This is a genomic window from Thioclava sp. GXIMD4216 (assembly GCF_037949285.1).
Taxonomy (GTDB): Bacteria; Pseudomonadota; Alphaproteobacteria; order Rhodobacterales; family Rhodobacteraceae; genus Thioclava; species Thioclava litoralis.
Map to the genome: position 1 here is coordinate 334,887 of NZ_CP149926.1, position 197,614 is coordinate 532,500.

The 197,614-nt window shown below is 59.1% G+C and carries 180 protein-coding genes, 2 tRNA genes and 4 pseudogenes (2 of these 186 only partly in view); 97 read left to right on the forward strand and 89 right to left on the reverse strand.

Going from position 1 to position 197,614, the window contains the following annotated elements; genetic code table 11:
• From WDB88_RS01745 to leuD, 4 genes are all read left to right on the forward strand, one after another.
• Positions 1 to 763, forward strand: partial view of a TolC family outer membrane protein gene (locus tag WDB88_RS01745; protein ID WP_339108496.1) — the 3' portion only. The gene continues 623 nt to the left of window position 1, outside the view; the window shows 763 of its 1,386 coding nt (coding positions 624-1,386); its start codon lies beyond the left edge, outside the window; the stop codon is at positions 761 to 763.
• A gap of 108 nt (positions 764 to 871) precedes the next feature.
• The gene (locus tag WDB88_RS01750; protein ID WP_339108497.1) at positions 872 to 2,239 is read left to right on the forward strand and encodes a hypothetical protein; all 1,368 of its coding nucleotides are present in this window, start codon (positions 872 to 874) and stop codon (positions 2,237 to 2,239) included.
• A 257-nt stretch (positions 2,240 to 2,496) separates the two neighbouring features.
• Positions 2,497 to 3,921 (forward strand): 3-isopropylmalate dehydratase large subunit, encoded by a 1,425-nt coding sequence (gene leuC, locus WDB88_RS01755; protein WP_339108498.1) that lies wholly within the window; start codon positions 2,497 to 2,499, stop codon positions 3,919 to 3,921.
• A 12-nt stretch (positions 3,922 to 3,933) separates the two neighbouring features.
• Positions 3,934 to 4,539: a 3-isopropylmalate dehydratase small subunit gene (gene leuD, locus WDB88_RS01760; protein ID WP_339108499.1), complete on the forward strand. Its 606-nt coding sequence runs from the start codon at positions 3,934 to 3,936 to the stop codon at positions 4,537 to 4,539.
• A gap of 83 nt (positions 4,540 to 4,622) precedes the next feature.
• Here the strand turns inward: leuD and WDB88_RS01765 are convergent, their stop codons facing one another.
• The gene (locus WDB88_RS01765; protein ID WP_339108500.1) at positions 4,623 to 5,297 is read right to left on the reverse strand and encodes a DsbA family protein; all 675 of its coding nucleotides are present in this window, start codon (positions 5,295 to 5,297) and stop codon (positions 4,623 to 4,625) included.
• 3 nt (positions 5,298 to 5,300) lie between these two features.
• Complete coding sequence (locus tag WDB88_RS01770) at positions 5,301 to 5,819, reverse strand: DUF721 domain-containing protein (protein ID WP_339109451.1); 519 nt, start codon at positions 5,817 to 5,819, stop codon at positions 5,301 to 5,303.
• Positions 5,820 to 5,972: 153 nt separating this feature from the next.
• Here WDB88_RS01770 and mutY point away from each other — a divergent pair, with 153 nt between their 5' ends.
• Positions 5,973 to 7,007 carry an A/G-specific adenine glycosylase gene (gene mutY / locus WDB88_RS01775; protein WP_339108501.1) on the forward strand — a complete coding sequence of 345 codons (1,035 nt, stop codon included), beginning with the start codon at positions 5,973 to 5,975 and terminating at the stop codon, positions 7,005 to 7,007.
• Positions 7,008 to 7,069: 62 nt separating this feature from the next.
• Complete coding sequence (locus WDB88_RS01780; protein WP_339108502.1) at positions 7,070 to 8,206, forward strand: alkane 1-monooxygenase; 1,137 nt, start codon at positions 7,070 to 7,072, stop codon at positions 8,204 to 8,206.
• On the opposite strand, the gene WDB88_RS01785 is transcribed toward WDB88_RS01780, so the two are convergent.
• A complete protein-coding gene (locus WDB88_RS01785) occupies positions 8,176 to 8,919 on the reverse strand; it encodes an alpha-ketoglutarate-dependent dioxygenase AlkB (protein ID WP_339108503.1) in 744 nt (247 codons plus the stop codon). The genes WDB88_RS01780 and WDB88_RS01785 overlap by 31 nt on opposite strands.
• A 153-nt stretch (positions 8,920 to 9,072) precedes the next feature.
• Between WDB88_RS01785 and dnaK the strand changes: the two genes are divergently transcribed.
• Positions 9,073 to 10,998: a molecular chaperone DnaK gene (dnaK, locus tag WDB88_RS01790; RefSeq protein ID WP_339108504.1), complete on the forward strand. Its 1,926-nt coding sequence runs from the start codon at positions 9,073 to 9,075 to the stop codon at positions 10,996 to 10,998.
• A 74-nt stretch (positions 10,999 to 11,072) separates the two neighbouring features.
• Complete coding sequence (gene dnaJ / locus WDB88_RS01795) at positions 11,073 to 12,233, forward strand: molecular chaperone DnaJ (protein ID WP_339108505.1); 1,161 nt, start codon at positions 11,073 to 11,075, stop codon at positions 12,231 to 12,233.
• A gap of 30 nt (positions 12,234 to 12,263) precedes the next feature.
• On the opposite strand, the gene WDB88_RS01800 is transcribed toward dnaJ, so the two are convergent.
• Positions 12,264 to 13,070 (reverse strand): hypothetical protein, encoded by an 807-nt coding sequence (locus WDB88_RS01800; RefSeq protein WP_339108506.1) that lies wholly within the window; start codon positions 13,068 to 13,070, stop codon positions 12,264 to 12,266.
• A gap of 131 nt (positions 13,071 to 13,201) precedes the next feature.
• Here WDB88_RS01800 and radC point away from each other — a divergent pair, with 131 nt between their 5' ends.
• A complete protein-coding gene (gene radC, locus WDB88_RS01805) occupies positions 13,202 to 13,993 on the forward strand; it encodes a DNA repair protein RadC (RefSeq protein WP_339108507.1) in 792 nt (263 codons plus the stop codon).
• On the opposite strand, the gene WDB88_RS01810 is transcribed toward radC, so the two are convergent.
• The 3 genes from WDB88_RS01810 to secA form a co-directional block, all read right to left on the reverse strand.
• On the reverse strand, positions 13,994 to 14,944 hold the full coding sequence (locus WDB88_RS01810; RefSeq protein WP_339108508.1) for a hypothetical protein: 951 nt from the start codon (positions 14,942 to 14,944) through the stop codon (positions 13,994 to 13,996).
• Positions 14,945 to 15,090: 146 nt separating this feature from the next.
• Positions 15,091 to 15,594, reverse strand: coding sequence for a hypothetical protein (locus WDB88_RS01815; protein ID WP_339108509.1), 504 nt, complete (start codon positions 15,592 to 15,594; stop codon positions 15,091 to 15,093).
• Positions 15,595 to 15,729: 135 nt separating this feature from the next.
• A complete protein-coding gene (secA, locus tag WDB88_RS01820; RefSeq protein WP_339108510.1) occupies positions 15,730 to 18,444 on the reverse strand; it encodes a preprotein translocase subunit SecA in 2,715 nt (904 codons plus the stop codon).
• Positions 18,445 to 18,625: 181 nt separating this feature from the next.
• Here secA and WDB88_RS01825 point away from each other — a divergent pair, with 181 nt between their 5' ends.
• The 4 genes from WDB88_RS01825 to WDB88_RS01840 all read left to right on the forward strand — a co-directional run bounded on the left by WDB88_RS01825 (position 18,626) and on the right by WDB88_RS01840 (position 21,692).
• Positions 18,626 to 19,537, forward strand: coding sequence for a peptidylprolyl isomerase (locus tag WDB88_RS01825; protein WP_339108511.1), 912 nt, complete (start codon positions 18,626 to 18,628; stop codon positions 19,535 to 19,537).
• Between the two features lie 26 nt (positions 19,538 to 19,563).
• On the forward strand, positions 19,564 to 20,928 hold the full coding sequence (gene argJ, locus WDB88_RS01830) for a bifunctional glutamate N-acetyltransferase/amino-acid acetyltransferase ArgJ (RefSeq protein WP_339108512.1): 1,365 nt from the start codon (positions 19,564 to 19,566) through the stop codon (positions 20,926 to 20,928).
• On the forward strand, positions 20,925 to 21,329 hold the full coding sequence (gene mutT / locus WDB88_RS01835) for an 8-oxo-dGTP diphosphatase MutT (protein ID WP_339108513.1): 405 nt from the start codon (positions 20,925 to 20,927) through the stop codon (positions 21,327 to 21,329). Before argJ ends, mutT begins: the two co-directional genes overlap by 4 nt.
• Before the next feature lie 234 nt (positions 21,330 to 21,563).
• Positions 21,564 to 21,692 carry a hypothetical protein gene (locus WDB88_RS01840; protein WP_339108514.1) on the forward strand — a complete coding sequence of 43 codons (129 nt, stop codon included), beginning with the start codon at positions 21,564 to 21,566 and terminating at the stop codon, positions 21,690 to 21,692.
• A gap of 187 nt (positions 21,693 to 21,879) precedes the next feature.
• On the opposite strand, the gene WDB88_RS01845 is transcribed toward WDB88_RS01840, so the two are convergent.
• A complete protein-coding gene (locus WDB88_RS01845) occupies positions 21,880 to 23,661 on the reverse strand; it encodes an ABC transporter transmembrane domain-containing protein (RefSeq protein ID WP_339109452.1) in 1,782 nt (593 codons plus the stop codon).
• Between the two features lie 364 nt (positions 23,662 to 24,025).
• A tRNA-Leu gene (locus tag WDB88_RS01850) sits at positions 24,026 to 24,110 on the reverse strand.
• A gap of 191 nt (positions 24,111 to 24,301) precedes the next feature.
• Here WDB88_RS01850 and WDB88_RS01855 point away from each other — a divergent pair.
• The 6 genes from WDB88_RS01855 to mtgA all read left to right on the forward strand — a co-directional run bounded on the left by WDB88_RS01855 (position 24,302) and on the right by mtgA (position 33,972).
• Positions 24,302 to 25,285 (forward strand): complex I NDUFA9 subunit family protein, encoded by a 984-nt coding sequence (locus WDB88_RS01855; RefSeq protein ID WP_339108515.1) that lies wholly within the window; start codon positions 24,302 to 24,304, stop codon positions 25,283 to 25,285.
• 4 nt (positions 25,286 to 25,289) lie between these two features.
• Entirely contained in the window at positions 25,290 to 26,090 is an 801-nt protein-coding gene (locus WDB88_RS01860) for an undecaprenyl-diphosphate phosphatase (protein WP_339108516.1), read from the forward strand.
• 154 nt (positions 26,091 to 26,244) lie between these two features.
• A complete protein-coding gene (locus tag WDB88_RS01865; protein ID WP_339108517.1) occupies positions 26,245 to 27,678 on the forward strand; it encodes an NAD(P)-dependent oxidoreductase in 1,434 nt (477 codons plus the stop codon).
• Between the two features lie 64 nt (positions 27,679 to 27,742).
• Entirely contained in the window at positions 27,743 to 28,453 is a 711-nt protein-coding gene (locus tag WDB88_RS01870) for a hypothetical protein (protein WP_339108518.1), read from the forward strand.
• A gap of 93 nt (positions 28,454 to 28,546) precedes the next feature.
• Entirely contained in the window at positions 28,547 to 33,085 is a 4,539-nt protein-coding gene (gene gltB / locus WDB88_RS01875; RefSeq protein WP_339108519.1) for a glutamate synthase large subunit, read from the forward strand.
• 146 nt (positions 33,086 to 33,231) lie between these two features.
• Positions 33,232 to 33,972, forward strand: coding sequence for a monofunctional biosynthetic peptidoglycan transglycosylase (gene mtgA, locus WDB88_RS01880; protein ID WP_339108520.1), 741 nt, complete (start codon positions 33,232 to 33,234; stop codon positions 33,970 to 33,972).
• Here mtgA and WDB88_RS01885 read toward each other — a convergent pair whose 3' ends face one another.
• Genes WDB88_RS01885 through WDB88_RS01895 form a run of 3 tightly spaced genes read right to left on the reverse strand, consistent with a single transcriptional unit; the run spans position 33,973 to position 37,189 of the window.
• Positions 33,973 to 35,130: a cyclopropane-fatty-acyl-phospholipid synthase family protein gene (locus WDB88_RS01885; RefSeq protein ID WP_339109453.1), complete on the reverse strand. Its 1,158-nt coding sequence runs from the start codon at positions 35,128 to 35,130 to the stop codon at positions 33,973 to 33,975.
• Positions 35,130 to 35,873: a DUF1365 domain-containing protein gene (locus WDB88_RS01890; RefSeq protein ID WP_339108521.1), complete on the reverse strand. Its 744-nt coding sequence runs from the start codon at positions 35,871 to 35,873 to the stop codon at positions 35,130 to 35,132. The genes WDB88_RS01885 and WDB88_RS01890 overlap by 1 nt, the downstream gene beginning before the upstream one ends.
• A complete protein-coding gene (locus WDB88_RS01895; protein ID WP_339108522.1) occupies positions 35,870 to 37,189 on the reverse strand; it encodes an FAD-dependent oxidoreductase in 1,320 nt (439 codons plus the stop codon). Before WDB88_RS01895 ends, WDB88_RS01890 begins: the two co-directional genes overlap by 4 nt.
• Positions 37,190 to 37,419: 230 nt before the next feature.
• Here WDB88_RS01895 and WDB88_RS01900 point away from each other — a divergent pair, with 230 nt between their 5' ends.
• A complete protein-coding gene (locus WDB88_RS01900) occupies positions 37,420 to 37,980 on the forward strand; it encodes a hypothetical protein (RefSeq protein ID WP_339108523.1) in 561 nt (186 codons plus the stop codon).
• Between the two features lie 10 nt (positions 37,981 to 37,990).
• Here the strand turns inward: WDB88_RS01900 and kdsA are convergent, their stop codons facing one another.
• Positions 37,991 to 38,821: a 3-deoxy-8-phosphooctulonate synthase gene (gene kdsA / locus WDB88_RS01905; protein WP_339109454.1), complete on the reverse strand. Its 831-nt coding sequence runs from the start codon at positions 38,819 to 38,821 to the stop codon at positions 37,991 to 37,993.
• 24 nt (positions 38,822 to 38,845) lie between these two features.
• Positions 38,846 to 39,811 (reverse strand): KpsF/GutQ family sugar-phosphate isomerase, encoded by a 966-nt coding sequence (locus WDB88_RS01910; RefSeq protein ID WP_339108524.1) that lies wholly within the window; start codon positions 39,809 to 39,811, stop codon positions 38,846 to 38,848.
• A 156-nt stretch (positions 39,812 to 39,967) separates the two neighbouring features.
• On the opposite strand from WDB88_RS01910, the gene WDB88_RS01915 reads away from it, so the two are divergent.
• Complete coding sequence (locus WDB88_RS01915; protein WP_339108525.1) at positions 39,968 to 40,993, forward strand: DUF2793 domain-containing protein; 1,026 nt, start codon at positions 39,968 to 39,970, stop codon at positions 40,991 to 40,993.
• 209 nt (positions 40,994 to 41,202) lie between these two features.
• Positions 41,203 to 42,951 carry a sugar phosphorylase gene (locus WDB88_RS01920; RefSeq protein WP_339108526.1) on the forward strand — a complete coding sequence of 583 codons (1,749 nt, stop codon included), beginning with the start codon at positions 41,203 to 41,205 and terminating at the stop codon, positions 42,949 to 42,951.
• Between the two features lie 51 nt (positions 42,952 to 43,002).
• On the opposite strand, the gene WDB88_RS01925 is transcribed toward WDB88_RS01920, so the two are convergent.
• The 3 genes and pseudogenes from WDB88_RS01925 to WDB88_RS01935 form a co-directional block, all read right to left on the reverse strand.
• Positions 43,003 to 44,229 (reverse strand): glycosyl transferase, encoded by a 1,227-nt coding sequence (locus WDB88_RS01925; protein WP_339108527.1) that lies wholly within the window; start codon positions 44,227 to 44,229, stop codon positions 43,003 to 43,005.
• Complete coding sequence (locus WDB88_RS01930; RefSeq protein WP_339108528.1) at positions 44,230 to 45,006, reverse strand: HAD-IIB family hydrolase; 777 nt, start codon at positions 45,004 to 45,006, stop codon at positions 44,230 to 44,232.
• A gap of 451 nt (positions 45,007 to 45,457) precedes the next feature.
• Positions 45,458 to 45,607 (reverse strand): annotated as a pseudogene (locus WDB88_RS01935) (IS3 family transposase); the annotation flags it as partial.
• A gap of 118 nt (positions 45,608 to 45,725) precedes the next feature.
• Here WDB88_RS01935 and WDB88_RS01940 point away from each other — a divergent pair.
• The 5 genes from WDB88_RS01940 to WDB88_RS01960 all read left to right on the forward strand — a co-directional run bounded on the left by WDB88_RS01940 (position 45,726) and on the right by WDB88_RS01960 (position 51,873).
• A complete protein-coding gene (locus WDB88_RS01940; RefSeq protein WP_339107151.1) occupies positions 45,726 to 46,034 on the forward strand; it encodes a DUF1153 domain-containing protein in 309 nt (102 codons plus the stop codon).
• Between the two features lie 42 nt (positions 46,035 to 46,076).
• Positions 46,077 to 46,898: an IS3 family transposase gene (locus WDB88_RS01945; RefSeq protein WP_339108529.1), complete on the forward strand. Its 822-nt coding sequence runs from the start codon at positions 46,077 to 46,079 to the stop codon at positions 46,896 to 46,898.
• A gap of 298 nt (positions 46,899 to 47,196) precedes the next feature.
• Entirely contained in the window at positions 47,197 to 48,159 is a 963-nt protein-coding gene (locus tag WDB88_RS01950; protein WP_339108530.1) for a DUF4123 domain-containing protein, read from the forward strand.
• Positions 48,152 to 50,926 (forward strand): toxin VasX, encoded by a 2,775-nt coding sequence (locus tag WDB88_RS01955; protein ID WP_339108532.1) that lies wholly within the window; start codon positions 48,152 to 48,154, stop codon positions 50,924 to 50,926. The genes WDB88_RS01950 and WDB88_RS01955 overlap by 8 nt, the downstream gene beginning before the upstream one ends.
• Entirely contained in the window at positions 50,923 to 51,873 is a 951-nt protein-coding gene (locus WDB88_RS01960) for a hypothetical protein (protein ID WP_339108533.1), read from the forward strand. Before WDB88_RS01955 ends, WDB88_RS01960 begins: the two co-directional genes overlap by 4 nt.
• Before the next feature lie 951 nt (positions 51,874 to 52,824).
• Here the strand turns inward: WDB88_RS01960 and WDB88_RS01965 are convergent.
• From WDB88_RS01965 to WDB88_RS01975, 3 genes and pseudogenes are all read right to left on the reverse strand, one after another.
• Positions 52,825 to 53,487: pseudogene (locus WDB88_RS01965) on the reverse strand (transposase); the annotation flags it as partial.
• A 308-nt stretch (positions 53,488 to 53,795) separates the two neighbouring features.
• On the reverse strand, positions 53,796 to 54,581 hold the full coding sequence (locus WDB88_RS01970; protein ID WP_339108534.1) for a PoNe immunity protein domain-containing protein: 786 nt from the start codon (positions 54,579 to 54,581) through the stop codon (positions 53,796 to 53,798).
• Positions 54,578 to 54,817 carry a hypothetical protein gene (locus tag WDB88_RS01975; RefSeq protein WP_339109544.1) on the reverse strand — a complete coding sequence of 80 codons (240 nt, stop codon included), beginning with the start codon at positions 54,815 to 54,817 and terminating at the stop codon, positions 54,578 to 54,580. Before WDB88_RS01975 ends, WDB88_RS01970 begins: the two co-directional genes overlap by 4 nt.
• Here WDB88_RS01975 and WDB88_RS01980 point away from each other — a divergent pair.
• From WDB88_RS01980 to WDB88_RS01995, 4 genes and pseudogenes are all read left to right on the forward strand, one after another.
• Positions 54,798 to 55,451 (forward strand): annotated as a pseudogene (locus WDB88_RS01980) (IS110 family transposase); the annotation flags it as partial. The gene WDB88_RS01975 and the pseudogene WDB88_RS01980 sit on opposite strands and share 20 nt — an antisense overlap.
• Positions 55,452 to 55,604: 153 nt before the next feature.
• Positions 55,605 to 56,663: a DUF4123 domain-containing protein gene (locus tag WDB88_RS01985; RefSeq protein WP_339108535.1), complete on the forward strand. Its 1,059-nt coding sequence runs from the start codon at positions 55,605 to 55,607 to the stop codon at positions 56,661 to 56,663.
• Positions 56,656 to 57,777, forward strand: a complete 1,122-nt coding sequence (locus WDB88_RS01990) for a hypothetical protein (RefSeq protein ID WP_339108536.1) — start codon at positions 56,656 to 56,658, stop codon at positions 57,775 to 57,777. Before WDB88_RS01985 ends, WDB88_RS01990 begins: the two co-directional genes overlap by 8 nt.
• Entirely contained in the window at positions 57,774 to 58,250 is a 477-nt protein-coding gene (locus tag WDB88_RS01995; protein ID WP_339108537.1) for a hypothetical protein, read from the forward strand. Before WDB88_RS01990 ends, WDB88_RS01995 begins: the two co-directional genes overlap by 4 nt.
• Positions 58,251 to 58,556: 306 nt before the next feature.
• On the opposite strand, the gene WDB88_RS02000 is transcribed toward WDB88_RS01995, so the two are convergent.
• The gene (locus WDB88_RS02000; protein ID WP_339108538.1) at positions 58,557 to 59,447 is read right to left on the reverse strand and encodes a LysR family transcriptional regulator; all 891 of its coding nucleotides are present in this window, start codon (positions 59,445 to 59,447) and stop codon (positions 58,557 to 58,559) included.
• Positions 59,448 to 59,525: 78 nt separating this feature from the next.
• On the opposite strand from WDB88_RS02000, the gene WDB88_RS02005 reads away from it, so the two are divergent.
• The 5 genes from WDB88_RS02005 (at position 59,526) to WDB88_RS02025 (ending at position 63,119) form a co-directional block, all read left to right on the forward strand.
• Positions 59,526 to 60,560 carry a zinc-binding alcohol dehydrogenase family protein gene (locus WDB88_RS02005; RefSeq protein WP_339108539.1) on the forward strand — a complete coding sequence of 345 codons (1,035 nt, stop codon included), beginning with the start codon at positions 59,526 to 59,528 and terminating at the stop codon, positions 60,558 to 60,560.
• Between the two features lie 28 nt (positions 60,561 to 60,588).
• Positions 60,589 to 61,002, forward strand: a complete 414-nt coding sequence (locus WDB88_RS02010) for a nuclear transport factor 2 family protein (RefSeq protein ID WP_339108541.1) — start codon at positions 60,589 to 60,591, stop codon at positions 61,000 to 61,002.
• Positions 61,003 to 61,070: 68 nt separating this feature from the next.
• Complete coding sequence (locus WDB88_RS02015; RefSeq protein ID WP_339108542.1) at positions 61,071 to 61,619, forward strand: alpha/beta hydrolase; 549 nt, start codon at positions 61,071 to 61,073, stop codon at positions 61,617 to 61,619.
• Positions 61,620 to 61,671: 52 nt separating this feature from the next.
• The gene (locus tag WDB88_RS02020) at positions 61,672 to 62,397 is read left to right on the forward strand and encodes an N-acyl homoserine lactonase family protein (protein ID WP_339108543.1); all 726 of its coding nucleotides are present in this window, start codon (positions 61,672 to 61,674) and stop codon (positions 62,395 to 62,397) included.
• Positions 62,398 to 62,564: 167 nt separating this feature from the next.
• Entirely contained in the window at positions 62,565 to 63,119 is a 555-nt protein-coding gene (locus tag WDB88_RS02025) for a hypothetical protein (protein ID WP_339108544.1), read from the forward strand.
• An 83-nt stretch (positions 63,120 to 63,202) separates the two neighbouring features.
• Here the strand turns inward: WDB88_RS02025 and WDB88_RS02030 are convergent, their stop codons facing one another.
• On the reverse strand, positions 63,203 to 63,430 hold the full coding sequence (locus WDB88_RS02030) for a DDE-type integrase/transposase/recombinase (protein WP_339108545.1): 228 nt from the start codon (positions 63,428 to 63,430) through the stop codon (positions 63,203 to 63,205).
• Between the two features lie 476 nt (positions 63,431 to 63,906).
• Between WDB88_RS02030 and WDB88_RS02035 the strand changes: the two genes are divergently transcribed.
• Genes WDB88_RS02035 through WDB88_RS02045 form a run of 3 tightly spaced genes read left to right on the forward strand, consistent with a single transcriptional unit; the run spans position 63,907 to position 66,357 of the window.
• Positions 63,907 to 64,290 (forward strand): RidA family protein, encoded by a 384-nt coding sequence (locus WDB88_RS02035; RefSeq protein WP_339108546.1) that lies wholly within the window; start codon positions 63,907 to 63,909, stop codon positions 64,288 to 64,290.
• A 6-nt stretch (positions 64,291 to 64,296) separates the two neighbouring features.
• A complete protein-coding gene (locus tag WDB88_RS02040; protein WP_339108547.1) occupies positions 64,297 to 65,496 on the forward strand; it encodes an MFS transporter in 1,200 nt (399 codons plus the stop codon).
• Between the two features lie 54 nt (positions 65,497 to 65,550).
• A complete protein-coding gene (locus tag WDB88_RS02045) occupies positions 65,551 to 66,357 on the forward strand; it encodes a helix-turn-helix domain-containing protein (protein WP_339108548.1) in 807 nt (268 codons plus the stop codon).
• A gap of 30 nt (positions 66,358 to 66,387) precedes the next feature.
• On the opposite strand, the gene WDB88_RS02050 is transcribed toward WDB88_RS02045, so the two are convergent.
• Entirely contained in the window at positions 66,388 to 67,134 is a 747-nt protein-coding gene (locus tag WDB88_RS02050; RefSeq protein ID WP_339108549.1) for a HEAT repeat domain-containing protein, read from the reverse strand.
• Positions 67,135 to 68,247: 1,113 nt separating this feature from the next.
• Here WDB88_RS02050 and WDB88_RS02055 point away from each other — a divergent pair.
• Both WDB88_RS02055 and WDB88_RS02060 read left to right on the forward strand, forming a co-directional pair.
• Positions 68,248 to 68,739 carry an isochorismatase family protein gene (locus tag WDB88_RS02055; RefSeq protein ID WP_339108550.1) on the forward strand — a complete coding sequence of 164 codons (492 nt, stop codon included), beginning with the start codon at positions 68,248 to 68,250 and terminating at the stop codon, positions 68,737 to 68,739.
• Between the two features lie 428 nt (positions 68,740 to 69,167).
• A pseudogene (locus WDB88_RS02060) lies at positions 69,168 to 69,572 on the forward strand (IS110 family transposase); the annotation flags it as partial.
• Here WDB88_RS02060 and WDB88_RS02065 read toward each other — a convergent pair.
• Positions 69,560 to 70,396 carry an oxidoreductase gene (locus WDB88_RS02065; RefSeq protein ID WP_339108551.1) on the reverse strand — a complete coding sequence of 279 codons (837 nt, stop codon included), beginning with the start codon at positions 70,394 to 70,396 and terminating at the stop codon, positions 69,560 to 69,562. The pseudogene WDB88_RS02060 and the gene WDB88_RS02065 sit on opposite strands and share 13 nt — an antisense overlap.
• Positions 70,397 to 70,492: 96 nt before the next feature.
• Between WDB88_RS02065 and WDB88_RS02070 the strand changes: the two genes are divergently transcribed.
• The 5 genes from WDB88_RS02070 to WDB88_RS02090 all read left to right on the forward strand — a co-directional run bounded on the left by WDB88_RS02070 (position 70,493) and on the right by WDB88_RS02090 (position 73,319).
• Positions 70,493 to 71,383, forward strand: a complete 891-nt coding sequence (locus tag WDB88_RS02070; protein WP_339108552.1) for an AraC family transcriptional regulator — start codon at positions 70,493 to 70,495, stop codon at positions 71,381 to 71,383.
• Positions 71,384 to 71,749: 366 nt separating this feature from the next.
• The gene (locus tag WDB88_RS02075; RefSeq protein ID WP_339108553.1) at positions 71,750 to 72,109 is read left to right on the forward strand and encodes a MerR family transcriptional regulator; all 360 of its coding nucleotides are present in this window, start codon (positions 71,750 to 71,752) and stop codon (positions 72,107 to 72,109) included.
• A complete protein-coding gene (locus WDB88_RS02080; RefSeq protein ID WP_339108554.1) occupies positions 72,084 to 72,524 on the forward strand; it encodes a carboxymuconolactone decarboxylase family protein in 441 nt (146 codons plus the stop codon). Before WDB88_RS02075 ends, WDB88_RS02080 begins: the two co-directional genes overlap by 26 nt.
• Before the next feature lie 32 nt (positions 72,525 to 72,556).
• On the forward strand, positions 72,557 to 72,931 hold the full coding sequence (locus WDB88_RS02085; protein WP_339108555.1) for a hypothetical protein: 375 nt from the start codon (positions 72,557 to 72,559) through the stop codon (positions 72,929 to 72,931).
• Positions 72,888 to 73,319, forward strand: coding sequence for a hypothetical protein (locus WDB88_RS02090; protein ID WP_339108556.1), 432 nt, complete (start codon positions 72,888 to 72,890; stop codon positions 73,317 to 73,319). The genes WDB88_RS02085 and WDB88_RS02090 overlap by 44 nt, the downstream gene beginning before the upstream one ends.
• A 250-nt stretch (positions 73,320 to 73,569) precedes the next feature.
• Here WDB88_RS02090 and WDB88_RS02095 read toward each other — a convergent pair whose 3' ends face one another.
• On the reverse strand, positions 73,570 to 74,283 hold the full coding sequence (locus WDB88_RS02095; protein WP_339109455.1) for a helix-turn-helix transcriptional regulator: 714 nt from the start codon (positions 74,281 to 74,283) through the stop codon (positions 73,570 to 73,572).
• Between WDB88_RS02095 and WDB88_RS02100 the strand changes: the two genes are divergently transcribed.
• The 3 genes from WDB88_RS02100 to WDB88_RS02110 all read left to right on the forward strand — a co-directional run bounded on the left by WDB88_RS02100 (position 74,224) and on the right by WDB88_RS02110 (position 75,786).
• Complete coding sequence (locus WDB88_RS02100; protein ID WP_339108557.1) at positions 74,224 to 74,448, forward strand: copper resistance protein B; 225 nt, start codon at positions 74,224 to 74,226, stop codon at positions 74,446 to 74,448. The genes WDB88_RS02095 and WDB88_RS02100 overlap by 60 nt on opposite strands.
• A 94-nt stretch (positions 74,449 to 74,542) precedes the next feature.
• A complete protein-coding gene (locus WDB88_RS02105) occupies positions 74,543 to 74,905 on the forward strand; it encodes a copper resistance CopC family protein (RefSeq protein ID WP_339108558.1) in 363 nt (120 codons plus the stop codon).
• A 2-nt stretch (positions 74,906 to 74,907) separates the two neighbouring features.
• Entirely contained in the window at positions 74,908 to 75,786 is an 879-nt protein-coding gene (locus WDB88_RS02110; protein WP_339108559.1) for a CopD family protein, read from the forward strand.
• A gap of 47 nt (positions 75,787 to 75,833) precedes the next feature.
• On the opposite strand, the gene WDB88_RS02115 is transcribed toward WDB88_RS02110, so the two are convergent.
• The 6 genes from WDB88_RS02115 to WDB88_RS02140 all read right to left on the reverse strand — a co-directional run bounded on the left by WDB88_RS02115 (position 75,834) and on the right by WDB88_RS02140 (position 81,232).
• Positions 75,834 to 76,595 carry a MauE/DoxX family redox-associated membrane protein gene (locus WDB88_RS02115; protein ID WP_339108560.1) on the reverse strand — a complete coding sequence of 254 codons (762 nt, stop codon included), beginning with the start codon at positions 76,593 to 76,595 and terminating at the stop codon, positions 75,834 to 75,836.
• A gap of 21 nt (positions 76,596 to 76,616) precedes the next feature.
• Complete coding sequence (locus WDB88_RS02120) at positions 76,617 to 77,333, reverse strand: DUF4396 domain-containing protein (protein ID WP_339108561.1); 717 nt, start codon at positions 77,331 to 77,333, stop codon at positions 76,617 to 76,619.
• A 79-nt stretch (positions 77,334 to 77,412) separates the two neighbouring features.
• Positions 77,413 to 77,805, reverse strand: coding sequence for a cytochrome c (locus WDB88_RS02125; protein WP_339108562.1), 393 nt, complete (start codon positions 77,803 to 77,805; stop codon positions 77,413 to 77,415).
• Positions 77,802 to 79,139, reverse strand: a complete 1,338-nt coding sequence (locus tag WDB88_RS02130) for a multicopper oxidase family protein (RefSeq protein WP_339108563.1) — start codon at positions 79,137 to 79,139, stop codon at positions 77,802 to 77,804. The genes WDB88_RS02125 and WDB88_RS02130 overlap by 4 nt, the downstream gene beginning before the upstream one ends.
• Position 79,140: 1 nt before the next feature.
• Positions 79,141 to 79,581 carry a cytochrome c gene (locus WDB88_RS02135; RefSeq protein WP_339108564.1) on the reverse strand — a complete coding sequence of 147 codons (441 nt, stop codon included), beginning with the start codon at positions 79,579 to 79,581 and terminating at the stop codon, positions 79,141 to 79,143.
• Between the two features lie 880 nt (positions 79,582 to 80,461).
• Positions 80,462 to 81,232 (reverse strand): IclR family transcriptional regulator, encoded by a 771-nt coding sequence (locus WDB88_RS02140; RefSeq protein WP_339108565.1) that lies wholly within the window; start codon positions 81,230 to 81,232, stop codon positions 80,462 to 80,464.
• A gap of 88 nt (positions 81,233 to 81,320) precedes the next feature.
• Between WDB88_RS02140 and WDB88_RS02145 the strand changes: the two genes are divergently transcribed.
• Together WDB88_RS02145 and WDB88_RS02150 are read left to right on the forward strand one after the other, a co-directional pair.
• Positions 81,321 to 82,142: an antibiotic biosynthesis monooxygenase gene (locus tag WDB88_RS02145; protein ID WP_339108566.1), complete on the forward strand. Its 822-nt coding sequence runs from the start codon at positions 81,321 to 81,323 to the stop codon at positions 82,140 to 82,142.
• A gap of 12 nt (positions 82,143 to 82,154) precedes the next feature.
• The gene (locus WDB88_RS02150) at positions 82,155 to 82,505 is read left to right on the forward strand and encodes an EthD domain-containing protein (protein WP_339108567.1); all 351 of its coding nucleotides are present in this window, start codon (positions 82,155 to 82,157) and stop codon (positions 82,503 to 82,505) included.
• Positions 82,506 to 83,015: 510 nt separating this feature from the next.
• On the opposite strand, the gene WDB88_RS02155 is transcribed toward WDB88_RS02150, so the two are convergent.
• From WDB88_RS02155 to WDB88_RS02175, 5 genes are all read right to left on the reverse strand, one after another.
• Positions 83,016 to 84,656, reverse strand: coding sequence for a DUF262 domain-containing HNH endonuclease family protein (locus tag WDB88_RS02155; protein ID WP_339108568.1), 1,641 nt, complete (start codon positions 84,654 to 84,656; stop codon positions 83,016 to 83,018).
• Between the two features lie 902 nt (positions 84,657 to 85,558).
• Positions 85,559 to 86,539 (reverse strand): ATP-binding protein, encoded by a 981-nt coding sequence (locus WDB88_RS02160; protein ID WP_339108569.1) that lies wholly within the window; start codon positions 86,537 to 86,539, stop codon positions 85,559 to 85,561.
• Positions 86,536 to 88,716, reverse strand: a complete 2,181-nt coding sequence (locus tag WDB88_RS02165) for a hypothetical protein (protein WP_339108570.1) — start codon at positions 88,714 to 88,716, stop codon at positions 86,536 to 86,538. Before WDB88_RS02165 ends, WDB88_RS02160 begins: the two co-directional genes overlap by 4 nt.
• The gene (locus WDB88_RS02170) at positions 88,713 to 89,474 is read right to left on the reverse strand and encodes a hypothetical protein (protein WP_339108571.1); all 762 of its coding nucleotides are present in this window, start codon (positions 89,472 to 89,474) and stop codon (positions 88,713 to 88,715) included. Before WDB88_RS02170 ends, WDB88_RS02165 begins: the two co-directional genes overlap by 4 nt.
• Before the next feature lie 63 nt (positions 89,475 to 89,537).
• The gene (locus tag WDB88_RS02175; RefSeq protein ID WP_339108572.1) at positions 89,538 to 91,412 is read right to left on the reverse strand and encodes a TniQ family protein; all 1,875 of its coding nucleotides are present in this window, start codon (positions 91,410 to 91,412) and stop codon (positions 89,538 to 89,540) included.
• Positions 91,413 to 92,236: 824 nt separating this feature from the next.
• Between WDB88_RS02175 and WDB88_RS02180 the strand changes: the two genes are divergently transcribed.
• The 4 genes from WDB88_RS02180 to WDB88_RS02195 all read left to right on the forward strand — a co-directional run bounded on the left by WDB88_RS02180 (position 92,237) and on the right by WDB88_RS02195 (position 96,836).
• Positions 92,237 to 92,857, forward strand: coding sequence for a recombinase family protein (locus tag WDB88_RS02180; RefSeq protein WP_339108573.1), 621 nt, complete (start codon positions 92,237 to 92,239; stop codon positions 92,855 to 92,857).
• A gap of 193 nt (positions 92,858 to 93,050) precedes the next feature.
• Positions 93,051 to 93,491, forward strand: coding sequence for a hypothetical protein (locus tag WDB88_RS02185; RefSeq protein WP_339108574.1), 441 nt, complete (start codon positions 93,051 to 93,053; stop codon positions 93,489 to 93,491).
• Positions 93,473 to 94,471, forward strand: a complete 999-nt coding sequence (locus WDB88_RS02190; protein WP_339108575.1) for an ATP-binding protein — start codon at positions 93,473 to 93,475, stop codon at positions 94,469 to 94,471. The genes WDB88_RS02185 and WDB88_RS02190 overlap by 19 nt, the downstream gene beginning before the upstream one ends.
• Before the next feature lie 10 nt (positions 94,472 to 94,481).
• Positions 94,482 to 96,836: a S8 family peptidase gene (locus WDB88_RS02195; protein ID WP_339108576.1), complete on the forward strand. Its 2,355-nt coding sequence runs from the start codon at positions 94,482 to 94,484 to the stop codon at positions 96,834 to 96,836.
• A gap of 460 nt (positions 96,837 to 97,296) precedes the next feature.
• On the opposite strand, the gene WDB88_RS02200 is transcribed toward WDB88_RS02195, so the two are convergent.
• Positions 97,297 to 98,067 carry an IclR family transcriptional regulator gene (locus WDB88_RS02200; RefSeq protein WP_339108565.1) on the reverse strand — a complete coding sequence of 257 codons (771 nt, stop codon included), beginning with the start codon at positions 98,065 to 98,067 and terminating at the stop codon, positions 97,297 to 97,299.
• 88 nt (positions 98,068 to 98,155) lie between these two features.
• Between WDB88_RS02200 and WDB88_RS02205 the strand changes: the two genes are divergently transcribed.
• Both WDB88_RS02205 and WDB88_RS02210 read left to right on the forward strand, forming a co-directional pair.
• Positions 98,156 to 98,977, forward strand: a complete 822-nt coding sequence (locus tag WDB88_RS02205) for an antibiotic biosynthesis monooxygenase (protein WP_339108566.1) — start codon at positions 98,156 to 98,158, stop codon at positions 98,975 to 98,977.
• A 12-nt stretch (positions 98,978 to 98,989) separates the two neighbouring features.
• On the forward strand, positions 98,990 to 99,340 hold the full coding sequence (locus tag WDB88_RS02210) for an EthD domain-containing protein (RefSeq protein ID WP_339108567.1): 351 nt from the start codon (positions 98,990 to 98,992) through the stop codon (positions 99,338 to 99,340).
• Positions 99,341 to 99,832: 492 nt separating this feature from the next.
• Here the strand turns inward: WDB88_RS02210 and WDB88_RS02215 are convergent, their stop codons facing one another.
• Entirely contained in the window at positions 99,833 to 100,330 is a 498-nt protein-coding gene (locus tag WDB88_RS02215) for a VOC family protein (RefSeq protein ID WP_339108577.1), read from the reverse strand.
• A gap of 178 nt (positions 100,331 to 100,508) precedes the next feature.
• Between WDB88_RS02215 and WDB88_RS02220 the strand changes: the two genes are divergently transcribed.
• Together WDB88_RS02220 and WDB88_RS02225 are read left to right on the forward strand one after the other, a co-directional pair.
• Positions 100,509 to 101,480 carry a hypothetical protein gene (locus WDB88_RS02220; RefSeq protein ID WP_339108578.1) on the forward strand — a complete coding sequence of 324 codons (972 nt, stop codon included), beginning with the start codon at positions 100,509 to 100,511 and terminating at the stop codon, positions 101,478 to 101,480.
• Positions 101,481 to 101,853: 373 nt separating this feature from the next.
• Positions 101,854 to 102,585 (forward strand): class I SAM-dependent methyltransferase, encoded by a 732-nt coding sequence (locus tag WDB88_RS02225; protein WP_339108579.1) that lies wholly within the window; start codon positions 101,854 to 101,856, stop codon positions 102,583 to 102,585.
• A gap of 220 nt (positions 102,586 to 102,805) precedes the next feature.
• Here the strand turns inward: WDB88_RS02225 and WDB88_RS02230 are convergent, their stop codons facing one another.
• From WDB88_RS02230 to WDB88_RS02240, 3 genes are read right to left on the reverse strand one after another with little or no spacing between them, the layout of a single operon-like run.
• Positions 102,806 to 104,323, reverse strand: coding sequence for a multicopper oxidase domain-containing protein (locus tag WDB88_RS02230; protein WP_339108580.1), 1,518 nt, complete (start codon positions 104,321 to 104,323; stop codon positions 102,806 to 102,808).
• Positions 104,324 to 104,367: 44 nt separating this feature from the next.
• Positions 104,368 to 104,691: a hypothetical protein gene (locus WDB88_RS02235; RefSeq protein ID WP_339108581.1), complete on the reverse strand. Its 324-nt coding sequence runs from the start codon at positions 104,689 to 104,691 to the stop codon at positions 104,368 to 104,370.
• A 50-nt stretch (positions 104,692 to 104,741) separates the two neighbouring features.
• Positions 104,742 to 107,177 carry a heavy metal translocating P-type ATPase gene (locus WDB88_RS02240; protein ID WP_339108582.1) on the reverse strand — a complete coding sequence of 812 codons (2,436 nt, stop codon included), beginning with the start codon at positions 107,175 to 107,177 and terminating at the stop codon, positions 104,742 to 104,744.
• A 65-nt stretch (positions 107,178 to 107,242) separates the two neighbouring features.
• Between WDB88_RS02240 and WDB88_RS02245 the strand changes: the two genes are divergently transcribed.
• The gene (locus tag WDB88_RS02245; protein WP_339108583.1) at positions 107,243 to 107,770 is read left to right on the forward strand and encodes a MerR family transcriptional regulator; all 528 of its coding nucleotides are present in this window, start codon (positions 107,243 to 107,245) and stop codon (positions 107,768 to 107,770) included.
• A gap of 466 nt (positions 107,771 to 108,236) precedes the next feature.
• Here the strand turns inward: WDB88_RS02245 and WDB88_RS02250 are convergent.
• The 4 genes from WDB88_RS02250 to WDB88_RS02265 all read right to left on the reverse strand — a co-directional run bounded on the left by WDB88_RS02250 (position 108,237) and on the right by WDB88_RS02265 (position 112,071).
• Positions 108,237 to 108,312: transfer RNA gene (locus WDB88_RS02250), tRNA-Thr, on the reverse strand.
• A gap of 179 nt (positions 108,313 to 108,491) precedes the next feature.
• A complete protein-coding gene (locus WDB88_RS02255) occupies positions 108,492 to 110,048 on the reverse strand; it encodes a heme biosynthesis HemY N-terminal domain-containing protein (RefSeq protein ID WP_339108584.1) in 1,557 nt (518 codons plus the stop codon).
• 12 nt (positions 110,049 to 110,060) lie between these two features.
• The gene (locus tag WDB88_RS02260) at positions 110,061 to 111,290 is read right to left on the reverse strand and encodes a hypothetical protein (RefSeq protein ID WP_339108585.1); all 1,230 of its coding nucleotides are present in this window, start codon (positions 111,288 to 111,290) and stop codon (positions 110,061 to 110,063) included.
• Positions 111,291 to 111,357: 67 nt separating this feature from the next.
• Positions 111,358 to 112,071, reverse strand: a complete 714-nt coding sequence (locus WDB88_RS02265; protein ID WP_339108586.1) for a uroporphyrinogen-III synthase — start codon at positions 112,069 to 112,071, stop codon at positions 111,358 to 111,360.
• A gap of 96 nt (positions 112,072 to 112,167) precedes the next feature.
• Here WDB88_RS02265 and tsaD point away from each other — a divergent pair, with 96 nt between their 5' ends.
• The 11 genes from tsaD to phoB all read left to right on the forward strand — a co-directional run bounded on the left by tsaD (position 112,168) and on the right by phoB (position 122,206).
• Entirely contained in the window at positions 112,168 to 113,262 is a 1,095-nt protein-coding gene (gene tsaD, locus WDB88_RS02270) for a tRNA (adenosine(37)-N6)-threonylcarbamoyltransferase complex transferase subunit TsaD (protein WP_339108587.1), read from the forward strand.
• Entirely contained in the window at positions 113,259 to 114,212 is a 954-nt protein-coding gene (locus WDB88_RS02275) for an NAD(P)H-dependent glycerol-3-phosphate dehydrogenase (protein ID WP_339108588.1), read from the forward strand. Before tsaD ends, WDB88_RS02275 begins: the two co-directional genes overlap by 4 nt.
• On the forward strand, positions 114,213 to 114,479 hold the full coding sequence (locus WDB88_RS02280; RefSeq protein WP_339108589.1) for a YciI family protein: 267 nt from the start codon (positions 114,213 to 114,215) through the stop codon (positions 114,477 to 114,479).
• Positions 114,479 to 114,901: an EVE domain-containing protein gene (locus WDB88_RS02285; protein WP_339108590.1), complete on the forward strand. Its 423-nt coding sequence runs from the start codon at positions 114,479 to 114,481 to the stop codon at positions 114,899 to 114,901. Before WDB88_RS02280 ends, WDB88_RS02285 begins: the two co-directional genes overlap by 1 nt.
• A 283-nt stretch (positions 114,902 to 115,184) precedes the next feature.
• Entirely contained in the window at positions 115,185 to 115,880 is a 696-nt protein-coding gene (locus WDB88_RS02290) for a CbiX/SirB N-terminal domain-containing protein (RefSeq protein ID WP_339108591.1), read from the forward strand.
• A 137-nt stretch (positions 115,881 to 116,017) separates the two neighbouring features.
• Positions 116,018 to 117,058, forward strand: coding sequence for a substrate-binding domain-containing protein (locus tag WDB88_RS02295; protein WP_339108592.1), 1,041 nt, complete (start codon positions 116,018 to 116,020; stop codon positions 117,056 to 117,058).
• 101 nt (positions 117,059 to 117,159) lie between these two features.
• The gene (gene pstC, locus WDB88_RS02300) at positions 117,160 to 118,620 is read left to right on the forward strand and encodes a phosphate ABC transporter permease subunit PstC (RefSeq protein ID WP_339108593.1); all 1,461 of its coding nucleotides are present in this window, start codon (positions 117,160 to 117,162) and stop codon (positions 118,618 to 118,620) included.
• Positions 118,617 to 119,960 carry a phosphate ABC transporter permease PstA gene (gene pstA, locus WDB88_RS02305; protein WP_339108594.1) on the forward strand — a complete coding sequence of 448 codons (1,344 nt, stop codon included), beginning with the start codon at positions 118,617 to 118,619 and terminating at the stop codon, positions 119,958 to 119,960. Before pstC ends, pstA begins: the two co-directional genes overlap by 4 nt.
• A 13-nt stretch (positions 119,961 to 119,973) precedes the next feature.
• On the forward strand, positions 119,974 to 120,771 hold the full coding sequence (pstB, locus tag WDB88_RS02310) for a phosphate ABC transporter ATP-binding protein PstB (protein WP_339108595.1): 798 nt from the start codon (positions 119,974 to 119,976) through the stop codon (positions 120,769 to 120,771).
• A gap of 27 nt (positions 120,772 to 120,798) precedes the next feature.
• The gene (gene phoU / locus WDB88_RS02315; RefSeq protein WP_339108596.1) at positions 120,799 to 121,512 is read left to right on the forward strand and encodes a phosphate signaling complex protein PhoU; all 714 of its coding nucleotides are present in this window, start codon (positions 120,799 to 120,801) and stop codon (positions 121,510 to 121,512) included.
• Between the two features lies 1 nt (position 121,513).
• Entirely contained in the window at positions 121,514 to 122,206 is a 693-nt protein-coding gene (phoB, locus tag WDB88_RS02320) for a phosphate regulon transcriptional regulator PhoB (protein WP_339108597.1), read from the forward strand.
• On the opposite strand, the gene WDB88_RS02325 is transcribed toward phoB, so the two are convergent.
• Positions 122,191 to 123,078, reverse strand: coding sequence for a ribokinase (locus tag WDB88_RS02325; protein WP_339108598.1), 888 nt, complete (start codon positions 123,076 to 123,078; stop codon positions 122,191 to 122,193). The two genes, phoB and WDB88_RS02325, sit on opposite strands and share 16 nt — an antisense overlap.
• A 118-nt stretch (positions 123,079 to 123,196) precedes the next feature.
• Positions 123,197 to 125,455, reverse strand: coding sequence for an NADP-dependent malic enzyme (locus tag WDB88_RS02330; RefSeq protein ID WP_339108599.1), 2,259 nt, complete (start codon positions 125,453 to 125,455; stop codon positions 123,197 to 123,199).
• Positions 125,456 to 125,576: 121 nt separating this feature from the next.
• Here WDB88_RS02330 and mutS point away from each other — a divergent pair, with 121 nt between their 5' ends.
• Positions 125,577 to 128,213 carry a DNA mismatch repair protein MutS gene (mutS, locus tag WDB88_RS02335; protein ID WP_339108600.1) on the forward strand — a complete coding sequence of 879 codons (2,637 nt, stop codon included), beginning with the start codon at positions 125,577 to 125,579 and terminating at the stop codon, positions 128,211 to 128,213.
• Positions 128,214 to 128,258: 45 nt separating this feature from the next.
• On the opposite strand, the gene grpE is transcribed toward mutS, so the two are convergent.
• Entirely contained in the window at positions 128,259 to 128,804 is a 546-nt protein-coding gene (gene grpE / locus WDB88_RS02340) for a nucleotide exchange factor GrpE (protein ID WP_339108601.1), read from the reverse strand.
• 5 nt (positions 128,805 to 128,809) lie between these two features.
• Entirely contained in the window at positions 128,810 to 129,871 is a 1,062-nt protein-coding gene (gene hrcA / locus WDB88_RS02345; RefSeq protein ID WP_339108602.1) for a heat-inducible transcriptional repressor HrcA, read from the reverse strand.
• Positions 129,872 to 129,996: 125 nt separating this feature from the next.
• On the opposite strand from hrcA, the gene rph reads away from it, so the two are divergent.
• Genes rph through hemW form a run of 3 tightly spaced genes read left to right on the forward strand, consistent with a single transcriptional unit; the run spans position 129,997 to position 132,536 of the window.
• On the forward strand, positions 129,997 to 130,710 hold the full coding sequence (rph, locus tag WDB88_RS02350; protein ID WP_339108603.1) for a ribonuclease PH: 714 nt from the start codon (positions 129,997 to 129,999) through the stop codon (positions 130,708 to 130,710).
• Entirely contained in the window at positions 130,707 to 131,318 is a 612-nt protein-coding gene (rdgB, locus tag WDB88_RS02355; RefSeq protein ID WP_339108604.1) for an RdgB/HAM1 family non-canonical purine NTP pyrophosphatase, read from the forward strand. Before rph ends, rdgB begins: the two co-directional genes overlap by 4 nt.
• A gap of 48 nt (positions 131,319 to 131,366) precedes the next feature.
• Positions 131,367 to 132,536 (forward strand): radical SAM family heme chaperone HemW, encoded by a 1,170-nt coding sequence (gene hemW / locus WDB88_RS02360; RefSeq protein ID WP_339108605.1) that lies wholly within the window; start codon positions 131,367 to 131,369, stop codon positions 132,534 to 132,536.
• Here the strand turns inward: hemW and WDB88_RS02365 are convergent.
• From WDB88_RS02365 to WDB88_RS02395, 7 genes are all read right to left on the reverse strand, one after another.
• Entirely contained in the window at positions 132,533 to 133,414 is an 882-nt protein-coding gene (locus WDB88_RS02365; protein WP_339108606.1) for a ParB/RepB/Spo0J family partition protein, read from the reverse strand. The genes hemW and WDB88_RS02365 overlap by 4 nt on opposite strands.
• The gene (locus WDB88_RS02370; protein ID WP_339108607.1) at positions 133,398 to 134,231 is read right to left on the reverse strand and encodes an AAA family ATPase; all 834 of its coding nucleotides are present in this window, start codon (positions 134,229 to 134,231) and stop codon (positions 133,398 to 133,400) included. The genes WDB88_RS02365 and WDB88_RS02370 overlap by 17 nt, the downstream gene beginning before the upstream one ends.
• The gene (gene rsmG / locus WDB88_RS02375; RefSeq protein WP_339108608.1) at positions 134,224 to 134,832 is read right to left on the reverse strand and encodes a 16S rRNA (guanine(527)-N(7))-methyltransferase RsmG; all 609 of its coding nucleotides are present in this window, start codon (positions 134,830 to 134,832) and stop codon (positions 134,224 to 134,226) included. Before rsmG ends, WDB88_RS02370 begins: the two co-directional genes overlap by 8 nt.
• A gap of 9 nt (positions 134,833 to 134,841) precedes the next feature.
• Positions 134,842 to 136,704 carry a tRNA uridine-5-carboxymethylaminomethyl(34) synthesis enzyme MnmG gene (gene mnmG, locus WDB88_RS02380; protein WP_339108609.1) on the reverse strand — a complete coding sequence of 621 codons (1,863 nt, stop codon included), beginning with the start codon at positions 136,702 to 136,704 and terminating at the stop codon, positions 134,842 to 134,844.
• 11 nt (positions 136,705 to 136,715) lie between these two features.
• Positions 136,716 to 137,999 carry a tRNA uridine-5-carboxymethylaminomethyl(34) synthesis GTPase MnmE gene (gene mnmE / locus WDB88_RS02385; protein ID WP_339109456.1) on the reverse strand — a complete coding sequence of 428 codons (1,284 nt, stop codon included), beginning with the start codon at positions 137,997 to 137,999 and terminating at the stop codon, positions 136,716 to 136,718.
• 21 nt (positions 138,000 to 138,020) lie between these two features.
• Positions 138,021 to 139,313 carry a transcription termination factor Rho gene (gene rho / locus WDB88_RS02390; protein ID WP_339108610.1) on the reverse strand — a complete coding sequence of 431 codons (1,293 nt, stop codon included), beginning with the start codon at positions 139,311 to 139,313 and terminating at the stop codon, positions 138,021 to 138,023.
• Positions 139,314 to 139,435: 122 nt separating this feature from the next.
• Positions 139,436 to 139,912, reverse strand: coding sequence for a CopD family protein (locus tag WDB88_RS02395; RefSeq protein ID WP_339108611.1), 477 nt, complete (start codon positions 139,910 to 139,912; stop codon positions 139,436 to 139,438).
• Between the two features lie 407 nt (positions 139,913 to 140,319).
• Here WDB88_RS02395 and WDB88_RS02400 point away from each other — a divergent pair, with 407 nt between their 5' ends.
• The 6 genes from WDB88_RS02400 to WDB88_RS02425 all read left to right on the forward strand — a co-directional run bounded on the left by WDB88_RS02400 (position 140,320) and on the right by WDB88_RS02425 (position 145,742).
• On the forward strand, positions 140,320 to 140,919 hold the full coding sequence (locus WDB88_RS02400) for a Maf family nucleotide pyrophosphatase (protein ID WP_339108612.1): 600 nt from the start codon (positions 140,320 to 140,322) through the stop codon (positions 140,917 to 140,919).
• Positions 140,916 to 141,752, forward strand: a complete 837-nt coding sequence (locus tag WDB88_RS02405; protein WP_339108613.1) for a shikimate dehydrogenase — start codon at positions 140,916 to 140,918, stop codon at positions 141,750 to 141,752. The genes WDB88_RS02400 and WDB88_RS02405 overlap by 4 nt, the downstream gene beginning before the upstream one ends.
• On the forward strand, positions 141,749 to 142,348 hold the full coding sequence (coaE, locus tag WDB88_RS02410; RefSeq protein ID WP_339108614.1) for a dephospho-CoA kinase: 600 nt from the start codon (positions 141,749 to 141,751) through the stop codon (positions 142,346 to 142,348). Before WDB88_RS02405 ends, coaE begins: the two co-directional genes overlap by 4 nt.
• Complete coding sequence (dnaQ, locus tag WDB88_RS02415; protein ID WP_339108615.1) at positions 142,341 to 143,027, forward strand: DNA polymerase III subunit epsilon; 687 nt, start codon at positions 142,341 to 142,343, stop codon at positions 143,025 to 143,027. Before coaE ends, dnaQ begins: the two co-directional genes overlap by 8 nt.
• Positions 143,028 to 143,124: 97 nt before the next feature.
• A complete protein-coding gene (gene nadA / locus WDB88_RS02420; protein WP_339108616.1) occupies positions 143,125 to 144,177 on the forward strand; it encodes a quinolinate synthase NadA in 1,053 nt (350 codons plus the stop codon).
• Positions 144,174 to 145,742: an L-aspartate oxidase gene (locus WDB88_RS02425; RefSeq protein ID WP_339108617.1), complete on the forward strand. Its 1,569-nt coding sequence runs from the start codon at positions 144,174 to 144,176 to the stop codon at positions 145,740 to 145,742. Before nadA ends, WDB88_RS02425 begins: the two co-directional genes overlap by 4 nt.
• Position 145,743: 1 nt before the next feature.
• Here the strand turns inward: WDB88_RS02425 and WDB88_RS02430 are convergent, their stop codons facing one another.
• The 13 genes from WDB88_RS02430 to WDB88_RS02490 form a co-directional block, all read right to left on the reverse strand.
• Positions 145,744 to 146,223, reverse strand: a complete 480-nt coding sequence (locus WDB88_RS02430) for an RNA pyrophosphohydrolase (RefSeq protein WP_339108618.1) — start codon at positions 146,221 to 146,223, stop codon at positions 145,744 to 145,746.
• 46 nt (positions 146,224 to 146,269) lie between these two features.
• Entirely contained in the window at positions 146,270 to 147,679 is a 1,410-nt protein-coding gene (locus tag WDB88_RS02435) for a S41 family peptidase (RefSeq protein ID WP_339108619.1), read from the reverse strand.
• Positions 147,680 to 147,700: 21 nt separating this feature from the next.
• Positions 147,701 to 148,855, reverse strand: a complete 1,155-nt coding sequence (locus tag WDB88_RS02440; protein WP_339108620.1) for a peptidoglycan DD-metalloendopeptidase family protein — start codon at positions 148,853 to 148,855, stop codon at positions 147,701 to 147,703.
• On the reverse strand, positions 148,855 to 150,387 hold the full coding sequence (gene gpmI / locus WDB88_RS02445) for a 2,3-bisphosphoglycerate-independent phosphoglycerate mutase (RefSeq protein WP_339108621.1): 1,533 nt from the start codon (positions 150,385 to 150,387) through the stop codon (positions 148,855 to 148,857). Before gpmI ends, WDB88_RS02440 begins: the two co-directional genes overlap by 1 nt.
• An 88-nt stretch (positions 150,388 to 150,475) precedes the next feature.
• The gene (locus WDB88_RS02450) at positions 150,476 to 151,201 is read right to left on the reverse strand and encodes a hypothetical protein (RefSeq protein WP_339108622.1); all 726 of its coding nucleotides are present in this window, start codon (positions 151,199 to 151,201) and stop codon (positions 150,476 to 150,478) included.
• Between the two features lie 8 nt (positions 151,202 to 151,209).
• Entirely contained in the window at positions 151,210 to 151,677 is a 468-nt protein-coding gene (gene rlmH / locus WDB88_RS02455; RefSeq protein ID WP_339108623.1) for a 23S rRNA (pseudouridine(1915)-N(3))-methyltransferase RlmH, read from the reverse strand.
• 16 nt (positions 151,678 to 151,693) lie between these two features.
• A complete protein-coding gene (gene rsfS / locus WDB88_RS02460; RefSeq protein WP_339108624.1) occupies positions 151,694 to 152,059 on the reverse strand; it encodes a ribosome silencing factor in 366 nt (121 codons plus the stop codon).
• Between the two features lie 161 nt (positions 152,060 to 152,220).
• Positions 152,221 to 152,472, reverse strand: coding sequence for a DUF6525 family protein (locus WDB88_RS02465; protein ID WP_339108625.1), 252 nt, complete (start codon positions 152,470 to 152,472; stop codon positions 152,221 to 152,223).
• Positions 152,473 to 152,578: 106 nt separating this feature from the next.
• Positions 152,579 to 154,666, reverse strand: coding sequence for a methyl-accepting chemotaxis protein (locus tag WDB88_RS02470; protein WP_339108626.1), 2,088 nt, complete (start codon positions 154,664 to 154,666; stop codon positions 152,579 to 152,581).
• 187 nt (positions 154,667 to 154,853) lie between these two features.
• Positions 154,854 to 156,098 (reverse strand): saccharopine dehydrogenase family protein, encoded by a 1,245-nt coding sequence (locus tag WDB88_RS02475; protein WP_339108627.1) that lies wholly within the window; start codon positions 156,096 to 156,098, stop codon positions 154,854 to 154,856.
• Between the two features lie 49 nt (positions 156,099 to 156,147).
• Positions 156,148 to 157,245: a carboxynorspermidine decarboxylase gene (gene nspC / locus WDB88_RS02480; protein ID WP_339108628.1), complete on the reverse strand. Its 1,098-nt coding sequence runs from the start codon at positions 157,243 to 157,245 to the stop codon at positions 156,148 to 156,150.
• A gap of 87 nt (positions 157,246 to 157,332) precedes the next feature.
• Positions 157,333 to 158,037, reverse strand: coding sequence for a hypothetical protein (locus WDB88_RS02485; RefSeq protein ID WP_339108629.1), 705 nt, complete (start codon positions 158,035 to 158,037; stop codon positions 157,333 to 157,335).
• Complete coding sequence (locus WDB88_RS02490; RefSeq protein WP_339108630.1) at positions 158,009 to 158,293, reverse strand: hypothetical protein; 285 nt, start codon at positions 158,291 to 158,293, stop codon at positions 158,009 to 158,011. Before WDB88_RS02490 ends, WDB88_RS02485 begins: the two co-directional genes overlap by 29 nt.
• A gap of 208 nt (positions 158,294 to 158,501) precedes the next feature.
• Here WDB88_RS02490 and WDB88_RS02495 point away from each other — a divergent pair, with 208 nt between their 5' ends.
• The 3 genes from WDB88_RS02495 to WDB88_RS02505 all read left to right on the forward strand — a co-directional run bounded on the left by WDB88_RS02495 (position 158,502) and on the right by WDB88_RS02505 (position 160,979).
• The gene (locus WDB88_RS02495; RefSeq protein ID WP_339108631.1) at positions 158,502 to 158,972 is read left to right on the forward strand and encodes a hypothetical protein; all 471 of its coding nucleotides are present in this window, start codon (positions 158,502 to 158,504) and stop codon (positions 158,970 to 158,972) included.
• An 88-nt stretch (positions 158,973 to 159,060) separates the two neighbouring features.
• Positions 159,061 to 159,693: a ribonuclease HII gene (locus WDB88_RS02500; protein WP_339108632.1), complete on the forward strand. Its 633-nt coding sequence runs from the start codon at positions 159,061 to 159,063 to the stop codon at positions 159,691 to 159,693.
• Between the two features lie 170 nt (positions 159,694 to 159,863).
• Positions 159,864 to 160,979 carry a site-specific DNA-methyltransferase gene (locus WDB88_RS02505; protein WP_339108633.1) on the forward strand — a complete coding sequence of 372 codons (1,116 nt, stop codon included), beginning with the start codon at positions 159,864 to 159,866 and terminating at the stop codon, positions 160,977 to 160,979.
• 138 nt (positions 160,980 to 161,117) lie between these two features.
• On the opposite strand, the gene WDB88_RS02510 is transcribed toward WDB88_RS02505, so the two are convergent.
• The 3 genes from WDB88_RS02510 to WDB88_RS02520 are packed head-to-tail and all read right to left on the reverse strand — an operon-like array spanning position 161,118 to position 162,662.
• Positions 161,118 to 161,573, reverse strand: a complete 456-nt coding sequence (locus WDB88_RS02510; protein WP_339108634.1) for a MarR family winged helix-turn-helix transcriptional regulator — start codon at positions 161,571 to 161,573, stop codon at positions 161,118 to 161,120.
• A gap of 12 nt (positions 161,574 to 161,585) precedes the next feature.
• A complete protein-coding gene (gene grxC, locus WDB88_RS02515) occupies positions 161,586 to 161,843 on the reverse strand; it encodes a glutaredoxin 3 (protein ID WP_339108635.1) in 258 nt (85 codons plus the stop codon).
• A 36-nt stretch (positions 161,844 to 161,879) separates the two neighbouring features.
• Entirely contained in the window at positions 161,880 to 162,662 is a 783-nt protein-coding gene (locus tag WDB88_RS02520; RefSeq protein WP_339108636.1) for a ComF family protein, read from the reverse strand.
• Here WDB88_RS02520 and WDB88_RS02525 point away from each other — a divergent pair.
• Positions 162,661 to 163,494, forward strand: coding sequence for a methyltransferase domain-containing protein (locus WDB88_RS02525; RefSeq protein ID WP_339108637.1), 834 nt, complete (start codon positions 162,661 to 162,663; stop codon positions 163,492 to 163,494). The two genes, WDB88_RS02520 and WDB88_RS02525, sit on opposite strands and share 2 nt — an antisense overlap.
• Here the strand turns inward: WDB88_RS02525 and WDB88_RS02530 are convergent.
• Complete coding sequence (locus WDB88_RS02530; protein ID WP_339108638.1) at positions 163,491 to 164,906, reverse strand: trehalose-6-phosphate synthase; 1,416 nt, start codon at positions 164,904 to 164,906, stop codon at positions 163,491 to 163,493. The genes WDB88_RS02525 and WDB88_RS02530 overlap by 4 nt on opposite strands.
• Entirely contained in the window at positions 164,839 to 165,570 is a 732-nt protein-coding gene (gene otsB, locus WDB88_RS02535) for a trehalose-phosphatase (protein WP_339108639.1), read from the reverse strand. Before otsB ends, WDB88_RS02530 begins: the two co-directional genes overlap by 68 nt.
• A 146-nt stretch (positions 165,571 to 165,716) precedes the next feature.
• On the opposite strand from otsB, the gene hemH reads away from it, so the two are divergent.
• Both hemH and WDB88_RS02545 read left to right on the forward strand, forming a co-directional pair.
• Positions 165,717 to 166,775 carry a ferrochelatase gene (hemH, locus tag WDB88_RS02540; RefSeq protein WP_339108640.1) on the forward strand — a complete coding sequence of 353 codons (1,059 nt, stop codon included), beginning with the start codon at positions 165,717 to 165,719 and terminating at the stop codon, positions 166,773 to 166,775.
• Between the two features lie 132 nt (positions 166,776 to 166,907).
• Complete coding sequence (locus WDB88_RS02545) at positions 166,908 to 167,417, forward strand: CAP domain-containing protein (protein ID WP_339108641.1); 510 nt, start codon at positions 166,908 to 166,910, stop codon at positions 167,415 to 167,417.
• Between the two features lie 104 nt (positions 167,418 to 167,521).
• Here the strand turns inward: WDB88_RS02545 and WDB88_RS02550 are convergent, their stop codons facing one another.
• The 6 genes from WDB88_RS02550 to WDB88_RS02575 form a co-directional block, all read right to left on the reverse strand.
• Positions 167,522 to 168,022 (reverse strand): L,D-transpeptidase family protein, encoded by a 501-nt coding sequence (locus tag WDB88_RS02550; RefSeq protein ID WP_339108642.1) that lies wholly within the window; start codon positions 168,020 to 168,022, stop codon positions 167,522 to 167,524.
• 79 nt (positions 168,023 to 168,101) lie between these two features.
• A complete protein-coding gene (locus WDB88_RS02555) occupies positions 168,102 to 169,334 on the reverse strand; it encodes a class I SAM-dependent RNA methyltransferase (protein ID WP_339108643.1) in 1,233 nt (410 codons plus the stop codon).
• A 64-nt stretch (positions 169,335 to 169,398) separates the two neighbouring features.
• The gene (locus WDB88_RS02560) at positions 169,399 to 171,234 is read right to left on the reverse strand and encodes an ABC transporter ATP-binding protein (RefSeq protein ID WP_339108644.1); all 1,836 of its coding nucleotides are present in this window, start codon (positions 171,232 to 171,234) and stop codon (positions 169,399 to 169,401) included.
• 69 nt (positions 171,235 to 171,303) lie between these two features.
• Positions 171,304 to 172,449, reverse strand: coding sequence for a CCA tRNA nucleotidyltransferase (locus WDB88_RS02565; RefSeq protein WP_339108645.1), 1,146 nt, complete (start codon positions 172,447 to 172,449; stop codon positions 171,304 to 171,306).
• Positions 172,446 to 173,045, reverse strand: coding sequence for a CoA pyrophosphatase (locus WDB88_RS02570; protein ID WP_339108646.1), 600 nt, complete (start codon positions 173,043 to 173,045; stop codon positions 172,446 to 172,448). The genes WDB88_RS02565 and WDB88_RS02570 overlap by 4 nt, the downstream gene beginning before the upstream one ends.
• Positions 173,038 to 174,060 (reverse strand): Hsp33 family molecular chaperone HslO, encoded by a 1,023-nt coding sequence (locus WDB88_RS02575; protein WP_339108647.1) that lies wholly within the window; start codon positions 174,058 to 174,060, stop codon positions 173,038 to 173,040. Before WDB88_RS02575 ends, WDB88_RS02570 begins: the two co-directional genes overlap by 8 nt.
• 133 nt (positions 174,061 to 174,193) lie before the next feature.
• Between WDB88_RS02575 and WDB88_RS02580 the strand changes: the two genes are divergently transcribed.
• The 5 genes from WDB88_RS02580 to WDB88_RS02600 all read left to right on the forward strand — a co-directional run bounded on the left by WDB88_RS02580 (position 174,194) and on the right by WDB88_RS02600 (position 182,530).
• Positions 174,194 to 174,649 (forward strand): NUDIX hydrolase, encoded by a 456-nt coding sequence (locus WDB88_RS02580; RefSeq protein WP_339108648.1) that lies wholly within the window; start codon positions 174,194 to 174,196, stop codon positions 174,647 to 174,649.
• Between the two features lie 180 nt (positions 174,650 to 174,829).
• Entirely contained in the window at positions 174,830 to 177,736 is a 2,907-nt protein-coding gene (locus WDB88_RS02585; RefSeq protein ID WP_339108649.1) for an Ig-like domain-containing protein, read from the forward strand.
• 69 nt (positions 177,737 to 177,805) lie between these two features.
• The gene (locus WDB88_RS02590) at positions 177,806 to 179,074 is read left to right on the forward strand and encodes a TolC family protein (RefSeq protein WP_339108650.1); all 1,269 of its coding nucleotides are present in this window, start codon (positions 177,806 to 177,808) and stop codon (positions 179,072 to 179,074) included.
• Positions 179,075 to 179,088: 14 nt separating this feature from the next.
• Complete coding sequence (locus tag WDB88_RS02595) at positions 179,089 to 181,356, forward strand: ATP-binding cassette domain-containing protein (protein WP_339108651.1); 2,268 nt, start codon at positions 179,089 to 179,091, stop codon at positions 181,354 to 181,356.
• A gap of 1 nt (position 181,357) precedes the next feature.
• Positions 181,358 to 182,530, forward strand: coding sequence for an HlyD family type I secretion periplasmic adaptor subunit (locus WDB88_RS02600; protein WP_339108652.1), 1,173 nt, complete (start codon positions 181,358 to 181,360; stop codon positions 182,528 to 182,530).
• Positions 182,531 to 182,546: 16 nt separating this feature from the next.
• On the opposite strand, the gene WDB88_RS02605 is transcribed toward WDB88_RS02600, so the two are convergent.
• The gene (locus WDB88_RS02605; RefSeq protein WP_339108653.1) at positions 182,547 to 183,830 is read right to left on the reverse strand and encodes a SpoIIE family protein phosphatase; all 1,284 of its coding nucleotides are present in this window, start codon (positions 183,828 to 183,830) and stop codon (positions 182,547 to 182,549) included.
• Between the two features lie 155 nt (positions 183,831 to 183,985).
• On the opposite strand from WDB88_RS02605, the gene WDB88_RS02610 reads away from it, so the two are divergent.
• Positions 183,986 to 184,315 carry an Hpt domain-containing protein gene (locus WDB88_RS02610; protein WP_339108654.1) on the forward strand — a complete coding sequence of 110 codons (330 nt, stop codon included), beginning with the start codon at positions 183,986 to 183,988 and terminating at the stop codon, positions 184,313 to 184,315.
• Between the two features lie 47 nt (positions 184,316 to 184,362).
• Here WDB88_RS02610 and ilvA read toward each other — a convergent pair whose 3' ends face one another.
• Entirely contained in the window at positions 184,363 to 185,610 is a 1,248-nt protein-coding gene (gene ilvA, locus WDB88_RS02615; RefSeq protein ID WP_339108655.1) for a threonine ammonia-lyase IlvA, read from the reverse strand.
• Positions 185,611 to 185,646: 36 nt separating this feature from the next.
• Complete coding sequence (locus WDB88_RS02620; RefSeq protein WP_339108656.1) at positions 185,647 to 186,390, reverse strand: hypothetical protein; 744 nt, start codon at positions 186,388 to 186,390, stop codon at positions 185,647 to 185,649.
• Between the two features lie 167 nt (positions 186,391 to 186,557).
• Between WDB88_RS02620 and WDB88_RS02625 the strand changes: the two genes are divergently transcribed.
• Both WDB88_RS02625 and mog read left to right on the forward strand, forming a co-directional pair.
• Positions 186,558 to 187,787 (forward strand): argininosuccinate synthase, encoded by a 1,230-nt coding sequence (locus tag WDB88_RS02625; RefSeq protein ID WP_339108657.1) that lies wholly within the window; start codon positions 186,558 to 186,560, stop codon positions 187,785 to 187,787.
• Positions 187,784 to 188,320, forward strand: coding sequence for a molybdopterin adenylyltransferase (mog, locus tag WDB88_RS02630; protein WP_339108658.1), 537 nt, complete (start codon positions 187,784 to 187,786; stop codon positions 188,318 to 188,320). Before WDB88_RS02625 ends, mog begins: the two co-directional genes overlap by 4 nt.
• On the opposite strand, the gene queC is transcribed toward mog, so the two are convergent.
• The 4 genes from queC to WDB88_RS02650 all read right to left on the reverse strand — a co-directional run bounded on the left by queC (position 188,321) and on the right by WDB88_RS02650 (position 191,664).
• Entirely contained in the window at positions 188,321 to 189,016 is a 696-nt protein-coding gene (queC, locus tag WDB88_RS02635) for a 7-cyano-7-deazaguanine synthase QueC (protein WP_339108659.1), read from the reverse strand.
• A gap of 95 nt (positions 189,017 to 189,111) precedes the next feature.
• A complete protein-coding gene (locus WDB88_RS02640; protein ID WP_339108660.1) occupies positions 189,112 to 190,167 on the reverse strand; it encodes an AI-2E family transporter in 1,056 nt (351 codons plus the stop codon).
• A 148-nt stretch (positions 190,168 to 190,315) separates the two neighbouring features.
• Positions 190,316 to 191,254 carry a hypothetical protein gene (locus WDB88_RS02645; protein WP_339108661.1) on the reverse strand — a complete coding sequence of 313 codons (939 nt, stop codon included), beginning with the start codon at positions 191,252 to 191,254 and terminating at the stop codon, positions 190,316 to 190,318.
• Positions 191,251 to 191,664: a phage holin family protein gene (locus WDB88_RS02650; protein ID WP_339108662.1), complete on the reverse strand. Its 414-nt coding sequence runs from the start codon at positions 191,662 to 191,664 to the stop codon at positions 191,251 to 191,253. The genes WDB88_RS02645 and WDB88_RS02650 overlap by 4 nt, the downstream gene beginning before the upstream one ends.
• A 319-nt stretch (positions 191,665 to 191,983) precedes the next feature.
• Between WDB88_RS02650 and WDB88_RS02655 the strand changes: the two genes are divergently transcribed.
• Both WDB88_RS02655 and WDB88_RS02660 read left to right on the forward strand, forming a co-directional pair.
• Complete coding sequence (locus WDB88_RS02655; protein ID WP_339108663.1) at positions 191,984 to 192,157, forward strand: DUF1328 domain-containing protein; 174 nt, start codon at positions 191,984 to 191,986, stop codon at positions 192,155 to 192,157.
• A 220-nt stretch (positions 192,158 to 192,377) separates the two neighbouring features.
• Positions 192,378 to 193,991, forward strand: a complete 1,614-nt coding sequence (locus tag WDB88_RS02660) for a BCCT family transporter (protein WP_339108664.1) — start codon at positions 192,378 to 192,380, stop codon at positions 193,989 to 193,991.
• Between the two features lie 204 nt (positions 193,992 to 194,195).
• Here WDB88_RS02660 and WDB88_RS02665 read toward each other — a convergent pair whose 3' ends face one another.
• Together WDB88_RS02665 and WDB88_RS02670 are read right to left on the reverse strand one after the other, a co-directional pair.
• The gene (locus WDB88_RS02665; RefSeq protein ID WP_339108665.1) at positions 194,196 to 194,597 is read right to left on the reverse strand and encodes a response regulator; all 402 of its coding nucleotides are present in this window, start codon (positions 194,595 to 194,597) and stop codon (positions 194,196 to 194,198) included.
• Positions 194,581 to 197,614, reverse strand: partial view of a chemotaxis protein CheB gene (locus tag WDB88_RS02670; protein WP_339108666.1) — the 3' portion only. 392 nt of this gene lie beyond the right edge of the window; the window shows 3,034 of its 3,426 coding nt (coding positions 393-3,426); its start codon lies beyond the right edge, outside the window; it ends in the stop codon at positions 194,581 to 194,583. Before WDB88_RS02670 ends, WDB88_RS02665 begins: the two co-directional genes overlap by 17 nt.

A 197,614-nucleotide genomic window follows, 5' to 3' on the forward strand; every position in this document is an offset into this window, starting at 1 on the left:
GGCCCGCGAATCCTATAAGGCCTCGACCGGCCATTATCCGGGCAAGCTTGCGCCTTTGCCGCCTGCGCCCAACCTGCCGAAGTCGCGGGACGAGGCCTCCAGCACGGCACAGCGCAACCATCCCGCCATCAAATCCCTGCAGCATTCTGTCGCCATGGCGGAGATTGCGGTCAAATCGGCCAAAGCCGAGAAGCTGCCGGAAATCACCGGTTCGGTCTCGCTGTCCAATGACGAGGGCGGCTATGTCGGGCAAGCGGCGAGCATCGGCATGACCCAGACAATCTATTCCGGCGGCACGCTGGATTCGGCCTATCGTCAGGCCGTGGCCAGCCGCGACTCCTCCCGGGCCGAATTGCGTCAGGAGGCCGTTGATGTGGTGCAGGCCGTGCTGACATCCTATGCCTCGATCGACGTCTATCGCGCCCAGATCCGCGCCTATGACGAACAGATCCGTGCCGCACAGGTGGCCTATGATGGCGTCAAGGAAGAAGCCACGCTCGGGGCCCGCACCACGCTGGACGTTCTCGATGCGGAACAGGACCTTCTGGACGCGCGTGCCAACCGGATTACCGCCGAGGCCGATTTGCAGGTAGCGTATTATCAACTATTATCTAATATGGGTTTGCTAACGGTGGAAAACCTGAAGCTGGGGATCCCGACCTATGATCCGGCCGCATATTACAACGCTGTGCATAATGCGCCGCTGACCAGCATCCGGGGCGAAAAGCTTGACAAGGTCCTTCGGGCCATCGGCAAGCAGTAAAGGCGCCACCACCGTTCCGCGGGCCCGCCACCGGGCCCGCCTTAGTGTGAATGTACGGATCCGGGTGGCGCAGTTTCTATCCGGGTCGCCTGCCGGATTGGAGACATAATGGCCGAGCCCGAGAAAAAGATCGAAATCGAGGATGTTCTGTCCTCTATTCGCCGCCTTGTCGCGCAAGACCCCATTCCGCCGCGCAGTGCCCCCACGCCCGTCGCCCCCCTCACAGCGCCGGAAGAGGCGCTGCTTCTGACTCAGTCCGACCGCGTCGAAGATGAAACGCCTTCTCTTGGTGCCATTGATCCAGCCCCGCTGCCGGACGCGCCGATAGCCGAAGAGACATTTGACCATGTGTCTCCCTTCGCGTCGCCTGCACCGGATAGCGCCGAATTCGATGCGATGGAAAGCGCGGAAGAGGCTGGCTTCGCTCTGACTTCCCATGCGACCTCTCCCGATGAGGCCAGCCTCGATCAGGATTGGGAAGCCGTGCATCATGCCGCCCCCGGCACACGCGACGCGGTGGAGCCGCAGGACATGCCGTTTGACACCACAATCGATGAAGCCACGGATGCGGCTTTGGACGTGCTGCAACTGGAGCCGCATATGCGCGCCCCCGAACCGGCAATGCCGACGATGCCCGTGACACCGGCATCGGCATCGGATCAGGGCGATTTCGAGCCTGACGAGGGCGATGCCGCCCCGCTTTCCGGTGCCTTGACGGCCTTCGGTCACGCCGAGGAAGAGGCCGCAGCCCCCCTGCCCTCGATGCATTTCGACGCGTTCGACACCGGAGAGGACGCGCCAGAACCTGCTGAGGACGCCTCCGTTGAGGATGCCCCCGTTGCCGCGCAGACGCGCCACCCGTCCTTCGCCACCGAGACGGGTGCCGAGGCCGAGACATATTCTGCCTGCATCGAAGACCATGCGGACGTGCCAGCAGCCATGCCAGAACCTGTCATGGCCCCGAGCACAGACAGCGGCATCGATCCGGAACGTGTTCCCGATTGCGATCCGGCAGAGGAGAGTCTCCACGCATCTGCTGCTGTCGAAGCCCCCCTGCCGGAAGATCCGGATCTGGCAGAGACCGCCTGGACCGCCCCTCATGACGCGGATCGGGAAGATGCAGACTGGCCTCCGGCAGAAGAGCTTCCGCCAGAGCTTGAGGCCGCCGCAGAAGCCCTGAGTGACACCATCTCCGAAACGGCGGAAATGGCCGTTCTGCACGAGGCGACCCGCCGCCTGCATCTGCACACCCCCGAGGGAGAGATCACCCCGACCGAAGAGGCCCGTCCCGTCCTGACACAGCCTGCGGGAGGTGATGCCGCGGCGGTCTTTGACGAAGAGGCCCTGCGCCAGATGGTGGGCCGCATGATCCGCGCCGAACTGCAGGGCGCGTTGGGGGAACAGATCACCCGCAAAGTCCGCCGCCTCGTCCGGCAGGAAATCAACCGTGCGCTGATTGCGCGCGAGTTTGATTGAACCGCCCGATCGCACCGTCAGGATGAATTACGTCAACACTCCTGCCCCGAGATTTCCTTGCGACACTCGGGACAGGAGAGTATAGGCAAGGCATGACTCGGATTTTTGACATTACGGAACGTATTCGCCTGCGCGAACGCTTCTACGGCGAAAGCCGCTCGGTCCTCGCACGACTTTGAGGATTTGTCCTTTTGGGCACCGGTTCGGCATGCCCAAGCTCGAGTAATTCCACAGCTATCCCTATGAAAGTGAGAGCCATGTCTGCTCCGAAGACCCTCTATGACAAGATCTGGGACGCCCATGTTGTGTCCGAAGACGAAGACGGCACCTGCCTGCTGTATATCGACCGCCACCTTGTTCACGAAGTGACCAGCCCGCAGGCGTTTGAAGGCCTGCGTATGGCAGGCCGCCAAGTGCGCGCGCCGGAAAAGACCATTGCCGTGCCGGACCATAACGTGCCGACCACGACGGACCGCGCTTCGGGTGTGATCAGCAACGAAGAATCGCGCATCCAGCTGGAAGCGCTGGATAAAAACGCCAAGGACTTTGGCGTGAACTACTATCCGGTGTCGGATGTCCGTCAGGGCATCGTGCATATCGTCGGCCCCGAAAACGGCTGGACCCTGCCCGGCATGACCGTTGTCTGCGGCGATAGCCACACCGCGACCCACGGCGCGTTCGGCGCGCTGGCGCATGGGATCGGCACCTCGGAAGTGGAACATGTTCTGGCGACGCAGACGCTGATCCAGAAGAAATCCAAGAACATGAAGGTGGAAATCACCGGCAAGCTGAAGCCGGGCGTGACCGCCAAGGACATCACCCTTGCGGTCATCGGCGCCACCGGCACCGGCGGCGGCACCGGCCATGTCATCGAATATTGCGGCGAAGCAATCCGCAACCTGTCGATGGAAGGCCGTATGACCGTGTGCAACATGGCCATCGAAGGCGGTGCGCGCGCGGGTCTGATCGCCCCCGACGAGACCACCTTCGAGTATGTCAAAGGCCGCCCGCATGCGCCCAAAGGCGCGCAATTCGAGGCTGCTCTGAACTGGTGGAAAACGCTCTTCACCGATGAGGGCGCGCATTTCGACAAGGTCGTGACGCTGAAAGGCGAAGATATCGAGCCGGTCGTAACTTGGGGCACCTCGCCCGAAGACGTGCTGCCGATCTCGGGCGTTGTTCCTGCCCCCGAAGACTTCAAGGGCGGCAAGGTCGAAGCGGCGCGTCGCTCGCTGGACTATATGGGCCTCGAGCCCGGCACCAAGCTGGAAGATATTGCGATTGACGTCGTCTTTATCGGCTCCTGCACCAATGGCCGTATCGAAGACCTCCGCGCCGCGGCCGAAGTCCTGAAAGGCCGCAAGATCGCTGATGGCGTGCGCGCCATGGTCGTGCCCGGTTCCGGTCTGGTCCGTGCGCAGGCCGAGGAAGAAGGTCTGGACAAGATCTTCCTCGACGCCGGTATGGAATGGCGTATGGCGGGCTGCTCGATGTGCCTTGCCATGAACCCCGACCAGCTGGCCGAGGGCGAGCGCTGTGCCTCGACCTCGAACCGCAACTTCGAGGGCCGTCAGGGCTATAAGGGCCGCACCCACCTGCTGAGCCCCGCGATGGCTGCCTGTGCCGCCGTCACCGGCAAACTGACCGATGTGCGCAAGTTCATGGACCTGGCAGACGCATAAGGAGCGACGAGAATGGAAAAGTTCGAAAAATTCACCGGTATCGCCGCCCCCATGCCGCTGGTCAATATCGACACCGATATGATCATCCCCAAGGGCTTTTTGAAGACGATCAAGCGCACCGGCCTTGGCGTGCATGCCTTCGACGAGATGCGCTATAACCGCGACGGCAGCGAGAACCCCGATTTCGTTCTCAACAAGCCGGCCTACCGCGAGAGCCAGATCCTGATCGCGGGCGATAACTTCGGCTGCGGCTCCTCGCGCGAGCACGCGCCTTGGGCGCTGGCGGATTTCGGCATCAAGGTGGTCATCTCGACCTCCTTCGCCGATATCTTCTTCAACAACTCGTTCAAAAACGGGATGCTGCCGATTGTCCTCCCGCAAGAGCAAGTCGACCTGCTGATGAAAGACGCGGAAAAAGGCGCCAACGCGCGGATGACCGTTGATCTGGAAGCGCAGGAAATCTCGACCTCAGAAGGTACTATCGTCAAATTCGACGTGGATCCCTTCAAGAAGCACTGCCTGCTGGAAGGTCTGGACGATATCGGCCTGACGCTGAACAAGGCGGCGGCGATCGACAGCTTCGAGGCCAAGGCCGCACAGTCGCGCCCGTGGGTCTGATTGCGCGAGCCTGACGACAGGCCGACACCGATAAGAAAAGGGCCGCTCCACCGAGCGGCCCTTTTTGTATCTGCCGTAAAGGCTTAGCCCTTGAGAGCTTCGTCCACGGCCTCTTTGAACTTATCCCAAGCCATATTGGAATATTTCTTGCCGTTGATGATAAAGGTCGGCGTGCCGTCAATTGCGTCGGCATTCGCGTTTTTCTGGAACGTCGCCACCATCTGGCGGGCGCGGTTCTGGTCATTCAGGCAGGTTTCGATCTGTTCTTTCGAGAAGCCCGCTTTCAGACCCAGCTTGCGTAGATTGGCCGCGATCGTTGCCTGCTGGCCGTCACCGATCCAGTCCTGCTGGCCATCAAAGATCATATCCGCGACCGAATAATATTTCATGTCGCCGCCGCATTGGGCCAGAAGCCCCGCCCAAAGGCCGAATTTATCGAAATAGACCTCGCGCATGATAAAGCGCACCTTGCCAGTATCGATATACTCTTTCTTGAGGTTCGCCCAAGAGGTCTCGTGCCAATGCGCGCAGTGCGGACAGGTGAACGACGCATATTCGATGATCGTCACAGGCGCATCCGCCGACCCGATCGGAATGTCGGGCAGGGTTTCAACCGTCGCATCGGGCTTGGCGTCTTCTGCCGAAGCAGGCGTTGCAAAGCCGGTCATCAGGCTCTCGCCACGGCTGCTGATCCATCCCCCCAGTGCAGCCACAACGGCGGCACCGGAAATCCCGAGCAGGAAGGAACGTCTGTTCATTAGTTAACCTTTCTTCTGGTCAGACCGCTTTGCGGACTTCATCAATACATTCTGCGCCAGCATCTCCAGCGCGGATTTCAGATCCGGATCACGGCAATCGGCGGCGGTGGCCTGCGCCTGCGCGCGGATTTCGGGGGTGGGTTCGGGGCGCTTTTTCGGCGCGGCGGTAAATTGCGCCTGCCCGTCGGCAAACCCCGTAGGGGCCGTCTGGGTCAGGGTCACGCGGGAAATGGCATTATACCCATAGCAGGCATTCACCTTCTCGCGGATACGCGGGATCTGCATCTGCATCATGGGCCCTGCCGCCCCCAGCGTCAGAAGTGTCAGGGTCGCCCCCATCCCGTCGCGGGCATAGCCAATCTTCACGGGGCGGCATTGCGCGGCAATCTCTTCGCCCACGATCTCGGACCAATGGGTCAGCAGTCGCGTCACCGCAAAGCCGCGTGTCTCTCCGACCGAGCGGATACGGTCTTTCAGCAGGCCCGAAGCCGCTTCGAAACCACGCATCCTGCGAGAGGCCATGGGGCTGTAGCCGGTGCCTTTGCCCCGCTTGTCCTTCCCTGTCTCGCTGGTCGTCGTTTTCTTTGCGGCCATCTGTCATTACTCGTGTTCAATGGTTATTTTAGGCACTCCGAGGCCCGATACCAACCACTTGCCGATAAGAGAGCATAAATATTGCGTGACGTAGCCGACATCAGCCCCGCCCTGCTGGCATGGTATGACCGAAATGCCCGCGTTCTGCCATGGCGCACGGGGCCGGAAGATCATGCAAAGGGGCTGCGGACCGCGCCCTATCGGGTCTGGCTTTCCGAGGTCATGCTGCAACAGACCACTGTGGCCGCCGTGCGCAACTACTTCCGCGATTTCACCACGCGCTGGCCCACAGTCACCGATCTCGCGCAGGCCGAGGATGCCGATGTCATGGCCGCTTGGGCGGGGCTTGGCTATTATGCCCGCGCGCGCAACCTGTTGAAATGCGCAAGGGTCGTGGCCTTTGATCTGGGCGGGCAGTTTCCCCGAACCGCGCAGGAATTGCAGGCATTACCCGGAATTGGCCCCTATACGGCGGCAGCGATTGCCTCCATCGCCTTTGACGCACCAGCCACGGTGGTGGATGGCAATGTGGAACGTGTGGTCTCGCGCCTCTTTGCCCTGACCGACCCTCTGCCCGGCACCCGCCCCGAAATTGCGCGGCTGGCGGGGCAGATTACCCCGCAGGACCGTCCGGGGGATCACGCTCAGGCCATGATGGATCTGGGCGCGACCCTCTGCACGCCGCGCAATCCTGTCTGTGCGCTTTGTCCGCTGGAGGCGCACTGCGAGGCCCATGCACAGGGGATCGCGGCAAGCCTGCCCGTCAAGGCTCCGAAAAAGGTCAAACCCACGCGGCGCGGTCATGCCTATGTGCTGATCGGTCCGGCGGGCGAGGTGCTGGTGGAGCGCCGCCCCGACCGCGGGCTTCTGGGGGGAACGCTGGGCTTTCCGACAAGCGACTGGGCCGAAGAGCGCCCCGCTTTTGCCCCGCCTCTGGAGACCGACTGGCAGGAGGCCGCCACAGAGGTGCGCCACACCTTTACCCATTTCCATCTGATCCTCACCGTTCATACGGGGCTGGGGCATGTGGACGGGATGACCGGCAATAACGCCTTCTCGCCCGATGCCCTGCCCACGCTGATGCGCAAGGTCTGGGAGGCCGCGCAGCCCGCCTGAATGCGGGCGGATTGCGCCTTCGCCAAAGGCCGCTATGCTGGCGCCAAAACCGGAGGCCCGATATGTCCACACGCGAAGAGTTGCGCCAACCCCAGCGCGCCCTGCCCTTCTGGCTGTCCTTAGGCACGGTCCCTCTGGTCCTGATCGAGGCCGCGTTCGGCGGCTGGAGCCTGATCCTTCTGCCGCTTTATGCGTGGTGGCTGGTGACCTTCCTCGACAAGATTCTGGGCAAGAATCCGGACCAGCCCGATGTCGACACCCCCGAAGAAGACCTGATCTGGTATCGCGCCATCACGATGGCATGGCTGCCGATCCAGCTCTGCGTGATCTATGGCATGATCTGGTGGGTCACTCATGGCAGCGGGTTGAACCTGTTCGAGATCGTGGCGCTGTTTTTCGGGGTGGGCGTGATCTCGGGAACCATCGGTATGGTTTATGCCCATGAGCTGATGCACCAGAAAGATCGTGTAGAGCGCTGGCTGGCCGATCTGCTGCTGGCCTCGGTGCTGTATTCGCATTTCCGCAGCGAGCATCTGCTGGTCCATCACCTTTGGGTGGGCACGCCCCGCGATGCAGTGACCGCGCGCTATAACGAGGGGTTCCACCGCTACTTCCTGCGGGTGCTGCGCGACTGCCCCCGTTCGGCGCTGGAAGCGGAATGCCAGAAGCTTGACCGCGCAGGCCGCCCGCACTGGCACCAGAGCAATCCGTTCTGGCGCTATGCGGGGTTGCAACTGGTGGCGCTTTTGCTGGCCTTCCTGGTGGGCGGGCTGTTTGGTGTGGTGCTGTTTATCCTACAGGCGGTTTTCGCCATCTGGCAGCTAGAACTGACCAATTACATCGAGCATTACGGGCTGACGCGGCGCTATCTGGGCGAAGGTCGCTATGAGCATGTGAAGCCCCATCACAGCTGGAACGCGGCGCATTTCGCCTCGAACTGGCTGCTGATCAACCTGCAGCGCCATTCGGACCACCATTACAAACCCAGCCGCCGCTTTCCTCTGTTGCAGACCTATGCGAAATCCGAGGCCCCGCAACTGCCCTTGGGCTATCCGGCAATGACGACGCTGGCGATGATCCCGCCTTTGTGGCGGCGACGGATGAACCCCCGCGTGCGGGCGTGGCGGGCGCAATTCTATCCCGATATCGAGGATTGGTCGCCCTATAATCAGGCGCTGTTTCCCAAACCGCGGTCCTGAACCGCACGGTGCGGCGTCACGACCCGCATCGTCAGATTGATCCGCCCGGGCTGTTTCAGAAGCAGGCTGGTGCCCGCTGCGATCCGGTCCACGCCGTGATAGCGCAGGCGGGCCGCGCCCTCCATCACCACCACATCGCCCGAGCGGAGCCACAGGCTTTCGGTCCTGCCGCCGCGCTCGAGGTTGCCGATGCGGAACAGCGCCTCGTCGCCCAGTGACACCGAGACCACCGGCTGGCTCAGGTCGCCCTCGTCGCGGTCCTGATGCATGCCCATCTTTGCCTCCGGCCCGTAGTAATTAAGAAGGCAGGTCTCGGGCGGACGGGCCTGCGGCACCAGTTCTGCCCAAAGCGCGGTCAGAACGGGGGGGATCGGCGGCCAGTCGCTGCCCTGCGGGTGGCGCGGAGCATAGCGATAGCCCTGCAAATCGCTCATCCAGCCCCACTGCCCCGCCGAGGTCATCCGCACCGACATTGTCGCGCCCGAAGGCGTTCGCGGCGAGAAAAGTGGCGCCTCACGCAGGATATCGCGCAGATCCGCGACCAGACCGACCTGTTCCTGCGCGCTCAACCATCCTTCATAGACCCGAAAGCCACGCAAGATACGGGGGGCCGGACGGGTATAGCCCACAGCATCTGCCTCATTTGCGGGCGGGTTCGAAAAATCTGTTCGATTCTTGTCATCTTCCGGCATCTGGAAACCTTGCAGCAGCATTTTGCCCTCCTTATATACCTTCCGAAGCCGATTGCAGAGCCCCGGCGACCCGCTCGGGCAAGGCACTCGGACAGCAAAACTGCAAACCCTGGGATGGGAGGCGGGGGCCTTATGGACCTGTTTCCCGACATCGCCAAAAGAAGAGGTATTGATATGGGTAAAGTCATCGGGATTGACCTCGGGACCACCAACTCCTGCGTTGCCATCATGGATGGCTCGCAACCGAAAGTTATTGAAAACTCGGAAGGCGCACGCACCACGCCGTCGATCGTGGCCTATACCGACGACGAACGTCTGGTCGGCCAGCCGGCAAAGCGCCAAGCCGTGACCAACCCCACCAACACGATCTTTGCTGTCAAGCGTCTGATCGGCCGTCGCACCACCGACGCCGAAGTGCAAAAAGACAAGGATCTGGTGCCCTATTCCATCGTTGACGGTGGCAATGGCGACGCATGGGTCGAAGTGAAGGGCGAGAAATACTCCCCCGCACAGGTTTCGGCCGTGACCCTGCAGAAGATGAAAGAGACCGCTGAATCGTATCTGGGCGAGGAAGTGACGCAGGCCGTCATCACCGTTCCGGCCTATTTCAACGACGCGCAACGTCAGGCAACCAAAGACGCCGGCAAGATCGCCGGTCTGGAAGTGCTGCGCATCATCAACGAGCCGACTGCAGCCGCTCTGGCCTATGGTCTGGACAAGAAAGACAGCAAGACCATCGCGGTTTATGACCTTGGTGGTGGGACCTTCGATATCACCATTCTGGAAATCGATGACGGTCTGTTCGAAGTGAAATCGACCAACGGGGACACGTTCCTTGGGGGGGAAGACTTCGATATGCGCATCGTCAACTTCCTCGCCGACGAGTTCAAGAAAGAGCACGGCGTTGACCTGACCAAAGACAAGATGGCGCTGCAGCGTCTGAAAGAAGCGGCTGAAAAAGCGAAGATCGAACTGTCGTCCAGCCAGTCGACCGAGATCAACCAGCCGTTCATCTCGATGGATGCGAAAACCGGCACGCCGCTGCACATGGTCATGAAGCTGACCCGCTCGAAGCTGGAAAGCCTTGTGGGCGATCTGATCAAGAACTCGCTCAAGCCCTGTCAGGCGGCCCTGAAGGATGCGGGCGTCTCCAAGGACGAGATCGACGAGGTCGTTCTGGTCGGCGGTATGACCCGTATGCCGAAAGTCGTGGAAGAAGTGACCAAGTTCTTCGGGAAAGAGCCCCATAAAGGCGTGAACCCCGACGAGGTTGTGGCGCTTGGCGCGGCCATTCAGGCCGGTGTTCTGCAAGGCGACGTGAAAGACGTGGTCCTGCTGGACGTGACGCCGCTCAGCTTGGGTATCGAAACGCTGGGTGGTGTCTTCACCCGTCTGATCGACCGCAACACCACGATCCCGACCAAGAAGTCGCAGATCTTCTCGACCGCGGAAGACAACCAGAATGCCGTGACCATCCGCGTGTTCCAAGGGGAACGCGAGATGGCTGCCGACAACAAGATGCTCGGCCAGTTCAATCTGGAAGACATCCCGCCGGCACCGCGCGGCATGCCGCAGATCGAAGTGACCTTCGACATCGACGCCAACGGCATCGTCTCTGTTTCGGCCAAAGACAAAGGCACGAACAAAGAGCAGAAGATCACCATCCAAGCCTCGGGCGGCCTGTCCGATGAGGATATCGATCGCATGGTGCGCGACGCGGAAGAAAACGCCGAGTCGGATAAAAAGCGCAAGGAGCTGGTCGAAGCAACCAACCAAGGCGAAAGCCTGCTGCACTCGACCCGCAAATCGCTTGAAGACCACGGCGACAAGGTTGATGGCTCGACCGTCGAAGTCATCGAGCTGGCAGCCAATGCGCTGGAAGAGGCTCTCAAGTCGGATGATGGTGCCAAGATCAAGGGCGCAATCGCCAACCTGCAGGATGCAGCAATGAAACTCGGCGAGGCCATCTATAAGGCCGAGCAGGAGAAAGCCGCAGCCGAAGAAGACGCTGAAGAGGCCGATGATAGCCGCTCCCCGAACGATGACGATATCGTTGACGCGGACTTCGAAGATCTCGGCGAAGATCGTAAGCGCAACTGATCGGCTTGGAACAATGTGGACGGGCCCGCTGTTAGGGCGGGCCCGTTTTCACGTTCTCCGAAGGGAGCTAGAGAATGGCAAAAAAGGATTTCTACGAGGTTCTGGGCATCCAGAAAGGTGCCTCGGCCGATGAGATCAAGAAGGCCTATCGCGCTAAAGCGAAAGAGCTTCACCCCGACCGTAATAAAGATAATCCGAACGCCGAAGCCCTGTTCAAGGAAGTGAACGAGGCACATGACGTTCTGAAAGATCCCGAAAAGAAAGCGGCTTATGACCGGTATGGCCATGCCGCCTTCGAAGGCGGCATGGGTGGCGGCGGTCGCCCCGGTGCGGGCTATGGCCAGCAGGGCGATTTCGCTTCGGCCTTCTCGGATGTGTTCGAAGATCTGTTCGGCGATTTCATGGGCGGTGGCGGTGGCCGCGCCGGTGGTGGCGGGCGTTCGCGCGCAACCCGTGGCTCGGATCTGCGCTATAACCTGCGCGTGACGCTGGAGGAGGCCTTCAAGGGCGCCCAGAAGCAGATCAACGTTCCGGGGTCCGAGACCTGTGACAGCTGTCATGGCACGGGCGCTGAGGGCGGCGCGGAGCCGCAGACCTGTCCCACCTGTGGTGGCATGGGTAAGGTTCGGGCGCAGAACGGTTTCTTCACCGTAGAACGCACCTGCCCCACCTGTGGTGGCCAAGGTCAGGTGGTAAAAAACCCCTGCCGCAAATGCCACGGTGCAGGCCGGATCGAGAAAGACCGCACGCTTTCGGTCAATATTCCGGCCGGGGTGGAAACCGGCACGCGCATCCGTCTGGCTGGCGAAGGCGAGGCAGGTCTGCGCGGCGGTCCGTCAGGCGACCTCTATATCTTTATCGAGGTCAAGGAGCATGATCTGTTCCAGCGCGACGGGACATCGCTTTTCTGCCGCGTTCCGGTTTCTATGGCCAGTGCCGCGCTGGGAGGCGAGCTTGAAGTGCCGACCATTGACGGCGGTCGCTCGCGGGTCAAAATTCCCGCAGGCAGCCAGTCGGGCCGCCAGATGCGTCTGCGCGCCAAAGGCATGCCCGCTTTGCGCGGGGGGGCGGTTGGCGACATGCTGATCGAGCTGGCGGTGGAAACACCCGTCAACCTGACACCCCGCCAGAAAGAGCTGCTGCGCGAGTTCGAGAAGATCGAGGCCGAGAACAACCCGCAAGGGGCGTCGTTCTTCCGGAAGGTCAAGAGCTTCTGGGACGGGATGACCGGATAAGCCAAAAGCCGCCCTCAGGGGCGGCTTTTTTCATAGGCTGCGGGAATAGCTTCCCGAAAATCCGGCGGAAAGGGCGAAGGCCGAAGCCGACTGGTAATATGTCTTGGAATAGACCATCGAAATCTGATTGCGCTCGGTGACACGTTCGATGCCGACGGCCTCATGTGCCCATGCCGTTTCGGTCGAGACCGAGACATTCAATTCGCCGCTGGCGATCTGCTCTTTCATATCAGCGACAAGAGCCGCTTTCTGACCGGCCCGTGCAAGCGCCTTGCCCTTCTCAAGGAAGGCCATCGCCGCCTCGCTATCCTGCCCCGTCATGGCAAACAGCCGCAACAGGGCCCGCTGGCGCCCCCAGTCGGCCTTGCTTTGCTGCGCATCCAGCATCTGCTCCGCCCGATCCCCGAGCGCCTGATCAATCAGGCTCTGGGTCTCGGCCTCGGTCTCGGCACCAAACATGGCCTGCCGGAAATCCTGCTGCTTTCCTAGAAGTGTATCGGCCTGTTCCAGCGTACCGACATAGGCCGCCAATGCCTCGGCGCCCCCTTTGTTCCAGACATGCTGGGCGTCCAGCGTGAGGTCAGCCTGTGTATCCCCTTGCAGCAGGGCCTGCGCCGAAGAGATTTCTGACTGGAGGCGACTGCGCAGATTGGACAGAAGATCCAACTCCATCTCGGAGGCGGTCATCGGACGCGGAAGCTTTGACTCCACAACCGAGATCTGCGGCCCCTGTGGCGAAGATTTGGAAAGCGTCACCACCGCCACGTCCTGCACCCGCCCGGACTGGCTTTGATAGCCCCGAATCTGGGGTCCCGTCCCAGAATAGATCCCGATCATCTTACCCTTCCTTACACCCCGACTATTATCCTTCCTTATTCTCGTGAAGAATGTGTAACTGCCCTTAGGTCGATGATGAACATGGCTAACAGGTTAAGCCTTTCTTCACCAAGCCAAGGCAATCTTGCGGCATGACACAGCCACCGAACGCCTTTCACGAAGCCCCTCTGCCGCTTTTCGGTCATCCCGATGAAGCGGTGCCCGCGCGCCCCGTCGGTTGCGCGCCTGCGCGGCAGAATCCGGTGCGCTTGCCATCTTATATCAAGGACCATCGCAAGCGGCTGAGAACCCGCTTCATGGAGGGCGGGGCACAGGCCCTGCCCGATTATGAAATGCTGGAACTGGTGCTGTTTCGCGCCATCCCGCGACAGGATGTCAAGCCGCTCGCCCACCGCCTGATGCAGGCTTTTGGTGACTTCGGGCGGGTGCTGGCCGCGCCGCCGTCACGTCTGGCCGAAATCGAAGGGGTGGGCGAAGCGGTCATCATCGAGTTGAAGGTTGTGGAGGCCGCCGCCCATCGTCTGGCCCGTGCCCGTGTCATGCATCAGCCGGTGCTGTCCTCTTGGGATGCCCTGCTGGATTACTGCCACACCGCAATGTCCCATCGCGAGACCGAACAGTTTCGCGTGCTGTATCTGGACCGGAAAAACACCCTGATCGCGGATGAGGAACAGTCGCGCGGCACGGTGGACCATGTGCCGGTCTATCCGCGCGAGGTGGTGAAACGCGCATTGGAGCTGAATGCCTCGGCGCTGATTCTGGTGCATAACCATCCCTCCGGCGATCCAACCCCGTCAGAGGCAGACCTGACCATGACGGACCAGATCAACCGTGCGGCGGGTGTTCTGGGGCTTGTGCTGCATGACCACCTGATCATCGGCAAAAGCCGTGAACTCAGTTTCCGCGCGGAAGGGTATCTGTGATCAGGGCCCGACCTCGGCAAGGTTCGGCAGATCCATCACCACCGCCCCGCCAAGCTGGTCACATTCGGGCATCATCAAGGTCACCGGCATCATCGGGTGCAGCTTGCTTTGATCGGACCATGCGATATTGCCCTCCAGATCCTGATCACAGCTCTCTTTGGTCAGGGCCGCATCAATGGCCAGCCTGGCCTTGGCCAAATCCAGACGGGTCGAATAGACCTCGGCCTGCTGACCGTCTTCCACGCTGGAAAACCGCGTAAGGTAACCCTCCGGTGTGCCATCTGTCGCCGTGTCGCGGGCGCTCAGATGCAATGCGACAGGGCGCGTCCATGACAGAACGACACGGTTCCATTGGGCCGCGTCTGGCTGGTTGATCCCTTCCGAGACCACGCCCCCCGCGCTGGCCACCGTCAGGCGCGTATTGGCAATCATCGCCGGCACGAGCCCCCCCCATTTGCCCTGCGCATCAAGCTGCACGTCGAATTGCAGACCGGGCTGGGTCAGGGTCGCAATGGCACCGGCATGACAGGCATCGGTATAGGCCACCGAAATCATGCCGTTTTCAGCTTTCTCCAGATGCAGAACCGGCTCGCCGCAAGCGCTGGCCTCCGCCAGTTCCAGCGCGGGGCCCTGCGGCGGGGCCACCTGCCGAGCGGGGGCAGGTTCTGTCGTGAAGCTCGCGGTATAAAGGCGATCCTGCGGTAGGGTGGGCACCGGCAGATCAGCCCCCAATGCCCGCGCGGGAGCCGCCCCCAAAGACTGTGCGGCACCAAGCGCACTGACCAGACGGGTCTCGCTGACAGGGCGCGCGATATGCGGAATGGCCGCATCGGCAGGCGACACGCCAAATTGGGCGAAAATCGTATCGGCATGCTGCATGAACTGGCTGCAGGCCACGGCGGTGACACCCGTGGCCAAAATCAAAGAGATTTCCCGCATTTTCTGTTTCATGCTGCTCTGCACCCTACGGCGTCGCGTTTGTCGTTGCTTAACAACATATAACCGAAATGCGGGGCCTGAAAGGCACAGATGTGGCAAGACCATGCCCCAAAAGACCAGAAGGCGGCAAATATGCCACCCCATCAGGACAGCCACCATCAGGGAGATCCGCGAACCACCCGAAAGGCCATTGTCTGGCGTAACCCCGCCCAGCCCGCCGTTTGGGGAAGATCAGGCAGAGAGACCGCAAGCCGCACGTCCACCGCCTGCTGTCCTGTCGCCTTCAGAAACAGGGCGATCCCGTCTGCATCAAGCGGGTAGCTAAAGCGACATTGTTGCGAAGGCAGCAGCGTCAGGGCCGGATAGCTATCCGCTGGCGGCGGCCCATTGAGCATCCAGTCGTCCGCCGGATCCTCCGAGGGAGAATATACTATATCCAGGCCATATTGCGCGATCATCGGGCACGGAAAGCGCACGCCTCTGTCCCCCGTATTTTCAAAGACGACATCGATGGATTTCCGCGACACATCCGCCAGCCGGTTCGGGCGGGTCGGGGAAACGCCCTCGATCCGGACCTCCATCCGTATAGCCTGCGCAGCGGCAGCGGAGGCCATCGGAAGACAGACGGCAAGCAGCCATGATGCAAGGCAGAAGCGTCGCAAATCGTGCTCCAGACAAGGCCGTATGTGCCGAGATGGGCCGCAATTCGGCGCGACCCCGAATGCAAAAGGGGCACCTTCCGGTGCCCCATCCACCGACCGCAGACGATTGTGCGCCTGTGGCCTGCAAGCAGCGCCTTACAGCTTACCGTGGCAATGCTTGAATTTCAGCCCCGACCCACACGGGCAAGGGTCATTCCGGCCCGGTTCGCCCCAAGTGGCAGGATCGTTCTCGTCAAAACCCGGACGGGTCTCGCCCACGACCTCGATCCGGGGAGGCTCTTCCGGCATGCTGTGTTGCTCCGGCTCGGGCTGCTCCTCGTTGCGGGCACTATACATCTGCGCCTGCAGGGCCTCGCGCTCGGCCTCGGTGAGCGGGCGGATCTGCGCAAGGCGCTGGGTCACATCCACACGCAACCCGTCAAGAAGGGCCTCGAACAGCTGGAAGCTTTCGGTTTTATACTCCGAGAGCGGATCGCGCTGCGCATAGCCACGGAAGCCGATCACCGAACGCAGATGCTCCAGCTTCACCAGATGCTCGCGCCATTTGGTATCGACCGTTTGCAGCAGGATCTGCTTTTCGATCGTGCGCATGACCTCGGGGCCGAAGGCGGCTTCCTTCTCTGCCATATAGGCGTCGGAGGCCTCCTCGATGCGTTCCAGCATGACCTCCTGATCGACGCCCTCTTCCTGCGACCAGTCCGCCAGCGGCAGGCTGAGGTTCAGACCCTCTTGGATCGCGGCCGCAAGCCCTTCGATATCCCATTGATCAACATAGGATTTCGGCGGCAGATACTGATCCACCAGATCATCGATCACCTGATGGCGCATATCGGCGGCGATCTCGTCTACGTCACGGCTATCCATGATCTCGCGACGCTGGTTGAAGATCGCCTTACGCTGATCGTTCATCACATCGTCGAATTTCAGAAGCTGCTTGCGGATGTCGAAGTTACGACCCTCGACCTTGGCCTGCGCGCGCTCCAGAGACTTGTTCACCCACGGGTGGATGATCGCCTCGCCCTCTTTCATGCCAAGCTTGGACAGAACATTTTCAAGCTTGTCGGACCCGAAGATCCGCATCAGGTCATCTTCCAGCGACAGGAAGAACAGCGAGCGCCCCGGATCCCCCTGACGGCCCGAACGACCGCGCAGCTGGTTGTCGATACGACGCGATTCATGGCGCTCGGTCGCCAGAACGAACAGCCCGCCCGCCTCCAGAACCTTCTGCTTTTCTTCGGCGGTGGCCGCTTCGATACGGGCGCGCACCTCTTCGGGATCCGCCTCCGGATCGCGTGCCAGCTCTTCCTGCACGCGCATTTCCACATTGCCGCCCAGCTGGATGTCGGTCCCGCGACCGGCCATGTTGGTGGCAATGGTCACAGCCCCCAGACGACCGGCATCCCCCACGATCTGGGCTTCCTGCTCGTGCTGGCGGGCATTGAGGACGTTATGCGTGATACCGGCCTGCGTCAGCAGATGTGACAGCATCTCGGATTTCTCGATCGAGGTGGTGCCGACAAGAATGGGCTGCCCCTTCTCATGCGCCTCGCGGATGGCCTCGATCACGGCCTGATATTTTTCCATCGCGGTGCGATAGACGCGGTCGTGCTCGTCGATCCGCTGCACGGGGCGGTTGGTCGGCACTTCGACCACGCCCAGCTTGTAGATTTCGGCAAATTCCTCGGCCTCGGTCGAGGCGGTGCCGGTCATGCCGGCCAGCTTCTCGTAGAGGCGGAAATAGTTCTGGAAGGTCACCGAGGCCAGCGTGACGTTTTCGGGCTGCACCTGCACCCCCTCTTTCGCCTCGATCGCCTGATGCAGGCCGTCGGACAGACGGCGGCCCTTCATGGCGCGGCCGGTATGTTCGTCGATCAGCACGATCTCGCCATTGGCCACGACGTAATTATCGTCTTTGTTGAACAGCTTATGCGCACGCAGAGCCTGCGTGACATGGTGCACCAGCGTGGTCGATTCCGGATCGTAAAGCGACTGGCCCTCGGGCAGGATGCCCTCGGCCTGAAGGCGCTGCTCCAGATATTCGTTGCCCTCTTCGGTGAAGGTCGCATTCCGCGCCTTCTCGTCGATGGTGTAATGCTCTTCGGTCAGCTCGGGGATATACTTGTTGAGCGTATTATACAGCTCGGTACGATCCTCGGCAGGGCCGGAGATGATCAGCGGCGTGCGGGCCTCGTCGATCAGGATCGAATCGACCTCGTCGACAATCGCGAAGAAATGCCCGCGCTGCGCCATTTCCTCGACCGAGCCCTTCATATTGTCGCGCAGATAGTCGAACCCAAGCTCGTTATTGGTCGCATAGGTGATATCTGCCTGATAGGCCGCCTTTTTCTCGGCATCGGGCTGGAAGGGCACAACAACGCCGGTGCTCAGCCCGAGCGCGCCATAGACTTTCGACATCCACTCCGCATCACGGCGGGCGAGATAGTCGTTCACCGTCACCACATGCACGCCCTTACCGGCCAGCGCATTCAGATAGACGGGGAAAGTGGCCATAAGGGTTTTGCCCTCGCCGGTCTTCATTTCGGCAATCTGCCCCTGATGCAGGAAGATGCCCGCCATCAGCTGCACATCAAAGGCGCGCAGCCCCAGTGCACGGCGTGCCGCCTCGCGGCAATTCGCAAAGGCTTCGGGCAGAAGATCATCAAGGCTTTCGCCCTGCTCTTGCACACGCCGTTGGAATTCATGTGTTTTTTCGATCAGACCCTGATCTGTCAGGGCCGCAAACTCTTCCTCGAGCGCGTTGATCTTCGCCACCAGAGGACGAACAGATTTTACCTTGCGGTCATTCGGCGTGCCGAAAACCTTTTTCGCGAGTGTTCCGAGGCCGAGCATGACTTCTCCGCAATTGGACTGACCAAATCGTGTGTGGGGCCACCCTTGCCGCGCCATTCGGGCCTGCCTAAAAAGCATGCGAGAAAGGGCACAAAGGGCCTTTTTGACCCTTGGCGATGTAAGGGTCGACTGTCAGAGTGTCAACGCCGCGAAGGAATGCGGCAGTGAAGGAGTGGCCAAGATGCCGAAACTGACGAAACTTCTGGGGACCGCAGCCGTGGTTGCGATGATGGCTGCGGGCGCACAGGCGCAAGACAGCACCCCCGCAGCGCCGGCGGCCGACAAAGCGGCCCCTGCGGCTGCCAAAGACTACCGCAAGGATGTGAATGCCGACACGGTGGTGGCCACCGTAAACGGCAAGGATATCACCGTAGGCCAGATGCAGATCGTGCGCGACAGCCTGCCGCCGCAATATCTGCAACTTGATGATGCAACGCTGTTCAAGGGCATCCTTGACCAGCTTGTGCAGCAGACCGCTCTTTCGGAAATCGGCGAAGGCCGCAAGACCAAGCGCGATGACGTTGCCCTTGAAGTGCAGCGCCGTGCCTATCTGGCAGGGTCGATGCTGGAATATACGGCAAATCGTGCCGCGTCCGATGATGCGGTCCAGAAAGCCTATGCGGCAAAATATAACGCCGACAATCCGGTGACCGAATATCACGCCGCCCATATCATCGTGCCGACCGAAGAGAAGGCCAAAGAGATCAAGAAAAAGCTGGATGACGACGCGGATTTCGCCGAGCTGGCCAAAGCCAATAGTCAGGATGGCGCAGCCGAGAATGGCGGCGATCTTGGCTGGTTCTCGCTGGATGCGATGGTGCAGCCCTTTGCCGATGCCGTCGCCAAGATGAAGGATGGCGAGGTTTCCGACCCCGTGCAGACCGAATATGGCTGGCATATCATCAAACGCGAAGGCACCCGCATTGCCGATGCGCCGAAAATCGACGATGTCCGGGCCGAGCTGGAAGACGATCTGCGTCAGAAAGCGGTTGAGGATCGCGTGAAGGAAACAGTTGACGCCGCAGATGTGAAGCGGATGGACGGCGACATTGATCCTGCTATCCTGAAGAACGACACGTTGTTCGGCCAATAAGGCCGAAACATGGAAGGGGATGGCGCATGCCTGGGAAGAAGAAGACCATCAAGCGGTACGCACGCCGCGTCGACAAGCTTGAAAGCAAGGTCAAGAAACTCAAAGCGAGACTGAAGACCGGCGGGGTCGGAGCCGAGATCGCTCCGGCAAAGTCGGCGATGGTTTCGCCTTTTGCTCCGGCACGCTTCCCCGACCTGCCTGAAATTGACGGCGTCCGCTTTGCCTCTGCAGCGGCGGGCGTCAAATATGCGGGCCGCACCGATGTGATGCTGGCCGAGATCTGCCCCGGTGCGGCGCTTGCGGGCGTCTTCACCAAATCCTCGACCCGCGCGGCCTGTGTGCTGGACAATCAGGCCAAGCTGGCGGGCAATCCGGTTTCGGATCAGGGCGCGGCCATTCTGGTGAACTCGGGCAACGCCAATGCGTTTACCGGCGCCAATGGTCAGGCCTCGGTCGATGCGATCTCGGGCAAAGTGGCCGAAACGCTGGGGCTTCCGGCCTCGCGCGTGTTCACCTCTTCGACCGGCGTGATCGGCGAGCCGCTGCCGCATGAGCGTATCACCAATGTGCTGGGCGAACTGAAGACCAAGCTCAGCCCCGCCTCGATTTCCGATGCCGCCCGCGCCATCATGACCACCGACACCTTCCCCAAAGGCGCCTGCGCGACCGTGGCGGGCGAAGGCGGCGAGATCAAGATCGCCGGTATCGCCAAGGGCTCGGGGATGATCGCGCCGAATATGGCGACGATGCTGGTCTATATCTTCACCGATGCCACCATCGCACCCGACCTGCTGCAAAAGCTGCTGTCGTGGCAGGTAGATGATACGTTCAACGCAATCACCGTTGATAGCGACACCTCGACCTCGGATGCGCTGATCCTTGCGGCCACCGGCAAATCGCCTGCAGCTCCGCTGATCGAGGGCAGCGACGCCGCGATTGCCTTTGAAAAGGCCCTGCGTGCCGTGATGACCGATCTGGCCAAGCAGGTCGTGATGGATGGCGAAGGTGCCACGAAATTTGTCGAAGTGCAGGTAACGGGCGCACAGACAACGGCCGATGCCCATACCATCGCCATGTCCATCGCCAATTCGCCGCTGGTGAAAACCGCGATTGCGGGCGAGGATGCAAATTGGGGCCGCGTCGTGGCCGCTGTGGGCAAATCCGGCGCCTATGCCGAACGCGACCTGCTGACGATCCGGTTTGGCGATATCGTGGTGGCCGAAAAGGGTTGGCGCAATCCCGATTATTCGGAAGAGGCGACCTCGGCCTATATGAAACAGGCCGAGCTGGTGATCGGGGTGGATCTGGGTTTGGGCGAGGCGTCAAAAACCGTCTGGACCTGTGATCTGACCCATCGCTATATCGACATCAACGCGGATTACCGCTCGTGACCAAGAAGATCGTTCTTGTCTCGGCGGTTGCCCTGATCGACCCCGACGGGCGCGTGCTTCTGGCGCAGCGCCCCGAGGGCAAATCGATGGCGGGGCTATGGGAGTTTCCGGGCGGCAAGGTCGAAGCGGGCGAGACCCCCGAGGCCTGCCTGATCCGCGAGCTGAAGGAAGAGCTGGGGATCGACACCTGGGCGAGCTGTCTGGCGCCGCTGACTTTTGCCAGCCACAGCTATGACGATTTCCATCTGTTGATGCCGCTCTTTGCCTGCCGCAAATGGGAGGGCATCCCTGCCCCGCGCGAAGGCCAGACGCTGACATGGGCGCGGGCGAAGGAACTTACGGATTATCCGATGCCGCCCGCCGATATCCCGCTGATACCCATGTTGCGGGACTGGCTTTAGGTTGAAAAAACTTCTTGATTCGTGTTTAGGGCGCCCTATCTGGGCGCCTTTTACATTCAATGACGGCAATATAGGCAGTTTTTCTGCCGGACTGTCGACAAAATTTCAAAACTGCCTCCATTTAAGAAATAATTCACCCTACCTCGCCTTTTTTCTTTGCAATTTTATGACAATCCTGTTTTATAAAGATATCGGATTAATCAGGATCCGGATCATCTTCTAAGGGAGGTCCTTATGCTTCGTACTATCACCGTTGGCAGCTCGGTTTCGATCCAAGGCATCTACCAAGGCAAACTGGCAGACGGCAAAATCACCGTCCGCGTTGGCGAAGAGCTTTACACCGGTCGTCCGGTTACCCGCTGAACTCTCGGGCGTCCCACGGCGCGCAGGGGAGGGCGTGCCGGAAGGTTGATGCCTGATACCATCAGCAGGTAAAAGAAAGAGGCCCTTCGGGGCCTCTTTCTTTATGCCCCCGCTCGGGGCTCGCTCGGGGCCCGAGCGGGGGGGGATGTCCCGACTCTGGGCGCGGTGACCTGCGGCACGAAAGGGATTACTCCCCTTCGGTAAACTGCAACCGTGCCAGCTCCGCATAAAGCCCGCCCTCGGCCACAAGGCTTTCGTGAGTGCCCTGTGCCACGATCCGGCCCTGATCGAAAACCACGATACGGTCGGCTTTTTTCACGGTCGCCAGACGGTGCGCGATGATGATGGTGGTGCGATCCTGTGCCAGTTGCTCGACCGCCGCCTGCACCGCCCGCTCCGAAGCGGCATCCAGTGCCGATGTCGCCTCGTCCAGAAGCAGGATCGGTGCATCCCGCAGCATGGCGCGCGCAATCGCTACGCGCTGCTTCTGCCCGCCCGACAACATCACGCCACGCTCGCCGACATAGGTCTCAAGCCCGTCCGGTAGCGCCTGCAGGAAGTCCAGCGCATGGGCGGCACGGGCCGCAGCCTCGACCTCGGCATCGCTGGCCTCGGGACGGCCAAAACGGATATTCTCGCGCGCAGAGGCCGCAAAAATCACCGGATCTTGCGGGACAAGCGCGATGGACTGACGGAAATCGGCCCGTGCCATCTGCCGTAGATCCACCCCGTCAATCGACACAGCCCCCGTTTCAGGGTCCCAGAACCTCTGGATCAACTGGATGATCGTCGTCTTCCCCGCCCCTGAAGGCCCGACAAGCGCCACCGTCTCCCCCGCTGCGATCTCCAGCGTCACATGATCCAGCGCCGAAGTGTCAGGACGCGAGGGATAGTGGAAACTGACATCGGCAAAGCTGATCGCCCCCTTGGCCGGACGCGGCAAGGCCATCGGCGTCTCGGGGTCCTCCAGATTGTCCTTGGTCTGCAAAAGCTCGATCAGGCGCTCTGTCGCCCCTGCCGCACGCTGCAACTCGCCCCAGATTTCCGAAAGCGCCCCGACCGAGCCTGCGACCATCACCGCATAGATGACGAACTGCACCAGCTCACCGACCGACATGATATCGTTGCGCACATCGCGCGCGCCCACCCACAAAACGCCGACCACACCGGAAAAGATCAGGAAGATCACGATTACGGTCATCATGGCGCGTGTGCGGATCCGGCGGTTGGCGGCGCTATAACTTTTTTCGGTCACATCGCGAAACCTGTCGCGGGTGCGGGCTTCATGGGTAAAGGCCTGAATGGTCTGCGCCGAAAGCAGCGCCTCGGAGGCCGACCCCGAAGAGCTTGCGATCCAGTCCTGATTTTCACGCGACAACCCGCGCAACCGCCGCCCCAAGACAATAATCGGCACGATCACCGCCGGAACGATCAGCAGCACCAGTCCCGTCAGCTTGGCGGAGGTCACCAGAAGCATGACCATCCCCCCAACGAAAATCAGGAAATTCCGCAGCGCCACCGAAACCGAAGAACCGATCACAGAGAGAATCAGCGTCGTATCGGTGGTGATGCGCGAAATGATCTCGCCGGTCAGGATTTTCTCGAAAAAGGCGGGCGACATGGCGATGACACGGTCGAACACCGCCATACGGATATCGGCCACAACCCGCTCGCCAAAGCGGGTCACCAAATAGTAACGCGCGCCCGTCCCGATCGCCAGAAGCGCGGTAATCACCAGTGCCGCACCGAAATATTCGTCCAGCAGGGCCGCGCCGCTGTTGAACCCGTCAACCACACGGCGCACCGCAATCGGCAGCACCAGCGATACCGAGGCTGTCAGCACCAAAGCCAGAAGAGCCGAAACAGCCAGGCCGCGATAGGGCCGCAAGAAGGGCCAGAGGCCTCGCAATGCGCCAACCCGTTTCGTTGTCGGGCGATCTTCCGTCGTGGTCTTTGATCTACGCACTATAAGGCCTCCTGTTTTCTGCGGTTTAGGCAGCCAAATCCTCTCGGGCAAGGCTCGAATGGCCTTTAACGACTAAGGTTTCATGACTGTGAAGCGGAAAAACCGGTTTCTCCGGCCAAATCCGCAACATTACGGCGCCAGCGCACCGCGCCCCCAACGGGCGCAACCCCGAACTTCGGGCCTCTCGCGGGGACCGGCGCAAGGCCTGCCTGCACATAGTCAAATCCGTTTGGAGCCTTCTTCTGAAAGGGCCAAACGTGCCAACCTGTATCAGGCCAGCGCCGATCACGACCAAGCGGGAAAGAAATTGGGTGGGTAAAACAAAAAACCCGCTTAACCTGTTAAGGTTAAGCGGGTTTTTTTGGATTGGTGCCCAGAAGAGGACTCGAACCTCCACGCCTTGCGGCACACGGACCTGAACCGTGCGCGTCTACCAATTCCGCCATCTGGGCGTTCCTACTTTGCTGCGTCTTTCGCTGCAGCGCCGCTGGTGTGAGGAGGCTTCTACGGTGAGAGCAAAGCACCGTCAATAGGAAATTTTCATTTTTTTCGCCGAGAACGAAGGAATGCCGCTGGCCCCTTGTCCCGCAAGAGGTAAATCGGTAATCAGGAAGGGAAAAATTGCAAGGGGGAGGCCCAGCCAATGGCGAAACTTGTGACGATCTATGGCGGTTCTGGTTTTGTAGGGCGCTATATTGCCCGCCGCCTTGCAAAAGACGGATGGCGTATCCGGATTGCCGTGCGCCGCCCGAACGAGGCGCTTTTCACCAAGCCTTATGGCGCGGTTGGTCAGGTAGAGCCGGTTTTCTGCAACATCCGTGATGACGCGTCGGTGCGCGCCGCGATGATCGGCGCAGATGCGGTTGTGAACTGCGTTGGCATCCTGTGCACCACGGGCAAGAACAGCTTCAATGCCGTGCAAGCCGAGGGTGCAGGACGTGTGGCACGGATTGCCGCAGAGCTTGGCGTGCAGAATCTCGTACATCTCTCGGCCATCGGAGCAGATGCCAAAGCCGCAAGCGCCTATGCGCGCAGCAAGGCTGAAGGCGAAGCCGCCGTTCTGGAGCATTTCCCGGAAGCGATGATCTTGCGCCCCTCGGTTCTGTTCGGGACGGAAGACGGGTTCTTCAACAAATTCGCAGCCATGAGCCGCTTCTCCTTCATTCTGCCGATCACCGGCGGCAAGACCAAATTCCAGCCGGTCTGGGTGGATGATGTGGCCGCCGCAGCGGTGATGGGGGTCGAGGGCAAGGCCAAGGGCACCTACGAACTGGGCGGCCCCGATCAGGCCAGCCTGAGCGATCTTCTGAAAACCATGCTGGGCGTGATCAATCGCAAACGTACGATCTTCAACATGCCTTTCGGTCTGGCCTCTCTGGTGGCGGGACTGTTCGATCTGCTACAGACGCTGACCGGCGGTTTGTTCAGCAACACGCTTCTGACCCGTGATCAGGTGAAAAATCTGAAGAAGGACAATATCGTTTCGGAAGACGCGCGAAGCTTTGCTCAACTCCAGATCACACCTACGGCAATGAACGCAATCATGGCGGGTTACCTCTGGCGCTTCCGTCCGCATGGACAGTATGAAGAGATTCAAGCTTCTGCAAAAAATCTAAAACGGTCCTGATCTCATGAATGATACCCTCTCCGCCGCAATACTTGGATTTGTAGAGGGTCTCACTGAGTTCCTCCCCGTTTCGTCCACGGGGCATGTGCTGATTGTCGGGGAAATGCTTGATTTCCACTCGACAGGGCATGCTTTCGAAGTTGTGATCCAGCTTGGCGCGATCATCGCCATTCTTGGCGTCTATGCCAAGAAGCTGTTCGAGGTCTTCACCGCCGCGCCCCATGACCCTCAGGCGCGGCGCTTCATCCTCAGCGTCCTTATCGCTTTCCTGCCTGCCGTTTTCATTGGCATTCTCGCGCATGATTTCATCAAACGCGTGCTCTTCGATTCTCCGCTGATCATCGCCACCAGCCTTATTCTGGGCGGCATCGTGCTGATTGTGATCGACCGTATGGACCTTCACCCCAAACATGACGACGCCATGAAAATCCCGCTGGGCAAGGCGCTTGCCATCGGCTTCATCCAATGTCTGGCCATGATTCCAGGGACTTCGCGCTCGGGCTCGACCATTGTGGGAGCCATGTTGATGGGCGTATCCAAACGTGCCGCCGCCGAGTTCAGCTTTTTCCTGTCGATGCCGACGATGGCCGGTGCCTTTGCCTACGACCTTTACAAAAACTACGATCTGTTGAACGCTGACGATATGACGCTCATCGTCATCGGCTTTGTTATGGCGTTCATCTCTGCAGTCATCGTCGTCCGCCACCTGCTCGACTTCATTTCGCGCCACGGCTACGCGATTTTCGGCTATTGGCGGATCCTCGTCGGCCTTGCGATCTTTGGATATTTTGCCATCGCGCGCTAACTAAGTAACAAAAGCTGACCTAATTTGCCGCATTTTTTATTGTGAATCTTCTCAAAACACGAAAAAAGCGATATTTAGGTCAGCCCCTCTTACTTTTAATGCCTTCGGTTAGCGTGTAGCACAGTGCCAAAGAAACGCTAGGGAGGCGCTAGCCATGGCCAAGCAACGCATGCTGAAGTTCGTGTCGACGGCAAAGGAAATGCCGGCGAAGCGCGACGCGAAGCAACGCGCCCAAGACTTCAACGAGATCTACGCGGAATACGCCGAACAGAAAGCGGCCGAACAGGCAGGGCGCTGTTCGCAATGTGGTGTGCCCTATTGCCACCAGCACTGCCCGCTGCATAACAACATTCCCGACTGGCTGCGCCTGACGGCAGAGGGCCGTCTGGAAGAAGCCTATCACATCAGCCAAGCCACCAATACCTTCCCCGAGATCTGCGGTCGCATCTGCCCGCAGGACCGTCTGTGCGAAGGCAATTGCGTTATCGAGCAATCGGGGCATGGCACCGTGACCATCGGCTCGGTCGAGAAATATATCACCGACACCGCCTTCGAGAACGGCTGGGTGCCTTCCATCACGCCGAAGGTCGAGCGCGAGGAAAGCATCGGCATCATCGGCGCGGGTCCGGGTGGTCTGGCGGCGGCGGATGTGCTGCGCCGCGCGGGCTGCAAGGTCACCGTCTATGACCGTCACGATCGCGCGGGCGGGCTGCTGACCTATGGTATCCCCGGCTTCAAGCTGGAGAAGGATATCGTCATGCGTCGCGTGACCCAGCTGGAAGAAGCGGGCGTGGAATTCGTGCTGAACTGCAATGTCGGCACCGATATCACCTTTGACGCCATCCGCGGCAAGCATGACGCCGTGCTGATTGCGACTGGCGTCTACAAGACCCGCGATCTGCGTGATCCGGGTGCGGATGCGGCAGGTATCGTGCGCGCGATCGACTATCTGACCTGCTCGAACAAGCTGTCCTTCGGTGATGAGGTTGCCGAATTCGAAGACGGCACGCTAAATGCGGCGGGCAAGAATGTCGTGGTTATCGGTGGTGGGGACACCGCGATGGACTGCGTACGCACCGCCATCCGTCAGGGTGCGACCTCGGTCAAATGTCTCTACCGCCGCGACCGTGCCAACATGCCCGGCTCGCAGCGTGAGGTGCAGAACGCCGAGGAAGAAGGCGCGGAATTCGTCTGGCTGGCAGCGCCCAAGGGCTTTACCAGCAATCCGGTCACCTCGATCACCATCCAGAAGATGAAGCTGGGCCAGCCCGATGCCTCGGGCCGTCAGTCGCCCGAGCCCATCGAAGGCGGGATCTACAAGGAGAAAGCCGATCTGGTCATCAAGGCCCTCGGTTTCGAGCCGGAAGATCTGCAGGACCAATGGGACACCAAAGAGCTGGAAGTCACCCGTTGGGGCACCGTCAAGGCCGAGTTCGGCACCCATGCGACCAATATCCCCGGCGTTTATGCGGTGGGCGATATCGTGCGCGGGGCCTCGCTGGTGGTCTGGGCGATCCGCGACGGCCGCGAGGCTGGCGCCGAGATCATCCGCTATCTTGACGGTGTGACCGCCGTCGCGGCCCAGTAATCCCCTATCCACGCAGGCAGGGCCGCATCCGGCCCTGCGCGAAGAGACGGAAGGACCTATCCCCATGAAACGGGTGGCAGTTTTTGCAGCAATCACCTTGATCGGCGCACATGCACAGGCGCAATCGGCAGACGACCAGTTTGCCGTGCCCGATGCCTGCACGCTGGATCTGACGGTGCAGATGCATAGCTGTCAGGTCGCCAATCTCTATCACTGCGCGGGGGATGCCGAAGGCGATCGCTGGATTTCTTATGCCGATGGCGATGGCGAATACTTCCTGTCACTGATCGATTCCGAGACCCGCTGGCTTCAGTCGATCAGCCTTGATAACGGGGAAATCGCCCAGCTGGACGAGGCAGGTTCCAAGGATAATGCCTCGTTCAGCACGCTGCTCGACACAGGCGAGGATGATTACGACTTTGTCACCTACAACAATTTCGGAGAGACCCGCCGCCAGATCGGTCGCGACTGGCTCACCGGAGACAAGGTCACGATTGACGGCAAGGTTCTGGAACGCGCGGATTTCAAACTGGAAACACAGGACAGGGCTGGCAACATCCTCGCCCGCCGGTCTGGAACCCAGTATATCGACCGCGATCTGCGCGTGTTCTTTTCAGGACGCGAAACCTATGAAAGCCCGCAAGGCGACAGTGTGCAGACCTATGATGCGCCAGTCTCCTTTGCCCATGAGGGCGAAGACGGGTTTGGTGCCGCAAAGCCGATCTACGACTGCGACATGACGATGACGGCGCTGCGCCCCGAAGATTTGCGATAATCGGCGCAGCCCCACACGAACCAGGCGCAAGCCACCCTTTGAATTCGCCGCGCGTCACAGCCGGTGCACTACGTTCTCCCAAGGAGGCATGACATGACCAAATATGATGAAGCCTGGGTTGCCCGCGAGGAAGCCAAGCGTGAATGGATGTCGGCAAACTCGCTCTACAAGGCGGATGACGAGAAGTCGTCCTGCGGTGTGGGGCTTGTTGTCTCGATCGACGGGAAAGCCTCGCGTCGCGTCGTGGAAAACGGCATTGATGCGCTGAAAGCGATCTGGCACCGCGGTGCGGTGGATGCCGACGGCAAGACCGGCGACGGCGCGGGTATCCATGTGCAGATCCCTGCCCCCTTCTTCCACGACCAGATCCGCCGCACCGGCCACGAGCCGGATATGGACAAACGTATCGCCGTGGGTCAGGTCTTCCTGCCGCGCACCGATTTCGGCGCGCAGGAAAACTGCCGGACCATCGTGGAATCCGAAGTTCTGCGCATGGGCCACTATATCTATGGCTGGCGCCACGTGCCGGTCGCGACCTCTTGTCTGGGGGACAAAGCCAACGCCACCCGCCCCGAGATCGAACAGATCCTGATCCGTAACGAGAAGGATATCGACGAGGAGCAGTTCGAGCGCGAGCTTTACATCATCCGTCGCCGGATCGAGAAAGCGGCCATCGCGGCGCAGCTCAAGGGCCTGTATATCTGCTCGCTCTCGACCCGTTCGATCATCTATAAAGGCATGATGCTGGCCGAGCAGGTTGCGGAATTCTATCCCGACCTGAAGGACGAGCGTTTCGAGTCGTCCTTCGCGATCTACCACCAGCGCTATTCCACCAACACCTTCCCCGAATGGTGGCTGGCGCAGCCCTTCCGGATGCTGGCGCATAACGGCGAGATCAACACGATCAAGGGCAATATCAACTGGATGAAATCGCACGAGATCCGCATGGCCTCGGCGACCTTCGGCGATATGGCCGAAGACATCAAACCGGTGATCCCCGCTGCCGCCTCCGACTCGGGCGCGCTGGATTCGGTGTTCGAACTGATGGTCCGTTCGGGCCGGATCGCACCGATGGTGAAAACCATGCTGGTGCCCGAAGCCTGGTCCAAGGCCACCGACGAAATGCCGCAGGCATGGCAGGATATGTATGGCTATTGCAACGCCGTGATGGAGCCGTGGGACGGCCCTGCCGCCCTTGCGATGACCGATGGCCGCTGGGTCTGTGGCGGGCTTGACCGCAACGGCCTGCGCCCGCTGCGCTATGTGGTGACCGGTGACGGCATGCTGATCGCAGGCTCCGAGGTGGGCATGGTGCCGACCGACGAGGCCAATGTCATCGAGAAAGGCGCACTTGGTCCGGGGCAGATGATTGCCGTCGATATGGCCGAGGGCAAGCTGTATCACGACACCGATATCAAGGACAAACTGGCCGCCTCGCGCCCCTTCGGCGAGTGGGTGGACAAGGTCACCGACCTGTCCGAACTGATGCGCGACCTGCCCGAGGCCGCCAAATATACCGGTGCGGAACTGCGCAAGCGCCAGATGTCGGCGGGCTATACCGTTGAGGACATCGAACAGATCCTCAGCCCGATGGCCGAGGATGGCAAGGAAGCCATTGCCTCGATGGGCGATGACACGCCGCCTGCCGTTCTGTCCAAGAAATACCGCCCGCTGAGCCATTTCTTCCGCCAGAACTTCTCTCAGGTCACCAACCCGCCGATCGACAGCCTGCGTGAAAACCGCGTGATGTCGCTGAAGACGCGCTTCGGGAACCTCAAGAACGTGCTGGACGAAGACAGCGCCCAGACCGAGATCCTTATTCTTGATACGCCCTTCATCGCGAATGAAGAGTTCAACAAGATGGCCGAGATCTTCGGCGAGCATATCTCGATCATCGACTGTACCTTCCCCGCTGGCGCGGATCAGGAAGCGCTGCGCGACGGTCTGGCCCGTATCCGTAACGAGGCCGAAGACGCCGTGCGTTCGGGCGCAGGCCATATCGTCCTGACCGACGAGAACCAGTCCGAAGACAAGATCGCGATGCCGATGATCCTGGCGACCTCGGCTGTGCATAGCTGGCTGACCCGTAAGGGCCTGCGCACCTTCTGCTCGATCAATGTGCGTTCGGCTGAATGTATGGACCCGCATTACTTCGCGGTGCTGGTGGGTGCCGGTGCAACCACCGTCAACGCCTATCTGGCCGAAGACACCATTGCCGACCGGATCGACCGCGGGCTGATCGAAGGCACTCTGCTGGAGGCCGTGCGCAAATATCGCGATGCGGTGGATGCGGGCCTGCTGAAAATCATGGCGAAGATGGGGATTTCGGTGATTTCCTCCTATCGCGGTGGTCTGAACTTCGAGGCGGTGGGCCTGTCGCGCGCCATGGTGGCCGAATATTTCCCGGGCATGCATTCGCGTATTTCGGGCATCGGCCTGCACGGCATCCAGCACAAGCTCGAGGAGGTCCACAAGCTGGGCTGGCTGGGTGGTCAGGACGTTCTGCCGATTGGCGGTTTCTACAAGTCGCGCCGCTCGGGCGAGACCCACGCATGGGGCGCACAGGGCATGCATATGCTGCAGGCCGCCTGTGACCGCGCCAGCTATGACCTGTGGAAACAGTATAGCGCCATGATGCGGGCCAATCCGCCGATCCATATCCGCGACCTTCTGGACGTGAAGCCGCTGGGCAAGCCCGTCCCGATCGAGGAAGTGGAATCGATCACCTCGATCCGTAAGCGTTTCGTGACGCCGGGCATGTCGCTGGGGGCGCTGTCGCCCGAGGCGCATAAGCTGCTGAACGTCGCGATGAACCGTATCGGTGCGAAATCCGATAGCGGTGAGGGCGGGGAAGATCCGGCACATTTCGTGCCCGAGCCGAATGGCGACAATCCGTCCGCCAAGATCAAGCAGGTGGCCTCGGGTCGTTTCGGTGTGACCGCCGAATATCTCAACCACTGCGAAGAGCTTGAGATCAAGGTGGCCCAAGGGGCGAAACCGGGTGAGGGTGGCCAGCTTCCGGGCATGAAGGTCACCGACCTGATCGCGCGTCTGCGTCACTCGACCAAGGGCGTCACGCTGATCTCGCCGCCGCCGCACCACGATATCTACTCGATCGAGGATCTGGCGCAGCTGATCTACGATCTCAAGCAGATCAACCCGCGCTGCAAGGTGACGGTGAAGCTGGTGGCGTCTTCGGGCGTTGGCACGATTGCCGCCGGTGTGGCCAAGGCAAAAGCCGATATCATCCTTGTGTCCGGCCATAATGGCGGCACGGGGGCGTCTCCGGCGACCTCGATCAAATTCGCGGGTCTGCCGTGGGAGATGGGTCTGACCGAGGCGCATCAGGTTCTGGCGATGAACAACCTGCGGGGCCGCGTCACGCTGCGCACCGATGGTGGTCTGCGCACGGGTCGTGACATCGTCATGGCCGCGATGATGGGTGCCGAGGAATATGGTATCGGCACCGCTGCCCTGATCGCGATGGGCTGTATCATGGTGCGTCAGTGCCAGTCGAACACCTGCCCCGTCGGCGTCTGCACGCAGGATGCCGAACTGCGCAAGAAGTTCACCGGCTCGGCAGATAAGGTCGTCAACCTGATCACCTTCTATGCGCAGGAAGTCCGCGAGATCCTTGCCTCGATCGGTGCGCGTTCGCTGGACGAGATCATCGGTCGTGCGGATCTGCTGACGCAGGTCTCGCGTGGGTCGGCGCATCTGGATGACCTTGATCTCAACCCGCTGCTGCTGACCGTGGATGGCTGGGACAAGATCGTCTACGACCGCTCGAAGCCGCGCAACTATGTGCCCGATACGCTGGATGCCGAAATCATCCGCGATGGCGCGCGCTTCTTCGACGAAGGCGAGAAGATGCAGCTGTCCTATGCCGTGCGCAACACGCACCGCACCATCGGGACGCGCGCCTCGAGCCACATCGTGCAGAACTTCGGCATGCGCAACGCGCTGCAGCCCGACCATCTGACGGTGAAGCTGACGGGGTCTGCCGGTCAGTCGCTGGGGGCCTTTGCGGCGCCTGGTCTGAAGATCGAGGTCTCGGGCGATGCGAATGACTATGTCGGCAAGGGCCTGTCGGGCGGTATCATCGTGGTGCGTCCGCCGATGATCTCGCCGCTGAAGGCCTCCGAGAACACCATCATCGGCAATACCGTGCTCTATGGTGCAACCGATGGCTACCTGTTTGCGGCAGGCCGCGCGGGCGAGCGTTTCGCCGTGCGGAACTCGGGTGCGCGGGTGGTGATCGAGGGCTGTGGCACCAATGGTTGTGAATATATGACCGGCGGTGTGGCGGTGATCCTCGGTTCGATCGGCGCGAATTTCGGCGCGGGGATGACGGGCGGGATGGCCTATCTTTACGATCCGGACGGCGTGGCCGAGAACCTCGTCAATCCGGAATCTCTGGTGACCTGTGGTCTGGGCCATAGCCATTGGGAAGCGCAGGTGAAGGGGCTGATCGAACGCCATGTCGAAGAGACCCGTTCGGTCAAAGCCACCGAGATCCTGCAGAACTGGGAGACGGAGCGCCTGAACTTCCTGCAGGTCTGCCCGAAAGAGATGCTGCGTCACCTGCCCTATCCGCTGTCGGACGAGCCCGAAGCGGTTCCGGCAGAGTAACTCAGGATCAGATTGACAAGGCGGGGCCATCGGCCCCGCTTTTTTATGCGATTTTCATGTGGACAACTGCGGCCACGGGGCTGCATTTACGTTTGTTTCGTGGCAGAAGGCTTGACCTGTTCGCAGGCTCAGGGACTTATGGCGACATGGCGAAACCGAAAAGCTCCAGATCGAAACCTTCCAAGCCGGCCCCGAAGCGGCCCGCGCTTTATGACCCTGCTCTGGCATGGCTGCGCAAGCACGTCCTGAGGGCGGTTCTGGTGTTGTTGGCCGCTGTGCTGGCGATTGTGGTACTGTATAAGTTCATCAACCCGCCAACAACGATCACGATGATCAGCGAAGGCCGTCGCTTGGGCGGGGTCGATCACGAATGGACCTCGATGGACGATATCGCCCCCGTCGTGGCGCGGTCTGTCGTGGCTGCCGAAGATGCCAATTTCTGCCGCCATTGGGGCTTTGACATGGGCGCGATCCGCAAGGTGATCGACGAAGGCTCCTCGCGCGGGGCCTCGACCATCAGCCAGCAGACCGCCAAGAACGTCTTCCTCTGGCAGGGCCGATCATGGCCGCGCAAGGCGCTGGAAGCAGCCCTGACGCCCGCCATCGAATTCATCTGGAACAAGCGCCGGATTCTCGAGGTCTATCTGAATGTGGCGGAGTTCGACGAAGGCGTCTTCGGCATCAATGCCGCCGCCTTCCGCTATTTCCGCACCACGCCAGACAAGCTGACCGCCCGTCAGGCCGCCCTACTGGCCGCCGTGCTGCCCAACCCCAAAGAACGCAATGCCGCACGACCCTCGGCCTTTGTGTCGCGTCGCGCCAATGCCATCATGGACGGGGCCGCCACGATCAAACGCGACGGTCGCGCAAGCTGCTTTGAACGCTGATCAGATACGGGCCATCTGCACCTGAAGCACATTGCATTGCTGGGTGCGGAAAGCCGCCGCGCAGGCCTCAAGGTAATAGTGCCAGCCACGCAGGAACTCCTGCCCATAGCCCAGCTCTGCGGCCTTGGTCGTGCGCGCCTTCAGCCGTTCGGACCAGAGGCGGCAGGTCTGGGCGTAATCCTCGCCAAAGGCAAAGACCTCCTGCACCTTCATGCCTGCTTTGGCCGCCTGTTCGCGGATCTTGCCATCCGACAGTAGCATGCCCCCCGGAAAGGCATATTGGCGGATGTAATCCGAGCTGGCCTGATATTTCGGGAAATAGGCATCGGAGACGGTGATCGCCTGAATCATCGCACGCCCCCCGTCGTTCAGACGGTCACGGATGGTGCCGAAATAGATGGGCCAGTATTTCTCGCCCACGGCTTCGATCATCTCGATCGAGACGATATTGTCGAAGCGCCCCTCGGTCTTGCGGTAATCCTGCAGCTTGATGTCTGCGCGCCCGTCCAGACGCGCATCGGCATAGCCTTTCTGCGAGGGCGAGATGGTGATGCCCGTCACATGACGTCCGCTCTCGGCAGCGCGTTCGGCAAAATGCCCCCAGCCACAGCCGATCTCGAGCACGCTCTCGCCGCCGCCCAATCCTTGCAGGATGCGGTCCAGCTTACGGTTCTGGGCGCGGGCCAGATCGCTGTCGTCGGCGGTAAACAGCGCCGAGGAATAGCTCATGCCCTCATCCAGCCAGAGCTGGTAGAATTCATTGCCCACATCGTAATGGGCACGGATATTGCGCGAGGCCCCCTTCACCGAGTTGGCCCGCACGATCCGGTCGATCAGCCGGAACTTGAGGTTCTGCCATGGGCTGGCAAAGGCATAATGTTCCAGCGCGTTGAAATTCAGCAGAGCCACCGTCAGCAGGTTCTCGATAGAGCCGGTGTCCCAAAGCCCCGCGACATAGGTCTCGCCCAGACCGATATCTCCGCGCGAGGCAATCGCCGCCACCACGGACCAGTCATGCAGCACAAGGTCTGCCTCCGGCGCGCCCTGACCGAAGCGGTGGATGTCGCCTTCGGGGGTGCGCAGAGTCAGACTGCCTTGGGTGATCGCCTGACAGCTATCCAGAAAGTCACGGCGCAAACGGTTCGAGAGAAAGGGCATCATCGGCTCAGGTCTTCCTTTGGTGGGGCGGGTCTATCGCGATAGCGCGCGCCTTTCAGTTTCAGTCGCAGCGCCTGCCAATAGATCAGCGCCATGATGCGTACGGGCGCCCAAGGGCGACGCAGCACCGCCTGGAGGATGCGGCGGTTGGTCAGGGCCATGCGCGGGGCGCGATAGGTGGCAATCAGCCCCTCGCCGCCATTGCGGAAATCAATCCGGATCACCGCATGCTTGGCCGTGATCGCATATTGAAAATGATAGCCCCCACCGATGTCCTGAAAAGGGGAAACATGGAAGATCTTGCGCGCTTCCAGCACATGATCCGGCAGAATGGGCGAAAAATCATCATGTGCACAAAGATAGTTATGTCTGTCACCAAAGGTGTTGTTGACCTCGGCAATCACTGCCAGCAGCGTTTCTTCGCGAAAGGCCATCCAGAAGCAGACCGGATTGAAGGCCCGCCCGAGGACGCGCGGCTGCGCCATCAACCGCAGGCTATACCCTCCTGTCAGCCCCGCGCGGGTCAGCATCCGCCGCGCCCAAGCGGCCCCCTCGCCCGCCCCGCGGATACCGCCGTGATCACGGTCGAAAAACGCGAAAAGATTGAGCCGGTTATGAGAGAAGAAGGACGGTCCGGTCGGGTGTTCGGGGTCGAGACACAGGTAGTCGACCGGATAGCGGAAGCGATGATCAATGGCCCCGCGGCGCACATGCACCGTTTCGCCGGGAAGATAGTCGATCATGCCACCGCCCCGAAACCATCCATCTGCGACGCATCGGCCAGGGGCAGAAGCCTCCGCGCAATCCGCATGGCCGATGCGATGCCATCCTCGTGGAACCCGTGCCGCAACCAAGCGCCAGCAAACCACGTATTGCGCGCGCCCTGCCGTGCGGCAATGCCTGCCTGCGCCCGTAGGGCGGCGCGGTCAAACACCGGATGCGCGAATGTGGCGCTGTCATAGACCCTGCGCTCGTCGAGTTCGAATTGCGGATTGAGGCTAACAAAAAGCGGATCCTCCTCGGGGATCTGCTGCAAACGGTTCATCCAGTAGCTGACCCCCAATCTGGTCTCTGCCTGCCGGTGATCGGCCTGATAGACCCAAGACGACCAGCAGGCACGGCGCTTGGGCATGGCCACAGGATCCGCGTGCAGCACCATCTCGTTCGGACGATAGCGGATGGCCGACAGAAGCGCCTGCTCTTCCGGATCGGCATCCGCCAGAAGGCGCAGCGCCTGATCCGAATGGCAGGCCATCACCACATGATCGAAAGTTTCCGGCAGCGCCCCTGCACAGCTGACCGTCACCCCACCTGCGTGACGCTTGACCGAAGCAACACCGCTTTGAAGGCGCAGCGCGACACCGCGCTGCCGCAAGGCCTGTTCAAGGCGTGCGACATATTGTGCGGATCCTCCTTTCACCGTCCACCACTGGTGCTGACCGGCGGCCGAAAGCAATGCGTGGTTTTCGAAGAACCGGATCAGAGAGCGCGCCGGAAACATGCCGATTTCCTGTGACGGCGTCGACCAGATCGCCCCCGAGATCGGCAGAAGATAATAGTCGCGGAACCATTGTCCGAGCCCCATTTGCGCGATCAGTTCGTCCACCGTCAGGTCATCGCGCATCGCGACCTCTGCCGCCCGCGCGTTGAAGGCCAGAATATCGCGCACCATCCGCAGGAAACCGGGCCGCAGGAGATTGCGCCGTTGCGCTGTCAGGCCACGCAGATCACGCAGCGCATATTCGATCCTGCCGGCGTCGATCGTGGCACCGAAACTCATGTCGGACCGGATCACCGGCACCTCAAGATCGTGAAAAAGACGCGTCAGGTGCGGGTAGTTGGCATAGTTGAAAACGATAAACCCGGTATCAACCGGCTGTTGCCCCGAGCGCCCCGCAAACACGGTGCGCGCATGCCCGCCCAACCGCGCCTCGGCCTCATACAGGGTGACATCATAGCGCGGGTTGAGCATCCACGCCGCCGACAGGCCCGAGATCCCGCCCCCGATAATAGCGATACGCGGCCTTATCTGGGGATTCGCAGATACATCTAAAGACATGGGGGCTCCGGTCTGTTGCAGCTTCGCGAGAAGATACGTTTCATGAACCACGGAAGTTTCAGCCCCGTCGCATTTTTCTTTTGAAAATTTTTATGGCCGGAAGAAGCCCCTGCAGACAATACTTTATCAAATTTACTTATCTTTGATCAACCTGAGCGTGCTTTGTAAGTATTTCATCAACCTATAATGCAAATGATGACGTTACGGAATGAATGCTTGGGAGAGACACTATGGACAGCCAAGTTGAGACCTCAGTAGCGATAGACCCTTCCGGCACAGGCTCCCCCAATCTGGGCGGCCTCGTCGGGCTTTTCCAAGCCGAGCTCGGCCATACGGGCGAGGCACAGTTTACAATGGGCACCTATTTCACGGTGCCGACCGCCGTCAGCATCGACTATCCGGATGCCATCCAGATCGAACAGCCGATCGTGATCGACGATCTTGCCGAAGCACCGATCAGTGCAGCGGAAATGATGTTGATGATGGAAGCGGGCGACGAATTCTATACCGCCGATTACGCGGCCCTGCTGGAAGATGGCGGGGATAGTCTTGTGGACGGGCACAGCTATGCTGCGGGCGCGGAAGAGGCCCTACAGGATGCCGATGCGCTGGGGTTCGACTGGGCGGCAGGCGCCGTGGCCGACGATACGACCGCAGAGCCGAGCTATGTGGATATGGAAAGTGCGGCCTATACCATGCCGGATTATGCTGATGCACCGGCCCATTACGAAGAAGCTGCCCTGGATTTCGAAAGCATGGACAGCTTCATCTTTTTCGAACACGAAGGTTAAGGGGCTGGCGTTACAGCCCCTTACGCAGCCGGTCAAAGCCGGAAAGCTCTTCGATCAGACCGGCCATCTGGCTGATCGGAATCATATTCGGCCCGTCCGAAGGTGCATTATCGGGGTCCTGATGGGTTTCTATGAACAGGGCCGCAACGCCGACGGCACAGGCCGCGCGGGCCAGAACCGGCGCGAATTCCCGCTGCCCGCCCGAGGTCGTGCCTTGCCCGCCCGGCTGCTGCACCGAATGGGTGGCATCGAAGACCACCGGATAACCGGTGCGCGCCATGATCGGCAGACCGCGGAAGTCGGTCACCAGCGTGTTATAACCAAAAGACGTTCCACGGTCGCAAAGCAGAATGCGTTCGTTCCCCGTGGACGCGACTTTCTTGGCGACATTCTCCATCTCCCAAGGGGCAAGGAACTGCCCCTTTTTCACATTCACCGCGCGACCGGTTTCGCCCGCCGCCAGAAGCAGATCGGTCTGACGGCACAGGAAGGCAGGGATTTGCAGCACGTCCACGGCCTCGCCTACCGGCTGGCACTGGCGTGCATCATGCACATCGGTGATCACAGGACAGCCGAATTCGTCGCGGATCTTGGACAGGATGCTCAGCCCCTCGTCCATGCCGATACCGCGCTGGGTGCTGATCGACGACCGGTTCGCCTTGTCATAACTGCCCTTGAAGACGAATTTCGTGCCGGTTTTGGCACAGGCTTCCGCAATCTTTTCCGCCATCATCCGGCTATGATCGAGGCTTTCCAGCTGACAGGGCCCCGCGATCAGCGCAAAAGGAGTATTCCCGCCAATCTGGATATCACCGATGGTGACGATTTTTTCTACGCTCATCATTCGTCCCTTCCGACCAATGGCTTACATCACGCCGCCGCGCAGGAAGTCATGCACATGCAGAACCCCCACCGGCTTTTCATCCTCGACCACCAGAAGCACCGAGATCTTCTTCTGATTTAGGATCGCCAGCCCCTCGGCTGCAAGAGTGTCGGGCGCAATCGTGACCGGCGACCGGTTGGCCACCTTCGCCGCATCGGACTGCATCAGCCCGTCCATATTGCGCCGCAAATCCCCGTCCGAGATCACGCCGAACAATTTGCCATCTTTCATCACGATCGCAATACCGAAGCCCTTCGCGCTCATCTCGACAAGCACGTCCGACATCGGGGCCGTCCAGTCGACGAACGGCAAAGAGGCACCGCTATGCATCATTTCCGACACGCGGCGCATCTGCGCGCCCAGCTTGCCGCCCGGATGGAAAATGCCGAAATCGGTATCCTTGAAACCGCGCACTTCCATCAGTGCCACGGCCAGCGCATCCCCCAAGGCCAGCGTCAGCGTGGTCGAGGTGGTGGGGGCCATACCCATCGGGCAAGCCTCGGGCAGCTTCGGCAATGTCAGCTTGTAATCCGCCGCCCGCATCAACGTACTGTCGGGGTTCGACGAAATCGCGATCAGCGGGATCGAGAACCGTTGGGTATGATAGATCATATCGCGCAGTTCCGACGTCTCGCCGGAATTCGAGATCAGCAGGCAGATATCGGCCTCGGTGACCATGCCCAGATCCCCGTGGCTTGCCTCGGCGGCATGCACGAAAAACGAGGGCGTGCCGGTCGAGGCCAGAGTTGCGGCGATCTTGCGCCCGATATGCCCCGATTTCCCGATCCCGCAGACGATCACCCGCCCCTCAACCTGCATGATCCGTTCCAGCGCAGGCACGAAATCGGCGGGCATCGCGTCGCAGAGATGGCGCAGAGCATCGGCTTCGATTGTCAGAACCTGCCGTGCAGCCGCAAGGATTTCGGATGCGCTTTTGAGTTGGGCCATCGGGCACTCCGCAGTCAGTTTCGCGCCGTTCCTACCACGCAGCTTGACCGATAGCCACATACCAAAGCGCAACACCCCTGCGCACGGCGCCATAAAGAACGGCTCACCTTTTGGCGCGTAAGCTTCGGCAACGCATTCCGGCATGTGAGGACCCCGATGACCGATAGTTCCGCCAATCTCGACCTGCCTTTTATCCAGGCATCCCAAGCACAAAAACATGTCACCCATAACGAAGCCATCGATATTCTGGATACGCTGGTGCAACTGTCTGTCCAAAGCAGAACAACCGCGACCCCACCCGCGACCCCGTCCGCCGGTCACCGCTACATCCTGCCGCAAGGGGCCGCAGGCGCATGGGCGGGCCATGACGGGGCGGTGGTGCAATGGGGCGGCGAGGCATGGCGCATCTACCCGCCCAAGACCGGCTGGCAGGCCTATATCGCGGATGAAGCGCAATCGGTTATCTGGACCGGCACTCACTGGGCGGGGCTGCTTTCCGGCGCACTCGAAGTCGAGCGTCTGGGGGTGAATAGCGCGGCCGACGAGACCAATCGTCTGGCCGTTGCCTCGGACGCAACGCTGCTGACCCATGCGGGCACCAGCCACCAGTTGAAGATCAACAAGGCCCTGCCCGAGAACACCGCCAGCCTGGTGTTCCAGACCGGCTGGTCGGGCCGCGCCGAGATGGGATGCGCAGGCAATGACGCTTTCGCCGTCAAGGTCAGTGCCGATGGCGCAAGCTGGACCACGGCCCTGTCGCTCAGCGCGGCCACCGGCCTTGCCATGATGCCGCAAGGAGCCGAAATCAACGGCCCGCTCAGCGGCACGGCCATTCTGGGCAGCGTGTCACAGACGGCGGGGGCGCTGTTCGAACGCGGTGAAACAGGTGACGGGGCCTATTTCAAACTGGCCAACGGCGTCCTGCTCTGCCTGTCGCCGGATCTTGCCGTAGGCGCCATCTCGACTGCGGCTGGCAGCCTATTCCAGTCGGCAGCCCTTGTCTGGACCTTCCCTGCCGCCTTTGCCGCCCCTCCTACGGTCACAGGGGCCTTGGGCATTGCGGGCACATGGATGGGGAACGGCCCCACCGCCGCCACGAATTGCAGTGTCACCGCATTGTCATACCAATCGGTTACAGATGGGGGTGCAATCAGAATAACGGCCCTCGGCCGCTGGTTTTAAGCACCTATTCCTTTTTGACTACCGCTCCGGGCCTTCGGAGCGGTTTTTCTTTTGGGCCGATGCTTCCGGCCCGTTGCCCATTTTTTAATCACATCGTCCCTGCAAGAACCGGAGCAATGGGGGTGGATGCTGGACCTCTGCCGCTTGCCTGCCCTAGGATCATGAGGAACAACGGTTTTTCCTGCCATCTTCCGGAGCACCACCCGCGTATGTCCAAGCCCACCGGTTCCCTAAGCGCCCGCCTCGCCGAGCTTCTTGCGCAAGTCTATCCCGATTTCGATCCCGATATCATGGCAAGTCAGGTGATCGATGCGTTCTGGCCCGAGGGCACACATCGGCGCAAACGCCCCCGTGTGCCGGGAAACAATCTGTGGACACAGGCGGATGCGGTTCTGATCACCTATGGCGATTCCATCACCGACGGGTCGCACAAGCCGCTGGATCTGCTCAACGACTTCCTGCTGAGCTACATGAAGGGCGTGGTGAACGGCGTCCATATCCTGCCCTTTTTTCCCTATACCTCGGATGACGGTTTTGCGGTGACCGATTATCGCAAGGTGAATTCGGCCTTGGGCGACTGGCCCGATATCAGCCGGATCGGGGCCGAATTCCACCTGATGTCGGATCTGGTGCTCAACCATGTGTCCAGTCAGGGCGTGTGGTTCAATGCCTACCGGCAGGGGCAGCCGCCATTCGACAGGTTCTTCTTTGAAGCCCGCCCCTCGGATGACCTCAGCCAAGTGACCCGCCCGCGCACCACGCCGCTTCTGCAACCCGTGGATACGCCCGAGGGCAAGCGCTATGTCTGGTGCACCTTCAGCCATGATCAGGTCGATCTGGATTTCCGCAACCCCGAGGTCCTGCTGGAGATCCTGCGCATCATCCGCCTGCATGTGGATGCGGGCGTGCAGATCCTGCGGCTGGATGCGGTGGCCTTCCTGTGGAAGGAGGTCGGCACCAATTGTATCCACCTGCCGCAGACCCATGCGATTATCCAGCTGATGCGGCTTTTGTGCGACTATGCCGCCGAGAACGTCATCCTGCTGACCGAAACCAACGTCCCCAAGGCCGAGAACCTCAGCTATTTCGGCGACCGTGACGAGGCGCATGCCGTCTATAACTTCCCGCTGCCGCCGCTGATCCTGCATGCGATGATGTCGGGCACCGCGCGCTATCTGCTGGAATGGCAGCGCACCATGCCGCCCGCACCCTTGGGCTGCGCCTATCTCAATTTCACCGCCAGCCATGACGGTATCGGCATGCGCCCTGCCGAAGGGGTGCTACCCGAGACCGAGAAGGCAAAGGTCATCGACACGATCCGCGAGATTGGCGGCCTTGTCTCCATGCGCTCGCTTCCCGATGGCACCGAAAGCCCCTACGAGCTGAATTGCGGCTTCTTCGATGCGATGAGCCGCACCTTCAAGGGCGAGGACGACCTGCATATCCGCCGCTTCCTGTGTTCGCAGACCATCGTGATGTCGCTGGAGGGGATCCCTGCGTTCTACATTCATTCTCTTCTGGCAACGCCGAATGATATCGAGGCCGTCGAGCGGCGCGGCATGAACCGCGCCATCAACCGCCACAAGTGGTTCTACCCCGAATTGCGCGCCAAGCTGGCCGATCATGAAACCAATCAAAGCCGCGTGCTGGCCGCGCTGTCCGAACGCCTGCGCCTGCGGGCCCGTCAGCCTGCACTGCACCCGAATGCGACGCAGTTCACCCTGCATCTCGATCCCCGTTTGTTCGGCATCTGGCGGCAGTCGCTGGATCGGGCACAATCGATCTTTGCCATCCATAATGTCAGCGACGAAGAGGTCACGGTGAATGCCAGCGACCTCAATCTGATCGACGGGCAGCGCTGGTTCGACATCCTCTCGGGCGAGATCATCGACGGCGGCCCCGAAACCAAGGTCCTCATGGCCCCCTATCAGTGCCGCTGGATCACCAACCGCAGCTGACAGGCAGGCCGGGCCACGCGCCCGGCACTGTCGCGACGTTCCGGCAGGCCCTCAGGCGGGGGCAAACTCCGCCTCGTCCTCGGCCACGGCCCGATGGAAATCGGCGATAAAGTTGGGATCGGCGGCATGGACGCGGTTCCATGTGGGGATGAAGGGGCGCTCTTCGGGATTTTCCAGAAACACCTGCCCAGCGCGCACGATGTTTTCCGCGAAAAGTTCGATCTGCTGCTCTTCGGCATGCCGGTCGACCTTCAGCCCGTTCATCTTGGCATCGTTGTAATAGGCTTCCAACAGATCAAGCGCACGGCGGTAATAGGTGGCCTTGAGCGTGCGGAACGTGTTGTTGGTGAAGACCGTGCCATCGGCGGCCAGTTTGCGATAAAGCGCCTTGCAGATATCGGTGGACATGCGGTTGAGGCCCGCCGTCGCATCCTCGGGGCTGGTTTCCTGATGCTTGTGGTCATAGTCATCGGCAATCTCGACCTGACAGATCATGCCCCTCCCCAGATTGCGCCATGCCTCGGACAGCACGCCGATCTCCAGCCCCCAATCCGAAGGGATACGCAGATCGGGCAGCATCTGCGTGCGCATCGCGAATTCGCCCGACAGGATATACCGGAAGGCCCGCAGGTAATCGAGATAATCGCGGTCCCCCACCACCCGCTTCAGCGCGATCAGGATCGGGCTGACCAGCAGCCGCGTCACCCGCCCGTTCAGCTTGCCGCCCCCGATACGGGCATAATAGCCTTTGGACAGCTGATAGGGGAAGGACGGGTTTGCCACCGGATAGACCAGCCGGTCGAGCATCTCGCGCTGATAGGTCACGATGTCACAATCATGGATCGCCATCACCGCGCTATCGGCACAGCCGATCAGATAGCCGATACAGCCCCAGACATTCTTGCCCTTGCCCGGCTCTTGCGGGGCCAGCCCCAGATGATCCAGCCGCTCATACAGCGCCTTCATCCGCGGGCTGTCATTCCAGATCACGGTAGTCTTCTGCGGCAGCCCCGCAAAGAAACTGCGCGCATGGCGGTATTGTGCCTCATCGGCGCGGTCGAGCCCGATGATCACACGGTTCAGGTAAGACACCTTGGACAGCTCGGCCACGATATTGGCCAGTGCCGGGCCTTCCAGCTCGGAATACAGGCTGGGCAGGATCAGTGAAATCTTGCGGCTCTGTGCATAGGACTCGATCTCATAGACCAGCTCCTCGTTCGAGCGGCTCCGCAGATTATGAAAATGGGTGATGTTCCCGTTTTGTTGGAAATCGGCCATTTAGCCCTCCTCTTTCTCATATTCGGCAAGAATCGCCAGAATGGCGCTGTTCCACCCTTCCGGACCCTGCGCCGAGCTGCGCCTGATCCGTCCGGTCTCTTCTCCTGCAAGGCAGGGCAGCCCCGTGCCATGATCATTGCGGATAATGACCCCGATATCCGCCGCCTCCAGCATCTCGCGGTCATTTGGCGCATCGCCCAGCGCAATCGTCAGATCGGGCTGATAGCGGTCTATCACCGCCTGCATCTGGCCCGCCTTGGTGCCGCCAAAGGACAAGGTCAGATACCGACCGCCCCGCTTTGCCTGAACACCGCCTTGAGACAAAGCGGAAACAAAAGCCGCTTCCTGTTCCTTGCTGCCCGTCCAGACGCCCGGCTCTGAAAAGGCGCGCGCCTTTGCTTGGGCCGCCTGGGCATCGCTCAACCCTGTCGACTGGGCCACTTCGGCCACACTCATATCCCCGAACCCTTTGAAGAGCCTCCGCAGATCCTCGGGCACCGCCTCAAGGGCCGCGCGCAATCGCGCATAAACGGTGCCATCCTTGCGCATCTGGTCAGGCCTCACCAAAGCGGCGCCATTTTCCACGATCATCGGCATATCACCCAGCTCCAGCGCCCGATGCAGCACCGCCATTTCCTGTGCGGTCTTTGAGCTGGCCATAACAATAACCGCGCCCCGCATTTTCAGAGCCGCAATCGCGGGAAGAGCGGCAGCATAGCTATAGGTTTCATGATCCAGCAACGTGCCGTCGAGATCCGTGAAAACCAAAACCCTCATGTGCTACCCTTATGTTTTTTATAAGTGTATCCGCTGAGCGACACAGTTCAATGCATTGACAGGTCATAAAATCTCCGGCCTGACAGAAATTCCAGAATGCCGTTTTTTTACTCAGATGGCACCGTTGTTTTTTGACCGCCCCCACCGTTGGAGCAATTTCAAATGCCGCTTCTATCGCTTTTTCCTCCGGCCGAAGCCCCTCTTTTTCCGCTGGCGGCCAAAGCTGCAAAATTGATAAGGATACTCTCAAAGACCCGAGCATCCGTTCAGGAAGTGGTTCGTCAATGCTGCGAGCCACACCCAAATTGAAACGGTTTGCATACACTTCCCTTACTGGCAGAAGACTCGCTGATCTCCAACTTTACTGTGCAATTTTCTGGGCCTAGCGATTTCCAAAATGGCCACCAGCAACTCCCGTGTGATTTCATCGACAATGTTGAGCATGCGGTAACCGACGTCGCTTGCCTGCGATCTCCTGCATCTCTTTGCGGATCTCGGCACAGTCAGGCGGGCGTTCACGCCGGACTGTCTTTGGATCGACACCTACGACAAGCCTGCAGGCCCGGCGCTGCGAGATGTCATGATCCCGCATCACCCGAACGTCGACTAATTATGGATAGATCGTCCCTATCTATAAATTTACTCGGCTCGGGCATCGACGCCGCACAGTTGTATTGACCCACTGAAATCCTGCTCATGCTACAAAGGAGAACGTGGCAATGAGTATGACAATGGACGACAGCATCAAACGTTGGACGGCCAAGCGGAAGACGGCGCTGGTCATCGAGATCATTCAAGGCAAAACGACGGTGGCCGAAGCCAGCCGATCGTTCGACCTGACGCCTTCCGAGATCGAAGGCTGGGTCGAGGATGCAAAGCGGGGCATGGAGAACTCCCTGCGCGCGAACCCGCTCGACATTCGCGAGCAATACGAGAAGCAGCTGAAGGATCTGCAGGAAGCCTATGGTGAGGCGATGCTGGAACTGCGCGCTCGAAAAAAGCTGCAGGCCCTCATGGTGAGGCAGTAGGCCGCCACTGGTCCGAGGCCACTGCCGAACGGAGGACGGCAATTGATCCGGACGCTCCATGAGGGCCTGCTAGCCGATGGTGTAGCGGTCTCGATCGCCAGGCTCTGCGCCTGGTTCGGCGTGCCACGGCGGACGGTCTATTATACACCGACCAAAGCCGCGCCGAAGATCGATCCTCCCTTCGCCGATCCTATCAAGGCGCTGATCGAACAAGAGCCGTCTTTTGGCTATCGCACGGTCGCGTGGCTGCTTGGCTTCAACAAGAACACGGTGCAGCGGATCTTTCAGCTCAAGGGCTGGCAGGTCCGCAAGCGCGCTGTGGGCATGCGGCCGCGCATCGAGGCGGTGCCCTCCGTCGCCACCGCGCCAAACGAGAGGTGGTCGACGGATCTGGCGCGGGTCTGGACCGGGAAGGACGGTTGGGCGTCTCTGGCGTTGGTCATCGACTGCCACACGCGCGAACTGTTGGGCTGGCACCTGTCTCGCTCAGGAAAGGCTACCACGGCCAGTGCCGCGCTCGAGCACGCCCTGATCAGCCGGTTCGGCACGCTCGGTCGGGTCGATCGGGGATTTCTGCTAAGGTCAGACAACGGGCTCGTTTTTACCAGCCGCCACTTCACAGCTCTGGTTCGTAGCTATGGCCTGCGCCAGGAGGTCATCACGCCGCACTGCCCGCAGCAGAACGGAATGGTCGAGCGCGTGATCCGCACACTCAAGGAGCAGTGCATTCACCGGCACCGCTTCGAGAGCATCCAGCACGCGACCCGCGTCATCGGCGACTGGATCAGCTTTCATAACAACCGCCGCCCTCATCAGGCCCTTGCAATGCGCACGCCTGTCGAGGCATTCAGATCAGCGGCTTAACCTGAGCAGATTCAGCTGGGTCAATACACAGTTTCCTCATGCTATTTAATCGGTCATCATCAATGAAATACCCGAGGAACGAGGATAACGTCAGCTTGCCAATAACGCGCGGCCTGAGGCTCAGAATTAAAGACAGAAGCAAAATTATCATCTACGAGCCGCAAATGACTCCCACGGTTCCGCCCCGCATAAAATCAAGGAACTTCAGCGACCCGGGTTCCATTTCGCGGCCTTTTCCATTATCGCAACTCGCAGGATTCTTATGCTTGTTCCCGTCCGAATTTAAGTACATCTAATAATGCAGATAAAAGACTATGTAGAATTTCAGACGCGTCGGGGCGTTCACCCGCTTGACAGGCAGTTTGCTTGCAGCGAGCCCAAGTCAGCGCCTAGCATCCTTTTGCAAAACCTCTTCAAGGACGAAGCCTCAGTTTATATTGTCCTTGATGCCTCGAAATTCGTGCAGGGCCGTGAAGTACTGGAGCAGACCAACGGTGAATACCGCTGTCTGTTTGCCGGGGAGACCGCAGAGGAACTCGAAGATCTCTCTCCCTATCTTGTACGCGTAGCCTCTGATGATCCACTTCTGCGCCTTCTCACAACCTATGATCCTGCTTTATCGCCGGACTGGACAACAAAACATGCGCAACACCGGGAAGCAGCAATATTCATTCGAAGCTTCGCAGGATTTGAGGCCCTGTGGGCGCATCTGCGACATTTTTTGCGCGTGCGTGATGCGAAAGGCCAATGGTATTTTTTCAGGTTCTGGGAACCGCGTTTCAACAAGGCACTGGCGCGTTCAGGAGTAAGCTATGGAAGTCTCAGCTACAGGCTTTTTAGCAAAGACAAGCTTGATGCCCTCATCAGCTATATCGAAGACGAAGTCGTTGTTGCCACAGCGCAAGCCATAAGCGATTCAACCCCAATTCGCATAACTGAGTCTGACTTTCAGGTGCTTCGCATCATGCGAGCATCTTATTTTCTTGAACGTATCAAACAATCCTTTCGTGACGATGACGAGATCTGGTCTGAAGAATATCTCGATGACAACATAGAGAAAATATATTGTGTCGCACTGGAGCGCGGCTATCGGATCGAAGCTGCCAACTATCTGTTCATGCGAGCATCCTACCGACTGGCACAATTTGGTCTGACCATAGATCACTACGAAAACCTTGTTGATCCCGAGCGTATCCAATCGCCTCTTATCCGCGCAAAAGCGATTTGGGCGAACGTGGAAAAGGATTTTTTACATGCCTAAACCGCCGTTCTCTGAAACGACCGAAACGGAGCAATTATCGGCAAATTGTGATCCGACAATTATTCCAATTTTTCCTGTCCGTTTCGCACTGACCTTGGATGCCTTGTCCAAAATGCTGGACAAAGGTAGCGCAACGCCCCCAACGCCAAGCTCTATTGATGATCTGGCCGCACATGAACTGCTGCGCATCCGGCAAGGCTTTTTCTACACATGGGACGGCACCTATTTTCAGATATTCCGATTCCAGACGGTGCAGGGCGATGCCAATAGTGCAGATTATTCGCCCAAGGCCGATGTCGCGCCCAAAGGGAGCTATGTTTTTAGCAAGTATGAATTTCAGGACGAAAACGGTGATAAAAAAGATAGCCCCGAGGGTACCAATTGGAAGCTATTGAACGAAACCTATCCCTACGCTTTCGTACCCAAGGATACTCCTGTCGTCTGGGTGGCTTATAGCGAAAACCCTTGGCCTTCGAAGGTCTTTTTTGACATCCCTCACAATACCGATACGCGCGATACGTTGATGACGCGCCTTGATCTTGCCTCGCGCAGTGGCCCGTTTTGTGCACCAATTACAGAATTGGCAAAACGCGTTTCGGGTTTCCGGCGTAGCTCAGAGACAGGTGGAGACGCGGGTTTAGATGACGCGAATGTCGTTCGCATGACCACAACAAGATCCGAAACGCCATCCTTTGTGGTGAGTTGTATCAATACTGCTGAGAAAGGCGTTCTCGCTGCCATTCATGACCCGATAGGTGAGCTGCAAGACATCTGTGGGCTTATCTCGACACAGGTCATGACCCAGCAGAATTTCGTTGCGCAACACCAGTATCCCTTGGTCATCGGGAAAGCCGTAAAAAGTTATCAAGAGCAAGAAAAAGTCTCGAGTGAATCTGGATGGATAAAAAAGGCGCCACTTTCGCAGGAATTCGACAGTAGATATCAAGACCTGTTCGAAAAGTCAGAAGCTTTCGGCCCTATAATCTTCCGCCTTGCCTTTCATTGGCTTCGAAAGCTCATTCAAAATGATACCGGCAGTTTCATGTCGCAGTATTCGACGATGGTCAAACTCTGCGGTCGGTACAGTGCGACAGCGCATCCGAATGATCACCGTGAACTGGTGGCTGCCTGTAATATGTTCTTTGCCAGTGCAAAAGCGGGCGAAGCCAATTGCAGCGAACTGTCTCTTGTTGCCGCATCTGTGTTCAATGATCTCGCGAAGTTACCCAAGGGCGATACGGCTGATGGAGGGTTATTGAAGGCCGCACAAAGTAACGTCAGCAAGATACTTTCCTTCACTAAGTCACTGGTCTCCACTACGGGTAAAGTTAAGAACAACTTCTGGCCCGCGCTAAACGCCGTTATTGTGGTCTATGGCAATGAAATGGTTGAAGCTTGCTTCACTGGGTCCGAGACAAATGCGACGCGCGTGCTGGCCACCCAGATGTTCAGAAAAGAAGTAACCTTCCAGAAGGCGACCGAACTGAGATCGACGTTTCAGGAATTGCTGACGGCGGATGGTTACACGGCTCCAAAGCTCGTTGACCAGACCTACTCTTTTGGGCGTGCCACGGATATCTTTGATAGCGCCGAAAACCAAATTCTTGGCGATCTTTTTGTCCAACGTTGGCCCGCCGATGGAGAACTCGGAGCGGTCGAGTTCCGCGTAAATGTCACTGTAGAAGTTGACAGCAACTACAAGAGATTTGCCAGTCAGGTTGGCAAATTTGATACCGCTGCAAACGGGCTTGGGCTGCTTGCGTCTCTTCTTTCTCTCCATGGAACCATCAAGACATGGGGCGCAAACAGCTATGGCGACAAGAGCGACGTCGGCGCGCTAGTAAACAGTAGTACCGGCAAGTTCATCTCCGGTTTTTCGTCAGCTTACGGATCTGTGTATTCGCTTAACTCCGCACGAAAAGCTGTGCCAGGCATGGCAGCATCGAAGAAACTGGCTGGTCTTCTGTTCAAGGAAAACCCTTGGATGAAGACCTATGCGATGGTACGAGAGGGCCAATTTGGCAATATCGCAAAATCCGTTCGCATCGGACCGCTGGCGGCCAAGGCAACCGGCGTCGTTGGTATCGTGTTTTCGGGCTTCTTGTCATACGAAGGTATTAAACGTGAAGACTACGCTATGGCCATTGGGAATGGCATGGCCGTCGTGGGCGGGGTTGCCCTTTTGTTTGTGGCAACTGGCCCCATTGCCCTGATTGCAATCGGTGTGATCTTCGTTGGCGGTGTGATCTCCATGATGGCAGATAGCGATATCGAGACTTGGGTCCGGCAAGGTTTTTGGGGCACGCATAGTGAATATTGGGGAACTGCGCGACCTAGTTTGGATGATCAGACCATTCAAGCTAGAGTTCTCGCCAAACCAGAAGCCCAAGCTTATGAAAATATGAAATTTTACTACGATCAAGAACTCCAACGGTATCTCGATATGAATGCCAGCGTCAAAATCGTTGATACTTTGCCTAATGACGGGCAAATCGAAATCAAGGTATCCAAACTTGAAAGCAATGCACAAATAGGAAAACTGCAGGTAGAGGTCGTGAACCTCTTTACCGGCCCGCATTTTAGTGAATTAACGAGAAGCGTTGACCATAGGCTCGCATTCCAATCCGCAGGCACCGCCGTCGTCACGCTACCCCGTAGCGCATATATTGGTGCGAAAAGCAAACTTCGTATTACAGCCACCTATGACGATGTGAATGCGGGATCTCCGAGCGATACGCGAACATTTACGCATGAGAGTATCTGGTGATGGATCAACTGATATGTGAAGAATTGGAAGTCAATACGGATCGCAGACTTTGGAACCGTTTGGCTCGTAGTGCGAAATTGGTCTCACCGACGGTGCTTGAGGTTCCCGATCTCTTCCGTCAAAGGCTTCGCTTCATTCTGACAGCTTTTTCATTATTTATGTTCGGAGTCGTTGGCTACGATCAGTATTCAACTGGAACCAATCTACTAAGTGATTTCAAGGATGATATTGAATTCGTCTATTTTTTGGAAGACGCGTTAAAGATAAACTACGAACGTTCGAAATCCGTGAGAGAAACGCTTGGGGAACCTGTTCCCACCATCGAAGAATACGTCCAAGACTTTGAAAAGTGGAAACCTTTCTGGGTGCGCTTCCGAAGCAGCCTCATCCCTACTTTTTTGATGATGCTCTTTGTCTTCGGCGGCCTGCTAATCTCTATTTTCTCCCCTATTGCCCTTCCAGTACGCTTTGATCGCGAAATGCGGCTGGCATACACCAAGCGGGGACGCCACATCTATGTGGCGCGCATGGGCAAGGGTCGATACCTTCTAAAGGACGAGATCAAGCTTAGCACCGAAGATACGACGCCGATCCTCACCTATCACGGCGGTGGAGATCATGTGCTGGTCGTCGAGCTTTACCGATTGGACAAACCAGAGAAGAAAAAGAAGTTCCGTCTAGGGGCATATCCGTGCCCCTTGGGACCCGCGCAGGGGTATTACTTGGGTGGTCTCGTAAAAAACTTCTGCAAAGCGCCCCCAACAGAGCGCCCGGACCTCGAACGTTTGCACTTTGATGAGACATGGCTTGGTCAACTCTATCGGGATAAGGTCCTGCCTCTCGATTGGTTACGCTGGTGGCTTCGTCACGCATCGCTTATTCCAAGACGATTTAACAACAAAAAGCTGGACAAGACGCTTCTGGAATTCGCAACTCGGCCAGAGTGAGGGCGGGCAATTTATACTGGCCAGAGGAGGCCTCGAGGTTCGGAGATACTTGCTCAATCTTGCAGTCAGAAATCTGACCGCCGCGAAACCCATTACCTTAATGTCGGACCCATTAAGGCTTTTCGATTTTAACCCGAGACAGATCCGGCAGCCTTGAAGTAGCTCCAGCATTCTGCCGGATCGTAGAGATCGCAGATTGCTCCGATTGCTTTGAATACCTCGGTGAAGCTTCTTGCCCCGATCATAGCACACTCGCTGCATTTAGAGACGATCAAGTCGAACAAGACACGCCGCGCCGCCGCAGGTCCGGTTTGACCCAAACCACCGTACGCCGCTGGCGCAGCATTTCGTAGGTGCAGAAAGGCCGCGCCGAAAAGTTCGGCGCAATACTGTCGTTCGCCACCCGCCGTTAGAGCGGAGTTGCTTTTGCTATCGCGTGCATTCAGCGCGTGCTTCCGCATTGTCTTGGTTTCCAAATGTCGCAGGCTTGACAGGACGGAGCTAAGGCGGAAAGCTTCTGATAAGCTTTATTTTATCGGTATTTTGATGAACGGAATCATCGTTTCCTTGGCTTTGGCCGCTAATAGCTTCGCCTCGTCTGGCTGTGCTCTCACGGAGGGGATGCGACCTCCTACGCCCTCGCAACAGCTGGGAGCGGATCTCTACCACGAACTTCGACAAATTGCACGGAGGTTTACTTGATGGATGCTGGGCGGCGCGTTTTCAAAGTGTGGTTGGGCCGCGTGCTGTTTGTCCTGTTGCTTTTCTTTGCAAATGGGAGCCTGGCACAGGTCGCCGACACGGATATGCGCCCTGTGTGTCCGTTATTGCCTCGCATTCTTGACTTCACGCTTCTGCAGCGAACGGCAGTTTCTCGCCGATTCCGTGGAAAAACACCCGTTCGCTGGCGCAGAATTTTGCGCCCAGATTGGAGCGCGGGCGCCTTTCCTGTCAGGCTTTTCGCTGTTGCTGCGGTGCAGGAAGGATCTTGGCCAGTTTCCGAAGGTTCTGGGCGGTTGCGGCGAGGAGGAATTCGTCATTCGCACCGCAGGGTCCACGTAATCGGAGCCGATTCAGGCCAAGGATCCGTTTAAGATGGGCAAAGAGCATCTCGACCTTCTTCCGCAGCTTCATCGAGATGACGTATTGGTCCGTCTTCGCTATGTCCCGCGCGACCTGTCGAGCGTCTTCATGTTCCTCGCGGGTGATCGACCGGAAGTCCATGTTCGGGCAACAGCGCGCCTTCGAAGGGCAGGCCTGGCAGGTATGCTTCAGGCAGCGGTATTTGGCGACGCCCTTGCCGGTCGGCCCGCGGTTCGGATCGGAATAGTTCCGGCGGAATTGCTTCAGTTCGTGCTCTTCCGGGCAGATGTACTGGTTGTTCTCGGCGTCCCATTCAAAGTCGGCCCGGGTCCAGGTCCCGTCATTGCGCCCTGACTTGTCGAATACTGGAATGTGGGGCGCGATCTTGCGGTCGACCAGCCAGCCCAGCATTGGAGCGGTGCCGTAGGCGGTATCCGCGATCAGGCGTTCAGGGTGGAGGTCGAACCTGGCCTTCACGCGTTTCAGCATGGTCTTGGTTGAACCGACTTCGGCCTGCCGGATTGAGCGCGTGGGTTTGCTATGTGCGGCATAGCTATCACCTTGCCGCACAGCACCTTGGCCATTCACAAAGACATCGCCACTGGCCGCTGTAGCACGTGTTGGCGGAAAACCATCATGGCCGGAGCCGATGTCTCCGAGACGGGTCGATGCGGGCATATTGCCTCCAATATTGACGCAGAAATTTCGACCGTGAGACGGCGCTATTTCAATATGTTACGTTGAGTAGACCGTGTGAAAAGTATCGCTATAGCTTTGGCGCGGTAGCTTGGTTGAACGACCTTAAGGAGCACAGGGCACACTCTCTGCCTCACCCACTTTCATGCCAAGGGGCGGCAATTGCGGGCCCAGTCTGCCCAGTCAGCCGGATAGTGAGGGTGGTCTCGCAACTGCGTGTCATCAATCCCGAAGGCAACCGAGGCGGCGGCTGCTTCCAAGCACCAGTAGCCAACATAAGTGCTGTTCTCACCAAGATCTTCCGCCCGCGTGGTCTGCGCCGCGAGTTCGGTCGCCATCTCGTCGTACCAACCCTTCAGGAATTTTCCCAAGTGATGTGGGCGCGCGAAATCGGGCTCTTCGGGATCAATCGCGAGCCAGAGGTTGTGATAGGCTTCCGGCCAATGTACGGAGCTTTGCGGCGCCACATCCCCTTGGCCAAGCTGACGCCGGAAGGCTGACCAGATTTGGTCGTAGCCACCGTAATCGCGCTTAGTTAGGTCAAACTGATCCAGCGCATCAAAGAACGCTTTAAATTCATCTTGGTTAGCGCAGCACAATACCAGCATCGAGATGTAGCGCAGATAATCATCATAACCATCGCGTGCGATGCCATCCGGCATTTCGGTGCCGAAACGTGAGACCATTTCCGGGAACAGATGCCCGACCCCGTGCAGACCAGGGGCCACAACTTCGGGCATCGGGGCGCCAGCAGAATACGAGCAGAGAGATGTCTCGAAGAGCGCCTGTAGCAGGGGGTATCCTTTTCCGCCTTGTTTCAAAGGGCCAGGTGAAGGATTACCGTAGCTTTTCTCGAAAGCCTCGATGTCTTCAACTTGATAGGTTAGGGCCTGAACCCAGAACTCTGGGGATGCCAGCTTATCTCTCATTGTTTCCTCCATTTGGGTGACGAGACAGGCTTTCCCTTCTCGTCAAGCCATACCTCGGTCACTTTTCCATTCTTGTCGACTTTCAACAAAACCGGGTCGTATCCGTCTTTGATTCCGCGAAAGTCCGCGCGGCTCAATCCCGCTTTGCCCAATCGCTCTTGAATCCACTGTTGCGACATTTGCAGTACATCGTCCTTCGTCTTGCTCTGCGTCGATCCTAGATGCATCGTCGGCATGGAGGCTTGCCTGAGTGCCCATTTCGTCAGTCGGACCCTACGCCAGCTTGGTTTCGAGCCGCGCATCATCCCCGCGATTTATGTGAAGCCTTTCGTCAAGGGGCAGAAGAACGACTACAATGATGCCGAGGCCATCGCGGAAGCGGCGCTGCGCCCGAACTTACCAACCGTGCCGGAGAAGAGCCAGGACCAGCTCGACCTGCAGGCCCTTCACCGGGTGCGCTCGCGTCTGGTGTCGCGCCGGACCGCGACTATCAACCAGATCCGCGCCTTCCTGATCGAGCAAGGCATCACGGTGCGCAAATGGCTTCGGGCTTTGAAGAACTCCTTCGAGGCCATCCTCGAGGAACGCAAAGACGAGATATCGCCGCGCATGCGGGCCATCCTGATCGGTCTATACGGCGACTGGCTCTGGCTGGATGACCGGATCGACGCGGTCTCAAAAGAGATCGAGCAGATCAGCCGCACCGAGGAGAACTGCGTCAACGTCATGACCATTCCTGGTATCGGACCGATGATTTCGACGGCGATGGTTGCCGCGATTGGCACGGGAGAGGCATTCGGGCGTGGACGGGTTTTTGCGGCATGGGTCGGCTTGGTTCCCAGACAATACAGCACGGGTGGCCGAACGGTGAACGACGCATTGCGCCATGCGGCAGGGCTTGGCTGAAAGTTGCGCATGCTGGGAGCGGAGCAGCCAATTTCTAGACTGATGTCTTGTCCTAGCTTCGTTCCTTCGGCATGTTTCCGGCAGTTTTTGGAATAATTTTAGCTTTCGGGATGCTTCGTGGAGAGCGATTTTTGGCTTAACATTGGTGCGGCCCCTCAGGCCGGATCTGATCTGGCTGCTTTATTGATTGAGACTTTATCCGGTGTGGTTCCTTTAGGCCGCCAATTCGGAAAATGGCCAAAGCAGACCGTTCCGGATGGACTGGCCGGGCCGTTGTTTGGCGATGTCGCTCCCGATGCTGCTGAAATTGCCACATATGGAGCGGCAGAACAGGTGCCGTCGATGCGTACCTACGCCATCCTTGACGCAGCAAAGGCGCCCTACCTTCTGACAGGGCTGCTGGATCAGGCCGATTTAATGTTCCAATCGTTGTTTCAGGGCAGTGCCGCTGAAGAATTGGAGGAATGCGCCCCTTATCTTGTGGAGCTCCAAAAAGGTCATGATTTCACCCGCCATCTTATGACCCGTTTGGACGATGGCGTTGGGTTGTGGGATCAGGAATTGGGGATCTATGTCCGTTCTCGTGCGTCCTTTGATGATTTGCGGCGGCATTTCCGCAAATTCACGCGTCTACAAGATTATCATGGCCAGTGGTTCTATTTTCGCTTTTGGGAACCGGAACTATTGCGATCAATCGTGCGGACAGGTGAGGGACTCGATTTGCTCTCGCGACTATTGGATGTGAACCAGCTAATGGTTTGCGATCCTATTTTGGCGCAAGTTCTGATCGTTTCTGGAAACGTGAACGAGACGGAGCGCTTCAGATCGCGGCCAGCCGTTCTGACGGAGCGCACTCTGTTAGCTCTTCAAGAGCAAAGACGCCGCTCGTTTAGCCGCAAAGTAGCCTGTGAGATAGCAGCGAATGAAGGTGGTAATCCCGCCGATAGTCTGGAGGATGTCTACTGTGCTGTGCTGCGGGGAATGGCTGCCGGATTGCGCAGTGATATACATATAAAGCGTTTCGTTGAGATCAGCCGTCATGCCTCCAGATATGCTCCTGCGTGGCAAGACGTTCCTGAAATTCGGCGCACATTGAATGCCGGACATGCTCCGGCGGCTCTCTTGATTGAGCTTGAATATGATTTGGTTGAATTTGCAGGAGTGAATTTTGAGTGATGTAGCACAGATTACTCAGGGGTGTCCCTGCACCTGCTGTCCTCGCTATGAAGAGTTGAACGCTTGGGCGGATCATCTGGAAGAAATTGCAACGCGGCTTGATCGGGATGCATGGTTCTATCTGGAAGTGAAGGCAGATATCGTCGAGAATGGTTGGGAGTCCGAATATGCCCGCGTTGGAATATCTGGCTATCGCGATCCAACAGTTCCAAACCAAAATGCGGCGGCCCTGATCCAGCATTTCGAAGGTATGTCGGCGGAAGAGATTTTTGCCGAAGATCTGACGCCGGTAATGTTGGATAATTCGGTTGCCAGACCTGGCCTTGCACGTGTCATGCGCGAGAGGGCTTCTAATGCGCGTACACTTGCGAAGCGCGGTTTGGACTACTGTAAATCTAACGCGTTATATGCTGGTAAGGGCGCAGATTCCGTTCTGGATTACTTTTGCACACTTGATCCAGATAAGATTGATCAGGATGTCTGGGATACTCTTTTCAAAATCGGCTGGATCGATTTTGCCACTTGGGACGATGCGAGCTATCGTGTTGCATCTGAAAAATGGGCCCGCGCAGAACTCTACGCCTCTGTCGCAACGCTGATATTTGCTTGGCGCGGCGGATTGGTCAGTCTGGCTAAATCCACCGCTAAGGGCCTTGTTCGGCTGACGAAGAAACAAGCAAAACGTCTTGCTGAGTTGACAAAAAAACGCCCGCCGACGCGCGTGTCAAAGGCTACGTCTCTGGAGCGTAACCATTATTCTGTCGATGAAGAAGCGGGCTTGATGCATGGCTTTATGGGAGTTGGCCACGCGCAGCCATGGGGGCAAATGTCGGCCATTGCGCGGAAGAAATTCCAACACAGCTACAGTCGCCATGCGCATGAATTTGGTCTTCCTGCGTGGAGTGCTAAAAATGCTGAAGCGCTGCAGGCTCAGTTTAACGCAGCCGTCGGGCAGGTGCGGGCCAACGCCGATAAGGTTCTTCTCATGAGAAAGCCCTATGATTCAATGTCCGTCCGTGTGCGCTATTTCGAGGCCACGTTAAATGGCAAGAGGTATTATTATTACGAGCTATGGGACATTGGTAAGTTCGTAAGCGCGGGGCTTGCAAGATGAACGATGACTTCTACTCGAACGCCTATTTTATGTTTGTTTCGAAGCGCAGTGCTGATGCTTTTCAGCGATTTCGGCAAGATATGAGCTTGGCGCTTTCGCCCGCCCATGACGTGTTCGATGTCGTGAATTATGAAACCGGCGACATCGTGCATTCAGAAGAGACGTTTGCCGGGATCGTTCACTATCTGGATGCAAACCCGGAAAGCAATTTTGATTTCTATCTGGAAGATCCTGAGAAACGCAGCTTCATGTTTAGCTATCGGCCCGGAAGCTATCATGTGATGAGTATGCCTTACGATTTTCTCGATATGGCTCGCTTACCGTCGCTTCTTGTTTCTTTCAGCGCCATTTTTGGGTGGGGATGGCCCGACGATGCGCCGCCTGAGACTTTTGAAGAAATGAAGGCTGCTGCCGGTGACGCAAGATCGATGTTCCTACGGTATTGGAACGGTCAGTTACTAGCACCAAAATAGCTTTCGGATGACCTTCTTGCGTCCGCCAACGTAAATCAGAGACCTATGACCACGGCCACCATTTTCGGCGTTTTTGAGGGGCGTTCAACAACGCTGTAGCCTGCTGCTTCCACGCGTCTCTGTCTGTCCGCACCTCTTCCAGCGCCTCACGTTTGCGCGTGGCGCGCTTAATGTCTTTGACGATCTTCTCGCCAGGGCTTTTCGTTGTCTTCCCGACGTGCTACGGCCCCGAATTCATCCCAACCAAGCTGAGCAGCTGGATCAAGGCGGTAGCTATAAGCGCACCTCGATGCGGACAGCATCCATTTAGCGATTTTGATCAAGCTGCCGCCGTACATGCTCCGCAACTCGGTCCGCGACCAGGCGCACCCGCGGTGCACGTCTGACGTCTGGATGCATCACCAGATGAAGCGGACGCGCCTCGAACGGAGCATTGCAAGGCAGCTCCGTCAACTCTGGCTGCTCTGTCGCAGCGAAGCACGGCAGCATCGCGATGCCATTGCCGGCCCGCGCGCTTTCGAGAAGCGTCGCCATGTCGTTGCTTCGCACTCCAATTCGCGCTCCCGCTTTCCGAACGTACTCTTCGAGCCAGACAGCCTGCGGCAGGTCTGGCATACTGTCGTCGAAGCCAATATAAACACGCTCTGCGGCGGGCCGTTCAATCTGATCCTGACGCCCGTACAGCCCGTAAGGAACATTTCCTAGCTTCCGGACGATCAGATCCAGCCCGCTTACCGGCCCAAGCCGCAGGGCAATGTCCGCCTCGGCGCGATCGAGATCGCTGGCACGGCGCGCACCGATCATAATCGGTACAATGCCTGGATGCGTAACGCCAAGACGAACCAGACCCGGAGCAACCAGAAGCGCCAGAAGTACTGGCGGCGCAGAAATCCGAACCTCGCCCTTCAGCTCATCTATGCTGGAAGCAGAGCGCCCAAGCGCCAAAATCTCACGTTCCACCGCCTCCGCCCGAGCTATCAGCCGAGTTGCGTTGCTCGTTGGCTGCCAGCCGCGCGGCAACCTGTCGAAAAGACGTAAGCCGAGCGCCGCCTCCAGCCCGGAAATGCGGCGCGCCACCGTAGAATGTTCGACAGAAAGACGCGCTGCCGCTGCCATCAGGCTGCCTGCGCGTACAAGTTCGAGAAAGAAGCGTAAGTCGTCCCAAGAAAGCGGAGCCTTGTGTGCATTTTTGACCATACGATGCCAATTTTCTCCTTCTTACGTCGACATATTATCAGCCTATCTTTCCTTTCAGACAAGCGAAAGGGAACATCCATGAAAGCCGTCGGACTGTGGCAGGCTCTCCCTGCCAACGCGCCTGAGGCGCTGATTGACCACGAAATTCCCGTCCCGGAGCCGGGGCTGAGCGATCTGCTGGTCCGCGTCGAAGCCATTAGCGTGAATCCTGCCGACGCACGGGTGCGAATGCGCAAAGCCAATGACGGCAAGTTTCAGGTACTCGGCTGGGATGTTGCGGGCACGGTGATCAAGGCGGGCCGCGATGCGGCCGGTTTCGTACCCGGCGATGCGGTGTTCTATGCGGGCGATCTTACGCGGCCGGGCGGCAATGCGGAGTTGCATGTGATCGAAGCCGCGCTCGTTGCCAGACGCCCCGAAACAATTGCGGCCTCCTCAGCTGCCGCCATTCCGCTAACGGCACTAACGGTGTGGGAATCTCTCTTCGATAGGCTCGCTCTGCCGGAACCCGGCGAGGCAGATGCACCGCTCGGCAAGACGCTGCTCGTGGTGGGCGGTGCGGGCGGGGTTGGCTCGATGGCGATCCAGATCGCGAAGCTCCTGCCTGGCCTCAACGTCATCGCTACGGCGTCCCGCGAGGCTTCGCGTGACTGGTGCCTGTCTCTGGGTGCCGATGCCGTGATTGACCATTCCACCGACATGCCCGCGCAGATCGCGACTCGCGGCCTGCCCGCACCGGATCTCATACTGCTCGCCGCCGATCCCGATGGGCATTTCCCCGCACTAGCACAGCTTATTGCGCCTCAGGGCCGTATCTGCTGCATCGTACCCTTCGATGCGCCGCCCGACATGAACCTGCTCATGCAGAAAAGCGCGAGTCTTGCATGGGAGTTCATGTTCACTCGCGCGATGTTCGCCACTCCCGACCGCGCACGACAGGGCGAGATCCTCGCCAAGGTTGCGACCCTGATCGACGCCGGGCGGCTAACACCACCGGCACCGCAAGAACTCGGCCCGATTACCGCACAGACTCTTCTTGCCGCGCATCGCCACATTGAGGGCAAGCGCACCATAGGCAAGTTGGTGCTCGCCGGTTTTCCTTCCGATCTCTAACCAAATCACCGACTGAAAGGACTTTCCCATGAACGATGCCGCACAGACCGCCGTCGAAATCACCCAAGCTTTCCTTGGCGCGATCTTCTCCGGAGCGATGGAAACCGCGATGGCCCAGACAGCGCCTGATGCCGTTTTCATCTCGACCAACCCGCGCAGAAACTCCGACAATGCCATGCATGGCACATTTACAGGCCACGATGGCGCAGCCGCATTCTTCGGTGGCTTCGGGGAAACGCTTGAGCCGGGCGATTTTGAGATAACGGCCGCCTTTGGCGACGACAACCATGCCGCACTTTACGGGACGCTGGCCCATACCGTCCGCGCCACCGGCAAGCCCTTCGTGAGCGATTGGGCTCTGATCACCTCCGTTGAGGACGGCAAACTAACGCTCTATCACTTCTATGAAGATACAGAGGCCCTCGCCAAGGCAATGAAGTAGGATAGAAATTCGCCAATGTCGGAGCCCGGACTGGGCCCCGACTATACAGCCTAGAGAATGAATAGCACATGACTGATATCATCATCCTACCCGGTATCGGTGGATCCGGCCCCGATCACTGGCAGAGTCTCTGGCAGGCGGAAGATCCCCGCATGAGCCGCTTTGAGCCTTCCGACTGGAACAGACCCGATCTCGCCGACTGGCTCGCAGCACTGAGCCGCGCTATCGCCGAGGCCCCGCGCCCGCCGGTACTGCTGGCGCATTCTCTTGCTTGTCTTCTTGTGCCACACTGGGCGGCTGCAGGGGGAGCGGGGATCGCGGGCGCACTACTCGTTGCTCCCCCCGATCCCGCCAGTTCGCCGTTTCCCGATGAAGCCGCCGGATTCGCACCGGTTCCCCTAAGACCGCTTCCGTTCCCAGCACGGGTCGCGATCAGCGCCAATGATCCATTCGGATCTCTGGATTACGGCAGAAACTTCGCCTTCTCGCTTGGTGCGGAGCTGGTCGAGATCGGAGCACTTGGGCATGTCAACGCCGCCAGTGGAGTGGGACGCTGGCCGCAGGGGCGAACGCTCCTGAGCGATTTCCTCGCCGGACTGGGCAATACGCGTCCTTGAGTAATGCATCCCCCGAATGGCGTCCGTAACACCAAGAGACCAAGGAACCAATGTGAGACTCTTCCTCTTCCTTTATGGCCGGATGCACCCCGGCGGTCTGCCCATACCCGGCTATCTCATTCAAACCGACGCCGGCCAGAATATCCTCGTCGATACCGGCTTTCCCCGCAGCTACGTGGAGGCCCCCAGGCATCCGCCAGGGCTGACGCTGGACATCCGGCCAGAAGACACTGTTACGTCGCGGCTTGCGGAGATCGGCCTCTTACCCGCCGATATCGACATGGTCGTCTGTTCTCATTTCGATGACGATCATTCCGGCAATCACGATCTTTTCCCAAGCGCTACGTTCCTTATTCAGCGCGAGCATTTCGAGCTTGCCCGGACGGGCCACCCTCGGTTTGCCGAGACCCGGCCCGCCTGGGATCATCCCGCGCTGAACTATGTACTTGTGGATGGCGATGCCGAGATTGCGCCCAACGTCGAGCTTCTGTCAACGAGCGGCCATGTGCCGGGCCACCAATCCGTTCTGCTACATCTGCCGGTGACAGGGGCGGTGCTGCTGGCGGTCGATGCCGTTATGGATGCCTCGATGGCCGACCCTGACACGCGGCAGATCTGGATCACAGACTGGAGCGAGGGACATGGCAACGAGACGAAGATTCGCGAGAGCACCCGCAAGGTTGCGCGCATCGCGGTGCGCGAGGGAGCAATAGTCATTTATGGTCACGACGCGAGGCAATGGTCCAGCCTGCGCCTCTCGCCCGACTGTTACGAGTAAAAATACACTCGTGAGAGATCAGCAATAAGTCGTCGCCATGCGTATCACCGGCCTGCGTGATCTTTGTAACGGAAGAAAATCCTCCGCACGAGACTTGATGCGCCCATAAAGATGGCTTCCGCTGAAACAGTGAGATTATCATCGGACCTACAAGAGAGATATCTTAAATGAGCTATAAGCTTTACGTAGTTAAAGATATAAATCTTAAACCCGAAGGTTGCGCCCCATTACCCCAAATCCTTGGGAAGGATATCGACATTATCTACCTAGGTCTGAATGATCTTTGTGATCATGCGAATTTATCTGGGGAAGAACTGCATCATCAGTTATTTCTCAGAGGTGGAATAGATATTGCAGCACGGAAACTAGCAAGTTTCATAGATAGACCAAGTTTCGGCATAGGGTTCAGTGCTGGTGGTACAGCACTTTGGAAATCAACGGTTTTCGGTGCGAGTTTTACCAAGATTTTTTGCGTTTCATCGACGAGGTTACGGAGTGAAAGCAGCATTATAGTCGCAAACAGCGTATTTTTTGGTGGGCGCGACACGAACATACCAACAGAGGACTGGATGAAATCCGTTCCTGACCGTTGCACGATTTATGAGGATGCGCTGCATAACTTCTATCTCAACGATCAATCCGACGAGATGGCGCATACATTTCAGGAAATCACGCAAGACATTGAATTTCTGTCACTTCCTCTGAGACTTCAATCACCATGAGGCGGCCTCAAGGCAAATATTGTCTTGCTCGACCCTATTACCATGGAGACTAGCACGAACAGTAAAGCTGGCAAATGGGAGAATTATTGCGCAGAGTTCAAGACGAAGGTGACTGTGTCTGGCCGCGCCAAATGAGCGGAATTTGTCCGTGATATCGGCTTGGGAACAGACCTCGTGCGTTTCATCAATTTGCGCAAAAGCTGTTTGGCGGCTTGTTTGTCCCGTAAGGACCGGAAGGTTTCGTCAAGAACGACGCCGAGTTGATCAACGGCGCGCCAGAGCCATAACCTGCTATCGGAAAACTTTACCACGACTTTATCAAGATATTAGGTGCCGCAGGTGCCTCGCGAGTTGCAGCCAGAATTTGGTCGTCCAATGCCGAACCGTTTCTTAGGAGACGTCTCTGGCAAGTTCGAGGAGCACCCCTCGACCTCTCTCGGACTTAAATTGAACCGGACGTACAGCAAGACCGCCTAGGCAACAATCGAGGGTGGGACCGGTGCCGCTTGTCGCTGCTGAGAGGTGTCTGCATCGCTGAGATGCCACGTAGTAGACAGCGAGGAGGCATTCGCTACCCGGTTAACGTGACAACTCCGTCCTTCATCATACGAAACACTATTTCGAAAGATTGAATTTTTCAGTGTGGCAAGAGCTCGTCGAGAAGGTACGGAAACAGCTGGATCATTAATTTCAAGATTGTGTGATATCCCAACGTAGGCTCTGGACAGGGCGGTTTTCAAAGCCGATCTTCATATTACTACCTAGGTAGTATAAAAGGAGATGTAGTATGGAAAGAATTTCGTCTGGCTCCCCTTGGGAGCAAAAGGTCGGCTACTCACGCGCGGTCATCAAACGGGGGATAGTCTTTGTTTCTGCAACCGCCGCTTCGGGTCCGGATGGCCAGATTATCGGCAAAGGCGACGCCTATTTGCAGGCGCGCACTATTCTCTACTCTGTCGAGAAAGTATTAATCGAGGCGGGTTCCAAGCTTGAAGATGTCGTGCAAAGTCGGATCTATTTGACTGATATCGCGCTCTTTGAAGATGTCGCGCGCGCTCATGGTGAGGTGTTCTCGGAAATCCGCCCCGCGCTGAGCTTGCTGCATGTCAAGCCTTTCGTGAGCCAAGACATACTGGTGGAAATCGAAATCACTGCGATGAAGGACGCCTGATCTGTCATGTCCGATCCCGTTGTTTTAACGCGCCCCCAGATCTGGCTGCTAACCACCGTTGCCGGTGTGGCGATTGCGGGCAATTTCAGTTTGCAACCGCTTTTGCCCGCCGTCTGCACCAGCCTCGGGGTTCCGATCTCTGCGGCGGGTTGGATCGCAGCAGCCCCGTCGCTGGGATACGCAGCGGGGTTGCTTATCTTCGTCCCGATGGGGGACCGCTACGCCGCGAACAGGCTGATCGCATGGCAGCTTGCGGGGCTTGCGCTTTGCCTTGGCGCGGTGGCTTTAGCGCCCAACCTCGGAGTGCTCCTGCTGGCCTCTGCATTAGGCGGGTCGTTGGCTAGCGCAGCGGCGCAATGCGCGGCATTCGGCGGCAGACTCGCCGGGATGCAGCGGGGCCGGGTCGTCGGTACGATCGCGATGGGGATTGCGCTTGGCATCTTGCTGGGGCGGGTCGTCGGCGGAGCACTTGGCGAGGCGCTAGGGTGGCGGGCAATGACTGCTCTTCTGGGGGCAGTTACTCTCATGATGGGCAGCTCTGTCGCACTCTGGGCGCCGCGGGTCCACGAGTCGGTCGGCGAGACGCGCGTCTTTGGCCTGCTCCGCGCCGTACCCTTGGCTTTTTGCGACGCTCCAGCCTTACGGCTTCTGGCTGTGGCGGGTGGAGCATGGTTTGCGATGTTTTCTGGGACTTGGGCGGTGCTTGCGCTTTATCTCGCAACGCCTGCCTTCGGCTTTGGGCCGATCGTTGCTGGCAGCTTCGGGTTGATCGGTGTGGCTGGGGCGTTGTCGTCGCAATTCGCGGGCAGGGCAAGCGACCAGTTCGGTCCGCGCGTTGTCATGCAACTCGCCCTAGGCGTCGCGATCATCGGGGTTGTATCGCTTGTGGTGTTCGGACATAGCTTATGGGGATTAGCTCTCGGTATATTCCTTATAGATGTCGGTAGCTTTGCTGCGCAGGCCACCAATCAAGCACTGATTCTTGGTCTTACTCCGGGACGCGCGGGGCGCGATTACAGTGCCTATATGGTGGTTTATTATGGTCTTGGCACGCTGGGGGCCGCCTGCGGACCTGTTCTTTTCGCTCATATCGGTTGGAGGGGGCTCTGCCTCTGGAGTCTGGCGCTATGCTTCGTGGCACTGATCTGCGCCAATTTCGGGGCGCGACGGGCAAGAGCCGATCCGCAGGCGATGGCCCCATCGTGAGGCGCCTCCACCTTGCAAATTCCGCAAATTAATGAAGTATGGCGAGCTATGAAAATGAGTGCTGACAATCCTCTTATTACCTCGCTCGGAGCGCTCGGCTTTTCGCAATATGAGGCGCGCGCCTATTGTGCTTTACTGGCTGGGGGCGCGATGAATGGCAACGAAGTGGCCAAGGCATCGGGCGTGCCCTCCCCCAAGATCTATGAGACGCTGGGACGGCTGATTGATAAAGGCGCTGCGTTGAGCGCACAGGAAGATCCAGTGCGCTATGCGGCGCGACCATGGGATGAGGTCTCGGAGGCGCTCAAGGCTAAACTCGATGAGGCAGCACAGACAGTGACCGACGGACTGGCTGCGCTCGAAGCCCCGAGTACGCCGGGCATGATTTGGTCACTTCCCGACCGTAGGGCGGTCTTGTCGATGTCCGAGCGGCTGATCGGGGCCGCAAAAGAGGTGATTTTCGCGGCTGTCTGGGATGAAGAAGTTGCCCTGCTTGGTCCAGTCTTCGAGGCGGCGGCCCAGCGTGGCTGTCGCGTTCATCTGGCGATTTATGGCACGGCACAGCTTGCGGGGCCAATGATTTATGACCTGACCGTATGCGGGGTTTCGGCGATGGAACGAATGGCGGGTCGTCGCCTCATGACACTTGTGGCCGATGGACGCGACGCGCTAGTGGCTGAATTCCATCCCGGTGATAGCGTCGAGGCGGTCCGCACCGATAGTTCAGTGATCGGGCTTCTGGCGACGGAATATGTCAAGGCCGATGTGCTCGGGCGTTTGCTGATCGATGAGATGGGCGAAGCCCGGTTCGAAGAAATCCGCTATAAACCGGGCGATATCGACGCTCTTCTGCGCAGTTAAGCCCCATGCTCGAGGTGCCGTGGCGACGTTTCAGGCGCCTCCAATGTTGCGCAAGGCGCGCTTGACGATCCTCGCTGTTTCTGGCGCAGGGCTCATATTCTCCCAGTCGCGACAGAGCGCACGTACCCAATCGGGGCGATCCTTGGCGGCATCGTTAAGCCAGTTTCCGACAGAATCCTGCACATACTTCGCCGGATCCGCACGCAGGGGTGCCAACAGGCGCAGAGCGCGCGCCGGATCTTCGCGCAGCGGCTTGATATGGGAGCACCAGACGCCGCGGGGGCGGGTTGACTCACACGCAAAACGACGCAGCCGTGCCGAAGGATCTGTAACCCAAGGAGTCAGATAGCAGATCGCCGCGTCGATCTGCGCGGCAATTTCGGGGCGCAGCGCAAGCCAAGCCCATTCGCGCACGCCGAAATGCTCATCATCGGCCAGCGGGCGGATTACGTCCAGCTTGGTCGCCAGAACCATATCGTCGCGTGTGCCGAGTGCAAAACAGGCCCAGCCCCTCACCGTATCGGACGGATGATCGATTAGCCGCGTTGATGCATCCGCGCCCAGCTGATCGTGCAGGATCCGTGCCGCGAGCACCATGCGCCGCGTGATACCTTGTGTTTGTGCCGCGTCCATCTCATTGATCGATGATTGATCGATCTCGGGGAAGCTGGCTTGCATCAGCCTGGCGAAGTCCACTGCGAGGCATTCTGTTAGGGTCGCGGCCTCGATCTCGCCCGCATTCAGCGCAGCGAGTCGCTCTGGCGCGATATCGCTCACTCGTTTAACTCCGCTCACTTTCTCTCTCCCTCTGCGTTGAAATCATGTTTATGCTCGCGCACAAAACCTCACTGCGCAGATTAATTGCACCTTTGTCGAGCCAACCACTGGCGTGGCGAGACGCCGAGCTCGGTCTTAAAGGCTGCGCGCAATGCATGGTCATCGGGAAAACCGCTTCGGACCGCGATACCACTCAAACCGCGAATTCCCGCACACATCAATTCCTGCGCTCTCATCAACCGCAACCGTCGTATCCAATCCCCTAGACTGCCACCGGTTCGCGCCCGTATATGTCGGGTCAGGGTCCGTCTGCTCATACCCGCCCGAGCAGCAAGATCATCGAGTGACGGAGCCAAGGTTGGATCTGCTCGAATTTCATCAAGCAGATCTTCGATGCGCTTATCAGCCGACGTACCCGCTGCAGACCGCTCAATCAGTTGCGGTTGAGTCCCAAACCTCTGTGGTGCTACGACTAGGTGTCGTGCAATTCTATTCGCTTCGCCTGTGCCAGAAATGCGTGCAAGGAGATGAAGGCAGCAATCGATCCCTGAGGCGATTCCTGCGGACGTGACCACGCTTCCCTCGTCCACGAAAATTGCCTTCTTATCAACAGTGACATGCGGGAAACGCAAACTGAAAACCTCACATCGGGCCCAATGGGTGGTGGCGCGCCTTCCATCTAAGATCCCAGATTGCGCCAAACCAAACGCACCGAGACATAGCCCGACGACAATGGCTCCTCTGTCATGCGCAGCGCCAAGTTCGTCTAGGATCGAATTTGGAACCGCCTCTTCGTGATCTCGCCACCCAGGCAAAATTACGATGTCCGCTCCTCGCGCTTCCTTAAGCGAGCAGGGCGCCTCGATATTTAGACCTCCTGAGGCGGTGAACCGGGGTTCAGAAGAGCAAACATTTACGAGATGACCGCTCGTGAGAAAGGACTCTCCAAACACCGCCATCGGCGTGGAAAGCATGAAAGGGCTGATCCCATCATAGGCAATAATTGCGACCTTCATTGGCCCGATATATACGAAATATGCCCATCGGGCCACTGAAACTATATTCCATTTCAGTGTAATTTCTTTGAGCATATACCTCAAAGGAACCTTATTCATGGCTAGAGCACTAATCGTCATCGACGTTCAAAAGGACTATTTCGAAGGTGGCAGCCTACCACTGTGGAACGTCAACGAAATCGAGCAACGTATTGCAGATACCATCAAGCGCTCACGTGATCGAGGTGACAAAATCATCCTAGTAAGGCATATTTCCAAATCTCCCTCAGGACTATTTGCACAAGGCTCCGTCGGCTCAGAAATCAGCCCCTTGATCCTGAGCGTTGCCGAGGACGCGCCCGTGGTCGTCAAACATGTTGCAGATGCGTTTCAGGACACTGACTTGCTGTCTCACTTGGGGGAATGTGATGAACTTCTGCTTTGTGGGATGATGACACAGAATTGCGTAGCGTTCACCGCATTATCACGTTCGGCCGATCGCTTCCGTATACTGGTGGCAAGTGAGCTATGCACAGCCCCCTCGGAGATCGTCCACAAAATTGCGTTGAACGCTTTGGCGTCAAAGGTCGAGCTTGTCGAGCAACCATGACATCTGCCTCCGCCAGGCAACACGAATTATACCTCTCTGACCGAGACTGAACTGATTGGGACAGCACCGCCCAAGCGGTGCTTCCGAAATATGCACAAAAGTTAGTGACGCTTGACCAAGCGGCGTCTTGAAATTGGCGGAGGCCGTTCGCGGAACTCAACCGCGCTGATGACCTCTGGCAAGCGGTTCTGGCCGTCGAGCTTTCGCCATTTCTTCTGCGCGGACATCATAAGCCTGAAAGCCGTAGAGCAAAGGTCGGCTTCGTCCGCATTGCTGACGTTTACAGCGGATGTGTCGCGCAGGTTCGGCGCGACATAACACCCGTTGAGAGCCAAGGGCAGTTCCGAGCGGGCTTGATGATGTAACCGCCCCCCGACGGCATCTCTGTGCCAAGGTGGGATCGCAACAATCCATTCTGGGAGGCGGTTATGTCGGAGATTACCACTGTGGGACTCGATCTGGCGAAGAACGTGTTCAAAGTACACGGCGCTGATGCTCGTGGTCAGGTCATACTTAGAAAGAAGCTGTGACGTGCGCAGGTGTTGGATTTCTTTGCAACGCTTCAGCCTTGCGCTGTGGCGATGGAGGCTTGCGGAGGCGCGCATTTCTGGGGTCGGGAGTTGACCAAGTTCGGCCACGGCGTTCGGCTTATTCCGCCTGCCTACGTGAAGCCGTTCGTCAAGCGTTAGAAAAATGATGCGAACGATGCCGAGGCGATCTGCGAAGCAGCACAACGACCGAACATGCGCTTTGTCCCGATCAAAAGCGAGGAAACACAGGGCGCAGCCAGTGTCTTCCGCGTCCGCGAACTACTGATCCGTCAGCGGACCCAGCCGTCCGTCGAGCAGGTGACCGTTTCCCAATCGTCGATTTCCTGAAGCATCGCGTGCAGTCGGCTCTGCACGAGGCCGAGCGCGTCACTGCCAAGCAGGAGTTGCGGCGGGGGATTGTCCGACATCACAAGGTTGAGGACGGCTGCGGCCAGCTTGTCTGGGTCGCCCAGCTGCTTCCCGTCCTTCTGTTGCCGCGTCTGGCGGATCGGATCGAAAAGGGGGTCGTATTCGGCGATGGAGCGTTCGGTTCGAACCATGGAGCGCCCTGCCCAGTCGGTACGGAATGAACCGGGACAGAGAGCTGTCACATGGACGCCAAACGGCGCCATCTCGCTGCGCATGACCTCGGAGATGCCTTGCAGAGCGAATTTGCTGCCGCAGTAATAGGCGATCCCGGGCATGGTGATTAGGCCGCCCATCGAGGTGACATTGAGGATGAAGCCTGCGCGCCGCTGGCGAAAGCGGGGCAGAAAGGCCTTGGCGACTGCCACGGCTCCGAAGACATTGACGTCAAACTGACGCCGCATCTCGGACAGAGGGGATTCTTCCAGCACTCCCTCGTGCCCGTAGCCGGCATTGTTCACCAGAACATCCACCGGGCCGAAATCGGCCTCTGCCTGATCGACGATCCCGTCGATGCGATCAAAATCCGTGACGTCGCAGAGCACCGTGTGAACGCCGGGCAGACGTTCGAGCAGCGATGTCCGCGCTGCATCAGAGCGAACCGTGCCGATGACTTTGTGTCCCGCCCCCGATGCCGCCTTGGCAATGGAAAAGCCGAACCCCGAATTGGCGCCGGTAATGAAGAAGGTCTTGCCTGACATGATGAGGCCCTCGCTTGAGTGTTTTAGTGAATTGACAGATAGTCTTGATCGAATGCGCCAGTAACGGCATATCCTCTCTCAGAATTGTCCGATCCTATGAAATGCGATGATCTTCCCTGTCAGGCGGACCGGCTCGCGCCCCTTGCGGGGTATAACCGCACGACACTGCCCGGCCTACGCATCCTGCGCTCCGAAACCGTTCTGGAGGACGTCCCGGTCCTTTATCGTCCCGGCGCAGTCTTCGTGCTGCAAGGGGCAAAGCAGGGGTTTCTGGACGGGAAAGTCTATCGCTACGATGCCGATCACTATCTTGCAGTGTCGGTCCCCGTGCCGTTCCGCATGGCGTCCCAAGCTGATCCCGAACACCCTCTGCTGGCGCTCTATCTCGAGTTCGACCTGCAGCTCGCCGCCGAAATCGCCATTGCGTTGGACGCCGTGCGAGAGACGGCGCCTGCGCGAGCCCGGAGCCTGATCTCGAGCCCGATGGAGCCGATAATGCGGGCGCTTTTGGGCAGGGTGCTCGCCGCACTTGCGGATCCCCAGGAAGGCGCGATCTTGGGCCGGGGACTGCTGCGGGAGCTGCATTACCGCGTGCTCGTCGGGCCGCAGGGCGATGCCCTGCGCGCAGCGCTGCGTCAGCGTGGCCCCGCCGGAAGGATTGTCGAGAGCTTGGGGCGCATAAGGGAGAACTTCACTTCAGTCCTCTCCGTGCCGGATCTGGCGGCTGCGGCGGGGATGAGCGTTCCATCCTACCACGCACATTTCAAGCAGCTGACGGGCACGTCGCCAGTCCGCTACATCAAGGCGATGCGCCTTCACGAGGCACGTCTGATGATCGCGCGAAACCACGGCTCCGTTGCCAGTGTTGCGGCCGAGGTCGGCTATCAGAGCGCCTCCCAATTCAGCCGTGACTTCCGCAAGCACTTCGGGCGCAGCGCGATGGAAGAAGCCCGCTGGGTGATGTGGCACTTGGGCGAAGCGTCATGATCGCGTGTACAGCTTCGGGCCTCTCCTTGCGCACATTCAGTGCAAACACTCAGTGTGAATGCCCCGTAAGGCAAATGTTGAGACGACAGGTTTGTCCGCGCTGCCGACCTCGGGGCCCAAGACTATGCTGCGGCCTGCATGAATGGCTGGTCTGGTGAAGCTGCTCCGCAGCGAAGGCGTCTTTGATGAGCGGCAGGAAAGGGCCGGACACGTCGATATCGTTGCGCGGCCCTCGAAAATGACCTGCCGCATTACCGCAAGTCCGCTCCGAGCCCATTCTACCAATCGCAATGTCAGAAAAAATCTTGACTTAGAGTGTGCTCAAACCCCTAGCCTTGGATGCGTCTGGATGAGAATCAGAGTGCCATGAAGATCAGCGAACTCGCAAAACGCACGGGGCTATCGGCTCATACGATCCGCTATTATGAGCGGATCGGGCTTTTACCTTTCGCTGATCGTGATGCTGGCGGACAGCGCGATTATGACGAAGCCATCCTCGTTTGGATTGGTTTTCTCAAACGCCTGAAAACCACCGGTATGCCGATACGTGAAATGCTGCTCTATGCCGAACTTCGCGCGCAGGGGGATCAAACTGGACCTGAGCGGCGTGTGTTGTTGGAACAGCATCGCGAGCGGGTACGTGCGCATTTGGCTGAATTGGAAGACTCCCTTCTCGTCCTCGACATCAAAATCGACAGCTATGTCGAAGCCGAGAAAAGGACGTAAAACCATGACAATTCAAATCAAAGCCGAAGAAACCAGACTGGAGCGCGGGCAACGCGCTCTTGAAACCATCGACGGTCAAGCCGGACAGAACGTGATCGACGCGTTGGCCGATATCGCACCGGATTTCGCCACCTACCTGTTCGAATTCCCTTTCGGTGATATCTATTCCCGCCCAGGGCTTTCGCTGCGCGACCGGGAGGTTGCAACCATCTCCGCGCTGGCCGCTATGGGAACTGCCCAGCCACAGCTCAAAGTGCATATAGAAGCGGGCCTGAATGTGGGGATTTCGCAAGAAGAGATCACCGAAATCCTGATGCAGATGGCGGTTTATGCTGGCTTTCCGGCCGCGTTGAACGGGCTGTTCGCGGCGAAAGAGGTGTTTGCCGCACGTGCACAGGCGGAGGGCCGGACATAAAACCGAACCGCCGCACCGTTCTTGCACAAGTGATGGTGCTGCCCTGCGCCTTGTCCGGCAGGGTCAGCGCCGCGACCCCACAACCTCTGTTCGACGGGGTGAACTCCGCCGTCGGTATGGGCTTCGACGCGCGAGGAAACCTGTTCGTGGCCGAGTGGGGCGCGGGGCGCATCAGCCGTTTTGCGCCAGATGGTGCGCGCACAACCTTTGCAGAGGGGCTTTCCGGCCCGTCCGGCCTTGCCATCGCGCCAGACGGGGCGATCTTTGTCGCCTCCTATTCGAGCGATCTGATTTGGTGTTTCACGCCCGATGGTGAGCGCAGTGCCTATGTGACCGGGCTGGCAACGCCTGCTGGTCTGAGTTTTGACCGCGCGGGGCGGCTCATGTGCGAACCGACGAAGCAATGAGATTCTGGCGGTCGAAAACGGCGCGCTTACTTCTGTCATCAAGGGCCTGAACACGCCCGTAGGTGCTGTTCAAACACCTGATGGCGGCTTTGTCGTTTCAAATATCGGTGGCGGTGTCACGATCCTGCGTCCGGATGGAACGAGGGTCGAAGCAGGTGGGGAGTTCAATACTCCGGGACCGGGGATCACGATGACACAGACCGGTCGCGTTTTTGTTGTCGACTATGGCGGAACGACTGTGCGCGAAATCCTGATGGATGGTGGTTCAAGGGCTGTTGCGGATGGGTTTTCAAGCCCTGTCGGCCTTGTCATTACGTCGGATCAGAGCGCTCTGCTGACTGCAACGTGGGGCGAGAGAGCCGTATTTCGTATTCCTCTTCCCTCATGATGGACTTTCCGAGAAGCGTTCTTCAAATTTCGAATGGCTGCTCAGTCCCGCTTTGCGGACACTGGGCAACCGGGTCATGCTGCAGAATACCACGAATGGCCGGTTCAATGAACTGCATCGCCGCGTACACCCGCCAGATGAATGTCCGGATAGGGCCGTCTCTGCCGGACGGCCCCACTCTTCTGGGCTACCAGCACGCAGCACCGCCGCAGGCCCGGTTCGAACCCAAAGCAATCTTTTTGGTGGTCCGTCACACCATGCTTTCGTCGTGCTGGTACGATGCGAGAAACTCGCTCGGTGTCTGGGACATGACTTGCCGGAAGGCGTGGGAGAAGGCTGCAGTGCTTGCAAAACCGGTCTCTCGGGCGACTTGAGCAATGGCCTTGCCTTGCCCGAGTTCCGGAACGGCCCAAAGGATGCGGGCGCGCTGACGCCAGGCCTTCAATGTCATTCCGGTCTCTTCCGGAAACCGGCGGCTTGCCGTGCGCATGGATGTGGCGGCGCGGGACGCCAGTGTCTCGAGCGGCAGGTCATTGCGGTGGTCGGCCAGCGCGATTTCCGCCACCCGCAGCCCGATCTCGCTCGCAGGCATGGGCAGGTAGGTCGGGGCCTGTTCGATGATCCGAAGCTCGTGCAGGATGAGCCGGAGCATGATCTTGCCCCGCTCCGACGACATGTCGGACTCCACAAGTGCATCCAGCAGGCTGCGCAACAGCGGTGATACGAGAGACACGAAATCCCGCGCGGGAAAGTCCTTCGGCGCCGATGCACGCAACGCGGCGGGCGGCCACAGCACCACGAGAAGCTCGGCATCGGTCATGATGTCCAGTCGATGCGGCATCCCCGGCGGCACCCAAGCTGCCAGCTGCGGCGGCAGAAGCCAGACTCCGCCCTCGGTCCGCAGTTGGGCCAGCCCCGAGGCAACGAAGGTCAGCTGCGCCTGATCATGCGCATGCTCAGGCAGAGCTTAGGGCTTCGTCTGAGCTATGACCTCATCGGCCGCAGCGTATCGCCCTATGCCGGCGTGAACTATGAACGCGCCTTCGGTGGAACAGCCGACATCCTGCGCGATCATGGCCATGAAGTCGACGAGCTGACCGGCGTAGTCGGCGTCAACTTCATGTTCTGATGTTGCTGCGCCCTCTCGGCATCAGCCTTTCTACGCAACGAAAAGCCATGAGGGCGCAGCCTTTTCAACCTGCACCAACCAAGGGAGCACCCCAATGAAACTTCGTACGATCCTGACCTCAGCCGCGCTATCGGTCGCTCTAACCCTGAGCGCAGGCGCGGCCTCCGCCCATGGCAAGGGCATGATGACCATGCCGGGCAACGGCCAGACGGTCGGCGCGAACACCAAGGTCATGCACCTTATGTTCAAAGATCCCATGCAGATCACCACCGTTACGATGAAAGCACCTGACGGTAAGACCTACAAGATCAATGGCCCTGCCGCAAACCAAGCCGTAAAGACCTGGGAAGGTAAGCTGCCGAAGCTCGCACCTGGTAGCTACAAGATCGACTGGCGCGGAATGTCGCCGGACGGCCACCCGATGAACGGCAACTTCGCGTTCAAAGTCGCGAACTGATCATGGGCGGAGTTCTTGCCGCACTGGAACCGGTGCAGATCGCCTCGATCCTCGTCAAGGCGGGGATGTATGTCAGTGTCCTGCTTGCGGCGGGCTCCGTCATCAACCTCTGGCTCCTGACGGAGCTGGATGCCGCTGCAAGCCGTCGCCTCAGGCGGCTTGTAGCATGGTCCGCCGTCGTTGGCATTGTGTTCAGCGCACTGAACATTCCGCTGCGGGCGGCTTTCTTCTACGGCGGCTTCGGTGGCGCGCTTGATCCGATGATGCTTCAGGTCGCGCTCTTCAGTCCCCTCGGACGGTCGGTAGAGGCCGATATTCTCGGTCTTATCGCCATCTCTACCATCGTGTTCAATCGTGTTTGGACTCGCCCTGTGGTGGCCCTTGGTGTCATTCTTGTCGCCATCAGTTTCGCACTGCGTGGTCATGCAACCGGAGACCCGAGGCTGGTGCTTTCGACGCTTTTCGTCGTCCATATCCTCGCAGCAAGCTTCTGGATCGGGGGGTTTTACCCGCTCTATGACATGGTAGGCCGCGGCAATGACGCAGCGATCCGCACTGTCGAACGGTTCGGTCAGGCAGCGCTTGTCATGGTCGGGCTGCTTGTCGTGGCGGGCGTCGTCATCCTGGTGATCCTGGCGGGCGATCCTATCGCGGTCCTGACCCAACCCTGGGGGCAGTTCCTGACGCTGAAACTGGCAGTCGTGGCCCTGCTTCTCGGCCTCGCTGGGCTGAACAAGCTTCGGCTGACCCCGGCCCTGGCCGAGACCGGAAACGCCGGCCCGCTGAGGGCGTCGATCCGGTGGGAGGTCGCGGCCTTCCTCGTGATCCTGCTGGTCACTGCCACCTTCACATCCACGGTCGCGCCGGAGCACGTTGGCTAAGGCAGAAAGACACCTGGGGCGTTGCGACGACGCACCCGTTTCTCATCTCAGCCCCCGAGGGCGCGCAGGCCCATCCAGAAGCCCATCACGATCATCATTAGGTTCTCGGTCAGGGAAATGAAGCCGAGCGGCACGTTGGAGTTCCCGCCGACGCAGGCACATTTCAACTCGCGCTTGTCGATGTAGACGGCCTTGAACACGCTGATCGCCCCAATGGTCCCGATGAACAGGGCGACGGGCGCGGCAACCCATGTCAGGACGCCCGCGGTCATCAGGATGCCGGCCAGCGCCTCGCCGTAGGGATAGACCTTGCCGTAGGGCACCCAGCGTTTCGCCAGCAGGTCGTAGTTCAGGAACATGGTCGAGAACTGCTCGACGTCTTGAAGCTTCTGGATCGCAAGCACCGTCATCGACAACGAGATGAACCACTGGAAACTCTGCCAAGTCAGGATCGTCCCGTACTGGTGCCACGCCAGCCCGAGCGCCAGCAGGGCACAGACCGAAAAGATCGCGATGACGGGCCGGTAGCTCGTGTCGGTTTGTTCTTCCTTCGGCGGGTCGATCCCGAGGAAAATGCGCAGGTCATCATGCCCCCCGATGCGCTCCCCTTCGATGAAGGTTTGGGGCGTTGTCTTGACATCATGCTCGCGCTTGAAGGCCTCGGTCTCGTCCTTGCTCTTCAGGTGATGATCTTCGACGGCGTAGCCGTTGCGCTCCAGCAGATCCTTAGATTTCAACCCGAAGGGACAGGTATGTTCGGGCATGACCATCCGGTACAGAACGGCAGTCTTATTGCTATCTTTCGGCATGGTGGCCTCCATTCTTCAGAATTACATTTGTTCCTTGATCCCTGCGCGGATCAGCCACCAGTTGACGGGGTAAGAGGTGACAAAGCCGCAGAGCATGGCGATCTGCATCACGAACCAGAATTCGACGCTGTTTGTGCGCAGTTCCGCCCCGAAGACATGCGGGAAGATCCAGAAATGGGCGATGGCCATAAACCCGTACATGCCGATCTGCCATGACGTCAGCGAGGCAGCATCTGCCTTGACCGCCTGAACAAGTGCCTCTCTCGGAGAGAGGTCCCGCATGGGCTTGATCGCGAAATACTGGAAGGCCACGCCGAAGCCGAAGGCAAGGATGAAATCAAGCACCCAGACGGCGAAGATCTTATCTGCGAATATCCAGTGCCAGCCAAATGCCACAGCAACAGCCGGCAGAAGGAAGGCCAGCCATTCGGCAATGATGTCACCGACGGTACAGCCACTTCCGCAGTGCAATGCGCCTTTGGCGACAGAGACCGCAAAGGGCGGTTTGTTGTTATGGCCGTGCTGGTGATGATGCGCATGCCCGCCTATCGGCGCTCGGCCAACGGCCAGATAGGCCCCAAGAACCAACACATGTCCAAAAAGCGCACATAGCGGCCAGACGAGGTTCATAATCCACATATGCTGTGGGCGTCTGCGTTCATCAAAGGCAATCCAGCCCGCGCAGATGATCGCCGCGATGAGTGAGAGGATTGCAAGGATATGAAGGCTTTCGGGCATGGCTCTCTCCTGGCTGGTTTGATAATTAACACCTGACCAGCGGGGAAATGTTCCCTGAAAACTGATTTATTACTGCTTATTATTGCTGGCTGACCTCTTGCTGGTAGGTGCGCTCGCGCTCGGGCCAGGTCGATTTAATATGGTCGAGGATCGCTCGAATTTGCGCGTCGCTCAGCGTAGCACCAAAACCCGGCATATCACTTTCATAGCCTTCGCCGACCACTGCGGTGGTCCCGTCCCGCGTGATGCGGAACAGGAGATCGTCGCTATGATGCCAGGTATGTCCGGTAGCGTCATGGGGGGGTGCTGGCAGCCGCCCGTCCGGGCCTGTGCTCTGCCAATCGGGATGGCCCTGAAGCTGTGTCCCATGGCATGATGCGCAATGGTCCTGATAAAGTGCTGCGCCACCTCTGTCGCCTGCCCAAACTGGATAGGCCAGACCCGAAAGTGCGAAAATCAGGAGCGCCCTCATGAGACCTCGATCCAGTTTGTCATCCCCGACGCGGCATGGCCCAACATGTGACAATGCAACAGCCACTTCCCCGGATTATCGGCAAGAAAGGCGATTTCGGTCACCTCATTCGGCATGACCAGCACCGTGTCGCGCAAGGGACCAAGCGTCCCATCTTCCTTACGCACGCGGAAATGCATCCCGTGCAGGTGCATCGCATGCGGGAAAATCGTTTCGTTCTTCATACGGATGCGGAGGGTCTCGCCACGCGAGAGAGTGGCAAAGGGGGTATCTCCCAATCCGACCTGTCCAGCCAATGCCCAGAACTGGCCCTGCTGGACCAATTCCTGCCAATCCAACTGCTGCCCGTTGAACCTTGCACCATCCAACCCGCGCATGGCCCCGCCCTGCAGTGGCATATCAAGGACAGGGGCAACCTCGATGCCTGCAATCTCCATACGCGGATTGCGTGGCAAGGGCTCAGGCGCGCCGCGCAGAGTCGATCCGGCACGCCCCGTGACAGGGACTTCTGCCAGCAGGCGCCAGCTCTCATCGGCCGCAGCAAATAGAACCCCTGCGGTTTCCCCTTCCTCGGCTGTCACATCGACGATCAGATCAATGCGCTGCGCAGGTGCAAGGACCAACGTATCCGTTACAGGTTCCGGCGCGCCCAGCGGCATGCCATCAAGAGCCACGGTCCAGCCGGTCATCCCCTCAAGTTTCAGGCCGAAGATCCGCGCATTGGCCGCATTGATCAACCGCAACCTCAGCCGTTCGTTCTGCCGCGCGGGCAGCCTGTAGTCGTAGCGCCCGTTCACCCCCACGAGGTTGCCAATCTGCCCGCCATGGCTGCGCGTCATCGGTGCTGCGAAGTCATCGACAAACAGGCCAGTCTCGGGGTCCAACAGCCAGTCGTCAATCATCAGGACCTCATCACGGTCCACATCCGGCGGGGTCGGTTCCTCGATGATCAGAGCGCCAGAAAGCCCCCGCGCGACCTGTTCCATCGAATTTTTATGCGCATGATACCAATAGGTTCCGGCATCGGGGAGATCAAAGGCATAGTCGAAACTTTCGCCGGAGGGCACCGCCGCTTGGGTCAGCCCTGCAACCCCATCCATGGCGTTTTCGATACGGATTCCATGCCAATGGATCGAGGTCGGGACTTCCAGCATATTTGTCAGCCGTCGCTCCAAACGGCTTCCCTGAACCGCGCGGATCACCGGCCCCGGGATCGTGCCATCATAGCTCCAGACCGGCGTCGCTGGGTAACCTTCCGGAGCAAGCTGGACTTTGGCCGCTTTGGCCGTCAGCAGGGGCATCTCCCGCGCATAGGCGCGTCGTGTTATCTTCATCTCAGTTGATCCCGTTGGCGCGCTGCACTTCGCGAATATAGGCGATGATCGAGATCACATCCGCGCGTGTGACATCAGGCTGGGGCGGCATATCTCCGAATTTCCAATGATGTGCCCGCACGCCATTCGCAGCCGCCATCTGGAAAGCCATGTCTCCGTGATGCGACGGCTCGTAGATCTTATGGATCAACGGTGGGGCGATCCCCATTCTTCCGGCGGCATTTTCCCCGTGGCAATCCGCGCAGACCGCATTAAATGCCCGCTTGCCCATGGTCGCCTCGGGCGACAACGTATCGGGCAGGGTGACGGTCACCATGGCCGCGCCGTCCGCAGGGGTGGCGTTTGGCTCGGTAGGGGCGGTTGGCGCAGGAGTGCGCGTGAAAGCAAAGGCCGCAAGCGCCGCAGCAAAGACTGCGGCTCCGGCGAGAGTATATTGATTCATAGAAGTGTTCCGTCCTAAGCGGCAGTGCTGGCCGCATCCTGTAAACAGGCCGAGCGCAATCGACCCGAGATCAACTAACGAGTTCTCGGGCGCGAGGCGGAGGGAGGTCCAGAGATAGGCGTATCGCCGTTCCGCGACGCGGCTCAGGCCACGCATAACGGAAGCGTCGCAGTACATCGTCGCGGAAAGGCCGGCTTTCATCGAGAACGGCATGGGATGCGCAGGTCGCCATATCGGCGCAAGTTAGGTCAGCTTGCTGGTGCATCGGCGTCTTGTGGTCTGTTTGGATCATCACTTCCGGACAGGACGCGCAGTCATGCGTCTCGAGCCCCGCCACAGACTTCTGCGGCAAGGCAGCCAGCATCATCAGGCTGGTCAGGACGATGACGAAGAGTAGCCGCATTGAAACCTTCTGTAAGAGTCTCCAAAATGGGTTCTGACGAAGGTCCGGTCAATCCGAAAATGGTGCCACATTCCCTGCTACAAGGATCAATCGCGCATAAAGCAGGTCGCCGTGCTCTTACTTTACTATCGGCGATTGATCAGATGCATTGCGAGCACGGAAAGTTACGGATGGCGTGACACCGGTCGTTCGTTGCATTTGACACGAAGGTCGGCTTAGGGCCGATTGTGTTGAAAAACTCTCTCACCGAGCACTCACAGGGCTCCATCGAGAATTTTATTCTGGTGAAAGTCAGATCGCCCTCTCTGGCGAGGCACTTTAGCCCTAAGTTAGAACAGGCGTTCTGGAACCCTGCACTGTGCTGAAGCCACCCGAGTTTTTCAACACAATCGGCCGAAGACGTCGATACAGTGGTGCGGCCCTCGTATCGGGCTGCCGCACCGCCGCATGACCGGCTTGAGCCCTTTGTGACAGGTATCAGCCCCGACCCGGAGCGGACGCGTCTGATACAAGTTCGCTCATGATGTGCGCCATTTCGTCCAGCCGCGTCGCAGTCAGGCGGCTGCTTGGTCCGGCGAGGCCGAAGCCGGCGCGGACTTCCCCATCGTCGTGCCAAGGGACGGCAACGCAGTTGAGGCCTGGGCACCAGTTCTCTTGGTCAAGAGCATGGCCGCGTTCAGCTATCGCGTCGATTTCGGCCGCGATCCCCGGACCGATGCGGGGCGCGTGGACCTCGAACATCCGGTGGCGTAGAGCGGGAAGAAATGCCAGGAAGAGAAGACCGATAGCTGAGCCTGCCATCGGCTGACGCTCTCCACGTTGGCTCGAGGCGCGCAGAGTGCGAGGGCTTTCGATTGCGTCAAGAAAGTAGACCTCGTCTCCGGAGGGGACAGCGAGGAACACCGTTTCACTGGTTTGGGCTGCCATCTCCTCCAGAGCGGGGCGCAACCGGCGCCGGAGAACCTCGTCATCGCCCACTACACGGGCAAGGTTCAGGATGCGATCCCCGAGATGATAGCGCATGTCGCCGGGGCGACGTCGGATGTAGCCGGCATCCTGAAGGGTTCTGAGGATATTGTGCGCGGTCGTCGTCTTCAGGCCAGCCCCCTCTGCAATCTCTCCCAGAGAGGCGGCACCGCCTGCGTGGGCGATCGTATCGAGCATCTCGAGGGCGCGGGTGACGGACTGGATCATCGGTAAAATTTCCACATGAATGAAGTTTTGAAAAAATATAGCCGAAGCACTCACTCATTCCAGTTTGTAACGGAACGGGCGTCCTCAGGGACGTGTTGGCCCGGTGACTGCCGCAGCGCAGTATCCCAAGACGGAGACGACCATGACACGCACGATGATCGCAAGGGTAACGCCCAAGGTTGGTCAGACCGAAAGGCTGGCATCACTAGTGGAAACGCTGGCGCAGCAGGTGCGCCGCGAAGCGGGCAACATCCGCTTCGAGGCCTTCAGCGAAGACAGCGGTGCGGTGGTGATGCTCGAGGAATACCGCGACGACGCGGCCTTTGAAGCACATCTTGCCCAACCCCATACCCAAGAGTTCAACGCAGCGCTTGAGGAGGTTGCCACCGGAGGCGCATCGTCCGTGACCGACCTCGCCGGCTTTGCTGGCGCACGAGCCTCGGCTCCGGGAATTCGGGCTGTGGACCATGCGGGCCTCACCGTGCCTGACATTGAGGCCGCGACCCGCTTCCTGTCCGACGCTTTCGGAGCCGTCACGCTTTACGACGTGTTGCCAGAGGAAGGGCCCGACATGGAAGGCGAAGGGCCAGAGGCGGAACTGGGTCTTTTGCCAGGAACACGGATCGAACACATGCGCCTCGTGCGGATTGGCAACGGGCCAAGCCTCGAGCTTTTCCGAATGGAAGACGGGACACAGTCCGATCCTGCGCGCCTTCAGGATCTCGGGCTCACGCACCTTGGCCTCTACGTCGACGACATCGATGCGGCATGCGCTGCTTTCACGGCCGCCGGAGGCACGCTGCTGAAGGGGCCACATCCGCTGGCCAACAACGAAGACAATGACGGCAATGCAGGCATTTATGGGCGCGCGCCTTGGGGCACGCTGTTTGAGCTGCTGACCTATCCCGGCGGCATCGACCTGCCCACGGACTCCCCGGCGCCCCGCTGGACCCCCCATCCCTGAAGGACCAAGACCATGATCAAGATGACAATGCTTCTGAAGCGCAATCCGGATATCGACCACGCGGCCTTCGTGCGGCACCACCGTGAGACACACGGGCCCTTGTTCCGTTCGATCCCGGAGGCAAAGACCCATGTGCTTCGCTACATCCAGACCCACCCGACGGAAGGCGAGTTTCCCGTCCCGCAGGCCGACTTCGATGGCACCGCCGAAATCTGGTTCGATAGCCCTGAAGGGATGAAAGCCGTGCTCGGATCAGAAACCTACGAACAAGCGGTTTTTCCAGACGAGCAAACCTTCCTCGACCATGAGAACACGCTCATCCTCGTGGGTGAGCAAACCGAGATCATCGAGGAGAAGGCATAGTCGGAAAAGTGGTAGCGCCGTGGTGAGTGAGGTTATGAAAGCGCCCGCTTCTTCCCTATGGCTGCTCGGAGGTAGGATGACCTAAGCTGGAGCAGCGACCGGCGAACGGCGGCATTGTCCGCGTTGCTGACGTTGGCCTAAGCAATCACGCTGCATGGAGCCATGAATGACCGGTCTAGGGAAGCACCCCGCAGCGATGACCAGCCTGGTGAACGGCGGCTATGGGCCGGGAGCGACGGCCCTCCAGGCGCAAGACAAGCTGCGCCGCAGTATGACCCGTTCGAGCACGAAGCAGAGATGCAGTCGCGCGGCAGGACCCTTGCCTAGCGCGCCAGGCCTGAGGGAGCTTCCGGCCCTATCCAGACATTCATTGGGATTGGCAGCGCGGACCTGCAGCATCACCAAAACGGCCACTCATGACGTGGTGCAGCAACACCAATTAAACGGTCCCGTCCTGATCTGCGCATACGGGGGTTGACCCCAGATCTAGATACTAGACGGATACTGAAGTTATAAAAAGTTAAACCTCTTTTTAAATGCATCTAGCATCTCTTTCTCTCGCGCTTCGATTACTTCGAGGCTCCAATCTCGCTGCCCAAGAGCTTGTTGGGTCCAGATCCACGAGCTTCCACCTTTCTTTTGGATGTACTCCATCTTCTCCAAAAAGGGTTTCCGTGCCATTTTAGTGTTTGCTCTTCCCGACACTAGAAGAAGGTTACCTAGCCGATTTGAGTGTTCCGACCAATCCGTAGACGAGAACCGTTCCAGCCAAAATTGTTCTTCTCCCTTCTTTCTCGGGAGCACATGCTCGATAGTTACCTCTGAGCTTTCAACCGACCTGTCGTCATCACCGGAAATCCATTCAAGCCAAAGAAGGCCTGCTCGAAGCCCTCTGATGGAGTATGCATCAGTGGAAAGGGAGCTCTCAAAGCTCTGCCATTCAGACCGACTTATCTTCAAGCTCTCCAAATCACCGAGAGTTTGCTTACCAGATAGAAGAGCTTCAAAATCTGAAATCATTCGCCCAAAACGACCTGCGCGCTGCCCATCCGGCGCCTTCGTGATGGCCAATAAAACCACTATCGATGCTATTTCCCGAAGTACCTGTTTGTAGCTTGGAAGCTGAGACTTTCGACGCGTTATAAACAGGGCGGGAGCTTCCCAGTCCTTAAATCCAGAGCGGCGTCCAATTTCAGCCATATTGCGCACGTCAATGTCATCTGAGTTTTGAAGGAACTCAAAAGACTTCACAAAACTAGGCAGTTCATCTTTCAGGAAGTCTTCTGCCTGTTTGGCAGTTTTCACTCGCTCAAGCACATCGTCATGCAGTGGGTTTTGCGTTCGTCCCCGAATATAAGTCATCCTCATATGCCCGATCAGATCTTGAAATCTCTTTCTTTCAAGTGTCTCCTCGTATTCTTCCCAGCTCTCTGCGAACTTAGTTTTTTGAGTTTCGGAGAGGTTTGTCCGTTCGAGAATATTTGCTTTAAGTATATCAACAGGGTGTAGATCTATACCTCTGTCGTTAAGTATTGCGAATATTCTTAGCGCTCTCAATTGATCTTCTGCGCGCAAAACAGCAATAAATGACCTTTGGAGAACGAATTTCCCAAAGTCTGCGAGCTCCAGTTGATTCAAGCCTTCGCATTTTTCGGCGAACAGTTGGTAATTTTCGATAAACCGTTTGCCTGCCGAGCTACTGAACTCACCCAGCTCCTTTTTGTTAAGAATTCGCTCGTAGAAATCTTTGTATCGATTTCCAGGCAGGACGACCAATTCCGCCTTTGTCCCAGCGAATTCATCCTCTTCGGAAATAAAATATCGTGTTAGTTTTCTGGCAAGATCTGGATCCGAAAGTTTATGAGCTATCGCACTTAACAATAATTGAAGTGTGATAAATCTCTGCTGACCATCGACTATCTCATCTCGACCTAGAACTTTGTCATGTACTAAAACTACACTTCCAAGAAAATAGCCAGATCCGCCTGTTCCCTCTTGTATCCAAGTGGAATACAAATCCTCCCAAAGACTTTCGGCATTGTTCTTTAGCCAAGAATAAGGTCTTTGATAATAGGGGATTACATACCTCTTCTCATTGAAGATTTGGTGAATGGATTCTTCTCGGGCGCTAAACATTTTTTGGTCTGACATGGATAAACTAGCCTCTCAAGAAAACAGTAAATGATTGCACTGAGGATTTCTACGTTCGCTTTCAATTACTTGTAGCGCCCCCCCAAAAAAACTGTCGATGCGATCCCCGCCCTGATTTTATAGTGATTACTTAGTCTGCAGTATGAACTCAAGTAGGCTTGAGGCCCGGGTTCTCCTCCGCGGTGCCAGTTGTCTGCCGCCATGAGCAAAAGTGGTGCGCTAAACGTGCATCCGATAGGAAAAGTTAGATTTTTAGTGTGGTGCAGCCGTACATTTACTTGCTTGGGGCAGTTTGAAGACTGGTTTGGCAAAGTCCGGTAGTTACGTATAGCAGACTTTGGCGCTTGCCGCAGCGAAGGTCGGCAATCCGCCCTTATTGTCTGATTATGTCACGTTCGAGACATGATCAGACATTTGCAGAGAACTATCGGTATGGATGCTTTTTTGCGCGGAATGAATTCGACCCACAAAAGGCGCTCGCTTGATGTGACGCTGCATAGGCCCTGCGACCTCAGTCGCAGGTAGTTCGACGAGGCGTTTCTGAGAATTGCCAGACAACCTGTATTGCTATTTTGGGATAGTGTGTCGGCCAAGACACCCAAGTGTGTTGGATTTACCATATTGACTGCGGTTTGGTAGCTTTATGCTCCAAATCTGCACTCTTATGGTCCAACTACACAAAGTGTCATTGGACCATAAGAGTGCAATTTCCGACGGCCCTCAAAACGAATCATCTGCAACCAATTGAGATAGAATCATAATTTCCACCTCCATTCGCGTTTGGAGCAATTCCCTACCAATTTGGAGCAATTGCAAACGCCGCCTCTCGCGCCCTCGCCGCCGGTGAAAAGAAAAAAGGCCCGCGCAAAGCGCGAGCCCAATCAGTTAGTAATGGGTGGTGGTTAGGCGCTGATCGCAGCCCGCCGTTTCTCCCATATCTCGAAGATTTTCTGCGGCGAGAACAGCGCCTCGTAGCTATCGATCGCGAAGGGTGAATAGCCCTCCCGCAACCCCGTTCGACGCGTGAAGGCGAGGCAGAAATGCTGCGGATCTGGTTCGCTTGCCTTCTGATTCAGTGCGATGACGAAAGCGTCGATCAGCAGCTCGATGACAAGCCCCCACCGGTTGGCACAGGCGCAGGCAAGCCGCTCATAGAAATCCCGCGTATTCAGGGTGTCGAACGCCAGCCCCGCCTTATCCGCATAGGCATGACAAAGGCTGACCATCTCCGCCAGATCGGCGGGTCGATGCAGCGCCACCTCGGGAAACGAGATCGGCCGCATCAGATAGGCCAGTTGTTCCTCGCTGGTGATATGCTGCACGAGGCTGTCGACGCCGGACAGGATCAGCATGAGCGGCCATTCCGGTTGTTTCAGAAGGGATTTGAAGCTGTCGAGAATCATCGCCCGCGCCTCGCCGGTCACGCGGGGAAAGATGTGCTGACATTCATCGTAGTGGATGCCGATCACGCCCTGTTCCCGGGCTTGGATGACGACGCGCTCCCAGACTTCCCGCTGTGTCAGTCGCCCGGTTGCCGAGTAGTTCAGCCCTTGATCCAGAGTGTGGATCCCGAGATCCTTCCACGAAAGCAGACCTTTCAACACCACCGATACAAAGCGCGCGGGCCGACCATCCGGCATGATCGTGGAGCCATCGTTCAAGGCGTCGATCTGGCGCCGGATTTCAGTCGATTTTCCTGTGCGGGACGGGCCCGTGACCAGCAGGCCACGCGCCTCGAAAGGACGGCGCAGAGAGGCTTTGGCATAGTAGTCCGTGACCATCCAGACCATGTCCTCCCTCAGACGATCCGCCCTCGGGAAGCTGTAATGTGCGGCCTTCAGCGTCGAAATGCTGCCAGCCGCCGAGAGGTTGATGAAACTCATGACAGCTTCCCCTTTGTATCGGGCTTCGGAAGGGGCTCTGCGGTGTTTGGCGCCTCCTTCGGGGCAAGCGAACCGTCCAGCGGCGGCTTGAACCCTGCGCCCACCTTCCGAATGCCAGCGCTCGCATGTTCATCCGCGATACTGCCCGGATCGACGGTGCCAGGCAGGGCGCTATAGGGACGGGAATGCTGCCCTGCAGTCACGATTTCAGCCTTCTTCTGGGCCTCTGCGATCGTCATATAGCTGCGCGCAAGCTTATGCTCGACGGCGATGAAATGCAGCTGATCAAACCGCGCGCGTCGCGCCCGTGCAAGCCGCGCCTCGAATTCCTCTGTCTCTTCAGGATCTTCTGCCCGCGCAGCCTCTGCAATCGCCAGGAACTCGGGGATCGTCATATCTGACATGGCGGTCCATGTGAGATAGCCCAGAATGGGATCAGGGTGGCCCTCGATCAGGATGGTGACATGATTGGTGCAATCGGGATCCGAGAAGACGGATACCTTGCCGTGGACGTGATCGCGGACGGCCTGCAATTCGGGAGAGTTATAGGGCAGCCCGAATGCTTTGACGCCCTCGTCACTGATCGTCGCTTTGCTCTTCCAGCCGAGGTGAATGAGGCGATCATGCGGACAGATTTCTGCAAAGGAACCATAGAATTGGTTTGTCAGCTGCAGCTGCTTGATCGGGCGTTGCCCAAGCATCGTTGCACCGTAATGCCGCTGGTTGGGATATTCATCGACCAGATAGCGCGTGATCAGGCCATAGAGCACCTGGCAATCCAGCACACCGTTTTTGATCGGATCATAGCCGGGCAAAGCTCCCGCCTTTCGGCCGGTATAGCCGTGGATCATGTTGATCAGAACGCTCTCCAGCGACCCGAACATCCGTTCGAGGAAGGGCTTATCGACGCCGTGATAGCTACGGGCATCAATGCTCTGCCCGAGCACACCGACGGTAGCCGCCTTGACGGATGCATTGCGTAGGCCTGAGCCGTTATCCCCCACGATAGAGCCAATGCCGACAGCAGGCATGGGATCACTCTCGCAGCCATACACGACCTTTTCGCGGGTTTTATCGCGTGTCGCCATGCGAAGGGCCTCGAGCGTCGCATGTTGCGACGGGCTATCCGTCAGAACCCAAGCCAGTGGCATGCGAGTCGCCACATCCAGGACGAGAACCAGCCAGAGCCGTGTGTGGATGATCTCGTCGATCTCCTCCAACGCAGCCTGTTCTTCAGAACTCAGCCGCTCCCACCAGCCTTTCTCCTTCACGGTGGTGATCAATGACAGCTTACATTCGTCAATGGTGACCTCCTCCCCCACGCTCAAGGCCCGCGTATCGGTGGCCCCACGGGAGCGATTATTCGCAACAAAACGCTCCCCATCCCGCGCGATCGCCACAGCGGTAGAGCCGATCATCCGGATATGTTTGGCAAGCGTCTTATGAGTGACCAGCTTCAATGGGCCTAACCCGTTCAATTTCCGCTTTGCGTTTTCTTCCGTAGTAAGCGTTTCCAGATGGCGAAGGACCGACGACACGTTCGGTTTCTTGGGATCAAGATAGATCTGCTCAATTGCCTCGGTCATCAGCTCGCGCATTCTGGTCGTGATCCGCGGCATATGATTGCCGCGCAACCACGCCTGATCCACCAAAGCCATCTCGTCATAGCCAGAGTCGATATAGCGCTGCCTGTAGTCCAGAAGTGTCCGGCCGCGCGGTGGTATAGCGACCAGTTTCGTGGAGCCACCGCGCAGCGCATAGGAGATCGGACGAGTTTTATAGAGCTGCCCTGCCACCTCACGGATGATCCGTTGGTTTTGAAGCTTGTCGACCGATGTCGGCGTCACTTTGACCCCGGATTGCTCTAGATGATCAATGCCCACACACAGCGCCTTGCGAAAATCGATCTGATCCTGAAGCTCCTCGGAAAGCTGCTCGCGGTAGTGCCGGCCGCCGTTGCGCACTCTGGCCGATGCGGCGCTGCTCGTCAGCTGACCAATGCTGGAACAATCAGGCCGTTTCAGCCAAGACAGCGCCTCATTATAGGTAATGATTTCCACGCGGCCGCTATCGGCATGTTCGGCGCGGTAATACCCATCGCCGTTCGGATACAAAACCCTGGTTTTGCCAGAGAGTTTCAACTGCAGGCCTGCCGGAATAAGGGGATTTAGCTTCATGATTGTGACCTCCAGATGCAGGAGTGAAAGCAGATGACGGCGTTAAGATTGGCCTGAAGCTTTTTGGCGGCTATCAGGCGCAGGCAGGACCGGAAGATCCGATATGGCGGAATGTCGAGATGCGGGATAAGATCTGCCATCCGCCAGAGCGTCCTCAGATGCTCGATAGTGTCGTCGACCATGGCATCCGCAGCGGGATCAGGCTCGAAGGCAACGTAGCGATGCATCCGGCGGAGGTTTTCGCGGTAGGGTCGCGAGAAGGCCTCGGCCTCAACGACGGCAAATTCATGCGCTTCGCTCTCGGGCACAGCATCGGCAATAGCGTCGATTTCGTCCTGCACCCACGGCTTTAGAAGGCTGGCCCTGTTACGGACGAAAACAAACCGACGCAGACCAGAGTCAAAGGTAATCCGCTGATCGATGGTATGCCATGCTGTACGCCCTGTCGGATGGCGATAGGGGAAGCGCACCGGCTGGAACTCGACGTCATAGACACCCGGAGTGATAAGAGACCTCTCCGCCACGGCCAATTCGGCGCCGCTTTCCGCCAATCCAACGCGGGGCTGCCATCCGTTCGCCTTCGTTTTGTAAGTGAAGGTCGTCTTGTGGGATGTACTGCTTACGGTGATCGGATTGCGGACCCCCGAGAAGGGCAGAACTCCATGGATTTCCGGCAGGGTGATCTTGCCGGCCGAACGCAGCTTTGGCTTGCCGTAATTCCACGTGTCATGGTCGATATCGAAGAAAGAGACGCTCATTTCTCCCCCTCCGAAGTTTCGACCTGAAGATCAGGGTCGGACGCCTTGGCGATACGGGCGTTTTCAATCGACAAAAGCCATGACAGCTGCTCGCCCCCCCTCAAGACTGGCAATATGCTCGAGATGCTGGCGTTTGAAGATCGGCTTTACCTTCGGGTCGGAAAGCACCGGCTGCGCGCCGTGCTGTTCTATGAAGGCCAGCGTGTCCGTGTATTTTGCCCTTCGCGCCCCGTTCAAAGCGCGCATGACCACATGGGAATGCGCAAAGGCGTCCAGATCGGCTTTGGAAAACAGCCTCTGCGGCCGGTTGGCGAGCCTGTTTTCGGCAAGCTGCGACGGCAAAAGCCCCGATGATGCCAGCGCGTGGATTGTCGGAATATCTGCCGCGAGCCATTTTGCGGCCTCGGCTGCCGTTACCATGCCTTCGGACACCTCACTGAGAAGCGCACGGAGCTGGTTCATCGAAACCAGGAAATCCGCAATCTGGAACGGGCCTGACATTCGCGCCGCCAATTGCAACTTTCCCGAGAGAGCTTGCTCGATAAGCCAGACGGTCGAGCAATGTATCTTCAGCGCTGCCGAGGTCAGCGGACGCCAATAGCGCGAAGGCTTCCGCACCGCTGTGGCGGCGTCTTGCAGGCGCTTTAGAAACTGCATGATGTCGTCATGGTGGAACACGGGCGTTCCGCCATCATCGGGGTAATGCGGCACCAAAAGTCCCGATTCCCATAGGCGATCCATGATATGTCGATCGGCGCCAATCACTGCCCGTGTCACCGTGATCGATGACAGTTTGCGGACCTCTGCGACCACCTGCTCCATGCGATCACGCGACACGAGGAGTTTGGGATCGCTTTTTTCATTCGGCCTGCCCTCCGGCCGAAGCCCCTCCTTTTTCAGCTGGCGATTGAGCATGGATAGGGACACATCGAAATGCCGGCTCGCGGTCAGCGCCGTGAACATCTGGTTGCCCTCGGTCTGTTCACCCAGCACCGAGGTGTTTGGCGCGATGCGGAAGTTCTGCAGGATGTAGCCCCGCACGAAGCGACGGATTTCGTCAAACTCGGGGTCGCGGCGGCGCTCCAGAAGGCAGCTCAAAAGTGGGCCGTAGAGCTTGCCGTAGTTATTCATATGCTGACCGCCCGTTTCTCGGAGGTCAGTCAATGTCACCTGCAGCGCATCCAGCCCTTTGCGCAAAACCTCATAGCCCGCCGCCCCTGCGCGGATCAGCTTATCTGTGGGCTGATGATGCAACTTGGCCTGTGGGCCCTCCTTCAAAAGAAGGCCCAGAGCTTCTGACGCTTGCCACACGACGTGGAACGCCTGCCGGTCGATCCAATCCGCGCCAGCCCCCGTCCGGATGCGGCTGAGCAGATACTCCTCTAAAGCGGACCCATCGGTTCCGACCTCAATGATCGCGCTTGGGGCCCATGTCTTCAGCACCTGCGTGAAATCGTGGATATCGCCTAACCGACATGCAAACTGCGGGCGCTCAAACGCAACACCATGCTTTTGGCAGTGCCGGAACGCGGCGACCTGCCAGATATCCCTCTGATAGGGCCCGAACTTTGGATCGCGGCATTCATCCTCTGCGATACAGAGCGGGCAAAGCTGCCCTCCCCGTCGCAACATGGCAGAGAACTTGATAGTCTCATGGCCGACCCGATATCGACCGACTTCGATCAATGTTGGGGTATGAAGCTGCAGCTGGGCAGGCTCCACCCCGGCAAGACGTGCGACGCGGGCAACCGCCTCCTCCTCGCCGTTGCCGAGGGCCACGCTGTTTATCGAAAAATCACGGCACAGCACGCGCATCCGCGGCAAACCGTTCCTGCCCGAAATTCGTGAACACAGAGATGTCGCGGTTTCGTATGGCTCCATGTCAAGCGAGAGAGGTAAGCGCTGCACTCTGCGTGCGCCTCCGGTCGCCGCATCCAAGCGGCGTTCATTTTGGTTTCCTGTCATCGATTTTGAGGTCTAGCGGGAAGCCATCTATTGTGACTTCCGCAGCCAGACGCGTTCCTTTGCATGTAAGGCCAGCCCTGCCCCCGCCATTCAAACGGTGTGCAGACTTGACAAATTAGACGATGCGAGAGAACCTAAGTTTGCTGGGACCTACCAAGTTCAGCAAATCAGGCGACCTCGCGAGCTATGCTTCGGGGTCGCTTTGTATTTATGGGGTCATGGCTGATCTCCCTGTTCGGTCGTGGAAGGCCCGTAGCGCTCTGGGAACAGGCTATCGACACTCTGGTCGAGGTGACGGGCGATCGCTTCTTCGATCTCGGGACAGCGCCGGTATCCTTGGCTCGTTTGCGTCACGAGGCTGGACTGTCTGCTTGTCTCAACGGCAATATCCAGCAGCCGGACACCCTTCGCACGTAACCTGCGCCGGATATCATCGTGCCGTACCAGATTGATGCTCGTCGTGTCCCAAGACATTGTCGTCCAGATCCTCCAGATCGAGCCGCAAAAATATTGTTCGCAGCACTATGAGAGAATCATGCCCGTAAAAAGACGCGGTACAAGATTTGTTTTGAGGGAAGTTTTGGAGGAGGCTTCGAAAATACGTGTATGGAATGGAAAGCAGCAAGCATGGCCTGTCCTAACTTGACCTACGCAAAATTGCTCTGATAGACCAATCTATTAATTATTATTACAAAATTACAAATACTTAGCATTTATCCATTGTGTCAAACTGTGAACTATTATCAATATGTAGTGCGTCATTATGTCGCGCTATATATTGATTAAAGTACCGCTTCTTGCACTTTTTCACTCACTCAGAAAATCACTTGCGAGTAGAGGACAACAAGTTCAGAATAAAACAAATCATGAACATTGGGGGCGGCGTGAAATTCTACTTTTCAGAAGACTGCGACAAATCCCATGAAGCAGCCATCAGTTTGATACGTCGAATACGGCGTGTCGCTCGATCGCAGGAGTGCTCGATTTCCTTCGAAGGACTGCGGCCCCTCGGACGACAACCATCTGAAATCATGAATAGGCTATCTTCACTGCATCGGGCGGGTGCTTCTATCGATGTCAAACTAGGCGATGATTGTGATCTGAAACTTGGGCAAGCCGTACCGGTGTTGCTGCAGGTCTTGTCAGCGGTGGAACGGAAAAATACGTCCCAACGAACGCAAAGAGAGCTGCGCCACGCAAAGTCTTCTAATACCGTATCCGGGCGACCTTTGGTGATGACGCTTCAGCGCCAGGTGACAGCGGCTCGAATGCTGGCTCAAGGCAAAAGTGGCATGCAGATTTTGCCCGTCGTCCGTGCCTTGGCAGGTCCGCCGATCAGTCAATCTGCATATTATCTTTGGCAGAAGGCATGGCTTGCCGAGAGGCAAGTTTCGGGACAAGCCATTCATCGCGGATGAACCGTCGTGCTACAAACCAAGATTCATCTAAAAAAACGGGCTGCACTATTACTGACGGGCGGATCTTCGTCACTGAACAGAAACGTTATCCAGCAAAAAAGGGCGGGGAGCGGACCTTCGCCGCGGAGACAATCCGATTACCCTGCAAAGATAGAAGCCGACATTAAGAGTGGACCAAGAACGAGCTGGCTCTGTGGCGCCGCATGACGGCACCGAGCCCCATTTTCCGAATGCGGCAAGGTGCGCGAAAGGGATGATGTCCCGGGACACCATCGAGAAAGGCGACTTCGACCTCACGGCTGCGGGTGCGGCAGGTTGTTCCATATGGATCAAGATGCGGGCCAACGCAGCGCACGGAAATCTGGTAACGATACTGTTGCAACAGTCTATCCTTTCGCTCAGACGCGCACGGGAGCGCCTGCGTGACTACAGCGACCCGTTTCTGCCGGGCCGGTTCGACCTGCGTCTATTTACGAAAGCTGACTGGGATGGCTTCAAGAACCGCGCCAGCATGCATTTCCATCACTCAGTCTGGCTACGAGGACTCCAAGACCTCAATTATTGTTGTCAAGGTCCTTATCGAACAGGTATGGAGGGAAAGACGAAGGAGGCGAAATGGCACGCGGCGAACTGATGAAAAAGCTCATAACGAGCTACGGTCGGGATGACAAATTCCGCACCGTAGTCGAGCAGATCATCGGCGAGGAGGAGCGCAAGGGCAATCGAGTGCTCGCGGGCTCCCTGCGCAAGTCTCTCGATCGCCTCGGTGAAGGTTCGACCCAAACGGCTCCTGCAAGTAAGCTCCTGCCCTTCCCGGACGAGGCACGCGATTTCATCCAGCGGGTGGAGCCGCAGCGCACACCCGCCGAGCTTCACCTGTCGCATGAGAATAAGGAACTTTTCGCCGGCATCATCCGCGAGTTCCGGCAAGCGGACCGCCTGCACCGCCATGGTCTCGAGGTACGCTCCAAGCTTCTCTTCTGCGGCCCGCCCGGCACGGGCAAGACCATGTGCGCGGAGGTGTTTGCCGGTGAACTGGGGCTACCCTTTTTCCACGTACGCCTCGACAGCCTCGTGTCGTCATATCTCGGAGAGACGGCCACCAACATCCGCAAGACCTTCGAGTTCGCACGGCGCCAGCCTTGCGTCCTATTTTTCGACGAGTTTGACGCGCTTGCGCGCTCGCGGGAAGAGCCGACCGAGACCGGTGAATTGCGCCGTGTGGTCAACAGTCTACTAATGTTCATTGAGCAGATTGAGCCCGGCGGGTTTCTGATCGCCGCGACGAACCTCGCGGGCCAGCTTGATCAGGCAATTTGGCGGAGATTCGACGAGGTGGTCTGGTTCGATCTACCCAACGCGCGGATGATCGAAGCTTATATGCGGCACGCTTTCCGCAACGTGGCGACTTCCATTGATCCGGCTATCTATGTCGATCGCCTGACGGGTTGTTCCTATGCGGAACTGGCTCGGATCACCCAACAAGCGATCAAGCTGTCGATCTTGGATGGTAACACGGGTGTGACAGACGGTCACTTACGCTCAGCCCTGCGCAATTCCGAACGCCGGCGCGCGAGGGCTTGCGAAGGTGGTGCGGGCACCACTTCCGTATAGGAACCAGGGGATGGCACAGCTCGAGCACCTGCAACTGATCCGTGCCCGCGTGCCGATCGCGCGCCGCAAAACCGGCGGAGGCGGCGCCCCGCCCGGACGCGGCGGCGGTCATGGCGGTGCCCTTCAGGCGGAGACCCGGACTGCGATGGCAGAGCAGATAGCCGCAAAGCCAGCCGCCTTCGTCGACCCCTCTCTACTCCTTCGCGTACAAGTTGACGGTCATATCGCCGAGAGCGATTGGGAGAGGCTCGGCCTCTTGGTCGTCTCCAGCGATGCGGATCGCACTGTCCTGCTCTTCTCTTCGACAGGCGACCTGACTGAGTTCATGGACCGCCTCAGTAAGTTCGACGCACCGCCAGCCAACCCGGGTCAGAAAAATCCGAACTACGCCGGCCTCGTGGGGAGAATTGATGGGATCGGAGGGCTCGCCCCGCGTGACCGGCTCGGGCCGAAGATCAAAGCTGAGGGCATCACTGAAGCTGAGGATCTTCAGGACGATGTTCAGTACGTCCTCGACATCGAACTCTGGGAGTTCGGCACCCGGCCTCAGCGCGAAGCGAAGGTTGCGGAAATCGAACAGTTTCTTGTCGCCCAAGGCGGAGCCGTATACGACACCTATATAGGGCCCTCCATAACCGTAATGCGCGTGGAAGCGACGGGTCGCGGCCTTCGGCCCCTCCTCGGGGTGCCCGAAATCGCGATCATCGACCTACCGCCGGAGCCGGATCTCGTAGCCCAACCGATGGTGGCCTTGGACGCGGGCAGGATGCCCCCTGTCCTTGATCCGGCGGAGGGTGCGCCGATCATCGGCATCCTCGACAGCGGCGTAAATGATCATCCTCTACTAAACGGGCTCGTTGTCGGTCGTCACCTCGGCGAGGGCATAGTAGGCGCTGCCGATGTTTGGGGACACGGCACATCAGTCGCAGGAGCGGCACTCTTCGGTGACCTACGCGACGCGATTCCAGCAGGTTCCTTGGAGCCGGTCGGACGTCTGGCCGTGGCCAAGGTCGTGGGCGACAACGGCCGGTTCCCCGAAAGACGCACCGTGCCCCGTGTAATGGATACGGCAATTCGCACGCTACACGCGGACCAAGGCTGTAGGCTGTTCGTGCTGTCTCTTGGCGATACTAACGCTAACCTACCACAGGGTCGCGTTGGTCCCTGGGCCGCGACCCTTGACGCGCTCGCTCGCGAGCTCGACGTACTAATCGTCGTCTCCGCCGGCAATCGGGGGCGCCCGAGACCCTTCATGGCAGCTACGTCTGAGGAGTTGGTAACCGTATACCCAACCTATCTGCTCGAGCCTGAAAACCGGTTGGCTGAGCCCGCGGGCGCAGCGAACGTCATGACAGTCGGCGCTGTGGCGGGAGGGACGGGCCTCGACGCTCGGCATGCGCATGATGCAAATGTTCGACCGATTACGCATGAATGGGGCGAGCCCTCGCCATTCACACGGGTTGGACCTGGTGCGGGCGGTGTGCGAAAGCCCGACGTCGTCGATCTCGGCGGCACAGCCGTCTTCGACGTACCTTCGGTCAGCTTGGCAGGCGCGCCGCGTCTACCCGCAGCGGGGGTCATCACGCTGAATCATCGCTACACCGAGCAGTTCCTCACTGCCGCCGGGGGCACATCTTTCGCCGCGCCGCTATTGATCCACAAAGCCGCGCGCCTACTACGCCGTATGCCCAATGCGTCTGCCAACCTTTTACGAGCGCTCCTCGTGGGCGCGGCGCGCTCGCCTGATGCCTTCGAACGACGGTTGGGTGTAATGACAGCTGCCGAGCGCGTCAGGATTGGAGGCAACGGTGTCGTTGACCCCATCCGCGCCGCCTATTCGGATGATCATCGTGTCGTCCTCTACGCTGAGGACGCCTTAGAGATGGATCAATTCGCAGTATATAGACTGCCCATCCCACCTGAGTTCCGAACGGGTGGGGACCGTACGATCCGGGTCTCCCTGGCCTACGACCCGCCCGTCCGGCGCACCCGTAGTGACTATCTCGGCACCAAAATGGATTTCCGACTGCTGCGCGGCATCGACGAGGCAGAGCTCTTTGAGCACTTCCGCGAACGAGACAAGACGTTGGAGGGGGCAGCGCCAGCCGTGCCTCCGAGGTTTAAGTGCAAGCTCCAACCCGGATCGGACGAGCGCGCGGGTAACACAGTCCAGACGGCCTCTGTAACTTTCAAACGTGATACGGGGGAGTACGGAGAGGTCTACTACCTCGTCGTGCGGTGTCTCTCCCATTGGGCGGTGGACCAAGTTTTTGATCAGCGGTTCGCAGTCGTCGTGGAACTTGAGCATCAACCGGAGATCAGAATTTACAACCGTGTTCGTGAGCGCGTGCAGGTACGGGCCTGAATTTTGGCAGAGACGCTACCCGAGGGTGAGACGGTTTCACCAATTATGCTCGGGTCTACGTTCCTTCCTACATATTGCAGCGAAAGCCCGCTCCGTCCGAAAGGTTTGAATAGGCTCTTGCCTTGGTTTCGCAACCGCAGCGAATGGCCGGTTTCGGGAAACTGCATCGCAGCGATGGCCGACTTGGCGAATGCCCGCTGAGGGCCGATTGTGTTGAAAAACTCTCTCACCGAGCACTCACAGGGCTCCACCGAGAATTTTATTCTGGTGAAAGTCAGATCGCCCTCTCTGGCGAGGCACTTTAGCCCTAAGTTAGAACAGGCGTTCTGGAACCCTGCACTGTGCTGAAGCCACCCGAGTTTTTCAACACAATCGGCCGAAGACGTCGATACAGTGGTGCGGCCCTCGTATCGGGCTGCCGCACCGCCGCATGACCGGCTTGAGCCCTTTGTGACAGGTATCAGCCCCGACCCGGAGCGGACGCGTCTGATACAAGTTCGCTCATGATGTGCGCCATTTCGTCCAGCCGCGTCGCAGTCAGGCGGCTGCTTGGTCCGGCGAGGCCGAAGCCGGCGCGGACTTCCCCATCGTCGTGCCAAGGGACGGCAACGCAGTTGAGGCCTGGGCACCAGTTCTCTTGGTCAAGAGCATGGCCGCGTTCAGCTATCGCGTCGATTTCGGCCGCGATCCCCGGACCGATGCGGGGCGCGTGGACCTCGAACATCCGGTGGCGTAGAGCGGGAAGAAATGCCAGGAAGAGAAGACCGATAGCTGAGCCTGCCATCGGCTGACGCTCTCCACGTTGGCTCGAGGCGCGCAGAGTGCGAGGGCTTTCGATTGCGTCAAGAAAGTAGACCTCGTCTCCGGAGGGGACAGCGAGGAACACCGTTTCACTGGTTTGGGCTGCCATCTCCTCCAGAGCGGGGCGCAACCGGCGCCGGAGAACCTCGTCATCGCCCACTACACGGGCAAGGTTCAGGATGCGATCCCCGAGATGATAGCGCATGTCGCCGGGGCGACGTCGGATGTAGCCGGCATCCTGAAGGGTTCTGAGGATATTGTGCGCGGTCGTCGTCTTCAGGCCAGCCCCCTCTGCAATCTCTCCCAGAGAGGCGGCACCGCCTGCGTGGGCGATCGTATCGAGCATCTCGAGGGCGCGGGTGACGGACTGGATCATCGGTAAAATTTCCACATGAATGAAGTTTTGAAAAAATATAGCCGAAGCACTCACTCATTCCAGTTTGTAACGGAACGGGCGTCCTCAGGGACGTGTTGGCCCGGTGACTGCCGCAGCGCAGTATCCCAAGACGGAGACGACCATGACACGCACGATGATCGCAAGGGTAACGCCCAAGGTTGGTCAGACCGAAAGGCTGGCATCACTAGTGGAAACGCTGGCGCAGCAGGTGCGCCGCGAAGCGGGCAACATCCGCTTCGAGGCCTTCAGCGAAGACAGCGGTGCGGTGGTGATGCTCGAGGAATACCGCGACGACGCGGCCTTTGAAGCACATCTTGCCCAACCCCATACCCAAGAGTTCAACGCAGCGCTTGAGGAGGTTGCCACCGGAGGCGCATCGTCCGTGACCGACCTCGCCGGCTTTGCTGGCGCACGAGCCTCGGCTCCGGGAATTCGGGCTGTGGACCATGCGGGCCTCACCGTGCCTGACATTGAGGCCGCGACCCGCTTCCTGTCCGACGCTTTCGGAGCCGTCACGCTTTACGACGTGTTGCCAGAGGAAGGGCCCGACATGGAAGGCGAAGGGCCAGAGGCGGAACTGGGTCTTTTGCCAGGAACACGGATCGAACACATGCGCCTCGTGCGGATTGGCAACGGGCCAAGCCTCGAGCTTTTCCGAATGGAAGACGGGACACAGTCCGATCCTGCGCGCCTTCAGGATCTCGGGCTCACGCACCTTGGCCTCTACGTCGACGACATCGATGCGGCATGCGCTGCTTTCACGGCCGCCGGAGGCACGCTGCTGAAGGGGCCACATCCGCTGGCCAACAACGAAGACAATGACGGCAATGCAGGCATTTATGGGCGCGCGCCTTGGGGCACGCTGTTTGAGCTGCTGACCTATCCCGGCGGCATCGACCTGCCCACGGACTCCCCGGCGCCCCGCTGGACCCCCCATCCCTGAAGGACCAAGACCATGATCAAGATGACAATGCTTCTGAAGCGCAATCCGGATATCGACCACGCGGCCTTCGTGCGGCACCACCGTGAGACACACGGGCCCTTGTTCCGTTCGATCCCGGAGGCAAAGACCCATGTGCTTCGCTACATCCAGACCCACCCGACGGAAGGCGAGTTTCCCGTCCCGCAGGCCGACTTCGATGGCACCGCCGAAATCTGGTTCGATAGCCCTGAAGGGATGAAAGCCGTGCTCGGATCAGAAACCTACGAACAAGCGGTTTTTCCAGACGAGCAAACCTTCCTCGACCATGAGAACACGCTCATCCTCGTGGGTGAGCAAACCGAGATCATCGAGGAGAAGGCATAGTCGGAAAAGTGGTAGCGCCGTGGTGAGTGAGGTTATGAAAGCGCCCGCTTCTTCCCTATGGCTGCTCGGAGGTAGGATGACCTAAGCTGGAGCAGCGACCGGCGAACGGCGGCATTGTCCGCGTTGCTGACGTTGGCCTAAGCAATCACGCTGCATGGAGCCATGAATGACCGGTCTAGGGAAGCACCCCGCAGCGATGACCAGCCTGGTGAACGGCGGCTATGGGCCGATCGCGTCGATAGGGTGGCGCGACCCTCGTGATGGGGCCGCCGCATGACCGGTTTGAGCCCAGACTACCACATGCAGCTAACGCAACATTCTGCAGATGCAGAAAGGTCGCGCCGGTAATTCCGGCCCTGTCCGGACATTCGCCAAGCTGGCTCCGCTGGAGCGCAGCTTCCCCAAACCGGCCGTCCGTGGCATCATGCAGCGTGACCCGGCAGCCCGATGTCGGCAATGCGGACGAAACCGACATTCCGTCTTTGGCCAGCATCAAGCGCCGGGCCTACGCATTCCAAGGTCCTGAAAGAACCGTAGCAGATAGCCATCCGGGTCGGCGACCACGAATTGCCTGTTTCCTCCTTCGGCATCCCCAACGCGATACCATTTTTCCTCCACAGGAAGAAAAAGTGGGTGGTTGATGTCGGCTAGAGCTTCAACAAGCGGGTCCACAGATGGCACACGGATTTGAACATTCAGGCCCATACCAAAGGGATAGCTTACAGGAAGATACCCATCATCGAAGGTGCGGCCTTGTCCTATCTGATCGATCATCAGCTCCGCATCGCCAAGTTGGAGATAGCAGAAGCCTTCTTCGGGACGCTCATAGGCGCACTTGAAACCAAGCACATCGCAATAGAACGCCTTTGAACGACGCCAATCCGAGACTGAAAATTCGGGAACTAGTGCGTTAGCCAAATCATGCCCTCCAAAATTATCAGCCAGCTCTAGCTCGAGGTTACCCGTCCGGAAAGGGCTCAAACCGGTCATGCGGCGGTACGGCTGCCCGATACGAGGGTCACGCAACGGTACCGACGTGTCTGGCCCTGAGCCGACATCCGTTCGACTGGCCAAGCTGGTCGCAGCTTCTCCGAACCGGACATTGCCCTTCTTTTATAAGGCCACGATAAAGGAACACAGTCTTTTGGCCCACACGGGGAGTTCCGGAATGAAATTTGGTCTGTCTTTGATTCTGATCCTGATCGCAGGGCCTTCTCTTTCTCAAACTGTTCCAGGACTTGCTCATCTCTTGGACACATCCGAGGGCGCGCGCCCTCTGTCCGTGTCGATCTGGTATCCGTCCGAGGCAAAAACATCGGGCTCTGTCGGTGGAAATCCCGTTTTCGAGGGGGTTACAGCAGCACCAAATGCGGAGTTCACGCATAGCGCGCTCCCGCTGGTGATTGTGTCACATGGCGGCCTGCGATCTGCGCCTGATTCAGGTGCCTGGCTCAGTTCCGCCATCGCTCGGGCAGGCTTCGTTGTGGCCGAAGTCAATGCACCGCACCCGGACAACGCGGCCGCTGCCCTGAACGAAATCTGGCAAAGACCCTGGGACATCAGCCGCGCGATTGACCTGGTGCTGACCGATACGACTTGGGGGCCGCGAGTTGATGAAACCAAGGTATCAGTCGCTGGATTCGCACTTGGCGCGACCGCTGCCCTGTCCGTCGGCGGAGCAGAGTTTGATGTCGCCAGCTACCTTCACTCTTGCGCGCCGGACAGAGAACAGCGCGGACCGGATTGCGGGTGGTTAGCTGCCCAAGGCGTCGACATGTCGGCCACCAACCTGGACGGCCTGGCTGGGATGGCGCGAGACCCCCGCGTGACTTCGGTAATAGCCATAAACCCGGAATATCCGGAAGACCTGGGTTCGGTGCCGGCGGGTGTTCGGACGCTATCGATTTCCCTTGGCAAGCCCGAGAGCACATCGGCTGATGATCAGCAGACTCCGTCCTTTGTCTTGCCCCAAGCATCGATACTCGATGCCTTCTCCGTTTGCACGTTAGCCGGACCGAAGATCCTGATGGAGGAAGAAGGTGATGCATCGATCTGTGGTGTATCTTCGGACGCACGCCGGGCGATCCATCAAGACGTCTCTGACGCAGTCATATCCTTCCTGAATGGCGGTCCCAAATAAGCTGAAGGTGATGATCAGACGGCCCATACCCGTCGTTCGCCAGGACCACCAACGCCACAGTGCAGCTTCCTCAAACCGGTCATTCAAGGCGCCGAGCAGCATGGACTAGGGCGCCCAGGCCAGCAGAGCGGACATCCCGGGCCTTCGCGAGAGCGGTCAAATTGACTTTTCTCGCCACACGGTTAATACTGCTCGCATGGTTGAGAAAGACATCCACATTGTCGCCCGGTTGGCCGGTATCCCCTTGGCGGGATGCCGGGAAGACAATCACGTGACCTGACCACGCTGATTGCAGCCTCGGCCTCGCCCTTATGGACGAGGCGCTTTGGCGTGGGAAACGTGCCTTGTCCTCCCCCTTTCTCTGGAGACACTCATGGCACAGAATATCTACGACGACCCCGATTTCTTCGCTGGCTACAGCCAGCTTCCCCGACAGGTGCAAGGGCTGGATGGTGCGCCGGAATGGCCCGCCATCCGCGCGTTGCTGCCGGACGTCACAGGCAAGAAGGTGGCCGATCTGGGCTGCGGCTTCGGTTGGGCATCCCGCTGGTTTCGAGAAAACGGTGCAGCTTCGGTTCTAGGGCTTGATCTGTCTCGGAACATGATCGACCGAGCCCGGGCCGACACTGACGATGCCGCCATCGACTATCGCATCGGCGATCTCGACACGCTTGATCTTCCGCAAGCCGCATTCGATCTGATTTATAGTGCGCTAACCTTCCACTACGTACAGGACTTCGGGCGGCTGATGCGTGCGATCCACCGCGCGCTGTCGTCCGGCGGCGATCTGGTTTTCACTATAGAACACCCGATCTTCATGGCCGCGACCTATCCGCATTGGATCAAGGACAAGGACGGTCGGAAAACCTGGCCGGTCAACGGCTATTCAATGGAGGGCGAACGCCGCACCGATTGGTTCGCGGAGGGTGTGCTGAAGCACCACCGGACGCTGGCGACCACGATCAACACGCTGCTGGCCGCAGGCTTCGCGCTGCGCCGGATCGAGGAATTTGCCCCGGCGCCGGATCAGATCGCGGCGATGCCGCAACTGGCCGAAGAGATGGAACGGCCGATGATGCTGATGGTTTCGGCATACAAGATCTAATCTGGTTGCCGCCCGGCCTTTCTGACCGGGCGGCGTACCACCAAATGGCGTGTAAGGGTTAAAAGCGGCCATGCGGCGGCGCACGCACATGTCTCCCAGGTGCGCCGTCGATCCGGCCCAATCCGGACATTAGAAACCAAATGAGGGAGGTCCGCATAGAGCCAAGGTTCTCGATACAAGCTTTTCGAACGCAGCCGAGCATGCATGCTCGGCTGCTCTATTAGACGTTCGTAGTAACCTGCAACTCGGTCATCATTCCTGTCGCGAGGTGGCCCATATGGTGACAATGTAGCATCCAGCGCGCAGTCTCTCCGGCATCGAAGGCGATGGTGACCATGCTCATCGGTGGCACCACGACTGTATCGCGTCTGGCCCCCGCAAAACGGCGGCCGTTAATCGCCACGACCTGGAACACATGGCCATGTAGATGCATCGGATGCGCCATCATCGACATGTTGTGGAAGGTCATCTCGACCCGCTCGCCATGGATTACCGGAATGGGTGCATGATTGGCCCAGACCTGACCGTTGATCGTCCAGCGATAGGGATCCATGCTGCCGCCCAGCATAACATCGTGGTGACGGCTGACCTCGCGCGCGGGAAGGCTTTGCACTGCCCGCAGCCGGTATTCCAGATCTAGATCCTGCGTCGCGGCCGGTGTTTCGGTCTCCGCATCGCCTGATAGCTTTGCGATCGTAGCGCCTGCGCTGGCCAGAACAAGGCCGGTCTGCTTGGTGCTGCCCTCGCGCTTGGCAAGAACCGGATAGGCCCCGCTTTGCGCAGGAAGATCCACAAGGATATCCATCCGCTGAGCCGGAGAAATCGGGAAACGGCTGCCCGCCACGGGCTGGACTTGCTCGCCATCCACCGCGACCAGCGCCCCCTCGAGCGCGCCAAGATCGAGCCAATAGGCGGTCATCGAGGAGCCGTTTATGACGCGCAGACGGACGCGCCCGCCCTTTTCCACCGTCACGACCTCCGGATCGTCGAGCGTGCGGTCATTGGCGAGATAGGCGTCGAACTCGAAATCGTTCAGATCCATCGCCATACCGGACATATGATCCATTCCCGATTCGCTGGAATGGTCCATGGTCATGCTAGACATATCCATGCCCGACATATTCCCATGCGACATAGTTTGGTGAGACAGGGGCGCAGAGCCGCCTCCCATCTGATGGCCCGACATATCATGGCCCTCCATATGGCCACCGGCCAGCTGGTCGAGCACCTCCTCCGGCGCGAGGAAGCTGAAATCATGGAGGAACATCACGACCTCCCGCCGGTCCTCCGCCTGTTCCTCGGCGCTCCGGACAATGAGAGGCGCCGCCAGCAGGCCAAGCTCGTGCTGGGGCACATGCGAATGCATCCAGAACGTGCCCGCACGGGGTGCGAAATCATAGGCGCGGATCTCGCCCACCTCCAGCATCGGGTTGGTATTGGGCGCACCATCCTGCGCATTGGGCGGGATCTGCCCATGCCAGTGGATGATCGTCTCCATATCGAGATCATTTGTCAGATCGACGCGGAAACGCTCACCGGGGGCGAGGGTCAGCCCTTGGGTGCCCTGTGCATTCACAAGGCCCATAACGGTGGCGGCGCGCCCGTTTACCTCAAGGGTGCGAGTGGTCGCCTTGAGGCTATGCGCGGCGCCTTGCGCCTTCACGCGGGCAGGAAGAAGCAGGCCAGCTGATGTGGCAACACTTGCGGCCAGAAAGCCGCGACGGGTCAATGTGGTCATTGGAAATCTCCGTAAAACCGTTGGGGAAGAGGTTTTGGCGAAGATCAGAGACGTGGGGGACGGCGCAGCGGTGCGACGATCTCGGAGGCCAGATCGAGCTGGAAGCCCGAGCGGTCCATAGCGCGGGCAAGCGGGCGGACCGAAAGCTGCGCACTCTCTTCCCGCGTCGCCTGCGACAGAAGGCAATCCATCGTGCAGGACGCGCTATGGGCATGGCCTTCATGGTGATGGTCAGGCTCGGCCATTGCGGCACAGCAGCGCTCGGCAGGCTGGATCATGGATGCAAAGCTCGCCCCCGGCCCGAAAACGGACCAGAGCACGAGCGTCATCACCAGAACGGGGCGCAGGAGCCGGAGCATCGTGACCATGCTCAGAACCTACCCTGCGCCTGATCCGGCGTCAGATCACATTCCCGAGATCAGAGCTTCTGTCCCCGCAGCCGCAAAGCATTCCCGATCACCGAGACCGAGGACAGGCTCATGGCCAGCGCCGCGATCACCGGCGACAGGAGCACCCCAAAGATCGGATAAAGGATACCCGCCGCGATCGGCACGCCCGCAGTGTTATAGGCAAAGGCGAAGAAGAGGTTCTGGCGGATATTGCGCATTACCGCCTGCGCCAGTCTGCGCGCCTTGACGATGCCACGTAGGTCGCCCTTCACCAGCGTCAGACCCGCGCTTTCCACAGCCACATCGGCCCCCGTGCCCATCGCGATGCCGACATCGGCAGCCGCCAGCGCAGGTGCGTCATTGACCCCGTCACCCGCCATGGCAACGGACGCGTCCCCTTTGCGCAACTCCTCCACCAGCTTGGCCTTGCCTTCGGGCGAGACACCGGCGCGGATCTCGTCGATCCCCAGTTTGCGGGCCACGGCCGCGGCGGTGCGCTCGCTATCGCCGGTAGCCATCACGATGCGCAGCCCCGCTTCATGCAGCGCCTTGATCGCCTCGGGGGTTGTGTCCTTGATCCGGTCGGCCACCGCGACAACCCCGATGATCCGGTCGGCCTCGGCCAGCATCATCGCCGTTTTGCCCTCGTCCTGCAGCGCCTCGATCCGGTCTGTGACCTGATCGGGATCGGCCCCGCAATCGCGCATGAGGGCCGCGTTGCCGAAGGCCACCTGACGGCCCTCGATCCGCGCCATCACGCCTTTGCCGGTAATTGCCTCGAACCCTTCGGCCTCGATCTTCGGCGCGTCCTTCGCCCCTGCCAGAATGGCTTCGGCCAGCGGATGTTCCGAGCCCCGCTCGAGGGCTGCCACCAGCGACAGGATGCGCTCCTCCTCACCCTCGAGGGCCACCACATCGGTCAGCGTCGGGCGGCCTTCAGTCAGGGTGCCGGTCTTGTCGACCACCAGCACATCCACCTTGGCAAAGCGTTCCAACGCCTCGGCATCGCGCACCAGCACCCCCTCGGATGCGCCGCGCCCCGTGCCCACCATTACCGACATCGGCGTGGCCAGCCCCAGCGCACAGGGGCAAGCGATGATCAGCACCGAAACGGCGGCCACCACTGCATAGCCAAGCGCCGGAGACGGCCCGAAGACCATCCATGCAATGGAAGCCAGCACAGCGCAGGCCACCACCGCAGGCACGAAGAACAGCGCCACACGGTCGGCCAGCCCCTGGATGGGCGCGCGCGAGCGCTGTGCCTGACCCACCATCGACACGATGCGCGAGAGCGTGGTCTCCGCCCCCACCGATTGCGCTTCCATCACGAAACTGCCGGTTTTGTTGAGCGTGCCGCCGGTCACCGTATCGCCTTCAGCCTTTTCCACCGGAACCGGCTCGCCCGTCAGCATGCTCTCGTCAATGGTCGAGCCCCCTTCGGTGATGGCCCCGTCCACCGGCAACGTCTCGCCCGGGCGCACCCGCAGCCGGTCCCCTGCCTGCACCTGATCAAGCGGCACATCCTCCTCGCCCGCGTCACTTACCCGCCGCGCGGTCTTGGGCGCGAGATCCATCAGCACGCGGATCGCATCGCCCGTCTTCTCGCGCGCGGTCAGCTCCATGATCTGGCCCAGAAGCACCAGCACCAGAATGACGGCTGCCGCCTCGAAATAGATCGGCGGCTGGCCGTGCATATCGCGCAGCGCCTCGGGGAAAATACCGGGGGCCAGCAGCGAGACCAGCGAGAACCCGTAGGCCGCCGCCGTCCCCAGCGCGATCAGCGTCCACATATTGGGTGAGCGGTTGGTGACGGATTTCCAGCCCCGCACGAAGAACGGACGACACAGCCACAGAACCGGCGTCGCCAGCACGAATTGCAGCCACAGGAAGGGCCGCGCCCCGATCCAGTCCTCGAACGGCACCCCGATATGCGCCCCCATCTCGAGGATGAACACCGCCGCCGCCAGCGGCCCCGCGATCCACAGCCGCTTGCGGAAATCGACAAGTTCAGGGTTCGGCCCCTGATCGACAGAAGGCGTCATGGGTTCCAGCGCCATCCCGCATTTCGGGCAGTCACCCGGCTGGTCCTCGACGATCTCGGGATGCATCGGACAGGTATATTGCATGCCCTCGGGCATCGCCTTGGGCGCGGGCCGATCGCCCAGATAGGCCTCGGGATCGGCCTTGAATTTGCTCTCGCAATTTTCGGAGCAGAAATAGAACTTCTCGCCTTCCAGCTTGTGGAAATGCACCGCCGTCCCGCGATTGAGCGTCATGCCGCAGACCGGATCCTTGGCCTCGATATAGTCTTCGGACGCGGCCACGAACTTGTCGTGACAGCCCTGCGAGCAGAAATGATAGCTATGGCCATCATGCGTGGCACTGGGCTTTCCGGCATGGGGGTCAACAGTCATTCCACAAACAGGATCGCGGGTGACAGGGCTGGAATGGGCGTGGTCTTTCATGATCGCGGGTCCTTTTGGTTGGTCCGCCTCTCCAGATAGGGCCTCCAGTAGCTGGAGGGTCAAGCATGAAGGACGAAAAGATCGGCTTTTGGCCCAACGTGCTGGTCCCCACCCTGTTCCCGCTGCCTCGATGCGCTATTGTGATCTGTTGCACATGGAGGGACAAAATGAATATCGGCGAGATATCCAAAGCAACCGGCCTGCCAGTAAAGACCTTGCGCTATTACGAGGAGATCGGCCTTATCAGCCCGTCGCGTGCGCCCAACGGGTATCGCCTCTATGACGCAAAGGAGCTCGAACAGCTCCAGTTCCTTTCTCAAGCGCGCGCGATGGGGTTTCCTCTCGAGGAATGCCGAAGCCTCTTGGCTTTGTTGGCCGACAGATCGCGCGCCAGCCGTGATGTCCATGACCTGGCCCATACCCGTCTTCTTGAGGTCCAGAAACGTATTGCCGATCTCAAGGCTCTGGAAATGCGGCTCGAGGAGATGATGGCCAGATGCCGTGACGACGACAACCCTGACTGCGCCATACTGGATAGTCTCAGTAGGTTCGGAACGAAGATCACGCAGCCCGATGAAACGCGTCGAACATAGGTCCACAGAGTATTGATGGCACTGTTTGCAGGCCTTAGATTTTTAATGGCGGCCTTTTACGTGTCAGAGTTAAGCAAATAACTTTCGAAGCGGCTATATTTTTCCGAAGCTGCCATTGACGCAACACGCAGCGAAGGGCCGGTTTCCGCCCTTATTGTCTGATTATGTCACGTTCGAGACATGATCAGACATTTGCAGAGAACTATCGGTATGGATGCTTTTTTGCGCGGAATGAATTCGACCCACAAAAGGCGCTCGCTTGATGTGACGCTGCATAGGCCCTGCGACCTCAGTCGCAGGTAGTTCGACGAGGCGTTTCTGAGAATTGCCAGACAACCTGTATTGCTATTTTGGGATAGTGTGTCGGCCAAGACACCCAAGTGTGTTGGATTTACCATATTGACTGCGGTTTGGTAGCTTTATGCTCCAAATCTGCACTCTTATGGTCCAACTACACAAAGAAGGATGGTGCCGCTGAAGGGACTCGAACCCCCGACCCCATCATTACGAATGACGTGCTCTACCAGCTGAGCTACAGCGGCATCCTTCTTTTACACGGCCCTATTTGTGACTTAGGCCGCCTGCAAGTAACTGGCTTTGCACTTCCTTCATTCACGGGCGGACCCATTTGATACGAATGATGTGCTCTGCCAGCCAATCTACACCTGTACGGTGTGGCGCGGCAATTAGCATGCCGCGCCGGGGATGTGTAGCCCCTATTTTATCCCAAAGCGGATTTCTTTTGATCTTCTCCGGTTCCGGCAGACATCGAGGGGTCCGACCCCGTGCTGTTTTCATCCGCAGGAGGCTCTTCGGTCGCCCCGGTCACGATCTCGGCCTCTTCAACCTCGATCCCCGCCTCTTCGGCATTCCGCTCTGCCTCGCTTTCGGTCATCACGGCCGGAGCCCCCACGATCAACGGCAGCATCTCTGCCCCATGCGGCAGGGGCTGGTCCGATTTCGGCGGCTCGCGCCAGCTAAGCGTATCGAACCCACCGCAATTATCGCAGACCGGTGTCCACTCGCTTTGGATATTCTGGCAAGCGTCACAGCACCATTGCGGGCCACGCGGCGCGGTCAGCGCCTTGGCCAGCCAGCCACGAACGACCGCGTCATCCGAGCCTTCGCCACGCTCTACCGCAGCCATGATGGCCAGCACGCGCGAGGTGGGATGGGTGTCGGCCAGATTGCCCAGCGCCCGACGCGCCTCGGGGAAGTTTTCCGCCGCGATATTCAGCTCGGCCCGCAAAAGACGGGTCTCTTCGTGATCGGGGCGCAGCACCAAAAGCTTCTGGAAGCGCTTCAGGCGCGCCTGCGGGGTCTCGTCGGGCAGGATCGCCGCATAGGCAGATGCCAGATCCGGATGCGGCTGGGCCTCCCATGCCTTGCGGATCACCCGCTCTGCATTCTTCGGCTTGCCCTTCTCGATATAGGAACGGGCCGCCAGGGCCGCCGCCGGAATCAGATCGGGCGAGGACTTATTGGCTGCAATCGCGGCTTCGCGGGCCTCGATGCTGGCCCCCTCGTCGAGAATACCTTTGGCCTCTTGCAGCGCCAGCACCGCGTCACGGCGCTTGGCCACATCTTTCGGCAGCAGACCGCTATGCCGCTTATAGCTGATCACCTTGCGGGCATCGCTCCACTCGCCCTTCTCGGTCGAGAGCTTGAGCAGCGTATCCTGCGTTTCCTCATGCGACGGTTTGAGAGCATAGGCTTTCTGCGCAAGCGCCAGCGCGGTATCGGTATCGCCCTCGGCCAGCTTCTGGCGCATCAACCCCCGCACACCGATAAAACGGGTGCGCTGGTCCGATAGCAAAAGCTTGTAGGCTTCTGTCGCTTTCTTGGTGTCCCCTTTGGTTTCCGCCGCCTGCGCGACCAGAAGATTGGTCAGCTCGGGGCGGCCCAGCAGGCGTTGCGCCTTCTTGGCCTGGGAATAGGCCAGACGCCCCTCGCCCGATGCGACAGAAATCATGCCATCGGCCAGCGCCTTGTAACCGCGACGCTCGCGCGAACGGTCAAAATAGCGGGTCAACGCGGTCTCGTCACCCACGAGAAACCGCAAAAGCGCGACCACAAAGCCCACCAGTTTCAGGAAAATGAACACGGCAAGGATCAGCACGAGCGCGGCGATAATCGCCTGAACCGGACCGAGGTTATATTCCACCCCTGCCAGAACGACCTGCACCCCATCCGCCGAACTGGCCAGCGTCATCGCGCCATAAGTGACACCGGTGACCGCAATCAGAAAGACAGCGATTTTGATGAAAGACCAAAGCATGGCCGTCCCTCCTTATTGGACCTGCGAGGCAAGCGAAGCGACTGCCTCCTCAGCGGCGACACGTTTCTGTGCCTGAGCAACCCACCCCGACAGAATGTCCTGCGACACCTGCGGAAGGGCAGAAATTTCGGTAATGGCAGTTTTGAAGTCCCCCGCATCGACAGCGGCCTGCGCACGCGACAGCACGGCATCCGGCCCGCTGCCCTCTTGCGGGGCCACGGAACGCGCCCCTGTCTGCGTCAGAAGGAACGTCTCTATGCGGGCGCCCAGATTATCTCCGGCATCCGCGCGACGGGCCGCATCCAGTGCGCTCCGTGCAGGCGCGGGGAAGGCCTCCTGTAGTGCCTTGGTGCTTTGGGGTTCGATCCCTAGCGCCTCCGGCACATCAAGCTTTGCATCGCGCGCCTGTGCCACGGGTTCGGCAATCGGGGTGCCATTGAGGAGCGCAGCGCGGATTTGCGCAATGGCCGCGCGGGCACGGGCACGGCGCTCTGCCTCTTCGGCGGCCGCCGCATTGGGTCCGGTCACCCCTTCAAGTTTGGACTGCAGCGCAGTGATCTGCTCTTGCAGGCCAGAGATATCGCCCCCCCCAGATTGCCCCTGAGACTGGCCCATTGCCGCCATATTGTCCTGTAGCGCCGAAACGCTTTGCTGCAACGCGCTAACCTGCGACGACAGATCGGCCACGGATCCTTCCAGCGCAGAGCTGTCAACGGCCTGTTGCGGCGTGAAAATCCTTGCCTGAAGATCTTGCGGAAGCTGCGGCAATGCCCAGATCGCGGCAGCAGCCCCGATGACCGCCGCCACAACGCCGCCTGCCAGTAGCGCCCCGAAACCACCCCGCTTTTCGACAACCGTATGCGAAGCAACCGGCGCGACCGCAGGTTCGACCACAGGCTCTGGCGTCTCGGGCTCTGCAAGAGGCGCCGCCTCCACGGGGGCGGTATCTCCGGCCTCCGGCGCATCCTCTTTCTGTTCGGCCTCTTTCTGTTCGGCCTCGACCTGCTCTGCGGCAACGATATCATCGCTGCCAAAGGCCGTTTCTTCCGCCAGCCCCTCGTTGCGGCCTTCCAGCGGATCATCCGTCTCCACCTCTTCCGCCTCCGGTGCGGTATCGGCAGGCTTTTGCGCGGTCAGGGTGTCTGAGAGAGGCTCCGGAACGGCCGGGACGGATTCAGGCGTAACGCTTTCATCCTTCGCTGCATCAGGTTTTTCCGATTTCTTATCCTCGGGTGCAGCCACGGCAATTCCTCCTAAGCAATCCGCTGTATTGAACCGTGGCCACTCTAGCCCCCGGATCAACCTCTCTTCAAGTCGCAACGCTCCGACATGCCAAACGCTTGAGAAGCTCGACCATCGCAGCCGAACTTGTTTCCCGTGAAACCTCGATATGGGCGTTTGCCACAGCTGCAAGCTGCCGAGCTACAGTAGTGCTGATTGCGCCAAGGTATAGGGGGGCATGGTTTTCCGGCAAATATTTCGTAAAGATCTGTGCCGTACGCGGTGAAAAAACCGGCACCAAAACAGGGGTTTCTTCCGAAAGAAGTGCAAGCGCCTGCCTTGTCGGACGCTGCGGCACCTGTCGATAGACCTGAAGCGCAAAGGCCTGCCGCCCCGCCGCCAGAAGCCCGCCCACCAGATCATGGGCCAGATGATCGCCACAGACATGGACAAACGGCCCCGCACCGCCTTCGGCCAGAATCTGTTGTTCAAGCGCCTTGGCCTGCCCCGCACCGACGCGCACCGCATATCCGGCCTGCCGCGCCACCTCGGCCGTGCGTGCCCCCACGCACCATGCCCGCCGTCCCTGCATCCGGGGAAAAGCCGCCGCAAAAGGCGCAACCGCCTGCTGCGAGGTAAAGACCAGATCGCCCTCCGGACAGTTTGCGGGGGGAAGCGGCTCGATTTCGATCAGGGGCGAACACAGCGCGGGCAGGGTCACGCCCGCAGCCCGCAACGCGGCCAGAAACCGCGCATTCGCTTCGGCGGGACGGGTCAGCAAAAGGGTCGGAAACGGGTCCATCGGCATCCTGTTCGGGGCAAAGGGCCGTGAGCGCGGGATTGTCTCATGCCCCAAGCAGTGTTACCTGCAGCCTGACCCATACGCAATCGAGGCACCATGGCCCGGACCCTGACTTTTCTTGGTATCGAATCCAGCTGCGATGACACGGCCGCTGCCATCGTGCGTCACGGCGATGACGGCACACAGATTCTGGCCAGCATCGTTTCGGGCCAGACCGAGTTGCATGCAGCCTTTGGCGGCGTTGTCCCCGAAATTGCAGCCCGCGCCCATGCCGAAAAGCTCGATCTTTGTGTCGACCAGGCGCTGGAGCAGGCGCAGCTCGGGCTGACGGATCTGGATGGGATCGCGGTCACGGCAGGCCCCGGCCTGATTGGCGGCGTGATGTCGGGCGTGATGTGCGCCAAAGGAATTGCCGCCGGAACGGGACTGCCCCTGGTGGGGGTCAACCATCTGGCGGGCCATGCGCTGACCCCGCGCCTGACCGATGGCATGGCCTTTCCCTATCTGATGCTGCTGGTCTCGGGCGGGCATTGCCAGTTCCTGATCGCCCACGGCCCCGAGGAATTCACCCGTCTGGGCGGCACGATTGACGATGCACCGGGCGAGGCCTTTGACAAAACCGCCAAACTTCTGGCCCTGCCCCAACCCGGTGGCCCCAATGTCGAGACCGAGGCCGAGGGCGGCAATCCCAAAGCCTATGCCTTTCCGCGCCCGCTTCTGGACCGTCCGGGATGCGATATGTCTTTTTCGGGGCTCAAGACCGCGCTTTTGCGCACCCGTGACGAGGTCGTGGCCCAGCATGGCGGCCTGCCGCGCGCCATTCGCCGCGATATCTGCGCCAGCTTCCAAGCCGCCGTGACCGATGTTCTGGTCAAGAAATCGCGGCGTGCCCTGACCGAATATATGGACCTCGCGCCCAGCGCCCCCGGTTTTGCCGTGGCCGGCGGGGTGGCCGCAAACCGTGCCATCCGCGCGGGGCTCGAAAGCGTGGCAACCGAATTTGGCGCAACATTTGTGGCTCCCCCCCTGCGGCTTTGCACCGATAACGCCGCGATGATTGCATGGGCAGGCCTGGAACGTTTCCGGCTGGGGCATCGCGATGGCATGGATCTGGTCGCGCGCCCGCGCTGGCCGCTGGACCGCAAAGCGGCCCCCTTGCTGGGGTCGGGCAAGAAAGGGGCAAAGGCGTGATTTCGGTTCTGGGATCAGGGGCTTTCGGCACCGCACTGGCGATCAGCCTGTCGCAAAACGGTCCCGTCACGCTATGGTCGCGTGATGGCGAGCAGGTCCGCGCGATGCGTGAGACCCGCGAGAATGCCAAACGCCTGCCGGGGGCCAGCCTGCCCGATGCCATCACCATCACCGCAGATCTGGATGCCGCCTGTCGGGCGCAGACCATCCTTCTGGCGCTTCCCATGCAACGGACCGCTGCCTTTCTGGCCGAACATGCCCAGCTTCTGAAAGGCAAGACGCTTGTCAGTTGCTCCAAGGGAATCGATCTTGAAACCGGCAAGGGACCGACGGCGCTGATGGCCGCCCTTGTACCGCAGGCGCGCGCCGCCATCCTGACCGGCCCGAGCTTTGCCGCCGATATCGGGCGTGGCTTGCCGACCGCGCTGACGCTGGCCTGCGCGGATGGGGCCGAGGCGCTTCAGGCCGAACTCTCCACTCCCAGCCTGCGCCTGTATCGCAGCGCCGATACCATCGGGGCCGAACTGGGCGGCGCCCTGAAGAACGTGATCGCCATCGGCGCGGGCGTCGTGATGGGCGCAGGCATGGGGGATTCCGCCCGCGCTGCCCTGATGACCCGCGGTTTCGCGGAAATGAACCGGCTGGCCGTGGCCCGTGGTGCACGCCCCGAAACACTGTCGGGGCTAGCGGGCTTTGGTGATCTGGTGCTCACCTGCACCTCCAGCCAGTCACGCAATTTCCGCCACGGCTTTGCGCTTGGCGCAGGCGAGACCATAGACCAGACTGTGACCGTAGAGGGTGTGGCCACTGCCCATGCGGTTGCGCGTATGGCCGAACATGGCGGAATCGAGATGCCGATCGCAGTGATGATCGCCGCACTTTGCGACAACCGAATGACCGTGGCGCAAGCCACTCTGGCGCTGCTTTCGCGCCCTTTGAAGGAGGAATGAATGTTCTACGCCGTAATCTGCCGCGACAAGCCCGACCACCTGCAAACCCGTCTGGACACGCGCGAGGCGCATCTGGCCTATCTCAAGGAAACGGGTATCGTGGCACAGGCAGGCCCCTTCCTCGAGAATGGCGCGATGTGCGGGTCTTTGGTCGTGCTTGAAACCGACAGCCTTGCCGCCGCACAGGATTGGGCCGCAAATGATCCCTATGCCAAGGCGGGTCTCTTCGAAAGCGTCTCTGTCATGGAATGGAAGAAGGTCATCTGATGCGTTACTGGCTGTTCAAATCCGAGCCCAACAAGTTTTCCTGGGACCAGCTCGTTGCCAAAGGAGAGGCGGGCGAGGAATGGGACGGCGTGCGTAACTATCTGGCGCGCAACAATATGCGCGAGATGAAGATCGGCGATCGCGGGCTGTTCTACCATTCCAATATCGGCAAGGAAGTGGTGGGGATCTGCGAGGTCTGCGCCGAAAGCGCCCCAGACAGCACCACCGATGATCCGCGCTGGGATTGCGTGCATATCCGCGCGGTGCGTCCGGTCAAGCTGCCCGTGACGCTGGCCGATGTGAAAGCGGAGCCACGGCTGGCAGAGATGGCCCTCGTGACATCGATGCGGCTTTCGGTACAGCCGGTAACGGAAGAGGAATGGCGCATCGTCTGCGCGATGGCCGAAACCGACCCGAACTGAGCCATCGACCAGAGCCGGACATAAAAATGAGGGTTCCGGCACCCCTACCAGAACCCTCACCACCCCACGTGCACCCCTACGCACCACACGTGAAACTCTATTTGGTTCTGGCCTTCCTGGCCGGTATCTATGGGTATAAGCCAAGTTTTGCCGCAAAGCAAAAGATAATCGCTTAAAAATAGAGTATTTACAGTGTGTTAATGGAACACATACGGTTGCGCTTGCCAATCCGGCCATTCTCGAGAAAGATTGCCGGACCCCGAAGGCCTGCTATCATCACATCATGAACACCGTCATCATCGTCGCCCACGGCTCCCCCTCGGATCCGGAGCCAAAGCAAGCCGCACTGAAAGCTCTTGCGGCCAAGGTGCAGTCGTTTTGCCCCGATATCCCTGTCAAAGCCGCCACTCTGGCCAAACAGGGGGCGCTGGAAAGCGCGCTGGAGGATTGCGAAAATCCGGTGATCTATCCGTTTTTCATGGCGGAAGGCTGGTTTACCAAACGCGAAATTCCACGCCGGCTGGAAAAGATGGGCCGAAGCGCTGCGCATATGGACCCGTTCGGTATTGATCCGGCGTTGGAGGCGCTGATTCTGCAAGACAGCCTGCAGGCCGCCAAGGATGCCGGTCTGGAGCCTGCCGAAACGGATCTGATCCTTTGTGCGCACGGCTCCAAGATTGCCCGTCGTTCGAAAGACAGCGCCTATGCGATGGCGCAGAAACTACAGGCCGCGGGATCGTTCTGGCGGGTGCGCGTGGGGCTGATCGAAGAAGCCCCCTTTATCGAGACCGTCGCCAGAACAAGCCGTCAGGGCCTGTGCCTGCCTTTCTTCGCATTGCGCGCCGGTCATGTCGAAGGTGACATTCCCCATGCGCTGCGTCTGGCAGGCTTTACCGGCCCGCTTCTGGCACCGATTGGCGAGCATGCGGCGATACCCGCGCTGATTGCACGCGCCATCACGCGCTATATCGCAAATTAACTTTTTCCTGGAGTTTTTCCCGAGAACGGCCGTTTGTCATATAAGCGTTACACAACGTTCGCATAAGCGTCACAGCCGCCCTCTAGCACAAGCAGCGAGCCCATAGGGGCCCGTTTAAGATCTTCTGGGAGAGAACCATGAACACTGTTAAGCTGACGGCATCCGCCCTTGCCATCACCGTTGCCTCCACGGCAGGTGCCTTTGCGCGTGACAATATCCAAGTCGCAGGCTCGTCCACCGTTCTGCCTTACGCCTCGATCGTGGCGGAAGCTTTCGGCGAAAACTTCGATTTCCCCACTCCGGTCGTTGAATCGGGTGGCTCTTCCTCGGGTCTGAAGCGCTTCTGCGAAGGGGTCGGTGAAAACACCATCGACATCGCGAACGCCTCGCGCGCCATCAAGGACAAAGAGATCGAGACCTGCCACGCCAATGGCGTCAATGACATCATTCAGGTCCGCATCGGCTATGACGGGATCGTCTTCGCCAGCCAGAAAACCGGCCCCGAATTTACCGCCTTCCAACCGGCAGACCTCTATAACGCGCTTGGCGCCAAAGTCCTGAAAGACGGCAAGCTGGTCGATAACAGCTATGCCAAATGGTCGGATTTCAACGCCGATCTGCCGGATGTCGAGATCGCAGCCTATATCCCGGGCACCAAACACGGCACCCGTGAAGTGTTCGAAGAGAAAGTCCTCGTTCAGGGCTGCAAGGATTCCGGCGCGCTGGACGCAATGGTCTCGGGTGGCATGGACGAGAAAGACGCCGAAAAGGCCTGTATGTCGGTGCGCACCGATGGCAAATCGGTCGATATCGACGGCGATTACACCGAAACCCTCGCCCGCATCGCCTCGAACCCCGATGGCGTCGGCGTCTTCGGTCTGGCCTTCTACGAGAACAACACCGACAAGCTGAAAGTGGCCACGATGGGCGGCGTCGAACCCTCGACCGAAACCATCGCCTCGGGTGACTATCCGGTGTCGCGTCCGCTCTACTTCTACATCAAGAAGGCACATATCGGCGTGATCCCCGGACTGAAAGAATACGCGGAATTCTTCGTCTCCGACGAGATCGCAGGCCCCGATGGCCCGCTGGCACAATACGGTCTGGTCTCCGATCCGGAACTGGCAACAACCCAACAGGACGTTGCTGACGAGAAAACCATGGGATCGGGCATGTAATCTGCCCTACCCGGCTTATTCGGGGGGCGGCAGATCCTGTGCCGCCCTCTTCTTTGTTTCTCCGCCTTTCACCTTGGCATACTCAATCGATCGGAGCTGACATGCCTGCTATCTGGCTTTTGGTTATCGTGCTGGTGCTCGCGGCCCTTGGCTTCGTGCTGGGCCTTTCCCGTGCCCTGTCCTCTGCGGGGGGCGACAGCCGCATTCTCCATTCGCTCCCGAGTTATTATGGCAGCAACGTCGCGATGATGACGCTTGTGCCTGCCCTTCTGGTGCTGGCCGTCTGGCTGATCGCGCAGCCCTTCGTGGTCAATATGCAGGTCACCGCGGCCATCCCCGCGGCCACGGTTGAGGAACATGGCAATATCAGCCTGATGATGTCGGATGTGACACGTCTGGCCGAGGGGCTGGATATCGCGGTTGCCAAAGGGGCCATGACCGCCTCGGAAGCCGCCCATCTGCAAGCAGGCGGCACTCTGCGCGCGAAGATGGCAGGTCTGGGTGTGGCGCTTGGCTCGCAGGTCGATGCCCCCACACTGAAGGCCGCACAGCACTATCGCAGCCTCACCGCCACCGGCAATATGATCCGCATGGTCGTGGTGCTGGGCGTGGCCATCGGGTTCTTCCTGCTGACGCTGAAAGCCACCCATAAAGACCTGCGCGCCCGCAATATCGTGGAGCGCGGCATCAAGACGCTGCTGATTTTGGCGGCGTCCATCGCCATTCTGACTACCATCGGGATCGTACTGTCGCTGATCTTCAACACGGTGCATTTCTTCCGCCTCTATCCGGCGACGGATTTCTTCTTCGGCACCAACTGGACGCCCTCCTTCGGGGGTGGCTCGCAACTGGGCATCCTGCCGCTTCTCTGGGGCACGCTTTACATCAGCTTCATCGCGCTGGCCGTGGCCGTGCCGATTGGCCTTTTCGCCGCGATCTACCTGTCGGAATATGCGTCCAAGCCGGTGCGCGCGATTGCCAAGCCGTTGCTGGAAGTGCTCGCCGGTATCCCGACCATCGTTTACGGCCTCTTCGCGCTGCTGACCGTGGGCCCCGCCCTACAGACGGTCTTTGGCCGCGACGGGCTGGACTGGATGGGGGCGGCAAGCTCGGTGATGACCGCGGGTCTGGTGATGGGCATCATGCTGATCCCCTTCGTCTCCTCGCTGTCCGATGACATCATCAACGCCGTGCCGCAATCGCTGCGCGACGGCTCTTACGGGCTTGGTGCCACCAAATCCGAAACCATCAAACAGGTGGTCTTCCCCGCCGCCCTCCCGGGCATCATCGGGGCGATCCTTCTGGCCGCCTCGCGCGCTATCGGCGAGACGATGATCGTGGTGCTGGGGGCCGGTGCCGCCGCCCGCCTCAGCCTCAATCCCTTCGAGGCGATGACCACCGTGACCGCCAAGATCGTCAGCCAGCTGACGGGTGACGCCGATTTCGCCTCGCCCGAGGCTCTGGTGGCCTTCTCTCTGGGCATGACGCTTTTCGTCATGACCCTCGCGCTGAACATTGTCGCGCTCTACATCGTGCGCAAGTATCGGGAGCAATACGAATGACCGACGCCGCTGCAAACACCCCCGAGCGCCGCTCGATCCACCACCCCGACGCCCGCACCCGCAAACGCAACGCGCAGGAAAAACGCTTCCGTGCGATGGGGATCGGGGCCATAGGTCTGGGTCTGGTCTTTCTGGTGGTCCTTCTGTTCACCATCCTGACCAATGGCGTCTCGGCCTTCCAGCAGACATTCATCAATGTGCCGGTCTATCTGGACCCCGCGAAACTGGACAAGAAGGGCAATCGCGACCCTGCCGATATCGCCAAGGTCTCGACCTTCGGCTATGGCCCGCTGATCGAGAACGCGCTTCTGGATACGGTCCAGAAAGCAGGCATCGATACCGCGCTGACCAAAGCCAAGGATATGAAGAACCTGATCTCGGCTTCTGCCGCCAATGTGGTGCGTCAGGACGTGATCAATGACCCCTCGCTGATCGGCCAGACGCTGACCTTCAAGGTGCTCGCCTCGTCGCGCGTGGATGGCTACCTGAAAGGCCGTGTGCACCGCAACGAGATCGCTTTGGATAAAAACATCACCGTGGCGCAGCTCGACCTGACCGATGCGCTGGTCGAGGCCGGTATTGTGAAGAAACAGTTCAACTGGGACTTCATCACCGGATCGGACGCCTCGGAAAGCCGCGCCGAGCAGGCCGGTATCGGCACCTCGATAATCGGCTCGCTGTTCATGATGCTGGTGGTGCTGTTCCTGTCGCTGCCCATCGGGGTAGCAGCCTCGATCTATCTGGAAGAATTCGCGCCGCAGAACAAATGGACCGACCTGATCGAGGTGAATATCTCGAACCTCGCTGCGGTTCCTTCGATCGTCTTCGGTATCCTTGGCCTCGCGGTGTTCATCCAGTTCATGCATCTGCCGCAATCGGCGCCGCTGGTCGGTGGTCTGGTGCTGACGCTGATGACCCTGCCGACGATCATCATCTCGACCCGTGCCTCGCTGAAGGCCGTGCCGCCCTCGATCCGTGACGCCGCGCTGGGGATTGGTGCCTCGAAGATGCAATCGGTCTTCCACCATGTGCTGCCGCTGGCCATGCCCGGCATTCTGACCGGCACGATCATCGGCCTTGCGCAGGCTCTGGGCGAGACCGCGCCGCTGCTGCTGATCGGGATGATCGGCTATATCGCCTCCAACCCGCCGGATGGCATCATCGCGGGGTTCCTGTCGCCCAACTCCGCGATGCCCGCACAGATCTATGAATGGGCAAAACGCGCCGACCCCGCCTATTATGAACGGGCATGGGGGGGCATCATTATCCTCCTGGTGTTCCTGCTGACGATGAACATCATTGCAATCATCCTGCGCCGCAAATTCGAGCGCCGCTGGTAAGGGACCCACCATCATGAACGACATGAGACTGACGGAGAGAAAAGTGGACGCCAAGGATATGAAAATCCAAGCCCGTAAGGTGCAGGTCTATTACGGTGACACTCACGCCATCAAGGATGTCGATGTCGATATCCTCGACAAGACCGTCACCGCCTTTATCGGGCCGTCGGGCTGCGGGAAATCGACCTTCCTACGCACGTTGAACCGGATGAATGACACGATCGACATCTGTAAGGTCAAGGGCGAGATCCTGCTGGACGGCGAGGATATCTACGACAAGCGTGTGGACCCCGTGCAGCTGCGTGCCAAGGTGGGGATGGTGTTCCAGAAGCCCAACCCCTTCCCCAAGTCGATCTATGACAATGTGGCCTATGGCCCGCGTATCCACGGTCTGGCCAAGAACAAGGCCGATCTGGACGAGATCGTGGAACGCGCCCTGCGCGGTGCCGCCATCTGGAACGAGGTGAAGGACCGCCTTCAGGCCCCCGGCACGGGCCTTTCGGGTGGCCAGCAGCAGCGTCTGTGCATCGCGCGCGCCGTGGCGACCTCGCCCGAGGTTCTGCTGATGGACGAGCCCTGCTCGGCGCTGGACCCGATTGCCACCGGTCAGGTCGAAGAACTGATCGACGAGCTGCGCACGCAGTTCTCGGTGGTGATCGTGACGCACTCAATGCAGCAGGCGGCCCGCGTGTCGCAGCGCACTGCCTTCTTCCACCTCGGGAACCTCGTGGAATATGGCGAAACGGGCGATATTTTCACCAACCCCAAAGACCCGCGCACCGAGGCCTATATCACTGGCCGGATCGGCTAAGGGACGACAGGAAGAGAAGGATAATAAATGAGCCAAGAACATATTTCTTCCGCTTTCGACCGTGACCTGGAGGCCGTTCAGGCGCTTGTCGTGAAGATGGGCGGCATGGTTGAACAGCAGATCCTTGATGCTGCCGAAGCCCTTGAAAGCCGCGATGAAGAGCTGGCCCAACGCGTGCGCGCGCAGGATAAGGCCATCGACGCGCTTGAAGAGCAGATCAACGAGGAAGCGGCCCGCATCATTGCGCTGCGGGCGCCTGTGTCGCGCGATCTGCGTCTGACGCTGTCGGTGATCAAGATCGCGGCCAGCCTTGAACGTGCGGGTGACTACGCCAAGAATATCGCCAAGCGAACCCAGATCCTGATGGATGTGCCGGCCGTTGACGGGTCGTCGAAGGCGATCCGCCGTATGGCGCAGGCGGTCGAGGGCATGCTCAAGGATGTGCTGGATGCCTATATCCAGCGCGACCCGCAACTGGCCCGCGATGTGCGCGACCGTGATGTGGAAGTGGACCAGATGTATAACGCGCTGTTCCGCGAGTTCCTGACCTATATGATGGAAGATCCGCGCAATATCACCGGCTGCATGCATCTGCATTTCATCGCGAAGAATATCGAACGGATGGGCGACCATGCGACCTCGATCGCCGAGCAGGTGATCTATCTCGTCACCGGCGAGACCCCCGATGAAGAACGCCCGAAGCAATCGAGCGTGATACCGATGGATACGACGGAGAAGTAACATGTCCCCGGCACAACAGCCCTGTGTTCTGGTGGTCGAGGACGAATCGGCCCAGCGTGAAGTTCTTCAGTATAACCTTGAAGCCGAAGGGTTTCGCGTTGTGATGGCGGTCAATGGCGAAGAGGCGCTGTTGATGGTCAAGGAAGAGAAGCCCGACCTGATGGTGCTGGACTGGATGCTGCCCAATGTCTCGGGCATCGAGATCTGCCGCCGCGTGAAAGCCTCGGGCGACACACGGCACATCCCGATCATCATGCTCTCCGCGCGCTCGGAAGAAACCGACCGCGTGCGCGGGCTGGAGACGGGGGCCGATGACTATGTCGTCAAACCCTATTCGGTGGTTGAACTGATGGCGCGGCTGCGCACCCAGTTGCGTCGCACCCGCCCCGCCACGATGGGCGAGCGGCTGAATTTCGAGGATATCATCCTTGATAGCGCCGAGCACCGTGTCTTCCGCGATGGCCAGCCACTGAAACTGGGTCCGACCGAATTCCGCCTGCTGTCAACCTTAATGGAAAAGCCGGGCCGTGTGTGGACCCGCGACCAGCTTCTTGACCGCGTCTGGGGCCGCGACATCTATGTCGACACCCGCACCATCGACGTGCATGTGGGCCGGTTGCGCAAGGCGTTGATGGCCCACGGCGGCAATGATCCCGTGCGCACGGTGCGCGGCACCGGTTACAGCTTGGGCTGATTGTCCAGAAAATCCTCGACATCGGCACGGGTCGGAATGGCATCGGCTGTTCCCGCCCGTGTGACCTTGAGCGCAGAGGCGGCCGAAGCCAGACGCATCGCCCGTTCCCGCGTGCATCCTTCGGCCAGCGCCGCTGCCAGATAGCCCGCGAATGTATCGCCTGCCCCCGTCGTATCGACCGGTGTCACGGGAAAGGCCGGCATCACGATCAGCCCGCCGGTTTCCAGATTGTGCCAAGTAGCCCCCTGCGCGCCCTTGGTCACCACGATCTGCTTCACGGGCAACTCCTGTAAGCTAAGCCCGAAACTGGCGCAAAGAGCACGCGCCTCGCCCTCGTTCACGATCAGCAGCGAGACATAGGGCAGCACGGCACGCACAGCCGCCTCGTCAAAGGGGGCGGCGGAATAGATCACGAACAGCCCCCGCTCGGCAGCCAGTTGCGCCGCCTCGACCTGCAGGCCCGTCTCGTTCTGCAAGATCATCAGATCGCCGTCCTCGGCCTGATCCAATGCCTCGTCCAGCGCGGTTTCGGGAATGGTGCGGTTGGCTCCGGGATGAAGCACGATCGAATTCTCGCCCGCCTGATCGACATAGATGATCGCATGGCCCGAAGCCTCACGCACGATGACCACCTGCGAGCAATCGACACCGGCCTCCTCCATCCGTTCGACCATCCAGCGCCCTTCCGCCCCGATGGCCCCGATATGGCGGATCTGTGCCCCCGCACGGGCACAGGCAACCGATTGGTTGGCCCCTTTCCCCCCCAGACCGCGGTCATATCCAACGGATGCCAATGTCTCGCCCGGTTGTGGCAAATGCGGCAAGCGGTAGAAAAAATCCGCATTGATCGAGCCAAGATTGAAGATTTTCATAAAGCCCCCGAAAGATGCCAGCCCCTTGGAAGGCTACTCTTTTGCAGTCGGAAAGAACAAGGTCCGGCAAAGGGTTTCCCCCTTGCCGGACCTGTTTTGTTTTACAGTTTTGTGGCGCTTATTTCGCGCTACAGGCCGCCAGCGCCGCCATATTGACGATGTCGGACACAGTCGCGGTGGTCGAACACACCTGAATCGGATGTTCCACGCCGGTCAGGATCGGGCCGATCACGGTGGCCCCGCCCATCTCTTGCAACAGCTTGATCGAGATCGAGGCCGAGTGACGCGCGGGCATGACCAGAATATTGGCCGGACCCGACAGGCGGCAGAAGTCGTATTTCTTCATCACCGACGCATTGAGCGCCACATCCACAGCCATCTCGCCGTCATATTCGAAATCGGCGCCACGCGCGTCGAGCACCTGCGGCGCGACATGCATCTTCTGCGAGCGTTCCGACACCGGATAGCCGAAGGTCGAGAAGGAACAGAAGGCCACGCGCGGATCAAGCCCCAGCGAACGGGCAACCCCCGCTCCGGCGGTTGCGATATCGGCCAGATCGTTCTCGTCGGGCCATTCATGCACCAGCGTATCGCCCAGTAGCACGATCTTGCCCTTGTTCAGCACGGCAGTAATGCCGACGGCCCCGCTTTCCGAGGTGGCATCAACCACCTTGTTGATGCGTTCCAGCACATGGGCCGATTTGCGGGTCACACCGGTCACCAGCGCATCGCCATGACCATGCACCAGCATCAGCGCCGCAAAAACGTGACGGTCGCGGGCGGCCATCTTATAGGCATCCTCGCGGTCCACCCCCTGACGCTGCAGGCGCTTGTAGAGGAAGTCGCGATAGGCATCGAGGTGCTTGGTATTGGCGGCATTCACCACGGTCAGCTCGCGGAAGGCATCGCCAAGACCTGCGCTTTCCAGATTTTCGCGCACCTCGTTCTCGCGGCCCACCACAATAGAGGTGCCGGTACCGGACCGCTGGTATTGCACGGCCGCGCGCAGCACGCGCAGATCATCGCCCTCGGCAAAGATCATACGGGCCTGCGCCTTGCGCGCACGGGCATGGATCGACTGCAGGATCGTCGCGGTCGGGTCCATACGGGCCCTCAGGCTATGGACATAGGCCTCCATATCGATGATCGGACGACGCGCCACACCCGTCTCCATACCGGCTTTGGCCACCGCAGGCGGGATCACATGGATCAGACGCGGGTCGAAGGGCGTGGGGATGATATAGTCGCGCCCGAAAGACAGCTTGCGGCCATAGGCCATTGCCACCTCATCCGGCACGTCCTCGCGGGCGAGTTTCGCCAGCGCCTCGGCACAGGCGATCTTCATCTCGTCATTGATCGCGCGGGCATGGATATCGAGCGCCCCGCGGAACAGATAGGGGAAGCCCAGCACGTTATTGACCTGGTTCGGATAATCCGAACGGCCCGTCGCCACGATCGCATCCTCGCGGACCTCATGGGCCTCTTCGGGGGTGATCTCGGGGTCGGGGTTGGCCATCGCGAAGATGACCGGATTATCGGCCATCGATTTCACCATATCCTGCGTCACAGCGCCCTTGGCCGAGACACCAAGGAACACATCCGCCCCTTCCATCGCATCTTCCAGCGTCCGCGCCGTGGTCTCGATCGCATGAGCCGATTTCCACTGGTTCATGCCCTCGGTGCGACCTTTATAGATCACGCCCTTGGTGTCGCACATGATGCAGTTCTCGTTACGCGCGCCCATCGTCTTGATGAGTTCAAGGCAGGCGATACCTGCCGCACCGGCGCCATTGAGCACGATCTTGCAGTCCTCGATCTTCTTGCCCGAAATCTCGAGCGCGTTCAGAAGGCCCGCCGCACAGATCACCGCCGTGCCGTGCTGGTCATCATGGAACACCGGAATATCCATCTGTTCCTTCAGCGCCTGTTCGATGATGAAACATTCGGGCGCTTTGATGTCTTCAAGGTTGATGCCGCCGAAAGTCGGCTCCATCAGCTTGACGGCCTTGATGATCTCGTCGGCCTCCATCGTATCCAGTTCGATATCGACGGCATTCACATCGGCGAATTTCTTGAACAGAACCGCCTTGCCTTCCATCACGGGCTTGGACGCCAGCGCGCCAAGATTACCCAGCCCCAGAATGGCCGACCCATTCGAGATAACGGCAACCATATTGCCTTTGACCGTGTAGTCATAAGCGGTCTCGGGGTTCTCGGCGATGGCTTCCACCGGAACCGCCACCCCCGGGCTATAGGCCAGCGACAGGTCGCGCTGGGTGGTCATGGGGGTGGTCGGGGTAATTTCGAATTTCCCCGGCGTGGGCTCCAAGTGATAGCTCAGAGCTTCTTCACGGGTGATTTTGTTCTTTCCGGACATGTGGGCCGATATCCTTCTTGCAAGTCACAATCTTCTTAGCCGCTTGGGGCCTGCGTCTCAATAGATTGCGGGCCGGCTTCGCCTTTTGTAGGGTCCGCCACGAGCAAACAGGGGGCAACCGATGGCAAAGCCGACCGTCACACCGATGATGGAACAATATCTGGGGATCAAAGACGCCAATCCGGGGGCTTTGCTGTTCTACCGCATGGGCGATTTCTACGAGATGTTCTTTCAGGATGCGGTCGAGGCGGCTGCGGCGCTCGATATCGCGCTGACCAAGCGCGGCAGCCATGAGGGCGAAGAGATCCCGATGTGCGGCGTGCCCGTCCATGCCGCCGAGGGCTACCTGCTGACGCTGATCCGTAAGGGATTTCGCGTGGCGATTGCCGAACAGCTCGAAGATCCCGCCGAGGCCAAGAAGCGCGGCTATAAATCGGTCGTCAAACGCGATGTCGTGCGGCTGGTCACCCCCGGCACCCTGACCGAGGAAAGCCTTCTGGAAGCGCGGCGCCACAATTTCCTTGCGGCCTATTCCGCCCTGCGGGATGAGGGCGCGCTGGCATGGGTCGATATCTCGACCGGTGAATTCCGTGTGATGGCCTGTGCGCCTACGCGTCTGGGACCGGAACTGGCCCGCCTGACACCACGCGAGGTGCTGGTGTCGGATAGCGGCGAAGAGGCCTTCCGCGAGGTGATCGAGGATGTGAGGGCCGCCGTGACCCCCTTGGCGCGGGCGGTGTTTGACAGTGCCTCGGGTGAACAGAAGCTGCGCGATCTCTATCAGGTGGGCTCGCTTGAGGCCTTTGGCAGTTTCACCCGTGCCGAGCTTTCGGCCATGGGCGCGATTGTCGACTACCTCGACCTGACCCAACGCGGCAAACTGCCACTTCTGCGCCGCCCCCAGCGCGAAGAGGCAGGCACCATCGTGCAGATCGACGCCTCGACGCGGCGCAATCTGGAACTGACACAGGCTCTGTCAGGCGGGCGTGAAGGGTCTTTGCTGAACGTTATCGACCGCACTGTGACGGCGGGTGGGGCGCGTCTGCTGGAACGTCGCGTGGCGGCCCCCTCGCGCGATCTGGCGCAGATCCATGCCCGCCATGACACGGTGGCGTTTCTCGTGGAACAGACCCGTTTTACCGAAGACCTGCGGTCTGATCTGAAGCGCTGCCCCGATATGGACCGCGCCCTGTCGCGGCTGGCGCTGGACCGCGGCGGCCCGCGCGATATGGCCGCGATCCGCAATGGCTTAGGTCAGGCGGGCGGGCTTTATGATGTGATCACAGGCTCTGAGGCTCCGCGTTTGTTACAGGATGCGGCGCAGGCACTACAGGGCCATGATGCGCTGGTGGCGCTGCTGGATGCCGCCCTGATTGCCGAGCCGCCGCTGCTGGCGCGTGATGGCGGGTTTATCGCGCAGGGCTATGATGAGGAACTCGACGAAACGCGCCGCCTGCGCGACGAGGGGCGCGGCGTGATTGCGGGTATGCAGGCCGGATTTGTCGAGGAAACCGGCATTTCGAGCCTGAAGATCAAGCATAACAACGTGCTGGGCTATTTCATCGAATGCACCTCGACCCATGCCGAGAAGATGCTGTCGCCGCCCCTGTCCGAGAAATTCATCCATCGTCAGACCACCGCCAATCAGGTGCGTTTCACCACCGTAGAGCTGTCAGAGCTGGAAACGCGCATCCATAATGCCGGTGCGCGGGCGCTGGAGATCGAAAAGCGGCTCTATGACAGGCTGAAAGCCGCGATCATGGATCAGGCAGGGCCGATCGGCGAAGCGTCGCGTGCGCTGGCCAAGATTGATCTGGGCTGTGCTTTTGCCGACCTGGCGCGCTCGGGTGACTGGGTCCGCCCCGAGATCGACAGCTCCCGCGCGTTTGAAATCACCGCAGGGCGGCATCCGGTGGTGGAACATGCGCTCAAGCGCTCGGGCACGCCGTTTATCGCCAATGATTGCGGGCTGACCAAAGACAGCACGCCTGCGATCTGGCTGCTGACCGGCCCGAATATGGCGGGTAAATCGACCTTCCTGCGGCAGAATGCGATCATCGCGCTACTGGCGCAGGCGGGCAGCTTTGTGCCTGCGGAACGGGCGCATATCGGGCTGGTGAGCCAGCTGTTTTCCCGTGTGGGGGCCGCCGATGATCTGGCGCGGGGGCGCTCGACCTTCATGGTCGAGATGGTCGAAACCGCAGCGATCCTCAATCAGGCCGATGACCGTGCGCTGGTGATTTTGGACGAGATCGGGCGCGGCACCGCCACCTATGACGGGCTGTCGATTGCTTGGGCGGTGATGGAGCATCTACATGCCACCAACCGCTGCCGTGCCCTTTTTGCGACCCATTACCACGAGATGACCGCGCTTTCCGCCAAATTGGACGGGGTGGAAAATGCGACCGTCAGCGTGAAGGAACATGCGGGCGATGTGATCTTCCTGCATGAGGTGAAGAAGGGTGCGGCAGACCGGTCCTACGGGGTGCAGGTCGCGCGCTTAGCGGGTCTGCCCGATAGCGTGGTATCACGCGCGAAATCGGTGCTGGATATGCTGGAAAAAGGCGACCGTGACAGCGGTGCCAAGAAACAGATGCTGATTGATGATCTGCCGCTTTTCGCCTCTGCGCCGCCGCCTGCGCCAGTGCCGCAAGGCCCCAGCCCGCTGGAAGAACGCCTGAGCGGGATCAATCCCGATGACCTGTCCCCGCGCGAGGCGCTACAGGCGCTTTATGAGCTGCGCGAGATGCTGAAATGACAAAGGGGGCCAAGCGGCCCCCTTTTCAATGCGTCACGTGAAACATCACTTCGGCGTCGAGCTGACACCGACCTTGGCCGGACGCAGCAGACGGTCGTGGATCATAAAGCCCACATCCATCACCTGAATGATGTCGCCCGCCACGGTGTTCGGCACGGGGGCTTCGAACATCGCTTCGTGATGGGTCGGGTCGAATTTGTCACCCACCTGCGGCGCGATCTGGTTGATACCGTGCTTTTCGAAGACGTTCAGCAACTCGCGCTGGGTCAGTTCGACGCCCTCGATCAGCGCCTCGGCTTTTTCGCGCAGCTCGTCCGAGATAGCGTTCAGCGCACGCTGCATATTGTCGAAAACCGGCAGCATGTCGCGGGCCAGACGCGACCCACCGTAATTTTCGGCATCGCGGCGTTCTTTATCGGCACGCTTGCGCGAATTCTCGGCATCGGCCAATGCGCGCATCCAGCGGTCGCGCAGCTCGTCGCGTTCGGCACGCAGGGCTTCAAGCTCGCCCTCGCCTTCGTTCATGATGTCTTCGAACGTCTCGTCGAGATGAACCTGATCTTCGCTCATTTCGTCTTTTTTGTCGCTCATGCGTTTCATCCTTTGCCCCGGCCCGACAGCATCCGCCCGACCAGTTGCGCTGTATAGTCCACGATCGGCACGATCCGCCCGTAATTCAGCCGTGTCGGGCCGATGACGCCAATCGCACCGATTATCTTTCGATCAGCGTTCATATAGGGACTTACCACCAGAGAGGAACCCGAAAGTGAAAAAAGCTTGTTCTCGGAGCCAATAAAAATGCGCACACCGTCCCCGTCCTGCGCCAGATCGAGAAATTCCGCGATGTCACGCTTGCGTTCCAGATCATCAAACAAGGTGCGGATACGGTCGAGATCGGAGATCTGCTCCAGAAGATTCGACTGTCCGCGCACGATCAGGCGTTCGTAAGAGGTGCCCTTGTCCTCCCATTCGGCCAGCCCCTGCTCGACCAGATCAGCCGCCAGCGTGTCCAGCTCGGCACGGCGGTTTCTGATTTCATCGGCCATCACGTGGCGCAGCTCGGTCAGGGTGCGCCCCTCGGCCAGCGAGTTGATGAAATTCGCCGCCTCCCGTAGCGAGGATGGCGTCTGGCCGGGCGGCGGTGTGAAGACACGGTTTTCGACCTGACCATTGGCAAAAACCAGCACCACCAGCGCACGGTCGGGCGCAAGGCCCACAAATTCGATGTGTTTGATCGGCGCTTCCTGCTTGGGCGACAGAACAAGGCTCGCCCCATGCGTCATTCCCGACAGTGCCGAGCCGACGCGGTCCATCAGATTGCCTAGATCGGGATCATTGCCGCCAACGCTGGCATCCAGCGCCGCGCGGTCCTCGGCCCCCAATGTGCCGACCTCCATGAAACCGTCGACAAACATCCGCAGCCCCATCTGCGTCGGCACCCGCCCCGCCGAAATATGCGGGCTGTCCAGCAGACCGAGGAATTCGAGATCGTTCATCACATTGCGGATGGTTGCCGCCGAAAGCTTTTCGCTCATCATGCGGGTCAGGCTACGCGAGCCGACCGGATCGCCGGTTTCCAGATAGCCCTCGACCACGCGGCGGAATACCTCGCGCGAGCGGTCATTCAGCTCTGTCAGGGTCTGTTTTTGCTCTGTCATGGTCTCAAAACTCCTGAGCCGCAGTAAACGGGTTGCGAGAGCGATCGTCAATCTGTCCTGAGCCCTTGCATCATACGAGGAAGGCGCGCAAATGGGGCAGGACGATTTACACCAAAGGAGCGGATATGCGGCCCTCAGGACGGAACCTCAACGAAATGCGCAAGGTCACTATCGAGACCGGTGTTACCAAACATGCCGAAGGGTCCTGCCTGATCAAGGTGGGCGACACCCACGTGCTATGCACCGCAACCATCGAAGACCGCGCGCCGTCGTTCCTGAAAAATACCGGTCTTGGCTGGGTAACGGCGGAATATGGCATGCTACCCCGCGCCACCCATTCGCGCACCCGTCGCGAGGCCGCCGCTGGCAAACAGGGTGGCCGCACCGTCGAGATCCAGCGCCTGATCGGTCGGGCCTTGCGTGCAGGGCTTGACCGGAGCGCCCTTGGCGAGCGGCAGATCGTGATTGACTGCGATGTCATTCAGGCCGATGGCGGCACGCGCTGCGCCTCGATCACCGGTGGCTGGGTGGCGCTGCGTCTTGCCACCAACAAACTGCTGGCCAAGGGGATCATCACCTCCGATCCGCTGATCGACCATGTGGCGGCTGTCTCCTGCGGGATCTATGCGGGCCAGAATGTCTGCGACCTCGATTATGCCGAGGATAGCGAGGCCGGTGTGGACGGCAATTTCATCATGACCGGCAAGGGTAAGCTGATCGAGGTACAAATGTCGGCAGAAGGCTCTACCTATACCCGCGATCAGATGAACCAGCTGATGGATCTTGCCGAAAGCGGGATTGCAGAACTGGTTGCCGCACAGAAGGACGCTATTGGATGAGAAAATTCACAGAGAAAAAACTGCTTGTCGCGACCCATAACGCCGGCAAGCTGGAAGAAATATCGGAACTTCTGAAACCCTATGGCATCGAATGCGTAGGTGCCGCCGAACTGGATCTTCCCGTGCCGGACGAGACGGAAACCACCTTTGTCGGCAATGCACGGATCAAGGCCCATGCCGCCGCCAAAGCCACCGGCCTGCCCGCGCTGTCGGACGATAGCGGCATCGAGGTGGATTGTCTGGGCGGGGCGCCCGGTGTCTATACCGCCGATTGGGCAGAGACCCCCAATGGCCGCGATTTCAAGATGGCGATGGAAAAGACATGGGCCGAGTGCGAAAAATCCGGCGCTGACCGGCCACGCACGGCCCGGTTCTGCTCGACCCTCGTTCTGGCATGGCCGGACGGGCATGACGAGGTCTTCGAAGGCATCTGCGAGGGTCATCTTGTCTGGCCTATGCGCGGCGAACAGGGGCATGGCTATGACCCGATGTTCCAGCCGCAAGGCTCGAGCCATACCTTCGCCGAGATGAGCCACGAGCGCAAAAACCAGTTGTCGCATCGCGCGGCCGCCTTCAAGAAACTGACCGAGGCTTTCGAGCCTGCCTGACCTGTTGTGCCACGTGAAACACGTGGCACCCACCACCGGAGTGCGCCCATGACGACTGCTATTGAAGATTGGCGCGCCGGAGGGTTCGGACTTTACATCCATTGGCCATTCTGCGCCGCAAAATGTCCCTATTGCGATTTCAATTCCCATGTCACGGCCTCTATCGACCAGAAAGTCTGGGCCGAGGCCTATCTATCGGAAATCGACCGTCTCGCAGGTGAAACCGGGGGCCGTGTGCTGAACACGGTGTTTTTCGGTGGCGGCACGCCGTCGCTGATGGATCCGGATGTGGTTGACGCCATTCTGACCCGCGTGCGCAAAAGCTGGCGCATGTCGAATGATCTCGAGATCACGCTGGAGGCGAACCCCACGAGCATCGAAGCGGGTCGCTTCAGAGCCTATTCCGAAGCGGGCGTTAACCGTGTGTCGATGGGCATGCAGGCCATGAACGATGCCGATCTGCGTAAACTGGGGCGGATGCATTCGGTTGCGGAAGGCCGCAAAGCCTTTGATATCGCGCGTTCCGTCTTTGATCGCGTGAGCTTCGATCTGATCTATGCACGACAAGACCAGACCCTGTCCGACTGGCGCAAAGAGCTCTCGGAGGCGCTGTCGATGGCGATTGACCACCTTTCGCTTTATCAACTGACAGTTGAGGAAGGCACTGTTTTCGGTGCACGGGCAGAGCGTGGACTTCTGAAGGGATTGCCCGATGATGACAGTGCTGCGGATATGTATCTGCTGACACAAGATATAGCGGAATCGGCCGGTTTTCCGGCCTATGAAGTGTCTAACCATGCGAAAGAAGGCTCTGAAAGCCGGCATAACCTGATTTACTGGCGCTATGGTGACTATGCCGGTATCGGTCCAGGCGCACATGGTCGTTTGACCCATGATGGGATCCGCCATGCGACGGACACCCTCAAACAACCCGGTGCATGGATAGATCAGGTCCGCAAAACGGGGTCTGGCGAGCTTTCCCGCGAGGCTCTGCCGCGCAGTGAGGAAGTGATTGAATTCCTGCTGTTCGGCATGCGGCTTCAGGAGGGTCTGGATGTGACACGCTACGAAGCACTAAGCGGCGCGCAACTGCCACAGGATCGCATCGCCTATCTTGTCGATATCGGCATGTTAGAGACGGATCAAACGAAAATCCGCGCCACCCGTGAAGGTCGCGCGGTTCTCAATGCGGTTATCCGTGAACTGATGCCGGATTAAAGTTTTGTCAGCATCTGACAGATTGCATCAAGCTGCTCGAGATCTTTATAGCTGAGAACAACCGTCCCGCCCTCTTCGCCTCTATGATTGATCTCGACCTTCATGCCGATTGTCGCGGAAAGATCGGCTTCCAGCGCACGAGTATCCGCATCCTTTTCAATCACAGGGCGGTTTTTCGGCTTTTTCTCGGCTGTCGGAGACTTGGCCTTACGCTCGACTTCGCGAACCGAAAGACCTTTTGACACCGCTTCTTTCGCCAAACCGATCGGATCGTCGGCGGTAATCATTGCGCGCGCATGACCGGCGGTCAGACGCCCGTCGCGCAAATATTCCTGAACTTCGTCGGGCAGATTGAGAAGGCGCAAAAGATTCGCAATATGGCTGCGGCTTTTCGAAAGAGCCTCGGCCACCTTTTCCTGCGTATGACCGAAACGATCCATCAACTGGCGATAGCTCAGCGCCTCTTCCAGAGGATTGAGGTCTGCACGCTGAATGTTCTCGATAATGGCGACTTCAAGAACTTCGGTGTCGTTGAAATCCCGAATAATGACCGGAAGCTCGTGCAACTGCGCCAGTTGCGACGCCCGCCAGCGGCGTTCCCCCGCAACGATCTCGTACATATCGCTTTTAGAAGGATGCACCCTGACGATGAGCGGCTGAATGACACCCTTCTCACGAATAGAATCCGCCAGCTCCTGAAGCGCCTGCTCGTCGAAATGACGGCGCGGCTGTTCGGGATTGGGTTCGATCTTCTCGATCGGGATGAAACTTTCGGGACGACGCGGCACCGTATTATCCTGGTTCGGTTCAATATTTACATCAGCCATCAGGGCACTCAATCCGCGCCCCAACCCCCGGCGTTCAGGCTTCTTGCTCATGTGCCCCCCTGCGATTTGCGCCTTCGTGGCGCTCCAATAATTCTTTTGCAAGAGCACGATAGGCTTTCGCCCCGCGTGACCCGCTATCATAATGCAAAACGGATTGCGCATAAGACGGCGCTTCAGAGATCCGGACATTGCGCGGAATCATCGTTTTGAAGACGATTTCGCCCAAAGTCGCCCGTGCATCGGCTTCGACCAGCTGCGAGAGGTTGTTACGGACATCATACATGGTGAGAACGACCCCCTCGATGCGCAAATTCGGGTTCGCGCCCTGCCGCACCTCTCGAACACTCAGCATCAGCTGCGATAGACCCTCAAGTGCGAAAAATTCGGCCTGAAGCGGCACAAGCACGGAATCTGCTGCCACCATCGCATTAACCGTCAGAAGACTTAAGGACGGCGGGCAATCAATCAGGATATAATCCAGTTCAAGATCATTGATGTCTTCGGAACGTAGCGCCTTCTGAAGCAGGAAGCTGCGCTGATCGGCATCATGGAGTTCCATATCGGCAGAGGCCAGATCAGTTGTTGCAGGACTGAGCCACAGGCCGTCCCATTGCGTTTTGACAACAATATCACCAACGTCTGCCTCCCCCGTCAGCAGATCATAGGTGCTGTAATCACGATCTTCGAGTTCCAACCCAAGCCCGGTCGATGCGTTTCCCTGCGGATCAAGATCAACCACAAGAACACGGCAGCCCTGCTCGATCAGTGCGCTGGCAAGGTTGATCGCCGTAGTGGTTTTTCCTACGCCACCCTTCTGGTTGGTCACCGCAATAATACGCGGCGCCTTTATCAAGGAACGGTCAGACACGCTCTGCTCCTGAGATTTTTAGTATTGTTGCATCTGGATCTGTGTTGCTTCTAAAAGCTTCATATTTGAAGGTCCATGACTTTTGCGCCTCGAGCACTTCACTTTTCCAATTCACCCCTTTCGGGAAAAGGAAAATAGCATTTTCACGCTGGTGGTAGGTTGAGAAGTCAAGAAGCATGTCAAGGGCAGCCAAGGCCCGCGCTGAAATAACATCGGCTTGTAACGAAGGGATATCCAGAATTCTCTGGCTGTGAACCTGCGCCGAAATAGACAACTCGCGAATGCAAGTCATCAGAAATGCGCATTTGCGCTGATCGCTCTCAACAAGATGCACCTGAGCTGCCGGATTATGTTGGGCCGCCAAAATTGCCACAACTATCCCCGGTAGACCGCCGCCAGATCCCAAATCGACCCAGCGCTTCCATGATAGCGTCGGGTCATAAATTTGAATAGAATCTGCCAGATGCCGTTTCTGAAACTGCGATATCGTCGATTTCGCCACAAGATTGATCGCAGGATTCCACTTTTTGACCAGCGCTTCATAAATTTCGAAACGCTCGATTGTTTCACGTGAAACATCAATGAGGAAATTAGGCTCCATAGCTGCGCCTCACGCTGACTTCTGTTTCCGCGACTGGCGCAGTTTCGCCAGAATCAACGCCAACGCAGCTGGTGTCACACCATCGACACGCCCCGCCTGTCCAAGAGTGCTAGGTTGTGCCTTGCCGAGTTTGAGCCGGAGTTCGTTCGAAAGACCAGACAGACCCGAATAGTCAAAATCCTCAGGAATTTTCCAAGCTTCATCGCGCTGCATTGCTGCAATATCTCGCTCCTGACGGATAAGATAATTTGCGTAAAGCGCGTCTTTCGCTAACTGATCGGAAATTTCGGGACCGATATCCTGAAGTTCAGGGAATACCCGCGCCATATCGTCAAAAGTTATGTCAGGGAAAGACAGGAAGGAAAATGCAGACCGACGCTGTCCATCTTGATTAACCTTGAACCCATGAGAGATCGCCTCTTTCGGCGTCAGAACACAGGCTTCCATAAGCGCGCGCCCTGCGTCCATCGCTTCTTGTTTTGCCAGATATGCGGCGGTCCGAACATCGGATACGCAGCCGATTTCCAATGCGAGTGGGGTCAAACGTTGATCGGCGTTATCTGCCCGAAGGGAAAGCCGGAACTCCGCTCGCGATGTAAACATGCGGTAAGGTTCCGTTACTCCGCGGGTGATAAGATCATCAACCATCACACCGATATAGCTCTGCGTGCGCGAAAACTGGACCTGCTCCCGCCCTAGCGCAGCAGCCGCGGCATTCAGACCGGCAACCAGGCCTTGCGCAGCAGCTTCTTCGTATCCAGTGGTGCCATTAATTTGCCCCGCCAGATACAATCCGGGTTGCGCGCGCATTTCCAAAGAGGAATTTAAGCTGCGCGGATCGACGTAATCATATTCGATCGCATATCCGGGTTGGAGAATTTCAACATTCTCAAGCCCTCGCATCGAACGCACATATTCATGTTGAACGTCTTCGGGAAGAGACGTCGAAATACCGTTAGGATATACGGTATCATCATCAAGTCCCTCTGGCTCCAGAAAGACCTGATGCGATGTCTTATCCGCAAATCGAACAATCTTATCTTCGATTGAAGGGCAATACCGCGGCCCTATCCCTTCAATATGTCCCCCATACATTGCTGAACGGGACAGATTTTCGCGAATAATCTGATGCGTCACTTCGTTGGTATGCGTGATCCCGCAAGAGATCTGCCGCACCAGCGGCTTCTTATTCAGAAAACTGAACATGGCCGGATCATCATCACCGGGCTGACTTTCAAGAATTGACCAATCAATGGTCTTACCGTTCAACCTTGGTGGCGTGCCTGTTTTAAGGCGCCCCAGAGGGAGATCCAAGGCTTTCAGCCTATCGGCAAGCGGAACGGACGGGCGATCTCCCATGCGTCCACCAGGATAGCTTTTATCACCGATGTGGATAACACCGTGCAAAAACGTGCCAGTCGTCAAGACGACCGACTGACATTCTATTTCTGCGCCATCTGCAAGCATCACACCGGCAATGCGACCATTTTTAATCACAAGATCAACGGCTTCGCCTTCAACGACCTCAAGATTGGCCTGTTGAGCTGTAAGATCAGCCATCGCCTGACGATAAAGCTTTCGGTCCGCTTGGGCTCTTGGTCCCTGAACCGCGGGCCCTTTGCGCCGGTTAAGAAGACGGAACTGGATCCCTGCCCTATCGGCTGCAACACCCATAACACCGTCCATCGCGTCAATCTCGCGAACAAGGTGCCCCTTACCAAGCCCCCCTATCGCCGGATTGCACGACATAACGCCTATCGCCTCACGGCGAAGTGTGACCAACGCAGTCTTTGCGCCCATGCGAGCGGCTGCATGGGCTGCTTCGGTTCCGGCATGTCCGCCGCCGACAACAATAACGTCAAAATGTTTCACGTGAAACACTCCTATTTCCCGATGCAAAAACTCAAGAATATCTCATCCAAGAGATTCTCGACATCCACCCTGCCCAACAGAGATTCCAAAGACCGAGCGGCCTCCCGCAGATAAACCGCAGAAAGTTCAGGACGGTCGAAACTGCTCATTACCTCATTTCGCGCCGAATCCAAAGCCCGGTTTGCATTAATGAGTGCATCACGATGTCGTTCCCGCGTCATGATCCCTGCCCCCTCGGCTTGAGCAAGAAGACGCTGCGTAATCTCGGCAACAAGCTGGTCTATTCCCGCGCCGGTTTTTCCTGACACGCGAAGCCCTTCCCCGCTTACAATATCGGCTTTTCCATAAGCGATCAGATCTCCCGCATGTGGCTCTAGGAGAGGTAACTCTTCCCCATCCAGCAAGAAAACCCGCAGATCGGCGTCTTTGGCTCGACTGATCGCGCGATCTACTCCAATCGCTTCGACAATATCTGTGGTCTCCCGCAATCCGGCGGTATCCAGTAATGTAACCGCCAATCCCGCCAGATCCATGCGAACTTCGATCACATCCCTTGTCGTGCCGGCAATCTCGGAAGTAATTGCGGCCTCTCTTCCCGCTAACGCATTGAGAAGTGTTGATTTTCCAGCATTAGGACGGCCAACAATCGCCACCTCGAAACCATCGCGAATACGCTCGGCTGCGCCAAAACGCCGGATTTCCTCGCTCAAACTGCTTTGAACGGCATCAATTTCCGCAAGAACTTCAGGCGTCACATCGACCGGTACATCTTCATCGGCAAAGTCGATGGTCACTTCCAACAGCGCTGCAGCTCTGACCAACCGCTCTCGCCAGCCGTCCACGACCTTCCCGACAGAGCCAGACAGAACTTTAAGAGCCTGTTTTCTTTGGGATTCTGTTTCCGCCTCGATGAGATCAGCCAGACCTTCGACCTGAGAAAGATCCAAGCGCTCATTCTCCATCGCGCGGCGGGTGAATTCGCCCGCTTCCGCCATTCGGAGGTCGGGATTCGTGCCCAAGGCCCGCAAAACCGCACTCACTGTCGCCACGGCTCCGTGGATATGGAATTCTACGACCTCTTCGCCGGTAAAACTATGCCCCTTGGCAAAGGGCAGCACCACTGCCTCGTCCAGCGCCTCACCCTCTAGCCGCAACACACGCAGCGCGGTCTGTCGCGCAGGCGGCAATGTCCCGCAAAGACGCGAGGCAGCTTCCCAGGCTTTCGGCCCGGAAATACGAATAACGGCCACCCCCGCTTTTCCGCGGGCAGTGGCCAGTGCAAAGATCGTATCCATCATATCCCTCTCGGGAACGGATTAACCGTTCATGGAGTCGAAGAATTCCGAATTCGTTTTGGTCTGTTTGAGCTTCGAGATCAGGAACTCGATCGCATCGGTCGTGCCCATCGGGTTGAGGATGCGGCGCAACAGATAGGTCTTCTGCAGATCCTTCTGTTCAACCAGCAGATCCTCTTTCCGCGTACCGGATTTAAGGATATCCATCGCCGGGAAGACGCGCTTGTCGGCCACCTTGCGGTCCAGCACGATCTCCGAGTTCCCCGTCCCTTTGAATTCCTCAAAGATGACCTCATCCATGCGCGAACCGGTATCGATCAGCGCGGTCGCGATGATTGTCAGCGACCCGCCCTCTTCGATGTTCCGTGCCGCCCCGAAGAAGCGTTTAGGGCGTTGAAGCGCGTTGGCATCCACACCACCGGTCAGAACCTTGCCCGAGCTCGGCACCACGGTGTTGAACGCGCGCCCCAGACGGGTGATCGAGTCGAGCAGGATCACCACATCGCGCTTGTGTTCAACCAGACGCTTGGCTTTTTCCATCACCATCTCGGACACGGCCACGTGGCGCGTTGCCGGTTCGTCGAAGGTCGAGGAAACAACCTCCCCCTTCACCGAACGCTGCATATCGGTCACCTCTTCCGGACGTTCGTCGATCAGAAGCACGATCAGATAGCACTCGGGGTGATTTTTCTCGATCGAGGTGGCGATATTCTGCAGCAGAACCGTTTTACCGGTCCGCGGCGGTGCCACGATCAGCGACCGCTGCCCCTTCCCGATCGGAGCAACCAGATCGATGATCCGTGCCGAGCGATCCTTGATCGTCGGGTCCTCGATCTCCATTTTCAGGCGCTCGTCGGGATAAAGCGGCGTCAGGTTATCAAAAGCAACCTTGTGACGCGCCTTTTCGGGCTCTTCAAAGTTAATTTTCTCGACTTTGGTCAGCACGAAATAGCGTTCGTTTTCGCCCGGAGAGCGGATGATGCCCTCGACGGTGTCGCCAGTGCGCAACGCATGCTGGCGGATCATGTCGGGCGAGACATAGATATCGTCCGGACCCGGCAGATAGTTGGCCTCGGTCGAGCGCAGGAAGCCGAAACCGTCCTGCAACACTTCCAGAACCCCGTCCCCGCCAATGGTGATGTCTTCTTCGGCATGCGCTTTCAGCAGTGCGAACATCATTTCGCCCTTGCGCATGGTCGAGGCGTTCTCGATTTCCCACTCTTCGGCCATAGCCAGCAATGCCTTGGGGCTTTTCGCCTTCAGGTCAGCCAGATTCAGACGCTCGTCTTCGGGATGCGGACGCTCTTCGGTCATGAATTCCCCTCGCTTTCGGGCCAGCCGAAACGAAATCTCGATGTAATTGGAACGACTCCCGGCCAGGACGGTCGGGGTTTTGTCCTGCGCTAGATCAAAATCGCCCGCGAGTCAACGATTGCCTAGAATTTCACGATCACGGCGATGACAATCAGAACCATGAAAAGCGTGGGGAGCTCGTTCATCATCCGGTAGGTTTTGCCGCTACGGGTATTGCGGCCATTCACAAAATCTTTCCGGCGCAATCCAAGCCAGTGATGAAACCACGTCATCCCGATCACCGAAGCCGCTTTGACCCACGACCACGCCATCGTCCAGTCAACAACGCCAGGGATCAGAACCAGACACAGACCGAAGCTCCATGCCGAGATCATCGCAGGGTTCATGATCGCTTTCAAAAGCAGACGCTCCTGATGCTGGAACAGAAGATCCATTTCCGAACCCGCTGTGACACCCTGCTTCTTGAGCCCTTCCACGTGATACACGAAGAGCCGTGGCAAATAGAACAGCCCTGCCATCCACGCCAGCACCGACATCACGTGGAAGGCTTTGATCCACGGATAATAGATCGCGAGAAAATCTTGCACGGCTGTCAGCATGGCTTGGTCTCCGGTGTTAGGCGCCAATCTCTCTCTAAAAATAAAAATATAATTAAGAAAGAATAGAAGATGATTATAGGCCCTGTGGATACTGTGGATTCACCGTTATTCCCTGATTTATCCACAGTGGATAAACTATTTGCCCACAGAGTCGATAACCTGCACGATTTAACAAGAAAAAATCATGTTTTCAAATGTTTGCAAAGTTTGCAAAGTCCGATTCGGCTTGTGGATAAACTGGTGGGAAAAGTTAACCTATATGAGTCGCTCACAGACTGAGGAAGACTCTTCTCACAGGTGGAAAAATATCTTCGAAGCTGCGTGAAACCTGCCGATAACTGTGGAGGAAATCGCCTGTCGGGGTTATCCCCTGTTTTATACATACGGTTACCGAGAGGCTTATCCACATGACTATCCCCATCCTGCTGGCGTCCCAGTCCGAAATTCGGGCCCAATTGCTGCGCAATGCGGGGCTGGAAATCGTGGCAAAACCCGCCCGTATCGATGAAGAGATGATCCGTGCCTCGATGCAGGCAGAAGGTGCATCGCCGCGTGATGTCGCTGATTTTCTGGCCGAGATGAAAGCCAAGAAGCTCTCGCGCAGCGTCGCTGGCGTCATGGTTCTGGGGGCGGATCAGGTGCTTGATCTGGAGGGGCGGATCTTTTCCAAGCCGGACACCCAGGAAGCGGCGATTGAACAGTTACGCGCTCTTTCGGGCAAGACGCATAAGCTTTTGTCGGCGGCTGTGATCATACGTGATAATGAACCGCTCTGGCGGCATGTCGGCGTTGTGCGCCTGACGATGCATGATCTCTCGGAAGGGTTTATCGAGGATTATGTCACGCGTAACTGGGAGTCTATCCGGCAGGCTGTCGGATGCTACAAGCTTGAAGAAGAGGGTGTGCGCTTGTTTTCCAAGGTGGAAGGCGATTATTTCCACGTATTGGGACTGCCGTTAATGGAGTTTCTGAACTGGTTGCGTGCGCGTGGGGAGCTGACAACATGAGCCATAAGAAAATTCCGCTGGCCGGTGTGATCGGTCATCCCGTGTCGCATTCACGTTCTCCGGCATTGCACGGGTTCTGGCTGCGCAGCTATGGCTTGTCAGGTTATTATGTGCCGATGGATGTCGCGCCTGCGGATCTGGAAGCGGTTTTGCGCGGCTTGCATAAGGCCGGATTTGTGGGGGTGAATATTACCATTCCCCACAAGGAGGCAGCTCTGGCGCTGGCAGATGAGGTCAGCGACCGTGCTAAGCTGATCGGGTCTGCCAATACGCTGGTTCTGGCGGAAGATGGCAGTATTTTTGCCGATAATACGGATGGTTATGGTTTTATCGCGAATTTACGGCAAAGCGCTCCCGATTGGGAACCATCGGCGGGTCCTGCCGCTGTTCTAGGGGCTGGTGGGGCTGCGCGGGCCATTATTGTTTCCCTGTTGGAAGCTGGTGTGCCTGAAATCCGGCTGTGCAACCGCACCAAGGCCCGTGCCGAGGCGCTGGCCGAAAGCTTCGGTCCGAAGGTCAGGGTGTATGACTGGGAGGAGGCCGCAGCCATTTTTGACGGGGTGGCAACAGCGGTTAATACCACGTCTTTGGGAATGGAGGGCCAACCGCCATTCGACATCTCGCTGGATCTGTTACCGGAAACCGCATTGGCAACAGATATCGTCTATATTCCGCTGCTTACGGCTTTCCTGCAAAAGGCACAGGCGCAGGGATGCCGGATTGTGGACGGGCTGGGCATGCTGTTGCATCAGGGACGTCCGGGGTTTGAGCGCTGGTTCGGTCAAAGTCCCGAGGTAACCGAGGCCCTGCGCATCGAGGTTCTGGGTCAATGACCCGTCCTTTCATATTGGGCCTGACCGGCTCTATCGGAATGGGGAAATCGACCACGGCAGCTCTTTTTGCGGCTGCGTCCATTCCGGTTTGGGATGCGGATGCGGTCGTGCGTCAGCTTTATGATCTGGGCGGCGCTGCCGTTGCCCCGATCGCGGCGCAGTTTCCGAATGCCGTCAAGGATGGGAAGGTTGACCGCAAGGCATTGAAGGCGCTGTTGAAAGACACACCCGAGGCGATGGTCCAGCTGGAGGCGATCGTGCATCCGTTGACCGCGCAATCTCGGACGGAGTTCGTGGCATCCCATTTGCAGGAGCCGCTGATTGTTCTGGATATTCCGCTTTTGTTTGAAACCGGCGCCGATAAAGTCTGTGATGCCGTTCTGGTGGTCAGTGCCCCTGCCGAGATCCAGAAACAGCGCGTGCTTTCACGTGGAACAATGAGCGAAGCGGAGTTCGAGCTTATTCTGTCCAAGCAGATGCCGGATGCGGAAAAACGTGCGCGCGCGGACTATGTCATCGAAACGCTTGATGTTGAAACTGCGGCTCGGGATGTGCGACGTCTGATTGACCAGATCATGGAGAAGCCTCATGCGTGAGATTGTTCTTGATACCGAGACCACCGGATTTGAACCGAACGAGGGCCACCGTATCGTTGAAATCGGTGCGGTCGAGCTGTTCAACCATATGCCGACCGGCAATCACTACCACCAGTATATCAACCCCGAGCGGGACATGCCGACAGAGGCGTTCCAGGTGCATGGTTTGGGGAATGAGTTTCTGGCTGATAAACCGAAATTCATTGAAATCGCACAGGATTTTCTGGATTTTATCGGACCGGATTCCAAGCTGGTGATCCATAACGCCAAATTCGATATGCGGTTTCTCAATGCCGAACTTGGCTGGGTGAAAAAGCCGTTGATCGCTGATGACCGCGCGGTCGATACGCTGACAATGGCGCGGCGGATGTTTCCCGGGTCTCCGGCCACGCTTGATGCGCTATGTCGGCGGTTTTCTATCGATAACTCCTCGCGGACGCTGCACGGGGCCCTTCTGGACAGTGAAATTCTGGCCGAAGTCTATCTGGAACTTATTGGCGGGCGTCAGCCGGGCTTTGGTCTTAATCTTGATCAGCATGCCCAAAATGCTGGCCCTTCCGAGATCTGGCGCCCTGCACCACGTCCTCAGGCCCTGCCCTCCCGCGTGACCGAAATCGAGGCGGCGGCCCATGCCGCTTATGTCGAGAAGCTGGGAGAAAACGCAATCTGGAAACGCTGACTAATTGGTAAAACATAGTCTGAAATCCATTTTTCCATTCTATTGTTGGGGGAAATCGCGTAAAGGGCGGCTCAAGTGAAGGGGCTGGGAGGAAACCATGCTTGATTTTACCGCCATGCGCGCGACGCTCGCCGAAGTCTATGACCTGACACCTTCGGTCGAACTGGCCAGTTCTATGGCCGATATCCATGCGAAGATGGATCGGGTTATTCCGTTTCCGGACTTTGTCCGTTACGCCCCTTATATTGCGGCTATCAATAAGCTGAAGGCCGAAAAAAACGCGGTTATTCTGGCACATAACTATATGACGCCGGAAATCTATCATGGCGTGGCAGATGTTGTTGGGGATAGCCTGCAACTTGCCATCGAAGCGACCAAGGTCGAGGCGGATATTATCGTGCAATGCGGTGTGCATTTCATGGCCGAGACGTCGAAAATCCTCAATCCGGCGAAAACGGTGCTGATCCCTGATGTCGAGGCAGGCTGTTCGCTGGCCGAAAGCATCACTGCCGAAGGGATTGCCCAGATGCGCGCCAGATATCCGGGCGCGCCGGTTGTGTCTTATGTGAATACCACCGCCGAGGTGAAAGCGGCATCCGATATATGCTGCACGTCCTCGAACGCGGCCCAGATTGTGGCGGCCTTGCCCGAAGAGACGATCATCATGACGCCGGACCAGTATCTGGCGCAGAACGTTGCCAATATGGTGCCGCAGAAAAAGATCGTCTGGTGGGAGGGCTCCTGTATCGTGCACGAGCAATATACGCCAGAAGATATCAATGATTTCCGTGCGATGAACCCGGGCACCATGATCATTGCGCATCCCGAATGCCCACCCGATGTGGTGGATGCCTGCGATTATTCCGGTTCGACCAGCGGGATCATCGACTATGTCACCACCAATAAACCTGCCAAGGCGATGCTGGTGACGGAATGCTCTATGGCATCCAATATATCAGACGCTTTGCCCGAGATCGAATTTACCGGTCCGTGCAATATGTGCCCCTATATGAAGAAGATCACGCTCGAAAAGATCCTTTGGGCGCTGCATACCGGCTCCGAAGCGGTCGAAGTCGATCCCGAGGTGGCCGGTAAGGCGCGGGTCGCTGTTGAGCGGATGATCGAGCTTTCGAAGGCGGTCGCCAAGTGACCGAGCTTGCCACCAGTCGCGTTGTGATCATTGGCGCGGGGCTTGGGGCACTTTACGCGGCAATGCGGCTGGCGCCCCGTCCGGTTCTTGTCATTTCGCCTGAAAAGCTGGGCGAGGGGGCATCTTCGGTTTGGGCGCAGGGTGGGGTTGCGGCAGCTATGGCGGCAACCGACAGTTTCGAAGCCCATGCGCGTGACACCGAAATTGCGGGGGCGGGCACTGTGGTGCCTGAAATCGCGCAGATGGTCACCTCCGAGGCGGCCCGACATATTCTGCGCCTGACCGAAATCGGAACGCCTTTCGACCGTGATGCCAGTGGCGGCTATGTCATGTCCCGCGAGGCGGCGCATTCCGCCGCGCGGGTGGTGCGGGTCAAGGGCGATCAGGCCGGGCGCGAGATCATGCAAAGCCTGATTGCCACCGTGCGCGCCACGCCTTCGATACAGGTCCTTGAGGGCGTTATGGCCGTTGATCTGCACCAGAGCGGCGATCGTGTGACCGGTGTCTTTCTGACGCGCGCGGACCAGCCCTCGGAAAGCGTTCTGCTTCATGCGCCTGCGATCCTGATGGCCGGCGGTGGTTCGGGCGGGTTGTTTGCCGTTACGACCAATCCGGCGCGGATACGGGGGCAGGTGATCGGCATGGCGGCGCGGGCAGGGGCTGTGATTGCCGATGCCGAATTCGTGCAGTTCCATCCCACGGCGATTGCTGTCGGATTGGATCCTGCGCCTCTGGCGACCGAAGCCTTGCGGGGCGAGGGCGCAGTTTTGCTGAATAACATGGGGCAGCGCTTCATGCTGGACGAGCATCCTGATGCCGAGCTTGCCCCGCGCGACATCGTGGCCCGTGCCGTTTACCGCGAATATCAGGCTGGCCGGCAGCCGGTTCTGGATACCCGCGCTGTGCTCGGTGCCGAGATACACGAGCGTTTCCCGTCTGTCGCACGGGCTTGTCTGGCTGCGGGGATCGATCCGGCCTTGACCCCCATTCCGGTGGCTCCGGCGGCGCATTACCATATGGGCGGTATCTGGGTTGACAGGCTGGGCCGGACTAGCCTGAAGGGCCTCTGGGCCTGTGGTGAAGCGTCTTCGACCGGGTTACATGGGGCCAACCGGCTGGCATCGAACGGGCTTCTGGAGGCGCTTGTCTATGGCCGGATCTGTGCGGATGACATCGGCAAGGAAATCGCGCTTTGTGATGCGCCCGAAGTCACATTGGATTTTGCCGCCGGTGGTCGTCAGCCTTGCGCGGATACTATCGCCAAGCTGCGTCAGGCGATGACGGATGGGGTCGGTGTCATTCGGGATAAGGCGGGGCTGGAAAAAACGATTTCTGTTATTTCTGAAATGTCGAGAAATGAGGAAAATATCGTTTTCCAGAATATGCTGGCCACCGCGACACTGATTGCCTGTGCCGCCCATCAGCGCCGCGAAAGCCGTGGCGGGCATTTCCGTTCGGATTATCCGCAGCCCGATCCTGCACAGGCCCAACGCAGCCTGATGCTGCTGGCCGAGGCCGAGGCGCTGCGCGACAGGGTGTCGGCCTCTCTCGCGCAGCCTGCTTGAGCTATTTCACGAGATCTTTGAATTCGGCCAGAACGGTTTCATAGACCTTGCGCTTGAACGGCACGATCGAGGTGATCAGCTCGTCGGCGGATTTCCATGCCCATTCCGAGAATTCGGGATGTTCGGTGGCAATATTGACCGCGCTATCCTCGGCCAGAAAGCGGAAGGCGAACCATTTCTGTTTCTGGCCACGATATTTTCCGCCCCAGACCTTGCCCAAAAGCTCGTCGGGAAGATCATAGGTCACCCAGTCTTCGGTCTTGCCAAGCTTTTCGACCATATCCGCAGTCAGGCCGGTTTCCTCCCATAGCTCGCGCAGACCGGCTTCTTTGGGCTTTTCACCCTCGTCGATACCGCCTTGCGGCATCTGCCATGCGTCGACCTTGGCATCGATGCGCTTTCCGGCCCAGATCAGGCCGTCGTGATTGATCAGCACGATACCGACGCAGGGCCGGTAGGGGAGCTTGCTGAAATCCTGCATATCCGTTGTCCTTCAAAGAAAAGGGGCCCCGAAGGGCCCCGTCCTGTTACTTTTTCGTCTCTGCTTTTTGCGGCGCGGGGGCGGGCGCTTCTGTCGCATCTTGGGCCGCCTTCTCGGCAACCTCCGGTGCGATAGCACTCAGACCTTTGAGGATATCGATCGCATAGGCCAGCTGGTAGTCCTGCTTGCGCAGTTCTGCCGCATCGGCTGCACGCTTCATCTCTTCTTCGGCCTGCTTTTTCTCTTCCTCGGTCATCGAGTCATTGCTGAGAACGCCACGCAGATCGGCCTCGGAGCGCATATGGCTTGCGCTGCTGGCCGTATCATCCTCTTCCGCATTGGCTTGCGGGGCGGGTTGGGCCACAACGATATCGGGCGCAATCCCCAAAGACTGGATCGACCGGCCCGAGGGGGTGTAATAGCGCGCGGTGGTCAGACGCATCGCGCCTTCATTCTTGATCGGCATAACGGTCTGAACCGAGCCTTTGCCAAAGCTCTTCTCGCCCACCACAATCGCACGGCGATGGTCTTGCAGGGCACCGGTCACAATTTCGGATGCCGAGGCAGAGCCGCCATTGATCAGGACCACAATCGGTTTGCCCTGTGCCAGATCGCCCGGCGTGGCGTTGAAACGCTCGCTGTCTTCGGGGTTGCGGCCGCGGGTCGACACGATCTCGCCCTTGTCGATAAAGGCATCCGACACTGCAATGGCCTGCGTCAGAAGACCACCGGGGTTGTTGCGCAGATCCAGCACGAAGCCCGAGACCTTGTCCATCCCGCCAGCTTCCTTCACCTTCTCTTCAAGCTGCTGCTTGAGATTGGGGAAGGTCTGGTCGTTAAAGGTCGAAATCCGCAGCACCACGGTCGATCCTTCCAGACGGCCTTTCACAGCGGTCATCTTGATCGTATCGCGGGTCATGGTCACGTCGAAGGGGTCTTGTTCGCCCTTGCGCGCGATGGTGACGGTGATTTCGGATCCCACGGGACCGCGCATCAGATCGACCGCCTGATCAAGGGTCAGCCCCAGAAGGCTTTCCCCATTCACATGGGTGATGAAATCGCCGGTTTTCAGGCCCGCTTCGGCGGCAGGGGTCCCATCCATCGGGGACACGACTTTGACAAAGCCGTCTTCCTGCGTCACCTCGATACCAAGACCGCCAAAGCTGCCGCGGGTCTGGACCTGCATATCCTGATAATCGTCGGGCGGCATATAGCTCGAATGCGGATCGAGCGAGCTGAGCATCCCGTTCACAGCGGCTTCAATCAGCTTCTTGGGGTCGGTTTCCTCGACATAATCCTTGCGGATACGCTCGAAGATGTCGCCGAACAGGTCGAGCTGCTCGTAGACCGCGGCATTGTCATCCGCTTCCTGCGCCATCAGGGGCGCGGCGATCTGCGTCGACATCACGATCCCTGCGACCGTTCCGCCCAGAGCCGCCATGACCAGTTTTCTCATCCTAACCTCAATCCCGTCCTATTATTTCGAGCCGTGAGCAAACCAATCAGCAGGATTGATCGGCTCGTCGCCCTTGCGTAATTCCATATAAAGCGTTTCCGTTCGGTCGGCGCTACTACCTTTGACGGCGCTGTCGACAAATTCGACACCGAATTCACGGGCGCTTGGTTCTTTGCCACCCATCATGCCCAATGCACCGCCTTGCGGCACAACGTCACCCGTTTCTCCATACACGGTTCCCAGCCCTGCCAGAACCAAAAGATATCCGTCCGATGGTTCGATCACCATCACATTTCCGTAGTCCAGAAGCGGGCCGAGATAACGAATAGTTGCAGGCCAGGGGGCGGTTACCAAGGCCGAAGGGGCAGTGGCGATCACCCAGCCGGGGCGGCGAATACCGGCGGCATCGGCCTCATTATACTTGCGTAACACACTGCCGATCACCGGCAGGGGCAGTTTTCCCTTGGCAGACTGGAAGTCATTGACCGGCGCGCCGATATCGCTGTCCAGATCCAGAATGCCGCTGGCAAAGGCTTCCAGCGTATCGGCGCTTTGCACGAGCTGCTGAAGATCCTGTGGCGTTTCCAGATAACGTCCGGGCAGCGCCTCGCGCTTGGCAATGGCTTCGGCAAGCTGGGTGCGCGCGCGCTGGACAGATTCCATGCCCTTGGCCAGAACGTCGATTGCGCCTTGCTGGATGTCGCGCATCTGTTTGATCTCGTCGAGCTTGACCGAAAGCTCCTTGGCTTGCGCTTGCAGGGCAGGGGTCACCGATCCGAGGATCATGCCGGAGCGGGCCGTGCCGACCGGACCCGCAGGATGCATCAGCAGCATCGGGCCGTCGGATTGCTGCATGGACGACATCACCCCCAGCAGCCTGCCGATTTCATCACGTTTGCCATCGAAGCTCTGTTTGATTTCCGCTTCGCGAATGGCAAGGCGCCGCAATCCGTCGCGCAGCGCACTCAGCCCGTGCTCGTAGGCGTTGATCGTGGCAGTCAGGCTTTCGATCCGTTCGGATTTGGTCTTCGCATCATCCATGGCGGCAATGGCACCGCGCAGATTTTGCGCGGCTTGCAAAGCATTATCCATTGCCGGATTACCTGCGGCAAAGATCGCACCGGACATCAGGCCATAAAACAGGGCCGAACCAAGAAACCGAAAGCCGAACCGCATCAGAGATCGATCAGGCTCTGGCCCGTCATTTCTTCCGGCACGGGCAGGCCCATCAGCCCCAGAAGCGTCGGGGCCAGATCGGCAAGACGGCCCGTATGCAACTTGGCATCAGCCGGCCCGCCCACCAGTGCGACAGGCACCAGATTGGTGGTATGCGCGGTATGCGGACCACCGGTTTCGGGGTCGATCATGGTTTCACAGTTGCCGTGATCGGCGGTGATGACCATCGCGCCGCCAACCTTTTCCAAAGCCTCGCGCACGCGGCCGATATCGCGGTCGATCTCTTCACAGGCGGCCATCGCGGCTTCCAGCGATCCGGTATGGCCTACCATATCGCCGTTGGCATAATTCACCACGATCAGGTCGTAGCCTGCCTCGATCGCTTCGACGAATTTATCGGTCACTTCGGGGGCGGACATTTCGGGCTGCAGATCATAGGTCGCCACTTTCGGCGATTTCGGCATGAAACGGTCCTCGCCCTCCCACGGCTCTTCCTTGCCACCATTCAGGAAGAAGGTCACATGCGGGTATTTCTCGGTTTCGGCAAGGTGGAACTGGCTCTTGCCCTGTTTCGAGACCCATTCGCCCAGCGTATTGACGATTTTCTTTTTGGGGTAGGCGGTTGTCATATAGGCGTTATGGCTGTCGGAATATTCGACCATGCCCAGCAGAGCCGCCCATTCGGGGCGGGCAGATGTATCGATACCGTCTTCGGCAAAATCGGGGTCAGCCAGGGCCTTGAGGATTTCGCGCGCACGGTCAGCGCGGAAGTTGAGGCAGAAGAAACCGTCGCCCGATTGCGTGCCCTTGTAATCGCCGATGACGGTGGGCGCGATAAATTCATCCATCTTGCCCGCGTCATAGCTTTGCTTGACGGCTGCCTGAGGCGTTTCGGCATGCGACACATCCCCTGCGGCTTTGGTGATCGCGTCATAGGCGCGCCCGACACGTTCCCAACGGTTGTCGCGGTCCATTGCCCAATAACGCCCGATCACGGTACCCACACGCGCCCCTTCCGGCAGACGGTCCATCAGTTCGTCGATAAAGCGCGCCGCACTGTCGGGGGCCACATCGCGCCCGTCAGTGATTGCATGCAGCACAACCGGAACACCGGCCTCGGCCAGCGCGCGGCATCCCGCCAGAACATGTTCGATATGACCATGCACGCCGCCATCCGACACCACCCCGAACAGATGGGCGGTTCCGCCGGATTGCTTCATCTTCTCGGTAAAGGCCAGCAGCGCCTCGTTCTTGAAAAACGACCCGTCCTCGATGGCCAGATCGATCTGGCCCAGATCCATCGCTACCACGCGGCCCGCACCGATATTGGTGTGGCCCACTTCCGAATTGCCCATCTGTCCCGTCGGCAGCCCGACATCGGGGCCGAAGGTGATCAGCGTTGATTTCGGACATTCGGCCCAGATCCGGTCGATATTGGGGGTTTTGGCAAGGGCAGGGGCGTTGCCGACCGTCTCGGCGCGTTCGCCCCAACCGTCAAGAATACAAAGAACAACGGGCTTAGGATGGGTCATGGCGGCCTCTTTCAAATCAGCAGGTTCTGCATAAGCGTTCCTCAGCCATGCGGCAAGTTTCTCGGACAGGTTCTCCGAAATTCGGCGATCAAGCGGCGGTGAACAGAATTCGGGCCGCCTTTGGCTCGGAACAAGGGATTTCAGTTAAAAATGCGGCATTGAACAGGGTTTCCAACGCCTCATCCGGTTCATCGGCGTAAGAGCGGCGCAGATCAAGAACCACGGCCCCGCCCATACGCAACGTTTTTTGGAAGATCGGCAGATAGGTCGGGATCGGGTAGTGAAACCCGCAGGATAATGTGGAGATGACCAGATCGGCATGCAGCCCGTCAATCTGCTCCGGCGTCTTGCGCGGGTTGATCCGGCGCACCCGCTTGGCGCCGTTTTGACGCAAAAGCTCTGCCGCTTCGGCCAGCGAGGCATATCCCGCCCCTGTCTCCGCCCAGAAATGGTATTGTTCCGGCGTCTCCTCGATATCGATCAGTAGGAAGGCCGGATCGTGATCGACCAGCAGGAAAAGATCCCCCAAAGCCTGACCGCATCCGATATCGATCACCGATTTCGGCTCTATCTGGGCTTTGGCAAGGGCTGCGGCCAGATGCTGGTGATCGGCATGCAATTCACCAAGGACGGAGTCGAATATGGCGCGACGATGCGTTTCTGCGTCCTGCATCAGCGGGGTAGGGTCTCCGTTACTCCATGCTTTCTGGGCCGATCTCGAAATATGGCGCGTGCGTTGATAGCCCAGCAGAGCGATCCCGCGCGGTGACAGGGCCTCATCCGAAAACATCTGGAACTCAGAGGCTTGCATCATCTGCCCTGTTAGACGCGGTGATAGGGGGTACCGGCCAGAATTTGTCCGGCGCGATAGATCTGTTCGGCCAGCATGACGCGCACCAACATATGCGGCCAGACCATTTTCCCGAAGCTGATCGAGAAATCTGCGCGCTGGCGCAGGGAAGGGTCGATACCGTCCGCGCCACCGATGATAAAGCACACATCCCGCGCCTGATCGCGCCAGCCACCCAGTTTTTCCGCGAAATCGGGCGAGGAAATAACCTGCCCGCGTTCGTCAAGCGTAACGATCGCGGCCCCTTCGGGGATCGCGCGTTCAAGCAGCTTGGCTTCTTCCGCCATTCCCAGATTGCGTTTGTCTTCGACTTCAACGACCGAAGCGGACCCCAGCCCAAGGCTACGGCCCGCTTTGTTGAAACGGTCGAGATAGTCGGTGATCAGCGTCAACTCTGGGCTTTTGCGCAGCCTGCCTACCGCCAGAACGGTTACTTTCATCTTGCGGCTATCCGGATCAGATGGGGTCGCCCGTCGGCACCCACATTTTTTCCAGTTGGTAGAATTCGCGCACTTCCGGACGGAACACATGAACGATGACATCATTCGCGTCGACCAAAACCCAATCGCCGGCTTCTTTGCCCTCGATTTTGCAGATGATACCGAATTCGTCTTTCAGCCGCTCTGCAAGTTTCTCGGCAATGGCGGCCACCTGACGGCTGGAGCGGCCAGAGCAAATCACCATATGATCCGAGATCGACGACCGGCCGGCCAGATTGATCGTAACGATTTCTTCGGCCTTGTCGTCATCAAGCGAGCTGAGGACGCGTTCTAGAATTTGGTCGCTTTTCAAATTGGTACTTGCCACGATATTAGCAGTCATAGGCACCACCATTGCACCGGAATTGACCGCTGCGAGTTCAGGATGAGACAGGACATAGTCCTCCGAGAGTTGCACGCCGTCCAAGCCCCGACGCTGGGCATGAGGTCAAAATAACATCCGGCGCAGGAAATCTCAACTTTGGCTGGAGGAAATTCGACGCGTCATGTGAAGCGGGCCGCACGATCGCGTTCAAGTGCCCGTTTTTCTGCGCGGTCCAGACGGGTAATAATCTGGGAAAGGCCTTCTCCGCGCGCTTGTGCGCGTGACCAGATCTTGTGGCACGAGCGGGCAGACCAAGGCAGGGCGGCTTGCGCGACCCACCGCCTGAGCGGCGCAGGCAGCGCATCGTAATTTTGCATCGTATTGGTTTTCAAAGGGCGCTTCAGGCGCGTCGAGCCCAGATTTCCCACCATGTCTGCTCCGGCTATATGTAATAATATATCATTACATATAGCCGGAGCGATTTTCAAGCCGCCTGAAAAGCCGCCCTTGCAGAGCGGCTTTCAATGGGGCGAAACCTCAGAAGTCTTCCCAGTCATCGTTGATATCAGGACCATTGGCCTGTTTCTTGATAACAGGCTGTGGTGCCGGTTTGACGGCGGTCTTCATAGGGGCTGCCGGTTTTGCGTTAGACGGGACAGGCTTTGGCGTTGAAGCGGCGCTCCACGATCCCGACCGGTTTTCCGACGTTTTGGAGACGGGCTGACAGAGTTTGAATTGCGCGGTGGAGCTTCGCAGATCACTTGCGGCAAGTGTCAGTTGCTTGCTGGCCATCAGCGTGTCCTGGAAAAGTGCCGTATTTTGCTGGCTATTGGCATCCAGATGCGCGACCGAATTGTTGATCTCGGACACACCGGCAGATTGTTCGGTGGCCGAACGGGCAATATCCGAAACATGGTGCGAAATGCGCGATACCGATGCGGCGATCCGTTGCAAGGCGCTGCCTGCTTCGTTGACCATTGTTGCGCCCTTGGACACGTGGTCCCCGCTTTCCGAAATCAAAGTGTTGATTTCCCGAGCGGCTTCCGATGACCGTTGCGCCAATGCGCGCACTTCCGAAGCCACCACAGCAAAACCGCGACCGGCCTCCCCTGCGCGGGCAGCTTCTACCCCGGCATTGAGTGCCAGAAGATTGGTCTGGAAGGCGATATCGTCAATCACATCGATGATCCGCGAGATCCGGCCAGAGCTGTCCTGAATTTGCTGCATCGCATCCACGGCTTGCGAAACAACATCTCCGCTACGTTCGGCCTCGCCACGGGCTTCCTGCACGACCTTGTCGGCCTCTGTCGCGCCTTGAGCGGCTTGCTGGACGGAAGAGGTCAGTTCTTGCAGGGCTGCGGCTGTTTCTTCCAGAGTCGCCGCGGTGGTTTCTGTCTTGCGGGCGACATCTTCGGACGAGGCCGTGATATCAAGCCCCTGCTGTTCGATCACCTCGGCAGTCTGGCTGATTGTCCCGATGAGACTTTCCAGCTTGGTGACCGTACGATTGAAGTCATTGCGCAGTGTTTCATACTCTGCCGGAAATGCTGTTTCCAGCCGGCGGGTCAGATCGCCCTCTGCCAGAGCGTTCAGAGCAATGGCCAGTTCGGAAACCACCTTACGCTGTTTGTCGGCATTGGCTTCCCGTTCGGCATCGCTTTGGGCGCGCATAAGGTCACGCTCGGCCTGATCGGCGGCGCTGCGCTCCATCTCGCGGCGTTCGGCGGCAAGGGCCTCTGTTTCGCGATGGCGACGCTCTTCCTCGGCCTGGGCCTTCAGGGCCTCCTGCTCCGCCTTATGGCGGCTGGCTTCCTGTTCCATTTCTGCGCCACGACGGATCGACATCTGGAAGGTCTCGACCGCCCGCGCCATTTCCCCGATTTCGTCTTTTTGCCCCGTGAAAGGAACGGCACTGTCCACATCACCATCCGACAGACGCCCCATACGCAGCTTCAGATCGTGGATCGGAGCGGTTACAGAACGGGCGATCAGCCAGCAGACCAGTCCGACAAGGATGAAACCGGCAATGAAGATGGCTGCGGCAATATTGCGGATCTGGGCGATCTGGGCCTGAATATCTTCGATATAGGAGCCGGTAGCGATGACCCAGCCCCAGGGTTCGAAGGCGCGGGCATAGCTGATTTTCGGAATCTGTTCGTCTGCGCCATCATCTCCGGTGCGTTTCGAACTGTAATGCAACAGCCCGCCGCCTGCTGTGGCAAGATCGCGCAGATCGCGATAGACATAAATACCGTTTGGATCGGTGAACTGGCTCTGGTCCTGACCGGCGCGCTGGGGATCACGGCCATGCGCGACAAGTTTCATATCATTCGTAAAAGCAAAAAGATAATTGCCGTCATCATAGCGGGCGGCGTTCAGAATCCGCGCGCCTTCCGCTTTGGCCCCATCAAGCGTGCGTCGGCCCTTGGCAACGTCTTCTTGCAGGGCGACAAGCTGGCTGACATTGCTATCGACAACATCGCGAAGATGGGCCTCGCGCATCTCATATGTATTTCTGACCATAAAGCTGAACATGGTGACCGCAATGGCCAGGCTGGTCAGAACGGAAAATACGATAATCGAATAAATCCGCGTGGAAATCCGCAGATTCGAGACAAACTTCATGACAACACTCCTGATATCACCAGAAGAGGTTGTAAACGAAACTCGTGAATCCTTTCTTGCCAGCCGCCTTTTCACGCGCGCGCCGGACAGGAAAACATATATTTCCAGAGTGTTTTTTCGATCTTCGCGCAAAGAAAAACCCGCCAAGGTTGCGGCGGGTTTTCTGTATCATCTCATGACTGTAGACTCAGGCATTCCATGCCTTGTCTTCGCCACCAATGCCGCCAATCTGCACGCGGGTCGGCAGACCGATCTTGTCGAGGATGGTGAAGAAGGGCTTGGGATCCAGCTCTTCGACGTTCTTCATCGTCTTGGCATCCCATTCGCCCGAGGCCACCAGCATGGCAGCCGCCACCGGCGGCACACCTGCCGTATAGGAGATGCCCTGCGAGCCGACTTCCTCATAGGCCTCTTTGTGGTCGGCCACGTTATAGACGAACAGCTCGACATCCTTGCCGTCTTTCGTGCCCTTCACCAGATCACCGATACAGGTCTTGCCGGTATAATCAGGTGCCAGCGAAGACGGATCGGGCAGCACGGCCTTCACGACCTTCAGCGGCACCACTTCCTGACCTTCGGCGGTTTTCACCGGCTGCTCGGACAAGAGGCCCAGCGATTTCAGCACCGTGAAAACGTTGATATAATGGTCACCGAAGCCCATCCAGAAACGCACATCGGCCTGCGGATAGTTGGTTGCCAGCGAATGCACCTCGTCATGGCCCGACTGATAGGCCTTGGAGGGGCCCACCACCGGAAGATCCCATGTCTTGCCCGAGGCAAACATCGAGGTTTCCTTCCATTTCTGGTCTTCCCAGTAATAGACGGTGCCGGTGAATTCGCGGAAGTTGATCTCGGGGTCGAAGTTCGTCGCGAAATAGCGGCCATGCGAGCCCGCGTTGATATCGACGATATCGATCGACTTCACTTCGTCCATCTGGTCGATGGCGAAACGCGCATAGGCATTCACCACGCCCGGATCGAAGCCCGCGCCCAGAATGGCGGTGATGCCCTTCTCGGTGCAGGTATCGCGGCGCTTCCACTCGTAATTGGCATACCACGGCGGCGTCTCGCAGATCTTCTCGGGCTCTTCATGGATCGCGGTGTCGATATAGGCGGCGCCGGTCTCGATGCAGGCGTCCAGCACATACATATTCACGAAGGCAGAGCCTACATTGATGACGATCTGCGCATCCACCTTGCGGATCAGATCAGTCACGGCCGCCGTGTCGCGCGCATTGACTTCATGCGTGTCGAACGTGCCGTCGACTTTCATCGCCTTCTTCTCGTGAACACTGGCAACGATGGCATCGCATTTCGACTTCGTGCGCGACGCGATATGCAGCGCCCCGAACACATCGTTGTTTTGCGCGCATTTATGCGCCACGACCTGCGCCACGCCACCGGCACCGATGATGAGCACGTTCTTTTTCACTTCGGCTGTCTCCTTTTTCTCTTGGACAGGGGAAGGGGGCTTTTAACCCTCAGGACAACGAAGACCGGTAGTCTTCGTAGGTGAATTCGCGGACCGGCGTGATGGTGCCGTCCTTCTCGCGGATGGCAATGGCGGGCATGGCCACACCGTTGAACCAGTTCTTCTTGACCATCGTATAGCCTGCCGCATCGGCAATGCTGATACGGTCGCCAATTTCCAGCGGCGCGTCAAAACGGGCATCGCCAAAGATATCACCCGCAAGGCAGGTTTTGCCCGCAATCTGATATTCATGCGCGCCATTCTGCGGCAGTTTCGCCGTTTCGCGATAGATCAGCAGGTCCAGCATATGCGCCTCGATCGAGCTATCGACAATCGCGACCTTCTTGCCGTTATCGACGATATCCAGCACGGTGACCTCAAGGCTGGCGGTCTTGGTGATCGAGGCCTCGCCCGGTTCCAGATAGACCTGCACGCCGAGGCTTTGGGAAAACGCCTTCAGACGGGCGGCCAGTTTTTCAAGCGGGTAGCCCTCGCCGGTGAAATGGATACCGCCGCCAAGGCTGACCCAATCGAGCTTTTTCAGGAAAGACCCGAATTCGGTCTCGATCCGCGTCAACTGGCTGTCGAACAGGTCGAAATCGCCATTCTCGCAGTTGTAATGGATCATCACGCCGGAAATCCGGTCAAGCGCGCTTTCCAGACGCTCCAGATCCCATTCGCCCAAGCGCGAGAATTGCCGCGCGGGGTCTGCCAGATCAAACCCCGAGGTCGAGAACCGCGGGTTCAGCCGCAGACCGGACTGGATGCCTTTGGCCTGCGCCTTGGCGGCGAAACGGTCGAGCTGGCTGAGCGAGTTGAAGATGATCTTATCGGCATAGGAAATCGCCTCGTCGATCTCGTGATCGGCCCAAGCCACGGAATAGGCATGGGTTTCCTTGCCGAATTTCTCATGCCCCAGATGCAACTCGTAAAGCGAGGAAGACGTCGTGCCATCCATATAGTCGCGCATCGTGTCAAACACCGACCAAGTGGCAAAGCATTTCAGCGCCAAAAGCGCCTTGGCGCCCGATAGCTCCCGCAGGCGCGCGACCTTTTCCATATTCTGGACCAGCTTTGCGCGATCAAGCAGATAGAATGGCGTTTGCATAGGGCATCTCCGGATATCGGGGCATTCGTTTGGCCATATAGGGCCGATATACCCCGCCCGCAAGCGAAGCCTTTATGACGGAAGGCTTCAGTCCACCTTCAGGCGCGACGGTTCAACCGCCAGCGTATAGCCCTTGCGGGCAATGTTGCGCACCAGCAGCTCGGCCACAAGCTGGTTGCCCAGACTGTCGCGCAGCCGCTTGATACGAGTGGCGCCTGCGGCTTCCTCACAATCGGCCTCGGGTTTGCCGCTGATCATCGCCTCGATCTGGATGCCGGTCAGAATGTCATCATCCAGCCGCGCCTCGGCCAGAACGGCCAGAGTCTCAATCGCGGCAGGGGTCAGGGTAAAGCCCATGTCATTCAGCATCACCATATTCTCGGCCCGCAGGATGCGCAGGGATTGCACCTCGATGCCCTGACGGCTGATCTCGGCCATACGTTTGTTCTGCGCGATGATCATGATCAGGAAGACCAGCGCCACCACCAGAAGCGCCGTGGCAAAGACCAGTAGGATGAAGATGATCATCCGGTAGCTTTGCAGCACCTCGGAAAAGGCCGTGCCCGATTGCGCCAGCACCTCCAGAAGGCGCAGCTGGGTGGGCTGGGTCAGCGCGTCATTGGCGACAAAGATCTGCTCGACCCGCGTGTTGAAGGCATCCGCATCCGGCAGCGCCAGAAACAGCAGCGCCGCCGCCAGCCCCAGAATGGTGGTGATGGCCACCACGCCCCAGATCAGCGCCCGCTGCCCTGTCCGTAGCCCCTCAGTAACGGAGGAAATAGCTTCCCGCACTTTGCTTCCTTTTTTCCAGCCCGTCGTCCCCGAATACGGAAACGATATTGAGTAGCGTCCAGCCGCCGCGTTTCAGGCGCGGTGCCAGCGCAGCCCGCGCCGCATCACGGCTGCAGGCAGTGTCGGGGAGTTTCGCAACCCCGTAATGCAGCCGCAAGGGATCGTCCTGCTTGGCCTTGTAATCGGCATAACAGTCCGCATGCGCAGGGGCTGCAAGGGCACATATAAGTGCGAGGATGATGGCAACAGGTTTCATAGGCCGGATTTTGCGCAAGAGCGCTTTGCCATTCAATAGCAAAGGCTTTTTAGGCGGATGTTATCCGATGACACGCTGTTGATCCGCATGGTTCTGCCGATGATATCCAATGACAACGCGGCGATATTGCCTGTCTGGCGGGAGACAGCGCATCAGGGGCTATCCGCTTCGCAACTGTGCCGGAGCCTGTTCTATCAGGAGTTAGACCATGTCCCTCTCGACCCGCGTTATTGCCGCAACGACGGCCCTTGCGCTGAGCCTTGCCGCCGTTTCCCCCGCCGCCGCGATGGATTCCGACCAGAAGAAAGCGCTCGGTGTCCTGATCGGGATCGGCGCAGCCGCTGTGCTGATCGACAATATGAATGACAAGAGCAGCAAACGAGACAGCCAGCCCAGACCGCCCGCCTATAGCTGGGATGACCGCGGCGATTCCCGTTGGAATGAAAGCCGTCATGACAGGCGGTATGATCGCGCGCCAAGCTATGCGCAATCTTGTGCCATGAAGGTGCGCACCAATCGCGGTCTGGCCGAGGTTGTCGATAGACGCTGCGCGGAACGCACGGCAGACCGCCGACTGCCCCAGAGCTGCCTGATCGACATCCATAGGGGCGGGCGCACGCAGACCGTTTACGGCCAGAACTGCCTTGCGGATCGCGGAGTCCGCATGCGCCGCCACTAGGCACAGCCTCCGCTGCGGCTTGTCGGGCGTGACAGATCGTCGGGCATTGCAGATTGTCGGGGACCGGTGGGATGTGCAAAAACAGCATATGAACACAAAAACTTCCCCCGATTATTCCTTCGAGGCCGCGGCGCATGCCCGCGGCTTTGTCTCTGTGGCTGGTGTCGACGAGGTCGGACGCGGGCCGCTTTGTGGCCCCGTAACGGCGGCGGCGGTCATTCTGGACCCCGCCCATATCCCCGAGGGGCTCAATGATTCCAAAAAACTCAGCGCCAAACGCCGCGCCGAGTTGGTCGAGGCGATCAAGGCACATGCTATATGGTGTGTGGCCCATGCCAGCGTCGAGGAAATCGACGCGCTCAATATCTACCACGCCTCGCATCTTGCGATGGTGCGCGCCGTGGAGGGGCTGTCGCAACAGGCCGACCACGCGCTTGTTGACGGGAATCGCGTGCCGAAAGATCTCCGGATCAGCGCGGAACCGATCGTCAAAGGTGACGGGCGCTCGGTGTCGATTGCGGCGGCCTCGATCCTTGCCAAAGAGGAACGCGATGCGCTGATGGTGTCGCTGGCGCAACAGTATCCACAGTATGGCTGGGAGCAGAACGCAGGTTACCCTACGGCGCAACATCTTGCCGCCCTTCAGGAATTTGGTGTGACCCCAGTACATCGGAAAAGCTTCAAGCCCGTCCACAATATCTTGTGCCAAGTCAAAATATAGCCCTCTGGTGCAATTAAAGAAATTGACGCTTCGGGCCGGTTCCGCCATGTTTATCCACACAAGATCGGCAAAAATGTCGGCACGTATAGAGCAGTAAAATCAGTCAAATCAGACCGATGCAATTCGGCGGTAACCTGTCTTCCACGGGACAGGAAAGGCATGAGGCAAGTATGACAAAAGCGAAATCGCGGGCGGCGCAGGCCGATCTCCCGCTCAATCAGATCTTGGCAGGCGACTGCATCGCACAGATGAACGCCCTTCCGGAAAACAGCGTAGATCTGATTTTTGCAGACCCGCCTTACAATCTTCAGCTCAAGGGCGAGCTTCACCGCCCCGACAATTCCAAGGTCGATGCCGTCGATGACGCATGGGACCAGTTCGACAGTTTCGCCGCCTATGACGCGTTCACCCGCGACTGGCTGGCCGCCGCGCGCCGTATCCTCAAGCCCAACGGGGCGATCTGGGTGATCGGGTCGTATCACAACGTGTTCCGCATGGGCGCAGAGCTGCAGAACCAGGGCTTCTGGATCATGAATGATGTGGTCTGGCGCAAATCGAACCCGATGCCCAATTTCCGCGGCAAGCGCTTCACCAATGCGCATGAGACCCTGATCTGGGCCTCGAAATCCGAAAATGCCAAGCCGACCTTCAATTACGAGGCGCTCAAGGCGCTGAATGAAGGCGTGCAGATGCGCTCGGATTGGGTGATCCCGATCTGCACCGGCGGCGAACGTCTGAAGGACGATATGGGCAATAAAGCCCATCCGACCCAGAAGCCCGAAGCCCTTCTGCACCGTGTGATCATCGCCACGACCAATCCGGGGGATGTGATCCTTGACCCGTTCTTCGGCACCGGCACCACGGGCGCTGTCGCCAAGATGCTGGGCCGCAACTATATCGGGATCGAGCGCGAGGAAGCCTACCGCGAGGCCGCGACCAAACGTCTGGCCCGTACCCGCAAGCTGGATGCCGAGGTGCTGGAAGTCACCACCTCGAAACGCGCCGAACCCCGTGTGCCTTTCGGTCAGCTGGTCGAGCGCGGCATGTTGCGTCCGGGCGAGGAACTGGTGAGCCAGGGCAACCGCTACACTGCCAAGGTCCGTGCCGATGGCACGCTGATCGGCAAGGATATCAAAGGCTCGATCCATCAGGTGGGCGCACAGCTTGAAGGCGCGCCTTCGTGCAATGGCTGGACCTATTGGCATTACAAGCGCGATGGCAAACTGGTGCCGATCGACGCGCTGCGCCAGCAGATCCGTGATGAGATGGGTGGCCGGATCAACTGATCCACGGCAAGCTACGGAATAAGACCCCTTGGCCTTCCGGCCTCGGGGCCATGACCGCCAGCGCCCATGTTTACTGCCACAGGGCGCTACCTTGCCCCGCCGACTGCCGGCGGGGTCTTTTTGACTCGATTGATGGTGTTATTTGCCGTTCTGCCCGACAGCTTCCAACTTGGCGCGCAATTCGCGCATGACGGGCAGCGCCTGACGCACTTTTTCCGGCCCGATGTCGCGCACGATATCGGTGATCACCGGCATCAGCGCCGCAAAGGCGGCGTCGCGGGCGGATTTCCCTGCCGGGCTGATCGACACGAATTTGCGCCGCGCATCATCCCAGTCGGGACGGATATGCACATGCCCCGCCCAGACGAGTTTGGACAGGGTATTGGTCATCGCGCCACGCGTCACATGGAAGGTCGCCGCAAGCTGGGCCGGTGTGCGCTCTTCCGACAGATAGGCCAGATGGTTGAGCACCGAGAAATGCGACAGCTCCATGCCCTTGGGCAGCACACGGCTGACGACGTTGCGCGCCAGCTGGTCGGCCATGAAAACCTCGGAAAACAGGGCTGCCGCAAGAGGGTCGAATTGCTCGCTCACTGGCCTGTGCCCTTAACCGGCCAGCATCGGGTCAAGCTGACCCTTGGCATCCAGCGCATGCAGGTCGTCGCAGCCACCCACATGGATATCGCCGATGAAGATCTGCGGCACGGACCGTTTGCCACCCGCGCGATTGGTCATCGCCAGACGCAGGTCGGGATCGGCACCGACATCGGTTTCTTCATAAGCCACGCCTTTCTTGTCCAGAAGCCGCTTGGCGGCGATGCAATAGGGGCAGGTCCGGGTGGTGTAAATCTCGACGCGTTTCATATCGGTTCCTTTCGGGTCAGGGCGATTTACCGCGATCTAGGGATCTTTTGCAACGCGGGCAAGGCACAGGACATATATCTTGGGTGCATCTAAAGGTCGTACCGCATCATAGGCGGCGCGTAATGTGGCACCCGAGGTCATCACGTCATCAATCAGAACGATCTTGCGGCCTTTCGCCCGATCTGCCCGTTTCGGATGCAGGGCAAAGACGCCTGCCACATTCTCGGCGCGCTGTTTGCGGTCCAGTCCCTCTTGCGGCGGGGTCATCCTGATGCGCCGGAGCAGATCGACACAGAGTTCGCCGCCTGTCTCGCGGGCGAGAGCCTGCGCCAGAAGCGCGGCCTGATTGTATTTGCGCCTGATCAGCCGGAAGCGATGCAGCGGAACGGGCACCAGAAGACAGGTCTCGTCCAGAATATCCCGCCCCGCCTCGGCCATCCAGCGCCCGAAAGGACGGGCAAGTTCGGTGCGGTCGCCATGTTTGAAGCCCAGGATCATGGCGCGGGCGGTCCCGTCATAGCGCAGGGCGGCGCGCGCTTTGTCCCAAGGGGGCGGAGTGCGCAGGCAGGCGTCGCATTGTTCGATGCGGTCCGACTGGCCGGGGAGAGGGGCACCGCAGGTCTCGCAGGACAGCCCGCGAATGAACCCCGTTCGGGGCCAGCAGTCAGGGCACAGCACGCCTTCCTCTGAGACCGGTGCCTGACAGGCGATGCATAGCGGCGGGTAGATCAGACGCAGAGCCGCCCGTGCCTGACGGCGCAGCCCTGCAATCGCCTCTGGTCTTCGGGGCGCTTCGGAATTACTCTTCGGCCTTATCATGACGACACCTCCGCTTCTGACCGACCGCCCCGCCCTTGACCGCCAACGCCTGCGTGCGCGGGCGCGCGGGCTTGATGCGTTTTTGCAAGAAGAGGCGGTGGCCGATCTTCAGGAAAGGCTGATCGAGGTTAATAGAACCTTTACATCGCCCGCCCTGATTGCGGCTTTCCCCGAAATCTGGACCCCTGTGCTACCTGATGCCAAGATCGTGCCCGATGCCGAGGTGCTTGACCTTGAAGAGGGGGCGCATGATCTGGTGGTGCACGCCTTTGCGCTGCATTGGGCCAATGATCCGGTGGGGCAGATCGTGCAGGCGATGCGGGCGCTCAAACCTGACGGGCTGTTCATCGGCATCCTGTTCGGTGGCCAGACCCTGCATGAATTGCGCGCGGCACTGGCCGAAGCCGAAGCCGCGGTGACAGGTGGCCTCAGTCCGCGTGTCGTTCCGATGGGAGAGGTGCGCGATCTGGGGGCGCTCCTGCAGCGTGTCGGGCTGGCCCTGCCGGTGGCCGATAGTGTCACCCGCGACGTGGCCTATACCAATCCGATGCGGCTGTTTGCAGACCTGCGCGCGATGGGTGAAACCAATGCATTGGCCGGTCGCAGGCGGCACTTCACCCGCCGCGCGGTCCTGATGCGGGCGCTGGACATCTATCTTGCGCATTATGCCGATGCGGAAGGGCGTATCCATGCGACCTTCGAGACGATCTGGTTGACGGGATGGACGCCGCATGAAAGCCAGCAGCAGCCGCTACGTCCGGGATCGGCCCGCAGGCGGCTGGCCGATGCGCTCGGGACGTTCGAACTGCCGACCGGCGAGAAACCCGTCTAACCCAGCGCGGTCAGAAACCCTTTCGACCACCAGCTGACATCTTTGGTCAGAAGCACATCCATCAGGGCTTCGTGGTGGCGCCGGCGATCCTGCAGCGGCATGGCCAGTGCGGTCATGATGGCGGTGGCCATCTGCTCGATATCATGCGGATTGACGATCAGCGCATCATCCATCTGCTCGGCCGCACCGGCAAATTGCGACAGGATCAGAACGCCCGGATCCTCGGGGTTCTGGGCTGCCACGAATTCCTTGGCCACAAGGTTCATCCCGTCCATCAGCGGCGTGACCAGCGCGATCTGGGCCGCCCGATACAGCCCCGCCAGTGTTTCCCGTGGAACAGGACGGTTGATGAACCGGATCGGCGCCCACTGGATATCCGCGAACTGGCCGTTGACCTGCCCCGAGAGATGCTCGGTCTCTTCACGGATATTGTCATAGGCCTCCACCCCTTCGCGGGTGGGCGGGCTGATCTGGATCAGCGAGACATGGCGGTGCCATTCCTCATGGCGCGACAGGAACTCGCCAAAAGCCTTGAACCGTTGCGGCACGCCCTTGGTGTAATCAAGCCGGTCGACCCCGATGATCAGCCGCCGGTCCGGCTTGATTACCCCTGCGGGCAAGCGGTCGATCTGCTCTTCGGCCAGATGGCGGAATTCCTGCGCATCGATGGCAATCGGGAAGGCGGCAACACGGCATTGCCGCTCGCCAAGCTGTACGAAGCCGCCCGCAAGCTCCTGCGCGCCCGCGATCTCGGTCAGGCAGGCAATGGCGGCGCGGGCATCGCGTTCGGATTGCATGCCGACCACCTCGTAATTGGCCAGCCATTCGCAGACATCTTCGGCATTTGGCAGGGCATGCAGCGTGATCGGATTGGGAAAGGGCGTATGCAGGAAAAAGCCCATCCGGTTCTTCGCCCCCAACTGGCGCAGATACAGCGCCAGCGGGATCAGGTGATAATCATGCACCCAGATCCGGTCCTCGGGTTCGATCACCTCGATCAGCATCTTGGCAAAGCGGCGGTTCACTTCCTTATAGCTGTCGAGATATTCGGCATGGATCTCCAGCAGGTCTGTCCGTCCGTGAAACAGCGGCCAGAGCACCTGATTGGAAAAGCCGAAATAATAATTCTCCTGTTCGGCCTCGGTCAGGTCGAAGGCCATGCGGCGGAAGGGACCGTCGGTGATTTCATGCAAGGTGTTCTCGGGGGTGTCCACGATCTCCCCCGATGTGCCGATCCAGATCCCCCCTGTTTCCTTGATCGTGTCATGCAGTGCAACAACCAGACCGCCCGAGGGATTGGGACCGGAAGGGATGCGGTTCGAGATACAGATCAGCCGTCCCATCCTAGCGCGCCCCTCCCGCCCGTAGCCATTCCAGAACGGCGGCAGGGTCGGGCAGGCGCTGGCTTGCACAGCTTGCACCCTCACCGACCTTGATGCCGAAGCCGCCGTGGGTCTCGGCCCAGTCCAGCGCGGGTTCGTCGGTGGTGTCATCGCCGATATAAACCGGTCGACGGCCAAGAAAGGCGGGAAGGTCCGACAGAAGCTGAAGCGCGCCATCTTTGGAAAACCCTGCCGGACGCAGCTCATAGGCCATTTTCGCGGGCTGGACCTCGAAACGCGGATTGGTGATCGCCAGCCGGTCGATGAAGGCCCGCACTTCCGGCCCTGCATCGGGACGGTTGCGGAAATGGATCGCGGCCCCCATCGATTTGTGCTCGTAAAGCAGCCCGCGCGACGCGGCATAATCACGCATTTCGGTCTGGGCGGCCTCCAGCCCTTCGGGCAGGGTCTCCAGCGGGGGCGTCATGCCGCGCGCTTCCGACCCGTGCGAGCCGACCATGACGCCGTCGAAGCCTCGCAGGAAGCCTTCTAGCTCGTTGAGAGAACGGCCCGATACGATTGCAAGCGCCCCTCCCGTCGCCTCTTCCAGACGGCACAGCAAAAGCCCCAGATCCGCCGGAAGCACCACGGCATCCGGTGTGGGGGCTATATCGACCAATGTTCCATCGAAATCGAGAAAAAGAGCTGTGTCAGAGCAATCGAGCGGTGGCACTTTGGTGCGATATTCCATCATGTCCATACCTGAGACTAATTCCAAAATGCGGCCCATGTCAAAGCTGGCGGACCGCGTAGCCGCGGGTCATGAGAACTTTGGGCTTTGACACAGTTCCCGAACGCGTTATCTCCGGAAATGTTCCGAAACCGCGATAGGATCTTTCCATGCCGAAGCCAGCCAATCCGCGCTTGAGCCATGCGCCTGCCGACCACCCTGCGGTGCCTACGGCCAAGATCGGTGTCCTTGTGGCCAATCTGGGCACTCCGGATGGAACGGATTACTGGTCGATGCGCCGGTATCTGGGCGAATTTCTCTCGGACAAGCGCGTTATCGATATTCCGAACTGGAAATGGCAACCGCTTTTGCAGCTGATTATCCTGTCCAAGCGCCCCTTCACCTCGGGGGCGAATTACAAGACGATCTGGAATAACGAGGCCAATGAAAGCCCGTTAATGACGATCACCAAACAGCAGGTGGCCAAGCTGAAGCAATCGATGGCGGCGCTTTATGGCGACCGCGTCGAGGTGGATTTCTGTATGCGCTACGGCAATCCTTCGACCCGATCCGTGGTGGACCGGATGGTGAAGAACGGCTGCGAGAAGATCCTGTTCTTCCCGCTGTATCCGCATTACGCGGGGGCGACCTCGGCCACGGCCAATGATGCGTTTTTCAAGGCGCTGATGACCCAGAAACGGCAGCCTGCCGCGCGCGTCGTTCCGGAATATTTCGACCGCCCGAACTATATAGAGGCTCTGGCCCAATCGGTGCTGAACGCCTATCCAGACGGGGCACAGCCCGATGTGCTGGTCTGCTCCTATCATGGCATGCCCAAGCGGTATCTGATGGAAGGCGACCCCTATCACTGTCAGTGCCAGAAGACGACGCGCCTTCTGCGCGAGCGGCTGGGCTGGGACAAAGACCGCATCCACACCACCTTCCAGTCGGTTTTTGGCACCGAGGAATGGTTGCGCCCCTATACTGTCGAACATGTGGCCGAACTGGCCCGCGCGGGCAAAAAGCGTATCGCTGTCATTTCGCCCGCGTTTTCGGCCGATTGCATCGAGACCCTCGAAGAGATCAAGGGCGAGATCTGCGAGGCTTTCGAACATGCGGGTGGCGAAAGCTTTACCTATATCCCCTGTCTCAATGACGGTGATGCCCATATCGCGCTGCTGAGCGAGGTCATCGAGGAGAATTTGCAGGGCTGGATCCACCGCCTCTGAGCGGTCCGGCGGCAAAAACATGGCGTCAGTGTCGCAACCCGCAGGCATTTGATGTCCTCACGGAACTGTGGGTTTGAAGCAAAGCGCGGCTGCGTGTATCGCTGGCGGCCAGAGAATTCGACGGTGAACGGTATGAAAGCACTTCCTATCCTTGCGTTGCTGATGGCTCTCGGGGCCTGCGCGACCACTTCAAACGATGTGCAGCTGGCTCCCGATGGGAAGCCGATGCCGAAAGTCTATCGGATCACCAAAAAGGATGCCGAGGTGATCCCGAGCCGCGCGCTCGAGGCGGTCAACAGCCTGCGCGCCGCCCGTGGTACCGGCCCGATGCAGCTGAACACACAGCTGGCGATCGCTGCCACGGTGCATAGCAAGGACATGGCCAAGCAGAACCGGCCGTGGCATTGGGGCTCGGACGGGTCCTCGCCCCTGGATCGTGCAAAACGCGCGGGCTTCTATGGCGAAGTCGTGGGCGAGAATATCTCGGAGACCTATGAAACCGAGACCGAAACCCTTTCGGCTTGGATGAGCGATCCGGAGACCCGCGATGTGATCCTCAATCCGGCGGCCACCGAGATGGGCTTTGCCTGGTATCAGGAGCCGTCGGGCAAGATCTGGTGGACCATGTTGACCGGGCGCTGATGCGCCCGCCCTACACCCGCTATGCCTCGTAACATGGCTTGTCCGACATAGAAAAAGGCCCCGCAAGAGGGCCTTTTTTGATGCCTGCCGCGACGCGGGGCCGTTTAGGGGTAGATAAAGATCGGGGTGCCGGTCAGCACCATCGAATAGATTTCCTCGATCTGTTTATCATTCACGGCAATACAGCCTGCGGTCCAGTCCTTGCCGCGGCCCTTATTGGCCCCTGCCTGCCCGTGAATGAAGATATCTCCGCCCGGTTTGCGGCCCTGACTTTCAGCGAAGGAGATCTGCTGCGGGTTCGGATAGGACACGCGCAGAGACAGGTGATAGGCGGAATTGGGATTGCGCCAGTCGATGTAATAGACCCCTTCGGGGGTTTTGCCGTCACCTTCGAACTGCTTGGGACCAACCGGTTGGCCGCCCAGAGCAATGTCATAGGTCTTGACGATCTGGTCGCCCGAGAACAGATACATCTTGCGGTCTTTCTTGAAGACCTGAATCTGTGTCACCGGCGCGCCTTCGTAATTCTTGAACTTCGAACTGTCGCCACATGCCGACAGAAGGGCCATTGCGCCAAGGCCCGAAAGAAGCGTTCTGCGTTGCATTTTTTGCCTGTTTGATAGGTCTGCTCGATAGGCCTTCTAGCCGTTTTCTGCCTTTAGATCGAGTCTGCTTTAGACGTGGTTAACAACGGGTAAACAGCGCAGCGATTTCAATATGGGCAGACCAACGGAACTGGTCGACAGCGATAAGTTTCTCCAGGACAAATCCTGCTTCCAGCAAGGTCTTGGCATCGCGAGAGAAAGTGATCGGGTTGCAGGACACATGCAAGACACGTGTGGCATCCGAGCGGCAGATTTCGGCAATCTGGGACTCCGCGCCGGCGCGCGGCGGGTCGATCACGATTACGTCAAAACGGTCGAGCTCGTCGGGAAGCAGCGGGCGGCGGAAGAGATCGCGGGCTTCATGGGTCACACGATGCAGGCCCTGCGCCTTGCGCCAGCCTTGGTCGAGAGCCTCCAGCATGGGGGCTTCGGCCTCGACCGCATGGACATCGGTATATTGGGCCAGAGGCAGGGTGAAAGTGCCCGACCCCGAGAACAGATCGACCACTTTTGCGGCCTTGCCGAGGTTTTGCAGAACGAAATCGGTCAGCGCCGTTTCGCCCTCTTTCGTGGCCTGCAGGAAAGCGCCTGCGGGCGGGGCAACCTGTGCCCGTCCCATCGCCTGCCATGCGGGACGGATCGCGGCGATCATCTCGCCATTCCATGAGATCCGCGCCAGCCCGTTCTTATGGGCGATCTCGGAGAGCGTGGTGAAGAGATCTGCCGAAATCTCCTTGCCGCCGGTGCAGGCGATCTCGACGCCAGCCTCCGAGAGGGTCAGCGTCATCGACAGCTCGCCCTTGCGGCTGGCTCCGGCGATGGTCAGGGCTTCGGCCGTGGGCAGATGGGCCAGCAGCTCGGGGCGCAGCAGGGTGCAGCCGGTGATTTCGGTGATCGTGCCGGAGGCGCGGCCATGAAAGCCCACCTGCGCGCCCTTTTTGGTGCGGCGCCCCGAAAGCGTGGCGCGGCGGCGTGAATTGGCGGGAGAGGTGAAGACCTGTTCGACCTTGGCGTCGATATCACGCGCGGCCAGTGCCGTTTCGATCACGCTGGCTTTCCAGTCGGCCACGAATGCATCCGAGGCATGTTGCAGGCTGCAGCCCCCGCAGGCGCGATAATGCGGGCAAGGAGGCCGGACTCGGCTGGCGGAAGGGTTGACGATCTTCGGTTGCGCGATCCGGCCAGCAACGACCTCGCCGGTGATGTCTTCCTGTGGGAGGGTGAGCGGCGCGTGGATCGTGCCCTCTTCGCTGCGGATGACGCCATCGGCCTGAATGGAGAGGCGGTCGACGCTATAGATGTGATCGGTCATGATGGCTATCCGGCTGGCTTTGCTTGAGGGCAGGCTTTAGCAGCCCTTGGCCGCAAGGCAAAGCCTATTGCGCCGCCTCCACATCTTCCGCGTTGTCCTCGGCACCGATAAAGCCGCCCGACTGCCGGTTCCAGTAGCGGGCATAGAGGCCGTTCTGCGCCAGCAGTTCATCATGCGTGCCGTCTTCCGCAATATGGCCTTTCTCCATGACCACGATCCTGTCCATTTCGGCGATGGTGGACAGGCGGTGGGCGATGGCCAGTACGGTCTTGTCGGCCATCACATTGGTCAGCGCGTCCTGCACCTGCGCCTCGACCTCGGAATCCAGTGCCGAGGTGGCCTCGTCCAGCACCAGAATAGGCGCGTTTTTCAGGAAGGCGCGGGCGAGGGCGATACGCTGGCGTTGGCCGCCCGAGAGTTTCACCCCGCGTTCGCCCAGCATCGCATCATATCCTTTATTGCCCTTATGGTCTTCGAGATCGAGAATGAAATCATGCGCTTCGGCCGCGCGGGCGGCGTCGATGATCTCCTGTTCGGTGGCATCGGGGCGACCATAGAGGATGTTCTCGCGGGCGGAGCGGTTGAACATGGCTGTTTCCTGCGTGACCATAGCGATCTGACGGCGCAGGCTTTCCTGCGTGATCGTGCGGATATCGGTATTATCCAACCGAACGGCCCCTTTTTCGGTATCATACAACCGAAGAAGCAGGGCAACGAGGGTGGATTTCCCTGCGCCTGACGCCCCCACGATACCGACGCGCTGGCCTGCGGGAATAGCGAGAGAAATATCCTGCAATCCACCCTCGCTGCGCCCGTAACTGAAACTGACATGGTCAAAACATACTGCGCCCTGCGCGCGCCCTATGTCCTGTGCATCGGGGTGGTCGGTCAGGCCGTGGGTCGCGGCCAGCGTGTTCATCCCGTCTTCCGCCTCACCGATCGAGCCATAGATCTGCATCAGCGACATCGACACCCACCCCGACATCTGCGCGATCCGCATGGCGATGGCCCCTGCGGCGGCCACATCCCCCGCACTGGCCGCGCCCTGACGCCAGAGCAGAACCGTACCGCCAACCAAAACCACCGGCAGCAGGCCGGAGAGCGCCATCTGGGCGGTCCGGTAGCCGGTGGAGACCCGTCCGAAGGCGATCGCGCGTTCGCGGAAGCTTTCCATCGCGCCCAAGGCCTCGCGGTCCTCGTGTTCGGTATTGGCAAAAAGCTTCACCGTCTTGATATTGGTGATCGTATCCACCACCTGCCCCGACACCATAGCCCGTGCGGAGGCGCGCGCCTTCGACCGCCCGCGCACATGCGGCAGGAAGGTGCGGATCACCAGAACCATCGCGATCATCCATAGCAGCAGCGCCAGCGCCGCCCAACCGTCGATTGCGGCCAGCATGGCTGCCGAGCCGAGGATCGACGAGAGGGCGAACATGCCGGTCTCTATGCTGCCTTGTGCGACATCGGTCACCGCGCGGGCGGTCTGCATCTGCTTTTGGGCGATGCGACCGGCGAAATCGTTATCGAAGAAGGTCACCGACTGGCCCATCGTGTGGCGGTGCAGGCGTGACAAGACCTGAGGGAAGATATTCGGCTGTAACAATAGGTGGTTGGCGGCTGTTGACAGACCAAAGACCACAGGGCGGATCACCAGATAGAAGAGCACGAAACCGCCAAGGATCAGCGCGTGGTCGGACCAGATATCGCCCTGCGTCGTCGAGATCAGACTGTCGATCACGCGCCCCAGAAGCCATGCCGAGACCACTTCCATCGCGCCTGCTGCGGCGGATAGCAGGGCCGATACCGTGATCAGCCCCCATGCGCCCCTCAGGCACCAGAAGAGAAAGCGCCCGAGTGTGGTTGGTGGGGCGGATCTGGCCTTGCGGAAGGGGTTTATCATCAGCATGCTCCTTTTGCAGGTCAAGCTAGACCGTGCCGTGCGTCCGGCCAAGGGGGGCGGTGCGCAGGCTCAGCCTAGCAGATGCGCACGATCCAGCGTGAAGCCGCTGCCGATCCAGCGGATTTCCAGCTCGGCCAGCTTATCGCCCAACTCCTTGCCCTGTAAGGCGGGCAAAAGATCGCGGGCGGTGACCGGAAATGTCTGTGCGGCACCAAAGGCAATCTGCGCGGGCCAGTCGGGTGTCATCGGCATTTCCAGAAGTGCTGCGCGGACAAGCCATGCATCACACCCGTCCTCGCCCCCCAGACGATACCCCATTTCGGTGGGACTGCCGATGTCTTGCGCGGCCTCGCGCAGACGGGCCAGACGTTTTGCCTCGGCCCGTGAGAGGCGCAATGCGGCGGTGGCGGGCTGCGATGTCAGGCAGGCCAGACGTCGCAGCGGATCGGGGCCGCGCCCGTTTTCCAGATGGATCAGCACGGGCAGGGCTTTGGCATCCGCACCGGGCAGGAGGCGGGACAGGATGCCGGTTTGCGCCATCGAGGCAATGACGGGCGCAGGATCGGGCGCGGCCAGAAGCTTGCGCATTTCCGCGCCGATACGCTCGCGGGCGAGGCCGTCAATGCCCTCGGCCAAGGCGGCACAGGCGGCCAGACCTTCGGCATCCGGACCGTTTTCAGGCGCACCATACCATGCGGTGAAACGGAAGAAGCGCAGGATACGTAGATAGTCCTCGCGAATCCGGTCTTCCGCATGTCCGACAAACCGGAGATGACGCGCCTGCAGATCCGCCAGACCGCTGCCCAGCGGGTCGAGGACCTCGCCATCCGAGCGTGCGTAAAGGGCGTTCATCGTGAAATCGCGCCGCGCCGCATCTTCGGCAATATCCGTGGAAAAGGCAACCAGAGCGTGGCGGCCATCGGTCTCCTCGTCGCGGCGGAAGGTGGTGATTTCATGCGGGATATGGTCCGAGACCACTGTCACCGTGCCGTGTTCTATGCCCGTGGGAATGGGTTTCAGACCAGCGGCATTGGCGAGTGTAATCACGCTTTGTGGCGGGGCATCGGTGGCAATATCCAGATCGCTGACCGGTGCACCCAAGGCGGCATTGCGCACACAGCCACCGACAAAGAACGCCTGATGGCCGGCTGTTTCAAGCATCTGCATTACGGCCTGTGTGGCAGGGGCTGTCAGCCAGTCATCCGTTAGTTTCATGACGGGGTCAGCCTGTCTGCCAAAGAGCGCAGGATCCGCGCCGTAGCGCCCCAGATATAGTAGGGGCCATAGGGGGCGGCGTAATAGTGCCGCCACGTGCCACGCCAGCGCCGCCCCTCAAGGCGGAAATTCGCAGGATTAGCGATATGGTGCAGAGGCACGGTGAACACCTCCTCGACCTCGCCCGGTTCGGGGGCGGGGCGGAACGGCGTCGTGATCCGAGCCAGAACCGGAACCATCGAGAAGCTGGTGACGGTTTCATGCGGGTCAAGGTGGCCAAGGATCTGCACATTTTCCGAAGGCAGGCCGATTTCCTCGCGGGCTTCGCGTAGGGCGGCGGCCACAGGATCGCGGTCGCCCGCATCCACCTTACCGCCCGGAAAGGCAATCTGGCCCGGGTGGTGCTTCAGATGGGAGGCGCGTTTTGTCAGATAGAGCTGCGGCCCGAAGGGCGTGTCTTCGAACGCCACCAGCACAGCCGCAGGGCGCAGTACGCGCCCCGCAGGCAGGGAGATCCCCTCGTTCAGATCGTAATCCGAAGAGGGTCGCCCCGGTCGGGCCAGAGCGGCCTGTAACCGGGACGAAAGATCACTCATCCTTGGCCTCGACCGGGGTGCCATCGGGGTTTTTCGTGGCTTCAAACCCCAGCGTCTGCGGATCGAATTCGTAATGCGCGCCGCAGAACTGGCAATCGGCGGTGACGATGCCGTCTTCGGTGGTCATATGCGTGATGTCCTTGGCCGAATAGATCGACAGGCTGTTGCGCACCTTATCCGCCGAACAGGTGCAGCCGAATTCCACACGCTGCGGATCGAAGACGCGCGGTTGTTCCTCGTGAAACAATCGCACCAGAAGGTCGGTCGCATGGATGCGCGGGCCGATCAGCTCGATCTCTTCGACCGTGTCCAAGAGGATGTTGGCGCGGTTCCAGTTCTCGCCTTCTTCGCCGTCAAGGATGTCCTCGGCGGTCAGCAGCCCTTCGCTATCGGCACCACCCTCTTCGGGGGCGCGCAGCGGCGAGGCGGGCGGCATATGTTGCAGCATCACACCACCGGCGCGCCATGCCTCGGACTGGCCGGGCAGGGTGGCGCGGCCATAGGCAAGCTGGAAGCGGGTCGGCAACTGCTCGGACTGTGCGAAATAGGCCTGCGCACAGGCGGTCAGCGACCCGCCCGCCAGAGGCGTGATGCCCTGATAGGGGGTCGTGCCCTCGCCCTGATCCATCAGAACGGCAAAATAGCCTTTGCCGATCTGGGGGAAACCGTCGCCCGCCTCGTCAAGGCGGTCCCTGTCAAAGCTGGCCCAAGCGCGGATGCGGGCAGGTTCGCCCTCGGCGGCAGGTGCATAATAGTCGGTGGCGATGATGCGGATCGGGCCGTCGCCGCGTACCTGCAGCGACAGCTTCCAGCGCAGTTTGATGGTCTGGCCGATCATCGCGGTCAGCAAGGCGACCTCGGCCACCAGTGCCTCGACCACGGTGGGGTAGTCATGCTGTTTCAGGACTTCTTCCAGAACACCGTCCAGCCGTGCGACGCGGCCACGGATGTCCGAACGGTCGAGCTGGAAGGGCAGAACTGTATCGTCCCAGGCGATTTGGGATAGCGTACTCATATAGGTCCTCGAAGGGGGTTTGCCTTTGGCTTGGCAGCGGGATTACCTTGCCTATATGGGCGCGACAAGCCGCGAACCCAAGACCTCGCGGAATTTCCCGCGATTTTGTCGTGTCATATAAAAGGGCTTTGCCATGATTCCACGTTTCGGAGAGCCGCTGCGCCGAGGGCAGCACTACAGGCGCCGTCCCGGTGCCTATGCACTTTTGCTGCGGGGGGATCAGGTGCTGCTTACCCATCAGGAGAAGCCCGTGCCGGAATTTCAGCTTCCGGGCGGTGGAATCGATCCCGGCGAGGGGGCGCTTGCGGCACTGCATCGGGAGGTGCGCGAAGAGACCGGCTGGGGTATTTCCGGCATCCGCAGGATCGGTGCCTATCGGCGTTTCGTCTATATGCCAGATTATAATATGTGGGCTGAGAAAATCTGCCTGATCCATGTTGCGCGACCGACGGTCTGCTATGGTGCCCCTACAGAAAAAGGGCATAGGGCAGTATGGCAAGATATTGATAAGGCTATAGAAACTCTATCATCTAAAAGTGACCGGCAATTTCTTTCGCAGGTTTTCGGGCTGCGGATGCCAAGAAAATGAGCAGGTAAAATGTGGCGTATTTTTGTCACATGCGTGGCCCTCGCGTCATAAGTATGGCCATTAATTGACGTTAAGAGACATTTAACTAGGCTTGTCAGCGAAAATCCGCTACCGCTTGGGAGAGCAAAAACAAATGCAGTCAAAAGAGCTGCACATCTTTTTTGAGGCGGAGCAAGACTCATGGCAAAGTCAGTGGACTTTGCCGTCCGTGATGTTACGGGCGGCGTTTCTCGTGGAACGGTTGCAGGCGATGGTGCTGGCGATTTTATCCAGGTCGGGAGCGGCGACGCGGTTTCGTTGAATCTGCGCAAAACGAATATTTTGAAATACGAACGCGCTGGCGGCGATTTGCACGTCGTTCTGACCGACGGTCGCGTTGTGGATCTGGCAGGCTTTTTCGAGGCCCCTGCCAACACGCTGTATATCTCTGCCGATGGCGAGATCACGCAGGTCAATCTGGAAGATAGCGGCGACGGCGTGCTGTTTGCCAATTACTCCGAGCCGGAAATCATCGGCAAGTGGAGCCCCAATGACGAGCTGGCCTTCCTGGATGGCGACGACATTCTTGCTCCGGTCGAGGAAGATACCGCCGGTATGGCCGGCTTTGCTCCGCTGCTCGGACTTGGTCCGTTGTTGGCAGGCGGTGCGGCGGCTGCGGGCGCGGTTGCGCTGGCCAGCGGCGGTGGCGACGATGAAGATGACGATAAAGACAAAAACACCGGTGGCAGCGACGATGGTGATGATGATGCCATCATCCCGACGGTCAATGACCCCGATGCCGATTACACGCTGACCACCAATACCGATGATCCCAAGGCCGAGGTCAGCGGGACCGGCGAGCCCGGATCGACCGTTGTTGTGACGCTGGGGGACCAGACGATCGAGACCACGGTGGACGAGAATGGCGACTGGGCCGTGACCTTCGAGGATGATACCTTCCCGTCGGATGGGGATATGACCTCGACCGTTGTGGTAACGTCGCCTGGCGGAACGGAATACACCCTTGATGGTCCGGATTTCCTGATCGACATGACGCCGCCTGCGGTCGAAGTGACCTATGGTGCGGAATCGACCTCCGATATCGAGAATCTGGCCGAATATGCGGACGGGATCTCGATTGGCGGGACGGGCGAGGCCGGGGCCTCGATTACGGTCACGATCAACGGTCAGGAACAAAGCACCACGGTTGACACCGATGGCAACTGGAGTGTGACGTTCACGCAAGACCAGCTTCCGGCGGGCGAATACTCGACGGATATGGTGGTGACCGCGACCGATGTGAACGGGAACGTCACCGTTCTTAACGATGTTCTGGTCGTCGATACCGAACTTAATGTATCCTTCTCTTCGGCCAATGTGACCGCTGACAATGTGGTCAGCGCGGCAGAAGCCTCTTCGGGCTTCACCCTTTCGGGGACGACCGATCTGGACGCGACGTCGGTCAGCGTGTCGATCAACGGCAAGATCTATGATGCAACGGTCGATGCCAGCGGAAACTGGAGCGCGGTTGTCACGGATTCGTCGCTGTCGAGCGGCAGCTATGTGGCGACCGTGACCGCAATCGATGATGCGGGCAACGTCTCCACCGCTACGAAATCCGTAACGGTGGATAGCTCGGTGTCGGTGGGCATCGACAGCACGCAGATGGGCGATAACGTGATCAGCGGCTCGGAAACCTCCGGCATGATCCTGACGGGGACCGCAGAGGCACTGGCCACGGTCACTGTCAGCTTCGGCTCGGGCACGCGAACGGTCGTTGCCGGTGCCGATGGCTCCTGGAGCGCGAATTTCAGCGCCTCCGAAGTGCCTGCCGATAGCTCTGCCGCGACGATCAGCGTGAGCGCAACCGATGCCTATGGCAATACGGCCAGCGCAAGCCAGACGATCAAGGTGGACACCGTTCTGGATACGCTGACCGTTTCGACCAGCACGCCCAATGATGATCTGGCCGATAATGTGGTCAACGCCACCGAGCGGGCTGGCGGTCTTGTGCTGAGCGGCACGGTCGAAGTCGGGGCGCAATCGGTGACGGTGACGCTGGCGGATGGCAGCCAGATTTCGGCAACCGTGAACTCGGCGACCGGAACCTGGAGCGCGACGGTTCCGGCGGATAGCCTGCCCGAGGGTGCCGCGGCAACCGAAACCCTGACCGTGACCGCCGTGGATGCATATGGCAATAGCGGTTCGACCACGCTGGATGTCGTCTTCGATACGGTTGTCGAGAACTTCTCGGTCAACTCGGTGACGGCCGATAACACCGTGAACAGCGCCGAAGCGGCCAGCGGGTTCGCGATTTCGGGCACTGTCGAGGCAGGGTCGACCATCACCGTGACGATCACCGAAACCGGTGCGACCCAGACGGTGACGGTCGGGGCCGACGGGACGTGGACGACCACATTCGGCACCGATGATCTGCCCGCAGGCACCGGCACGGCGACCTATTCGATCACCGCGGTCGATGCACATGGCAACACGCTTGAAGGCGATACCGCGACCTCCGGCACCTTCAGCTATGACCTCGAAGCGCCCGAAGCGCCCGATGTCACCTGGTCCACCAACGGGTCGAGCACCGTGCGTGCCCTTTATACCGACTCCGATGGCGAGGCTGATAGCTACACCGTGTCGGCAATCTCCGGCGATGGGACGGTGACCGAGCTGACGCATACCGCAACCGCCGCGAATGACGGTTCGGGCGAGGACATCTATTCCTTCTCGTCGCAGGCCATGAGCACCTATTTCGCGGTGACGGATGTTGATGCGGCAGGCAATGAAAGTTCGACCCTGACCGTTTCCAGCGAAACCGAGGTCAATCTTGATCTGTCGCGCGCCGGTCTGGACCAGTTCGATTTCTCCAAGATCGACCTTGATCTGGCGGATGTGAACCTGACCATCAGCGGCGACCAGATCCAGTCCCTGACCGGTGCGGAAAATACGCTGATCATCGAGGGGGACTCCGATGATACCGTCAGTGTCTCGGGGATGACCAAATCCGACACAAGCGATATGGATGGTTACACGCTTTACACGCTCGATGACGGCGATGCGAAGCTTTATGTCGATGACAGCATCACGACCTCTGTAATCTAAGGCGGGTAGATGGCTGATATGTGCAATTCCCGGACGGTTCTCGTCCGGGCGGCACTTCTGAGTGTCGTGATGACCTCTCTTTCTGGTTGTCTGGGCGGAGGGACGCCGTTTCCCTCTGGCCGGTCGGCCTATGCGCCCTCCGAGAACGGCTTTGCCGAACAGCCTCCCGGTGTGACGGCGCAAAGCTCTGCGATTATCGGCGATCTGGCGTCCCGACGTTCTGTCCTGCCTGCGGGTGGGGCCTATGATCAGGTCGCCAAAGCGGTTCTGGGCTACCAGAAAAGTGCCGCCCAGTCCGAACTTGTCGTCAAGAAGCTGACCGCTCAGGCCAAATCGAAAAACTGGCTGCCCACTCTGAAGCCGGGCGTCAGCCTGACCTCGCTGGGGGATCTGGCGACGTCGATCGTTCTGGATCAGGTGCTGTTTGACAATGGGGCCAAACGGGCCGAGCGCGAATATGCCGCGGCCGATGTCGAACTGGCAGCGGTGAACCTGTCTTCGGATTACAACGACAAGGTCTATTCGGCACTTGCCCATTATATCAAGGCCCGTCAGGCCGAAGCCGAGGGCGCTGCGGCCACGCAGGCCAGCAACAAGCTGTCAGAATATGACAATATCATGCGCCAGCGCGTGGAAGGCGGCCTGTCGGATATGTCCGAGCAGCGGGTGCTGACCCAGAAGCTGATCGATATGCAGGCCACCGAGGCCGCATTGCGCGACACCGCCCGCTCAGAGATTGCGCAGCTTGAGTCCATGACGGGCGGCGCTGCGGTGCCTGCGCGGGGAATCGATGCACTGAATATTCCCGATCCGTTGCCCGATGCGCTGAGCGTCAAAGAAGCCGAAGGCAATCGTGGCCTGACCGTCGCCGAAGCAAAGATCAGCCGTGCGGGGCTGTTGCCGGGGTTGTCGGCCAGCGCCTCTGTCGGGAGCGGTAAACCGGATGCGGGGGTCAATCTTGGCACCAGCAGCGGGTTCGGTTTCGGCACGGGCGATCAGCTCAAGGCGCTGGATGCGGCGCGCCAATCGGCGCAGCAGCAGGTCGAACAGGCACGGCAGGAAGCCTATCAGGATGTGGTGACGCTGAAATCCAAGCTGACGGCTGCAGAGGCGAAGCAGGGGCGGGATGCCAATGTGGTTGCCGAAATGGAAAAGAGCCTTGCGCTTTACACCGAGCAGTACCGTCTGGGCGGGCGCAGCCTGATGGAGCTTGTTAACCAATTTGAAAATTATGCCGAGATGCGGCAGGACTTGGCTGGACAAAAGTACGATATCGCCCTGATAAGGCTAGAAATCGCACGCCGGTACGGGCTCCTTGTCGACGGGAGCGTCATTTAGCAGGGTAGAGAGTTTTGGCAGAGCGCATCATAGCATTCGACATCAATGCGTCCCATATCAGTGGGGCGAATGGTGAGCTGCGCCCTGCCGCTGGCGACCCTAAACTTCCGGTTGCGAAGCCGCCCGCCGGTCAGAGCACCTCGGATCGTGCCCGCGCCCGTGCCGAGCTGGCCGCGCTTTATGCCGGACTTCTCGGGGCCGATATTCCGGCCATCGACATTCTCGAACAGATGCTACGCGCGGTGGGCGAGGCGACGGCGGCGCTGACCGGCGATGCCAAGGAGGCCGCCGAGATCAAGCCCGAGCATATTGCGGCTGTTCTGCGGGTGGCGGGGCTTGTGTCTTCGGTCGAGAAGATCCCCTCGATCACGCCCGATCAATGGCCCGCACTGGCGCAGATGAGCAATGGCCAGATGGTTCTGGTCATCGGGCAGGATGGCCAGACGCTGTTCGTCTATGACAAAACCTGTAAGGACCAGCGCGCCGAAGTGCCGGTGGGCGAATTTGTCAGCTTCTTTACCGGCACCGTGATCCGTGCGCGGACCTCGCTCAAACAGCTTGAGGACCGCCACAAGATTTCGTCCGAGCGCGAGCACTGGTTCTGGGGGGCGTTCCATAAACAGCGCCGTGCGTTTGTCGAGGTGGCGGTCGGGTCGCTTTTCGCGAACCTTCTGGCGGTGGCCGTGGCGCTGTTCAGCCTGCAGGTCTATGACCGTGTGATCCCGCACCAGTCGACGGCCACGCTTTGGGTTCTGGCTCTGGGCGCGTTTCTGGCGCTTGGTCTCGAGATGGCGTTGAAGGTCGCGCGCTCGGGCTTGATGGATATGGCAGGTCGCAAGATCGAGCTATCGGTCCAGCAATTGCTGATGGAACGGCTGCTGGGCATGAAGGTCGCGCCGGGTAAACGCTCGCCCAGCCAGCTTTTCTCGGCCATGCGCGAGTTTTCCTCGGTCCGCGAGTTTTTCACTGCCTCGACCATCGGCACGCTGGCGGACGTGCCTTTCGTGTTCGTTTTCCTGTTTCTGGTGGCCTCTATCGGCGGCTCGCTGATTTGGGTTCTTCTGGCGGGGGCGGTCCTGATGGTGCTGCCGGGGCTGTTGTTCCAGCGCAAGATGATCCGCCTGACCGAAGCAACCCAAGGCGCCTCGGTGCGCGCGTCCCGTCTGCTGCACGAAGCGATCTACGAGCATGAAACCGTGGCCACTTCACGCGGGGCGGACCGGTTCAAACGGATCTGGGAAGAGCTGATTACCCTGTCGGCGATCAAATCCTCCGAACAGCGCAAGCTGGCCGCGGCCCTGACCTATTGGGCGCAGATGGTCCAGCAGGGCACCTATATCACCGCCGTGGTGATCGGGACCTATAAGGTGTTTTCGGGCGATTTTACGGTCGGGTCGATCATTGCCATCGGGATCCTGACCTCGCGCACACTGTCGCCCCTGACCCAGCTTGCAGGCACGCTGTCACGCTGGTCGAATGTCAAACATGCGCTGGACGGGCTGGATGCGATCATCGAATCCGATCAGGCTCAGGCCGATGACCGTTCCTATCTGCGCACCGAGCAGGTGCGGGGCGAATACGAGATGCGCCATGTGAATTTCCAATATGATCAGGACAGCTCCCTGACGCTGGATATTCCCAACCTGAAGATCCCTCCAGGGCAGAAGGTTGCCGTGCTGGGCACTAACGGGTCCGGCAAGTCGACGCTCCTGAAGCTGATGGCGGGGCTTTATGATCCGCAAGCGGGGCGGATTTTGCTGGACGGGATCGATATCGGCCAGCTCCATCCGCGCGATCTGCGCCGCTCTTTGGGCTATCTCAGTCAGGATGTCCGGTTGTTTGCGGGGTCCTTGCGGGAAAACCTGAACCTGACCCAGCTGGAACGCGATGATGCCCGCCTCTATGAGGCGCTGGATTTTGCAGGGCTTGGGCCGTTTGTGCGTAGCCATCCGAAGGGGCTGGACCTGACCCTGCGCGATGGTGGCGAGGGGCTGTCTGTCGGGCAGCGCCAATCCATTGGCTGGGCGCGGCTCTGGTTGCAGGATCCGTCGGTGGTCATTCTTGACGAGCCGACCTCGGCCTTGGACACGACGCTGGAGGCCACATTGGTCAGCCGCTTGCAATCGTGGCTGGAAGGTCGCACTGCGATCATCGCGACGCACCGCGTGCCGATCCTGTCTTTGACCTCGCGCACCCTGATCCTGCAGAATGGAAAACTGGCAGTGGACGGCCCGCGTGATGCGGTTCTGGCCCACCTCACCAAAGCGAAAACCGGAACCTGACATGGCCACGATCGACCCCAGTGTGATCCTTACCCGCACCAAACGGATGAGCATGACTGTCTGGCTGGTCGGGATCGCACTTGCGATCTTTCTGCTTTGGGCTTCAATGGCTTGGGTTGACCAGATTGTGCGCGGTCCGGGGGAGATCGTGTCGTCGTCGCGCCCGCAGATCATCCAGAACCTCGAGGGTGGAATTCTGGCAGAGCTGGATGTGGCCGAGGGGGATCATGTCGAGGCGGGGCAGGTGCTGGCGAAGCTGTATGCCACGCAATACCAGACCCAGACCGATGATTTGCGGGACCAGATCGCGGGGCTTGAAATCCGCCAGATGCGGCTTGAAGCCGAGATGAAAGATACGCTGATTTTCAACCCGACCAGAGAGCAGATCCGCCTTGTGCCCGATATCATCGCCTCGGAATCGGGGCTGCTTGAGGCGCGGCTGGAAGATTATCACGCCCGTGTATCGGGGGCGAAAGCCGTGGTTGCACAGGCAAAGGCAGAGCGTGACCTTGTTGAACGCATGTATGAAAAGCAGGTTGCGCCACTGATCGAGGTAACCAAATCGCGCAAGGCCTTCGAGGATGCACAGAACCAGCTCAATGAAATCATTACCAAAACCGAGCTGGATCGGGCCTCTGATTATTCGGATACGCTGAACAAGCTGGGCACCCTGCGTCAGCAACTCAAACTTTCGGAAGATCAACTGGGCCGCACCACTTTGGTGGCCCCGATGCGCGGGATCATCAATCAGTTATCGGTTACCACGATCGGCGGTGTCGTCCAGCCGGGCCAGCAGATCATGCAGATCATTCCCGAAGGCGAAGAGTTGTATATCGACGCCCAGATCGCACCGAAAGATATTGCGAATGTTCGTGCGGGGCAGGATGCCACGATCAAGCTTTCGGCCTATGATTACACGATCTATGGCAGCCTGACCGGTAAGGTGGTTGTGGTCTCTGCCGATACGTTCAAAGACGAGAAAGACCCAAATGCGCAGCCACATTACGAGGTTACGTTGAGTGTGGACCTGTCTGATCTGACAGAGCGCCAGCGCAATCTGGAAATCCGTCCCGGCATGCAGGCGACGGTGGAGTTGCATACCGGCGAGAAGACCATTCTGCAGTATCTGCTCAAGCCGCTCTACAAATCCCGCGAGGCCCTGCGCGAACCGTAAGCCTCCGCGCGAAGGGTCAGTCCGCGTTCCGCTTCGCGCCGTTGAATTCGAAGAAAACGGCAGAGACATCATCTGTCAGATTGCCATCGGCGTAATTCTCGACCTCCCAGTAAAGCGCATCAAGGAAGCCGTTGCCGTTGAGATTGGAGAGCGTCTTCAGCATGCTGTCGAGCCCGTTCTCCATAAGCAACTGGCCGTCATGCGCGGTTGCTTCCGTGATGCCATCCGACATCAGAATCAACCTTTCGCCGGGTTCGAGCACGGTCGAGAACGTCTCATATTGGGCTTCCTCGATCAGCCCCACAGGCAGGCCGCCCTGTCCCAGAAGCTCTATCGTGCCATCAATGCGTTGCTTGACGGGATGTGGATGCCCGCCCTGCACCATCAGAACCTCGCCCGAGACCAGATCCACATCGGCATAGACCATCGTGAAATAGCTCTCGGTCTGCATTTCATCCAGAACGAGTTTGTTGAGATAGGTCGCCAGCTCGCCCGGGTCCATGCCTTCGTAGATCCCGAAATCCGAGAGGACCAAGGCGATGTTCTGATCGGGCGAAGAGCCCGAAAGATACCCCGCAAGCCGCGCGGTCATCAGGGCCGATGTAATACCGTGGCCGGAGACATCGATGCCATAAAGCCCGACACGCCGCGCATTGATCGGGAAAAAGCCCACAAGATCACCGCCCACCTGACCGCAGGGCCGGAGCATGAGCGTTACCTCCGAGCTGCCGAAGCTCCGGTATCTTTCTTTGACAAGGCTTTGCTGGAGCTGCCGTGCCTCGGACAGATCGCGCCGAATACCTTCATGTACGGTTTTCAGCTCATCCAGCGTCGAACTCAGAAGCTGGTTCTTTCGCGTCAGTTCGCGCTCCATACGCAAGATCCGGTCACCGGCCTGCAGGCGCGCGCGCAACTCGTTCCCGTTGACCGGCTTGGCCAGAAAATCATCGGCCCCGCTTTGCAGGCCCAGTGCCACTTCGGCTTTTTCCGATTTGGATGTCAGCAGAATGAAATAGCCATAACCTGCCCGTGGCATTTCACGGAATTTACGGCAGAATTCCACACCGGACATGCCGGTCATCATCCAGTCGGAGATGACGATATCCGGCTCGAACTGCTGGCAAATCTCAAGCGCCTCTTCGGCAGAGGCGGCTTCGGTGACATCATAGCCGGACCGTGAAAGCTGCGCCGATAGAATACGACGCTGCATTTTGCTGTCATCGACAACAAGCACGCTGCGGCGCGCATTCTCGTCCGGCGTTTGGGTGGCCGGCGAAAGCTTATACAGAGGATCCTGCAAGCCGATTCCGCTCCTCGTGACACTACTGATGGCCATCTTTGGCGCAGCCACTCTTAATTTGGCGTAAATCCCAGTAAGTTTCCGCGCTTAAGTTTTTGGCAAGTTTTCTTGCCTAGCCTTGTCGCTGGTGGTGTTGCCCTTTGGTGGAGGTTCAGATGATCGATTGGGATCGGGTTGCCGAGTTGCAATCCGAAATTGGGGCAGATGGCTTCGGTGAAGTCGTCGAGCTCTTTATGGACGAAGTCGAGGGTGTGGTCATGCGTTTGGGGACCCGTCCCGAAAAGCTGGAAGAAGATTTGCACTTCCTCAAAGGCTCTGCGTGGAATCTCGGCTTCCGTGCTTTTGGCGTGATGTGCCAAGAGGGCGAACGGCTTTCTGCGGCAGGCCGGTCGTCCGAAGTGGATGTCTCCGCGATTCTCGATATCTATGCGGCGTCCAAAAAGGATTTCATGGCCCGCGTGGGCGAGTTCCTCAGCGCGGCCTGATATCGTCAGCCCCCCACCAATCAGCGGATCGGTGGGGGGCGTTCGCGTCAGATCAGAAACTCGGCCAAAATGGCATCTTCTGTAATGTCGCGATATGTAAAGCCGGCCTGATCAAGCTGCTGGGTCAATTTGCCGAAGCTCGTCGGATCGCGCGTTTCGATGCCAATCAGCACCGAACCGAAATTGCGGGCCGATTTCTTCAGATATTCGAAGCGGGCGATATCGTCCTGCGGACCAAGCATCTGCAGAAAATCTTTGAGCGCGCCCGGACGTTGCGGCATACGCAGAATGAAATATTTCTTCAGTCCCGAATAGCGCTGCGCCCGTTCCTTGACATCGGGCAGACGTTCAAAGTCGAAATTCCCTCCGGAAACGATACAGACCACAGTCTTGCCGGCAATTTCGTCGCGCATGTCCTGTAGCATGTCGATCGACATCGCCCCCGCAGGTTCCAACACGATGCCTTCGACATTGAGAAGCTCCAGCATGGTTCGGCAGATCCGGTTTTCAGGCGCGCCGAACACATGATCTGCGGGGACGTCGCGCAGGGCTTCGAAAGGGGTCTGGCCAATCCGCGCCACAGCCGCGCCGTCTACGAAACTGTCGACATGGGGTAGGGTGACCAGTTCACCGGCTTCCAAGGCGGCATGGAGGCTCCGCCCGCCCATAGGTTCGACATAGCGGAATTGCGTTTTGGGGCTGGCGGCCCCGAGATAGCGCGTGACACCGGCTGACAGCCCGCCGCCGCCCACCGGAATGGTGACGAAATCCGGCGCGCGCCCAAGCTGGTCCAGCAGTTCCACGGCCACGGTCGCCTGACCTTCGATCACATCGCTATTGTCGAAAGGCGCCAAGAAATGCGCGCCTGCCTCTGCACAGAAAGCTTGGCTGGCCGCCAGAGTGTCGTCGAAATAATCCCCCGTCAGCACGATCTCGACGTTATCGCCGCCAAAGCTGCGGGTTTTGTCGATTTTTTGCTGCGGCGTTGTCACCGGCATGAAAATCGTGCCCCTGACCCCGAAATGACGGCAGGCATAGGCCAGACCCTGCGCATGGTTGCCAGCGCTGGCGCAAACGAAATGATCCGCGCTCGGGTCGGCCAAGCGCAGTTTGCGCATCGCGGTGAAGGCTCCGCGCAGCTTGTAGCTGCGCACGGGTGTCAGATCTTCGCGCTTGAGCCAGATATCCGCCCCGTAACGCTCGGACAGGAAGTCGTTCCGCAGCAGGGGCGTCGGCTCGAAAAGGTCGCGCAGCGCGCGGGCGGAGGCTTGGGCGTTCAGGGCAAAATCTGTCATGGCTCATGGAATACGCATGGTTGAAAAAGGCGCAAGTCAAATAACGCGATTGCGCAGGCAGAGCTGTTGATAGGCGGCCGTCGTCACTGCAAGGAAGAGAATGGTCGAGCAACCGATGGTAAGGTTGTAAAGCAAAATATGGAGAACCAATGCAATCTCATCCGGAAGCGCCACTGTCAGGAGCGCCAATAGACTCATCGGGATAGCCAGAAAATTATTGGCAAGTGCAAGGGTTAGAGCAAGGCCGATCATCAGAAAGGGTGTGCGCTTCATGATCTGTATGCCCGCCAAGAGGGAGTGATCGGTTTTGCCGATTGCTCTGCCAGCTAGTGGAATGAAAAGGGCGAAGATCACGCCACTTACAGCCAGAATGAGGCAAAAGGTCAGTGGAAAGCCAATTGGCGTTCGAATCGTGCCCATGCCGAGGAGTACAGTGACAGCTACGAAAGCAGCAGAGGTCAGGGTAAGGGTGATGACCCTCCCACATTGTGCCAGCACATCCTTTCGGCGTGGTTGTGACATGACCACCCCTTCCAGAGCCAGTTTTGGCAGTGCAAGCGAAACATGGGTATAGGCCAGAAGCAAAAGGACAATCGTATAAAAGCCCGCCATATACTGGGCGGTCAGGCTGGCTGGTGCAGAGCCGTGCGGGAGGTAGAAGATCGTCTCACTGATCACGGCTATCAGACAAAGAATAGCCGGCCATTTGAGGATGGATCTGTAGTTGCGATAGAGGTTTGCAAGGAAGTGCAGCGACAATTTCAGGATCGATATATACATGAACGAGCTTCTTGGCAGATAAAATTTCAGGGGCGCTTTAGTCGATTGGATATTGGGCAGGCCGGATCCGGATCACAGAATGAAACGCGCTAAAAGCCATCGGCCCCTTGTAGCACAGAAAAAAACGCTCTATCCCCACGTCAAAATCTGTTCCTCGGGAGATGTCAATGTCCGCGCCCAAGAAAGTCGTGCTCGCCTATTCCGGCGGCCTCGATACCTCGATCATCCTCAAATGGCTGCAAACCGAATATGGCTGTGAGGTCGTTACCTTCACCGCCGATCTGGGGCAGGGCGAAGAGCTGGACCCCGCACGCAAGAAGGCCGAGATGCTGGGCATCAAGCCGGAAAACATCTTCATCGAAGACGTGCGCGAAGAATTCGTGCGTGATTTCGTCTTCCCGATGTTCCGCGCCAATGCCGTTTACGAAGGTCTCTACCTGCTGGGCACCTCGATCGCGCGTCCGCTGATCTCCAAGCGTCTGGTGGAAATCGCCAAGGCGACCGGTGCCGATGCCGTGGCGCATGGCGCGACCGGCAAGGGCAACGATCAGGTCCGTTTCGAGCTGGCCGCCTATGCGCTTGATCCCTCGATCAAGGTGATCGCGCCTTGGCGTGAATGGGACCTGCATTCGCGGACCGCACTTCTGGACTTCGCCGAGAAGAACCAGATCCCGATTGCCAAAGACAAGCGTGGCGAGGCCCCCTTCTCGGTGGATGCGAACCTGCTGCACACCTCTTCCGAGGGCAAGGTTCTGGAAAATCCGGGCGATATGGCGCCCGATTACGTCTATCAGCGCACCGATGATCCGGTTCTCGACGCGCCGAACGAGCCGGAATATATCGAGATCGGGTTCGAGAAGGGCGATGCTGTCTCGATCAATGGCGAGGCGATGAGCCCGGCCACGATCCTGACCAAGCTCAACGAGCTGGGCAAAAAGCATGGCATCGGCCGTCTGGACTTCGTGGAAAACCGCTTTGTCGGTATGAAATCGCGCGGCGTCTACGAGACCCCCGGCGGCACCATTCTTCTGGAAGCACACCGCGGCATCGAGCAGATCACGCTGGATTCCGGTGCGGGTCACCTGAAGGATTCGATCATGCCGCGCTATGCCGAGCTGATCTATAACGGCTTCTGGTTCTCGCCCGAGCGTGAGGCGCTGCAGGCGCTGATCGACAAGACGCAGGAATATGTCACCGGCACCGTGAAACTGATGCTGTTCAAGGGCGCGGCCCGCACCGTGGCGCGCTGGTCGGACTATTCGCTCTATTCCGAGAAGCACGTGACCTTCGAGGAAGATGCAGGTGCCTATGACCAGAAGGACGCGGCGGGCTTCATCAACCTGAACGCCCTGCGTCTGAAGCTGATCGCGACCCGCAACGCACGCGTGGCAAAATGAGCAAATCGCAGCCCCATGCCGCCATTGTCACCGTATCCGACCGCGCCTTTGCGGGGGAATATGAAGACAAGGGCGGTCCGGGCTGCGAAGACTGGCTTGGCGGCGTGGTGACCTCGCCGCTAAGCATCTCGCGCCATATCATCCCCGACGGGCGCGAGAGCGTGGCCGAAAAGCTGCGCAAACTGGTGGGCCTTGAGGCCGATCTGATCCTTGTCACCGGCGGCACCGGCCCTGCGCCCCGCGACCAGACGCCCGAGGGCGTGGCGGATGTGATGGAAAAGGAACTGCTGGGTTTTGGCGAGGAAATGCGCCGCGCCTCGCTGGAAGAGGTGCCCACGGCCATTCTGTCGCGCCAGACTGCGGGCATTGCAGGGAAATCGCTGATCATCACGCTGCCGGGCAAGCCCTCGGCCATTGCGACCTGCCTCAACCGCGTTTTCGCCGCTGTGCCCTATTGCCTTGATCTGATCGGGGCGGGCTATATCGAGACAGACCCCGCCAAGATCAAAGCCTTCCGCCCGAAGGCGAAGTAATCAGCGCGCTTTTTCTACGGCGGCTTTCCAGAAATCCGGATCGTCATAGACGGTAGGATCCGTAACGCCCGCCAGATCGAAGGCCTCGCGCCGCTCGACGCAGGTGCCGCAGCGCCCGCAGTGGTTTTCCCCGCCCTTATAGCAGGACCAGGTCTGGGCGAAATCCGTGCCCAGCCGTGCGCCTTCCTCGACAATCGCCGATTTCGGCACGCGAACAAAGGGCGTATACAGCGACACATCGGCATAACCATCGAGCGCCTGTTTCTGCATCGCCTCGAAGGCCTCGGTAAAGGCGGGGCGGCAGTCGGGATAGATGAAATGGTCGCCGCCATGCACCGCCGTGGCCACCGCATCGGCGCCACGGGCCGCCGCAATCCCGAAAGCGATGGTCAGCATGATCGCGTTACGGTTCGGGACGACGGTGATGCGCATCGTCTCTTCGGCATAATGGCCATCGGGCACATCCACATCATCGGTCAGCGCCGATCCGGTCAGCGCAGCGCCAATGCCGCGCATATCGATGATGTCATGTTTGACGCCAAGACGCTGGGCCGCGCGGGCGGCGAAATCCAGTTCCTTGCGGTGACGCTGGCCGTAGTCAAAGGACACCAACCCGACAAGGCTGTGTTCGGCGGCGATCTTATCGGCCAGAGTGACGGAATCGAGGCCGCCGGAACAGATGACGATGGTTTTCATGAAAGCTTCCCTGTTTTGATGCATCCGGGTGGGCTGCGACCGGAGATCAGGGTTTAGCGCGGAAGCCGCCCCAAACCAAGGGGCCTTGCACGGTGTTATTCGGTGATCTTGGTGGCCATAAGCCGTTCCGCCTGACTTTCAGGCAGGCCATCGGCCAGCACCAGCCCCCATAGCAGAAGCGGAATCGCCACAATCCCGCCTACCGGTCCCCAGAGCCAGATCCCGAAGATCAGCGAGAGAAAGACCAGCAGCGGATTCAGGCGCATATGTTTGCCAACGAGTGCAGGCGTCACAAACTGGCCCTCCATCGCGTTCAGGCTGGCGTAAAGGATTGCGGGCAGAAGTGAATAGAAGCCGTCGAAGGCCGCGACGCCTGCAAAGACCAAAGCCACGATCAGACAGGCCGGACCGATATAGAGCACGAAGTTGATAAGAAACGCGACAAGCCCCCAGAGCATCGCACCGGGCATGCCAAGCGCAGTCAGAACAAGCCCTGTTGCCAGCCCCAGCCCCGCATTGATCAGGGTAATGGTCAGGAAGTAACGCGACACCTTGCGTTCTGCCGCGCGCAGACGTTTGGCCGTTGTTGCGCGGTCCGCCGGTTCCGACAGATGGCGCGCGACCCAAGCGTAGACTTCGCTGCGGGTCAGCAGAAAAAAGAAGAGCGTGCCGATAAACACCAGAAACTGCGCGAACATCGAAGGGGCCAGCATCAGCGCATCCGAGAGCGTCGGCATTTGCACCCCGCCACCATCTTCTCCGGTCTTGGCCGCAGAATCGCTGACCGCTTCCTGAATGCGGTCGCTCATGGAGTTGAGATTGGAGATGGCGCTTTTATAGCTGTCGATGGTCGAGCGCATATCCTGCCAGACCTTCGGGGCCTGATCCACGATCTGATAGACCAGAGGCTGGAAAATCAGGACAATCATCGCCACGATCAGCAATGAGAAGATTAGCGAAGTCAGCGCCCCCCAGACGGGCGAGAACCCCATTTTCTCCCATGTGTCGGAAACGGGTGAAAGAACGATGCCCGCGACCAGTGCAAGGATCATCGGGGCAAAGATGCTTTCCACCTGTACGAGCGCGAAGACAACGCCGACCGCCCCTAAAAAGATGACGGCAATACGTGACAGGGTCTCTAGGCGACTCATGAAAGATATCCTCTGTTTCGCGCCCAACGTCTGAATTTTCGCCTTTGTTCCTGCGGAAGGCATAAATTTCACAACAGGTTATTCGGATTTCAGAAAATCAAAAAAGCCGGAGTTTCCTCCGGCTTTCCTGCATGCATTTCTCTGTCGCTTAATGCGCCACACCATTGGCCTGAAGATGGCTGCGCAGGTTTTTCACCGAAGCGCTGGCCTCTTTGGAGAATTCTTCCGCAAGACGGTCTCCAAGGTCCGACCCTTCCTTCTCGGCGCTGCGCGCAACGTCGCGCGCGGCATCAAGCGCTTCTTTCTTCACGCGGGCCGCAAGCTCTTCGGCGCGTTTTTTCTCTTCGCGATAGAACGACATCGCCTCTTCCTTGGCGCGGTCGATATAGGGGCCTGCTGCCGTATTGCGCAGCTTGTCCTTGGGCATTGCGGCAAGAACGGCAGCGCCCACGGCAAGGCCCAGCACCGCGATGACCACCGGATGGTCGGCCACGAACTGGCGCGTCTCGGTTGCTGCGCGGGTGCCGTATTCCTGCGCCTTGAGCTTGGCGGCATAAGCGCGCTCGCGGGCTTCAATCACATGTTTGCGGGCCTCCGCAGACAGGTCTTCGAGATCCTTGGACAGTTTCGTGCGCACATCGCCCGAGAATTTCGAGATCATATCGGCGCGTTCCTTTACGAAATCGCGGCCCGATTGGGCATTGTCCTCGGCTTCGCTTTCCAGTTCGCGCAGACGCAGCGTGGCGCTGGCCCGCAGGCGGTCGATCTCTTCCGACCAGTCATTGGCCGCGCTTTCGGCTGCCGCTGCAACAGAGCCGGTTTCCGCAGTTTCCGCACCGTTTTTGCGGCCTAGAAGGAACCATGCCAGACCTGCGCCTGCCAAGGCAAAGGCCACCGGATTCTCGCGGATGGTCGCTTCGGCGCGTTTGGCATAGGGGGTCGCGTTTTCACGAATGAAGTCAGACACATGCTCGGCCAGAAGACCCGGTGCAACGCGGCCCGTCAGATCGGCCAGCGTACCGGCCAGATCGGCCTTGTCTTTGTTCAGGCGGTTTTCGATTTCCTTGATGGTGGCTTTCTCGCTCATTTCAGGCTCTCCTTGAGATTCTGCAGATCGGCAGAGATTTTGGTGATGATTGTTTGCGGGGTCGCCGCAGCACGGCGCAGCAGCACAAAGGCCCGCAGCGCCAGAAGTCCCCCAAGAAGCATCAATAGAACGGTGGTGATCAGGGCCGCCCAGACGGGGGCAAGCCCCGCAGCCTGAAGCGCATAGACCAGCGTTTGCGAAAGGGCCGCAAGCAGGGCGATAGCCGTTGCAAGGGCGATACCCAGACATACTGCCGCAACACGCAGATTGGCCCCCGCCTGCGCGATCTCGGCACGGGCAAAGGCCATCTCATCCCGCCCGAGTTGACGGCCCTTTTCAAAGGCACGCAGCGCCGTATCGGTCAGGCCGGTGTCGGGGCTGGTCGTATGTTCGGGGTGATGTTCGTTCATAACTTACTCTTTGGTCGTCTTGGGGGCGAGGCGAAGTCGGCTGACCCGCATCTGGCAGCTAAACGCCCGATCTCGGGGAAGGTTCCCAAGGCGCGACGGGGGCTGCGTCTTTTTGTCGGGCCTCGCGCGGTTGGGAAAAGTCGGGAAAAGCGGGAAACGGGCCGAAATCCGGGAACTGGAACGGGCGCGCGCAAACGCCGCTCGGGGCGTTCGGGTTCCCGTTGGATTTTGCAATCTTTTCGCGGAACCTCCGAGCAAAATGCAACGTTGACCTGCCAGAACGCAAGATGATTGCCAGAAACAACCGATGGAGGTTCCTATGCTTGGCTGGGCTCTTACATTTCTTATTATCGCACTGATCGCCGCCGCTCTTGGTTTCGGGGGCATTGCCGGTGCATCCGCAGGGATCGCGCAGATCCTGTTCGTGATCTTCCTGATCCTGTTCGTGGTGGCTATGGTGGCCCGCGCGATCCGCGGCAAACCGCCGGTCTGATCGGAACGAAATACGCATAATGCAAAAAGGCCGCATCTCTACAGGTGCGGCCTTTTTCACGTGAATCGGGCCTGAAACCGGTCCTTGGTTGGGTTTTTGCGAAAATTGCTCTAGGTAATGACCCGCCCTGATCGGGATTTCTTCCGATCACGAACGACGACGTTCAAGAAACGCAATGCTTGGGTGGCACGTCCCCCGAGCCCGAAACAGGGAGAACGACGTGCATTCACTTGTGCGCAAACTCGGTTTGCGAACCGATCCTTATATCTTCTTCATCTCGGCACTCTTCATGGTTGCCTTTGTCATCCTGCTGGTGATCGCGCCGGGTCCGATTGGCGATGCCTTCGCTGCCGGACGCGAATGGATCACCGTCAATCTGGGCTGGTTTTTCATCCTCGGCGTCAATGTCTGGCTGGGATTTCTGATCTGGGCGGCGATGTCGCGTCATGGTCATATCCGGCTGGGGCCGCGCGATTCCCGTCCCGAATATTCCAATCTGAGCTGGTTCACGATGCTGTTTGCCGGTGGAATCGGCACCGTGCTGATGTTCTGGGGCGTGGCCGAACCGATCAGCCATTTCTCGAAGCCACCGTTGCCGGGGGTCGAACCCTATAGCACGCAGGCAGCGCAGGACGCGATGTCGATTGCGATCTACCATCTGGGCCTGCACACTTGGACGATTTTCACACTTCCCGGTCTGGCCTTCGCCTATTTCATCAATCGCTACGACCTGCCGATCCGTGTCAGTTCGGTGTTCTATCCCCTTCTGAAAGAGCGGATTTACGGCCCTTGGGGGAAGGCGATCGATATTGCCGCGATCCTCGGGACACTCTTTGGCGTGGCGGTCTCGCTAGGGCTGGGGTCAAGCCAGATCGCGGCGGGGCTGTCGGCCCTGTTCGGGCTGCGCGATGACACGGTGCTCAAGGTCATCATTCTGACCGTCCTGACAGGGGTCGCCGTTGGCTCGATCACCGCAGGGCTCGATAAGGGGGTGAAGTTCCTCTCGAACCTCAATATCGGTATGGCCGTGGCGCTGATGGTGTTTGTGCTGGTGACCGGCTCGACGCTGTTCCTGCTGCGGGGCGTGGTGGAAACCTTCGGGCTGTATTTCGAAAATCTGCCGCGTCTGGCCTTCTGGAACGACATGCTGGCCGATGAAAATCCCGCAACTCCGAGCTGGGGCTGGCAGGGAAGCTGGACTGTCTTCTATTGGGCATGGACAGTGACCTGGTCGCCCTTCATCGGACTGTTCGTCGCGCGGATCTCGCGTGGGCGCACGATCCGCGAATTCGTTTTCGGTGTGCTGGCCGCTCCTTCGCTTTTCACCCTGATCTGGTTTGCGATCTTTGGCTGGCAGGCGATGGATTTCGACGGTATCGGCCCTGCCGCCCGTGCGGCAATGGGGGATCAGGCCGGTCAGATCAGTGCGGCTGTCGCCCAAAGCGTGCCCTTGGCGATGTTCGCCTTTTTCGAGCACTTCCCGTGGGCCGGTTTTTTACAGGGCTTCGGCGTGGTGATCGTGGCGATCTTTTTTGCCACCTCGGCGGATTCGGCCTCTTTGGTGGTGGACATGCTGTGCACCGGCACCCCCGAGCCGGGGCCTGTGCCGCAGCGTGTGTTCTGGGGGGTCGCGCAGGGGCTGGTGGCCGTTATGCTGATCGTTCTGGCCGGTGATGCCGGTCTGACCGCGCTGCAGCAGGTTATCACCGTGGTCGGTCTGCCGATCTTCATTCTGGTCTCCATGATGATCCCGTCGCTGATCCGCGGCTTTGCGGCGGAGGATATCGACCATGTGACAATCGGCAAGCGCCCCCGACTGTCCGAATTCGACTGACACGACACCTGACACAGGAAGGGGCGCCGGACTGCGCCCCTTGCCCGTTTGCAGTGTTCCAGAAGCTATCCCGTATGGCACAGCGGCCCGACAGTGCGCCCGCACGGGGCATTGCAAATGAAAAAGACCCGCTCGAAATGAAAAAGACCCGCAAGGGGTCTTTGTTTCATGAAGAGCATCCGGTCGGGCGGCTATGCGGCCGGCTTACTCGGCGAGGTCGGGCTCTTGTTCGCCGTCCAGAAAATGGCGTAGCGCCTCTTCCAGCTGATGCCCCCAGACAGGTTTTTCACAGAAAATGGCACCGGGGAAGCGCGTCTCGATTTCTTCGGCGCGGCTGTGACCGGATTGAAAGACCAGACTGGTGCCGCATTCCTGTAGGCGCTTGGCCAGAGGGAACACCTCGCCATCGCGCAACTGTACGTCAAGGATCGCTACATCTGGGCGCTCCTTGATGATCATTGTCCGTGCCTCCGAGCGGGAGGCGCAGGGGCCTATCACCCGATAGCCCATATCCCCGACCATCATCTCGAGATCCATTGCGACAATGGGCTCGTCTTCGCAGATCAGGACAGTTTTTTGTACATGCTCGTTAGTCTGACAGCCCATAGCTTAGCCTAGTGGTTCGTTTCTCTTCGCTCGTTTCGACCTCGATATCGCCGTGGAGTTGCGCGGCGGAAAGTTTGATCAGGGTCGATCCGAACCCGCTTCCAATCGTCGATTCACCAGGGATAACGCGGTTGGAATAGAGTTCGTTCCATTCAAGGATCAATTTGTTTTTGGGCGCAACCGTCCAGCTTACCTGAAGTGTGCCTTCCGTTGGTCCCAGAACCCCATATTTCGCGGCATTGGTTGCTAATTCGTGGAAAAGCAGGGACAGGGCGTTGATTTCTTTCGTCTGGACATAGACTTCCGGACCGTCAATCCGGATTTCGGCCTGTTTCTCGTAAGGCTCCAGCGCCACTTTCACCACTTCGCGCAGCATCAGGCCGCGACCGGTATCTCCCGACTGGGTCAGCGAATGCGACCGTGCAAGGGCGGCGATGCGCTGTTCAAGCTCGGTGGTTAATTCCTTGACCGAGCCTGCCTTGCGCCCCGCGATGCGCGTCATTCCCGAAATGATGGAGAACATGTTTTTTACGCGGTGGTTCATTTCCCGCAGCATGGTCTCGCGGATCTGCATCGCCTCTTGCGCATCGGTCACATCGAAGATCACCCCGACACGGCGGCCCAGAGCGTCATGCGACAGGCGGCGCCCGACGATTTTCAGCGTGGGTGGCGAGAGGTCCTTGGTGTCCAGACGGATCGCGATATCCATATTGCCTTCGGGGCCAGCCATCTGCCGCAGGCCGTCGCGCAGGATCTCGCGGTCGTCGCGCAGAACATGGCGCAGCAGGGTGCGGGGCTTCGACAGATCGTCGTTTTCGTCAAGCCGGAACAGTGACCGGCAACGCGCGTCCATATCCAGCGTATTGGCGCGGCGGTCATATTCCCAGACACCCAGCCCCGCGACCTCAAGGGCCAGCTTCAGCCGCTCGCCCTCGCGGGCCAGTTCCTGTTCCAGCGTCAGGGCCTGCGAGATATCGGTGAAAACCAGCGTTGCGCCGTCAATCTCGCCGCTGCGGATACGGTAGGGGTTGATCACCAAAGACCATGTCTTGTCGCTTTCGCGCTGGGTGATGGTCAGTTGCTGGACCTGCTGACGGGCAATCACCTGCCGTGTCGCCTCGAAAATCTCGGTGTTTTCGTTGAGATAGCTTGTCACATCGGTCAGCGGACGTCCGCGATCGCCGTGGCGGAACGGATAGAGCGTCAGGATCGATTCCGTGTAATTGCGGATATGCAGGCGCTGGTCCACCACGATCAGGGGCAGGGCGGTGGAGGCGAAGAAGTTCTGCAAATCGGCATTGGCCACGGACAGCTCTTCGATCTTGTTCTTCAACTCGTCATTGACGGTCGAGAGCTCCTCGTTTGTCGATTGCAGCTCCTCGTTCATCGACATCATTTCTTCATTCGAGCTTTTCAGCTCTTCATTGGCGGTCTCGAGCTCCTCGACGGTGGTGTGCAGGCGGGCGCGGGTTGCGCGAAGCTCTTCCTCAAGACTTTGCACATGGCTGTCCGAAGGTTCGACCTCGTCGAAATCGTGATCCTCGATCGGTGTGAACCGCGCCGCATCGCGGAACACCAGCAGGATCGACCGGTCCGGCAGGGGTTCGGCCAGCAGCTCCAGTTTCTGGACGCCGAATTCGGAATGCGCGGACAGGTCGCGATTGACCGATTTGCGCCCGGTCTCGGCCACATGGCGGATCGCGGCCGAAATGGCTTCCTTCAGGCCGGGGCGGGCCACCGACTGCGCATGGCGCACATGGGTATCAAGCAGATCGATATCGAGATATTTGCTCAGCTTGCCGCTGGTCTTCAGGATCTTGCCCGAACGGTCCACCACCATTGCAGGGTTGGCATAGGCGTTCAGCAGCCGCGCTTCGGCCTCTGTGGTGCTGGTGCGCGGCATATTGGGGCTGTCATCCTTCTCGCCCAGCTGGATCCGGCTGGTCTGCTGTTGATCGGCCTGTCCCTTGATCAGCAGCGGATAGGACGAGCGGCTGTCGTCGCGGGTGAAAATCCGCGCGGAGGCCGCCGTGGGGATGAAATGCTTGTCATACTGGCCCACCGTTTCTGACGGACCCAGAAACAATGTGCCCCCCGGACGCAGCGCGAAATGGAAGATCGGCATCACCTCGGCCTGCAACTTGTCGCCGAAATAGATCAGCAGATTGCGGCAGGAGAGCAGGTCGATATTCGAGAATGGCGGATCGCGCACAACGCTATGCAGGGAAAACCGCACACGGTCGCGCAGATGCGAGACAATCTGGAATTTCCCGTCACGCCCGACGGTATAAAGGTCGCGGAACGGTTCGGGGATGTCGGCCAGCGCGGCTTGCGGATAGGTGCCCTGACGCGCGATACGCAGCATCTGTTCGTCGATATCGGTGGCAAAGATCTGTAATTGCTGATGATGGCCGACACGCTGCTGCGCATCATGGAACAGCATGGCCATCGAATAGGCCTCTTCGCCGCTGGAACAGCCGGGGATCCAGACGCGGATCTCGTCGCGTGTGCTTTCCTGAACCAGAGGCTCGATCACCCGCTGGCGCAGGGCTTCGAACTGCTCGGGGTCGCGGAAGAAGCGGGTGACGTTGATCAGCAGCTCGCGGAACAGCTTGTCGCATTCGTTCGCGTCCACCCGCAGGCGGCGCAGGTAGTCAAGCGCATCGCTCAGCCCCAGAACACGGATGCGGCGCTCGATCCGGCGGGTCAGTGTCGAGATCTTGTAGAGCGCGAAATCATGCCCCGATGTTTTGCGGACGACAGCACAGATATCGGGCACCATCGCTTCGATGGACTGGCCCAGCTGGACATCGTCCAGTTGCAGCGAACTGTGGGAATAGAACTGGCTTATGGTCTCGATGATCCGGCCCGGCGCGCGGATGAAATCGACAAGCCCCGTCGCCTTGGCCGACATCGGCATGCCATCATAGCGCGCGGTTTCGGGGTCCTGCGCAACGCACAGCCCGCCGAATTCCTTGATGGCGCGCAAACCGGCGCTGCCATCGGCCCCCGTGCCG

Excerpts from the sequence above, each read along its gene's own strand:
- WDB88_RS01750 (WP_339108497.1), top strand. The coding sequence starts at position 872 with ATGGCCGAGCCCGAGAAAAAGATCGAAATCGAGGATGTTCTGTCCTCT.
- leuC (WP_339108498.1), top strand. The coding sequence starts at position 2,497 with ATGTCTGCTCCGAAGACCCTCTATGACAAGATCTGGGACGCCCATGTT.
- leuD (WP_339108499.1), top strand. The coding sequence starts at position 3,934 with ATGGAAAAGTTCGAAAAATTCACCGGTATCGCCGCCCCCATGCCGCTG.
- WDB88_RS01765 (WP_339108500.1), bottom strand. The coding sequence starts at position 5,297 with ATGAACAGACGTTCCTTCCTGCTCGGGATTTCCGGTGCCGCCGTTGTG.
- WDB88_RS01770 (WP_339109451.1), bottom strand. The coding sequence starts at position 5,819 with ATGGCCTCTCGCAGGATGCGTGGTTTCGAAGCGGCTTCGGGCCTGCTG.
- WDB88_RS01780 (WP_339108502.1), top strand. The coding sequence starts at position 7,070 with ATGTCCACACGCGAAGAGTTGCGCCAACCCCAGCGCGCCCTGCCCTTC.
- WDB88_RS01785 (WP_339108503.1), bottom strand. The coding sequence starts at position 8,919 with ATGCTGCTGCAAGGTTTCCAGATGCCGGAAGATGACAAGAATCGAACA.
- dnaK (WP_339108504.1), top strand. The coding sequence starts at position 9,073 with ATGGGTAAAGTCATCGGGATTGACCTCGGGACCACCAACTCCTGCGTT.
- dnaJ (WP_339108505.1), top strand. The coding sequence starts at position 11,073 with ATGGCAAAAAAGGATTTCTACGAGGTTCTGGGCATCCAGAAAGGTGCC.
- WDB88_RS01800 (WP_339108506.1), bottom strand. The coding sequence starts at position 13,070 with ATGATCGGGATCTATTCTGGGACGGGACCCCAGATTCGGGGCTATCAA.
- radC (WP_339108507.1), top strand. The coding sequence starts at position 13,202 with ATGACACAGCCACCGAACGCCTTTCACGAAGCCCCTCTGCCGCTTTTC.
- WDB88_RS01810 (WP_339108508.1), bottom strand. The coding sequence starts at position 14,944 with ATGAAACAGAAAATGCGGGAAATCTCTTTGATTTTGGCCACGGGTGTC.
- secA (WP_339108510.1), bottom strand. The coding sequence starts at position 18,444 with ATGCTCGGCCTCGGAACACTCGCGAAAAAGGTTTTCGGCACGCCGAAT.
- WDB88_RS01825 (WP_339108511.1), top strand. The coding sequence starts at position 18,626 with ATGCCGAAACTGACGAAACTTCTGGGGACCGCAGCCGTGGTTGCGATG.
- argJ (WP_339108512.1), top strand. The coding sequence starts at position 19,564 with ATGCCTGGGAAGAAGAAGACCATCAAGCGGTACGCACGCCGCGTCGAC.
- WDB88_RS01840 (WP_339108514.1), top strand. The coding sequence starts at position 21,564 with ATGCTTCGTACTATCACCGTTGGCAGCTCGGTTTCGATCCAAGGCATC.
- WDB88_RS01855 (WP_339108515.1), top strand. The coding sequence starts at position 24,302 with ATGGCGAAACTTGTGACGATCTATGGCGGTTCTGGTTTTGTAGGGCGC.
- WDB88_RS01860 (WP_339108516.1), top strand. The coding sequence starts at position 25,290 with ATGAATGATACCCTCTCCGCCGCAATACTTGGATTTGTAGAGGGTCTC.
- WDB88_RS01865 (WP_339108517.1), top strand. The coding sequence starts at position 26,245 with ATGGCCAAGCAACGCATGCTGAAGTTCGTGTCGACGGCAAAGGAAATG.
- WDB88_RS01870 (WP_339108518.1), top strand. The coding sequence starts at position 27,743 with ATGAAACGGGTGGCAGTTTTTGCAGCAATCACCTTGATCGGCGCACAT.
- gltB (WP_339108519.1), top strand. The coding sequence starts at position 28,547 with ATGACCAAATATGATGAAGCCTGGGTTGCCCGCGAGGAAGCCAAGCGT.
- mtgA (WP_339108520.1), top strand. The coding sequence starts at position 33,232 with ATGGCGAAACCGAAAAGCTCCAGATCGAAACCTTCCAAGCCGGCCCCG.
- WDB88_RS01885 (WP_339109453.1), bottom strand. The coding sequence starts at position 35,130 with ATGCCCTTTCTCTCGAACCGTTTGCGCCGTGACTTTCTGGATAGCTGT.
- WDB88_RS01890 (WP_339108521.1), bottom strand. The coding sequence starts at position 35,873 with ATGATCGACTATCTTCCCGGCGAAACGGTGCATGTGCGCCGCGGGGCC.
- WDB88_RS01895 (WP_339108522.1), bottom strand. The coding sequence starts at position 37,189 with ATGTCTTTAGATGTATCTGCGAATCCCCAGATAAGGCCGCGTATCGCT.
- WDB88_RS01900 (WP_339108523.1), top strand. The coding sequence starts at position 37,420 with ATGGACAGCCAAGTTGAGACCTCAGTAGCGATAGACCCTTCCGGCACA.
- kdsA (WP_339109454.1), bottom strand. The coding sequence starts at position 38,821 with ATGAGCGTAGAAAAAATCGTCACCATCGGTGATATCCAGATTGGCGGG.
- WDB88_RS01910 (WP_339108524.1), bottom strand. The coding sequence starts at position 39,811 with ATGGCCCAACTCAAAAGCGCATCCGAAATCCTTGCGGCTGCACGGCAG.
- WDB88_RS01915 (WP_339108525.1), top strand. The coding sequence starts at position 39,968 with ATGACCGATAGTTCCGCCAATCTCGACCTGCCTTTTATCCAGGCATCC.
- WDB88_RS01920 (WP_339108526.1), top strand. The coding sequence starts at position 41,203 with ATGTCCAAGCCCACCGGTTCCCTAAGCGCCCGCCTCGCCGAGCTTCTT.
- WDB88_RS01925 (WP_339108527.1), bottom strand. The coding sequence starts at position 44,229 with ATGGCCGATTTCCAACAAAACGGGAACATCACCCATTTTCATAATCTG.
- WDB88_RS01930 (WP_339108528.1), bottom strand. The coding sequence starts at position 45,006 with ATGAGGGTTTTGGTTTTCACGGATCTCGACGGCACGTTGCTGGATCAT.
- WDB88_RS01940 (WP_339107151.1), top strand. The coding sequence starts at position 45,726 with ATGAGTATGACAATGGACGACAGCATCAAACGTTGGACGGCCAAGCGG.
- WDB88_RS01950 (WP_339108530.1), top strand. The coding sequence starts at position 47,197 with ATGCAGATAAAAGACTATGTAGAATTTCAGACGCGTCGGGGCGTTCAC.
- WDB88_RS01955 (WP_339108532.1), top strand. The coding sequence starts at position 48,152 with ATGCCTAAACCGCCGTTCTCTGAAACGACCGAAACGGAGCAATTATCG.
- WDB88_RS01970 (WP_339108534.1), bottom strand. The coding sequence starts at position 54,581 with ATGAGAGATAAGCTGGCATCCCCAGAGTTCTGGGTTCAGGCCCTAACC.
- WDB88_RS01975 (WP_339109544.1), bottom strand. The coding sequence starts at position 54,817 with ATGCCGACGATGCATCTAGGATCGACGCAGAGCAAGACGAAGGACGAT.
- WDB88_RS01995 (WP_339108537.1), top strand. The coding sequence starts at position 57,774 with ATGAACGATGACTTCTACTCGAACGCCTATTTTATGTTTGTTTCGAAG.
- WDB88_RS02000 (WP_339108538.1), bottom strand. The coding sequence starts at position 59,447 with ATGGTCAAAAATGCACACAAGGCTCCGCTTTCTTGGGACGACTTACGC.
- WDB88_RS02005 (WP_339108539.1), top strand. The coding sequence starts at position 59,526 with ATGAAAGCCGTCGGACTGTGGCAGGCTCTCCCTGCCAACGCGCCTGAG.
- WDB88_RS02010 (WP_339108541.1), top strand. The coding sequence starts at position 60,589 with ATGAACGATGCCGCACAGACCGCCGTCGAAATCACCCAAGCTTTCCTT.
- WDB88_RS02015 (WP_339108542.1), top strand. The coding sequence starts at position 61,071 with ATGACTGATATCATCATCCTACCCGGTATCGGTGGATCCGGCCCCGAT.
- WDB88_RS02025 (WP_339108544.1), top strand. The coding sequence starts at position 62,565 with ATGAGCTATAAGCTTTACGTAGTTAAAGATATAAATCTTAAACCCGAA.
- WDB88_RS02035 (WP_339108546.1), top strand. The coding sequence starts at position 63,907 with ATGGAAAGAATTTCGTCTGGCTCCCCTTGGGAGCAAAAGGTCGGCTAC.
- WDB88_RS02040 (WP_339108547.1), top strand. The coding sequence starts at position 64,297 with ATGTCCGATCCCGTTGTTTTAACGCGCCCCCAGATCTGGCTGCTAACC.
- WDB88_RS02045 (WP_339108548.1), top strand. The coding sequence starts at position 65,551 with ATGAGTGCTGACAATCCTCTTATTACCTCGCTCGGAGCGCTCGGCTTT.
- WDB88_RS02055 (WP_339108550.1), top strand. The coding sequence starts at position 68,248 with ATGGCTAGAGCACTAATCGTCATCGACGTTCAAAAGGACTATTTCGAA.
- WDB88_RS02065 (WP_339108551.1), bottom strand. The coding sequence starts at position 70,396 with ATGTCAGGCAAGACCTTCTTCATTACCGGCGCCAATTCGGGGTTCGGC.
- WDB88_RS02070 (WP_339108552.1), top strand. The coding sequence starts at position 70,493 with ATGAAATGCGATGATCTTCCCTGTCAGGCGGACCGGCTCGCGCCCCTT.
- WDB88_RS02075 (WP_339108553.1), top strand. The coding sequence starts at position 71,750 with ATGAAGATCAGCGAACTCGCAAAACGCACGGGGCTATCGGCTCATACG.
- WDB88_RS02080 (WP_339108554.1), top strand. The coding sequence starts at position 72,084 with ATGTCGAAGCCGAGAAAAGGACGTAAAACCATGACAATTCAAATCAAA.
- WDB88_RS02085 (WP_339108555.1), top strand. The coding sequence starts at position 72,557 with ATGGTGCTGCCCTGCGCCTTGTCCGGCAGGGTCAGCGCCGCGACCCCA.
- WDB88_RS02105 (WP_339108558.1), top strand. The coding sequence starts at position 74,543 with ATGAAACTTCGTACGATCCTGACCTCAGCCGCGCTATCGGTCGCTCTA.
- WDB88_RS02110 (WP_339108559.1), top strand. The coding sequence starts at position 74,908 with ATGGGCGGAGTTCTTGCCGCACTGGAACCGGTGCAGATCGCCTCGATC.
- WDB88_RS02115 (WP_339108560.1), bottom strand. The coding sequence starts at position 76,595 with ATGCCGAAAGATAGCAATAAGACTGCCGTTCTGTACCGGATGGTCATG.
- WDB88_RS02120 (WP_339108561.1), bottom strand. The coding sequence starts at position 77,333 with ATGCCCGAAAGCCTTCATATCCTTGCAATCCTCTCACTCATCGCGGCG.
- WDB88_RS02125 (WP_339108562.1), bottom strand. The coding sequence starts at position 77,805 with ATGAGGGCGCTCCTGATTTTCGCACTTTCGGGTCTGGCCTATCCAGTT.
- WDB88_RS02130 (WP_339108563.1), bottom strand. The coding sequence starts at position 79,139 with ATGAAGATAACACGACGCGCCTATGCGCGGGAGATGCCCCTGCTGACG.
- WDB88_RS02135 (WP_339108564.1), bottom strand. The coding sequence starts at position 79,581 with ATGAATCAATATACTCTCGCCGGAGCCGCAGTCTTTGCTGCGGCGCTT.
- WDB88_RS02145 (WP_339108566.1), top strand. The coding sequence starts at position 81,321 with ATGACACGCACGATGATCGCAAGGGTAACGCCCAAGGTTGGTCAGACC.
- WDB88_RS02150 (WP_339108567.1), top strand. The coding sequence starts at position 82,155 with ATGATCAAGATGACAATGCTTCTGAAGCGCAATCCGGATATCGACCAC.
- WDB88_RS02155 (WP_339108568.1), bottom strand. The coding sequence starts at position 84,656 with ATGTCAGACCAAAAAATGTTTAGCGCCCGAGAAGAATCCATTCACCAA.
- WDB88_RS02160 (WP_339108569.1), bottom strand. The coding sequence starts at position 86,539 with ATGAGTTTCATCAACCTCTCGGCGGCTGGCAGCATTTCGACGCTGAAG.
- WDB88_RS02165 (WP_339108570.1), bottom strand. The coding sequence starts at position 88,716 with ATGAAGCTAAATCCCCTTATTCCGGCAGGCCTGCAGTTGAAACTCTCT.
- WDB88_RS02170 (WP_339108571.1), bottom strand. The coding sequence starts at position 89,474 with ATGAGCGTCTCTTTCTTCGATATCGACCATGACACGTGGAATTACGGC.
- WDB88_RS02190 (WP_339108575.1), top strand. The coding sequence starts at position 93,473 with ATGGCACGCGGCGAACTGATGAAAAAGCTCATAACGAGCTACGGTCGG.
- WDB88_RS02195 (WP_339108576.1), top strand. The coding sequence starts at position 94,482 with ATGGCACAGCTCGAGCACCTGCAACTGATCCGTGCCCGCGTGCCGATC.
- WDB88_RS02205 (WP_339108566.1), top strand. The coding sequence starts at position 98,156 with ATGACACGCACGATGATCGCAAGGGTAACGCCCAAGGTTGGTCAGACC.
- WDB88_RS02210 (WP_339108567.1), top strand. The coding sequence starts at position 98,990 with ATGATCAAGATGACAATGCTTCTGAAGCGCAATCCGGATATCGACCAC.
- WDB88_RS02215 (WP_339108577.1), bottom strand. The coding sequence starts at position 100,330 with ATGACCGGTTTGAGCCCTTTCCGGACGGGTAACCTCGAGCTAGAGCTG.
- WDB88_RS02220 (WP_339108578.1), top strand. The coding sequence starts at position 100,509 with ATGAAATTTGGTCTGTCTTTGATTCTGATCCTGATCGCAGGGCCTTCT.
- WDB88_RS02225 (WP_339108579.1), top strand. The coding sequence starts at position 101,854 with ATGGCACAGAATATCTACGACGACCCCGATTTCTTCGCTGGCTACAGC.
- WDB88_RS02230 (WP_339108580.1), bottom strand. The coding sequence starts at position 104,323 with ATGACCACATTGACCCGTCGCGGCTTTCTGGCCGCAAGTGTTGCCACA.
- WDB88_RS02235 (WP_339108581.1), bottom strand. The coding sequence starts at position 104,691 with ATGGTCACGATGCTCCGGCTCCTGCGCCCCGTTCTGGTGATGACGCTC.
- WDB88_RS02240 (WP_339108582.1), bottom strand. The coding sequence starts at position 107,177 with ATGAAAGACCACGCCCATTCCAGCCCTGTCACCCGCGATCCTGTTTGT.
- WDB88_RS02245 (WP_339108583.1), top strand. The coding sequence starts at position 107,243 with ATGAAGGACGAAAAGATCGGCTTTTGGCCCAACGTGCTGGTCCCCACC.
- WDB88_RS02255 (WP_339108584.1), bottom strand. The coding sequence starts at position 110,048 with ATGCTTTGGTCTTTCATCAAAATCGCTGTCTTTCTGATTGCGGTCACC.
- WDB88_RS02265 (WP_339108586.1), bottom strand. The coding sequence starts at position 112,071 with ATGGACCCGTTTCCGACCCTTTTGCTGACCCGTCCCGCCGAAGCGAAT.
- tsaD (WP_339108587.1), top strand. The coding sequence starts at position 112,168 with ATGGCCCGGACCCTGACTTTTCTTGGTATCGAATCCAGCTGCGATGAC.
- WDB88_RS02280 (WP_339108589.1), top strand. The coding sequence starts at position 114,213 with ATGTTCTACGCCGTAATCTGCCGCGACAAGCCCGACCACCTGCAAACC.
- WDB88_RS02285 (WP_339108590.1), top strand. The coding sequence starts at position 114,479 with ATGCGTTACTGGCTGTTCAAATCCGAGCCCAACAAGTTTTCCTGGGAC.
- WDB88_RS02290 (WP_339108591.1), top strand. The coding sequence starts at position 115,185 with ATGAACACCGTCATCATCGTCGCCCACGGCTCCCCCTCGGATCCGGAG.
- WDB88_RS02295 (WP_339108592.1), top strand. The coding sequence starts at position 116,018 with ATGAACACTGTTAAGCTGACGGCATCCGCCCTTGCCATCACCGTTGCC.
- pstC (WP_339108593.1), top strand. The coding sequence starts at position 117,160 with ATGCCTGCTATCTGGCTTTTGGTTATCGTGCTGGTGCTCGCGGCCCTT.
- pstA (WP_339108594.1), top strand. The coding sequence starts at position 118,617 with ATGACCGACGCCGCTGCAAACACCCCCGAGCGCCGCTCGATCCACCAC.
- pstB (WP_339108595.1), top strand. The coding sequence starts at position 119,974 with ATGAACGACATGAGACTGACGGAGAGAAAAGTGGACGCCAAGGATATG.
- phoU (WP_339108596.1), top strand. The coding sequence starts at position 120,799 with ATGAGCCAAGAACATATTTCTTCCGCTTTCGACCGTGACCTGGAGGCC.
- phoB (WP_339108597.1), top strand. The coding sequence starts at position 121,514 with ATGTCCCCGGCACAACAGCCCTGTGTTCTGGTGGTCGAGGACGAATCG.
- WDB88_RS02325 (WP_339108598.1), bottom strand. The coding sequence starts at position 123,078 with ATGAAAATCTTCAATCTTGGCTCGATCAATGCGGATTTTTTCTACCGC.
- WDB88_RS02330 (WP_339108599.1), bottom strand. The coding sequence starts at position 125,455 with ATGTCCGGAAAGAACAAAATCACCCGTGAAGAAGCTCTGAGCTATCAC.
- mutS (WP_339108600.1), top strand. The coding sequence starts at position 125,577 with ATGGCAAAGCCGACCGTCACACCGATGATGGAACAATATCTGGGGATC.
- grpE (WP_339108601.1), bottom strand. The coding sequence starts at position 128,804 with ATGAGCGACAAAAAAGACGAAATGAGCGAAGATCAGGTTCATCTCGAC.
- hrcA (WP_339108602.1), bottom strand. The coding sequence starts at position 129,871 with ATGACAGAGCAAAAACAGACCCTGACAGAGCTGAATGACCGCTCGCGC.
- rph (WP_339108603.1), top strand. The coding sequence starts at position 129,997 with ATGCGGCCCTCAGGACGGAACCTCAACGAAATGCGCAAGGTCACTATC.
- rdgB (WP_339108604.1), top strand. The coding sequence starts at position 130,707 with ATGAGAAAATTCACAGAGAAAAAACTGCTTGTCGCGACCCATAACGCC.
- hemW (WP_339108605.1), top strand. The coding sequence starts at position 131,367 with ATGACGACTGCTATTGAAGATTGGCGCGCCGGAGGGTTCGGACTTTAC.
- WDB88_RS02365 (WP_339108606.1), bottom strand. The coding sequence starts at position 133,414 with ATGAGCAAGAAGCCTGAACGCCGGGGGTTGGGGCGCGGATTGAGTGCC.
- rsmG (WP_339108608.1), bottom strand. The coding sequence starts at position 134,832 with ATGGAGCCTAATTTCCTCATTGATGTTTCACGTGAAACAATCGAGCGT.
- mnmE (WP_339109456.1), bottom strand. The coding sequence starts at position 137,999 with ATGGATACGATCTTTGCACTGGCCACTGCCCGCGGAAAAGCGGGGGTG.
- rho (WP_339108610.1), bottom strand. The coding sequence starts at position 139,313 with ATGACCGAAGAGCGTCCGCATCCCGAAGACGAGCGTCTGAATCTGGCT.
- WDB88_RS02395 (WP_339108611.1), bottom strand. The coding sequence starts at position 139,912 with ATGCTGACAGCCGTGCAAGATTTTCTCGCGATCTATTATCCGTGGATC.
- WDB88_RS02400 (WP_339108612.1), top strand. The coding sequence starts at position 140,320 with ATGACTATCCCCATCCTGCTGGCGTCCCAGTCCGAAATTCGGGCCCAA.
- WDB88_RS02405 (WP_339108613.1), top strand. The coding sequence starts at position 140,916 with ATGAGCCATAAGAAAATTCCGCTGGCCGGTGTGATCGGTCATCCCGTG.
- coaE (WP_339108614.1), top strand. The coding sequence starts at position 141,749 with ATGACCCGTCCTTTCATATTGGGCCTGACCGGCTCTATCGGAATGGGG.
- dnaQ (WP_339108615.1), top strand. The coding sequence starts at position 142,341 with ATGCGTGAGATTGTTCTTGATACCGAGACCACCGGATTTGAACCGAAC.
- nadA (WP_339108616.1), top strand. The coding sequence starts at position 143,125 with ATGCTTGATTTTACCGCCATGCGCGCGACGCTCGCCGAAGTCTATGAC.
- WDB88_RS02430 (WP_339108618.1), bottom strand. The coding sequence starts at position 146,223 with ATGCAGGATTTCAGCAAGCTCCCCTACCGGCCCTGCGTCGGTATCGTG.
- WDB88_RS02435 (WP_339108619.1), bottom strand. The coding sequence starts at position 147,679 with ATGAGAAAACTGGTCATGGCGGCTCTGGGCGGAACGGTCGCAGGGATC.
- WDB88_RS02440 (WP_339108620.1), bottom strand. The coding sequence starts at position 148,855 with ATGCGGTTCGGCTTTCGGTTTCTTGGTTCGGCCCTGTTTTATGGCCTG.
- gpmI (WP_339108621.1), bottom strand. The coding sequence starts at position 150,387 with ATGACCCATCCTAAGCCCGTTGTTCTTTGTATTCTTGACGGTTGGGGC.
- WDB88_RS02450 (WP_339108622.1), bottom strand. The coding sequence starts at position 151,201 with ATGATGCAAGCCTCTGAGTTCCAGATGTTTTCGGATGAGGCCCTGTCA.
- rlmH (WP_339108623.1), bottom strand. The coding sequence starts at position 151,677 with ATGAAAGTAACCGTTCTGGCGGTAGGCAGGCTGCGCAAAAGCCCAGAG.
- rsfS (WP_339108624.1), bottom strand. The coding sequence starts at position 152,059 with ATGACTGCTAATATCGTGGCAAGTACCAATTTGAAAAGCGACCAAATT.
- WDB88_RS02465 (WP_339108625.1), bottom strand. The coding sequence starts at position 152,472 with ATGGTGGGAAATCTGGGCTCGACGCGCCTGAAGCGCCCTTTGAAAACC.
- WDB88_RS02470 (WP_339108626.1), bottom strand. The coding sequence starts at position 154,666 with ATGAAGTTTGTCTCGAATCTGCGGATTTCCACGCGGATTTATTCGATT.
- nspC (WP_339108628.1), bottom strand. The coding sequence starts at position 157,245 with ATGCAAACGCCATTCTATCTGCTTGATCGCGCAAAGCTGGTCCAGAAT.
- WDB88_RS02490 (WP_339108630.1), bottom strand. The coding sequence starts at position 158,293 with ATGAAACCTGTTGCCATCATCCTCGCACTTATATGTGCCCTTGCAGCC.
- WDB88_RS02495 (WP_339108631.1), top strand. The coding sequence starts at position 158,502 with ATGTCCCTCTCGACCCGCGTTATTGCCGCAACGACGGCCCTTGCGCTG.
- WDB88_RS02500 (WP_339108632.1), top strand. The coding sequence starts at position 159,061 with ATGAACACAAAAACTTCCCCCGATTATTCCTTCGAGGCCGCGGCGCAT.
- WDB88_RS02505 (WP_339108633.1), top strand. The coding sequence starts at position 159,864 with ATGACAAAAGCGAAATCGCGGGCGGCGCAGGCCGATCTCCCGCTCAAT.
- grxC (WP_339108635.1), bottom strand. The coding sequence starts at position 161,843 with ATGAAACGCGTCGAGATTTACACCACCCGGACCTGCCCCTATTGCATC.
- WDB88_RS02525 (WP_339108637.1), top strand. The coding sequence starts at position 162,661 with ATGACGACACCTCCGCTTCTGACCGACCGCCCCGCCCTTGACCGCCAA.
- WDB88_RS02520 (WP_339108636.1), bottom strand. The coding sequence starts at position 162,662 with ATGATAAGGCCGAAGAGTAATTCCGAAGCGCCCCGAAGACCAGAGGCG.
- otsB (WP_339108639.1), bottom strand. The coding sequence starts at position 165,570 with ATGATGGAATATCGCACCAAAGTGCCACCGCTCGATTGCTCTGACACA.
- hemH (WP_339108640.1), top strand. The coding sequence starts at position 165,717 with ATGCCGAAGCCAGCCAATCCGCGCTTGAGCCATGCGCCTGCCGACCAC.
- WDB88_RS02545 (WP_339108641.1), top strand. The coding sequence starts at position 166,908 with ATGAAAGCACTTCCTATCCTTGCGTTGCTGATGGCTCTCGGGGCCTGC.
- WDB88_RS02550 (WP_339108642.1), bottom strand. The coding sequence starts at position 168,022 with ATGCAACGCAGAACGCTTCTTTCGGGCCTTGGCGCAATGGCCCTTCTG.
- WDB88_RS02555 (WP_339108643.1), bottom strand. The coding sequence starts at position 169,334 with ATGACCGATCACATCTATAGCGTCGACCGCCTCTCCATTCAGGCCGAT.
- WDB88_RS02560 (WP_339108644.1), bottom strand. The coding sequence starts at position 171,234 with ATGATAAACCCCTTCCGCAAGGCCAGATCCGCCCCACCAACCACACTC.
- WDB88_RS02565 (WP_339108645.1), bottom strand. The coding sequence starts at position 172,449 with ATGAAACTAACGGATGACTGGCTGACAGCCCCTGCCACACAGGCCGTA.
- WDB88_RS02570 (WP_339108646.1), bottom strand. The coding sequence starts at position 173,045 with ATGAGTGATCTTTCGTCCCGGTTACAGGCCGCTCTGGCCCGACCGGGG.
- WDB88_RS02575 (WP_339108647.1), bottom strand. The coding sequence starts at position 174,060 with ATGAGTACGCTATCCCAAATCGCCTGGGACGATACAGTTCTGCCCTTC.
- WDB88_RS02580 (WP_339108648.1), top strand. The coding sequence starts at position 174,194 with ATGATTCCACGTTTCGGAGAGCCGCTGCGCCGAGGGCAGCACTACAGG.
- WDB88_RS02585 (WP_339108649.1), top strand. The coding sequence starts at position 174,830 with ATGGCAAAGTCAGTGGACTTTGCCGTCCGTGATGTTACGGGCGGCGTT.
- WDB88_RS02590 (WP_339108650.1), top strand. The coding sequence starts at position 177,806 with ATGACCTCTCTTTCTGGTTGTCTGGGCGGAGGGACGCCGTTTCCCTCT.
- WDB88_RS02600 (WP_339108652.1), top strand. The coding sequence starts at position 181,358 with ATGGCCACGATCGACCCCAGTGTGATCCTTACCCGCACCAAACGGATG.
- WDB88_RS02610 (WP_339108654.1), top strand. The coding sequence starts at position 183,986 with ATGATCGATTGGGATCGGGTTGCCGAGTTGCAATCCGAAATTGGGGCA.
- ilvA (WP_339108655.1), bottom strand. The coding sequence starts at position 185,610 with ATGACAGATTTTGCCCTGAACGCCCAAGCCTCCGCCCGCGCGCTGCGC.
- WDB88_RS02620 (WP_339108656.1), bottom strand. The coding sequence starts at position 186,390 with ATGTATATATCGATCCTGAAATTGTCGCTGCACTTCCTTGCAAACCTC.
- WDB88_RS02625 (WP_339108657.1), top strand. The coding sequence starts at position 186,558 with ATGTCCGCGCCCAAGAAAGTCGTGCTCGCCTATTCCGGCGGCCTCGAT.
- mog (WP_339108658.1), top strand. The coding sequence starts at position 187,784 with ATGAGCAAATCGCAGCCCCATGCCGCCATTGTCACCGTATCCGACCGC.
- queC (WP_339108659.1), bottom strand. The coding sequence starts at position 189,016 with ATGAAAACCATCGTCATCTGTTCCGGCGGCCTCGATTCCGTCACTCTG.
- WDB88_RS02640 (WP_339108660.1), bottom strand. The coding sequence starts at position 190,167 with ATGAGTCGCCTAGAGACCCTGTCACGTATTGCCGTCATCTTTTTAGGG.
- WDB88_RS02645 (WP_339108661.1), bottom strand. The coding sequence starts at position 191,254 with ATGAGCGAGAAAGCCACCATCAAGGAAATCGAAAACCGCCTGAACAAA.
- WDB88_RS02650 (WP_339108662.1), bottom strand. The coding sequence starts at position 191,664 with ATGAACGAACATCACCCCGAACATACGACCAGCCCCGACACCGGCCTG.
- WDB88_RS02655 (WP_339108663.1), top strand. The coding sequence starts at position 191,984 with ATGCTTGGCTGGGCTCTTACATTTCTTATTATCGCACTGATCGCCGCC.
- WDB88_RS02665 (WP_339108665.1), bottom strand. The coding sequence starts at position 194,597 with ATGGGCTGTCAGACTAACGAGCATGTACAAAAAACTGTCCTGATCTGC.